Origin of the sequence: Vibrio hepatarius (assembly GCF_001274785.1) — a bacterium.
Classification (GTDB): Bacteria; Pseudomonadota; Gammaproteobacteria; order Enterobacterales; family Vibrionaceae; genus Vibrio; species Vibrio hepatarius.
Genome location: NZ_LHPI01000001.1, coordinates 1 through 230,686, shown reverse-complemented (window position 1 = coordinate 230,686; position 230,686 = coordinate 1). Strand labels below are relative to the sequence as shown.

At 47.6% G+C, this 230,686-nt stretch carries 221 protein-coding genes, 1 tRNA gene, 1 pseudogene and 1 riboswitch (1 of these 224 cut by a window edge); of the genes and pseudogenes, 84 read left to right on the top strand and 139 right to left on the bottom strand.

The window, feature by feature from the left end:
* Window positions 1-239: the 5' portion of a class I SAM-dependent DNA methyltransferase gene (locus AKJ31_RS01110; RefSeq protein WP_053407246.1), read on the bottom strand. Its footprint begins 1,465 nt before the window's first position; 239 of the gene's 1,704 nt are visible here — the first part of the coding sequence; the start codon lies at window positions 237-239; the stop codon falls past the left edge of the window.
* A gap of 223 nt (window positions 240-462) precedes the next feature.
* Between AKJ31_RS01110 and AKJ31_RS01105 the strand changes: the two genes are divergently transcribed.
* A complete protein-coding gene (locus AKJ31_RS01105) occupies window positions 463-1,344 on the top strand; it encodes a hypothetical protein (protein ID WP_053407245.1) in 882 nt (293 codons plus the stop codon).
* A gap of 65 nt (window positions 1,345-1,409) precedes the next feature.
* Window positions 1,410-2,198: a hypothetical protein gene (locus AKJ31_RS01100; protein WP_053407244.1), complete on the top strand. Its 789-nt coding sequence runs from the start codon at window positions 1,410-1,412 to the stop codon at window positions 2,196-2,198.
* A gap of 104 nt (window positions 2,199-2,302) precedes the next feature.
* Here the strand turns inward: AKJ31_RS01100 and AKJ31_RS01095 are convergent.
* A tRNA-Ser gene (locus AKJ31_RS01095) sits at window positions 2,303-2,393 on the bottom strand.
* 318 nt (window positions 2,394-2,711) lie between these two features.
* Between AKJ31_RS01095 and AKJ31_RS01090 the strand changes: the two genes are divergently transcribed.
* Window positions 2,712-3,392, top strand: coding sequence for a MaoC family dehydratase (locus tag AKJ31_RS01090; protein ID WP_053407243.1), 681 nt, complete (start codon window positions 2,712-2,714; stop codon window positions 3,390-3,392).
* A gap of 61 nt (window positions 3,393-3,453) precedes the next feature.
* Here AKJ31_RS01090 and AKJ31_RS01085 read toward each other — a convergent pair whose 3' ends face one another.
* Window positions 3,454-4,029, bottom strand: coding sequence for an aldolase/citrate lyase/malate synthase family protein (locus AKJ31_RS01085; protein ID WP_053407242.1), 576 nt, complete (start codon window positions 4,027-4,029; stop codon window positions 3,454-3,456).
* A 161-nt stretch (window positions 4,030-4,190) separates the two neighbouring features.
* Here AKJ31_RS01085 and AKJ31_RS01080 point away from each other — a divergent pair, with 161 nt between their 5' ends.
* Window positions 4,191-5,726, top strand: coding sequence for a DUF3612 domain-containing protein (locus AKJ31_RS01080; protein WP_053407241.1), 1,536 nt, complete (start codon window positions 4,191-4,193; stop codon window positions 5,724-5,726).
* A gap of 272 nt (window positions 5,727-5,998) precedes the next feature.
* Here the strand turns inward: AKJ31_RS01080 and gntR are convergent, their stop codons facing one another.
* The 8 genes from gntR to AKJ31_RS01040 all read right to left on the bottom strand — a co-directional run bounded on the left by gntR (window position 5,999) and on the right by AKJ31_RS01040 (window position 14,277).
* Window positions 5,999-7,000 (bottom strand): gluconate operon transcriptional repressor GntR, encoded by a 1,002-nt coding sequence (gene gntR / locus AKJ31_RS01075; RefSeq protein ID WP_072161200.1) that lies wholly within the window; start codon window positions 6,998-7,000, stop codon window positions 5,999-6,001.
* 113 nt (window positions 7,001-7,113) lie between these two features.
* A complete protein-coding gene (gene gndA, locus AKJ31_RS01070; protein ID WP_053407240.1) occupies window positions 7,114-8,607 on the bottom strand; it encodes an NADP-dependent phosphogluconate dehydrogenase in 1,494 nt (497 codons plus the stop codon).
* Entirely contained in the window at window positions 8,594-9,103 is a 510-nt protein-coding gene (locus AKJ31_RS01065; RefSeq protein WP_053407239.1) for a gluconokinase, read from the bottom strand. Before AKJ31_RS01065 ends, gndA begins: the two co-directional genes overlap by 14 nt.
* An 86-nt stretch (window positions 9,104-9,189) precedes the next feature.
* Entirely contained in the window at window positions 9,190-10,506 is a 1,317-nt protein-coding gene (locus AKJ31_RS01060; RefSeq protein ID WP_053407238.1) for a TRAP transporter large permease, read from the bottom strand.
* Window positions 10,499-11,056, bottom strand: coding sequence for a TRAP transporter small permease subunit (locus tag AKJ31_RS01055; protein ID WP_053407237.1), 558 nt, complete (start codon window positions 11,054-11,056; stop codon window positions 10,499-10,501). The genes AKJ31_RS01060 and AKJ31_RS01055 overlap by 8 nt, the downstream gene beginning before the upstream one ends.
* Before the next feature lie 68 nt (window positions 11,057-11,124).
* The gene (locus tag AKJ31_RS01050; RefSeq protein ID WP_053407236.1) at window positions 11,125-12,141 is read right to left on the bottom strand and encodes a TRAP transporter substrate-binding protein; all 1,017 of its coding nucleotides are present in this window, start codon (window positions 12,139-12,141) and stop codon (window positions 11,125-11,127) included.
* A 258-nt stretch (window positions 12,142-12,399) separates the two neighbouring features.
* Window positions 12,400-12,834, bottom strand: coding sequence for an Mpo1 family 2-hydroxy fatty acid dioxygenase (locus tag AKJ31_RS01045; RefSeq protein WP_053407235.1), 435 nt, complete (start codon window positions 12,832-12,834; stop codon window positions 12,400-12,402).
* Window positions 12,835-12,906: 72 nt separating this feature from the next.
* Window positions 12,907-14,277, bottom strand: coding sequence for a diguanylate cyclase (locus AKJ31_RS01040; RefSeq protein ID WP_053407234.1), 1,371 nt, complete (start codon window positions 14,275-14,277; stop codon window positions 12,907-12,909).
* A gap of 503 nt (window positions 14,278-14,780) precedes the next feature.
* On the opposite strand from AKJ31_RS01040, the gene AKJ31_RS01035 reads away from it, so the two are divergent.
* Window positions 14,781-15,842, top strand: a complete 1,062-nt coding sequence (locus AKJ31_RS01035; protein ID WP_053407233.1) for a DUF3541 domain-containing protein — start codon at window positions 14,781-14,783, stop codon at window positions 15,840-15,842.
* A gap of 70 nt (window positions 15,843-15,912) precedes the next feature.
* On the opposite strand, the gene AKJ31_RS01030 is transcribed toward AKJ31_RS01035, so the two are convergent.
* Together AKJ31_RS01030 and ppnP are read right to left on the bottom strand one after the other, a co-directional pair.
* A complete protein-coding gene (locus AKJ31_RS01030) occupies window positions 15,913-16,191 on the bottom strand; it encodes a hypothetical protein (RefSeq protein ID WP_053407232.1) in 279 nt (92 codons plus the stop codon).
* Window positions 16,192-16,363: 172 nt separating this feature from the next.
* Complete coding sequence (gene ppnP, locus AKJ31_RS01025; RefSeq protein WP_053407231.1) at window positions 16,364-16,645, bottom strand: pyrimidine/purine nucleoside phosphorylase; 282 nt, start codon at window positions 16,643-16,645, stop codon at window positions 16,364-16,366.
* Between the two features lie 390 nt (window positions 16,646-17,035).
* Between ppnP and AKJ31_RS01020 the strand changes: the two genes are divergently transcribed.
* Together AKJ31_RS01020 and AKJ31_RS01015 are read left to right on the top strand one after the other, a co-directional pair.
* Window positions 17,036-17,473: a DUF2850 domain-containing protein gene (locus tag AKJ31_RS01020; RefSeq protein ID WP_053407230.1), complete on the top strand. Its 438-nt coding sequence runs from the start codon at window positions 17,036-17,038 to the stop codon at window positions 17,471-17,473.
* Between the two features lie 95 nt (window positions 17,474-17,568).
* Window positions 17,569-18,681 carry a mechanosensitive ion channel family protein gene (locus AKJ31_RS01015; RefSeq protein ID WP_053407229.1) on the top strand — a complete coding sequence of 371 codons (1,113 nt, stop codon included), beginning with the start codon at window positions 17,569-17,571 and terminating at the stop codon, window positions 18,679-18,681.
* Window positions 18,682-18,715: 34 nt separating this feature from the next.
* On the opposite strand, the gene AKJ31_RS01010 is transcribed toward AKJ31_RS01015, so the two are convergent.
* A complete protein-coding gene (locus tag AKJ31_RS01010; RefSeq protein ID WP_083439937.1) occupies window positions 18,716-19,894 on the bottom strand; it encodes an MBL fold metallo-hydrolase in 1,179 nt (392 codons plus the stop codon).
* 111 nt (window positions 19,895-20,005) lie between these two features.
* Between AKJ31_RS01010 and AKJ31_RS01005 the strand changes: the two genes are divergently transcribed.
* From AKJ31_RS01005 to AKJ31_RS00995, 3 genes are all read left to right on the top strand, one after another.
* Complete coding sequence (locus tag AKJ31_RS01005; protein WP_053407227.1) at window positions 20,006-20,617, top strand: TetR/AcrR family transcriptional regulator; 612 nt, start codon at window positions 20,006-20,008, stop codon at window positions 20,615-20,617.
* Between the two features lie 211 nt (window positions 20,618-20,828).
* A complete protein-coding gene (locus AKJ31_RS01000) occupies window positions 20,829-22,157 on the top strand; it encodes an anaerobic C4-dicarboxylate transporter (RefSeq protein ID WP_053407226.1) in 1,329 nt (442 codons plus the stop codon).
* A gap of 391 nt (window positions 22,158-22,548) precedes the next feature.
* A complete protein-coding gene (locus AKJ31_RS00995; protein WP_053407225.1) occupies window positions 22,549-24,144 on the top strand; it encodes an EAL domain-containing protein in 1,596 nt (531 codons plus the stop codon).
* A gap of 65 nt (window positions 24,145-24,209) precedes the next feature.
* Here AKJ31_RS00995 and AKJ31_RS00990 read toward each other — a convergent pair whose 3' ends face one another.
* The gene (locus AKJ31_RS00990; RefSeq protein ID WP_053407224.1) at window positions 24,210-25,118 is read right to left on the bottom strand and encodes an aldo/keto reductase; all 909 of its coding nucleotides are present in this window, start codon (window positions 25,116-25,118) and stop codon (window positions 24,210-24,212) included.
* 94 nt (window positions 25,119-25,212) lie between these two features.
* Here AKJ31_RS00990 and AKJ31_RS00985 point away from each other — a divergent pair, with 94 nt between their 5' ends.
* Window positions 25,213-25,611, top strand: a complete 399-nt coding sequence (locus tag AKJ31_RS00985) for a helix-turn-helix domain-containing protein (RefSeq protein WP_053407223.1) — start codon at window positions 25,213-25,215, stop codon at window positions 25,609-25,611.
* A gap of 123 nt (window positions 25,612-25,734) precedes the next feature.
* Window positions 25,735-27,792 (top strand): alpha-amylase, encoded by a 2,058-nt coding sequence (locus tag AKJ31_RS00980; RefSeq protein WP_053407222.1) that lies wholly within the window; start codon window positions 25,735-25,737, stop codon window positions 27,790-27,792.
* 56 nt (window positions 27,793-27,848) lie between these two features.
* Here AKJ31_RS00980 and aroG read toward each other — a convergent pair whose 3' ends face one another.
* From aroG to AKJ31_RS00950, 6 genes are all read right to left on the bottom strand, one after another.
* Window positions 27,849-28,904, bottom strand: a complete 1,056-nt coding sequence (gene aroG / locus AKJ31_RS00975) for a 3-deoxy-7-phosphoheptulonate synthase AroG (RefSeq protein ID WP_053407221.1) — start codon at window positions 28,902-28,904, stop codon at window positions 27,849-27,851.
* A 264-nt stretch (window positions 28,905-29,168) separates the two neighbouring features.
* Window positions 29,169-29,579: a VanZ family protein gene (locus AKJ31_RS00970; RefSeq protein ID WP_053407220.1), complete on the bottom strand. Its 411-nt coding sequence runs from the start codon at window positions 29,577-29,579 to the stop codon at window positions 29,169-29,171.
* A 60-nt stretch (window positions 29,580-29,639) separates the two neighbouring features.
* The gene (gene cyoE / locus AKJ31_RS00965; protein ID WP_053407219.1) at window positions 29,640-30,536 is read right to left on the bottom strand and encodes a heme o synthase; all 897 of its coding nucleotides are present in this window, start codon (window positions 30,534-30,536) and stop codon (window positions 29,640-29,642) included.
* Window positions 30,533-31,567 (bottom strand): COX15/CtaA family protein, encoded by a 1,035-nt coding sequence (locus tag AKJ31_RS00960; RefSeq protein WP_053407218.1) that lies wholly within the window; start codon window positions 31,565-31,567, stop codon window positions 30,533-30,535. Before AKJ31_RS00960 ends, cyoE begins: the two co-directional genes overlap by 4 nt.
* A gap of 26 nt (window positions 31,568-31,593) precedes the next feature.
* Window positions 31,594-32,142, bottom strand: coding sequence for a hypothetical protein (locus AKJ31_RS00955; RefSeq protein ID WP_053407217.1), 549 nt, complete (start codon window positions 32,140-32,142; stop codon window positions 31,594-31,596).
* Window positions 32,135-32,884, bottom strand: a complete 750-nt coding sequence (locus AKJ31_RS00950) for an SURF1 family protein (protein WP_053407216.1) — start codon at window positions 32,882-32,884, stop codon at window positions 32,135-32,137. The genes AKJ31_RS00955 and AKJ31_RS00950 overlap by 8 nt, the downstream gene beginning before the upstream one ends.
* On the opposite strand from AKJ31_RS00950, the gene AKJ31_RS00945 reads away from it, so the two are divergent.
* Window positions 32,874-33,113: a DUF2909 domain-containing protein gene (locus AKJ31_RS00945; RefSeq protein ID WP_053407215.1), complete on the top strand. Its 240-nt coding sequence runs from the start codon at window positions 32,874-32,876 to the stop codon at window positions 33,111-33,113. The genes AKJ31_RS00950 and AKJ31_RS00945 overlap by 11 nt on opposite strands.
* Before the next feature lie 6 nt (window positions 33,114-33,119).
* On the opposite strand, the gene AKJ31_RS00940 is transcribed toward AKJ31_RS00945, so the two are convergent.
* Genes AKJ31_RS00940 through coxB form a run of 4 tightly spaced genes read right to left on the bottom strand, consistent with a single transcriptional unit; the run spans window position 33,120 to window position 37,388 of the window.
* Window positions 33,120-34,004: a cytochrome c oxidase subunit 3 gene (locus AKJ31_RS00940; RefSeq protein ID WP_053407214.1), complete on the bottom strand. Its 885-nt coding sequence runs from the start codon at window positions 34,002-34,004 to the stop codon at window positions 33,120-33,122.
* Window positions 34,001-34,606: a cytochrome c oxidase assembly protein gene (locus tag AKJ31_RS00935; protein WP_053407213.1), complete on the bottom strand. Its 606-nt coding sequence runs from the start codon at window positions 34,604-34,606 to the stop codon at window positions 34,001-34,003. The genes AKJ31_RS00940 and AKJ31_RS00935 overlap by 4 nt, the downstream gene beginning before the upstream one ends.
* Window positions 34,607-34,608: 2 nt before the next feature.
* Window positions 34,609-36,261, bottom strand: a complete 1,653-nt coding sequence (gene ctaD / locus AKJ31_RS00930) for a cytochrome c oxidase subunit I (RefSeq protein WP_053407212.1) — start codon at window positions 36,259-36,261, stop codon at window positions 34,609-34,611.
* Window positions 36,258-37,388, bottom strand: a complete 1,131-nt coding sequence (gene coxB / locus AKJ31_RS00925; RefSeq protein WP_436410926.1) for a cytochrome c oxidase subunit II — start codon at window positions 37,386-37,388, stop codon at window positions 36,258-36,260. Before coxB ends, ctaD begins: the two co-directional genes overlap by 4 nt.
* A 350-nt stretch (window positions 37,389-37,738) precedes the next feature.
* On the opposite strand from coxB, the gene AKJ31_RS00920 reads away from it, so the two are divergent.
* Entirely contained in the window at window positions 37,739-39,442 is a 1,704-nt protein-coding gene (locus tag AKJ31_RS00920; RefSeq protein WP_053407210.1) for a phospho-sugar mutase, read from the top strand.
* Between the two features lie 95 nt (window positions 39,443-39,537).
* On the opposite strand, the gene AKJ31_RS00915 is transcribed toward AKJ31_RS00920, so the two are convergent.
* The 4 genes from AKJ31_RS00915 to AKJ31_RS00900 form a co-directional block, all read right to left on the bottom strand.
* Window positions 39,538-40,041, bottom strand: coding sequence for a protein disulfide oxidoreductase (locus AKJ31_RS00915; RefSeq protein ID WP_053407209.1), 504 nt, complete (start codon window positions 40,039-40,041; stop codon window positions 39,538-39,540).
* Entirely contained in the window at window positions 40,038-42,143 is a 2,106-nt protein-coding gene (locus AKJ31_RS00910) for a protein-disulfide reductase DsbD family protein (protein WP_053407208.1), read from the bottom strand. The genes AKJ31_RS00915 and AKJ31_RS00910 overlap by 4 nt, the downstream gene beginning before the upstream one ends.
* Before the next feature lie 130 nt (window positions 42,144-42,273).
* On the bottom strand, window positions 42,274-42,693 hold the full coding sequence (locus tag AKJ31_RS00905) for a GNAT family N-acetyltransferase (protein WP_053407207.1): 420 nt from the start codon (window positions 42,691-42,693) through the stop codon (window positions 42,274-42,276).
* A 62-nt stretch (window positions 42,694-42,755) separates the two neighbouring features.
* Entirely contained in the window at window positions 42,756-43,388 is a 633-nt protein-coding gene (locus AKJ31_RS00900) for a LysE family translocator (RefSeq protein ID WP_053407206.1), read from the bottom strand.
* A gap of 212 nt (window positions 43,389-43,600) precedes the next feature.
* Between AKJ31_RS00900 and AKJ31_RS00895 the strand changes: the two genes are divergently transcribed.
* The 3 genes from AKJ31_RS00895 to AKJ31_RS00885 all read left to right on the top strand — a co-directional run bounded on the left by AKJ31_RS00895 (window position 43,601) and on the right by AKJ31_RS00885 (window position 45,541).
* Window positions 43,601-44,440, top strand: coding sequence for an AraC family transcriptional regulator (locus AKJ31_RS00895; RefSeq protein ID WP_053407205.1), 840 nt, complete (start codon window positions 43,601-43,603; stop codon window positions 44,438-44,440).
* Window positions 44,441-44,516: 76 nt separating this feature from the next.
* On the top strand, window positions 44,517-45,236 hold the full coding sequence (locus AKJ31_RS00890; RefSeq protein WP_053407204.1) for an AzlC family ABC transporter permease: 720 nt from the start codon (window positions 44,517-44,519) through the stop codon (window positions 45,234-45,236).
* The gene (locus AKJ31_RS00885) at window positions 45,233-45,541 is read left to right on the top strand and encodes an AzlD domain-containing protein (protein ID WP_053407203.1); all 309 of its coding nucleotides are present in this window, start codon (window positions 45,233-45,235) and stop codon (window positions 45,539-45,541) included. The genes AKJ31_RS00890 and AKJ31_RS00885 overlap by 4 nt, the downstream gene beginning before the upstream one ends.
* 191 nt (window positions 45,542-45,732) lie before the next feature.
* Here AKJ31_RS00885 and AKJ31_RS00880 read toward each other — a convergent pair whose 3' ends face one another.
* The 3 genes from AKJ31_RS00880 to AKJ31_RS00870 form a co-directional block, all read right to left on the bottom strand.
* Entirely contained in the window at window positions 45,733-46,347 is a 615-nt protein-coding gene (locus AKJ31_RS00880; protein ID WP_053407202.1) for a fumarylacetoacetate hydrolase family protein, read from the bottom strand.
* A gap of 291 nt (window positions 46,348-46,638) precedes the next feature.
* Window positions 46,639-47,490, bottom strand: a complete 852-nt coding sequence (locus AKJ31_RS00875; protein ID WP_053407201.1) for a MalM family protein — start codon at window positions 47,488-47,490, stop codon at window positions 46,639-46,641.
* 84 nt (window positions 47,491-47,574) lie between these two features.
* Window positions 47,575-48,909, bottom strand: coding sequence for a carbohydrate porin (locus tag AKJ31_RS00870; RefSeq protein WP_053407200.1), 1,335 nt, complete (start codon window positions 48,907-48,909; stop codon window positions 47,575-47,577).
* Window positions 48,910-49,354: 445 nt separating this feature from the next.
* Here AKJ31_RS00870 and glgX point away from each other — a divergent pair, with 445 nt between their 5' ends.
* Together glgX and AKJ31_RS00860 are read left to right on the top strand one after the other, a co-directional pair.
* Window positions 49,355-51,328, top strand: a complete 1,974-nt coding sequence (glgX, locus tag AKJ31_RS00865) for a glycogen debranching protein GlgX (protein ID WP_053407961.1) — start codon at window positions 49,355-49,357, stop codon at window positions 51,326-51,328.
* Between the two features lie 183 nt (window positions 51,329-51,511).
* Window positions 51,512-52,378 (top strand): hypothetical protein, encoded by an 867-nt coding sequence (locus AKJ31_RS00860; protein WP_053407199.1) that lies wholly within the window; start codon window positions 51,512-51,514, stop codon window positions 52,376-52,378.
* 4 nt (window positions 52,379-52,382) lie between these two features.
* Here AKJ31_RS00860 and AKJ31_RS00855 read toward each other — a convergent pair whose 3' ends face one another.
* Window positions 52,383-53,285 carry a LysR substrate-binding domain-containing protein gene (locus AKJ31_RS00855; protein WP_053407198.1) on the bottom strand — a complete coding sequence of 301 codons (903 nt, stop codon included), beginning with the start codon at window positions 53,283-53,285 and terminating at the stop codon, window positions 52,383-52,385.
* 155 nt (window positions 53,286-53,440) lie between these two features.
* Between AKJ31_RS00855 and hisC the strand changes: the two genes are divergently transcribed.
* Window positions 53,441-54,526 carry a histidinol-phosphate transaminase gene (gene hisC, locus AKJ31_RS00850; RefSeq protein WP_053407197.1) on the top strand — a complete coding sequence of 362 codons (1,086 nt, stop codon included), beginning with the start codon at window positions 53,441-53,443 and terminating at the stop codon, window positions 54,524-54,526.
* 14 nt (window positions 54,527-54,540) lie between these two features.
* On the top strand, window positions 54,541-55,314 hold the full coding sequence (locus AKJ31_RS00845) for an ABC transporter substrate-binding protein (RefSeq protein ID WP_053407196.1): 774 nt from the start codon (window positions 54,541-54,543) through the stop codon (window positions 55,312-55,314).
* Between the two features lie 71 nt (window positions 55,315-55,385).
* Here AKJ31_RS00845 and AKJ31_RS00840 read toward each other — a convergent pair whose 3' ends face one another.
* The 3 genes from AKJ31_RS00840 to AKJ31_RS00830 are packed head-to-tail and all read right to left on the bottom strand — an operon-like array spanning window position 55,386 to window position 56,904.
* Window positions 55,386-55,814: a YccF domain-containing protein gene (locus AKJ31_RS00840; RefSeq protein ID WP_072161198.1), complete on the bottom strand. Its 429-nt coding sequence runs from the start codon at window positions 55,812-55,814 to the stop codon at window positions 55,386-55,388.
* A gap of 20 nt (window positions 55,815-55,834) precedes the next feature.
* On the bottom strand, window positions 55,835-56,128 hold the full coding sequence (locus AKJ31_RS00835) for an antibiotic biosynthesis monooxygenase family protein (protein WP_053407195.1): 294 nt from the start codon (window positions 56,126-56,128) through the stop codon (window positions 55,835-55,837).
* Window positions 56,129-56,175: 47 nt separating this feature from the next.
* Window positions 56,176-56,904, bottom strand: a complete 729-nt coding sequence (locus AKJ31_RS00830; protein ID WP_053407194.1) for a sulfite exporter TauE/SafE family protein — start codon at window positions 56,902-56,904, stop codon at window positions 56,176-56,178.
* A gap of 238 nt (window positions 56,905-57,142) precedes the next feature.
* Between AKJ31_RS00830 and norR the strand changes: the two genes are divergently transcribed.
* From norR to AKJ31_RS00815, 3 genes are all read left to right on the top strand, one after another.
* Window positions 57,143-58,672, top strand: a complete 1,530-nt coding sequence (gene norR / locus AKJ31_RS00825; protein ID WP_053407193.1) for a nitric oxide reductase transcriptional regulator NorR — start codon at window positions 57,143-57,145, stop codon at window positions 58,670-58,672.
* Between the two features lie 193 nt (window positions 58,673-58,865).
* Window positions 58,866-60,527 carry a hydroxylamine reductase gene (gene hcp / locus AKJ31_RS00820; RefSeq protein WP_053407192.1) on the top strand — a complete coding sequence of 554 codons (1,662 nt, stop codon included), beginning with the start codon at window positions 58,866-58,868 and terminating at the stop codon, window positions 60,525-60,527.
* 61 nt (window positions 60,528-60,588) lie between these two features.
* Window positions 60,589-61,623, top strand: a complete 1,035-nt coding sequence (locus tag AKJ31_RS00815) for a hybrid-cluster NAD(P)-dependent oxidoreductase (protein WP_053407191.1) — start codon at window positions 60,589-60,591, stop codon at window positions 61,621-61,623.
* A 48-nt stretch (window positions 61,624-61,671) separates the two neighbouring features.
* Here AKJ31_RS00815 and AKJ31_RS00810 read toward each other — a convergent pair whose 3' ends face one another.
* Together AKJ31_RS00810 and AKJ31_RS00805 are read right to left on the bottom strand one after the other, a co-directional pair.
* On the bottom strand, window positions 61,672-62,670 hold the full coding sequence (locus AKJ31_RS00810; protein WP_053407190.1) for a succinylglutamate desuccinylase/aspartoacylase family protein: 999 nt from the start codon (window positions 62,668-62,670) through the stop codon (window positions 61,672-61,674).
* Window positions 62,671-62,729: 59 nt separating this feature from the next.
* The gene (locus AKJ31_RS00805) at window positions 62,730-63,635 is read right to left on the bottom strand and encodes a DMT family transporter (protein WP_053407189.1); all 906 of its coding nucleotides are present in this window, start codon (window positions 63,633-63,635) and stop codon (window positions 62,730-62,732) included.
* A 94-nt stretch (window positions 63,636-63,729) separates the two neighbouring features.
* Here AKJ31_RS00805 and AKJ31_RS00800 point away from each other — a divergent pair, with 94 nt between their 5' ends.
* Entirely contained in the window at window positions 63,730-64,650 is a 921-nt protein-coding gene (locus AKJ31_RS00800) for a LysR family transcriptional regulator (RefSeq protein ID WP_053407188.1), read from the top strand.
* Here AKJ31_RS00800 and AKJ31_RS00795 read toward each other — a convergent pair.
* Both AKJ31_RS00795 and AKJ31_RS00790 read right to left on the bottom strand, forming a co-directional pair.
* Window positions 64,630-65,559, bottom strand: coding sequence for a Gfo/Idh/MocA family protein (locus tag AKJ31_RS00795; protein ID WP_053407187.1), 930 nt, complete (start codon window positions 65,557-65,559; stop codon window positions 64,630-64,632). The genes AKJ31_RS00800 and AKJ31_RS00795 overlap by 21 nt on opposite strands.
* Window positions 65,560-65,565: 6 nt before the next feature.
* Window positions 65,566-66,744: an MFS transporter gene (locus AKJ31_RS00790; RefSeq protein WP_053407186.1), complete on the bottom strand. Its 1,179-nt coding sequence runs from the start codon at window positions 66,742-66,744 to the stop codon at window positions 65,566-65,568.
* A gap of 196 nt (window positions 66,745-66,940) precedes the next feature.
* On the opposite strand from AKJ31_RS00790, the gene AKJ31_RS00785 reads away from it, so the two are divergent.
* The 5 genes from AKJ31_RS00785 to AKJ31_RS00765 all read left to right on the top strand — a co-directional run bounded on the left by AKJ31_RS00785 (window position 66,941) and on the right by AKJ31_RS00765 (window position 71,426).
* The gene (locus AKJ31_RS00785) at window positions 66,941-67,432 is read left to right on the top strand and encodes a GNAT family N-acetyltransferase (RefSeq protein WP_053407185.1); all 492 of its coding nucleotides are present in this window, start codon (window positions 66,941-66,943) and stop codon (window positions 67,430-67,432) included.
* A gap of 302 nt (window positions 67,433-67,734) precedes the next feature.
* Window positions 67,735-68,418 carry a spondin domain-containing protein gene (locus tag AKJ31_RS00780; RefSeq protein ID WP_053407184.1) on the top strand — a complete coding sequence of 228 codons (684 nt, stop codon included), beginning with the start codon at window positions 67,735-67,737 and terminating at the stop codon, window positions 68,416-68,418.
* Window positions 68,419-68,427: 9 nt separating this feature from the next.
* A complete protein-coding gene (locus tag AKJ31_RS00775; protein ID WP_053407183.1) occupies window positions 68,428-69,117 on the top strand; it encodes a spondin domain-containing protein in 690 nt (229 codons plus the stop codon).
* 146 nt (window positions 69,118-69,263) lie between these two features.
* The gene (locus tag AKJ31_RS00770; RefSeq protein WP_053407182.1) at window positions 69,264-70,001 is read left to right on the top strand and encodes a response regulator transcription factor; all 738 of its coding nucleotides are present in this window, start codon (window positions 69,264-69,266) and stop codon (window positions 69,999-70,001) included.
* 27 nt (window positions 70,002-70,028) lie between these two features.
* A complete protein-coding gene (locus AKJ31_RS00765; RefSeq protein ID WP_053407181.1) occupies window positions 70,029-71,426 on the top strand; it encodes a HAMP domain-containing sensor histidine kinase in 1,398 nt (465 codons plus the stop codon).
* Window positions 71,427-71,453: 27 nt separating this feature from the next.
* On the opposite strand, the gene AKJ31_RS00760 is transcribed toward AKJ31_RS00765, so the two are convergent.
* On the bottom strand, window positions 71,454-72,416 hold the full coding sequence (locus tag AKJ31_RS00760; protein WP_053407959.1) for a phosphotransferase: 963 nt from the start codon (window positions 72,414-72,416) through the stop codon (window positions 71,454-71,456).
* Window positions 72,417-72,426: 10 nt separating this feature from the next.
* The gene (locus AKJ31_RS00755) at window positions 72,427-72,705 is read right to left on the bottom strand and encodes a GNAT family N-acetyltransferase (protein ID WP_053407180.1); all 279 of its coding nucleotides are present in this window, start codon (window positions 72,703-72,705) and stop codon (window positions 72,427-72,429) included.
* Window positions 72,706-72,865: 160 nt separating this feature from the next.
* On the opposite strand from AKJ31_RS00755, the gene AKJ31_RS00750 reads away from it, so the two are divergent.
* The gene (locus AKJ31_RS00750; RefSeq protein WP_053407179.1) at window positions 72,866-73,603 is read left to right on the top strand and encodes a PilZ domain-containing protein; all 738 of its coding nucleotides are present in this window, start codon (window positions 72,866-72,868) and stop codon (window positions 73,601-73,603) included.
* 64 nt (window positions 73,604-73,667) lie between these two features.
* On the opposite strand, the gene gltS is transcribed toward AKJ31_RS00750, so the two are convergent.
* Entirely contained in the window at window positions 73,668-74,894 is a 1,227-nt protein-coding gene (gene gltS / locus AKJ31_RS00745) for a sodium/glutamate symporter (protein WP_053407178.1), read from the bottom strand.
* Window positions 74,895-75,585: 691 nt separating this feature from the next.
* On the opposite strand from gltS, the gene AKJ31_RS00740 reads away from it, so the two are divergent.
* Entirely contained in the window at window positions 75,586-76,506 is a 921-nt protein-coding gene (locus AKJ31_RS00740; RefSeq protein WP_053407177.1) for a polyprenyl-phosphate transporter, read from the top strand.
* A 94-nt stretch (window positions 76,507-76,600) separates the two neighbouring features.
* Here AKJ31_RS00740 and AKJ31_RS00735 read toward each other — a convergent pair whose 3' ends face one another.
* The 4 genes from AKJ31_RS00735 to ectA all read right to left on the bottom strand — a co-directional run bounded on the left by AKJ31_RS00735 (window position 76,601) and on the right by ectA (window position 80,500).
* Window positions 76,601-78,022 carry an aspartate kinase gene (locus tag AKJ31_RS00735; RefSeq protein ID WP_053407176.1) on the bottom strand — a complete coding sequence of 474 codons (1,422 nt, stop codon included), beginning with the start codon at window positions 78,020-78,022 and terminating at the stop codon, window positions 76,601-76,603.
* A 244-nt stretch (window positions 78,023-78,266) separates the two neighbouring features.
* Window positions 78,267-78,653 carry an ectoine synthase gene (locus AKJ31_RS00730; RefSeq protein WP_053407175.1) on the bottom strand — a complete coding sequence of 129 codons (387 nt, stop codon included), beginning with the start codon at window positions 78,651-78,653 and terminating at the stop codon, window positions 78,267-78,269.
* Window positions 78,654-78,667: 14 nt separating this feature from the next.
* Window positions 78,668-79,933: a diaminobutyrate--2-oxoglutarate transaminase gene (ectB, locus tag AKJ31_RS00725; RefSeq protein WP_053407174.1), complete on the bottom strand. Its 1,266-nt coding sequence runs from the start codon at window positions 79,931-79,933 to the stop codon at window positions 78,668-78,670.
* A gap of 24 nt (window positions 79,934-79,957) precedes the next feature.
* A complete protein-coding gene (gene ectA / locus AKJ31_RS00720; RefSeq protein WP_053407958.1) occupies window positions 79,958-80,500 on the bottom strand; it encodes a diaminobutyrate acetyltransferase in 543 nt (180 codons plus the stop codon).
* Between the two features lie 315 nt (window positions 80,501-80,815).
* On the opposite strand from ectA, the gene AKJ31_RS00715 reads away from it, so the two are divergent.
* Entirely contained in the window at window positions 80,816-81,658 is an 843-nt protein-coding gene (locus AKJ31_RS00715; RefSeq protein WP_053407173.1) for a tetratricopeptide repeat protein, read from the top strand.
* Window positions 81,659-81,680: 22 nt separating this feature from the next.
* Here AKJ31_RS00715 and choV read toward each other — a convergent pair whose 3' ends face one another.
* The 6 genes from choV to betI are packed head-to-tail and all read right to left on the bottom strand — an operon-like array spanning window position 81,681 to window position 88,533.
* On the bottom strand, window positions 81,681-82,868 hold the full coding sequence (gene choV / locus AKJ31_RS00710; protein ID WP_053407172.1) for a choline ABC transporter ATP-binding protein: 1,188 nt from the start codon (window positions 82,866-82,868) through the stop codon (window positions 81,681-81,683).
* 2 nt (window positions 82,869-82,870) lie between these two features.
* A complete protein-coding gene (gene choW / locus AKJ31_RS00705) occupies window positions 82,871-83,713 on the bottom strand; it encodes a choline ABC transporter permease subunit (protein ID WP_053407171.1) in 843 nt (280 codons plus the stop codon).
* 49 nt (window positions 83,714-83,762) lie between these two features.
* The gene (locus AKJ31_RS00700; protein WP_053407170.1) at window positions 83,763-84,701 is read right to left on the bottom strand and encodes a choline ABC transporter substrate-binding protein; all 939 of its coding nucleotides are present in this window, start codon (window positions 84,699-84,701) and stop codon (window positions 83,763-83,765) included.
* A gap of 36 nt (window positions 84,702-84,737) precedes the next feature.
* Entirely contained in the window at window positions 84,738-86,429 is a 1,692-nt protein-coding gene (gene betA / locus AKJ31_RS00695; protein WP_053407169.1) for a choline dehydrogenase, read from the bottom strand.
* A 25-nt stretch (window positions 86,430-86,454) separates the two neighbouring features.
* The gene (gene betB / locus AKJ31_RS00690; RefSeq protein ID WP_053407168.1) at window positions 86,455-87,915 is read right to left on the bottom strand and encodes a betaine-aldehyde dehydrogenase; all 1,461 of its coding nucleotides are present in this window, start codon (window positions 87,913-87,915) and stop codon (window positions 86,455-86,457) included.
* A gap of 21 nt (window positions 87,916-87,936) precedes the next feature.
* Window positions 87,937-88,533, bottom strand: coding sequence for a transcriptional regulator BetI (gene betI, locus AKJ31_RS00685; protein WP_053407167.1), 597 nt, complete (start codon window positions 88,531-88,533; stop codon window positions 87,937-87,939).
* 384 nt (window positions 88,534-88,917) lie between these two features.
* Here betI and proV point away from each other — a divergent pair, with 384 nt between their 5' ends.
* The 3 genes from proV to proX are packed head-to-tail and all read left to right on the top strand — an operon-like array spanning window position 88,918 to window position 92,192.
* Window positions 88,918-90,105, top strand: a complete 1,188-nt coding sequence (gene proV / locus AKJ31_RS00680; RefSeq protein ID WP_053407166.1) for a glycine betaine/L-proline ABC transporter ATP-binding protein ProV — start codon at window positions 88,918-88,920, stop codon at window positions 90,103-90,105.
* A 4-nt stretch (window positions 90,106-90,109) separates the two neighbouring features.
* Complete coding sequence (gene proW, locus AKJ31_RS00675; RefSeq protein WP_053407165.1) at window positions 90,110-91,192, top strand: glycine betaine/L-proline ABC transporter permease ProW; 1,083 nt, start codon at window positions 90,110-90,112, stop codon at window positions 91,190-91,192.
* Window positions 91,185-92,192 (top strand): glycine betaine/L-proline ABC transporter substrate-binding protein ProX, encoded by a 1,008-nt coding sequence (gene proX, locus AKJ31_RS00670; RefSeq protein ID WP_053407164.1) that lies wholly within the window; start codon window positions 91,185-91,187, stop codon window positions 92,190-92,192. The genes proW and proX overlap by 8 nt, the downstream gene beginning before the upstream one ends.
* A gap of 223 nt (window positions 92,193-92,415) precedes the next feature.
* Here the strand turns inward: proX and AKJ31_RS00665 are convergent, their stop codons facing one another.
* The 3 genes and pseudogenes from AKJ31_RS00665 to AKJ31_RS00655 all read right to left on the bottom strand — a co-directional run bounded on the left by AKJ31_RS00665 (window position 92,416) and on the right by AKJ31_RS00655 (window position 95,084).
* Window positions 92,416-93,213, bottom strand: coding sequence for a PhzF family phenazine biosynthesis protein (locus tag AKJ31_RS00665; RefSeq protein WP_053407163.1), 798 nt, complete (start codon window positions 93,211-93,213; stop codon window positions 92,416-92,418).
* A 35-nt stretch (window positions 93,214-93,248) separates the two neighbouring features.
* Complete coding sequence (locus AKJ31_RS00660; RefSeq protein ID WP_053407162.1) at window positions 93,249-93,905, bottom strand: Qnr family pentapeptide repeat protein; 657 nt, start codon at window positions 93,903-93,905, stop codon at window positions 93,249-93,251.
* Between the two features lie 237 nt (window positions 93,906-94,142).
* Window positions 94,143-95,084, bottom strand: a pseudogene (locus AKJ31_RS00655) (GlxA family transcriptional regulator).
* Window positions 95,085-95,159: 75 nt separating this feature from the next.
* Here AKJ31_RS00655 and AKJ31_RS00650 point away from each other — a divergent pair.
* Window positions 95,160-95,723: a cysteine hydrolase family protein gene (locus AKJ31_RS00650; protein WP_053407161.1), complete on the top strand. Its 564-nt coding sequence runs from the start codon at window positions 95,160-95,162 to the stop codon at window positions 95,721-95,723.
* Window positions 95,724-95,818: 95 nt separating this feature from the next.
* On the opposite strand, the gene ureG is transcribed toward AKJ31_RS00650, so the two are convergent.
* From ureG to doeA, 22 genes are all read right to left on the bottom strand, one after another.
* Window positions 95,819-96,442: an urease accessory protein UreG gene (ureG, locus tag AKJ31_RS00645; RefSeq protein WP_053407160.1), complete on the bottom strand. Its 624-nt coding sequence runs from the start codon at window positions 96,440-96,442 to the stop codon at window positions 95,819-95,821.
* 35 nt (window positions 96,443-96,477) lie between these two features.
* Window positions 96,478-97,191, bottom strand: coding sequence for an urease accessory protein UreF (locus AKJ31_RS00640; RefSeq protein ID WP_053407159.1), 714 nt, complete (start codon window positions 97,189-97,191; stop codon window positions 96,478-96,480).
* 3 nt (window positions 97,192-97,194) lie between these two features.
* The gene (locus AKJ31_RS00635) at window positions 97,195-97,764 is read right to left on the bottom strand and encodes a HupE/UreJ family protein (RefSeq protein WP_053407158.1); all 570 of its coding nucleotides are present in this window, start codon (window positions 97,762-97,764) and stop codon (window positions 97,195-97,197) included.
* A gap of 56 nt (window positions 97,765-97,820) precedes the next feature.
* Entirely contained in the window at window positions 97,821-98,273 is a 453-nt protein-coding gene (ureE, locus tag AKJ31_RS00630) for an urease accessory protein UreE (protein WP_053407157.1), read from the bottom strand.
* Window positions 98,274-98,287: 14 nt separating this feature from the next.
* Entirely contained in the window at window positions 98,288-99,991 is a 1,704-nt protein-coding gene (gene ureC, locus AKJ31_RS00625; protein ID WP_053407156.1) for an urease subunit alpha, read from the bottom strand.
* Between the two features lie 31 nt (window positions 99,992-100,022).
* The gene (locus tag AKJ31_RS00620) at window positions 100,023-100,358 is read right to left on the bottom strand and encodes an urease subunit beta (RefSeq protein ID WP_053407155.1); all 336 of its coding nucleotides are present in this window, start codon (window positions 100,356-100,358) and stop codon (window positions 100,023-100,025) included.
* Window positions 100,359-100,369: 11 nt separating this feature from the next.
* Entirely contained in the window at window positions 100,370-100,672 is a 303-nt protein-coding gene (ureA, locus tag AKJ31_RS00615; protein ID WP_053407154.1) for an urease subunit gamma, read from the bottom strand.
* 28 nt (window positions 100,673-100,700) lie between these two features.
* Window positions 100,701-101,609, bottom strand: a complete 909-nt coding sequence (locus AKJ31_RS00610; protein WP_053407153.1) for an urease accessory protein UreD — start codon at window positions 101,607-101,609, stop codon at window positions 100,701-100,703.
* Window positions 101,606-102,301, bottom strand: a complete 696-nt coding sequence (gene urtE / locus AKJ31_RS00605; RefSeq protein ID WP_053407152.1) for an urea ABC transporter ATP-binding subunit UrtE — start codon at window positions 102,299-102,301, stop codon at window positions 101,606-101,608. Before urtE ends, AKJ31_RS00610 begins: the two co-directional genes overlap by 4 nt.
* Window position 102,302: 1 nt before the next feature.
* Window positions 102,303-103,154: an urea ABC transporter ATP-binding protein UrtD gene (gene urtD / locus AKJ31_RS00600; protein ID WP_053407151.1), complete on the bottom strand. Its 852-nt coding sequence runs from the start codon at window positions 103,152-103,154 to the stop codon at window positions 102,303-102,305.
* Entirely contained in the window at window positions 103,151-104,314 is a 1,164-nt protein-coding gene (gene urtC / locus AKJ31_RS00595; RefSeq protein ID WP_053407150.1) for an urea ABC transporter permease subunit UrtC, read from the bottom strand. The genes urtD and urtC overlap by 4 nt, the downstream gene beginning before the upstream one ends.
* Before the next feature lie 10 nt (window positions 104,315-104,324).
* Window positions 104,325-105,965: an urea ABC transporter permease subunit UrtB gene (gene urtB / locus AKJ31_RS00590; protein WP_053407149.1), complete on the bottom strand. Its 1,641-nt coding sequence runs from the start codon at window positions 105,963-105,965 to the stop codon at window positions 104,325-104,327.
* An 89-nt stretch (window positions 105,966-106,054) separates the two neighbouring features.
* Complete coding sequence (gene urtA, locus AKJ31_RS00585; RefSeq protein ID WP_053407148.1) at window positions 106,055-107,341, bottom strand: urea ABC transporter substrate-binding protein; 1,287 nt, start codon at window positions 107,339-107,341, stop codon at window positions 106,055-106,057.
* A 324-nt stretch (window positions 107,342-107,665) separates the two neighbouring features.
* Entirely contained in the window at window positions 107,666-108,415 is a 750-nt protein-coding gene (locus AKJ31_RS00580) for a maleate cis-trans isomerase family protein (protein ID WP_053407147.1), read from the bottom strand.
* Window positions 108,416-108,472: 57 nt separating this feature from the next.
* On the bottom strand, window positions 108,473-109,417 hold the full coding sequence (locus AKJ31_RS00575) for a cyclodeaminase (RefSeq protein ID WP_053407146.1): 945 nt from the start codon (window positions 109,415-109,417) through the stop codon (window positions 108,473-108,475).
* 15 nt (window positions 109,418-109,432) lie between these two features.
* Window positions 109,433-110,407 (bottom strand): hydroxyectoine utilization dehydratase EutB, encoded by a 975-nt coding sequence (eutB, locus tag AKJ31_RS00570; protein WP_053407145.1) that lies wholly within the window; start codon window positions 110,405-110,407, stop codon window positions 109,433-109,435.
* Between the two features lie 50 nt (window positions 110,408-110,457).
* A complete protein-coding gene (locus AKJ31_RS00565; RefSeq protein ID WP_053407144.1) occupies window positions 110,458-111,864 on the bottom strand; it encodes an aspartate aminotransferase family protein in 1,407 nt (468 codons plus the stop codon).
* Between the two features lie 35 nt (window positions 111,865-111,899).
* Window positions 111,900-113,420, bottom strand: a complete 1,521-nt coding sequence (locus AKJ31_RS00560) for an NAD-dependent succinate-semialdehyde dehydrogenase (protein ID WP_053407143.1) — start codon at window positions 113,418-113,420, stop codon at window positions 111,900-111,902.
* Between the two features lie 156 nt (window positions 113,421-113,576).
* Complete coding sequence (locus AKJ31_RS00555; protein WP_053407142.1) at window positions 113,577-114,056, bottom strand: Lrp/AsnC family transcriptional regulator; 480 nt, start codon at window positions 114,054-114,056, stop codon at window positions 113,577-113,579.
* A gap of 101 nt (window positions 114,057-114,157) precedes the next feature.
* Window positions 114,158-115,168: a TRAP transporter substrate-binding protein gene (locus AKJ31_RS00550; RefSeq protein WP_245639009.1), complete on the bottom strand. Its 1,011-nt coding sequence runs from the start codon at window positions 115,166-115,168 to the stop codon at window positions 114,158-114,160.
* 93 nt (window positions 115,169-115,261) lie between these two features.
* Window positions 115,262-116,269: a N(2)-acetyl-L-2,4-diaminobutanoate deacetylase DoeB gene (doeB, locus tag AKJ31_RS00545; protein WP_053407140.1), complete on the bottom strand. Its 1,008-nt coding sequence runs from the start codon at window positions 116,267-116,269 to the stop codon at window positions 115,262-115,264.
* A 24-nt stretch (window positions 116,270-116,293) separates the two neighbouring features.
* Window positions 116,294-117,481, bottom strand: a complete 1,188-nt coding sequence (doeA, locus tag AKJ31_RS00540) for an ectoine hydrolase DoeA (protein WP_053407139.1) — start codon at window positions 117,479-117,481, stop codon at window positions 116,294-116,296.
* Between the two features lie 300 nt (window positions 117,482-117,781).
* Here doeA and ehuR point away from each other — a divergent pair, with 300 nt between their 5' ends.
* The 10 genes from ehuR to galM all read left to right on the top strand — a co-directional run bounded on the left by ehuR (window position 117,782) and on the right by galM (window position 128,173).
* Window positions 117,782-119,191, top strand: coding sequence for a MocR-like ectoine utilization transcription factor EhuR (gene ehuR / locus AKJ31_RS00535; protein WP_245639008.1), 1,410 nt, complete (start codon window positions 117,782-117,784; stop codon window positions 119,189-119,191).
* Window positions 119,192-119,323: 132 nt separating this feature from the next.
* Window positions 119,324-119,899, top strand: a complete 576-nt coding sequence (locus AKJ31_RS00530; protein WP_053407138.1) for a TRAP transporter small permease — start codon at window positions 119,324-119,326, stop codon at window positions 119,897-119,899.
* A complete protein-coding gene (locus tag AKJ31_RS00525; protein WP_053407137.1) occupies window positions 119,896-121,173 on the top strand; it encodes a TRAP transporter large permease in 1,278 nt (425 codons plus the stop codon). The genes AKJ31_RS00530 and AKJ31_RS00525 overlap by 4 nt, the downstream gene beginning before the upstream one ends.
* A gap of 268 nt (window positions 121,174-121,441) precedes the next feature.
* Window positions 121,442-121,708, top strand: a complete 267-nt coding sequence (locus tag AKJ31_RS22395) for a ribbon-helix-helix domain-containing protein (RefSeq protein ID WP_072161223.1) — start codon at window positions 121,442-121,444, stop codon at window positions 121,706-121,708.
* A gap of 159 nt (window positions 121,709-121,867) precedes the next feature.
* Window positions 121,868-122,263, top strand: coding sequence for a glyoxalase superfamily protein (locus AKJ31_RS00520; RefSeq protein ID WP_053407136.1), 396 nt, complete (start codon window positions 121,868-121,870; stop codon window positions 122,261-122,263).
* A gap of 53 nt (window positions 122,264-122,316) precedes the next feature.
* On the top strand, window positions 122,317-122,859 hold the full coding sequence (locus AKJ31_RS00515; RefSeq protein WP_072161197.1) for a hypothetical protein: 543 nt from the start codon (window positions 122,317-122,319) through the stop codon (window positions 122,857-122,859).
* Window positions 122,860-122,861: 2 nt separating this feature from the next.
* Window positions 122,862-124,436 (top strand): GMC family oxidoreductase, encoded by a 1,575-nt coding sequence (locus tag AKJ31_RS00510; RefSeq protein ID WP_053407134.1) that lies wholly within the window; start codon window positions 122,862-122,864, stop codon window positions 124,434-124,436.
* A gap of 248 nt (window positions 124,437-124,684) precedes the next feature.
* The gene (locus tag AKJ31_RS00505) at window positions 124,685-126,079 is read left to right on the top strand and encodes an MFS transporter (protein WP_025522719.1); all 1,395 of its coding nucleotides are present in this window, start codon (window positions 124,685-124,687) and stop codon (window positions 126,077-126,079) included.
* Between the two features lie 10 nt (window positions 126,080-126,089).
* Entirely contained in the window at window positions 126,090-127,028 is a 939-nt protein-coding gene (locus AKJ31_RS00500; protein WP_053407133.1) for a glycoside hydrolase family 43 protein, read from the top strand.
* A 56-nt stretch (window positions 127,029-127,084) separates the two neighbouring features.
* Window positions 127,085-128,173 (top strand): galactose-1-epimerase, encoded by a 1,089-nt coding sequence (gene galM, locus AKJ31_RS00495; RefSeq protein ID WP_083439935.1) that lies wholly within the window; start codon window positions 127,085-127,087, stop codon window positions 128,171-128,173.
* A gap of 42 nt (window positions 128,174-128,215) precedes the next feature.
* Here galM and araC read toward each other — a convergent pair whose 3' ends face one another.
* From araC to AKJ31_RS00465, 6 genes are all read right to left on the bottom strand, one after another.
* Complete coding sequence (gene araC, locus AKJ31_RS00490; RefSeq protein ID WP_025540604.1) at window positions 128,216-129,052, bottom strand: arabinose operon transcriptional regulator AraC; 837 nt, start codon at window positions 129,050-129,052, stop codon at window positions 128,216-128,218.
* A 46-nt stretch (window positions 129,053-129,098) separates the two neighbouring features.
* Window positions 129,099-129,923: a Cof-type HAD-IIB family hydrolase gene (locus AKJ31_RS00485; RefSeq protein ID WP_053407132.1), complete on the bottom strand. Its 825-nt coding sequence runs from the start codon at window positions 129,921-129,923 to the stop codon at window positions 129,099-129,101.
* Window positions 129,924-130,116: 193 nt separating this feature from the next.
* Entirely contained in the window at window positions 130,117-131,619 is a 1,503-nt protein-coding gene (araA, locus tag AKJ31_RS00480) for an L-arabinose isomerase (protein WP_053407131.1), read from the bottom strand.
* A 63-nt stretch (window positions 131,620-131,682) separates the two neighbouring features.
* Window positions 131,683-132,399 carry an L-ribulose-5-phosphate 4-epimerase gene (locus AKJ31_RS00475; RefSeq protein ID WP_023624743.1) on the bottom strand — a complete coding sequence of 239 codons (717 nt, stop codon included), beginning with the start codon at window positions 132,397-132,399 and terminating at the stop codon, window positions 131,683-131,685.
* Between the two features lie 2 nt (window positions 132,400-132,401).
* Window positions 132,402-134,078, bottom strand: a complete 1,677-nt coding sequence (locus tag AKJ31_RS00470; RefSeq protein ID WP_053407130.1) for a ribulokinase — start codon at window positions 134,076-134,078, stop codon at window positions 132,402-132,404.
* Between the two features lie 339 nt (window positions 134,079-134,417).
* Window positions 134,418-135,419: a helix-turn-helix transcriptional regulator gene (locus tag AKJ31_RS00465; protein WP_053407129.1), complete on the bottom strand. Its 1,002-nt coding sequence runs from the start codon at window positions 135,417-135,419 to the stop codon at window positions 134,418-134,420.
* 131 nt (window positions 135,420-135,550) lie between these two features.
* Here AKJ31_RS00465 and AKJ31_RS00460 point away from each other — a divergent pair, with 131 nt between their 5' ends.
* From AKJ31_RS00460 to AKJ31_RS00450, 3 genes are read left to right on the top strand one after another with little or no spacing between them, the layout of a single operon-like run.
* On the top strand, window positions 135,551-136,312 hold the full coding sequence (locus AKJ31_RS00460) for an SDR family NAD(P)-dependent oxidoreductase (RefSeq protein ID WP_053407128.1): 762 nt from the start codon (window positions 135,551-135,553) through the stop codon (window positions 136,310-136,312).
* A 40-nt stretch (window positions 136,313-136,352) separates the two neighbouring features.
* The gene (locus AKJ31_RS00455; protein ID WP_053407127.1) at window positions 136,353-136,865 is read left to right on the top strand and encodes a 2,4'-dihydroxyacetophenone dioxygenase family protein; all 513 of its coding nucleotides are present in this window, start codon (window positions 136,353-136,355) and stop codon (window positions 136,863-136,865) included.
* Window positions 136,866-136,869: 4 nt separating this feature from the next.
* Window positions 136,870-137,928: a zinc-binding dehydrogenase gene (locus tag AKJ31_RS00450; RefSeq protein ID WP_053407126.1), complete on the top strand. Its 1,059-nt coding sequence runs from the start codon at window positions 136,870-136,872 to the stop codon at window positions 137,926-137,928.
* Between the two features lie 86 nt (window positions 137,929-138,014).
* Here the strand turns inward: AKJ31_RS00450 and AKJ31_RS00445 are convergent, their stop codons facing one another.
* The 8 genes from AKJ31_RS00445 to AKJ31_RS00410 form a co-directional block, all read right to left on the bottom strand.
* Window positions 138,015-138,395, bottom strand: coding sequence for a carboxymuconolactone decarboxylase family protein (locus tag AKJ31_RS00445; RefSeq protein ID WP_053407125.1), 381 nt, complete (start codon window positions 138,393-138,395; stop codon window positions 138,015-138,017).
* 57 nt (window positions 138,396-138,452) lie between these two features.
* Window positions 138,453-138,809, bottom strand: a complete 357-nt coding sequence (locus AKJ31_RS00440; RefSeq protein ID WP_053407124.1) for a MerR family transcriptional regulator — start codon at window positions 138,807-138,809, stop codon at window positions 138,453-138,455.
* Window positions 138,810-138,851: 42 nt separating this feature from the next.
* Window positions 138,852-140,066 carry a cation:proton antiporter gene (locus tag AKJ31_RS00435; RefSeq protein ID WP_053407123.1) on the bottom strand — a complete coding sequence of 405 codons (1,215 nt, stop codon included), beginning with the start codon at window positions 140,064-140,066 and terminating at the stop codon, window positions 138,852-138,854.
* A 282-nt stretch (window positions 140,067-140,348) separates the two neighbouring features.
* Window positions 140,349-141,224 carry a DMT family transporter gene (locus AKJ31_RS00430; protein WP_053407955.1) on the bottom strand — a complete coding sequence of 292 codons (876 nt, stop codon included), beginning with the start codon at window positions 141,222-141,224 and terminating at the stop codon, window positions 140,349-140,351.
* Between the two features lie 28 nt (window positions 141,225-141,252).
* Window positions 141,253-141,681: a gamma-glutamylcyclotransferase family protein gene (locus AKJ31_RS00425; protein WP_053407122.1), complete on the bottom strand. Its 429-nt coding sequence runs from the start codon at window positions 141,679-141,681 to the stop codon at window positions 141,253-141,255.
* A gap of 43 nt (window positions 141,682-141,724) precedes the next feature.
* Complete coding sequence (locus AKJ31_RS00420; RefSeq protein ID WP_053407121.1) at window positions 141,725-142,351, bottom strand: LysE family translocator; 627 nt, start codon at window positions 142,349-142,351, stop codon at window positions 141,725-141,727.
* 119 nt (window positions 142,352-142,470) lie between these two features.
* A complete protein-coding gene (locus AKJ31_RS00415) occupies window positions 142,471-142,959 on the bottom strand; it encodes a hypothetical protein (protein ID WP_053407120.1) in 489 nt (162 codons plus the stop codon).
* A gap of 51 nt (window positions 142,960-143,010) precedes the next feature.
* Entirely contained in the window at window positions 143,011-143,556 is a 546-nt protein-coding gene (locus AKJ31_RS00410) for a DinB family protein (protein ID WP_053407119.1), read from the bottom strand.
* Window positions 143,557-143,861: 305 nt separating this feature from the next.
* Here AKJ31_RS00410 and AKJ31_RS00405 point away from each other — a divergent pair, with 305 nt between their 5' ends.
* Complete coding sequence (locus AKJ31_RS00405) at window positions 143,862-144,218, top strand: winged helix-turn-helix transcriptional regulator (RefSeq protein ID WP_053407118.1); 357 nt, start codon at window positions 143,862-143,864, stop codon at window positions 144,216-144,218.
* Between the two features lie 34 nt (window positions 144,219-144,252).
* Here AKJ31_RS00405 and AKJ31_RS00400 read toward each other — a convergent pair whose 3' ends face one another.
* On the bottom strand, window positions 144,253-144,792 hold the full coding sequence (locus tag AKJ31_RS00400) for a redoxin domain-containing protein (protein ID WP_053407117.1): 540 nt from the start codon (window positions 144,790-144,792) through the stop codon (window positions 144,253-144,255).
* A gap of 185 nt (window positions 144,793-144,977) precedes the next feature.
* Between AKJ31_RS00400 and AKJ31_RS00395 the strand changes: the two genes are divergently transcribed.
* Entirely contained in the window at window positions 144,978-145,367 is a 390-nt protein-coding gene (locus tag AKJ31_RS00395) for a universal stress protein (protein WP_053407116.1), read from the top strand.
* 65 nt (window positions 145,368-145,432) lie between these two features.
* Here AKJ31_RS00395 and AKJ31_RS00390 read toward each other — a convergent pair whose 3' ends face one another.
* Entirely contained in the window at window positions 145,433-146,743 is a 1,311-nt protein-coding gene (locus AKJ31_RS00390; RefSeq protein ID WP_053407115.1) for a DUF1254 domain-containing protein, read from the bottom strand.
* A gap of 139 nt (window positions 146,744-146,882) precedes the next feature.
* Here AKJ31_RS00390 and AKJ31_RS00385 point away from each other — a divergent pair, with 139 nt between their 5' ends.
* Window positions 146,883-147,806: a LysR family transcriptional regulator gene (locus AKJ31_RS00385; protein WP_053407114.1), complete on the top strand. Its 924-nt coding sequence runs from the start codon at window positions 146,883-146,885 to the stop codon at window positions 147,804-147,806.
* Window positions 147,807-147,864: 58 nt separating this feature from the next.
* Here the strand turns inward: AKJ31_RS00385 and AKJ31_RS00380 are convergent, their stop codons facing one another.
* From AKJ31_RS00380 to AKJ31_RS00360, 5 genes are all read right to left on the bottom strand, one after another.
* On the bottom strand, window positions 147,865-149,469 hold the full coding sequence (locus tag AKJ31_RS00380; RefSeq protein ID WP_053407113.1) for a methyl-accepting chemotaxis protein: 1,605 nt from the start codon (window positions 149,467-149,469) through the stop codon (window positions 147,865-147,867).
* Window positions 149,470-150,068: 599 nt separating this feature from the next.
* Complete coding sequence (locus AKJ31_RS00375) at window positions 150,069-150,320, bottom strand: DUF2999 family protein (protein WP_053407112.1); 252 nt, start codon at window positions 150,318-150,320, stop codon at window positions 150,069-150,071.
* Between the two features lie 113 nt (window positions 150,321-150,433).
* Window positions 150,434-151,333, bottom strand: a complete 900-nt coding sequence (locus AKJ31_RS00370; protein WP_053407111.1) for an AraC family transcriptional regulator — start codon at window positions 151,331-151,333, stop codon at window positions 150,434-150,436.
* Window positions 151,334-151,443: 110 nt separating this feature from the next.
* Window positions 151,444-152,379, bottom strand: a complete 936-nt coding sequence (locus AKJ31_RS00365; RefSeq protein WP_053407110.1) for an alpha/beta hydrolase — start codon at window positions 152,377-152,379, stop codon at window positions 151,444-151,446.
* Between the two features lie 73 nt (window positions 152,380-152,452).
* Window positions 152,453-153,370: an alpha/beta hydrolase gene (locus tag AKJ31_RS00360; protein WP_053407109.1), complete on the bottom strand. Its 918-nt coding sequence runs from the start codon at window positions 153,368-153,370 to the stop codon at window positions 152,453-152,455.
* A 439-nt stretch (window positions 153,371-153,809) separates the two neighbouring features.
* Here AKJ31_RS00360 and AKJ31_RS00355 point away from each other — a divergent pair, with 439 nt between their 5' ends.
* The 4 genes from AKJ31_RS00355 to AKJ31_RS00340 all read left to right on the top strand — a co-directional run bounded on the left by AKJ31_RS00355 (window position 153,810) and on the right by AKJ31_RS00340 (window position 157,503).
* Window positions 153,810-155,123: a molybdopterin-dependent oxidoreductase gene (locus tag AKJ31_RS00355; RefSeq protein WP_053407108.1), complete on the top strand. Its 1,314-nt coding sequence runs from the start codon at window positions 153,810-153,812 to the stop codon at window positions 155,121-155,123.
* 59 nt (window positions 155,124-155,182) lie between these two features.
* Complete coding sequence (locus AKJ31_RS00350) at window positions 155,183-155,788, top strand: c-type cytochrome (RefSeq protein ID WP_053407107.1); 606 nt, start codon at window positions 155,183-155,185, stop codon at window positions 155,786-155,788.
* Between the two features lie 100 nt (window positions 155,789-155,888).
* The gene (locus AKJ31_RS00345; RefSeq protein WP_053407106.1) at window positions 155,889-156,374 is read left to right on the top strand and encodes a peptide-methionine (S)-S-oxide reductase; all 486 of its coding nucleotides are present in this window, start codon (window positions 155,889-155,891) and stop codon (window positions 156,372-156,374) included.
* A gap of 370 nt (window positions 156,375-156,744) precedes the next feature.
* Window positions 156,745-157,503 carry a siderophore ferric iron reductase gene (locus tag AKJ31_RS00340; RefSeq protein ID WP_053407105.1) on the top strand — a complete coding sequence of 253 codons (759 nt, stop codon included), beginning with the start codon at window positions 156,745-156,747 and terminating at the stop codon, window positions 157,501-157,503.
* Here the strand turns inward: AKJ31_RS00340 and AKJ31_RS00335 are convergent.
* The 4 genes from AKJ31_RS00335 to AKJ31_RS00320 all read right to left on the bottom strand — a co-directional run bounded on the left by AKJ31_RS00335 (window position 157,490) and on the right by AKJ31_RS00320 (window position 161,279).
* The gene (locus tag AKJ31_RS00335) at window positions 157,490-157,819 is read right to left on the bottom strand and encodes a hypothetical protein (protein ID WP_053407104.1); all 330 of its coding nucleotides are present in this window, start codon (window positions 157,817-157,819) and stop codon (window positions 157,490-157,492) included. The two genes, AKJ31_RS00340 and AKJ31_RS00335, sit on opposite strands and share 14 nt — an antisense overlap.
* Window positions 157,820-158,743, bottom strand: a complete 924-nt coding sequence (locus AKJ31_RS00330; RefSeq protein WP_053407103.1) for a hypothetical protein — start codon at window positions 158,741-158,743, stop codon at window positions 157,820-157,822.
* Between the two features lie 228 nt (window positions 158,744-158,971).
* Window positions 158,972-160,051 (bottom strand): matrixin family metalloprotease, encoded by a 1,080-nt coding sequence (locus tag AKJ31_RS00325; RefSeq protein WP_053407102.1) that lies wholly within the window; start codon window positions 160,049-160,051, stop codon window positions 158,972-158,974.
* A gap of 250 nt (window positions 160,052-160,301) precedes the next feature.
* A complete protein-coding gene (locus AKJ31_RS00320) occupies window positions 160,302-161,279 on the bottom strand; it encodes an arginine deiminase-related protein (RefSeq protein WP_053407101.1) in 978 nt (325 codons plus the stop codon).
* 314 nt (window positions 161,280-161,593) lie between these two features.
* On the opposite strand from AKJ31_RS00320, the gene AKJ31_RS00315 reads away from it, so the two are divergent.
* Window positions 161,594-163,447 (top strand): ABC transporter ATP-binding protein, encoded by a 1,854-nt coding sequence (locus tag AKJ31_RS00315; protein ID WP_053407100.1) that lies wholly within the window; start codon window positions 161,594-161,596, stop codon window positions 163,445-163,447.
* A gap of 22 nt (window positions 163,448-163,469) precedes the next feature.
* Here the strand turns inward: AKJ31_RS00315 and AKJ31_RS00310 are convergent, their stop codons facing one another.
* Window positions 163,470-164,606 (bottom strand): response regulator, encoded by a 1,137-nt coding sequence (locus AKJ31_RS00310; protein WP_053407099.1) that lies wholly within the window; start codon window positions 164,604-164,606, stop codon window positions 163,470-163,472.
* A gap of 141 nt (window positions 164,607-164,747) precedes the next feature.
* Here AKJ31_RS00310 and AKJ31_RS00305 point away from each other — a divergent pair, with 141 nt between their 5' ends.
* The gene (locus tag AKJ31_RS00305; protein ID WP_053407098.1) at window positions 164,748-168,722 is read left to right on the top strand and encodes a PAS domain-containing hybrid sensor histidine kinase/response regulator; all 3,975 of its coding nucleotides are present in this window, start codon (window positions 164,748-164,750) and stop codon (window positions 168,720-168,722) included.
* 87 nt (window positions 168,723-168,809) lie between these two features.
* Here AKJ31_RS00305 and AKJ31_RS00300 read toward each other — a convergent pair whose 3' ends face one another.
* The 4 genes from AKJ31_RS00300 to catB all read right to left on the bottom strand — a co-directional run bounded on the left by AKJ31_RS00300 (window position 168,810) and on the right by catB (window position 172,044).
* Window positions 168,810-169,634, bottom strand: a complete 825-nt coding sequence (locus tag AKJ31_RS00300) for an AraC family transcriptional regulator (RefSeq protein WP_053407097.1) — start codon at window positions 169,632-169,634, stop codon at window positions 168,810-168,812.
* Between the two features lie 21 nt (window positions 169,635-169,655).
* Window positions 169,656-170,249: a LysE family translocator gene (locus AKJ31_RS00295; protein WP_053407096.1), complete on the bottom strand. Its 594-nt coding sequence runs from the start codon at window positions 170,247-170,249 to the stop codon at window positions 169,656-169,658.
* Window positions 170,250-170,428: 179 nt separating this feature from the next.
* On the bottom strand, window positions 170,429-171,277 hold the full coding sequence (locus AKJ31_RS00290) for a pirin family protein (protein WP_053407095.1): 849 nt from the start codon (window positions 171,275-171,277) through the stop codon (window positions 170,429-170,431).
* Between the two features lie 140 nt (window positions 171,278-171,417).
* Window positions 171,418-172,044, bottom strand: a complete 627-nt coding sequence (gene catB / locus AKJ31_RS00285; RefSeq protein ID WP_053407094.1) for a type B chloramphenicol O-acetyltransferase — start codon at window positions 172,042-172,044, stop codon at window positions 171,418-171,420.
* A gap of 182 nt (window positions 172,045-172,226) precedes the next feature.
* Here catB and AKJ31_RS00280 point away from each other — a divergent pair, with 182 nt between their 5' ends.
* Complete coding sequence (locus tag AKJ31_RS00280) at window positions 172,227-173,522, top strand: alpha/beta fold hydrolase (RefSeq protein ID WP_053407093.1); 1,296 nt, start codon at window positions 172,227-172,229, stop codon at window positions 173,520-173,522.
* Between the two features lie 44 nt (window positions 173,523-173,566).
* Here the strand turns inward: AKJ31_RS00280 and AKJ31_RS00275 are convergent, their stop codons facing one another.
* Window positions 173,567-174,484 carry a LysR family transcriptional regulator gene (locus AKJ31_RS00275; RefSeq protein ID WP_053407092.1) on the bottom strand — a complete coding sequence of 306 codons (918 nt, stop codon included), beginning with the start codon at window positions 174,482-174,484 and terminating at the stop codon, window positions 173,567-173,569.
* Between the two features lie 562 nt (window positions 174,485-175,046).
* On the opposite strand from AKJ31_RS00275, the gene AKJ31_RS00270 reads away from it, so the two are divergent.
* Window positions 175,047-176,111 carry an alanine/ornithine racemase family PLP-dependent enzyme gene (locus AKJ31_RS00270; RefSeq protein ID WP_053407091.1) on the top strand — a complete coding sequence of 355 codons (1,065 nt, stop codon included), beginning with the start codon at window positions 175,047-175,049 and terminating at the stop codon, window positions 176,109-176,111.
* 42 nt (window positions 176,112-176,153) lie between these two features.
* The gene (locus tag AKJ31_RS00265) at window positions 176,154-177,566 is read left to right on the top strand and encodes a YfcC family protein (RefSeq protein WP_053407090.1); all 1,413 of its coding nucleotides are present in this window, start codon (window positions 176,154-176,156) and stop codon (window positions 177,564-177,566) included.
* A 96-nt stretch (window positions 177,567-177,662) separates the two neighbouring features.
* On the opposite strand, the gene ulaG is transcribed toward AKJ31_RS00265, so the two are convergent.
* Together ulaG and ulaR are read right to left on the bottom strand one after the other, a co-directional pair.
* Window positions 177,663-178,730 carry an L-ascorbate 6-phosphate lactonase gene (gene ulaG, locus AKJ31_RS00260; protein WP_053407089.1) on the bottom strand — a complete coding sequence of 356 codons (1,068 nt, stop codon included), beginning with the start codon at window positions 178,728-178,730 and terminating at the stop codon, window positions 177,663-177,665.
* A 111-nt stretch (window positions 178,731-178,841) separates the two neighbouring features.
* Window positions 178,842-179,597, bottom strand: a complete 756-nt coding sequence (gene ulaR, locus AKJ31_RS00255) for an HTH-type transcriptional regulator UlaR (RefSeq protein ID WP_053407088.1) — start codon at window positions 179,595-179,597, stop codon at window positions 178,842-178,844.
* A 386-nt stretch (window positions 179,598-179,983) separates the two neighbouring features.
* On the opposite strand from ulaR, the gene AKJ31_RS00250 reads away from it, so the two are divergent.
* The 7 genes from AKJ31_RS00250 (at window position 179,984) to AKJ31_RS00220 (ending at window position 185,985) form a co-directional block, all read left to right on the top strand.
* Window positions 179,984-181,744 (top strand): PTS ascorbate-specific subunit IIBC, encoded by a 1,761-nt coding sequence (locus AKJ31_RS00250; protein WP_053407087.1) that lies wholly within the window; start codon window positions 179,984-179,986, stop codon window positions 181,742-181,744.
* Window positions 181,745-181,812: 68 nt separating this feature from the next.
* Window positions 181,813-182,289 (top strand): PTS sugar transporter subunit IIA, encoded by a 477-nt coding sequence (locus AKJ31_RS00245; protein WP_053407086.1) that lies wholly within the window; start codon window positions 181,813-181,815, stop codon window positions 182,287-182,289.
* Window positions 182,290-182,298: 9 nt separating this feature from the next.
* Window positions 182,299-182,991, top strand: a complete 693-nt coding sequence (locus AKJ31_RS00240) for an L-ribulose-5-phosphate 4-epimerase (RefSeq protein WP_053407085.1) — start codon at window positions 182,299-182,301, stop codon at window positions 182,989-182,991.
* A gap of 5 nt (window positions 182,992-182,996) precedes the next feature.
* Window positions 182,997-183,818, top strand: coding sequence for a Cof-type HAD-IIB family hydrolase (locus tag AKJ31_RS00235; RefSeq protein WP_053407084.1), 822 nt, complete (start codon window positions 182,997-182,999; stop codon window positions 183,816-183,818).
* A 5-nt stretch (window positions 183,819-183,823) separates the two neighbouring features.
* Window positions 183,824-184,471, top strand: a complete 648-nt coding sequence (locus AKJ31_RS00230) for a 3-keto-L-gulonate-6-phosphate decarboxylase UlaD (protein WP_053407083.1) — start codon at window positions 183,824-183,826, stop codon at window positions 184,469-184,471.
* 10 nt (window positions 184,472-184,481) lie between these two features.
* Window positions 184,482-185,363 carry an L-ribulose-5-phosphate 3-epimerase gene (locus AKJ31_RS00225; RefSeq protein WP_053407082.1) on the top strand — a complete coding sequence of 294 codons (882 nt, stop codon included), beginning with the start codon at window positions 184,482-184,484 and terminating at the stop codon, window positions 185,361-185,363.
* A gap of 193 nt (window positions 185,364-185,556) precedes the next feature.
* Window positions 185,557-185,985, top strand: coding sequence for a hypothetical protein (locus AKJ31_RS00220; protein WP_053407081.1), 429 nt, complete (start codon window positions 185,557-185,559; stop codon window positions 185,983-185,985).
* Window positions 185,986-186,010: 25 nt separating this feature from the next.
* Here the strand turns inward: AKJ31_RS00220 and AKJ31_RS00215 are convergent, their stop codons facing one another.
* A complete protein-coding gene (locus tag AKJ31_RS00215) occupies window positions 186,011-186,898 on the bottom strand; it encodes a LysR family transcriptional regulator (RefSeq protein WP_157052290.1) in 888 nt (295 codons plus the stop codon).
* 82 nt (window positions 186,899-186,980) lie between these two features.
* On the opposite strand from AKJ31_RS00215, the gene AKJ31_RS00210 reads away from it, so the two are divergent.
* On the top strand, window positions 186,981-188,252 hold the full coding sequence (locus AKJ31_RS00210; RefSeq protein ID WP_053407079.1) for an anaerobic sulfatase maturase: 1,272 nt from the start codon (window positions 186,981-186,983) through the stop codon (window positions 188,250-188,252).
* Window positions 188,253-188,261: 9 nt separating this feature from the next.
* On the top strand, window positions 188,262-190,646 hold the full coding sequence (locus AKJ31_RS00205) for an arylsulfatase (protein ID WP_053407078.1): 2,385 nt from the start codon (window positions 188,262-188,264) through the stop codon (window positions 190,644-190,646).
* Between the two features lie 122 nt (window positions 190,647-190,768).
* Here the strand turns inward: AKJ31_RS00205 and AKJ31_RS00200 are convergent, their stop codons facing one another.
* Both AKJ31_RS00200 and AKJ31_RS00195 read right to left on the bottom strand, forming a co-directional pair.
* Complete coding sequence (locus tag AKJ31_RS00200) at window positions 190,769-191,614, bottom strand: MurR/RpiR family transcriptional regulator (protein WP_053407077.1); 846 nt, start codon at window positions 191,612-191,614, stop codon at window positions 190,769-190,771.
* A gap of 99 nt (window positions 191,615-191,713) precedes the next feature.
* On the bottom strand, window positions 191,714-193,321 hold the full coding sequence (locus AKJ31_RS00195; protein WP_053407076.1) for a PTS transporter subunit EIIC: 1,608 nt from the start codon (window positions 193,319-193,321) through the stop codon (window positions 191,714-191,716).
* 225 nt (window positions 193,322-193,546) lie between these two features.
* On the opposite strand from AKJ31_RS00195, the gene AKJ31_RS00190 reads away from it, so the two are divergent.
* Window positions 193,547-194,245, top strand: coding sequence for an N-acetylmannosamine-6-phosphate 2-epimerase (locus AKJ31_RS00190; RefSeq protein WP_053407075.1), 699 nt, complete (start codon window positions 193,547-193,549; stop codon window positions 194,243-194,245).
* Window positions 194,246-194,325: 80 nt separating this feature from the next.
* On the opposite strand, the gene AKJ31_RS23560 is transcribed toward AKJ31_RS00190, so the two are convergent.
* On the bottom strand, window positions 194,326-194,856 hold the full coding sequence (locus AKJ31_RS23560) for an MFS transporter (RefSeq protein WP_342665529.1): 531 nt from the start codon (window positions 194,854-194,856) through the stop codon (window positions 194,326-194,328).
* On the opposite strand from AKJ31_RS23560, the gene AKJ31_RS00180 reads away from it, so the two are divergent.
* Window positions 194,855-195,274 (top strand): hypothetical protein, encoded by a 420-nt coding sequence (locus AKJ31_RS00180; protein WP_211263025.1) that lies wholly within the window; start codon window positions 194,855-194,857, stop codon window positions 195,272-195,274. The genes AKJ31_RS23560 and AKJ31_RS00180 overlap by 2 nt on opposite strands.
* Before the next feature lie 32 nt (window positions 195,275-195,306).
* On the opposite strand, the gene AKJ31_RS00175 is transcribed toward AKJ31_RS00180, so the two are convergent.
* Entirely contained in the window at window positions 195,307-195,684 is a 378-nt protein-coding gene (locus AKJ31_RS00175) for a VOC family protein (RefSeq protein WP_053407954.1), read from the bottom strand.
* A 176-nt stretch (window positions 195,685-195,860) separates the two neighbouring features.
* Here AKJ31_RS00175 and AKJ31_RS00170 point away from each other — a divergent pair, with 176 nt between their 5' ends.
* Together AKJ31_RS00170 and arfB are read left to right on the top strand one after the other, a co-directional pair.
* On the top strand, window positions 195,861-198,215 hold the full coding sequence (locus tag AKJ31_RS00170; protein WP_053407073.1) for a membrane-bound PQQ-dependent dehydrogenase, glucose/quinate/shikimate family: 2,355 nt from the start codon (window positions 195,861-195,863) through the stop codon (window positions 198,213-198,215).
* 167 nt (window positions 198,216-198,382) lie between these two features.
* A complete protein-coding gene (arfB, locus tag AKJ31_RS00165) occupies window positions 198,383-198,796 on the top strand; it encodes an alternative ribosome rescue aminoacyl-tRNA hydrolase ArfB (protein ID WP_053407072.1) in 414 nt (137 codons plus the stop codon).
* 58 nt (window positions 198,797-198,854) lie between these two features.
* On the opposite strand, the gene AKJ31_RS00160 is transcribed toward arfB, so the two are convergent.
* The 4 genes from AKJ31_RS00160 to AKJ31_RS00145 form a co-directional block, all read right to left on the bottom strand.
* On the bottom strand, window positions 198,855-202,040 hold the full coding sequence (locus tag AKJ31_RS00160; protein WP_053407071.1) for an efflux RND transporter permease subunit: 3,186 nt from the start codon (window positions 202,038-202,040) through the stop codon (window positions 198,855-198,857).
* The gene (locus AKJ31_RS00155) at window positions 202,040-203,173 is read right to left on the bottom strand and encodes an efflux RND transporter periplasmic adaptor subunit (protein WP_072161196.1); all 1,134 of its coding nucleotides are present in this window, start codon (window positions 203,171-203,173) and stop codon (window positions 202,040-202,042) included. The genes AKJ31_RS00160 and AKJ31_RS00155 overlap by 1 nt, the downstream gene beginning before the upstream one ends.
* A 327-nt stretch (window positions 203,174-203,500) precedes the next feature.
* The gene (locus AKJ31_RS23345; RefSeq protein WP_211263024.1) at window positions 203,501-203,668 is read right to left on the bottom strand and encodes a hypothetical protein; all 168 of its coding nucleotides are present in this window, start codon (window positions 203,666-203,668) and stop codon (window positions 203,501-203,503) included.
* Between the two features lie 24 nt (window positions 203,669-203,692).
* Complete coding sequence (locus tag AKJ31_RS00145) at window positions 203,693-204,256, bottom strand: nitroreductase family protein (protein ID WP_211263023.1); 564 nt, start codon at window positions 204,254-204,256, stop codon at window positions 203,693-203,695.
* A gap of 106 nt (window positions 204,257-204,362) precedes the next feature.
* Between AKJ31_RS00145 and AKJ31_RS00140 the strand changes: the two genes are divergently transcribed.
* A complete protein-coding gene (locus AKJ31_RS00140; protein WP_053407068.1) occupies window positions 204,363-205,274 on the top strand; it encodes a LysR family transcriptional regulator in 912 nt (303 codons plus the stop codon).
* 8 nt (window positions 205,275-205,282) lie between these two features.
* On the opposite strand, the gene AKJ31_RS00135 is transcribed toward AKJ31_RS00140, so the two are convergent.
* Window positions 205,283-205,630: a DUF6404 family protein gene (locus tag AKJ31_RS00135; protein ID WP_053407067.1), complete on the bottom strand. Its 348-nt coding sequence runs from the start codon at window positions 205,628-205,630 to the stop codon at window positions 205,283-205,285.
* Window positions 205,631-205,823: 193 nt separating this feature from the next.
* Between AKJ31_RS00135 and AKJ31_RS00130 the strand changes: the two genes are divergently transcribed.
* Together AKJ31_RS00130 and AKJ31_RS00125 are read left to right on the top strand one after the other, a co-directional pair.
* Entirely contained in the window at window positions 205,824-206,159 is a 336-nt protein-coding gene (locus AKJ31_RS00130; protein ID WP_053407066.1) for a hypothetical protein, read from the top strand.
* A gap of 147 nt (window positions 206,160-206,306) precedes the next feature.
* Window positions 206,307-206,741: an acyl-CoA thioesterase gene (locus AKJ31_RS00125; RefSeq protein ID WP_053407065.1), complete on the top strand. Its 435-nt coding sequence runs from the start codon at window positions 206,307-206,309 to the stop codon at window positions 206,739-206,741.
* 55 nt (window positions 206,742-206,796) lie between these two features.
* Here the strand turns inward: AKJ31_RS00125 and AKJ31_RS00120 are convergent, their stop codons facing one another.
* From AKJ31_RS00120 to napG, 7 genes are all read right to left on the bottom strand, one after another.
* Entirely contained in the window at window positions 206,797-208,368 is a 1,572-nt protein-coding gene (locus AKJ31_RS00120) for an ATP-binding cassette domain-containing protein (RefSeq protein ID WP_053407064.1), read from the bottom strand.
* 283 nt (window positions 208,369-208,651) lie between these two features.
* Window positions 208,652-209,416 carry a Fe(3+) dicitrate ABC transporter ATP-binding protein FecE gene (fecE, locus tag AKJ31_RS00115; RefSeq protein WP_053407063.1) on the bottom strand — a complete coding sequence of 255 codons (765 nt, stop codon included), beginning with the start codon at window positions 209,414-209,416 and terminating at the stop codon, window positions 208,652-208,654.
* Window positions 209,413-210,387 (bottom strand): iron chelate uptake ABC transporter family permease subunit, encoded by a 975-nt coding sequence (locus tag AKJ31_RS00110; protein WP_053407062.1) that lies wholly within the window; start codon window positions 210,385-210,387, stop codon window positions 209,413-209,415. The genes fecE and AKJ31_RS00110 overlap by 4 nt, the downstream gene beginning before the upstream one ends.
* Complete coding sequence (locus tag AKJ31_RS00105) at window positions 210,384-211,382, bottom strand: FecCD family ABC transporter permease (RefSeq protein WP_072161195.1); 999 nt, start codon at window positions 211,380-211,382, stop codon at window positions 210,384-210,386. Before AKJ31_RS00105 ends, AKJ31_RS00110 begins: the two co-directional genes overlap by 4 nt.
* A gap of 15 nt (window positions 211,383-211,397) precedes the next feature.
* Window positions 211,398-212,294, bottom strand: coding sequence for a Fe(3+) dicitrate ABC transporter substrate-binding protein (locus AKJ31_RS00100; RefSeq protein ID WP_083439934.1), 897 nt, complete (start codon window positions 212,292-212,294; stop codon window positions 211,398-211,400).
* A 115-nt stretch (window positions 212,295-212,409) separates the two neighbouring features.
* On the bottom strand, window positions 212,410-213,264 hold the full coding sequence (gene napH / locus AKJ31_RS00095; RefSeq protein WP_053407061.1) for a quinol dehydrogenase ferredoxin subunit NapH: 855 nt from the start codon (window positions 213,262-213,264) through the stop codon (window positions 212,410-212,412).
* Window positions 213,264-214,025 (bottom strand): ferredoxin-type protein NapG, encoded by a 762-nt coding sequence (gene napG, locus AKJ31_RS00090; protein WP_053407060.1) that lies wholly within the window; start codon window positions 214,023-214,025, stop codon window positions 213,264-213,266. Before napG ends, napH begins: the two co-directional genes overlap by 1 nt.
* A 345-nt stretch (window positions 214,026-214,370) precedes the next feature.
* Here napG and fdhF point away from each other — a divergent pair, with 345 nt between their 5' ends.
* On the top strand, window positions 214,371-218,594 hold the full coding sequence (gene fdhF / locus AKJ31_RS00085) for a formate dehydrogenase subunit alpha (protein ID WP_053407059.1): 4,224 nt from the start codon (window positions 214,371-214,373) through the stop codon (window positions 218,592-218,594).
* 63 nt (window positions 218,595-218,657) lie between these two features.
* Here the strand turns inward: fdhF and AKJ31_RS00080 are convergent, their stop codons facing one another.
* The gene (locus AKJ31_RS00080) at window positions 218,658-219,197 is read right to left on the bottom strand and encodes a hydrolase (protein WP_053407058.1); all 540 of its coding nucleotides are present in this window, start codon (window positions 219,195-219,197) and stop codon (window positions 218,658-218,660) included.
* Window positions 219,198-219,685: 488 nt separating this feature from the next.
* On the opposite strand from AKJ31_RS00080, the gene AKJ31_RS00075 reads away from it, so the two are divergent.
* Window positions 219,686-220,225, top strand: coding sequence for a YrbL family protein (locus tag AKJ31_RS00075; protein WP_053407057.1), 540 nt, complete (start codon window positions 219,686-219,688; stop codon window positions 220,223-220,225).
* Window positions 220,226-220,284: 59 nt separating this feature from the next.
* Here AKJ31_RS00075 and AKJ31_RS00070 read toward each other — a convergent pair whose 3' ends face one another.
* Together AKJ31_RS00070 and AKJ31_RS00065 are read right to left on the bottom strand one after the other, a co-directional pair.
* Window positions 220,285-220,887 carry a histidine phosphatase family protein gene (locus AKJ31_RS00070; protein WP_053407056.1) on the bottom strand — a complete coding sequence of 201 codons (603 nt, stop codon included), beginning with the start codon at window positions 220,885-220,887 and terminating at the stop codon, window positions 220,285-220,287.
* A 111-nt stretch (window positions 220,888-220,998) separates the two neighbouring features.
* On the bottom strand, window positions 220,999-221,457 hold the full coding sequence (locus AKJ31_RS00065; RefSeq protein ID WP_053407055.1) for an HPP family protein: 459 nt from the start codon (window positions 221,455-221,457) through the stop codon (window positions 220,999-221,001).
* Window positions 221,458-221,552: 95 nt separating this feature from the next.
* Between AKJ31_RS00065 and AKJ31_RS00060 the strand changes: the two genes are divergently transcribed.
* Window positions 221,553-222,116, top strand: a complete 564-nt coding sequence (locus tag AKJ31_RS00060) for a TetR/AcrR family transcriptional regulator (RefSeq protein ID WP_053407054.1) — start codon at window positions 221,553-221,555, stop codon at window positions 222,114-222,116.
* Between the two features lie 11 nt (window positions 222,117-222,127).
* Here AKJ31_RS00060 and AKJ31_RS00055 read toward each other — a convergent pair whose 3' ends face one another.
* The 7 genes from AKJ31_RS00055 to AKJ31_RS00025 all read right to left on the bottom strand — a co-directional run bounded on the left by AKJ31_RS00055 (window position 222,128) and on the right by AKJ31_RS00025 (window position 226,480).
* Window positions 222,128-222,745, bottom strand: coding sequence for an NUDIX hydrolase (locus tag AKJ31_RS00055; RefSeq protein ID WP_053407053.1), 618 nt, complete (start codon window positions 222,743-222,745; stop codon window positions 222,128-222,130).
* 40 nt (window positions 222,746-222,785) lie between these two features.
* Window positions 222,786-223,160 (bottom strand): GFA family protein, encoded by a 375-nt coding sequence (locus tag AKJ31_RS00050; protein ID WP_053407052.1) that lies wholly within the window; start codon window positions 223,158-223,160, stop codon window positions 222,786-222,788.
* A 19-nt stretch (window positions 223,161-223,179) separates the two neighbouring features.
* The gene (locus AKJ31_RS00045; RefSeq protein ID WP_053407051.1) at window positions 223,180-223,530 is read right to left on the bottom strand and encodes a hypothetical protein; all 351 of its coding nucleotides are present in this window, start codon (window positions 223,528-223,530) and stop codon (window positions 223,180-223,182) included.
* Between the two features lie 55 nt (window positions 223,531-223,585).
* Entirely contained in the window at window positions 223,586-224,038 is a 453-nt protein-coding gene (locus AKJ31_RS00040) for a GNAT family N-acetyltransferase (protein ID WP_053407050.1), read from the bottom strand.
* 199 nt (window positions 224,039-224,237) lie between these two features.
* Window positions 224,238-224,489, bottom strand: coding sequence for an OsmC family protein (locus AKJ31_RS23385; RefSeq protein ID WP_245639006.1), 252 nt, complete (start codon window positions 224,487-224,489; stop codon window positions 224,238-224,240).
* A 167-nt stretch (window positions 224,490-224,656) separates the two neighbouring features.
* A complete protein-coding gene (locus tag AKJ31_RS00030; RefSeq protein ID WP_245639005.1) occupies window positions 224,657-225,760 on the bottom strand; it encodes an acyltransferase family protein in 1,104 nt (367 codons plus the stop codon).
* Between the two features lie 171 nt (window positions 225,761-225,931).
* Window positions 225,932-226,480 carry a GNAT family N-acetyltransferase gene (locus tag AKJ31_RS00025; protein WP_053407049.1) on the bottom strand — a complete coding sequence of 183 codons (549 nt, stop codon included), beginning with the start codon at window positions 226,478-226,480 and terminating at the stop codon, window positions 225,932-225,934.
* 184 nt (window positions 226,481-226,664) lie between these two features.
* Window positions 226,665-226,806: riboswitch (FMN riboswitch) on the top strand.
* 240 nt (window positions 226,807-227,046) lie between these two features.
* Between AKJ31_RS00025 and ribB the strand changes: the two genes are divergently transcribed.
* The gene (gene ribB, locus AKJ31_RS00020) at window positions 227,047-227,703 is read left to right on the top strand and encodes a 3,4-dihydroxy-2-butanone-4-phosphate synthase (RefSeq protein WP_053407048.1); all 657 of its coding nucleotides are present in this window, start codon (window positions 227,047-227,049) and stop codon (window positions 227,701-227,703) included.
* A gap of 61 nt (window positions 227,704-227,764) precedes the next feature.
* A complete protein-coding gene (locus AKJ31_RS00015) occupies window positions 227,765-228,325 on the top strand; it encodes a nucleotidyltransferase family protein (protein WP_211263022.1) in 561 nt (186 codons plus the stop codon).
* On the opposite strand, the gene AKJ31_RS00010 is transcribed toward AKJ31_RS00015, so the two are convergent.
* Entirely contained in the window at window positions 228,322-229,533 is a 1,212-nt protein-coding gene (locus AKJ31_RS00010) for a sugar efflux transporter (RefSeq protein WP_053407046.1), read from the bottom strand. The two genes, AKJ31_RS00015 and AKJ31_RS00010, sit on opposite strands and share 4 nt — an antisense overlap.
* 179 nt (window positions 229,534-229,712) lie before the next feature.
* Between AKJ31_RS00010 and AKJ31_RS00005 the strand changes: the two genes are divergently transcribed.
* The gene (locus AKJ31_RS00005) at window positions 229,713-230,597 is read left to right on the top strand and encodes a helix-turn-helix domain-containing protein (protein WP_053407045.1); all 885 of its coding nucleotides are present in this window, start codon (window positions 229,713-229,715) and stop codon (window positions 230,595-230,597) included.
* Window positions 230,598-230,686 lie beyond the last annotated feature (89 nt).

Genomic DNA, 230,686 nt, shown 5'->3' with positions numbered 1-230,686 from the left:
TCAAGCTCTTCAGCCGTGTAACCTTCTGGATCGAGGAAATACTCGTGGTCAGGGTTGGCAAAGTCTTGTTTTAGCTCTTCTTGGCGCAGCGTGAAGGCGTCAGACACGTATTTAACGAATATTAAGCCAAGCACCGCATGTTTGTATTGAGACGCATCGAGTGACGCACGGAGCTTGTCTGCAGCTGTCCAGAGCTTGCTTTCAAGCTCTTTGAGGAATAGTTGTTCTTGTTCGTTCATTACGGGTTTCTTGAGTTCGAAAAATTGGCCTTATGATACCAGTCGAATCACAAAAATCCTTAATTTATAACTCTGTAAAGTATGGTTTTATGAGGTAATAAGCATATTGTGCCTTTTTGACGCAATTTCACCCGAACGACTTGAGTTTCCGTCAGAATCGTCAGATTTTTTGTTGAAGGAAGTATATATTAGTGCAACTCATTGCATTATAGGGCGTAACAATATGTCAGGTACGACTTACCAAGATGTTTCGAAAGAAGAACGTCAAGAACTAGAATACGAAAGACTTGAGCTACTGAACGACTTTAAAGAGCAGTTAGCAGTGTTCTGTGATTACCTAAAGGTTGACTTAGACCAGCAAGCAACCTTGAAATCACTAGACACCGCAACAGCACTCACGCTTTCCTCTCCACGTTATATTCCTGCACGAAAGGGAATTTTAAAAATCTCAGCTCAAGGCTATTTAAGCTCAAAATTGGTTGAGAAAGTCAAATCAACCGCTACAGACATTGTTAAGGCGCTGGCCAACAAAATTGCAGACTCTTCCCAAAAACTGCCATGCAACGACATTGCACTTAAAGGTTCCGCTGATTCCATCACCTCTAAGCTGACTCAACGCTACTTATTTGGCCATAGAGGCTTTTGTGACATTGAACCAATTCCAGAAGTCCCGACATTAAGGAACAAAGACTTAAGCGCTTTATGTGAACGTCACCTTCTCGATCGAGTAAAGGAGCACTATACGTCTCAGTACCACCGCTACAGATTATGGGACGGAAGAGCTATCGCTTTATTTTCTAGCTACTTGTTTGATGTCAAAAGTGAAGAACATTATTTCTTCGATTCTAAGAACTTAATTCATCTTCTGGATAACGACCCTGAGCCAATCACAAAAGAGTGGTTTAAAGATGAATGCATCGAATGTTGGGAAGCGCTTTATGCAGATGGCCCACGTTATGCTTATACCGAGCTTGCCTACCCTGATGACAGTGGTGTCATTTTTGAAGAATACGTACCACTAGACATGGTAAGTGAAGATGTATGGGATTCGCTTTATGAGCGCTATAAAAACAAACTGAAAGAACATGTAGAGTTCGCCCGATAACTCTTGTGCGTCTTACCTCTCATCAAATTGAGCAAATAACCGTCAATAAAAGGAATAAAGAAAAAATGACCGCGACAATTTCAGTCAGCAAAAGTGCGATATTTGAGCTAATCATGGCTGGTTTAGAAGCTTATGCTGTAAAGCATCAGGGCAGCAAAAGTATTTCTGTAGAAACCGCCGCTCACCTTTGGGGGTACGTGAACAAAACACATCCATTTAAATGTACGATAAATCATGTCTCTGTAGAGACGTCTGCAAAGCGAAAACGTTCTTCTGTTGAATTTAGCTCTCAATCTCTTTTAATTAAAAAAGACATCGCGAAAGTGTTCGGAGACCAGTATCAATATATAGGAACCGCTCATTCTCACCCTTATTTGCGAGAAGAAAACATCGATGCCGCAATAATTAGAAAAGACAAGTTGTATGAATTATCTGACGCTGATCATGAATGTGAGATTGGATCTCCGGAAATTGAGGTGGCTGGCAAATCGTACAGTGTAGCTTTGGTATTAACGGTTCATTCGATGCTGAAGGCAGATGATAGAAAAGATGGAACATACTTCGGAGAACCTCTTATCGAGTTTTCGCTCGGCAATATCAAATTCTGGCTGTATGGCCGAGTTTTTGAGCATAAATCGAAGTCATCTTTGAGCGATGAAGAGCGTCATTCTTATGAACGTTATAAATTGACCCTAAGTGGTGCTCATAACGACAAATTAGTTCCAGTGCCCCTAGATACTTTATTAGAAAGTGGTGTCTTTATAGATACATTGTGCAAAGACTTTGGCAGACTGAGGTTTTTAGATAATGAATCAGAATATGATTTAGCCACTGTAGCTGAGTGTAGATGGTAATAATGTTTGTGGTGCGGCCTTTGAGTAGAAACTTGATCGCATCACTTTTTCCTACCATGCCAAACGAAAAAAGCCCGCTGATTACTCAGCGGGCTTTTCGAATGTGGCGGAGAGATAGGGATTTGAACCCTAGATACGCTATTAACGTATGCCGGTTTTCAAGACCGGTGCTTTCAACCACTCAGCCATCTCTCCGTTGCGGGAGGTATAGTAGTTTTTGCCATACCCCTTGTAAAGCACTAATTTGCTTTGTGTTGTTTAAATGGCGATAAACTAAGCACTTGATTCAATTACTTCTATACTCGTATCAACACTAAAAAGTATGATTTTATAGGTAAATTACTCTAAAGCTTATATTGCAATAAAATAGTGTTTTATTACTAAACTACTGAAAATAATAAAAAATATCAGTTTCATGCAACACTTGTACGCCCGAAAATCGTTGCACAAGATTGTGAAGTGTTTCAAAATTACGTCATTAACCGGCACAAATGGTAAATTTCAGAGGTTTTTATGAAAGTCGCTGACTTGTTTAAACATCGTGGTGAATCAGATTCAAAGCAACACTCAGAGTTCATGCAATGGGTTTCTCCTACTATGCGTGAGTATTGGGGAGAGTTCCTGAACAAAACAAATAACCGCCATTTGTTTACTCGTCTACGTGATCTTCAGCAGCCAGCGGTTAATGATGAACTTCAAGTTCAACCAAAGCCAATTGAGCTAAAACCAGAAGCTCAAGCGCTTTATGAAGAGCTGCAACTTAAGCTTGGTGAAGTGATCCATGTTGGCGATTGGCTGGACGTGTCTCAAGAGCGTATCAACCAATTTGGTCAAGTGACCGAAGATATGCAGTGGATCCATACCGATCCAGAGCGCGCAGCGACGGAATCACCATTTAAGACGACAATTGCGCACGGTTTCTTAACGCTTGCTTTGTTACCTAAGCTAACAGACAGCGTAGACCCAGATCAGAACCTATTCCCGACTGCAAAAATGGTGGTGAATATTGGTTTGAATCAAGTACGTTTCCCTTACCCAGTTAAAGCGGGTAACCGTGTTCGCGCAGTCAGCACGCTATCGAAAGTAACTCCAATTCGTAAAGGATTAGAGATTGAGCGTGAGATCAAAGTTGAGATCGAAGGCGTTCGTCGCCCAGGTGCGGTAGTGACATCAGTGATTCAATTGCACTTCTAATTTCAGATTCGTAAACAAAAAAGGATACGCAGTGCGTATCCTTTTTTCGTTTTGGCTCTTTTTACTGACCCATGGTGTAGCAGCACTCTAGTTGGTAATCATCCCCATTTTTCGCGGTGTATTCTTTTTCTTCAGTACACGCTCTTGGTTTACCCTTCTCATCGCCTTGTACTAGGCTAATCCAGTGGCGCATCGCTGCAACTTCTGACGTGCCTTGCGGAAACATAGTGCACGTTTCTAATTGGATGTCGGCAATCTGTACCAGTTGTACACAGCCTGTGCCTTTCTGTTTACCAAACGTTAGCTCTACGTGGCTGCCCGTTCCGTCACGGAACAGAATTGACGCTGGTGACTCCTTCTCACCGCTGAAAGCAACAAAGTGCTTCGGGTGTTTTAGACCACTGTGGCGGCCATCTTTGAAGTAAGCCATAACGTGGCGGTAATCAATTACGTAAGCGGTAACGTCTTGGTGAGAACCTTCTTCCAGTGGGAACAAGCGGTCAAGCAGCTGCTTTGCTTTTACTTGTTTCTCTGAAGTTTGTTTCGAGTCCATTTTCTCTACCGCGAAGACTGCTTCAGCGATAAATGGCATGTCATTATTTTGGATTTCTGTTTTATCGAATGTCAGCATGTTCATGGCGTTTCCCTCGCGGATGTTTCACAACTTTATGTCCTGGAGCAAGTTTTTCACACTTAACGTTTTATTCATGTTCGTTTTGTGACCTTGCTTACTTTCTATACTAGTGAATTTTTTAATACAATTTCACAACAAAAATTTTACACTGTGAATTTTACAAAATTATGCTGTCGAAAAGTCTCATACGTCAGTCCCATTTTTTAGGGACTAAGATAAGAAATCTTAGGAAACGCAATCACTTAACGATGGAAGATCTGTCGGCTAGGTGTATAAGAGTCAACCCTGAGTACGCACCGTCGGTTTCCTACTTATCGATGATCGAGCGCGGAAAACGCGTTCCAAGCATCGATATGTTGGAAGTGATCGCCGAAGTTTTTCAAAAAGATCCTGCGTGGTTTTTGGATGATGAACCGGAGCAAGCCGACATCACGCCCGACAAAGGGAATCGTGGTGGGATAAGCGGTATGGCGTTGGAGCCAAGCTTTTTGTTCTCTAACGATATCCTGCAAATCGCGATTCCAGAGATGTTGTCGCAAACTGGGATTACGGGCCGTCAATTTGCCCACTTGTTGATTCGTGCTCACCAAGAAAGCAACCAAAACCACTTCCCTGATCTGGAACGCGCCGCAGAAGAAGTCGGCTTAAAACGCCTCAATCTATCGGCAGAAGATCTGATGGATATTGCCCGCAGCATGGGGTTGACTATTCGTTGGATTTCTCGCCCACCACAAGACATCGTGGATGAACTCGGCGTGAGTGCGAAACAGGTCGTCACGTCTTTCTTTGAGCCTCCGGGTTTTATCTACCTAAATGAAATCCTTAAACAGTACCCTACGCGCTTGAAGTACGATTTAGCGGTCTACTTAGGGCATTGTGTGCTGCACAACAAAGAAGGGTTAAAGAGCGTGCTCTCGGTCGGTCACGCAAACAGCTGGGAGGAAAACTCTCAAGCCAACCCGACTTCTGAGCTTAACTCGCAAGACATACTGCAAGCGTGGCGTGATTTTGAGTCGAGCTTTTTCGCCGGTGCGCTACTTTGCCCGAAAGTGCCATTTCGTCAGCTGTTAGACCGAAGCGGTTACGAAATCGACGTACACAAGAAAGCGGGCGTATCACCGTCAGTGGCAATGCGTAGGATGACGGTTGTGTCCCCTTACCCACATTGGCACTACTTTGATGCTTACGGGCAGAATAAGCTTAAAGCGGTTTATCGCGGTAATGGCATCCCACTGCCTTGGGGTAACATGCGCAAAGTTAACGACCCATGCCAACACTGGGCGGTGTTCAGAAGACTTTCAGAACCGCAAAATGGCAGCTCTGCGCAAATTTCCATTCTTAACGTCGGAGACGAACCGAGAATCTACTGCTGTGAGTCCGTCAACATGACCGATCCTGCGGGCAACAACCGAGTACTGTGTGCGGGTATCGACTTAAACCCAGCTATCGATGCGCAAGGTGGCGACTCACGCATGATCGCAGAAGAGTTGAAATCACTCTGTGTAGGTAACGGCGGTACGGCCGCGATTCCGAGACACATCCAGAGAGAGTTCACGACGATAGCAAAAATCCTCAATATCAATTGGATTGAGCGGGGGCTTCAGTCGGATGCTCGAGTGATCTGTTCGCGTGGTGCTGTGTGCCCAAGAAAGCCGAGTTGCTATAGCGGTTGTCAGGATGCACAAGAAGTTGAGGATTAACAGGCAAAAAAAAAGCCAATCACAATTTGCGTGGTTGGCTATATTTGATTGTGAACAAAAAAGTTCACTAACAACGTCAGTTGGCTAGGTGACCCTCGGCTTAATAAGGGTCAAACTAGATAATGCAGTTAGCGTGCCAACTTTAAATCTACCTCTAAAGAGTTATTTTTGACCTGATTTATCGCCTGTTTCATGAAAACATGGTGCATAGCATAAATCCATTTTGCGAATTGTTGCATTATGCAAAAGCAAAGCTCTTGCATTTTGCAATACTAGATGCTCTCTCCAAGTTCAATTTGGTAACCGAGATCAATACAAGCAGGCCACTCTTGGCTGCCCTTTAGACGCTCAATCAATTGCTGAGCGGCGACTTTGCCTATTTCTTCCCTTGGCGTCAGTACCGTTGCCAATTTAGGGATCATCACTTGACTGATGTCGTGACCGTGGAAACCTGCAATCGCCATTTGTTCAGGAATCGATATTCCGCGGCGCTGACACTCATACAACGCACCGATCGCTAAGTCATCGTTGGTACAGAAGATCCCATCAACATACGGATACTTATCTAGCACTTCCCCCAGCAGCTTAGAGCCGAGCGTAAAAGACGAGGCCGCTTCGGTTTGCAGAGTGATCTCGGCTTTACCCACTTCTGCTAGAGCTTGTCGATAACCCTCCATTTTCAGCCGCGTTCGCTCATCCATTCGCGCGGCAAAGTAGGCGATATGTTCACGCCCTTGTGCGAGCATCGCTTTGGTCATCTCCTTGGCGGCTTGGGTGTTATCAAACCCGACCGCTTGCTCGATACGTGGCGAGTAAGAGTCCATGATCTCAACCACTGGGATAGACGCAGTCTGCAGCATCTTACGCGCTTTTTCTGTATGTACGTTCTCAGAGAGAATGATCGCATCGACGTTGTATGACAGCAGTGATGCAATGCTCTGCTCTTCCAGCTCTTCGCTATAACCGTAGTGGGCGATCATGGTTTGATAGCCAGCTGGGGTGGTCACCGATTCAATGCCACGGATCACTTCAGCGAATACTTGGTTGGTCAAAGATGGAACCAACACACCAATCGCGTTGGATTTCGCGTTAGAGAGAATATCAGGGGCTCGATTGGGGATGTAGCCAAGGTCTTCGACCGCTTGTTCTACTTTTTCTCGGATTGCTTCTGAAACTTGAGCAGGGTCGCGTAGGCAACGACTGACTGTCATCTTAGTCACCCCTACCCGGTCTGCAATATCTTGCAACGTTGGACGTTTCTTCTTAATGGCCATTGTCTAATTTTTATTCTACTTGTTGTGTTACTGGTAACATTGTACCCATCACAATAAACATTTTCGTTGGCGTGGATAACAAAAAAGCGCTCACCTTGGGTGAACGCTTGTATTTATAGGCTGATTTGAGCTCTTTTTTCCTCACTCCAGGTGAGGTGGAATTTACGCTCTTCGGCTTCATCCACTCTTGAATAAGTGTGGGAGCCAAAGAAATCCCGTTGAGCTTGCAACAGATTCGCTGGTAGCACTTCGCATCTTAACCCATCGAAGTAACTCAATGCAGAGCTGATACCCGGCATCGGCACACCACTCAGTGCAGAATTCGCGACGGTTTTACGCCAGCCTAATGAGCGCTTTTCAACCTCTTGCACAAAATGACTCGAGAACAGCAGATTGTCCAAATCACCCTGTGCTTGATACGCGCTGGTGATCTCTTGCAAAAATGCCGCGCGGATAATACAGCCTGCACGCCAGATCTTGGCGATCTGCGCAAAATCTAACTGCCACGCTTCTTTTTCTGAGGTGCTTTTCATCAAGTCAAACCCTTGTGCGTACACCGCAAGCTTGGCGCAATAAAGTGCGTCACGTAGATCATCCAGAGTTTGCTGTTTATCTAGGTAGTGGTCTTTTATAACTTGAGTCTTCAACACAGCGCTCGCTTTTACACGCACCGCTTTTTGTCCACTTTGCGCACGCGCAAGCACGGCTTGAGCGATCGTCGGAGCCGGCGCGCCTTGTTGCAGGCTGTTCACCGCAGTCCAAAGACCAGTACCTTTCTGACCCGCTTTGTCCAAAACGACCTCGACAAACGGCTTTCCTGTTATTGGGTCTAGCACTTGCAAAATCTCCGCGCTGATTTCCATTAAATAGCTGTTGAGTACGCCTTGATTCCACTTCGAAAAGGTGCCAGCGATTTCATGCGCGCTCATGCCCAATACGTCAGACATAAAATGGTACGCTTCGCAGATCAATTGCATGTCTGCGTACTCGATACCATTGTGCACCATCTTCACGTAATGACCCGCTCCCGCTGGGCCCAAATACGCGGCGCAAGGCTCGCCTTTCTCAAACGGGCCAACAGGTAACCCCTGAGCGTCCACTTTTGCTGCGATTGCATGCCACATCGGTTCAATGTAATTCCATGCGTCTCGGTTTCCGCTTGCCATCAAAGCTGGACCAAATCGTGCGCCTACTTCCCCACCTGAGACTGCGGTACTGAAAAAACGCAGTTGACCTTGGTAACGTTGCTCACGAGCTTCGGTGTCAGTCCACAGGCTATTGCCAGTATCGATAACAATATCTTCGCTGCTTAAGCCTGCGTTAAGTAAGTCTTGCACGACATTATCGACAATCTTGCCCGCCGGAACAGACAGTGCAATCACTCGTGGCTTGCTCAGCGATTCAAGCAGTTCTGCCAAGCTCTCAACGGTGATTAACTGCCCTTTGTCGCTTTGCTGCATTAGCTCCTTGGCGTCATTAAGGGCGACTTGTCTGTGCTTGTCGCTGATATCAAACCCAGTGACCGCAAAACCGTGGTCAACTAGGTTTAGCGCGAGGCTTTTACCCATTACGCCCAAACCAATCATCGCGATGTTAGATTGCGCCATTGGTTGACTCCTCTATCGCTTTTAATGCAGCCGCAAGTACTTGTGGTACATCTTCCGAAATATCAATAAACAGTGCTTCGTCTTGCTCAGGTTCGATCAGCGCTTCAAATTGGCTTTTTAGCATTACTTCGCCGTTGAAGTAATGGTTAGCGCGCTGCTGATGTCGCGACCAAATCGTCTCGAAATCACCTTGCAGATAGACGATCACTAGCTCGTCATTGTCGCGTCGTAAGATATCGCGGTATGCAGGCTTAAGCGCCGAACACGCGATTACCGCTGCGTCGCTCTCGACATAAATGCGGTTGAGCGTTTCCAACCAGCCAATGCGGTCATCATCATTGAGCGGAATGCCTTGCGCCATCTTTTCCACGTTCGCTTTAGGATGGTAATCATCACCATCGTGGAAAGGTAAGCCCAGCGCCTTGGCAATCTCGCTGCCAATCAGGCTTTTTCCGCAGCCTGATACGCCCATAACTAAGATTTTTTTCGCTTTCATTGGACAATACTATCCTTAGCCTTCAGCTGTCACTGAAGGCTGTGTGACCCAAATGGGTGTGTTGCTAATTCAAAATTCGGTTGTGGTTATTTCCACCACATGGCCAGTTCAGGGAACATGATCACTAGGCTTAACACAAAGATTTGTAGGCCGATAAATGGCAGCAGTGACTGGAAGATCTCGCCAAGGCTGATGTCTTTCGGTGCAACCGATTTCAGGTAGAATGCAGCAGGACCAAATGGTGGCGACAAGAAAGACACCTGCATGTTGAGACAGAACACAACGCCAAACCAGATTGGGTCGTAGCCCAAGCTAATCACGATTGGTACAAAGATTGGCATCGTCAGTAGCGCAACGCCTACCCAGTCAAGGAACATACCCAGTACCAACAGAATTGCCATCATTATAAGTAGAGTCAGCAGCGCGCTTCCGCCACTTAAGCCAAGAATGACTTCTTCAACAAAATCGATACCGCCCATCAGGTTGTAGATACCTACCAGCGCACTCGCGCCGATACCAATCCACATGATCATGCCGCAGGTACGCATGGTTGCGATGGCACTCTCTTTGAGCATTTTGAAATTCATCTCGCCACGAATGACGGCAGAGATCATGATGCCGACTACGCCTAACGCCGATGCTTCGGTTACTGACGCCACACCCGTATAGATACTACCAAGTACTACAGCGACAGAAAGTAGCGGGAAGAACAGCGCTTTAAAGTAGCTCACCTGAGGCTCTTCTTCTTCGCCAGAATCACTCGGAATTGGTGCAAGAGCAGGGTTCAATTTACAACGAATCAATACGTAGGCGATGTAGCAACCCGCTAGAATAAATGCTGGCAAGAATGACGCTTTAAACAGGTCACCGATAGACACGCTCGCCGTCATACCGTAGATGATAAGAACGATACTTGGTGGCAGCATTGTACCTAGTGCACCACCCGCACAGGTCGTACCGATCGCCAGTTTGCGGTCGTAGCCTAAACGCAGCATTTGTGGCAGTGCCAGAATACCAAGTAGTACGGTTTCACCACCGATTACGCCCGACATTGATGCCAAAAGTACCGCAACCAATAGAGTTTGCACTGCAACGCCGCCGCGCACTTTTCTCCCGACTGACTTCATCGCGTCAAACAGGTCTTTAGCGATGCCCGAGCGGTCTAAAAGCGCCGCCATCAACACGAACATAGGTACGGCTAAGAACACGTAGCCCGAAGCAAAGCTGTAGGTACGGCTCGCGATAAGCGGTAATGCGTCAGGTCCAAACCAGCAAAGGGTGAAGAAAATCGCGACAAAACCTGTCACGAATGCCAGCTGCATACCCGTAAGTAATAGGCCGATCATCATGACCAGCATGAGTAAACTACCCCATGCGATGCCAATAGAAGATAAATCAAACATCGTCTTTCTTCCTTAGACCCATGATCTCTTGGATTAGGTGCAATACGTACTGAACAACAAGAATACAAAGGACGACAAAAATCAGACCTTTAAGCAGCGCAGGATAAGGCGCATTCAGCACCGAGCCTGACGTTTCGGGGCGCAATTCACCCCAAGGAGTAAACCATGACTCCATCGCCATCGCGTAAGCGGCGTATGCCAACATACCTGCGAATGCTAAACCGACAATGTGGTGAACCAAGTTAAGGTACTTACGCACTTGGTCAGATACCGAATCGTAAATCAAGACGACTCGTACGTGCTTGTTCGCCGCGAAAGCGTAGATACCGCCGACGATAAATAGTGAACCACCAATAAATGAAGCCGTTTCATGCACCCAAGTGGTCGGCGCATCAAACACATATCGCATCAGCACTTCGTAAAAAGAAATCAGTACCGTAAAAATGAAGAACCAGCTCAGTACGTTACTGATTTTAATAATCGCTTTATCAAGAAAGTTTCTTGGCTGTTCTTCTTGCTCATGAGGAGCGTGTGGGGTTTTATCAGTCATTACCATCTTTTCCCAAAAAACAAGGAGGGCCGTAGCCCTCCTGAGAGAAGCTTACTGAGTCAGCTCGCTTATAGAAGGCCGTTTTCTTCTAGGAATGTTGTTACTGAGTCATACACTTTTTGTGCATTTGGAGAACGTTCTGCGAACACTTTCCATTGTGACTTAGCAATTTCACGGAACTTCTTACGCTCTTCGTCAGACCAGTTGTGGATCGTGATATCTGGGTTTGCCTGTGCTTCTTTTACTGCCGCTTGGTCAGCCATTTTTAGCTGAGTCGTCATATCGTAAGAGAAGTCACGTACCGATGTTTGCAGAATGGTCTGTAGGTCTGCAGGCATCTTGTCCCATTTCTTTTGTGAGATAGAGATGTCGATAAGCGGTAGCGAGTGGAAGCCCGGCTGAACTGGGTGTGTCGCGATGTCGTTCATGCCCGCTTTTTGGTTCGTCGAGAATACAGTGTAATCCGCTGCATCGATAACGCCTTTACTCAAACCGGTAAATACTTCTGAACCTGGCAGGTTAACTGGTGTTGCGCCAGCTGCCGCAAACACTTGTTGAACCAGACCTTCTGGCGCACGCAGTTTGAGGCCTTTCAGATCAGCTACGCCATCGATTGGCTTTTTAGAGATAAACGATTCTACGCCTGTTGTTGATGCACCAACGAACTTCACACCGTAAGGCGCGTAAAGCTCAGTCATCAACTCGTTACCACCGCCGTAGTTCATGTATTGCAGCAGTTGCGTTGTGTCAGACCATGCACCAACCATGTTGCCAATCAAACCAAACGCTGGATCTTTACCAGAGAAGTAACCTGTCGCGGTAACTTGACCATCAAGAATACCCATCTTGATCGCGCCCAACGTTTCAGTGTGCTTCACCACTGCGCCGACTGGTAGTAGGTCGATATCGATACGACCGTTAGACATTTTCTCAACGCGATCCGCCCAGTTTTGCTGAACTTGGAAGTTCAGATCGCCTGATGGGTCTGAAGACTGAATCTTTAGTTTAAAGTCAGCCGCAAGTGCAGACACTGAAAACAGTCCGGTGATAGAGGCAGCAAGCAAAGTTTTTGTCATCGCTTTCATAGTAGGGGGTATCCTTGTTTTGTTTCATGTCTTCAATCTAGCTTAATCCAGCTGATTGGTGATCCGGTTAATTGTTATATGTTACCGGTAACGTTGAGGCCAATGTTACCGGTAACAGGAAAACGTTTTCCACGACACTCGTCACAAGTTTTAATTTTGTTAATAATTAGGGGCGCAGTAGTAGCCAAGTTGTGATTGCGCGCACAGAGTACCTTAAGAAACTGGCACCACAGCAGTAAGAAAAGCGGAAGTGATGTGTTAGCGCTTACGAAACACCCACACAGGCCCTATGAGCAAATAAATCAGGTCATCAAAAAAGGATGGCTTCTTCCCTTCGATCTTGTGACCGATGAACTGCAGCATCCAAAGCGCCGCAAAAGTAATGAGAGAAAGCATAAATACCGGTACGCCGAGGAGTTCCAATGACCAAACCAACGAAATACACGCCAACGTAAAACCAAGCATCATCAGAAAAACGCTGATAGAAAGTTTGAGGTAGAAAAACATCACGGGTAGAAAAGCAATCCACACCCAGTTGAGCGAGATACCATATAAGCTGAGTGAAGGGATAGACCAAATCAGTCCGACGACCGACAAGAATATCCCCGGCACAGCAACGGTGTGGATCTTTTTATTGATAGGATTCTGGTGGCTCTCACCATAATCGTGGAGCCATTGTGTTAAGTCTCGCATGGGTACCTCAAAACTGGCTACTTCTTATGTTCTATAGCACGGTTTTTCAGGTTCCGCTCACGCCCAAACGGTTTAATTGATACTGCGGGCGTGGCGACGTTTGACTAAATACATACTCGTATCGGCTTCTCGCAACATGTCTTCGACGTCTTCATATTCCGGAGCATACAAGGCGCAGCCGATACTGACTTGTAAATCAATCAAATGCTGGTCGTAAATCACCGGACTGTGACTGATCGCCTTCTCAAGCTTAGATTTGATGTATTCGACATCGTGTTTACTCGCCATGCGTGGGAGTAAGATTAGGAACTCATCGCCACCAATTCGCGCAACGACATCAGAACTGCGCAACACACCTTGGATACGTTCCGAGGTTGCGATGAGGACTTTATCCCCCGCGCCATGACCGTGCGTGTCATTGATGCTCTTAAACTTATCTAGATCGATCGACAAAATAGCAAAGCAATCTTTGAGGTTATTCCTTTTCGCCGATTCAAAATGATTTTGTAGGGTGTACATAAAATAACGTCGGTTTGGCAGTAGCGTCAGTTCGTCTTGCAATGAACGTCTGTTCGCAACGGAATACAAACGGAAAATCTGCCCAAACGAAAGTAGCAGCGCTAGGATCATCGGGTAACCAATCAATCGCACCGCGTGCACGCTGTACCAATCGCCGTAACTTAATAAGTCACCTTTCTCTGCCGCCGCAATCACCCAGCTACCGTAAGGAAAATAAACGTGTTCAATCGCAAAAGCATCGTCGAAGGTTGATTGTTTACCGTAGAACAACTCCCCTTCTTCACCAGAACTGTCGGTGCCGCGCATAGCCAGTTGGTATTTATGCTCAAACGCCTCTACGCTCGCCTCTTGAAACAATGACTCGAGTTCAATAACCGCGCTGCATACGCCCCAGTAACGCATATTGTAAGGTGGATCTTCAAAGATAGGCACACGCGCAATCAAGCCTTTGCCACCTTGCACTAAGTCGACTGGCCCCGCGATAAAAATTTCTTGTACTTCACGTGCTTTTCGTACGCTGAAGCGTTGGTCCGGTGTGCTGTGGTAATCCAAACCAATCGCGCGCTCGTTCCCTTCTAATGGATAGATGTACTTGATGACATCGTTTGGCGCTAACCCAACAACGCGAATATGGCGACTCTTACGCATAATGCTGGAAGCCATAAGATCCCAGCCAGAGAATTCAAACTCTGGATTAGCTGCAATTAACGCAGAAAGGCCGTTCGCCACATAGATGTCCGACACAATTGCAGACTCCAGTTCAGAACGAACAATAGATAACTCTTCTTTAGCGCGTGCGCGAATACTCTCACGCAAAAACGTTTTTTGGCTGGCGTCTAAAGACTCAACCAATGTCACAGCGAGAACAGTCAGCAGCAAAATAAATAAAGTAACAGACCAGTGTCTGCTCAGGCGATCCCGCATCACTCCCCCAAAAAAATCCACTACCACTAATGCGGTGCAAATGCCGAAAGCCAACTGAGTTGCTTTAGATACTGAATAAGATCATTGTATTTATATTTCTATTATTTATGTAAAATACATGACTCTGAATAAACTTTCACCGTAAATTGGCTAAAAATCGTTGTCGTGGCACGTTAAATGCCGCAATAGCAGGCGAAAATACATCCATTTGACGACAAAACATCTCAATAAATGCTGTTCTGCAACTATCCCATTGTTTTTACAGAACATCATCTAACGGTTATTCCTAATTATAGTCGCTAACCGAATTGTGTGCGGATTTGATGAACTTAACCTTCTGATGATTTATTGCGTCTATCTGACAGCAAGTTTACATCAACACTAATAATGAGTGCTAACGTCGAAACGAACTAATCTCACTGTTTGCTACACTCACTAAAGCCAGCGGCTTGATATTTTTATTAGGGATAACATCAAGTTTGCTAAACGTTATGGAGCTGAATATGCGCCAACAAATCCTTGCTTTTGTACTTGGTCTTGCGCTACTGCCAGGTGCCTTTGCAGACACTAGTTACCAAGAGTCTGCTGACATTATTAAAGAAACTTACGAGACCCAGTTATACACACTCTCGGCATTCAAAGCAGGGCATTACGGGCTAAGAATGTACCGACAAACTCTCGACGACAAATATGCCGCGGCAGTTTGGAGTGATATGGCGCGAGTCGCGAGTCGACTTAATCGCTTTGCGGCGGAAGTTCATACTCCAGAGCAAATCTTACTCCATTCTGAAAAACGCATTGCTGGCTACTTAGATGAAACCGATGAACGCAGTGTTAGGCGTTACAACATCACTCGACATATGCCGGAATACCTTTACCTAGGTGTCGATCTATTAGGTTCCATGGCGCGCGCGAATGAATACGGCTTAAAACACAAAGACGATGCGAAACTGCGTCAGGTGATCCGCCGTTACGATTTCAACAAATACGCCACCAACCCAGAAATGATTGAAGCTTGGGCCGCGCAATTGGCAAATCAGGTCTTTTGGTTGCGTCAGCTTGGCGAGCAAGACGTGGTTGAACCTTTTATTAAAGCGTTTAGAGAAACGTACCCTGACGAGAAAGACAAAGCGCTCAATACTCAGCAATACGGCAATAAACTTTACGGCTTAACCCATATCATTTTTGCTGACTCCGCTTACTACCAGTATCGTGTAGACGAAAAGCAATACCAATGGATTTATGATTACTTCCGCGAAAACATCGACACCATTTTGCTGCGTGCTAAAGAAGACATCATCGCAGAAGTGGGCATCAGCTTCTTGTTGGCGGGCTTGGAAGATGATCCTGTCGTAGAGAAAACAAGAGACGCAATCCAAAAAGCGCTACATAAAGATAAAGGTATGATTCCTTCTGTCCGTGGTGATTTTGATTTAGCGTATGGCGAACACCGCAATGTATTAGCCATCATGCTGCTAGATTGGCAAAAAGTGAACCCAGCACCAACTGTCACTAGTCAGCCTAAAGTGTTTTCCAGTGTGCCTTACGGCTTAGTCGCAAAATAAAAACGATGGTTCATAATGTAAAAACGCCTCTCAATTTGAGAGGCGTTTTGTTTAAGTAAATTGATTCACATCAGCCTGACATGTACATCAACCAAAGCGAACAAAGCATAATCACTAACAACCATACGACGTAACGAACGGTATGTGGTTTTTCCTTTTTCGGCACAATAATCGGCTTTAATGCCGCTTCTCTGGCACTGCGCAATAGCGACTCCTTACGAGCAATTTCATCACGCCTTTTTTGCGCCTTTCGTGCGACTTTACCAAACCGATGCCATTGGTCTGGCGTCATATCTTGGTTTGGATCGTAACCGGAGTTGTGGCCAGGATGTTTTGGTAACACTGCCATACTCACCTCCTCACCATATGGCTTCCTTAATGTTAATTATAGCCAAGGTTTATTTTGATAAACTTGATATTTATTGGCTAAATCTTCGGCATTTCCGAATCTTTTATCAGTGAGAGGAGAGATTAGGGAGGGAAAGAACAGCGCCGCTAGAAGATGCAGCGCTGAAAATAGCTTACAAGTATTCGCACAAATAAGCAGTTGTCACCGGCAGACGCAAGTCGAATGACGAGTCACCCGCGACTTCAAAAGAGTCACCATCTTTGTAGGTTGTCCACTCGCTATCGCCAACGCGTTTAATGGTCATTTCTCCTTTAACCACTGTCATACGTTCTGGCGCTGCTGTGCCAAACGTGTACTCACCTTCAAGCATGACACCCACGCTTGAGTTCTCTTCACCTTGCGTGAAGCCCAAAGATTTAACGCTGTCTTCAAAGTAGCTGTTTACTTTAATCATTGATTCCTCCATGAATACCCCACCTGGGGTCAATTCGAATAAGTGAGTAACCTTTTATCTCAATTCGGTGAGGTGAGCAATAGAGCAAACGGGGTCATCAACGATTTAATTACTGCTACCCCACTGATATTTATCACTTAAATCAAGAGATCGTGCTTAAACGTGAGAGTTGATTACGATTAATCTCTGAATGACCTTGCTCTGTCAGAAGCTTCTGTCGTTTTCTCGAGCGGGTAAATACAACAAATGAAAATTGCCGCAAACTTTTGGACTAAGGTTCAATTTTTTGCTTGTAATAATTGCGTCAGTACTCAATATCTAACAAGCTTAATTGATTAAACGATAATACGTTCGGTAAACGAACTCTGCTAATGGATTTAAGCTTTACTCATGGCACGAGCCCAACTCATCAAAACCTTATTCATCTCTCTAATTTGTGCCCTAGCCATTGGATTCTCGTCTCTTCTGTACTTCAGCTATCAAGACTACGTTAACCCAGAGCAAGTGTATTCACGTTGGATTGAAATTGGCTCACCAAAGTACAACACCGAAGTGCTGACTTTGAATGATAAAGGCGTATTTCGTAACGGCCGTTTGATCGCCACCAGCTTTGAATACGATGGTGAGAAGATTTACATTACAACAGGTGATGGTACGTCGGTTTACCAAGTCACTGGTACTTTTGATTCGCCACAGCTAAAACGTATCCAACCCAATAGCCCTAGCCAACAGTTTGTTAAAGAAGGCTTTGAAGGTACTATCGACCTAGAAGGCGGCAGCGCTGCCAACCGCCGCGCGGCACTGAGTAATCATTTCGACGAAGAGTAATCGCAGCAACTTTTACTTTGTGTCATAAACAAACTAGTTTGATAAAGATCAACACTTTATACTGGTGACATATTCTCGCAACGTAAAGCAAAAATATGGACCAGTTACTCGCACAATTGCCTCCGTCTGTTGTCGCACTGCTCGATAAGTGGGACAGCAATGTTCTCCTTATCACCATTGCCAGCTTCTTAGCTTGGTTAGTCTGGAAAGTCATCTACAACCGTCTGGAAATCCTGACCCAGAAAACCCGCTTTCATTGGGATGATTTGATCCTTGCTTCCGTGAGCGCCCCCATCAGCGCACTGATCTGGTGTTGGCCAGCAACCATCTCACTAGGCTTTATCTTAGAAGATTACACACAATCGAAACTGGATTGGCTGAGCACACTTAAGCTGATGCTGGTGATTGGTATTTTCGTTTGGATCACCATGCGTCTGGTCACCAATATCGAAGACTACGCACTAACACAGAAAAATCGCGACGAAACCACAGTTCAAGCGGTCGCCAAAGTGGCTCGCTTATTCTTTATCGTTATCGGTGCGCTGACCATCATGCAGTCGTTTGGCTTGAGCCTGTCAGGCTTACTGACCTTTGGTGGTGTCGGTGGTTTGATTGTCGGTTTGGCAGCAAAAGATTTGCTTTCCAACTTCTTTGGCGGCTTGATGATTTACTTTGACCGTCCGTTTAAGGTCGGTGATTGGGTACGCTCGCCTGACAGAGAAATCGAAGGCACGGTAGAGAGAATCGGCTGGCGAATGACGATTATCCGTACCTTTGATAAACGACCTTTGTACGTACCTAACTCTGTGTTTAGCAGCATCGTGGTAGAAAACCCATCTCGGATGCTCAACCGCCGAATCTACGAAACCATTGGCGTACGTTACGACGATTCGCAACAAGTGTCGCTGATCGTTGAAGATATTAGGTCAATGCTTGAATCCCACCCAGACATCGATGCCAAGCAAACGTTGATAGTCAACTTCAATGGTTTTGGTCCGTCATCACTCAATATCATGGTCTACACCTTTACCAAAACGGTCAACTGGGTGCGCTACCACAAAGTGAAACAAGACGTGCTGTTAAAAATTATGCAGATCATCGACAACCGCGAAGCTCAAATCGCCTTCCCGACTCAAACTATCAAACTTGATTTAGAAAACGCCGGTGAGTTCGCTGGCATGCAACCGCAAACCGAGCATCAACAGTAAACCATGCAGCCCCGATTATCGGGGCTGAGTTTTATTAATCGTTGATTGTTGCTGGCTGAGTAAATGCGTAGCTTTGTTTAGCGACTTCTAGTGAATCATCCATCCACCAGAAATGCGTGTACGTTTCACCGTGCACAGGGTTGGTTTCACCCACCATTGGAGTGACCAGTTCTGCCCCGGTTACTTGCGCTTCTGCGATAAGGTCTGTCATTGGCTCATCCCATTTATGAGCAAACAGCTCGTACGTTGACCAATGCACAGGAAACAGCTTCTTCGCGCCTAGATCCATAAACGCTTGCATGGTGTGACGTGCTTGCATGTGACCCCAGTTTTCAACCGGAAACCCTTTTCCATCTTTAACATTTGCGGCGACTTCGATAAACGCCATATCAAACGGGCCAAGCTTGTCTGCAATTTGCTTGAAATGCGAGTCGTAGGCGGTGTCGCCACTATAGAAAAGAGAACCGGATTGGCCGCGCATCGCCCAAGACGCCCATAGAGTGCTATTGGAATCAAACCCGGTACGACCCGAGTTATGATTCGCGGGTGCGGCGGTGAATGTAACACTGTTGAAAGTCGCAGAATCCCACCAATCAAACTCTCTGATTTTGGAAGGCGCAACGCCCCACTTTTCTAGATGTCGACCTACCGCAAGCGGCACAAAGAACTCTACGTCTTTGTCTGCATAGAAGCGAACCGTCGATTCTTCCAAATGGTCGTAGTGGTCGTGAGAAATCACAATCACATCGGGCGTTGGTAACTGCTCTTTTGCGATTGGCGCGTTGACGTTGCGTGAAAATAACGACTTCGCGATCCAAGGGGACGCGTAATCAAACACTGGGTCAACCAGAACACGCGTGTTATCAATATCAATGAACAAGCTGGAATGTCCCAACCAAGTGATCCTAGGCTCAAGGCTTCGGGTTGATAGCTTGGCAACATCGACGGGCATATTTGGCAGCGTCGATTGCGGCTTTAACGCACCGCGCTGAAAGAAGAACTTCCACATCACTGAAGACATACTTTCTGGGCTTGCGACGTTAGGCATACGGGTAATCACTTTGCCATCTTTGAACTGGGTGGAGTCCACAATTCTTTCGAGCCGTTTTAGTTCGCTGCTTCTTGACTCAACGTTATCGTCAGCACGTAGAAGTTGGTTTAATCCCATCATGCCCAGTGCTGAAAGAACTGAAGCTTTGATCACATTGCTCATTCTCATGTCCTATTCGACTATCCCAAAAAGTAAACGATGGTGTATACTTTAGGCACAACAATATTAAAAGTAAACACCATCGTTTACTTTTAATTGTGATAGGTTGAGTTCATGATTAAAAGAAGTGATATAAAACAAGAAGATATCATCAAATCCGCCATTGCAGTTTTTTCTCAAAAAGGGTTTGAGCAGGCAAGCATGGAAGGCATTTCAAAGCATGCGGGTGTATCCAAGCGCACGCTTTACAAGTACTACGCCAACAAAGATGCCCTGTTTGAAGTCATTGTAGATAAACTAATGTGTCGCTTTGATGACCAATGTGAGCTGAAGTTTGAACCTTCTGTTTCAATTGAGCAGCAGCTAACGGACCTGACTCGTAAACAGATGTGCTACATCAATACCGAAGACTTCCAAATGACTGCACGTTTGGTTATGGCAGAGTGCATTCGTTGTCCGCATACGTCTCAGCTCCTGATGAAACGCTTCGAAGCGATTGGCGATACGTATGGATTGCACCAATGGGTTCAGCAAGGTATTGAGGCGGGCGCACTGGAAATAGACAATATCCCATTAGCGATTGAGCAGTTTATCGGCAGTATCAAGGCGATTGTCTTCTGGCCACAGTTGCTTGCCCACCAGCCACCACCAAGCGAAGAGCAAGTTAAAACGGCGATCCAACAGGCTGTGAACTGCTTTGTCTCGACCTATAAGTCCGCCAAATAGTTCGAATGTAACCAGATATTTCACTGTCTGGTTACATCCTTACATCACTATTTCCCACACTTTCGAAACGTTCGGCTCAGATTCCGTGAATTAGCTTAGAATATTCGCTTTCCGTTTTTGTGCGTCTATATTGTGTGAACGCATTATCAGCAACTTGGTCAATATCACCGGAAAATAAACATATCTTATTATTATAAAAGGGATAATTGGTATGTTGTATTTTGAATTCCTGTTCCTATTGCTGATGCTTTACATCGGCTCCCGTTATGGTGGCATAGGTCTTGGGGTAGTGTCTGGTATTGGCTTGGTTATCGAGGTGTTCATCTTTAAGATGCCTCCTACGTCGCCACCCATTACCGTGATGTTAATTATTTTGGCAGTGGTGACCTGTGCTTCGATTCTTGAAGCGGCGGGCGGCTTAAAATATATGTTACAGGTCGCGGAGCGTTTACTGCGTAGAAACCCAAAACGCGTAACGTTAATCGCTCCGTTTGTCACCTATACCATGACATTTTTACTGGGCACCGGACACGCGGTGTACTCCATTATGCCGATCATCGGCGATGTAGCGCTGAAAAATGGTATTCGACCAGAGCGCCCAATGGCGGCTTCGTCTGTAGCGTCTCAAATCGCGATCACCGCATCACCGATTTCTGCGGCAGTGGTTTACTACTTAGCACAACTGGCTGACATTCAACACAACATCACTCTGCTTTCTATCTTGTTAGTCACCGTGCCAGCTACGCTATTTGGTACATTGTTGATGTCTCTTTACAGCTTGAAACGCGGTAAGGAGCTAGACGATGATCCTGAGTATCAAGCTCGCTTAAAAGACCCTGAGTGGAAAAAACGTATTGAAACGACGACAGCAACTTCGCTGGATGAGGTGCTACCAAGCTCAGCACGCAACTCTGTACTGATCTTTATTGCGTCTATCTTGATGATCGTTGTGATCGCCATGGTGCCAGAAATTCGCACCATCGTTGATGGCGATAAACCGATCAAGATGTCGGTGATTATCCAAATGATGATGCTCTGCTTTGGCGGTATTATCTTGCTTGCAACGAAAACCGACCCACGTGATGTGCCAAATGGTGTGGTGTTTAAATCGGGTATGGTTGCGGCCATCGCCATCTTTGGTATTGCTTGGATGTCTGATACTTACTTCCAATACGCAATGCCTCAGTTCAAGTCCGGCATCGTCGATATGGTAACGACGTATCCGTGGACTTTCGCGTTAGCGCTGTTCATCGTTTCTGTTGTAGTCAACTCGCAAGCAGCAACCGCGCGTATGATGCTACCGGTCGGCTTAGGTCTTGGTTTAGATCCAGCGCTGCTCATTGGTATCATGCCAGCCGTTTACGGTTACTTCTTTATTCCGAACTACCCTTCAGATATCGCAACAGTGAACTTCGATACCTCAGGTACAACGAAAATCGGCAAGTGGTACTTTAACCATTCATTCATGTCTGTGGGTTTAATCGGCGTGATTGGTGCTTGCTGCTTGGGTTATGTCCTAGGCCAGATAATTATCGGTTAGCACCATATACATAACGTATAATATACGCCTGCATGATTTGCTATATTTTGCAGGCGTTTTTATCTGAAACTTGGTGATATAAAACCATATATGGAATGATATTCTATTATTTAATTGTCTAAATTAACGCTAAAAAGTGACTCTTTTATTTTTGCGACCAATTTCACTAAATCTATATGCTTATCAAAACACTTCTCTCAATTGCTTATTCTATAACCTATTGAGTCAGTGCTATAAAAATCAAAACTACAGGTTTTGTCTCAAAACTGAGAAACAACTTAACAAACACCAGTAATTAGCGTGATTGAATTCTTATCATACTTATTTCGCTAACATAAGTAGGCGTTTACCTTTTATAGTGGGTCTAGACTGTTGGCCAGAAATACTCTCAATGACTCGAATAACTTCAATTTTAAATAAAGTGGTGAAAGCAGTTTCCACTCATTTCCCACATATTATTCCGATCGCCGGAATATTCATTGCTGTATTTCTCGTGACCGCCGCCACTAATCACTATCAACTCCGAGAACATGTCATTGCAGACGGCAAAAAATCAATCGCAAAGCTGGAACAGTACATCGATAACGTCGCCGATGGCTTACAATTGCTGCACGACAGTGTTGGAAAAAGTTGCACTTTCGAAGACCGCCTCAAACTCAAAGAACACGTTTTTAACTCGCACATGATCAAAGAAATCGGCCTGTATAAAAATGGAACGGTTTACTGCACCAATGAAGGCCCTGCGAACATCCACCTTTTTAACTCAACTCTGCAACGCATCGCTGCTTCGCCAAAACACATTACGGTGTCACTGAGCCACTCACAAAGTCGATTGAGCACGTTTTTTATTTACGCTTCTGACGGGGAAGAAAGCGGTATTAATGCGTTGCTGCATCCAAACCAATTTCTCGAATTGATCTCTCCGGCCTTCGACCGCCGTAACTACGGCTACCAAATCCAAGTATTGCACAAAGTGATTCAGTCCCATCAGGAGCAGCAGCTTAGAAACAATCACTTGTTCGAGTTTTCGTCTGATCTTTATCCGTTTTCACTGACCATTTTCCTTACTCCAGCTACCTACAAAACCCACTACCTCTCTCATCTGGGCGAAACGATTTTGCTGGCGTTGGTACTATCACTGATTTATTTCATCGTCCGTTATCAAGCACTGGCTAAGCTCTCAGTCGAATACTCACTGCTGCATGCGATTAAGCAGGAGCAACTCGAGCTTTATCTGCAACCTATCGTTGATATCCACTCGCGCACGTTAGTTGGTAGTGAAGCTTTGATTCGTTGGAACCATCCAGCTCAAGGGCAGATCTCGCCAGAGCAGTTTATTCCTCTAGCAGAGAAGCTCGGTGCGATTGATCAAATAACCAAATATGCGTTTAAAGAAGTCACTCGCTTCTTAAAACAGAACCCTGACTACGTTAGTCAAAGTTACATCAGCATCAACATTAGTCGCTACCAAATCCTTAAGCCTGAGTTTGTTAGCTTTATCAACAGTTATGCGAAACGTTACCCGCAGTACACCCGTCGCATCGTGTTAGAACTGACCGAAAACGTCGACCTCACGCCCGAGCAGCTAGATATTGCCATCGGCAATCTTAAACACTTTCAACAACTGGGCTTTGAGATAGCGATTGATGACTTCGGCACGGGTTACTCTGGTTTAAACTTAGTGCGACAAATGAAGTTTGACGTAGTTAAGATTGACCAAGTGTTCACTAAGAGCCTGCATACCGACTCCAATATTAAGCCAGTGCTTAAATCAATGATTCAGCTTGCAGCGGATCTGGGGATGAAAGTAATCGCTGAAGGGGTAGAGAACGAGTCGCAAATCGAACAACTCGAGCAACTCGGAGTGAAGTACATTCAGGGTTTTTACTATGCCAAACCAATCAAACCAGATGATTTAGCGCGATTTCACCAAATGACCAATGAAGCGATTGTGCTCTCAGATCCAATCCCGAGATGGAAAAGCTAACCAAGATTGAAAGCACAAAAAGCCAGCATATTGCTGGCTTTTTTTAGTCATCGATTTCGATCTTTCTATGGCACACCGTGGCCTTTCGATGCCACCCAAACTCGATACCATTGCTCACGTGTCAACTCGATGTCCATCGCGGCAACCGCAGCTGAAACGCGTTCAATTTTACCTGAACCAATGATTGGTAACGGTTTAGACGGCAAGCGACGTACCCAAGCATAAATCACTTGGTCAATGCTCTCAGCACCGACTTCCTGACGAATTAGTTCTAGCTCGGCTCGCACGCGTTCCGCTTGTTCGGTTGCACCAGTGAAAATGCTCCCACCACCTAAGCAAGACCATGCCATTGGTCGAACACGCAACATTTGCAGTTGGTCGAGTGTACCGTCGTGCGCAACCTCGAAGTTGAGCGGGTTGATCTCAACCTGATTGGTCACTAATGGTTTAGACACACGCGATTGCAACAACTCAAACTGGCGTGGAGTAAAGTTAGACACACCAAAGTGCTTCACTTTACCGACTTTGTGTAGTTCGCTGAAAGCTTCTGCCACTTCATCGGCATCCATCAACGCATCTGGGCGGTGGATCAATAGCACATCAATACAGTCGATGTTTAAGCGCTCAAGTGAATTGTTCACCGATTCGTAGATATGTGCCACCCCCGTATCGTAGTGGTTAATCTTACGCTCTGGGGTTTTATCACCGCACAGCTTGATATCGCACTTGGTCACGATCTCAATTTGGTCACGAATCGACGGCTCAAGCTTAATCGCTTCACCAAACAACTTTTCGCATTCGTAGTTGCCGTAAATATCGGCGTGGTCAACGGTCGTAATACCCAGCTCGATGTGCTGCTTTAAAAAAGACAGTCGTTGCTGCGGAGTCATACCCCATTCAGCTAATCGCCAATAGCCTTGCACCAGTTCCGACATCTCTGGTCCCTGCGGGGCGATAGTTACTTTCGACACCATATTTTACCTCCTAAAATATCTGCCTATAACACTATGCTTGTTTGACAGTTCACTCAACGTATACTGTCGATTAATTCGAACTGGAGTACGAAATATGAGTTTTTCTGAGCGCTTAAAATCGCTAATTGGCGAAGAAAGCATCAGCGGCTTTGCAAGACGAGTCGATATATCCGAAGCCTTGATTCGCAAGTATCTAAAAGGCAGTGAACCAAGTTTAAGTAAAGCTAATCAAATCGCGATGCGAGCCAACTGCTCACTGGAATGGCTCGCAACAGGCTGTGGTTATTTATACCGTCAAGCCGAAGTTGTCGATATGGACGCCTACGAGATTGTCTATCGCTACCTCCACGGAGAAGCGCCCCATGACCAAGAAACACACCGGATGCTTATCTCTGGCTATCAATACCTTCGTGCGCACAAAAAAGCGGATGGCTTCTTGGATGAAACCGCGATGATTGCATTCCTACAACGCCACCCAAAAGAACAGAGCTAACCTACTCCCTTCAACTATAAAGCGTGAGCAGCGACAAGTTTTGGGGCGTAGAAAGTAGGAATGATGTCAGACCTTTTCCTTCGATTTATGATTAAAAAAACATCATAAAAACAAGGACGCCACGTGAAACACTCTACGTTAGCCACCACGATAGGATTATTGCTTGCCAGCACCGGAGCACTGGCGCAGCCTACTCTTTCGCTTTCGACTACCACCACCAGTCGCGACTTTCCACTAAACGCAGCGCAGTCTTTGGTCGTACCGCTGACAAAGCAAACATACCAAATCAAGGTTTCTGAACTGTCTGGTGACTGCCAAGCACCTGAGTCACAAAAGGTGAAGTTTCGCACGCCACTGCAACTCAACTGCGGCAAAGAAACTACGTTGGAGTTAAAGGTTCGCTTTGCTGGCGATTATTCTTTCTCGTTCGACCAACAGCAGCACACTCTCTCGATTGCCCGAGAAGCCAAGAAAAGTACTAGCAGCGTCTTTAAACGCCCGATTCCTCAAGTTAGCTGTGAAACCTATTCAGGTGGTACGGTGATGATTGCTTTGGACGATAGTTTTCCCGATGGCACGCGACTGAAAGACGCTTATTCTGGGCAAATCGTCACTGTCACAAAAGGCAGTGTCACGCTGACTCCAAGTGCTGAAAGTGGCGGTTTAGTGCTGCTTGAAACACTCGACAGCGAACACACCAAGCAACCCTTCACTTACCAAAACGCCAATATCTACTTTGTGATGGTCGATCGCTTTAACAACGCCGATACGATTAATGACAACAGTTATGGGCGCAAGAAAGATGGCAAACAAGAAGTGGGAACCTTTCACGGTGGCGACCTGAAAGGGATCACGGAAAAACTGGATTACATAAAAAGCTTAGGTACCGACGTTATATGGCTCTCGCCAATCGTAGAACAAGTGCACGGGTTTGTTGGTGGCGGTGAAAGCGGCAGTTTTCCATTTTACGCCTATCACGGCTATTGGACGCGAGACTTCACCAAGATAGACGCTAACTTTGGCACAGACGCGGATTTAACACATCTCGTCAGCGAAGCCCATAAACGAGGCATCAAGGTTTTCCTAGACGCCGTCATCAACCACTCTGGCTATTCAACATTGGCGGACCTTCAATTCGACCAGCTTTCGGTTGTCGATAGGACTCACCTGCCCGAACAATGGTCAGATTGGACGCCAAGCGAAGGTGAAAATTGGCATAGCTACCACAAATTAGTGGACTATCAAAATAAACAGTGGGCAAACTGGTGGGGAGCCGATTGGGTCAGAGCGGGCTTGCCGGGTTATACACCGCCAGGTTCAAGTGATATCACTATGACATTAGCGGGCTTGCCCGACTTCCTTACTGAGTCTGAACAAGCGGTTCAACCTCCGCAATGGCTGCTGAACAATCCAAATACTCGTGTTGTTGCCAAAGCCAATTACCGCGTCTCCGATTATTTGATCGAATGGCAATCTGACTGGGTTAAACGCTTCGGAATCGACGGTTTTCGCGTCGATACGGTCAAGCACGTAGAAGGTGACGTTTGGCAACGTCTCAAAACATCAGCCAGCGCGAGCCTCGACCAGTGGCGCAAACAGAACAATCAGCAAGGTGAACCATTTTGGATGATGGGAGAAGTTTGGGGACATTCGGCCTACCGCTCGCCGTACGCCGATGACGGTTTTGACGCGCTGATTAACTTCGATATGCAGAAGAAACTGGATAAAGGCGCGGCGTGTTTTAGCCAAATGCAGCCAACCTATCAAAACTACGCCGATTCAATGCAAGAAGCGCCAGATTTTACGCCAGTGAGTTACATGTCGTCGCACGACACCGAACTGTTTTTCGACCGTTTTAAGTCATTTGAAATGCAAACAAGCGCCGCAAACGCTTTGTTGCTCAGCCCGGGGGCAATCCAAGTTTATTACGGCGATGAAGTCGGCCGCGAGCTTGGGCCTTACGCAGATGACTTTCATCAAGGCACTCGCTCAGATATGGTGTGGAAACTGGATGAAAAACGCCAAGCATTACTGCAGCACTGGCAAACACTCGGCCAGTTCAGACAGCGTCACCCAGCGATCGGCGCGGGGCAGCATAAGGTGTTAGAGAACGAATCCGCGTATGTGTTCTCTCGCACGCTAGGCAAAGATAAAGTGGTTGTCGCATTCGTCGGCAAATAAACTACATCCAACAAAAAAAGGGCTCTCAGATGAGAGCCCTTTTTAGATGAAAACCATTACTTGTTGTTGCGACGTGTTTCTACCGCACCCGCCAATTGGCGTAACACTTTTTCAGTGTCATCCCAACCGATACACGCGTCAGTAATAGATTGACCGTAAGTTGGTGCAACACCGTCTACCAAGTCTTGACGACCTTCAACGAGGTGTGACTCGATCATCACGCCAAATACGGCATCTTCACCATTCGCAATTTGGCCAGCTACATCTTCCGCGACCAACATTTGGCGTTGGTATTGCTTAGAGCTGTTCGCGTGACTGAAGTCGATCATCACTTTCTGTGGTAGACCTGAACCTTCTAGCTCAGATTTGATCGCTTGAACGTGTTGCGCGCTGTAGTTTGGCTCTTTACCACCACGTAGAATGATGTGGCAGTCTGGGTTACCCGCCGTCTCTACGATTGCCGAGTGGCCGTATTTAGTTACCGACAAGAAATGGTGAGAAGCGCCTGCTGAGCGAATTGCATCCGATGCAATCTTAATGTTGCCGTCAGTACCGTTCTTGAAACCTACCGGACAAGAAAGACCCGACGCCAGCTCGCGGTGTACCTGAGATTCCGTTGTACGTGCACCAATAGCACCCCAGCTAATCAGGTCCGCAACGTATTGAGGCGTGATCATATCAAGGAATTCGCTTGCAGTCGGCAGACCCATATCGGTCAGGTCTAACAGTAGCTTACGGCCTAGGCGCAAACCGTCGTTAATCTTGAACGTGTCGTTTAGGTACGGGTCGTTAATCAGACCTTTCCAACCAACTGTGGTACGTGGCTTTTCAAAGTAAACGCGCATTACGACTTCAAGGCGGTCACCCAATTCATCGCGTAGCACTTTTAAGCGCTTACCGTATTCAATCGCCGCTTCAGGGTCATGGATTGAACATGGGCCGATGATAACCAATAGGCGATCATCTTTACCGTTGAGAATATCTGAGATCGCTTGACGTGAACGGAACGTCGTTGAAGACGCGGTTTCAGTCGCCGGAAACTTCTCTAAAACAGCAACTGGTGGCAATAATTCTTTTACTTTACTAATTCTGACATCATCGGTTTGGAACATGGCTTACTACTTCCTATTTTCTTGGTTTGAGCGCCGCACCTAAACGGTTGGTGCATAAATGCTCAACTTTGTTATTTCCTGTTCCCTGTAACTTATCTATCAAAAAACAAGGTTGCAAGCACTATTTTTATCAAAAGGCAATATTTCCGATAATTTTACACTTTACATATCGCGTAAAGAAATAATTACACCCATAAATGATAAGTGCCAGCCCAATGACTAGCAGGTTGGACAAAGCGTTAAAACATAAAGAAAAGCAACTTATTAGCGGGTGTAGCGAAGGCGATAATAGGTGAAATAGATAAGACTGCCCGCCAGCACTCCGCCAATATTGATACTTAAATCGAGGAGAGAAAAGTCTCGATTAGCATTGAACATCTGAGAAAACTCATCGATTGTCACCAAAGAGAGCAACAACCAGATCCAAGGTGATAGCGGAAACGACGCACGCTGATAATGGCGTTTAGGCGTCGCCCAAGAAGAAACAAAACCCAGTGTCGTCGCGACACATAAATGCAACACCCAAGAGCCACCCAGCCAATGCTCAACATCCAACACTGCGTAGGCATACCAGTCTAAAGATTTTGCTAACGACGCCGATCCACCAGCAACAATAACCAGCATCAACAACAGCAATCTTTTGCTCACATAACTCGACGGGTAAGACACGGACATCAATGGTTCTCCTTTGTGGGAAACAAAGGTTACTCGATGTCCCTGTCAGTTGAAAGTCCCTTAGATTAAATAATGGTCAACAAGCAGTAGCACAAATAAGAGCATCAGGTGATAAATGGAAAATTTGAACGTCGCGATGGCAGTTTGCTTGTCGGGATTGAATTTAAGCTTCCACGCGTAGCCGATAAATCCAAGGCTTAAACAGGTCGCTCCCACCCAATAAACCGTACCACTCATACCCACTAACGCAGGAAGCAAGCACACCAAGGTGAGCAACACGGTGTAAAGCAGTATTGAGGTTTTGGTGTATTCCACGCCGTGTGTCACGGGCAGCATCGGAATGTTTGCCTTGGCGTAGTCGTCCTTACGATGGATAGCGAGCGCCCAAAAATGCGGCGGCGTCCAGATAAAGATGATCATCACCAGTAGCCAGGCGTTTGCGTGCAGTTCTCCGGTGACTGCGGTCCAACCTAATAGTGGTGGCATGGCGCCTGCGATCCCTGCGATCACTATGTTTTGCGGTGTCGCTCGTTTGAGATACATAGTGTAAATCACCGCGTAGCCGAGCAAACTGGCGAACGTAAGCCATGCCGTCAGTGGGTTTACGAATGCGTACAGCAATCCAAAACCAAACACACCAATTGAAGTCGCAAAGACAAACACACTCACGACGTTGACATCCCCAGAAGGCAATGGACGCTTGTACGTTCGCGCCATAATCGCATCAATTCGTCTGTCAATCAGGTGGTTAAATGCGGCAGCCGATCCCGCCATCAGGCCAATCCCAGTTAGACCAAAGAGTGACTCGCTAACCGGAAGCGCACCGGGAACGGCCAAGCACATCCCAACCAACGCAGTCAGCAACATTAAGGCGACCACTTTCGGCTTAGTCAGTGTGAGGTAGACTCGCCAAGTCGATTTCGCGTGTTCAGCGGTATAACTTATGGTTTTACTCATCGTACGCTCTCCTTACTGACTAATCCTGAGTTTGCCGACACCTTACTGGTACTTGCTAATAACAGGTAATTGACCTGTAGCACTGAGACCAAAAGCAGCGCCGCGCCTAGGTTGTGCGCAACCGCAATCACCAAAGGCAAGCTGAACAATACGTTGCTTACGCCCAGCAAGATTTGAATCCCGAGCAGCAGTGCGACTCGCTTTGCTGCGCTCTTAAGGCGTAAACTCTCAGTACATAGCAACCGATAAACCATCGCCAATGAAAGTAATGTCACCAATAGTGCACCAAAGCGGTGGGTGACGTGAATCGTCATTCTTGCGCCGTATTCCAAGGTGCCAAACTCGTAACTATCACTGTGAGGTTGTAGCAGTTGGAAAGCGGTCTTAAAGTCCAAGTAGTTGACCCAATCACCCTGACAAATCGGCAAACTGGTACACATCAACGCAGCGTAGTTGGACGACGTCCAGCCGCCGAGTGCGATTTGCAACACCACAACACCCAACGTCACCATCGAGAGTACTCGCAGACCGGCTGACGCTTTCACCTCATCCAATGCAGGACAGGTCGAATCGCGCAGCTTCCAATACAGTAAACACAACAAACTGAACAAGGTGAAACCACCTAGCAGATGTCCCATCACCACAATCGGCATCAGCTTCATTGTCACCGTCCACATACCCAGCAGGGCTTGAAACACAATCACCAAAGACAGTAATACCGGTAAACCAAAAGACACCGCGCGGCTTCTCAGACACAAAAAGGTAATTGCAAACACCACTAAACCTAATGTTCCGGCAAAGTAGCGGTGGATCATTTCCAGCCACGCTTTGTGCGCTTCAACGGTTAAAGAGGGATAGAGTGATTTAGCCAGCGCGATTTCGTGGCTCTCATTAGGTACGGTGAGATGTCCGTAACAGCCCGGCCAATCAGGACAACCCAGCCCCGCATCGGCAAGCCGTGTATAAGCGCCAAGCATAATAACGATAAAGGTCAGTACTAAGCTGAGTCGAACCAGATTAATCAATCTCATACACGACACTCCTTGTCCCTTTTCTGTTAGCCCACGCGTGACAATTTAAGCAGTTTTCTCAGGTCCGCCAGTACGTTCTTACTCTGGGAAACCAGATCTTCCTGAGCCTGCGCTTTTGGATAGCGCATCACCAGTTGCCCTAAAGGGTCGACAATCACGTATTCGAAATCCGATAAGACTTGGTTAACCTCGCCGTTGACATGCACGGTATCAAAACCTTCCGTCTCTATCGCACCTAAGTCACTGGCATCAGTAATCAACAACACAGGGGAGACTCGCGCCTGATATTTACCCAGCGCAATGTGACTTTGACCTAGCAGGTATAACTGTTCAAGACAGAATTCATCGCAAACTCTTGGCACAACATAACCCAGTTGCCACTGAGCGCCTTGATATGGATTTTCTAGACCAAGAGATTCAAAGCTGGTTCTCGGCTCAATCAGTACCCCTTTGTTGGTGACTCCAGAGTGATACCAATGGTTGACTAAAACTGTCTTTGCCACCACAACGGGTAAGGCGAACATCAGGACTAGCGCGATTAAAATAATGCGTCCTCTTAGAACCGGATTACTCATGATGAACTCCTTTTCTTAACGCTCGGTACAACACCCACAAACTCAAGATGACTAACACTAGCGCCATCGAAAACCACTGCACCGCATAACCGAAATGTTTCGCCGAGCTAAGCGGAATTGGTATCCAAGGCTGCGCATACGGCCAAGGTTGATTCAATGGTTGCAACACGTATGGCTCAATATCAATCCTCCAATGATTGGATAGTTGCGCAATGTTTAAGTTCTGAATTCGACTTGGTACACCCTGCTCCAACATCAACTCGTCACTTAACGGGTTTGTGGACCGCTGATATAGCCTTGCTTGAACGTTTAACGGCTCTTGTAGCCAACCCACGTTGGGTAAATCACTTCTTGCTCCGCTTGCGGCGACAAATCCTCTTTCCAACAATGCGTATTTACCGTTGTCTAATGAGACCAGTTGATAAGCCAAATAACCGACTTTGCCCGCGTGAGTTTGATTGTCCAGCAGCAGATATCGTTTTGGCATTGGGCGAACAATTCCTTCAGCGCGTAAACCGGTCAGATAATCGAATTTCAATACCTCTAACTGAGCCAAAGGAATCATAGCGGCCGATTCTCTATCGCTAAGCCTTTGCTCTAACTGCTGTTTTTCATCCGCACGCGAAAGTTGCCACAATCCCAAGTTGATCAATATCGAAAAGACAACCACAGTTAATAACATCCCCAACCAAAATGTGGGCTTCTTCGATAACCCAACAAAGGACAACCAAATGGTATTCATCTTCAAACTGCTGTTGGTCGTGTTATTACTGTTTATCATCGTCAATCTCGCCCGAGCAATGTTCGAAATGGTCAAAGGTCCTCGTTCAGACCTCGAAGATGAAACTCACCAAGACAAACCGATGAGCTTCTACCTCGGTAAACGCGTGTTCCTCTCTGCCCTTGCGGTTATTCTCCTGATTGCGGCGTTACTCAGTGGATTGATAGAACCCAACGCTCGTCCTTATTAACTCTGCCTACAGCACATAAACGAACGTGAATAGGCACAACCACACCACGTCAACAAAGTGCCAATACCAACTCCCCGCCTGAAAACCAAAATGGTCTTTAGGCGTAAAATGGTCTTTGGCGATACGCCCTAAAAGCACGGTCAGGAAGATGGTACCGAGCAACACGTGCATACCGTGGAAGCCGGTTAGCAAGAAGAAGGTGTTGCCATACACACCGGATTGCAAAGTAAGCCCTAGTTCCTGATAAGCATGGATGTATTCCACGCCTTGGTAGTACAAGAAGAAACACGCCAGCACGATAGTAATTTCCAGCCAAACCACCAGCGCCATGCGCCTGTTTTGTTCTAGCGCCACATGCGCCATGTGCAGCGTGATGGAAGAGGTGAGTAGGATGATAGTGTTGACCAATGGAATCCCCTGCCAACTCATTGCTTCTGTCGTTGTGCCCGATGGCGTGGTGGTTAACGGCCAAAACGCCTCAAACGACGGCCAGAGCAGTTCGTGCGTCATGGCGTTGTTGCTCGCACCTCCGAGCCAAGGCACCGCTACCATTCGTGCGTAGAACAGCGCGCCAAAGAATGCGCCGAAGAACATTACTTCTGAGAAGATAAACCAGCTCATCCCTTGCCTAAACGAGCGTGAGATTTGGTCCGAGTACTTTCCGGTCAGCGATTCAGTGATCACACTGCTGAACCAACCAGCAAACATATAAAGCAAGAACAAAACCCCAGACAGCAGGATTAGTTTACCGAAGACACTCCCATCTCCGCCTTCCGCCATGTTTTGCACCGTTACTCCGGCCCCGACTGCGATCAGAAACAGCGCGACCGCTCCAACAATTGGCCAGCTACTTTGCGCTGGCACGTAGTAAGGCTGATGTTTTGAGCTCATTGATTTGCTCCTTGCGGTTGAGCATTCAAACGCGCTTGACTGACACTGGCGACTTTAGCCACTGGATCAGCTTTCTGAGTAATGTCGTATAGAGTGTAAGACAGCGTCAGCGTGTGAATGGAATCAGGGATATCCGGTTCGATGTAGAAAATCAGCGGCATTTCCGCTTGCGCTTTACCTGCTAAGGGTTGCTGGTTAAAACAGAAACATTCAATTTTGTTGAAATAACTCGCGCCTAAACCCGGAGATACGGATGGAACCGCTTGACCGACAATATCGCGATCGGAAAGGTTTTTGGCGAGAAAGGCAGTTTGAATCACCTGCCCAGGGTGTACTTGCATAAAGGCTTGTTTAGGTTCAAACGACCAAGGCATGTCGTGATTTCGATGCGCCATAAACTCAACCCGAATCGAGCGCGACTCATCCGGCACCATACCTTGCGGTTGCAGTACCGATTCGGTATTCGTCTTACCGTTAATTCCCAAGGTATCGCACATCACATCGTAAAGCGGCACCAAAGCAAAGCCGAAGCCAAACATCGCCACAACTGCCATCAGCAGTTTTAGCGTCAGCTTGCGATTGGATTGACTTTGCTCTTCCATCACTAATCCACCTTAGGCGGGGTTGAGAAGGTGTGGTGTGGTGCTGGGCTTGGAACTGTCCATTCCAACCCTTCTGCGTGTTCCCAAGGCTTGTCTTGTGCTTTCTGCCCGCCGCGAATGCATTTGATCACCACCGCAAGGAAGATCAACTGCGACAAACCAAAGGCAAAGCCACCAATCGACACCACCTGATTCACATCCGCAAACTGGATCGCGTAATCAGGAATCCGTCGCGGCATGCCCGCGAGACCGAGGAAGTGCATCGGGAAGAACAACACGTTGACCGAAATCACCGAGCACCAGAAGTGCCACAGGCTCAACTTGTGGTCGTACATATGCCCAGTCCACTTAGGTAACCAATAGTATGCCGCCGCCATAATCGAGAACACCGCCCCAGAGACCAGTACATAATGGAAGTGAGCGACGACAAAATAGGTGTCGTGATATTGGAAATCAGCCGGAACGATCGCCAACATCAACCCGGAGAAACCACCGATAGTAAAGAGAATGATAAAAGCGATAGCAAACAACATCGGCGTTTCGAACGTCATCGAACCGCGCCACATGGTCGCCACCCAGTTAAACACTTTTACCCCTGTCGGCACCGCAATCAACATGGTGCAGTACATAAAGAACAGTTCGGCAAACACCGGCATCCCGGTGGTGAACATATGATGCGCCCATACGAGGAATGACAGTAAGGCGATGCTGCACGTCGCGTACACCATAGAATGGTAGCCAAACAGTTTTTTACCACTGAAGGCAGGAATGATCGCCGAGACAATACCAAATGACGGCAAGATCATGATGTACACCTCTGGGTGACCAAAGAACCAGAAAATGTGCTGGAACATCACAGGGTCACCACCACCTGCGGCATCAAAGAAGGAAGTGCCGAAGTATTTGTCAGTCAGCACCATAGTCACCGCCCCTGCCAACACTGGCATCACAGCAATCAGCAAAAATGCGGTGATCAGCCAAGTCCAAACAAACATCGGCATTTTGAACCAAGTCATACCCGGTGCGCGCATATTGACGATAGTGACGATGACATTGATCGCCCCCATGATCGAACTGATACCCATGATGTGTACCGAGAAAACAAACAACGCGGTGCTGTCAGGGCTGTATTGCGTCGACAATGGCGCGTAGAACGTCCAACCAAAATCGGGCCCACCACCCGAAGTGAACAACGAAGAAAGTAAAATCAAAAACGCAAACGGCAAGATCCAGAAACTGAGGTTATTCATCCGCGGCAGTGCCATATCTGGCGCACCAATCATCAACGGAATCATCCAGTTAGCTAAGCCAGTAAATGCTGGCATTACCGCACCAAACACCATGACCAACCCGTGCACAGTGGTCATCTGATTAAAGAATTGCGGCTCGACCAATTGTAACCCCGGCTGGAACAGCTCTGCGCGAATCACCATCGCCATCGCACCACCAGTTAAGAACATAATGAAGCTAAACCACAGGTAAAGCGTCCCGATGTCCTTATGGTTAGTCGAGTAGATCCAACGAGCGATTCCTGATGGCGCCTCATGGTGATGATCTTCTTCGACGGCAACGGCGCTATTTGCACGACTGAGATCCGCGTCTGCAGCTGGCGCAGATTTGACCGCTTCTAATGATTCAGGTTTGGACGTTTTCATTCTCCCTCCTTAGAGGTTGGCGATTCAGACGCTCTCATCGCGTTCACATCGGATGCCTGAACAAGATCACCCGTACTGTTGCCTAACCCGTTGCGCTGATAAGTCACCACAGCAGCGATTTCTTTGTCAGTAAGTTGATTGGCAAACGCCTGCATTGCCGTTCCCGGACGACCATTCAGCACCGTATCGATATGAGTGCTCACCTCTCCGGTCGCAACTTTACTGCCCGTGATCGCAGGGAATGCACCTGGGATACCCGCGCCATTTGCCTGGTGACAGACAGCGCAGCGGTCTAGATACGTTTTTTCACCCAATGTCATCAACTCATCTTTAGACAAAGTGGCAGTCAGTGAAGCCGCCGCTTCTTCTTTTGCTTTGGCGATCTCTTGCTTCTTCGCGATCAACCATTGGTCGTACTCTTGCTCTTCCATGGCATGGACCACGACCGGCATAAAGCCATGAGCACGGCCACATAACTCAGCACATTGACCACGATACACGCCCGGTTCATCAATGCGCGTCCACGCCTCATTGATAAAGCCAGGAATGGTGTCTTTCTTCACTGCAAAATCGGGCACCCACCAAGAGTGGATAACATCGTCTGACGTCAGCAAGAATCGGACTTTGCGATTAATTGGCAGCACCAACGGGTTGTCGACTTCTAGCAAGTAGTGCGCGCCTTTTTCTTCCACACCATCGATCGCTTTCTGACTGGTGGCGAGCAAGCTGTAAAACTCGACGTCTTCGTTAAAATAGCTGTAGTGCCACTTCCATTGAGAGCCCGTGATTCTAATCGTTAGGTCAGATTGAGATGTATCTTCCATCGCGACTAAGGTTTTGGTCGCCGGAATGGCCATTAAGACAAGGATAATGATCGGAATCACCGTCCAGATAATTTCGACTTTGGTACTTTCATGGAAATGAGCAGCGACCGCGCCTTTGGACTTGCGGTGGTGGTACATCGAATAGAACATCGCACCAAACACCACCAACGCAATCGCGCAGCAGATGTAAAAGATCAACATGTGCAGGTCGTAGACTTTACCGCTAATGTCCGTGACGCCTTTTGTCATGTTGAAGGTGCGCTCTTCTGCACCGGAGGAAGCAGCATAGCCAGCAAACAACAAGCCAGTCACTCGCCACAATGTTACTTGCAATCTTTTCAAAAGACCTCTCCTTTGCCTTTTCGCCTTATTTGGCTAGCTTTCCAAGACGACCTATTCGGACTTCCAAGCAAAAATTTCCACTGATTCTTGGGGACGTAGAGAATTATTTGTAAACAGCAAAACTGATGTAATTTGTTATATTTATGTTAATAAAAGCTAGTTGGCGTTTTTAGATTGTGCAAGAAAGTGATATTACTTCTTTGGCACAAGCGCAGTTTAGCGATTGCGTTACCACAAATGATAATCGTTATCAGTCATAACCTCCCAAATGTCATACACTTGGGGTAACGATTGAAGAAGGTAGACAGACTATGATGGAACAAGTAACGCGTTGGTTAGAAAAAGACCCAGACCCACGTACACGTGAAGAGTTACAGCATCTGATAGACGAGCAAAACATTGCCGAGTTGGAAGACAGATTTAGCCGTCGTCTCGAATTTGGGACAGCTGGTCTTCGTGGTAAAGTCGGTTGTGGTCCAAACCGTATGAACAGACTAGTGATCCAAGAAACCGCAACCGGGCTTGGTCACTATCTGATCGAACAAATCAAAGACGCTGCTCAACGTGGTGTGGTAATAGGTTACGATGGTCGACCTGACTCGTGTCAGTTTGCCCACGATACCGCGTCTGTTTTAACAAGCCTTGGCATCAAGGTGTATCTGACCCACAAAGTCGCCGCGACGCCTATAGTCGCTTTCGGTGTTAAACACTTCAACGCAGCGGCTGCAGTCGTCGTCACTGCGAGCCATAACCCCCCCGAGTACAACGGCTTTAAAGTGTACTGGGAAAACGGCGCACAAATCATTCCTCCTCATGACTCAGGTATCGCAGCCGAAATCGAACAAGCAGCAACAAAGCCTGTCCCTCTGATGTCACTTGATGATGCGGAAAAGCACGGTTTGCTCGTTTGGCTAAAAGACGATTACTACCAAACCTACCGCAGCACCATGAACACCAATCCACTATTAGCGAACCATACCGCACCAGAATCGATTGGCGTTGCTTACACCGCCATGCACGGTGTTGGCGCAGAGATGGCAGAGACTCTTCTGCAAGATGCTGGTTTTACAAAGGTTTACAGTGTAAAAGAACAACGCGAACCAGATGGCAGCTTCCCGACGGTTAACTTCCCTAACCCAGAAGAAGACGGCGCAATGGACATGGTTATCGCCCTAGCGAAAGTCAACAATGCGGATATTGCTTGCGCCAATGACCCCGATGCAGACCGATTTGCCGTCGCCGCGCGCAAACCGGATGGCGAACACCAAATGCTAACTGGTGACCAAGTCGGCTCGCTGTTTGGTTACTATCTGTTGAACAAAACCGACGCTAGCAAGCAACTGGTCGGTAACACCATTGTCTCTTCGACTCTGCTGAGTAAAATCGCCCGTTCGATGGGTGCGGAATACTACCAAACACTGACGGGCTTTAAGTGGCTGACCAACATTGCGATGCAAAAGCAAACTGCGGAGAAGCAGTTCCTGTTCGCTTATGAAGAAGCACTCGGTTATACCGTTGGCAACAAGGTGTGGGATAAAGACGGACTGTCGGCACTGGTTGCTTTTGCCCAGCTCACCGCCGAGTTGAAAAGCCAAGGCAAGACCGTTTGGGATCAATTAGAAGCGATTTATCGTCAGCACGGCATGTATGTCAACGCGCAACATAGCACCGCCTTGGATCCTAAAGACCCGCCTGTTGGCGATAAACTGCGTGCCGCGCAGCCAACAATGATTGCCGGCCGCAGTGTCGAATTATTAGAAGACCTTAAAGCACTCACCCGTACTTACGCGGATGGCAAAACAGAGAGTATCGACCTACCAGCCAGTGATGTTCTGATTTACCACCTTTCCGGTGGAGCGCGCGTGATCGTTCGCCCTTCGGGAACCGAGCCAAAACTGAAATGCTACTACGAGGTCGTGGAACCTTTTGATCCAGCGGAATCGTTTGCCGAAGCTTACGAGAAAGCCGATCTTGCCATGGACCTCTTGATCGCCGAGCACCAGCACACCATTTAACCTTATGATTTAAAAGATTAAATGATTTAAAACGTAGTAAAAAGCCTCCATTCCGAATACAGAATGGAGGCTTTTTTATGACCGATAGATTGAGGTCAAATCTGCGCTAACCATATCCGAGCGAGCAATCCCGGTGGTGTGGTTATTCCCGTCGTCACACTGGCAACCTCTCCATCCTTCACGACAAAAATCGTTGGCGTTAATGAGATGCCCCACTGCTTGAATAGGCCACCATTTTGGTCATTGATATTGTCAAACTGGTAGCCTTTCTGTTGCAAAAACGCTTTGACTCTTTGGTCAGATCCTGACGACCCTGAAACTGCCACGACAGTGTAATGATCACTGAGCCAGTTGACCGTTGGACTGACAAATTTACACGCTCCGCACCAGGTCGCCCAAAAATAGATCACGACCGGTTGCTCCTGACTGAGTTGATTGATATTGACTACGCGTCCGTCCATCGTTTGCACCGAAAAATCCATTGCCACGTCTTTCGGCATATCTTGGCTACGATACCAATCCACACTGGCCACGATCACCAAACCAAGTACGATGTAAAGCGTGAGCTCTTTCAATCGAGAAAGGAATGTTTTCTTCACGAGCCAGCTCCTCCACTCGCGGCGTTTATCGCTTGAATCACCGCTTTGTCATTTAAAATCACTGGCAGAGGAATGCCCTCTGGCGCAGCGGGGCCATAAACAATATTGAACGGCACACCAAAGCGGCCATTTTCACGTAAATAACGGCTAACGTCACTGTCAGGATGAGTCCAATCCCCTTGCATCGCGACAACCGACTCCAGCTTTAACGTGGAGTAAACCGGGTCTTGTAGAATCACACCCACCTTGTTGGCTTGACAGGTCACACACCAGTCCGCAGTCACATTCACAAACACTGTCTTACCCGCACTTACTGCGGTTGAAATCGCGCTCTGATCCAGCGTTCGCCACACCAAATCATCAGGCAGCGGAGTCACCCACTTATCTGTCGTCATGCTGCCGAGGATCAGAGAGCCAGCCAAAGCCATCATCAAAAATCCGCCCGATAAAACAAACAGCTTATCGCCATACACACGCTTGATGGCTTTTAGTAGCAGCACAAGGGCGACAAGAGCAATAACCACCACCCAAAACACTGGTAAATGATTACTGAGCAAGCTGAGTAACCACAAGCTAGTGCCGAACATCATAATGCCAAACAAAGACTTAACCTTGTTGAGCCACGCACCTGGCTTGGGTAACAAGGTGGCAAGACGCGGAAAAGCCGACACCAACAACCAAGGAAACGCCATTCCCAAGCCCAATGCAGTAAAAATAACAAACAACTCTACGCTGCTTGCTGCCAGAGCAAACGCCACTGCAGTGCCAAGAAATGGTGCAGAACAAGGCGTTGCTAATAGTGTGGCAAACATGCCCTGAGTAAAGTGACCAAGTTGTGACTCATCCCCCTTTGCCGCAAGCCAAGTGGTCATTCGCGCTGGAAGCGAAATATGGAACAAACCAAGCATATTGGCGCCAAACAACCCAGTCACCAATACCATCAAACCGATAAACCAGCCGCTTTGGAACTGAATCCCCCAACCGACCGCACTGCCCGTCAGCTTCAAAATCCACAAGAAGCCAGCCAGCAACCAAAACGAACACAAAATACCCGCGGATGACGAAAGAAACTGTCGACGAACTTGTCCGCGTTTGAGGCCATGAGCAGACACTACGCTACTCAGCTTCATCCCTAGCACTGGTAACACACACGGCATGATGTTGAGAATCAAGCCGCCGATGAATGCAAAGCCGAGCATGATTAAGATCGAGCTGTTGTAACCCTCGATCACACCCGCGCGAGCTTGCAACTCAACTTCAGCCAGTAGCCCCTCGTCTTTCACTGACACTTGCAGAGGGATTTGATTCAGGTCGATGTCATTCATCCAGCTCGACACGCGAAACGTGACTGACACGGCGCCGTTATCGAGTTGTGTCGTAAGTGGTGTGAAGCTGTACTCTTTACCGCGCGAATCAAACGAGTCAACCACCAGCTCCGGAGATTGCCAAGGTAATGCTTTGCTGAGTTTAACGCTCAGCAGTTTGTTCTGTTGGTCCCAAGTCGCTTCCGAGGCAAGAATTTGCGCGGTACCTTTTGGCACCTGACTGATTGCCTGCGCATAGCGGTAAGCGTCAGATTCAGAAACCGCCAATTGGCTAGGAATAAACGTGAGCGAAAACGGGTAGTCGGTCAACACGCACACGGTGTCACACGAAGAGAGTGTCAGCTTGGCGTTCAGTTCAACAGGACGTTGCCAATCTTGAAGATTCAGAGTCATCGGGATGACCACATCATCCTTATACCCGAGCGTGCTGATGCCTAGCAGGTCAAATCGCTGTGGAAACGGCCAATGCCACTGAACGTCATTGAGGTTGCTCGAACCACTCCAATCTATTTTAGGGGCAACGCCACCTTCACCGGGATTACGCCAGTATGTTTTCCAGCCTTCTTCTAGCTTTACTTCGAGAAAGCCTTCAACCGATGGTTGCGCCGAGTTGGATTGCCCGGTGATAACAAATCGAGTTTGTACTGGGGGATGCTGAGGATTGCTCATCCACCCGGTTTCAGTCGCTACCGATAGAGAGGAAAAGCCAATAAGTAGAGCAAGCGTAATTAGGCCAACGAGCTGTTTAAACAGTTTTATATTTAGTATGCGGTTCATATGTTTTCCAAACTTGACCGTCCGTGACAACTCACATTGTCACGTGCGGGATAGGATTTGGCGAAACACGTTTTCACCAAACCTTATGAGATCCGTTATAAGACCGCACTAACATAAAGAACTGCTCAAACTAGGCAATTTTCTTTTGTAAGAAGATTTTATCGACGCCACGAGTTGGAAAGCCAGTGTAACGCCCCACTTCCTCGAAACCGAGCTTGGCGTAGAAGCCCGGAGCTTGGAATGTATAGGTATCCAAGTAGATGTCGGTTACACCAAGTTTCTTGGCCTGTTGCTCCACTTCTGCCATCAGCTTTGAACCAATGCCTGCAGAACGGTTGCTGTCATCCAACCATAGAAACTCGACAAATAACGTGTTGGTAAAAATCTGGCCGGTTAATCCGCCGAGAAAGTTCCCGCCCGGATCTTCAGCGACGCAAGCCAATGACTGCATTTCTTCATCAGGAAAGTGTTTTAAGTTGAAGGACTTTAGCCCGTTGTAGATGAGATCTTTGATGTTTTTTGGCGGGTTCAACATGAACTGTATGTGCATAACAACTTCCCTATTAAAAAGGCCAGCAAATGCTGACCTTTAAAACTGTGCCAAAAAGTGGCTTAACTGGCAAATGAACTTAGCATCCACAGCGCCAATATCACGAAGATTAAACCCATAAACTTATGTTGATAGGTTCTGAATTTGGCGTTTTCAAGCAAAGGCTTACCTAGAGTGCCAACCAAAGCGACCAGCAGTAAGTTAAACGCTAAACCCAGCACATTCAGCAATAAGCCTAGCGCAAGCATCTGTTCACCAGACGTCGCGGTAATATTACTTGATACAAACTGTGGCAAGAACATCACAAAGAACACCAAGGCTTTCGGATTGAGTAAATTACTCACCAAGGCTCGTTGATAAAACGTGGTCGCAACTTTACTCGTACCACCGAGTTGCGGTGCATCAGATGCACTGGCGCGTAAACAGTCCCACCCCATCTTAAGCAGGTATGCACCACCAAGTAGATGAAGCGCTTTGAGCGCAATTGGGCTCATGGCGATCAACGCCGACACCCCTAGCGCCGCTAATAACGTTAGAATCACTCCAGATGTCGCGTTACCCAAGCTCGCAAAGATCCCCACTTTACGTCCGTAGCTCATACTTGAGCTGGCAATCAACAACATATCTGGTCCCGGCAGTAGCAAAAGTGCGACCACAGCCGTCAAATAGACGGGTAGCACTGATAAATCAATCATAATTATTATATTACAGGAACAAGAAAGTGCGGGATTTTATACCAACATAAGTTCTCAATCCATAATAAAGATGGAAGTAAAATAGCCAACACCCAGAACAAATAACAAGCAAACGTTAACGTAAATAGTTCAAATAAAAAGCGCAATTTTGTACAAAAAATTCAAACCCCGTTAGGCTAGACTGCAAAAGGGACGCGAACAGAGGAAGTGCAATGGCGCATCATACGGAAAAGGAATCAGCAAACTTTCAGCTGGCCAGTGAACTGGGCGGGCTTGAACTCCTTGATGCCAAGTACACCAACCAGAACTTTTCGCGTCATAGCCATGAAGGCTACACCGTGGGCGTTATTGAAAAAGGCGCACAACGTTTTTATCGCACTGGCGGCAATCACATTGCTCCCCAAGACAGTATTATCTTAGTCAACGCTGATGAAGTGCATAACGGTCAAACCGCAACCAAAGGCGGCTGGGAATACAAAGCCATGTACCCACTGCCAGAACAGTTTGCGTCGCTGACCGAAGGCTTACTCCCACAAGGCTCTGTGCCTTACTTTCCTGAACCTGTGGTTTATGACCCAGAGATGGCGCAGCAACTGCGTATGGTGTTCGATACCTTAGCGAAATCGGACAACAAACTTCTACGTGAAACCTTGGTCTACGGCACTTTGGTTAAGCTGATTAGCCGACACAGTAAATCTCGCTTAGATTGGGAGCCACAAACGCGAACCCAAAGACAACTCAAGCTAGTTAAAGAGTTTTTGGATGATTTCCCTCAGGCGGATGTGAGCTTAGACGACCTTGCCAAGCTTGCGGGTTTAAGCCCGTATTATTTGGCGCGCAGCTTCCAGAAAGAGTTTGGCTTTCCGCCACATGCGTATCAAATCCAGTCTCGTTTACGCTTGTCTAAGCAGTTATTGCGACAAGGGATGGACATCTCTGACGTCGCACAAGAAACCGGATTTCATGACCAAAGCCACTTCCACCGTCATTTTAAGCGCGCGATGGGCGTGACACCGAGACAGTACAAACCACAGAAGGGCAAACGTAAATAACAACAGCAGTTTTGTACAAGCGTTGGCTTTGCCCAAGTGTCTAAATAGGGGCAAGTGAACACAATTTGAGACAATAATGAGTACTATAAGTTTGAATTCTATTGCCAATCCTTCCCGTAGCCGTTTATTCCTGCAAGGCACGGTTGCGATGTTACCACTTAGTATTGCGGTGATCCCTTGGGGCTTACTTGCTGGATCGTATGCCGTCGAATCAGGGTTAACCATCATTGAAAGCCAAGCTCTATCGGCAATTTTATTTGCGGGTTCAGCGCAACTTGTCGCCACAGGTATGATCAAAGCCGGAGCGAGTTTAACCACGATGTTACTCGCGACCTTCTTTATTACCTCCAGACACTTCCTTTATAGCGTGTCGATGCGCAGCAAAGTGAGTCCACTTCCGTTGAGATGGCGATTGGCGCTAGGTTATCTGCTCACTGACGAGCTATTTGCGCTTTGTGGTCAACAATCGGACAAGCAATTTGATCGTTGGTACGCCCTAGGTGCAGGCTTAAGCTTTTACCTGTTTTGGAACATAGTTACGTTTATCGGGATTCTCGCCGGCAATTACATCCCTTCGATGAACGAACTCGGGCTTGAATTCGCCGTCGCCGCCACCTTTATTGCTATCGTAATACCCAATGTGAAAACGTCACCTGTCCTCGCTGCGGTAGTCGCGTCTTTAGTCATCGCGGTCACATGCAGCTATTTCGCTATAGAATCGGGACTGATGATCGCCAGCGTTGGCGGTATGGTCGCAGGCTATTTGGTTGAATCGTTTAAAGGAGCGAAGCGATGATTTTGCTGTCAATTTTTGCAATGACGCTTTTGGTTTTCGTCAGTCGATATCTGTTTCTGGAGCCTAGATTGCCGCTGCGCTTAAATCCGCAAGCGCAGAGGTTGCTCAGTTACTCAAGCCCTGCGGTATTAACCGCGATCTGGGCACCTATCGTATTTATGCCGGAGCAAGAGCTGTGGGTCACACCGGACAACCCTTATCTGATTGGCGCCCTAGTCGCGGCGGTCATGGCATGGAAAACTAAAAACGTGTTGCTCACCACCTTTGTTAGCATGGCGGTATTTCTGGTTCTAAAACTGCTTTAACTGAGCCTTTAGCCGAACAACGCAGCGATCAAAAACACCACCACTGCGATACACAGTGTCCATTTCACTAAGATACCAATTTGCGGTGAGCCACCATTCGGCGCTTTGTTACAACAACCCATAATAAAAAACCTCTGATTGAATCACTCAATCAGAGGTTAAACCTTTGCCTTGGGGTAAGGTAAAGAACTTTATTCAGCAACCCATTCAATTTCGATTAAGGTTTCGTCTTTACACTTCAAACGCGCCAAAAACAGGTCTCCGCGATGTACTTCTCCCACGCCTTGCGGTGTTCCCGTCATGATCACATCACCATCTTGCAATGTGGTGTAGCTTTGTAACTCTTGTAAGATCACCTGCGGCGGGTACATCATCTGCGACACATCGCCTTTTTGCACACGCACGCAGTTAATGAACAATTCTATCTCTAGGCTATTGATGTCTAATCCTGCAACGGGAATAAAACGGCTGAATACGGCAGAGCCATCAAACGCTTTTGCTCTTTCCCACGGTAAACCTTTCTCTTTCAGCTTAGATTGCAAGCCACGCTTGGTCAGGTCGAGCCCAAGTCCAACCGCATGAAACTGGTTGTTTTTGATCAGGAAACAGATTTCACCTTCGTAATGAAGTGGCTCTTGATGGGTCGCACGCAGTACCGAAGAAATAGAAGTCGATGGTTTGTTAAACACCACCATTTGCTCAGGAACAGCATTATTAAGCTCGTGAATATGCTCTAGATAATTGCGTCCTACACAGATAACTTTGGTTGGGTAAACCAACTCTTCATCAAGCTTAACCGAATACATCTCACCTTCCCTGAACCATGAATATCAGCGAACGATTTTAGAGCAAATATGAGTAAAGGGAACTACGATAAGTCTGAAAATCAGATCCAAAACCCATTATTAATCAAAGCCTAAATAGCAAGAAACGCGTTGTACACAGGCACAGGTTAGCAAAGACAAACACCTATTCGCTTAACACTTGGTGTATGACTATCTCGGGAAGATTGCTCATAGTTTCCCCCGACGTCACCTAACGCAGTCAGACCGCTAAGGCTAATGATGCCCTTAACCTTAGCGTAATTGGAAAGGTATCTATTTAGCGTTTACCGCTCTTACAAACACTTCTTGAGCACCTTCGATGTTTAGTGCTTTCGCTTCATCAAGTAAGCTCAGTGCCTTATCGATGTTGTTGGATTCCACTGCCTGCCGGATGGCATTGTGGTAGTAAGATTGTGTTTCTGGAATAGCTTGAATCGCAGGCTGGGCTGGCTTTTGAACTACCGCGACTTCTTCAGGCTTGGCCTCTACCAGAGATTTTTGGTTGTAACCACTAAGCGTGATTGTTTCCACACTCAAAGAAAAGTGGCCGTTGTTGGATGCTAAGTAGGTAGGATCCGTCACAATCGGCATCGGCTCACCAGATTCTTGCGCTCTGATCTTTGCAGGATGAGGCACAACCACTTTTTTGCCAAGCTCTGAAGTCTTTACGTAGACGATCATGTAAGGAGTCTTGACCGTGTCTACTTTCTCGGTCAATTCATAGCGATTCTTGGCGAAAGCATCAGAAAACTTCACGGTAAATGCATCATCGATTGTCTTAACAACGTTGAATTCCGAATCAAGTAATTCAACTTGAGGAATCGCCACCTCCCCATCTAGCATCAAGCTTCTTAGTCGTATTTCAACCAAGCCTGATTGCTGGGCAAAGGTAAACGCTGAAAAATAGCTCTTGCTACCATCAAACTGATTAACAGGTGACGAAGCGTTCAGTTCAAAGTCCAGATCTTGATTTTGTTGTAGTCTAAACCAAGGGAAATGACTGGCAGACTCGCAACATACTTCTGTTTGCAGGGGTAAGATATTTTGCTTAAGAGATAAATCATCGCTTGAAGCACAACCGATTAAACTCATGCCGGAGAGTAGCAAGGTAAGGTATTTTTTCATCTCTATATCCATTTCTTATTATATGAGTAAAGGCAGTCTTAAGACTGCCTTCTATGTTATAGCTCGTAAACTTAACTAACCGAGTTAGAACCAGATTTCAGCTTCGACACCAAAGCGAGTTTCGTCACCATCCGAGTCTTTAGCCCAAGCGTAATCATCATCGCTAGAAGTCATGTAAGTTACGTATGGCTTGATTTGAGGGCGGCCCCAGTAGTCAGCATTCACAGTGAACACAGGTGCTAGAGTTGCAGTTACGAACGAAGTATCGTCTTTATCGCGTCCCCAAGCCGAACCGTCATCAAGCATTTCGTTTGCGTAAGTTAGCACGGCTTCCATACGGAAGTTGTCGTTAATCTTGTACGATGGAGTCACACCAACGAATAGACGCTGAACATCATCTTGTCCCCAAACTTGACGGTCATCTTTGTTATCAAGCGCCCAGTAAACAAGCTCAGTACCAATCTGTAGGTTATCCGTAACGTTCGCAACACCGTAAGAAGTCAAAAAGATCGAACGATCACTTTCATCCCAACCACCGTTCCAAGAACCGAAGTTGACACCTTTGGTACCAGCTAAGCCTTCACCGTAAGTCAATGCAGTTAAAGACCAACCATCAAAACCATAGTAGCTTGTAGAGTAAGTGACAGAAACACCCACACCATCGTCTGCCGCATTTGTTGAAGAATCAACGTTGGTTCTAGTCATGTACTTAACGTCGAAGTCAAACTTACCACCAAGACCTTCCACGCCGTACATGTATAGGTCAACAGAAGTCATTGTTTTGCTGCTTCCGTTGTCGTCTAAGTTATCATTCTTACAGTTGAGTGTAGCGGTACCGACAGTACAGTAACCATCACCAGCATCAGCAGAAACAACCGCTAAGCCCATGTTGTCGTGTTGGATACCACCACCCAGACCAGAAGATTGTTTCCAGTACTCTTTTGTGATGATACCTGCTTGGCGGTTTAGGTAACGCTGACCAGCCCAAATACTTGTGCCTTCCGCGAAGAAAGAGAGATCGCCCAGTTCTACATACGCTTCTTTGAATTCGAACTCACCAGATTGTAGGTGTCCTTCGTTACCGCCTGAAGAGGTGTAGAAACCACGGCCGTTACCACCTTCGTGGTTACCATATTCCGTTTTCAGAACGTATTTAGACCATGAGCCATTTTCGTAATTGTCACCACGAGAAACCGTGAATTCGACTTGATTAGGGTTTCCTGAGAACGCGGCACCTGCTGCGCGGTAGTCACGACGGTGCGCCCAAGTCTCACCAGTATCTAGAGACTCACCTACGTTGTATAGCAGGTGGCCATAACCGTTGACTTGCCATCCCTGTTGAACTTTATCATCTGCGTGAGCAGCACCAATAGCAAGTGTAGAGATCACTGCCGCAGCAACTATGCTTACTTTTTTCATTATTAACTCCGTTTAGGGTTTCTTATTCTTTTTTACGCTCTCCCCGATACATCCCGAAAAGGCAGCTACAGGTGGTAAAAAGAGAGGTAAGACGAGACGTGGGTTAACCCCTTGTCTCCATTTGTTTCAACTGTGGCAAGATTACTGAGGGAGGAGGTGTTCTACTTCATCCGGATGAAAAATAATTCAGGGGGATGAGAAAGGAGGAGAAAGTTAACCGAACAAGGTATTAGTGCGATTAGTCACAGTTCTAAGGAGGAGTAGACGGTTTTTATTAATTTTCTGCTCAACAAAATGCCAAATAGCTCAAATTTTTTCCTAAAAACGTCATATTTCTGTAATAAAATTACATTTACAATTTTTTATAAGGCGCTTGACCTCATGCAAACAAAACTATTTACTAAAGCCTCACTACAAGGAAAATAATATTTATAAAGTGATGAATATGCAGCGCTCACATCCCTATCCTCAAGGCGCAACACTGAATGAAAACGGGTGTAATTTTTCGATTTATGCTCCCGGTGCGCCAAAAATCCAGCTGGCCATTTTTGATCAGCATGGCGATTTTCAGAGCTATCCGCTTGCGAATGAATATGCGGGGATAAAACACACTTTCATCCCTGGAGTGACCGCTGGCACCAAATACGCTTACATCGTCGAGAAAGATGGTAAGCCGCATTTGATTTCCGACCCGTATGCCAAAGCGATCTCCCGACCGCTTCACTACACATTGCCTTTCGACTCTGAAAAAAGCTTTAAACTTGCCGAGTGTGTGGTGGTCGATGACCAATTTGATTGGCAAGGTATCGAACGCCCTCGCCGTCCTCGCGAAGAGATGGTGTTGTTTGAAACCCATGTGAAAGGTATTTCTAAGCTCAACCCGAGTGTCCCTGAGCACCAGCAAGGCCGCTACTTAGGCTTAGTCAGCCACGCGATGATCGAGTTTTACAAGCAGCAAAATATCAACACTCTGCAACTGCTGCCAATTGCGGCCTGTATGCACGAGCCACATCTGCTCAAAATGGACAAGGTCAATTACTGGGGCTACAACCCATACTTGTTTATGGTTCCCGACCCTAGATACGCGGAATCTGACGCGGTAAACGAGTTAAAAACTGCGATCCGAGAACTACATAGACACGGCATTGAAGTGATTCTGGACGTGGTCTACAACCACACCGCTGAGGGTGGTGCAGACGGTCCGGTATTTAACCTAAAAGCCCTCGACCAGCACTACTATCTCAAACACGGCCGCCACTTTGCCAATTACACTGGTTGTGGCAATACGGTTGATCTTTCATACCAGCCTAGCCTCAACTTGGTGATGGATACGCTGCGTTACTGGGTCAATGAATACAAGGTCGATGGCTTCCGTTTTGACCTCGCAGCCACTTTGGGCCGTCATGGTGATCATTTCAGCCAAGACGCCGGATTCTTTAAGGCTGTCGCTCAAGATCCGGTGCTGAGAGACGTTAAGCTTATCGCAGAGCCTTGGGATATCGGTCCGAACGGCTACCAAGTCGGTAACTTCCCGTTTGGCTGGAACGAGTGTAACGACAGACTGCGCGACATCACCCGTAGCTTCTGGCGTGGCGACCAAGGTTTTCTCAAAGAGTTTGCCACCCGTATTATGGGCTCACGTGACCTTTACAGTGCTGCCAACTGGCCATACAAACTAACGGTCAACTACATCACCTATCACGATGGGTTCTGTATGCAAGACCTTGTCTCGTACAAGAACAAGCACAACGAAGCCAACGGTGAACATAACCGTGATGGCCACGGTGACAACCGCTCCGACAACTACGGCGTGGAAGGTGAGACCGAAAACCAAACAATCATTGAGAAACGTGAAAAGCAGAAACGCAATTTTATGGCGAGCCTGCTGTTTGCTTTTGGTATTCCGCACGTGCTGACCGCCGATGTTCTGTCGCACACTCAACGTGGTAACAACAACGCGTACTGTCAGGACAACGAAATCAGTTGGCTTGATTGGCACATGACGCCACAGAAAGAGTGCTTTAAAGAGTGGTTGGCGCAGATGGTCAAAGCTCGTCAGACCTACATGGTGCCGTTTATTCGTGCGTTCAGTGGCGAAAAGCGTAACGACAACCGCATTTTCTGGCGTCGACTCGATGGCAGTTTTATGGAGCACGAAGACTGGAACATGTTGAGCTCTGTGGCGCTGCATTTAGGGTTAGGCAAAAACGGCGACGAGCTGTTCTACTGCATTAACCAGACCAATGCCCCTGCCCGATTCACGCTTCCGAGCGATGCGAATCAGGAATGGGTGATGATTTGTAATACCGACTCTCACGAACTGCACCAAACTATCGACCACAAACAGGTCTTAGTTGCTCCGGCATCTATCGCGATTTTCCACGCCAAATCGTGGGCATCGTATGCACCTGTTTGGTAAGGGCTTACATATCCCCTAACTTCATCTAAAAAAGGCACACTGTGCCTTTTTTTTATTGGCATATCTTACATTTAGCCGCAACTTGTCTTGAACTGACGCTAAATAGCCTGAACAATACAAACATCCAATGACTTTTATCCGCCTGACGAACAGGCCGCGTGATACCGCTTTCAGGAACAAGGTATGTCAGACAAGATTTCCACTACTGCGCTTGCAAAGCTACGTTCAATTGAACCTAAGCAATTGTTCGCAGAGCTAAAAACTGCGGGTTATATTAACCGTGCGGAAGAGAGCTGGGTGCTTACAGAACTCGGGGCAAAATTTGGTGGCGAGTATGTCGAGCACGCCAAATTCGGCAAGTTTATTGTCTGGCCTGAAAATCTGCTCATTGATTCCAGCGCCACCAGCGGAAAAACACTAAGCGCGACACAAATCGGTGAGCGATTTGACCTCAACGCGAAAAAAATCAATCAACTGCTGCAAGAACTCGGCTGGATCAACCGCAGTAAAAACGGCTGGCAAGTGAGTAATTCCGGTCTCACTGTCGGCGGTTATCAGCGCGAAGACAAAGAGAGCGGCCCGCAGTTTGTTGTTTGGCACGACTCCATCGTTCGCAATAAGCGCCTAAAGCAATCTGTATTGGAGTTCTCCGGGCACGATGCAGAGGTGCACGCAACCGACAAGTCACTTTCCAGTTTCAGACAAAAATTCGAAGCCAAACACCGCACTCTTGACGGCCATTACGTTCGATCCAAAGGCGAGTTGATCATCGATAACTGGTTATACATGAACGGCATTGTGCACGCCTATGACCGACAACTGCCCATCGAGCAAGACGTGCTGAGTGATTTCTACTTACCGCAAGGCAAAGTTTATCTGCAATTTTGGGGCAGAGACAACGGCAGCATATCTGATAAACAGCGTGAGCAGATCAGGTCGATCTACCAAGCACACCAGTTTGAACTCATCGAAGTATTCCCAGAAGAGATCGATCAACTGGATAACGTATTACCGTCAAAGCTGCGCGAGTACGGCATCAAGGCTTACTAATTCGTTATACCAATTCGCTTTGCTGCTCGGTTGAGGTTAGCCAGCCGACTAAGTTGGCAACTTTGGCGTTGTCGTTATCGCTGTGTGACATCAGGTAATATCCGTTGCCTGACGACACCACTTCATCAAAGGGCTGTATCACTCGCTTGAGTTTTAAGTCTTGCTCAGCCAACGTCAAATCCCCAATTGCAATCCCATAACCGAGTTGCGCTGCGTTCATCGCTTGATCGAGCGTGGCAAAGGTCTGATTGGTTTTACCTTTCAGCTTTGGTAACCCACAGGCGTTAAGCCACAGTTGCCAGTCAGATTGTTCTTGGTTGGCGTGTAACCAGGTAAATCGGTCAAGCAAAGACTCATCCCCTTGCTCAGATGCCAAGCGTTGCTTTTGCCACAGTTGTGGCGAGCAAATCGGCGCGAGTTTTTCTTCAAACAACAACGCTTGCTGAACATTTTTAGTTTTGCTCGGTTTGCCGTACATCACCACTACGTCAAAGCTATCAAAGTTAGGGATAGGTTGGTGCTTGGTGGTTGAGGTTAATTCAACATTGATATCAGGATACGCTTGTTGAAAACTCGCCAAACGGGCAAGAATCCAACTGGTAATACAGCTTGGTGCGTTTAACTTGATCCGGTTTGCGCCTTCAGAGACCTCTCGCACCGCACCTTGCAGACGCTTAATGATGTCTTCCGCCATTGGTACAAACTTGTCCCCTTCAGGGGTTAACGCCAACCCTCGAGCCTGACGATAAAACAGCGTCGCGCCGATGATCGACTCCAACGCCTGTATCTGGCGACTGATCGCGCCTTGCGTCATATTCAGCTTTTCTGCCGCATGGGTAAAGTTAAGGTGCTCAGCGGTAGCTAAGAACGCTTGTAAGTTTTTTGTAGAGGGCAGTCGACTGTTCATTCTCGCACCGTTGAGCCATGTTATTTTTGCATGCCTATTATGTCTTAATTTCGATTCATTATTAAATTCATTTTGACTAGATTAACAATTAGCCCCGCGAAAGATGAATTTTATTTCATTCATCACGATTTATAAGTCACACAAAAGGATTTTTCATGGGTTCACTTGCAGACAAATTAGCGCCTGAGAGCATAAAAAAATTAATACCTTATCAATCTGCACGTCGCATAGGAGGTTCGGGGAGACTATGGCTCAACGCGAACGAACTCGAGCAATCCATCGCGTTTAGTGAGCAGCAATCTGACTACAACCGCTACCCAGACTTTCTTCCACATGAGATTGCAAGCGCATACCAGCAATATTGCCAAACTGAGCAACCTGTACTCGCGGTGCGAGGAGCAGATGAAGCTATTGACCTGTTGATTCGTACTTTCTGTAAACCGGGCGCAGACAGCATCGCGATCTGCTCACCGACTTACGCGATGTATGAGTTTTGCGCCGAATCCTTAGCCGTTGAGACCATCGACGTACCATTGCTCGCGCCAGACTTTGCGTTGGATGTAGACGGCGTAGTCAAAGCCGCGAAACACTCAAACATCGTTTTTCTTTGTTCGCCAAACAACCCGACGGGACAACTGCTGAACAAAGCTCAGGTCATCGAGATCTTAGAGCAGACCAAGCAAGACGCGTTGGTGGTGGTCGACGAAGCCTATATCGAATTCGAACTGGCACAGAATGTGGTGAGCTTAATCGACCAATACCCAAATCTCGTGGTGATTCGTACCCTGTCAAAAGCGTTCGGTTTGGCGGCGGTAAGGTGCGGATTTATCGTCGCGACGCAAGAGGTGATGGACTACGTGATGAAGCTGATTCCGCCGTATCCAATGCCTGACAGCTCGGCAGAAATCGTTCTTAAGGCATTGAGTGAGCAAGGATTAGCGAAAGTCGCGGCCAGCACACAAGCACTTATCGAGACCAAGCAACGCTTTATCAACAATATTAAAGAACTGCCTTGGATAGAGACCATCTATCCTTCGGCAACAAACTTTGTTTTAATTCGTACACACGCGGATGTTGATCTGTTTGGTTACTTAGCTGAACAAGGGATTGTGACGCGCAATCAGGCTCATGAGCCGAGTCTGAAACACTGTGTTCGTATCACTGTCGGCTCAGAACAGAGCATGCAAGAAGTCGCTCAAACTATCTGTAACTACAACAAAACGCAGACAACATCGAAGTAAATAAGGGACTAACTATGAAAAAACTACTTAGCGTACTGGCTTGTTCAACCATTCTTTTTGCTGCACCGAGCATGGCCAAAACGGTCAGACTGGCTTCAGATTTTACCTATCCACCGTTTAACTACATGGACGCAAGCGGCAATCCAGCAGGTTTTGATATCGAAATCGCGGATGCGCTTTGCCAAGAAGCCAAGCTGGAATGTACTTGGGTTTCACAAAGCTGGGATTCATTGATTCCTGCGTTGATGGCACACAAATCCGACGTGATCATGGCATCGATGCGTATCACTGAAGAACGTAAAAAACGCGTATTGTTTACCGACAAGTATTACCAAACGCCAGCACGCTTTGTGGCGAACAGCGAACAAAAACTGGTTATCAGCAAAGAAGGCCTGAAAGATAAAGTCATCGGCGTACAAACAGGTACGATCCACGACCGTTACGTAACGGATATGTTTGGTGACGTTGCCGATATCAAGCGCTACGCAGGTCAGGATGAAGTGTACATCGACATGCAGAACGGTCGTCTGGATGCGACATTTGGCAATTCAGACCAACTTGCATTGGCATTCCTAGACAAAGAGATTGGCGAAGGCTTTGAGTTTGTGGGTGAAGCGGTGACAGACAAAGCGTACATCGGCGAAGGTACGGCTCTGGCTCTTCGACAGAAAGACAAAGCACTAGCAGAGAAGTTTAACCAAGCTATCGAAGCGATTCGCGCTAACGGAACATACGATAAAATCGCGAGTAAATACTTCACGTTCGATATCTACGGTGAAGAGCTATAATTACCAGCCTCTTAAAATCACAAAAGCCCCAACACGGGGCTCTTTTATTGGCTTAAATTTGGTTGATTCGATTAGCGTGGGTAACGCGCCATCGCCGCTTCTTCTTTAGACACTACCGCTTTACCGATCGGCGCAAGCGAGATATACGCCAGTTTTAAGTGCTGTAGCGCAAACGGAATACCGATGATGGTAACGAAACACGCTACCGCAGAAAAGATATGGCCAATTGCCAGCCAAATACCAGCTAAAAGAAACCAAATCACGTTACCGATGAATCCCAGCGCTCCCGTGCCAATATCTTTGCGGCGGGTCAGTTCATCACGCTCAATCACTTCCTGACCGAATGGGAAGAACGAAAAGTTGCCCATAACAAAACACGCGCGTCCCCATGGGATACCGATGATACTGACAAATGCGAGTAGGCCGAAGAACCACCACATCAGTCCCATTACAACGCCACCACACAGAAACCAAATGATATTTCCGAGTATTCTTAACACCTTACTACTCCTTAACGAATTTAACTGTAGACCGGTTCGTAGTGTTCTACAGTTGGGAATGGTTCATAAAAATGATGTAAAAGCGCTTTCCATTCCTGATATTCCGCCGACTGCCTAAAACCTTGCTCATGGTCGACTAATGTTTCCCAGTTTACCAATAAAATATAGCGACTGGGCTTTTCAATACAATGTTGCAGTTGATGAGACACATACCCTTTCATCGAGGCTATGATCGCCTGCGCTTTGGCAAAGTTGCGCTCAAATTCTTGTTCTAAGCCTGGCTTCACGTCCAGTACTGCCACTTCTAGTATCATGAGTTTTCCTTAACCCTAGATGAATACCTGTACATTAGGTGAGTATCTTACATTAATCCTTTCCAGACAGCGGTCGCACCGCTTACAGAGCAGAGCAACAACGCCCCCATACGAATCTTCTCTTTAGGCAAAGAGTACGTGGTCATACGCGCCAGCTTGTAACCAACCCAAGAGGCGGGAATAAGCGGGATCGTAATCCAAACGTGGTGCCACGAAAGAAATCCAGCGGGTATTTGAATGACCAACGAGATGATCGAACTGAAGACGAAGAACGCCGACAAGTTACCACGCAGTTGGTTCGCTTCCTGATGTTGCAGCAGCAACGCCATCGGCGGACCACCGATCGCAGAGCTCGTACCAAAAAAGCCAGAAAAGAAGCCTGCAATGGTCATGCGAGTTGGCGTCGGTTCAATACGAAATGGCAATAAACTCACCGCCACTGCGAACAGTACCAGTCCTCCCAGCCATAACGCCAGCATATCGGTCGAAACCATCACCAACAGGACGCCACCCGCGAGCGATCCCGGCACCCGACCGATCAATGCCATTTTCAGACCGCCAATCTCCACGCTATCTCGGTGTTTTAACGCGTTCAGCAACGAGATAAACAGCGCCACCACACAAATAGGTGCCGGCACGTAATCAGGTGAAATCAAAAACAGTAACGGCGCAGCCACCACGGCTAAGCCAAAACCGATGGCGGTTTGAACAAAAGAACCGAGGAAAATTAATAGCGCAGCAATCAATGCTTCGGTGGAGATCCATTCAGCGAACATACACGAGGGGAAACGTTAAGAAACTATGCGCCCATCATAATAGAAATGCACCTGGATTGCTCAACATTCATCGCAAGATTAAACACTTAATTAACATCTCTGTATCTTGCCTTTTCGGCACACTTCGCATCTACAAATTGACCTTAATCAAGCGAAAGGCGTTTATACCCTTTCGGACGATGTAAAAAAGACAACAGCTTGATAGGATTCTGGCACGTTTGTTCCGCTAGTAAAGTCAATGAACCCAAATCTAAATAAAGTGCTGCTTGAGATAGCACTCAATCTTAGCTCAAACCTGAACAGTGAAGCCCAGTACCAACATCTCATCAACGGCATCGACAAAGTCTTTCCTTGTGATGCCAGTGCCTTATTTGTGTTGGACGAAGACGGTTTTCTTACTCCCGTCGCCGTTAAGGGGCTTTCTGCCAGTGTTCTAGGGCGTCGATTTTTTCCCAAAGCGCACCCAAGACTCGAAGCCATCATGCAATCGAAGCAGCCTGTTCGCTTTGGCGCAGACTGCGAGTTGCCTGACCCTTTCAGCGGCGTGCTACTCAGCGAAGAGGCCGAATTGGATGTGCACGACTGCTTAGGTTGCAGCTTATATGTTGACGGACAACTGGTGGGCGTTTTGACGCTCGACTCACTGACTGTTGGCGCGTTTGATGTAATTGAATCCGTTACCCTTGAAACCTTCGCCGCCCTCGCCGCGGCAACGCTGCGTAACATTGGGCAGATCAAAGCATTAAAAGCGCAGAACAAAAAACAAAAGAACGTCACTCAAGCTTTGATCCAACAAGCACGTTCCAAGCAAGGTGAGATGGTGGGCTTAAGCCCGCAAATCCAGCAACTGCGCAATAATATTGAAACCGTCGCCAAGTCTGATTACGCAGTTCTGATCACTGGTGAAACGGGTGTTGGTAAAGAACTGGTCGCGCACAGCGTCCACGCCCAATCCAGCCGCCGCGATAAAGCGATGATTTACGTCAACTGCGCCGCACTGCCAGAAGGACTTGCGGAAAGCGAGCTGTTTGGGCACGTTAAAGGCGCGTTTACTGGCGCAAACAGCCACCGCGCGGGTAAATTTGAACTGGCAGACGGTGGGACGATTTTCCTTGATGAAGTCGGCGAGTTGCCTTTGGTGCTGCAGGCTAAATTGCTGCGCGTGATTCAACAAGGTGAACTACAACGCGTCGGTAGCGACCAGCACCTGTTGGTCAACGTGCGTATTATCGCAGCGACCAACCGCTCGCTGGAACGAGAGGTCGAACAAGGTCAGTTTCGCGCCGATCTATTCCATCGCCTCAACGTGTTCCCAATCTCAGTGCCACCGCTGCGTAAACGCGAAGGTGACATTCCAGTACTGGCGGGCTACTTGCTGGAAAAAGTTCGCAGCCAGTTCAATATCCCGAACCTGCACTTACATTCTAAGTCACTTACTTTGCTAGAAAAGCAGCCTTGGCCGGGCAACGTGCGCGAACTGGAACACACCTTAACCCGTGCGGCGTTGCGAGCGATTCAGGAACAGCAGCAGATCATCAAAGTCAGTCATTTTGATAGCAGCCTAACCAAGCAAGATGTCAAAAATACATCCAAGTACTTTCCGGATAACAGCCACGGTATGCGCTCGCTGGTTGAGAACTATCAGAAAGACTTGATTGTCTATGCGCTTGAAAAATCGAACGGAACTTGGTCAAAAGCGGCGGAATTTCTGCAAATGGATCGTGGCAACCTGTATCGCATGGGTAAAAAGTTCGACCTTTCAAACTAGCTCTTCAATATTATCGATGTAAAAAAGACAACCTTTGCGTTGTCTTTATTACATCATATGGATAATAAAAATAAGATAAAATCCTTTAAATTCATAATTTTAACTATTGGCACGCAATCTGCTCTAACAGTGGCATCGAAAAGAGAAGCGGCTCGACCGCAAATAAAGAACTTACTGTTATTGGAGAAGCGCAATGTTCTGTATTCAATGTGAACAGACTATTCAAACCCCTACCGTTAAAGGCTGCTCGTTCGCACAAGGCATGTGTGGCAAAACTTCTGAAGTATCCGACCTACAAGACGTGCTGGTTTACACCCTACAAGGTGTTTCTTACTGGGCAGAACAAGCGCTGCGCTTTGATATTGTTGACGACGAAGTCAACCAATGGGCGCCAAGAGCGTTCTTCTCTACATTAACCAATGTTAACTTTGACCCTGAACGAATTCTTGAACTGTCTGCTCAAGCGGCGACATTCAAAGCGCGCTTAAAAGAACAAACTCTTGCTGCCGCGAAACTGACTGACACCAGCATCGACAACATCCCTGCTGTCGCGGATTTCGACCTACCGCAAAGCGAAGAAGAAATTCTCGCATTCGCGCCTCAAGTGGCGGTAAACCGCGGCTACCAAAGCATTAGCGAAGACGTAATCGGCCTGCGCCTACTGTGTCTGTACGGTCTAAAAGGTGCAGCAGCTTACATGGAGCATGCACGCGTACTGGAACAAACCAACAACGACATTTACGCTGAATACCACCAAATCATGGCTTGGTTAGGCACAGACCCAGAAGACCTAGGCGCACTGCTAGATTGCTCGATGCAAATCGGTCTGATGAACTACAAAGTCATGGAAATGCTTGACCACGGTGAAACCAAGACCTTTGGTCACCCAGAGCCAACTCAAGTAAACGTAAAAACCGTTCAGGGCAAGTGCATTCTGGTTTCTGGCCACGACTTGCACGACCTAGAGAAAATCCTTCAGCAAACCGAAGGGAAAGGTATTAACGTCTACACCAACGGCGAAATGCTACCAGCACACGGTTACCCTGAGCTTAAGAAATACTCGCACCTAGTGGGCAACTACGGTAGCGCATGGCAAAACCAACAGAAGGAGTTCGCCAACTTCCCTGGTGCGATTGTGATGACGTCAAACTGCTTGCTGAACCCAAATGTCGGCCAATACGCAGATCGCTTATTCACTCGTAGCATCGTAGGTTGGCCGGGCGTGGCACATATTGAAGGTGACGATTTCAGCCAAGTGATCGAATGCGCATTGGCGCAACCGGGCTTCCAACACAACGAGATCGAGCAGATGATCACGGTTGGATTTGGTCGTAATGCACTGATGAGCGCGGCACCTGCGGTGGTTGAGCAAGTGAAAGCGGGTAACATCAAACACTTCTTCCTTGTCGGCGGTTGCGATGGTGATAAATCTGAACGTAGCTACTACACCGACTTTACTGCAAGTGCACCAGATGACACGCTGATCCTAACGCTAGCGTGTGGTAAGTTCCGCTTTAACAAAAACCAGTTTGGCGATATCAACGGCATCCCTCGCCTGTTAGATGTAGGCCAGTGTAACGACGCTTACTCAGCAATCCAATTGGCTCTTGCTCTATCAAAAGAGTTTGACTGCGACATCAATGAACTGCCGTTAACGCTGGTCCTGTCTTGGTTCGAACAAAAAGCTATCGTAATCCTGCTAACGCTGTTTGCACTGGGCGTAAAAGGCATTTACACCGGTCCAACCGCACCTGCGTTCTTGACCGACAACCTGATTAAGATCATCCAAGATAAGTTCGATATGCGCAGTATCGGCAACGTTGAAGACGATCTAAAAACCATCCTTGCAGCTTAAATCCCTGCTGTCCCTTGCCCGGCCAAATTTTTGGCTGGGCACTTTTGTATGAGAGAACTCCATGATTAATGAATGGCAAAATAATCAGCCGACGACGCTGCGCTGCATCGACAAGTGGCAGGAAACTTCTGATACCTTTAGTTTTAAGCTAGCGAGCACCCAATCCGATCCTACACTCACATTCGATTTTAAACCGGGACAGTTTGTTTCATTGGGGTTTGAACTGGCTGGCAAGATGGAATATCGCGCCTATTCGATCAGCTCCGCGCCGGCAGAACACTATCTGCAACTGACGGTGAAACGCGTTGATGGCGGCTTGGTATCCAACCACATGATTGACCACTTCAATGTCGGTGATAACGTTTCGGTGTTAGCGCCAACTGGTCCATTTAACGCGGTCGATTGCGCGCCGAAGTCTAAAGTTGCGCTACTCAGCGCCGGCTGTGGTATCACGCCAGTGATGTCGATGGCAAAAACATGGTTGAAAGCTCAAGCCGACATCGACATTACCTTTATCCATATGGCGAAAAGCAGCGCACAGACGATTTATTTCGATGAACTCGAGACATTGCATTCGCTTTATCCCAACTTCCATTTACGTCTGTTACTCAAAGACAATGCTGGCACAGAGCATCCTCAAGGACGTTTGGACCAAGAGTGGCTTCGCGCACTCTGCCCTGACTTAAGCGAGCGCACGGTTTACCTGTGTGGTCCAACCCAGTTTATGCAAGATATGGAGCAAAACGCCTTAGCACTTGGTGTTGATCCTTCGCAGTTCCATCAAGAGAGTTTTACACCGATTGAAGCGCATACAGAAAACAGCGGCGGTGACGCAGTGCAGTTTGAAGTACCGGCATTCGGCGTTGCTACGCAGGTCGAGCAAGGTGCAACGCTCGCCGATGTATTGGAAGAAAACGGTGTGCCAATCATTATCGCCTGTCGCAGCGGCATGTGCGGCTCTTGCAAGTGCAAAGTGACCAAAGGCGAAGTGAGCCGAACCAGCACGGAAACTCTGACTGAAGAAGAGTTGGCGCAAGGTTATACGCTCGCCTGTTCAAGCCAGATACAAAGTGACGTCGAAGTGTCACTCACCTAGACACAAAAAAGCGCCAATATAAATCGGCGCTTTTTATTTACTCGTCGATTAGCGAATTAATCTCACCACCAGCGAGCCCGGCGCTCTGACCGATTCCACATTGTGGCTGATCACCGTGCCATCAATCGGCGAACGATAGGTTTCAACTTCATCACCAAAGCTGTTGTATTGCGTTGCCAGTGTTTGTCCTTCGCTCACGCGGTCCATTAGTTCAACATGGCAAATCACAAATCCACCTTGGCTCGCACGGACGCTGACAATCTCGTTGCCTTCCACGCAAGGAGTCGGCGCAGAATCGACAGTGCCAGCAATCACTTCATAGGCTTTCAGAATATTGAGCACGCCGCGTGTCGCTCTGTCGACCATCTCTAGGTCGGTGTAACGCCCGATACCGACTTCGATGGTAATAGAAGCGATCCCCGCTCGGTTGTAGACGGTTTCAAGAATCCCAGGGTCGCCCGGGTCGTTGAGAATCACATCGGGATTGATCAGTCTTGCCATGCGAATCGCGTCTTCCAATCGGTAGTCGGCAAACGCATAAAGCGGATACGCCGAGCCGCTGGTTTGAGAGTGAAGATCGATCGCTAGGTCCGCGTTGGGTTTGAGCAAATTCTCCCACAAACTATTGGCGTAACGACTGGCATCGTCACCAGTTGGGCTGCCGGGAAACACACGGTTTAAGTTGGCGGAAGAGCTGTCTGGCGCTGCAGAATGAAAGTCACGACTATGACGGGCGATCCCCGACAAATTCACCGTTGGTACAATCGTCACCACGCCAGCGATCTCTTTGCCCACCAACTCGCGCGCTAAGCGTTGCGCGGTCAGGATGCCGTTTTGCTCGTCACCATGAACGCCCGCGGTAATCACAAAACGTTTCCCCTCTTTTGCCCCTTTGAACACTCTGACAGGCAAGGTTTGTGGGTGGCCAATCGCGTCGGTGGCAACGGCAAACCAGAACTTGTGTTCTCCGGCGTTTAACGTATTCACATCCAAAGCTTGGATGGTCGGGTACATTGGCATAATGCACTCGTTGAGGGGTTTGGTCATTGACATCTCCATTGCTTGCGGGCTCGACCGAATGACCATCCAGTATAATCTTAGCGATGTTAATTTTCACGAACAGATGTAACAACCACGCTCACAAGAATTAATCCTCCTCCCACCAATTGCAGCGCCGATAATGACTCCTGCAGCCACAGCATGGCAAACAGAGCGCCAAACAATGGCTCGCTACCCATCAACAAAGAGACCCGTGTGGGTGATGTTTTTCTCACCGCGTAATTCTGCACATAGAACGCAAACAAGGTACAGAACAGCACCAGATAGGCGACAATCAACCAAAACTCTTGTTCTACGGGCAGCACGAATTCTGAACTCGGCAAATAGCCCCACGCCGCGAGCAAAGCTACCAGCGCGACCACCAACGACTGCAAACAGGTCAGCGTCGAGGTTGTTATCTTTTTGCCCTCGGTAAAGCGCTTGGTTGACGTGACCATCACCGCCCTTAATAGCGCAGCGGTGAGGATCAAGTAGTCACCGCGATTTAGCGACAACTCAAAGCCTTGTTTGCTGGTCAGCAGTAATACGCCGACAACACTGCATAGCGTGAGCACTAACAAGGTATTACTCACGCGCTTTTTATTGATCACCAACTCCGCAAACGCCGTTAGAATCACGCTTAAGCTGATCAAAAAAGCTGCATTAGACGCCGAGGTTTGCGCTACTCCGAACACTTCGCATAAAAAAATCGCCGAGAGAATAAAACCGGTCGGTATCGCAATTGACCAGTCTTGATTCAGACCACGACGAAAATCTCGAATCACCACAGGTAAGATGGATAAAAAAGTGATTGAGAAACGAATCGCAATAAACACCAAAACACTGGTATACAGCAACGCACTTTTGGTGAGTCCATAACTGGTTCCCCAAAATACCGCCACCAGCAATAACAGCCCTTCGGTTACCGGTAGGCGAACTCCTCGCCTTAAATATGAACTCTCTGCCGTAGTCATCGCCGTCTCCTTTTGGCTTACATATTGACTTAAGCAGTATCTATAAGTAACCATGTCGAAACAATATAGACATTGCGCAAAGGATAATTGCATTATGGATACAAATAAGCTCATCCCTTTATTATCAGAGATGGCGGTTTTTGTGCAGGTGGTGGAATCAGGAAGTTTCTCTGCCGCAGCAACGAAACTTGGCGTCGCTCCGTCTTCAATAAGCCGCTCAATTGCACGCTTAGAGGGTGCGCTGGAAGAGAAGCTACTTGAACGCACCACGCGCCAGATGCGCTTAAGTGCCACTGGTCAGCAAGTCTTTAACCTTTGTCGCGATATGCTTAGTGCGGCGAAACTGGCGGTATCCGCGGCTCAGGTCGACAAAGCGACGGTCTCTGGTTCGCTGCGAGTCGCCGCGCCGAAAGCCTGGTCGAGACAAGTCTTGATGCCGCATATCCTCGATTTCAGCGCCGCGTACTCTCAAGTTGAGCTGCAACTGAAAGTCGCCGACCATTACATTGACCCAATCGGCGATGAAGTCGACGTCATTATCCATATCACCGAATCGCCAGTGGCGGGGCTGATCGCTAAACCGCTGGGCAGTTGTAAGTTAGTGTTGTGCGCCAGCCCAAGCTATCTCGCGCAACACGGTGAGCTTACCCACCCGAGCGAGCTAACCAAGCACAATTGCATCCGCTTAGGTGAAGATCCAAAAGACTGCATTTGGGAGTTTTTGCGGCACGAAGAAAAGTTGCCGATTGGTATTCGCGGCAGTTTCGCCGTCAACCATAGTGAATTACGCCGAGAAGCGATGTTGCGTGGAATGGGAATAACCGTGTTACCAGAGTTCGCGATTCGCGATTATATTGAGTCAGGTGAAGCGGTCGAACTGTTGCCAGAATGGCGTTTGTTAGGGCGCTATCAAGGGCAAGTCGTGGCTCAGTATGCACAATCAAAATACATCCCGAGCCAGATTAAGATCTTTATCGAGTTCTTGCAGAATCGCTTAGCGCAGTTGAGCGTGTAGCATTTCGACTAAGCGTTCTGCCAACTGGTGGCTAGCGAGATTCCTTGCTATCACCGAAGTGTCGAGTTTGCCTTGCTCGATCACTTGGAGCCAGTCGGCAATCATCGCCTCAAAACCTTTACTCGCTAACATTGGTATCCAGTCTTTCAAACGCAGCACCGATTCCTCGCCGTTTTGCCAACATCGCCCTTGAGTGAACGAATCAAACTCAAACGCTTGGTTGGTGTAGCTGGCGGATACGCGCTCCGAAGTAATACCAAACTGACGGTTCATCGACGCGTGCAACAAGGTGTTACCGGCTTGCCACTGCACATCTAATCGTGCCAGTTGCTGACCTGAAAATTGCTGGGTAACGTACACATCATCCAATGTCGATTTAGCGTTTAGATTGATGCTATCCAGCGGATGAATAAAGTCATCGAACACAAACGTGCGAATCTCACCCGGAAGGTCAAAACGATGCTTTTCCCAGCGCAAGGACAGCAAATCACCACTGTACCCTAATTGGTACTCTGGCATCGATTGGTTGAAAAGAGGGATATGGCGACGATTAAAGCCGACGTAAAGCGGCGTCTGCTGCCGTTCGGCGAGCTCATATAACTCTTCTACGTCCGCCGCGCTATCGGCAAGAGGTTTATCAACAAATGTTGGAATCCCCAGTTTAAGAAAGTAACTGGCGATCTGGGTATGTACAGACGTCGCCGCGTGCACCATCACGGCGTCCACACCCAACTCCACTAATTGACGATAATCGTGGCAAGACTGGGCGACTCGGTATTTTTGGCTAAGCTGCGCCAGCGTTTGAGCATTGCGGGTACAAAATATCGGTTCGACATTTTCTAGCTGGCTAATGATGGGCAAATACGCTTTCTGCGCAATGTCACCCAAACCAATAATTCCGATCTTCATCTTAATTTAACTCCATCTTAAAACGCGGACTTCGTTGCCTTCGTCAGGCTGCGCAGGAATGTTCATCGACAACGCAAATGAGACGCCCGCCATCGCTGCACCAATGTAAAACACCGCTGCTGGCGATACCAACCAAATCAAACCAAATGTGACCGGGATAAACACCGCTGCAATGTGGTTGATGGTAAATGCGACGCCTGCGGTGGATGCCATATCTGCCGGATCCGCGATTTTTTGGAAGTAGGTTTTAATTGCCAGCGCTAACGCAAAGAACAGATGGTCTACCACGTACAGAGCAGCCGCCCATTCTGCGGACTGAACCAAAGCGTAGCCGACAAAGACACAAATCAGACCGGTGTATTCGAACATCAGCGCTTTTCGCTCGCCCACTTTACCGATAAAACGGCCAATTTTTTTCGCAAACAGGAAGTTAAACAAGTAGTTAATCAGGAACAGCATAGTAATATCTGCGGCGGAATAACCAAACTTTTCCACCATCAAGAAGCCCGCAAACACGGTAAAGATCTGACGACGTGCGCCACTCATAAACGTTAAGGCGTAGTAGAGCCAGTAGCGCTTTCTCAACACCAATTTTTTATTTTGTGGCACTTCAGATTTAAACTGCGGAAAAGCCAACGTCATCCACAACACCAACAGAAAACCCACGCCACCAAAACTCAAATAGACCCACTTAAAGTCCATGTTGAGCACTTCCAAACACACCCAAAGCGCGCCATAAGTGCAGAGTGACGCCAATGCGCCAACGGAAATGAATTTACCCAACATTTCTGGCGCTTCTTCTTTCGATAACCACTGCAGCGAGAGTGATTGTTTGAGCGTTTCAAAGTAGTGGAAGCCTGTCGACATCAGTAAAGTCGTCAGCAACAAACCAAATAATGAAGGAAAGAATCCAGTCAGCGCCGTACCTAATGTCAGTGCACAAAGCGATAGCAGAATGAATTTTTGCTCGCGGATAAACAGCAGGACAAACACCGCGGTAAACGCCAAAAAGCCCGGAATTTCGCGCACGCTTTGCAGCAAACCAATGTCTGCGCCGTCGAAATTGGCTTTTTCAATCACGAAGTTATTCAGCAACGCCATCCAACTTGAGAACGCGATGGGAACCACGATTGAAATTATTAACAGGAAGTTTTGTGGGGTTTTCCAACTAGCCGACTGATCCATTTTATAAATCCGATTTGTATTTTTCTTTTACATTATAGCCATAAGAAGTAATAAACAATGTTCTATTCTTTGCTTGAGCGATTAATAAAAAGAAAAGCAAAATATAGACTTAAAAATTTCTTTAAAACAACACTTTAACAAATCTAAATTAATCGCTATTGTGGAGAAATGTTGAACCAGTCGAGAAGATAATCATATGGAAATAATCATTCGTCCTACGTTAGTTAGCGATGCAGCTGCATTATGCGATATCTATTCACAGCCGAACGCACAGCGTGAAACTCTGCAACTGCCAAAACCTTCTCTCACCATGTGGACGAAACGACTGGAAAACATGCCAGAAGGCGTTTATAGCTTTGTCGCCGAGGTGGATGGACGCGTCGTCGGAAACATTGGTCTTGAGCATTCACAACGCCCTAGAATCGCACACTGCGCCTCGTTTGGAATTGGGGTTCACGATGACTTTCACGGTTTGGGCATCGGCAGCAAACTGATTGAAACAGTGATTGATCTCGCAGACAACTGGCTACAGGTGAAGAGAATTCAAATCGAAGTCAACAGCGACAATGAAAAAGCGATCGCGTGCTACAAAAAATTTGGCTTTGAAATTGAAGGCGAAGCGAAATTTGGTTCGTACCGAGACGGTGAATATATCAATACCTATTTTATGGCGCGGATTAAAGCGTAAATAATTCAGGCTTACTTGAGGGTAAGCCTGTATTTCTTCATCTAGCTAAAAGATCAATATCAACCTTTATTATTGTTCTCCCCTCCTCCGAAAAATCATCCAAAGCGTAACGCAATTCATGCCATTAAACTCGCTCTAAAGTTGTGAGAGTTTTATGAGAATTCGGTGATATTACCGAGAGATCTATTCGTCATCCTTGAAAGTAAGCGCGCAAAACGTAGCGCCTCAGTGACTCAAGTCGTCCATTTGGAAAAGCCGTAACAGGACTTGGGAATTTACTCTCATTAAAGGATGGAATCACAATGAAAAAACCTACCCAACTCGGACTCATCATGACTTCAGTTGCGCTCACTCTTGGTTCAGGGGCAATCAATGCAAAAGAGCTGGAGATTACGATCACCAACGCCACCAAAGGGATCTACTTTACGCCACTGATCGTTGCTGCTCACGGTTCGGATCTACAGATGTTTAGAGCGGGTGATGCTGCAACACCAGAGCTTGAAGCCATGGCGGAAGGTGGCGATATCTCTGGTCTATCGAGCTTAATTGGTAATGCTGGCGGTGAAGTGGTTGAGAATCCAGCAGCCGGTATTTTAAATCCGGGCATCGCGACCACGTTTACTATCAACACAGGTAGTCACAAATACCTTTCCCTCAGCGCGATGCTACTGCCAACCAACGATGGTTTTGTTGGTCTAGATAGCTGGAAAATCCCATCCAAATCGGGCACCTATCAAACCACGCTTCTTAGCTACGACGCTGGCACCGAAGCCAATGATGAGTTAGCGAGCAGTATGCCTAACCCGCCGTTTATTACATTCGGCTCGGGCGGTTCTGGTGTAGAAACCACAGTGAGCAACGACAAAGTTCACATACATCCGGGTAACTTGGGCGATAGCGATGCAACAGGCGGTATCAGCGACTTAGACAGCAGCAGCCACCGTTGGTTAAACCCAGTTGCCACCATGACCGTTGTCGTTAAGTAAGGGGGATGTATGAAATACAGAATCTTACTTGTCGCAGCATCAGTGGCGTTGCTCGCTGGTTGTCCGAAGAGTGACGATAACGACAAGACGTATCGGTATACAGTCAGCGTCACCAACTTAACCGCTAGTCAGCCTATGTCTCCGTTGGCTGTGCTTACGCATAATAGTAATTATCAGCTATTCTCCGTGGGGCAAAGCGCTTCAGTTGAACTAGAGCGTTTAGCAGAAGGAGGCAGCAACGCAGAACTTATTGCGCTGATGAATAGCAACGCCAATGTCCATGAAGGGATCTCCGGTCATGGCTTAATACTCCCGGGTACATCGGATCAAGTGACCTTTAGCGTCGACCCTGACAGCTACGCTTACTTATCTGTCGCCTCGATGCTAGTGAACACCAACGATGCGTTTGTCGGCGAATCAGGGCTGTCACTCAAGTCGCTTTCCGTGGGTGAGCGCTTTGAAATGAACATGAATGTTTGGGATTCCGGTACCGAAGCAAACGACGAGCTAGCGTCAACAATCCCAGGCCCCGCTGGCGGTGGAGAAGGCTTTAATGCAGCCCGAAACGATAGCGATGACGTGGTGAGTTTCCATCCGGGTGTTGTCAGCCAAGACGATGGATTACCAACCTCAACACTGTCCGCCGTTCATCGCTTCTTAAACCCCGGCGCTAAAGTCACCATTACACGGATAGAGTAATGTTTACTTGTCTGTTGTCGAACTTTCCAAGGAGCCTTTCGTCGGGCTCTTTATTAACCATGACTTTATTAAGGTTTTAGTGAAAGAAAGCCTAAATAAATCCGGTCATGTGCAGAGGGATAAAACTCAAGCACAGGGAAAGGTTTATGGAACGACAAGCGGACAATGCAGTCGCCAACATTTTGCTGGTAGAAGACGACGATGACTTGGCGGAGCTGGTGCAGATACACCTTAAGTTTCAAGGACACCGTGTGTCTCGGGCAACCACGGTCGCAGAGGCAAAAGCTCAGTACCGGCAACAGCCTTTTGATTTGCTGGTGCTTGACCGAGGCTTGCCAGACGGCGACGGCTTAGACATTTGCCATGCCCTGCGCCAACAGCAAGATTGGAGTCCGGTGTTAATACTGACCGCCCAAGACGCAGAAATGGACAAAGTTGAAGGGTTGGAAGCGGGTGTCGATGATTACATCACCAAACCCTTCAGTGTCTTGGAGTTTCAAGCCAGAGTGCGAAATGTGCTGCGTCGACTCAAGCAAAGCACGGATACGACAGTGGAAAAAGAGACAGCAAGCGCGACCGATGCTATGACGTTTGGCGCATTGAAAATACTGCCCGAATTGCACCAAGTATCACTGAATAACCACGAGATCACGCTGACGGCTACTGAGTTTACTTTGCTTCAATTTCTTGCCTCTCGTCCCGGTAGAGTCTACAGCAAGGATGAGTTGCTCGATTACGTCTGGCATACCCATCATTCTGGCTATCACCACACGGTGTGCAGCACCATCAACCGATTGCGGCGCAAGTTATCTTTGTCTGACTCACAGCACCACTTCATTCAGACGGTGTGGGGAGTGGGCTATAAATTTCAACCACAGCAGTAACCCCTGTGGTTTGGAGAGGTAAAGCAAATGAGCTTTAAATCCCGCTTAGTCGTTTTCACCAGTTTATGGTTTTGTTTGGCCTCGGTTGCGATTTTGCTCACTTATCACTGGCAAAAAGAAACCATTGAACAAGGCACTAAACAAAGCCTGCACAAAGAGCTCGCCAGTCACATGCGCGATGATAATCCGTTAATGATAGGTACGGATTACAACCCCAAAGCGTTGAAGGCCATTTTCCACACCTTGATGCTCCTTGGGCCCGATTTCGAAATTTATTTCCTTGATAGCCAAGGTAATATCACTACCCACGCAGCGCCGGAAGGGACAGAAATGATGGAGGCTGTCGACCTAGCTCCAATCAAACAATTCCTAAACAACCAACCCTTTCCCATCTTAGGCGAAGACCCACGTAATCGTGGTGAGCATAAAGTATTTTCGGTGGCGGCTATCGAAGAACTTGGTTCAACGGTCGGCTATCTCTACGTGGTGATAGGCAGTACGCGGCATACAGCGATCGCGAATGCGCAAGTTGATACGCCGTACATGGCCCTCGCTGGGTTGGTATTAGTTTCGATCATTGGCTTTGCCATCGGCGCGTACTGGTTGGTCAAACGTAGCTTGCTGCGCCCTATCGAACGAGTAACGAATCAACTGCAGAAACAAGCAGAGCACGACTTTCGCCTGCAAGCAGACTTTACTCGACAAGTGCCAGAGCTGGTGCCGATTGCACATTCTTTTCATTTAATGGCAAAGCATATCCAGCAACAGTTTTTGCAGCTGGAGTATCAAGCTGAACATCGCCGTCAAAGCTTATTGCAACTTAGCCATGACTTAAAAACACCACTGTCGAGTGTATTGGGTTACATCGAAACGTGGCGCTTTCAACACCCCAAATCTAATCCGTTGATTGAAGTCGCCTACCGCAACGCAGAAAAACTCTCCGAGCAATTGCACTCGTTGTTGGCTATCGCCAAGCAAGAAGCGCCAACACCCAATTACGATTATCGCCCAGTAGACTTGGCAGCATTGATCTCAGAGTGCGCCGAGACAATGCGACCTCCGTTTGAGCGCAAAGGCGTGACGTTGAAGCTCGAGATGGATAACGAAATGCAAACCGTCGGAGACAAAGGATTGCTTGAACGGCTGATACTCAACTTAATGGAGAATGCACTGCGCCACAGCCCAACAGACTCAGAGGTAAACTGCCAAGCACGTTTGAGCGGAGACAAATCCCGTGTTCATTTCAGCTTATCGAACCGAGTTGAAGAGGGAGCTGAGAGCGGCTCACTCGGAATTGGCACCAAAATCGTTCAATCGATCTTAATGCTGCATCATAGCTATCTTCAAAGCAGCGTGACGTCTTCTCAGTATCAACAGACGTTTATTCTAAGAGCCGCCAATACCGGCTCAACCACAACTGAATAAACGCTAGTAAGAAATCAGACTTACTACTCAGTAAGCCTTAAGTTGTCGTAGCGCTTTATCTTTTAGCGCTTCGGTGTAAGCATTGATTTTCCAATGATTTGGGCTCCACCCTTTGACAAAGCGCTGGAAATCAGTCCACGCGATAGCAAATAGTGGTCGCCAACTTTGCTCGACGCCCCTTGCGTCAAGCTCCGGCCGCAATTCAATTAACGCCTGCCTAAGATGTTTAAAATATTCATCCAGCAGCCATTGTTCGGTTGCCTGACATTCATCGGGCGTAACGGCGCTACTCATAAATAACGCAACGTCTTTCATCGCACATCCGGCTCCGACGTATTGAAAATCTACCGCTGCAGCTCGGTCACCTTGCTCGGTAAAGCAGAAGTTCGCCAACTTGGCATCGCCGTGAACCAAGGTTGGATATGGCGAGTGTTTTAATACTTGGTCTATCCGCTTCGCTGCCGCTTTCAGCGTTTGGTCTTCGAGAGCATCGAGTTCGTCAGGCCGAGTTGCCAAATGCCAGTATGTGCCCGTCTCCCAGAGTCCGCTCGCATCCACTTGGATATGCTGAGCATGAAAATAGGCCAACCAACGCAAACACGCGCACAAATGAATAGGTTTTGCTTGGGTTATCACCTGACTAAAGCCACGTTGTTTGAGGTCTTCCATCACCAGTAGCCATTCATTTTCATGCTGTTCAACCCACAAAGCGTTGGGCGCAGGGCTATTAGCATTGAGCTGGGCGACATAGTGTTGATACCAACACAGTTCCACTTGATACGATTTCAGCTTGCGTTTATGCGATAAGTCGGTGTTCCAGCCCCTTGGATGTGAATCCGGTTTGGGCAGGCGCACATGCTTGATGACGATGCTACTGTCATCAACAAATAGCCGAACCAACTCACCGTAGCCACCCCATAAAACTTGCAGTTTTTCACATCGATGAAGAGTACGAAAACCAAGTTGCTCAACGACAGCCAAATAATTCATATGTGCCATACTAAACTTTAAGATGAGCCCACTGAGGATTACGTTCAAGATAGTGGACAACGTAGCTGCAAACTGGCTTCACTTTAACCGCCATTTTTTCCAGTTCAGGCAGTACCGCTTCCATCATCACTTTGCCGTAACCTTTACCTCTGAGTTCTTCTGGAACCTTAGTTGAAGTGATGACATAAACGCCGTTTTCAACTTCAAATTTGACGATTGCGTAGTAATCTCCCTCTAAGTGGACGCGAAATTGCGAGCTATCTGGTTCAAAAAAAAGGACTTTAGACATGTGAAACTCCTAAAACTGATACATAGTTCAAATAAATGAGGCAATTTGATGTTTGAACTAATGACTGGCTATACATAAAATTTATATCGCTCATAGCATTATGACTAACGATATCTTCCCGTTAATTAAAAACATAACACGCGGGATAAAGGGAGACTAGATGAATACCCAAGCGGTAGAGAAGGACCAGGATTCACATCCCGAGAGTAAAGACAGAAGTGTCACCACCGTCCATAGTGCTGATGCCTTAGCCATGATCGAACATGGCGGCGAACTTACTATGGGTATCACGACACCAGTTGGCATGACCTTTCGTTGTAAAACGGCTTTTATCGGCACGCATTCGAGCAGTATGATTCTTGCGGAGTTGCCTGACAAAGTACCGGAGACAGACCTTGATCACTTCTTCCAAGAGGGCTTTTGGTCGACGATTAGGGCAATATCACCGCGAGGTGAAGGGGCAGTGATTCATTTTCGTAGCCAGATACACCACATTGTCAAAGACCCTTTGCCGATGGTGATGCTTTCAATCCCGCCGACCATGCAGGTTTCTCAACTGCGTAAGGAGCCGAGATTTGAAGTTAACTTGGAAGCGAAAGTTGTCTCTGAAGGTAGAAAATTTGACTGCGAGATTCGTGATTTATCGAAAAGCGGCTGCCGATTTATAACTTCTCCACTCAACCACACTTTCCAAATCGGTGAAGAGATCGCGCTTTACGTATTAATCAAATCAGGTCGAGTCAGTTCGTTTGAACCGCTATACGGAACGGTGTGCAACTTACAACGTTCGATGCAGTACGCCAAATACGGTGTGAAATTTAACGAACCAGGTAAAACCAACGCCAAGGATTTACTCAGTCATTTTAAATTTGATGGCACTCGATTGAGACTCAAGTAAATAACACCTAACAAAAAACGCCCTGTTGTCACCAACAGGGCGTTTTTATTTGCAGCTGACTCAACTACCCGAGGAAAGAGATGTAGCCTTGTAGAATCACTAGGTTGACGATATCGATAAAGAACGCGCCAACGATAGGCACCACCATAAACGCTTGTGGTGAAGGGCCAAATTTATTCACGATTGAGCCCATATTCATTACTGCTGTTGGCGTCGCGCCTAAGCCAAAACCGCAGTGACCACCAGCGATCACGGCAGCATCGTAGTTAGACCCCATCACTTTGAACGTCACGAAGTAGGCAAAGATACCGAGCACGACAGATTGCACCGCCAAAATGACCAAGAATGGAATCGCAAGGTCGAAAATGTTCCAAAGCTTTAAGCTCATCAACGCCATCGCCAAGAACAGCGACAACGCCACCGTGCCCAAAATATCGATGGTTTCCGCATTCACTTTATGCAGTTTCGTCACTTCAAGAATGTTGGTGATGAACACGCCGATAAATAGCGCGTAAACAAAATCTGGAATCATCAACCATTTGACTTCAAAGCTGCTAACCCATTGCTCTAGGTATTTCGCACCCGTGACACAAATCAGCAGAATAAACAGTACTTCTATCACTTTCTTCGCTGTGACTTTGTCTTCTTCGTACTCATTGTAGGTAATGACTTCTGGGAACTTCTGGTGAGTTTGCGTACCACGGCCATACTCGGACTCGAAGTTGTTCTTATCAACCAGTTTCTGCGCCACTGGACTACCGATAATACCGCCAATGATCAGGCCAAATGTCGCTGACGCCATCGCGATCTCAAGCGTATTGCTCAAGCCATAGTTTTCGGTAAACGTTGTTGACCACGCCGCGCCAGTTCCGTGCCCGCCAGAGAGCGTAATCGAGCCTGCGATTAAGCCCATCAAAGGATCGAGCCCCAACGCCGTCGCCAATGAAACGCCTACCCCATTTTGGATAATGATGTAAAACGATGCGACCGCTAGGAAAACAAAGACTTTAGCGCCACCTTTCATCAACTGCGTGTAGTTCGCCGCAAGGCCAACGGTGCTGAAAAACATCAGCATAAATACGTTTTGCAGCGGAAGCGAAAATTCTAAATCCACCCCATTGAAATGCATAAAGGTAATAAAAACGGCAACAATTAAGCCACCTACAATGGGCTCTGGGATGTTGAATTTCTTTAGTATCGGTAGCTTAGAATTGACAAAGTGACCTAAGAATAGAACGCTGATGGCGATTAAGAAAGATTCTAACGGTCCAATTGAAATTATCTGATTCATATAACCTCTTTATTGTTCGTCACTCATCTTCCCTAATGAGTTAAGAGCCATTGAAACTGGCTCATCGCTAGGTGCAAGCACACGCGAAAGTCGCGCGATTTTCCTATGCGATTATTAAAATTTCTCTATTGAAAAGTTTCCTCTCTACAGCGGGGACTCCCACTCCATTTCAACAGCAATACCCCGATTTTTCATCGTGGGCACCAAACGAAAGGCGACATTATTAATGGAGTTAGAGCAATTTGTCGAGCCTAGGCTGTAAAAACGTGCGCTTGACAGGTGTAAACTTGAAGCACGTTCAAGTTACCTAACATGATGAATTAAATGTGGTTTGGACGAATTTCAGGTAAAAAAAGAGCCAATCGCAAAAGTCGATTGGCTTATATATTGTGTGAACAAAATGCATTCACTAACAACGTCAGTTGGCTAGGTGACCCTCGGCTTAAAAAGGGTCATTTGTATTAATGCAGTATGCGTGCCAACTTTTTAAAGCCTATATTTGCAGTGAAACACACGTTTTTTATGCGGATTGAGTTACCAGAATGCAAAATGAAATTGCAATTTGCGAATAAATTGCAAAACAATATTAAACAAGATTCTTATAAATGCTTCTATCAGTTTAATATTTTTCATACTTTTTTTAACTTAGAGTCGATATACTCGTAGCACCTAACTTTATCAACCGAGTAGCATGAACTATTTTACGACTTTCCTGAAAGGGGTAGCGATGGGCGCTGCTGACGTAGTACCAGGCGTTTCAGGTGGCACTATCGCTTTTATTACTGGCATTTACGACACTCTGCTCGAAAGCATTCGACGCGTTAACCCTAGTCTCTTAGGTATCTGGAAGCGTGATGGCTTCAAAGCCGCATTCAATCACATCAATGGCTTATTCTTGATCTCACTGTTTGGTGGTATTTTCATCAGCATTGCCACCTTGGCGAAATTAATCTCTTGGTTATTAGTCACTCACCCGATCCCACTATGGTCATTCTTCTTTGGTCTGATTTTGGTCTCGGTGTTTCACATGCTTAAACAGGTCGAACAGCGCACGCTTAGCCGCTTTGTCTTCCTACTGCTCGGCGTCGCATTCGCGTATAGCATTACGGTACTAAAACCTCTGCATATGGAGCCAACAAGCCTTAACGTGTTGCTGGCGGGCTCGATCGCGATTTGTGCGATGATCTTACCGGGTATTTCGGGTAGTTTCATTTTGCTGCTTATCGGTATGTATACCCCCGTGCTTGGCGCGGTGAAGTCGTTTGATATCTCGATTCTGGCGCTGTTTCTCTCAGGCTGTGTAGCCGGTTTACTGACGTTTTCACATTTACTGTCGTGGCTATTAAGACGCTTTCGCGATTTTACTTTAGTGTTCTTGACCGGTTTGATGCTGGGCACACTGCCTAAGATCTGGCCATGGAAAGAAACGCTGACATGGCGCACGAATTCTAAAGGTGAGCAAGTACCGTTGCTGCAAGAGAACTTATCGCCTTTTGATTTTGAAGCAGTCACATCACAGCCAGCGCAACTGGGCATCGCCATCGTATTGATGGTGTGTGCGATAGCTCTGGTTCTCGGTTTAGAGAAGTTTGCCGAAAACCGCGATATCTAAACCAAGCAATCGAAGAACAAGTAATTAAAGAAAAGGCGATACCTTTTAGGTATCGCCTTTTTGTTAGGGGGAGATGATTAGTTTTTGTTCTGGATTAAGCGACTTGACCAATCGCAATGTGGTCTTGCTTGGCAAACAACTCTTCGTGTAAGGCACAAATCGCTTTCTGGTACTCTTTGTCACTCACCACAAACTGCACGTTGACGTTACGCATCGATGAGTGCAGCGCTGCTGGTGTAATACCGCTGTTCATCAGTGCCAATACACCCTGAGCCAACGCTTTGTTGGTATCAATCTGTGAACCAATCACAGAGATCAGCGCCACCATACGTCCTTTGATCGACGCTTTCGGATAACGTTTTTCGGCTTTGTATAGCACCTTGTTCAGGCTCTCAGCACTGCCACCCAAATAGTACGTAATTGAGTTTGCGTTCATCTCTTTACCAATCAGATTCACGCGGGCGTCTGAGATAATTTCCATCAACTCACAGCTTACGTTATCCACCTGGCCAACCATCGCTTGGTCGAACAAGTGCAAAGCAAATACTTTCTCTTTGCCTGCGATGATCTCAACGCGGTCTTCGTCTGGTTTGTACTGACTTGAGATTAAGGTGCCTTGATGCTCTGGCTCAAAAGTATTCTTGATTTGCAGCTCAATACCGCTTTCGCGTAGGCCAGCCGCGGCATTCGGGTGAATCGCTTCCATACCCAAGTTTGCTAACTGGTCAGCGACGTCATAGTTAGTATGACCAATTGGTAACACTTTCTCAGGGCCAACCACACGAGGGTCTGCCGAGCTCAAGTGATACTCTTTGTGGATGATCGCCAAATCCGCGTTAGTAATGGAGGCAATTCGACTGAACGTCATTTCACTGTAGCCGCGATCGTAGGTCGTCATCAGGCCTTCTTTACAATAGGCGTAACCCGTCACGATCGGCAGTTCTTTGTCCATATCGATACCGTCAAACGCGTCTTGAATGGTTTCATCCAAGCTTTTTGGCGTTTGTGTATCCCAGCCTGATAGGTCAACAAAAGTGGCGTTGATGCCCATATTTTTCAGCTTTAACGCAGTATTAAACGCGCTGTGTGCTTCACCCAATGACGACAGAAATTCGCGAATCTGTGGCAAGTACTGTCTCAACGAAAACTGGCCGTACTGACACGTTTCCATAATATTGGTCACACAGTTTTTCGCTTCAGAAATACGTGAGCGAATAAACTTGTCCGCTCGCATACGATTCATTGGGTCTGCAAAGATGTTTTCGTTGGTCAACAGCATACGCTTCTCAACATAATCCAGAGCCTCTCGCCATTCTTCATCCCGCTTCGCAATCAATTGGTAAACGCCAGGCTTGCCGGTTTTCTTACATTCCAATAGCGCATCGGTAATACCGCCGTACGCAGACACCACAAATGCACGTTTGTAGTGCTCTTCTGGACGTAGGATGATGTTTTCGAGTACAGCATCGAATGCTGTCATTGATGTACCGCCGATTTTTTCTACGGTATAAGTCATATTAGATAACCTCGATTATTTAATGACATGGGAGTGAGGAGGATTTGAGATAGCGGGGCACACGGCCCCACTCGCTGCTGGTCATACTAATCACCGTAAGTAAGTGTTCAGGGATTGCGCAGGAAAAATGCTTGAGAACAAGGCAGAATTTTTTGATAAGTAGTGTTTCTACAGTCAAAAATTCTAACGTAGTTATCGGGCATTTTAACCAGCAAGGGTGAACAGTTGCTTACTACGATTAGTATCAATCAACCAGAGGGTAGACACCGTTTTCATCGTGCACTTCGGCGCCGGTGATCGGTGGATTGAAAACACAAGCCATAACCATCTCTTTGCCCTTGTAGGCGCGCAGGTAATGCTCGTCATGTTTATCGAGAATGTACAAAGTACCCGGTTTGATTGGGTAAGTTTCACCGCCAACCACTTCGATTTCACCTTCACCACTCATGCAGTACACCGACTCTAGGTGGTTCTGGTAGTGGATATGTGTTTCGGTTCCTTCAAAGATGGTCGTGATATGGAAAGAAAAACCCATTTTGTCATCTTTCAACAACATGCGGACACTTTCCCATGTTTCTGCTACGACTCTACGTTCACTGTTTCGACACTCATCTAGTGTTCTAACAATCATGTTTTTCTTCCTTGTTATGATGCTTTTTTAAAGTATTTTGTTGCAACGCTCTCTACCGCATTTTCAAAAATGCTCATGCCTTGCTCGAGTTCTTGCTCGGTAATCGTCAGTGGGCAGAAGAACTTGACGATTTCATCGTCAGGACCCGCGGTTTCAATCACCATACCCAGTTCAAAACAGGTCTTAGCGATCTCATCCGAAAGGTCACCATTGCGACATTCAATACCGATCATCATGCCGCGACCTTTCTGCTGAACAAACAACTCAGGGTAACGCTTAAGCAGGCGCTGAATCGTGTTAGACACCGTCTCTGAACATTGACCAATGTGCGTTTCGAACTGGTCGTCTGCCCAATAAATTTCAAGTGCTTTTGCTGCTGTAACGAAAGCATGGTTGTTACCACGGAACGTACCGTTGTGCTCACCCGGTTTCCATTGGTCAAGCTCAGGCTTCAGCAATACCACCGCCATTGGCAGACCGTAGCCACCGATTGATTTCGATAGCGTCACCATGTCTGGTTTGATGCCCGATGGTTCGAAACTGAAGAAGGTACCAGTACGACCACAACCCGCTTGGATGTCGTCAACGATCAATAGAATATCGTTTGCTTTACAGATTTTGCTCAGGCGTTGTAGCCACTCGTTTGATGCGACATTCAAGCCACCTTCACCCTGAACTGTTTCAAGCAAAACTGCCGCAGGCTTGTCCATACCGCTTGAGTTGTCAGACAGCATGGTTTCGAACAGCGCTAAACCATCAACGTTCGCGTAACCGTCATACGGAATACGAGTGACGTTGTTCAGCGGTGCACCATTACCCTGACGGTGATGCTGGTTACCTGTTGCTGCCAGCGCACCCGCAGTACAGCCGTGGAAACCATTTGTGAATGCAACAATGTTGCTACGACCAGTCACTTTACGCGCTAGTTTCAGCGCGGCTTCAACAGCGTTAGTACCTGTTGGACCAGTAAACTGGACTTTGTAATCTAGGTCTCGTGGAGCAAGGATGTAACGCTGGAGCGATTTAAGAAACGTCGCTTTCGCGTCGGAATGCATATCCAATCCATGTGTGATGCCGTCTGCTTCGATGTATTCAAGCAATGCTTGCTTAAGAACTGGGTTGTTGTGACCGTAGTTAAGCGAACCGGCGCCAGCAAGAAAGTCCAGATAGCGCTCGCCTTGCTCAGTTTCTAGCCAGCAACCTTTTGCTTTTTTGAATACCACTGGAAAACTGTTTGAGTATGAACGTACTTTGGATTCTTGTTTTTTAAAAATATCCATGTGAAAGACCGTTATGGCTCCTTTTTATTGAGGATTATTTAAAGGGATGCGATACAAATATTCGGTATCGTGCGTGCCTTTGAAATGTGCTTCTTCGTCTAAGAACGTGCTGACTTCACCACGATCACCGTTATTGGAATCTAGCTTCTTGAACAACGACCAAGACGCGTCGTTGTCTTTGGTGATAGTGGTTTCTACCGCATCGACACCTTGCAGCGATTGACGCTGTAACAACTGGTCGAGCATTTTGTAAGCCAAGCCTTTACCGCGATAGCGTGGAGATACAGCCACTTGCCATACGAACAACACATTTGGATCACTGGGTTTCTTGTAGCTTGAGATAAAACCAGCAATGTCTTTGTCTTGCTCTGCGATGATACAAGTGTCGCTGAAATGCGCGGCTTGAAGAAAATTGCAGTACGAAGAGTTAACATCCAAAGGCGGACAATCTGCGATTAAACCGAAGATCTTGCCTCCATCCGCTCTGCTAGGTTCACGAAAATTCCATTTTTTACTTGGGGTCTCACCGATTTCGGGATACATCACCCAAGGCGCTGATGTAATCATGTGCAAAAACATTTCCTTTGAACTCTAAACAAATTTCGCATTTATTATCGCGCATCCCCTCCGGTTAAAATCAAAACATATCCCATTTTATGTGACACAAATCACAAAAACAACCCATAAAATCGCCAAAAAATGATTAGAACTCTAAATTGTTGCAGTTTCATTTCACGGTAAAAATTCGATTTGAGGACGAAAGAGTTGCCACTTTTTTTCGTGTAAGAAGGTAAATTTCCTCTCAATTGCCATACTAACTGGCGCACGAATTTGTTAAGTTTCTTCTGACGATAAAACAAAGATTTAACCGGATGACTTGCTATGCGCATTTTGATACTTCTCTTGGGGCTGTTTTCTTTTGTCCAGCCAACACTCGCCGAACAAAAGTCATACTCTGAGAGCGACTTGCTAGACCGCCCGCTCATGGAGCGATACATACTTGATGAGCTCAAAGCATTAAGACAAGAACAGCAAGACTTAGAGAGAAAGCTTACTGTTCAAATTACTGACCGTGAGTTATCCGTCGCTGACAAGTCGCTCAACTATGCGAATGTCACCGTCACTTACTTTTTCTACATCATTGCGGGTGTGGCTTCTTTGATCGCATTTGTCGGCTGGCAGTCTCTCAATGAGTTTAAGAGCAACACCAGAGAGATGGCGGACAAACGCCTTGATACGATAGCTAAAGAGTACGAGAAGAAGTTCAGCGTGCTGGAGCGCGACTTGAAACGTAAGACGCGCATCATCAGTGAGAACAACAAAGAAATCGAAAAGATCAACGAGATCCACAACCTGTGGCTGCGTGCGCAAAGCATGCCGACGCCAGAGCAGAAAATTGATGTATACGATGAGATTTTGGGCATTCGCCCAGGGGATTTGGAAGCACTGACGTACAAAGCTGACGCTGCGATGGAAATCAACGAGTACCACTGGGCACTCAGCCTTTCAAACCGAGTGCTTGAACTCGATACAACCAACGGACCGGCGCTGTATCAACGTGCGTGTGCCTACTCTCGTCTTGGGGTTGAAGAGCAAGCGATTGAAGACTTGGAGCGCGCGATCGAAGCGAGCCCTTCTATCCGTGACCTGATCAATACAGAGCCTGATTTAGAAGGGCTACACGGTAACCCACGCTTTGATGCCTTACTACATCACGACCACTAAGGCTACCCAACCGCTCCGCAAGCTACGCCGCTTGTGGAGCGTTGTAATTGCCTAGCAACGCGTCATAGAAGTTGCTGTCGTTGAGTACACCCACCAACTTACCATTTTCGACCAGCAGTATCGGCTGACCGCTACGCTGCTTAAGCTCAATCGCTTCTCTCATACCAATCTCTGGGCTAGCCACTACGATGGTATTCTGGTTCACCTGAGCAATGTCAAACTGACCTTGTTGCCACTCAATCAACTTGAGGTCTTTGCCTTCCACAAGCTGAACACTCGCGGGTGTTTGCTCTACCCATACTTGCTTAGCCGAACAGACTTCTAGTTTGTCTTGCTGCTGCTTTAGCTCGCTCACTGGCTGCATTAACGAGCGTCCTTTTAACACATTCAATGGATTGGTGTGCGCGACGAAATCACGAACGTATTCGGTTTCTGGCTGCAATACGATCTGTTCTGGTTTACCGTGTTGGATAAGTTTCCCCGACTCCATAATCGCAATGTTGTTGCCTATTTTCAGTGCTTCATCCAGATCATGACTAACAAACAAGATGGTCTTGTTGAGCTTTTCTTGCAGTACGATCAGCTCGTCTTGCAACTGTGCACGGATCAGCGGGTCAAGCGCGGAAAACGGTTCATCCATCAACAAGATATCGGTATCCATAGCAAAAGCGCGCGCCAGACCGACACGTTGCTGCATACCACCTGAGAGCTCGTGTGGAAACTTATCTGCCCATTCAGTCAACCCAACCATATCAAGTTGCTGCTTGGCTTTCTCTCTGCGCTCAGCTTTAGGCATACCTTGCATCTCTAGGCCAAACGCGACGTTATCAAGCACACTCAGCCAAGGCATTAGAGCGAACTTCTGGAACACCATCGAAATACGGTGAGTACGCAGATGACGCAGCGTGGTTTCGTCACAATCGGCCAAATCAACTTTCTGCTCGCCGTCTTTGATTTCCAGTGCGCCGCGCGAGATGGTATTCAAACCATTCACCGCCCTTAGCAAACTGGATTTGCCTGAGCCAGAAAGCCCCATCAAGACACAGATTTCACCCTCTTTAACGCTCATGCTGACGTTATCCACACCAACAACTTGACCGGTTTGATCGATGATCTCCTGACGAGCTTTGCCTTGGTCGAGTAACTCCAACGCTTTCTGTTGCTGGTCACCAAATACCACATCAAGGTTTTTAATCGTAATTGCGTCCATGATTATGCTTCCTTCTGGTTAGGTGTTTTACATAAGCGGTCGAGAATGATCGCGACAAGTACAATCGCCAGTCCGGCTTCAAAGCCTTGCGAAATGTTCACCGTATTGAGCGCACGAACAACAGGTTTACCTAAACCATCCGCGCCAACCAGCGCAGCAATCACCACCATCGACAGTGACAACATAATGCACTGAGTCACCCCTGCCATAATGCTTGGCATCGCAGCAGGAAGCTCGACTTTGAACAGCAACTTCATACGGTTGGCACCAAACGCTTTACCCGCTTCAATCAGCTCTTCAGGCACCTTAGTGATCCCAAGGTAGGTTAAGCGGATTGGCGCTGCGATGGCGAAAATGATGGTCGAGATAAGCCCCGGAACGATACCCAAACCAAACAGAACCAGTGTCGGGATCAGGTAAACAAAAGTCGGCACCGTCTGCATCAAATCGAGGATTGGTCTGAGCAGCGTATATAACCAAGGACGGTGTGCCGCCATAATGCCGAGAGGAACACCAATTAATACGGAAATCGTTGTCGCCGCGAAGACTAAGACAAAGGTTTCCAGCATTTCTTGCCAGTATCCAAGGTTCAAAATGGTCAGTAGCGCTGCGACAATAAACAGCACCAGTGGCACGCTGCGGTGCAAATACCATGCGATCGCAGCCGTCAGTACGATAGGTGCCGCTGGCGGCATCCACTTAAAAATGTCTACAACAAAAAGAATGATGGTTTCGAGAAAAATGGAAATCGCGTCAAACAAGCCAGACGCATTGGTCGTCAACCAATCTACGCCCGTTTCCATCCATTGACCTAAGGGGATTTTGTTGTCTGTAATAAAATTCACAATACACCTTTGTTTGTTAGGGTGAGCCTTTGCAGCCCACCCTGTTTGATTACGCTTTTGAGTTGATATAGTTGCTTACCGCTTGAGCTGCATCTTCGCCCTCTAGCGTCTTCACGCCTTGTAGCCAAGTTTCGATTTGCTCAGGGTTTTGCTTCAGCCACTGCTGCGCAGCTTTTGCAGGCTTCACTTTCTCGTTGAGGATCGCTTCCATCAGCTCATTTTCCATCTCAAGGCTGAACTCGAGATTCTTCAGCAACTGACCTACGTTTTGACATTGGTTGAGGTAGTCAGCACGTACGTTGGTGTACACGTTCGCGCCCCCATAGTTAGGACCAAAATAGTCGTCACCACCGTCGAGGTACTCCATTTCGATGTTGCTGTTCATCGGATGCGGCGCCCAACCTAGGTAGACAATCCACTGGTTGCGACGCGCAGCGCGTGATACCTGCGAAACCATGCCTGCTTCACTCGATTCAACGAGGCTAAAGTCTTTCAGGCCAAATGCGTTCTCGTCGATCATCGATTGGATCAAACGGTTACCATCGTTCCCCGGCTCAATGCCGTAGATGCGGTCGCGGAACTTGTCCGCGTGTTTCGCTAAATCAGCGAAGCTTTTCACCCCAGCATCGTAAACGTACTTCGGTACAGCTAGTGTGTACTTAGCCCCTTCGAGGTTAGCGCGCACGGTTTCAACCGTTCCCGCTTCACGGTATTTAGCGATATCTCCCTCCATTGTTGGCATCCAGTTGCCAAGGAAGATATCGATATCACCGTTCGCCATCGACGAGTACGTCACTGGCACAGAAAGCAGGTCGGTTTTGGTTTTATAACCCATGCCTTTCAGTAGCTCGCTTGTTACCGCTGTGGTCGCGGTAATGTCGGTCCAACCGACATCAGCAAAACGCACGGTTTCACATTGGTTAGCATAAGCGTTCATCGCTAAGGTACTTAGCGCGAGAGTTGAGAGCATTTTTGTCTTCATAGACATATTAATTTCCTTATATTAATTACTGACTTTGGGGACTTAGCCCAATTTTCTTTTTGGTGAATTAATTCGTTGTTTTTCCTGCCATTGTGGGGCTATCCACACTGGTAGATCTTGTGTTGGCAGCGGCGCTTTGTTAAGAATCATGTCCGCAGCACGCTCGGCGACCATAATGGTTGGCGCATTGAGGTTGCCGTTTGGAATCGTTGGGAAGATTGAAGAGTCCACCACTCGTAGGCCTTGGATACCGCGCACTCGGCACGTTTCATCCAGTACCGCCATCGGGTCATCATCGGCGCCCATTTTGCAGCTGCAAGAAGGGTGATAAGCACTTTCGACGTTCTCTTTGACCCACTCATCGATCGCGTCATCACTCTTAATATCCATGCCCGGTTGGATCTCTTCGCCGCGATACTCATCCATCGCTGGCTGCATTAAGATCTCGCGCGTCAGACGAATACAGTCACGCCAGTCTTGGCGGTCTTGTTGGGTCGAAATGTAATTGAATTCGATACGTGGTTTGTCGTGTGGACTTGCCGAAGTAATCGCAACCGTGCCGCGGCTTTCCGGCTTGTTCGGGCCAACGTGGACTTGGAATCCATGACCGTCAAATGCGGCTTGTCCGTCATAGCGCATCGCGGCTGGTAGGAAATGATATTGAATGTTCGGCCACTTAAGACCTTTGCGAGAGCGGATAAACGCACACGATTCAAAATGGTTGGTTGCGCCGAGACCTTTGCGAGTCAGGATCCATTCAGTACCAATCAACCCTTTGCTCACCAGATCTAGCTTACTGTTGAGCGTGATCGGCTGTTTGCAATGATATTGGAAGTAGACCTCAAGGTGGTCTTGCAGGTTTTCACCCACACCCGGCAGCTCGTGCGCGACCTCAACTCCAGCCTTTTCCAGTACTGCTTTGGGTCCGATACCCGACAGTTGCAGCAGTTGCACCGAGCCAATAGAACCCGCTGATGAGATCACTTCTTTTGCCGCGTAACACTGCTGTACGTTACCGCGCTTTTCAAACTCAACGCCAACGGCCTTCTTACCGTCAAGCAGCACTTTGCGCACGACCACACCTTTAACGAGCGTCAAGTTTGAACGCTTGAGTGCACGCCTTAAGTACGCGTTAGAGGTCGAAGCGCGTACGCCTTTGTCGACGGTCATGTGCATCGGCCCAAAGCCTTCTTGCTGATAACCGTTGTAGTCGTCTGTTTGTGGGTAACCCGCTTGCTGACCTGCATCGATAAACGCTTGGTAGAGTGGGTTGAGCGCCATATCGTTACCGTTGCAAGTACCTAACGGGCCTTCGCCACCGCGGTATTCGTCCGCACCGCCTTGCCAAGACTCTGCTCGACGGAAATACGGTAAACACGCTTGGTAGTTCCAGCCTTTCGCACCGTGTTCTTCCCACTCATCAAAGTCGCACGCGTGACCACGAACATACACCATGCCATTGATCGACGAACTGCCACCGAGCACTTTACCACGCGGGCAATGCAGCTTACGTCCATCGAGGCCTTTTTCTTGTTCGGTTTCGAACTGCCACGCGTATTTTTCGGTATTCATCGGGTACGACAGCGCGGTCGGCATCTGAATGAAAATGCTCTTGTCGGTACCACCGGCTTCCAGTAGCAGCACCTGATTTTCTCCGCTTTCCGTCAGCCTGTCCGCCAACACACAGCCGGCCGAACCCGCGCCGACGATAATGTAATCGTAGCGTTGTTGCATTTGTTGTCTCCGTTGAGGTTAGCGTTTAAGCGTAAGGACTGGCGAAATCGCCAAGCTCGATTAGTACACTTTTGGTTTGTGTGTAATGACGCAGGGTTTCTGGGCCGTTTTCACGCCCAACACCAGAATGCTTGTAGCCGCCGACTGGCATCTCTGCCGGCGAGTCCCCCCAAGTATTTACCCAGCAAATGCCGGCTTCGAGCTGATGAATAACGCGGTGTGCACGCGACAAGTTTTGTGTAAAGATGCCCGCGGCGAGGCCGTAATCGGTCGCATTGGCACGCTGAACAACCTCTTGTTCGTCAGAGAACTTCAGTACTGACATCACCGGACCAAAAATTTCTTGCTGCACATGAGGCATAGCATCGTCACAGTCCACAAACACGGTAGGTGCAACAAAGTTACCTTTGTCGAGACCATTTTCTGTCACTTGGTAGCCACCGGTAAGTAACGTTGCACCACTCGCTTTACCCTGCTCGATGGCATGGAGGACTTTGTGCAAATGGTCGTTGGAAATCAGTGCACCGATTTGTGTTTGCATATCCATTGGGTCGCCAACCACCAGTTTCTCGGTGCGCTGTTTAAGCTGAGCAACAAACTGATCGTAAATCGACTCGTGGACAAATACGCGCGTGCCATTGGTACACACTTCGCCTTGGGTATAGAAGTTTGCGACCATCGCCGCAGAGACCGCATCGTCAAGTTTGGCGTCATCAAACACGATCATCGGTGACTTTCCGCCCAGCTCCATCGTCACATCTTTGAGCGTTTTTGCGCTGTCAGCCATAACCAACTTGCCAGTACCAGATTCACCAGTGAATGACACTTTGGCAATCTCTGGATGTGCCGTGAGCATTTGCCCAACACGATGATCACCCTGAACTACGTTGAATACGCCGTCAGGAAGCCCCGCTTCACTAAAAATCTCCGCCAGTTTCAACGCGGTCAAAGGCGTTTCTTCTGACGGCTTGAAGATCATCGCGTTGCCCGCTGCGAGTGCTGGTGCCGATTTCCACATCGCGATTTGGATTGGGTAGTTCCACGCACCGATGCCAGCGCAAATGCCTAACGGTTCACGTCGGGTGTAGAAAAACTGCGATTGACCCAGAGGCTGCTGCTCGCCCTGCATCGCAGGAACCAGTCCAGCGAAATACTCAATCACGTCCGCACCGGTGACGATGTCGACTTCGAGCGCTTCTTGCAGTGGTTTGCCAGTATCGGCGACTTCCAGCTTAGCTAGCTCATCGTTGCGTTCGCGCAGAATAGCGACAGCTTTGAGCAAAATGCGACTGCGCTCGATTGGCGTCATAGCAGACCAAATGGCAAAACCGTGCTTGGCTGAATCGATCGCTGCTTGGACGTCGCTCTCGCTCGCCTGACCGATTTCAGCAAGCGGTTCACCGTTGGCCGGATTGTAAGTAGTAAAACTCTCCCCAGAACTGGCCGAGCAAGCTTTACCATTGATAAATAATGATTTTAGTTTCATATGAAGATGCTGACTTTGTGTTTATTTTTGCGAATAAAACGTAAGTTGTTTATCCAGATAATCGTTAATGATGGTGCGCGCTTTTTCGGCATCGATCCCGTCGGGGTTGAGCGTCCCACGAAGCCAAATACCATCAATCAAAGACGCGATACCATGAGCGACCACTTCGGCCTGCTCTTTGGCAAAAAGTGCTTTGAGTTCAATAAGCAAATGAGAAAGCAAACGACGTTCGTTGACGCGTTGCAATCGCTTAAGTTGTTGGTCGTGCATCGAGTACGACCAGAAGGCGAGCCAAGTTTTTGCCACCTTGTTCTCTGCCTGAAAGCCGACGAAGTTCCCGTCAATAATGGCGTTGATTCGTTGCTTATGTGCATCAGCTGGGAGTTCACGTAAGCGGCCAGTGATGGTTTCAGACAACTGACGCAAGATCTCGCGCATCGTTTCTTCCAACAGACCGTGCTTACCGCCAAAGTAATGGTTAATGATCCCCGTCGATACCCCAGCCTCTTTACTGATCAAAGAAATGCTCGCCGCATGTAAACCCACGCGATCAATGACCGTCATTGTGGCTTGCACAAGCTGCGGTTTGCGTATTTTTGGCATCCCAACTTTAGGCATTTTTCGTCCTTTTTTATTTTTAATTGAACGTTCAGTTAAATATAAAATGCCTGAAAATTAGTTCGTACTCAAATTATTTTTACTATTAACATTAAAATTGAGAGATGAACTCTAACCAAAAAGTGTGAGATTGGAGTGGACAAAAGATCGACTTACAATTGGATTTTACGCCGTTTCTTTATGGATAACACTAAAGTTTATGTTTAATTTTTACTTTAAAAACAACTAATTACACAAAAAGTCAAAATTGAAACATGAACAAAACTAAATGTAAAAAGTCGATGAAACATTATTTACAGAACAGCATTCATTGAAAATTACCAAATATTTACTTAGAGTACTAAACGTTCATCAACAAAACATAGCCACAAAAGGACTAACAACATGGATCCCATACTGGAAGTTAAGGGACTGTACAAAGTGTTTGGCGATGAGACTGAACGCGCCTTTGCAATGATCAACCAAGGTGCGGATAAAGACGCAGTCTTTGAAAAAACTGGAGCAACCATAGGTGTCAACGACGTTTCCCTCAGTATCCGAGAAGGGGAAATCTTCGTTATCATGGGGCTTTCTGGTTCCGGTAAGTCGACTCTCGTTCGCCTACTTAACCGCCTGATCGAACCTTCAAAAGGTAACGTTCTCCTCAAAGGCAAAGACATCGCACACATCTCCGAAAACGAGCTACGCGAAGTACGCCGCAATAACATCTCAATGGTTTTCCAAAACTTTGCCTTGATGCCTCATATGACGGTGATCGAAAACGCAGCGTTTGGCCTAGAGCTCGCTGGAGTTGACCCAGATACACGCAAAGCCAGCGCGCTAGCAGCATTAGAACGCGTAGGTTTGGATGCCTATGCAGAGTCCTTCCCTGACGAACTCTCGGGCGGTATGAAGCAGCGTGTCGGCTTGGCACGAGCACTGGCGTGTGACCCAGATATCTTGCTTATGGACGAAGCGTTTTCCGCGCTTGACCCATTGATTCGAACTGAGATGCAAGACGAGCTGATTCGCCTACAGAACGACGACAAACGTACCATCGTCTTTATTTCCCATGACTTGGATGAAGCAATGCGTATCGGCGACCGCATCGCAATCATGCAAAACGGTTCGGTTGTACAAGTCGGCACGCCCGACGAGATCCTCAACCACCCTGCCAATGATTATGTACGCGCCTTTTTCCGCGGCGTAAACGTAGCTAGCGTGCTGACCGCCAAAGATATTGCGCGTAAAAAGCCCGCAGCGGTGTTTAAGAAATCTGAGCATGACGGTCCGGCTTCCGCGATGCAGATTCTGATCGATAGCGACCGTGACTACGGGATTATCGTTGACAAAACCAGTCGTTACTCTGGCATCGTCTCACTAGACTCATTACGTGCGGCAAACAAAGAGAGCCGTTCGCTTTCCAGCGCTCAATTGGAAGACGGTCTAACTCTTAAGCCAGACCAACCGATTAATGACATCTTAAGCCTTGTGGCAAATGTGCCTTACTCGGTTCCCGTTGTGGACGACAACGGCAACTATTTCGGTGTTGTCACTAAATCACGCTTGCTACAAACGTTAGATAAGGATTAACACCATGTCATCAGAACAAACCAACAACGATCCTTGGTCACAAACGACGACTGAGCAAAGTGATCCATGGGGTCAAGCCGCTTCGAGCGATTCAGGCGCATCAGACTGGTTGAGCTCGGAAGTGGTGACAGAGAAGCCATTTGATATTTTGAACCCGTTTGATAATGCGGTACTGCCTTTCGACTCTTGGGTCGAAACTGGATTGAACTGGCTGGTCGAACACGGTCGCCCACTGTTTCAGGCGATCCGTATCCCAATCGACTTTATTCTCAGCTCGTTTGAAACCGCACTGGTCTCGACACCTGCACCATTCATGCTGGTGATTCTATTTCTACTCGCGTGGCAGTTTTCGAGCTTAAGACTTGGATTCGCTACCGTGGTCTCCCTGGTGTTTATTGGCCTGATTGGCGCGTGGTCCGAAGCGATGACCACCCTGTCTCTGGTAATGACGTCGGTGTTTTTCTGTTTGCTGATCGGCTTGCCGATGGGGATCTGGCTATCGCGCAGCGACACCGCCGCTCGATTTGTCAGGCCAATCCTCGACGCCATGCAAACCACACCCGCTTTCGTGTATCTCGTGCCGATCGTGATGCTGTTTGGTATCGGTAACGTCCCTGGGGTGGTTGTAACGATCATCTTTGCGCTGCCGCCCGTTGTTCGCCTTACTATTTTGGGTATTCAGCAAGTTCCGGAAGAGCTGATCGAAGCGGGTCACTCATTCGGTGCCAACAAAAAGCAGATGCTGTATCGCATTCAGCTGCCACTCGCTCTGCCAACCATCATGGCAGGGGTTAACCAAACCCTGATGCTATCACTGTCGATGGTGGTGATCGCTTCAATGATTGCAGTGGGTGGTTTAGGTCAAATGGTACTGCGTGGTATCGGACGCTTGGATATGGGCCTCGCCGCAGTCGGTGGTGTCGGCATCGTTATCCTCGCTATTTTGCTCGATCGCATTACACAAGAATTAGGCACAAACGCAGGTAACACTAAAATCCGTTGGTACCACACCGGTCCTATCGGCATGTTCCTTCGCAACAAAAGTAAGAAACAAGAACTTACATTAAGGAGAAATACCAATGATTAACTCATGGAAGAAAGCGTTCACTGTAGGCGCAGTTTCCACTCTCGCGCTATCAAGTAACGTTTGGGCTGAAAAACTGCCAGGAGAAGGTGTAACGGTTCAACCAGTTCAATCAACTGTTGCAGAAGAAACGTTCCAAACACTGATCGTTAACCGCGCGCTTGAAGAGCTGGGCTATGATGTACAACCAACCAAAGAAGTGGATTACAACGTTGGCTACACCTCAATTGCCAAAGGTGATGCAACATTTTTAGCGGTAGGTTGGTTCCCACTGCACGCGGACAAGTACAGCCAATCTGGCGGTGACGACAAGTTCTTCCGCAAAGGTCAATACATCAGTGGCGCTGCACAAGGCTACTTGATCGATAAGAAAACCGCTGAGAAATACGGCATCACCAACATCGGTCAGCTTAAAGATCCAAAACTGGCGAAGCTGTTTGACGCAGACGGCGACGGCAAAGCAGATTTAACCGGTTGTAACCCTGGCTGGGGTTGTGAACTGGTCGTAGAAGAACAGCTAACAGCTTACGGTCTGCGCGACACGGTTGACCACAACCAAGGTAACTACGCGGCGATCATCGCTGATACGATTTCTCGCTACAAGAAAGGCGACCCAATCCTGTACTACACTTGGACGCCTTACTGGGTAAGTGGCGTGCTTGTTCCGGGTAAAGATGTGGTTTGGCTAGAAGTTCCATTCTCAGCACTGCCTGGCGAGCGTAAAGACGTAGATACCACATTAGAAAATGGCAAAAACTATGGTTTCGAGATGAACTCTATGCGTATCGTGGCGAACAAAGAGTTTACCGAGCAAAACCCAGCAGCGGCGAAGCTGTTCGAAATCATTAAACTCAACATCAATGACGTCAGTGCACAAAACATGATGATGAGCAAAGGCAAAAACAGCATGGCTGATATTGAGTCTCACGTTGAAGGTTGGGTAAAAGCAAACCGCAAACAGTTTGATGCATGGATTGCTGAAGCAAAAAAAGCGGCAATGTAATACCAATCACAGTAAGTAAATGGTCAGAAATGGCGTAGGAAAAATGCTTGAGAACAAGGCAAGATTTTTCGATAAGTAGTTATTCTACAATCAAAAATTTCAACGCAGTTATCGAGTATTTTAACAAGCTAGAATGAACAGTTATTTACTACGATTGGTATATTCATCTGCTGACGCAAATGAGATAAACGGAAAGAGCCGCATGATGCGGCTCTTTTTATGTTTAGACGGTCATGGTTCCGCTCAGCGCGGTCACTGCGCAACCGGAGAGTTTAACCACCGATGGAGACAACATTTCCACACCGACATAGCCACCACGCGAAGACGCTTGGTAACCCTGCATTCGGCTCTTTTTGAGCTTATCTGCCCAGTACACACCGAGCGCGCAATGCGCAGAGCCTGTGACAGGGTCTTCATCCACTCCTACCCAAGGCGCAAAGTAGCGTGAGGTAAAGTCCTGCTTGTCACTCGACTTAGCGGTCACCAGAATGCCACGCCCCTGTCGCGCTTTAAGCGCGTTAAAGTCTGGCTGCAATTCCAGCAGCTTTTTCTCATTGTTAACTACAATAAACTGCTTGGTATCAAACATGGCGTAATCCACGATATCACTTTCACTCAGACCTAGCAGACGAATGATATCCTCGTCAGGATCGACGCTAAAATCGAGCTCTGCCGCTGGAAAAGCAAGGTCGATGCTATCGCTGTTTAACTCTGCGGTTAACACACCGGAAAGCGTATTGAAGGTGATACTGTCACCACATTGATACATACCGATCGACTTCAGTACATGTGCCACCGCCAATGTGCCATGACCACACAACTTCACTTCCACTTTTGGCGTAAACCACTTTAGCTGCATAGTATCGAGCGATAAAAATGCCGTTTCCGACACCGCCATTTCGGCGGCGATCGCTAACATTAAACTCTCTTCCAACGCACTGTCGGTAATACATACTCCTGCCGGATTGCCTTTAAACAGCTCCGATGCGAACGCATCAACCTGATATATCTGTAATTTCATAATGTACCTAGTTCTGACGAAATGAGTTCTGTCGATTAATCGGGGACAACAATCAAACCAAGCGGCTCCAGCAATTGTGCTTGTTGCCAGTCGCAGATCTTAACCCCGCTTAAGTCGACTTTCCTTGGATCTAGCCCTTCTAATTCTGTGTGGCTAAGATTACAGCCTTGAAGGCGAAATTGCCCCCAGCAATCTTGTGAAAACACCCCGCGACTGAGATCGGATTCTTTAAACGACGCGCCGTACAAGTTGGCGCCAATCCAACGATTTTCAAACAAGTCACATTTTTCAATGCAAAGACGCTCTAAGTTGGCGTACGACAAGTTACAACCAGTGATGTATGCGGAGCAAAAGTAGACGCTATGGCTGACCTGATTCGAAAAATTGGCTTGGACAAAGCTCGCGCCTTTTAAATCGCACTCTCTAAATTCGATGCCAAAACAATTTGCCCCTTTAAAGTTTGCCATCGATAGCTGACAGCTTTTAAACGACGCATCCCTCAAGTCGCTGTATTCAAAATGGCACCCTTCTAACTCGCCTTGCGCGATAAAGCTGCAATCGACAAATTGGGCATCTCTTAGATTTGCGCGGCTGAAGTCGCAACGATCAAAATGGCAAGACTTAAAACAAGCGTCACGTAAATCTTGCCTAGAGAAGTCCACTTGGTCAAAAACTTGATTGATATTAGTCATATACTTCGCCCTTATTCCAACTGAATCGCAAGACTACCAACTACAACCAAGAAAACAACCCTATGTAAAACAACAAGTTAAAAACGCTCAAATCGCCATTTTAAGCCACCAAACTGGCACCTAGAGCTAGGTTAAAGTTAAACATCGAACAAGGTAGGTCAGAAAAAAGTTTTATCTCTCTCAGAGCCATTTAGCGAGTTTTCGATATTTTTATCTATTCTATTTCGAACAACCTATTTAAGCTTCGTTTTGTGTCGCGACAAAGCGGCTGCGAAACGCGCTAGGAGTTAGACCAATCGCTTTCACAAATACCTTTCTGAAGCTATTTACATCTTCATAGCCAACTAGATAGCTGATGCTCTCGACCGATTTAGCGCTGCTTTCCAGCCATTCGCACGCCTTTTGAATTCTAACCCGTTGGATATAGTGAATCGGCGTTAATCCTGTCGCCTTAGAAAAGTGACGAATAAACGTGCGGCTGGTCATACAGGCGAGCGTAGCCAATGTATCAATGTCCAAAGGAGCGCCGTAACTGGCTTGGATATGACGCTGGACCAGAGCGATCTTGTCGTCGCCGTGAGAGTAGCCAGGCGAAAAGCTCTGGTAGTAACGCTGATCTCTGACGCCAGTATCGACCACCAAATACTTGCCTAGCTGTCTGGTATCTCGCGCATTCGCATACCTCGTGACCAGCGCGAAGCACAAGTCCATCCAAGACATCAAGCCACCAGCGGTGATGATATCAACATCATCAATCACTATTTTATTGATATCAATATTCAGATCTGGATGGTAATGCGCGAGCTGTTGTTCCAACTGCCAGTGCGTCGTAATGGTTCTGCCACGCAGCAATCCTGACTGCGCCAGAATAAACGCGCCCGCGCAAACAGAACAGATGACCGAACCTTTCGCGTGTATCGCTAGCAAGTAATCGAGCAACGCCTGCTCGGGCTGCAAAAAATACTAACCATCCATATTCGGTGGCAGGACAACAATGTCAGCGTCCGTTCCACTCAAGTCTGACGGCTCACGGATAGCGGGAACAAACTCAGGTGAGTCATCGACTTGCGTTTGCTTATTCGCAAGCAATAAGAATTCTTGTATGCCGTGTACCGCGCTTTGCAGGGCTCCAGGGTAGTTGATGATTTCGACCGAAATCCGCTTTGTCACTTTTGCCATAGACTCTGTCATTTTTGACATTCGTTAGTCTTTCAAGACTAGTGCAACGCAACACATTAACGTAAGGACTAACCAATGAGTAAAACTGCACTGCTGCTAATCGACATTCAAAATGACTATTTCTCTTCGTTTTCTGGCGCGAAATGGGCGCTGTCTGGTACTGAATCCGCGGCAGAAAACGCTGCGCTGTTGCTATCGGTATTCAGGGAGAAAAACTTACCGGTGATTCACGTTCGACATCAATTCACTACCCCTGAAGCGGCGTTTTTTGCCCCAGACACTGAAGGTGCACAAATTCATACCAGCGTAACTCCGCAAGCAGGCGAAACCGTCGTGGTCAAATCAGAGATCAATAGCTTTAAAGCCACTGAGTTAGATGCGGTATTGAAACAGAAAGGCGTTGAGCGCTTAGTGATCGTTGGCGCGATGAGCCATATGTGTATTGACGCCGTCGTTCGCGCCGCCGCTGATTTAGGTTATGAATGTCACTTAGCCCACGATGCATGCGCAACTCTGGACCTTGAGTTCAATGGTACTCATGTGCCAGCACATCTGGTACACGCGGCGTTTATGGCAGCGCTTGAGTTTGGCTACAGCCACGTCGACTCAGCGCAAAATCTTGCCAAATTAGCAGAGTAAAACCACATCAATTGACGCGTTAGAAACAAACAACCACCTTCTGCAAGGTGGTTGTTTTGCTTTGAATGAATTGACTTGTGACTAAACCTGAGCAGCTAACTGTGAAACTCCAGCATTCCTTGCGTGAGGATGAAATCGATGATCGTATCCAACCCTTTACCTTCTTTCAGGTTGGTAAATACGAATGGCTTGGTTGGTCGCATGCGTTGGGTATCTTGTTCCATCACTTCCAGCGACGCACCGACGTAAGGAGCAAGGTCGATTTTGTTGATCACTAATAGATCAGAGCGTGTAATACCCGGTCCACCTTTACGCGGGATCTTCTCCCCTTCCGCAACATCAATAACGTAAATGGTCAGGTCTGCGAGCTCGGGACTAAATGTCGCGCTGAGGTTGTCGCCGCCGCTTTCCACAAATACCACGTCGAGGTTTTTATGGCGCTTGGCTAACTCATCCACTGCCGCCAAATTCATCGATGCGTCTTCGCGAATCGCGGTGTGCGGACAGCCGCCGGTTTCAACACCAATGATTCTATCTGGCTCTAACGCTTCCGATCGAGTCAGAATTTTAGCGTCTTCCTGGGTGTAAATATCGTTGGTCACAACCGCGATATGGAGCTTGTCGCGAATCGCTTTACATAACACTTCCAATAAGGCGGTTTTCCCCGACCCAACCGGGCCACCGATACCAATTCGTAGAGGCTGCTTATAACTTTCCATTGTCATTCCTATGTGTCCTTTTTTGACTGCTCCGCTCAAGAACGAAACAGTCTTGTATATTGTGTTTCGTGAAGGCTGCTGGCGATGGAGACTGACGGGGTAAAACTGCCAATCATCCAATCTTCAATCTGCTCCGATTTCGCTAGCGCGGCGGCAAACTGGTCGCAAATATTAAGCAGCGCAATTTGGCCATCGGTCTGACCAAGAGGTACCAGTTTGACGCCCGCCATCACCAAGTTCTCCGCCCAGCTCCATAAGTACCCCTGCTTGAGCTGATGGGGTGCGATTTGCCAATGCACCGCTGCGACGCAAAGTCCCAATAACTGGGTTGGTGGATAAGCGCCGATTTCCACACCGGGAACTGACACATCGAGCTTACGCAATAACGCATTGAGCGCGATACCCCGCTGCTTTTCTTCCGCGCGCAGTTCTTTGGTTTCTCGGCTGCTGTAGAGCAAGTTCACGCTCTGGTGAATTTGCTCTTCATCGCCGAGGAGAATCGCATTGTAGAGCTTATCGATTACTGGTAGTTCAAGCGTCGCGACGCTGTTAAACAACATATTGCCTAACCACTGCTCCATCGACGCTCTATCGCTTACCCAGCCCGCTTCAACTGCCCATTCCAACCCTTGCGAATAGGTGAATCCACCAATTGGCAACGAGGGACTGATCAACTGAAACAGTCGATAGCTCGACACGTCAGAAGGCTGAGCGCTTGGCTGCTGAGCTACGATTTGCTTTTCAGCCATCAATTATGCCGTCATCAGCAATAGTGAACTGGCTGCGGCGACGCCCACGGACAACCAACGTGATGCGATAACAAAGCCGAGCTTTTTACCCGCAAACATCAAGATAACGGCACCCACAGCCATACCCGCCGCAAACAGAGAGGTGTTTCCTCTCGCTTCAACCCCGTGCGCGTAACCGTGGAAGAACATCATCGCCACACACGATGCGACGGCTAACTTGAGTACATTCTGCGACTGCGAAAACGCTAAAGAGATGGCGATACTGACGACGAAGAGTGACGCGACGATCGCTTCTTCCACACCGTTCATCACACCAAACCACTGCCCTGCAACTAAGCCCCCCACCAAGGTCAACAAAGACAACGCAATCAAGCCCAGTTTTCGCGATTGCGAAGTCGACAAGCAGCCGACCAACAAACCGAACGCAAACAACATGATTAGATGGTCAAGACCGGTGAATGGGTGGGTCAGGCCATTGGTGAACGCAGTGGAATCGTGTCCCGAATGCGCATTAGCAATCGCAGGGATAAATAGAGTGGTGATAACCGACAGCTTTGAAAAAATGGATTTCATATAAGATTCCTTTCTTATTTTTAGATTATTTACTTAAAAACAATATGTTGTATGAGTTAATGATGGTGATGATGGCCGCCACTTTTACCACCATAAGCGCCGCCTTCTGGTTCAAAGGAGGCTTGCTCTATGGTCACTTCTGCGCCTAAGCCTTTGACCATCTCATCCAAAACATGATCGTGCTGGTAGCGAACCCATCCCGGTTCCACCTGCAACGGCACGTGGCGATTACCTAGGTGATACGCGACTAAAGTCAGTAGATGCGGGTCGCTGCAGTAAACGCTTGAGACTGTCTCGGCCGCTGCTTTGACTTCAACAATCACGCCACACTGACTTTTGAGTTTTTCTCCGCCGCGCAGGATATGACCGCGCGGTAAAAACAGCCCTGCATCGCGACCGTCATCGAGAGAAACCCTTAAACGGCTCTTGATTCGACTGTCTATCGGTAAGCTTAAGAACGCGTTTGGCACCAATTCCTGCTCTGTAACAATTTCGGTTAGTTCAATCATGTTTATGCCTTTACTCAGAATAAAAAGTAGCGCTGCGCCATCGGTAGAACCTCGGCAGGCTCGCAGATCAGTAGCTCACCATCCGCACGCACCTGATAGGTTTGCGAATCCACTTCGATGTTGGGCTGCCAATCGTTAAGTTTCATGTCGGCTTTACTGATGGTTCGGCACTGCTTCGCTACGCCGATCAAGCTTTGTAATCCAAGCTCAGCCGCAACTCCCGCATCACTCGCCGCCTGCGACAAAAACAGCATCGAGGTGTTATTTGATGCCTTACCGTAACTGCCAAACATCGAACGATAATGAACCGGTTGAGGCGTTGGAATTGACGCGTTGGGATCGCCCATCGGCGCCATCGCAATCATGCCGCCTTTTAGAATCACACTCGGTTTGACGCCGAAAAAGGCCGGTTTCCATAGTACTAAATCAGCTAGCTTTCCGACTTCAATTGAACCAATCTCATGCGCCATCCCGTGGGTAATCGCAGGGTTGATGGTGTATTTGGCGATGTAGCGTTTGAGCCTGAAGTTATCGCTGTAGCTTGAGTCTTCTTTCAAACTGCCGCGCTGCACTTTCATCTTGTGTGCGGTCTGCCAAGTGCGAGTAATCACTTCGCCGACACGCCCCATTGCTTGTGAGTCTGAGGCAATCATCGAGAACGCACCGAGGTCATGTAAGATATCCTCAGCGGCGATGGTCTCGCGGCGGATCCTTGATTCGGCAAACGCCACATCTTCCGCAATTGACGGCGAGAGGTGGTGGCACACCATCAACATATCGAGGTGTTCGTCCACCGTATTGACGGTGTAAGGACGAGTCGGATTGGTCGACGATGGCAACACGTTCGCTACGCCCGCCGCTTTGATAATATCCGGAGCATGACCGCCACCCGCCCCTTCGGTGTGGTAGGTATGGATCACTCGATCACCAATCGCCGCTAACGTTGATTCTACAAAGCCCGACTCATTGAGTGTGTCGGTATGAATCGCCACCTGCACGTCCATTTCATCCGCCACACTTAAGCAGGTATCGATAGAGGCTGGCGTTGTGCCCCAGTCTTCATGGAGTTTTAAACCTACTGCGCCCGCTGCGACTTGCTCTCTTAATGCTTCTGGTTGGCTGGCGTTCCCTTTACCGAGCAAGCCGAAGTTCATCGGGAAACTGTCTAACGCTTCCAACATCCGGTGCATGTTCCAAGGCCCGGGCGTACAGGTGGTGGCGTTGGTGCCGGTATTTGGCCCCGTTCCGCCACCTATCATAGTCGTCACCCCTGACGCGAGTGCTTCTTCGATTTGTTGCGGGCAAATAAAATGGATGTGCGAGTCAATGCCACCCGCAGTGAGAATCGAACCTTCTCCGGCGAGCACTTCCGTACCCGGGCCGACAACGATCGTCACTCCCTGCTGCACATCTGGGTTGCCCGCTTTACCGAGCGCTTGAATACGGCCATCTTTGATCGCCACGTCGGCTTTGACGATGCCCCAATAATCTAAAACAATAGCGTTGGTGATCACGAGATCCGGCGTTTCTGCCGAAGGTCTTTGGCTCTGCCCCATCCCGTCTCGAATGACTTTACCGCCACCAAATTTGACTTCATCGCCGTACACGGTGAAATCTTTTTCTACTTCCAACCACAGCTCAGTGTCGGCTAAGCGAACGCGGTCTCCGACCGTAGGGCCGAACATTTCTGCGTACGCTTGTCTGGATATTTGCGCCATTTTTCTTCCCTATTTATGACCACTTATCTCGTTACAACTTACCCATGACTTTGCCTTGAAAGCCGTAGATTTCCCTTTCACCGGCAAACTCGACCAGCTCTACCGTACGCAATTGACCCGGCTCAAAACGAGTCGCAGTTCCGGCTGGAATGTTGAGGCGAAAACCCAGCGCTTTATCGCGTTCAAAGCTCAGCGCGTCATTGACTTCAAAAAAGTGGTAGTGCGAGCCGATTTGCACCGGTCGGTCACCTAGATTTTGCACTTCGACCGATAGGGTTTTCCTACCGACATTGAGTTCGATATCTCCCGCCGCGGTTTCGATTTGACCGGGTACAAAACCAGCGGAATTGCTTGTTGATTTAGCCATAGTGGTTTCCTCTACACGATAGGTTCATGAACGGTCACCAGCTTGGTTCCATCAGGAAAAGTGGCTTCGACTTGTACGTCTGGGATCATGGAGGGCACGCCGTCCATTACGTCATCAGCGCTCAATAAAGTGCGGCCAAAATCCATCAGCTCGGCAACTGTTTTGCCTTCTCGCGCACCTTCTAAGATTGCGCTGGAGATGTACGCAACGGATTCTGGGTAGTTGAGTTTTAAGCCTTTCTCTTTGCGCTGCTTAGCAAGCATTCCAGCGCAAAAAATCAGCAGTTTGTCCTTCTCTCTTGGTGATAATTCCATGTCACTGCCTTACTGTTTTTGATTCTCTTTATGTCGCCCAAATTCGGGGCGGTTGCGGTGATTGTGTCGTCCACTGCTGTCTGACTAGCTGCCAAACCTGCTGCAAGCTGCTTAACAAGTCTTCGCTCCAATGCGCCAACGCTCGTACCACAATCAGGTGTTCAATTTGGCTGACGGCAATCAGAAGCTGGGATTTATGCGGCTGTTGCTGTATTTGCTGGAGCAAGTCCTGTACCAAGAGAAACAGGTTTTCATCTTCGCTGGTGATGTAGAACGTCCCCAGCATCGGGAAACTCAGCATTCCTTTATCTTTCATAAAGTTATCTTCACCATATAGGTTCAAACCTTCACTAAGAATGCGTTCACCATCGAGGAATATCTCAGTTTTACCAATCAGGTGACCTTGGTCGAATCCCTCATTTAGTGCAGGACGCCCAAAGCAGTGCATCTCCCAGCCCAAAAATTGTGCACCCTTTTCCAGATGAATTTGGCTATCCAATCTCGTGTGGGCATTGGGGAAGAAGATGTTCTCCTGCGGCAGCCACTCCAGTCTCGATTGACTGTCGACGTAGAGCTCCTGTCGCTGATGGGCATACTTGGCTGCCGAACGATAAAACTTGGTCGCCCCCGGTGTCGTCACCAACACCTGCGCACCATCGCGAGCTTTGACTTGGATATTCAGTGAGTCACCACCCACCACGCCCCCCGGCGGGTGGAGCAAATAGGTATGACACGTACCGCCCTCTGGGTACAAAGGGCGCTGAATCGCCAGTGGCCCTGACTGTTTACGATGCTTCAGGACGGTTTTGTCACCTCGGTCGACAAACTCAAGTTCGAGCTGCGCTTGCCAACCTTGCTGGATATGGCTATCGATCGTTTGACCAAGCGCCCAAATCAGCGCTTGGTCGGTTGTCGATGAGACAGAAGTCGTCGTCATACGGTTAAGTACTCCTTGATTAAGCGCTCATCGAGGTCGTCCATTTCTCCTTCGGCGACTCGCCTTCCGCGGTCAAGAATGCAGAATTGGTCGCCTACTTTTCGTGCAAAAGGCAGCTTTTGCTCCACCAGCAACACCGTCAGCCCCATCTCTTTGTTGAGCATACGGATGATGTCGCCAATCTCTTGCACTATGTTGGGTTGAATCCCCTCTGTAGGCTCATCAAGAATGAGCAATTTAGGATTCACCACCAGAGCGCGGCCAATCGCCAACTGTTGTTGTTGACCACCGGACAAATCACCTCCACGGCGATGCAGCATCTCTTTCAACACTGGAAATAGGTCAAAGATAAAATCTGGAATGGTGCGGTCGCCCTTTTCACGAATGGGCAGTCCCACTTCGAGATTTTCCTGCACCGTCAGCATCGGAAAGATCTGTCGCCCTTGCGGGACGTAGCCGATCCCCATTCGTGGTCTTTGTTCGGCGTCATGCTTGAGCAGTGACTCACCGTTGAGTTTGATATCGCCGCTGGCCACCTTCACCAAGCCCATAATGCAGTTGAGGATGGTGGTTTTGCCGACGCCGTTGCGCCCCATCAGTACGGTGCATTTACCTTCCGGAATTGAGATGTCCAAGTCCCACAAGGTTTGGCTTTCATCGTAGGACTGGTTAATCGCTTGAACTTCTAACATGTCATTCTCCTAGGTAAACACGCTTAACTTCAGGGTGAGACTGAACCTGATCCATCGTCCCTTCTGCAAGCACGTGTCCTTGGTGCAGTACCGTGACATGGCTGGCGATCGAACGGACAAAGTCCATGTCGTGCTCAACCACCACCACCGAGTGTTTACCCGCAAGTGAGTTGAGCAACTCTGAAGTGCGGTCCATTTCTTGGTGCGTCATCCCCGCGACAGGTTCATCCACCAGCAACAGCGTTGGGTTTTGCATTAGCAGCATGCCGATTTCTAGCCACTGCTTTTGTCCATGAGACAGGTTCCCCGCGGTTAGCGCTGCGTTATCTTTAAGGTGAATAAGCTCTAGCACCGACTCCAGTTTATCTTTTTGTTCGCCGCTCATTTTCGCTACATAAGAGCCCCAGAAGCTGCGCACTCCAGACATGGCTAATTCCAAGTTCTGCCATACGGTCAAACACTCGATAACGGTTGGTTTCTGGAACTTGCGCCCGATACCCGCGTTGGCGATCTCAGATTCGTTCATTTTGAGCAGGTTGATGTTTGAGCCCAACCAAACCTGCCCCGTATCGGGTTTGGTTTTACCGGTGATGATGTCCATCATGGTGGTTTTGCCCGCCCCATTCGGGCCGATGATGCAGCGAAGCTCGCCCTTTTTGATGTAGAGGTTCAAGTCGTTGATCGCTTTGAAACCATCAAAACTCTTATTCACCCCTTCGACATAGAGCAAGATGTTGTGCCGTGTATCGATCAGTGGATGTCGCTCAGGCTTAAGGAATGAAAACACCTCATCGCGACGAGTCAGCTCTTGCACCGAGCTGCGTAGTTTGCTGGCACTGGTTAAAGTATTCATGCGGTCGCTTCCTCTTTGTTGAGCGTACTTTTCTCTTTGCGCGCTTTGGTTGTCGAAAGCTTATCGCTAATAAATCCAATCAGTCCTTTCGGAAAATACATGGTCGAAAGCACGAACAGACCACCCAAGGCGAATAGCCAGATTTCCGGAAACTCGACCGTAAACCAGCTCTTGGCGTAGTTGATCACCAACGCGCCAACGATCGCGCCAAACAAGGTTGCTCTGCCACCGAGTGCTACCCAAACCACCACCTCAATCGAGTTGAGCGGAGCAAATTCACCAGGGTTAATAATGCCGACCTGCGGCACATATAGCGCACCAGCAATGCCGGCGATCACCGCCGATAGGACAAACATCCACAGCTTGATGCCATCCACGTCGTAGCCCATAAATCGCGTGCGCGACTCGGTATCGCGAATCGACATCGAAACGCGCCCCAATCGACTGCCGATCACGCTGCGACACACGATGTAACTGACAATGAGCGCCAAGCCGGTTAACACGAACAGCACGATTTTGGTCGTGTCTTGCTGCAAGCTAAATCCGAGAATATCTTTGAAATCGGTCAGGCCGTTGTTGCCACCAAAGCCCATTTCGTTGCGGAAAAACGCCAGCATTAACGCGTAAGTGAGGGCCTGCGTCATGATTGACAGATACACCCCAGAGACTCGAGAGCGAAACGCGAGATAACCAAACACGTAAGCCAGTGCTCCGGGAACCAGCACGACCATCAAACACGCGAACCAGAACTGGTCAAAGCCGAGCCAAAACCACGGCAACTCTTGCCAGTTCAGGAACACCATAAAATCTGGCAGCGTGGCGTTACCGTAAACGCCGCGGTCGCCAATTTGTCGCATCAGGTACATGCCCATCGCGTACCCGCCCAAGGCGAAAAACGCGCCATGCCCTAAGCTGAGAATGCCCAAATAGCCCCATACCAAATCGACCGCCAGTGCTAACATGGCGTAGCTGAGGTACTTGCCCATCAACGAGATGGTGAACGTCTCGACGTGGAGTGGATTGCTCGCTGGCAGCAACATATTCGCCAGCGGCATCAGAATCACAGCGGCTAGAATAAGCAGCACCGTGATTTGCCCGCCTTTGTCACCACGCATCGCGGCTAACACAAAGGACTTCGATTGTGTTGTTGTAGATTGCATGCCGCTCTCCTTAGCTTTCTGCCGCTCGACCACGTTGTGGGAATAACCCACGTGGACGTTTTTGAATGAACAGGATGATAAATACCAGCACCAGTATTTTTGCCAGTACCGCGCCTGCCCACGGCTCAAGGATCTTGTTAAACAGACCTAAACTCAGCCCCGCGACTAATGTGCCCCACAAGTTGCCGACACCACCAAACACCACGACCATAAACGAATCGATGATGTACGCCTGCCCCATGTTCGGACCTACGTTGGTGAGCTGAGATAACGCCACGCCAGCAATACCCGCAACTCCAGAACCCAAACCAAAGGTCAACGCGTCGACCCTTTCTGAGCGAATACCCATCACTCGCGCCATGCCGCGGTTTTGCGAAACGGCACGAACTTGCAAACCTAGCGGCGTCTTTTTCAGCACCATCAACAAGCCAGCAAACACCATGATGCAGAACAGAATGATGTACAGACGGTTATAAGTGAGCGACAGCATCGGGTTGATTTGTAACGCACCAGACATCCAATCCGGCGTGCTGACTGAGCGGTTTAAAGGGGAGAAAATAGAGCGAACCGCTTGCTGCAAAATAAGACTGATACCAAAAGTGGCGAGCAAGGTTTCAAGCGGTCGACCGTACAAATGACGAATCACACTACGCTCAATCGCAATGCCCACTAAGCCCGAGACAATAAACGCGGCCGGAATCGACAAGATCAGCGCTAAACCGATCTGATTCGGCATCAATTGCTGAAGAACATAAGTGGTGTAGGCACCGATCATGATCAACTCGCCGTGAGCCATGTTGATTACGCCCATCACACCAAACGTTATCGCCAAACCGATCCCCGCAAGCACCAATACCGAACCTAGACTCAGACCAAAGAAGACTGTTTCAACGCCGGAGTAAAGCGCTTCACTTTGTTGATATTTACCTAATCCTTTTTTAGCAGCTTGAACCACTTGCGGTTCTGAATTTGAATTTATGATTGTATTAAGTGTTTGCAGCACAATTGGCTGCTTATAAGTAGAGAGTTGTACAATCGCAGCAATACGCGTGGCGGAATCTTCAGCCAACAAAGCGTCGTCGATTGAGAGTGCGAGGGTCAGTAAGTCTTGGACTTCAGAATTTGACTCCGTTTCTTGCAAAGCGCGTAGTCGCTTGACGATCGCTTTATCGTCGCTGCCCAGCAGTTGATTAACACTGTTGAGACGAACTTGTGCGTCTTCACTTTTCAATCCCATTGAAGCGATTTCTAGTCGCAATAAGCCACGTAGCTTATTGTTAACACGAACTTTCTTAAATGCTCTTGGGTTAGAAACCTCTAGCTCACTATCGTCCCAAGCACTGGCGATAGAGGCCGCGGTTTTGACATCGTCGGAGATATAAAGCGAGCGGTACAACTCGCTCTTTCTGTCGTTAAAGTAGTACAGATTACCTTCCAACCAAGCGGTGAGAATCGGCGTAGCAATCTGATTCGGCTCGTTTTGGCTCAGCCATTCAATCGCGGTTTCTTTTTGCGCGTGGCTTTTGCCTAACAAGGCGTCGGTGAATGTTTCGCGGTCAGTGATACTTGCCAGTGCGACATTAGCGCTCACGACGCTGAACCCTAAAACAAGGAACACGACCGCTTTCAATAAGTGGGTAATGCGTTTCATGAAATGCGTCCTTTGGTCTGTTTGAACAACGCCAAACAGATTTGATGGAAGCGCTTCTAAGCGTTCCACTTAGAAGCGCGAGGGGTTACTTAGTTGCTGCTACCAGCACATTTGCTTGCTTCAACATTGAACGCACCACAGGAGAACGGCTTAGACCAGCTAGAGAACAACTTGGCAGATTCAGGTAGATAATCTGACCAAGCGTCACCCGCAACCAGACCTGTGGTTTCCCATACCACTTCGAACTGACCATCGTCTTGGATCTCACCAATCAGTACCGGTTTGGTAATGTGGTGGTTTGGCAACATAGTAGAATAGCCGCCAGAAAGGTTCGGTACTGCGACGCCAACGAGCGCATCTTGCACCGCTTCTGGGTCCGTCGTGCCGGCGTTGGTCACCGCTTGTGCCCACATATTAAAGCCAATGTAGTGCGCTTCCATCGGGTCGTTGGTGACGCGCTTATTGCTGGCGATAAACTTCTGCCACGCGGCGACAAACTCGTCGTTCGCTTCGGTATCCACGCTCATAAAGTAGTTCCACGCCGCTAAGTGACCAACCAACGGCGAAGTATCCATACCAGACAGCTCTTCTTCACCGACAGAGAACGCCACAACAGGAATATCTTCAGACGACACGCCTTGTGCGCCTAGCTCTTTATAAAATGGAACGTTAGCGTCACCGTTGATGGTAGAAACCACCGCGGTCTTCTTACCTTCCGCGCCGAATTTCTTAATATCAGAAACGATTGATTGCCAATCAGAGTGGCCAAACGGCGTGTAGTTGATCATGATATCTTTGTCGCTGACACCTTTATTTTTCAAATACGCTTCGAGGATTTTGTTGGTGGTACGCGGATACACATAATCCGTCCCCGCCAGCACCCAACGTTCGATGCCTAACTCATTCATCAAGTAATCAACCGCAGGGATCGCCTGTTGGTTTGGCGCAGCGCCGGTATAGAACACGTTCTTCGATGACTCTTCACCTTCGTACTGAACCGGATAGAACAAGATGCTATTAAGCTCTTCAAATACAGGCAGCATCGATTTACGTGATACCGATGTCCAACCACCAAACACCACGTCGACTTTCTCTTTCTCGATCAGTTCACGCGCTTTTTCTGCAAATAACGGCCAGTTCGACGCTGGATCGACCACAACGGCTTCCAGCTTTTTACCAAGCAAACCGCCCTTTTTGTTTTGCTCGTCGACTAACATCAAGACGGTGTCTTTCAATGTCGTTTCACTGATCGCCATCGTGCCCGAAAGCGAGTGCAAGACACCTACTTTGATCGTCTCTTCTGCTAATGCCATTCCTGAGCTCATCGCAAGACAAGTTCCCACTGCTGCAAGCTTTAATTTGAACATCTTGTTCATTTTGTATCTCCATATAATGAATAGTTATTCAACAATCCATTCATCAAGAAGAGTGCCAAAATATAAATACATCATTAACAGAACCTAACCATTTGAAATAAAACAATTAGTTTAAAATTAAAAAGAAAACGCAGGACTTATGCTCATTTTGGTGCGCTGCATATTGGTGCAATAAAACCCGTGATTTCACTAATTTAGAGAAGTGACTCGAAGAAATGACCGCTTAACCTGATTTGAGAGCAAGCGAGTTGCGAGAAGAAAATGGCGAGTGAGCCTAGTTCGCCTCAAGGCTATCGCTAGGCTCTTCTTGCTATAGACAAGTATTTACACTGCGTCCGAACTATCGATTAGCCTTAACGCATCCCACAGCATGACTTGATTTGAACTCAGCACAGGCAGTGCAAAACGTTGACTGAAATGGGGCAGTAGATGCATTACGCGCATATTAGTGCACGAAATAAACACCGCGTCCGCCTGATAGGAAATAGAGTCCAATAACTGCTCTAATGCGTGCTCGATATCTGCACCACCAATGGTCGGAATATTCGGGTCATAGTCGAGATTAAAATAACCAAATGCCACCACCTCGATACCATGCGCGCTCATCGCCTGATAGAGCGGTAAGTTCACTTCATTGGTGTATGGCGTTAGCATCACAATACGTTTCGCTTGATGGTGTTCGAGTGCGCGTAACGCGGCCTGCCAAGGATTGGTGGTCATCACTTCTGGCCGCTCTTGGCGAATCAACTCACCTATCTGCTCCGACCCAATCAGCACGCTCGCCGATGTGCATCCAAATGCGACGACATTGATTGGCCACATTGGGGCGATCGTCAACATGCACTCACGAATGCGATGTTGCATGTCGCTAAGGTGTTGTGGATCGACACTGCCCGTAGTCAGGAATCGAGAGGTGTACAAACGAACATCGTCAGGTAAGTGCTCTCGCCATTCATTTTCGAGTACGTAATCGGTCGCAAGCTGCATTAGCCCAATCGCGCGCTGGTAAGGAGAAACATCCGGGGTAAATTCAAACTGAGTGGTCAAACAGTCAAATGTGCAGAGCTCTGGCATGGGTTAGCCCTCAAAAAGAGCGGTGGTTGCCCACCGCTAAGGTCACAGGAAAATCTGTTAGTTGGAGAGTTGCTGGGCGGTGTAGTTGGCAATCGCGGTATCTTGAACGCCAGTACCGGTTAAGTCACACACGGAAATATCGTCTACTTGGCGCTGATAACGCACTTTGCCACACACAATATCACCAAGTTCCAGCACCGGACGTGTTAACGGCTTTTCTACGCAGCGTAACTCACCGAGTGACTGTGACTGGCTCAGTCGATCGACAATAAGATGGTCAGCGTTAAGAATCACCGAGCTGGTCAACTCACGTTTGTGCGGACTGTCGGAGCCCATCGCGATCACGTGTGCCCCACGAGGAATGTCTTGCCAATTGAGCAGTGGCTCTTTTGACGGCGTGGTGGTGACGATAACCTCTGCGTCGCGACATGCTTGCTGAATGTTCGCATGTATCGTGACAGATAAGCCGTAGCGCTGCTGCATGCGCTGTTGGTAATCAACCGCTTTGGATGCATCCCTCGCCCATACGTTGACATGTTGGATGGGTCTAACTAACGCTATCGCGGCGACTTGTAGCTCCGCTTGTAGCCCGCAACCAAGCACACTAATCGTGGCGGCATCAGGGTTTGCAAGGTGCTTAGCCGAAATCGCGCCCGCCAATGCGGTACGAATATCGGTGAGATACCCTTCGTCAAATAACACACTGTCCACCAGCCCCGTCTTGGCGCTGAATAGCACCATCAAACCATTCAGGCTTGGGAGCCCGAGTTTCGGGTTATCGAAAAATCCAGGGCTGATCTTAATCGCGAAGCGTTCGTTGCCCCGAATGTGAGCGGTTTTTACGTCCACCTCACCGTTGCTCTCTTCGATAGCCATACTGAGGATTGGCGGCATCGTCACCTTACCCTGACCTAACGCGCTAAACCCCGCTTCGACGGCTTGCAAAGCATTGAGGTCGAGCTTAGTCACTTGCTCGATTTGAGCTCTGTTATAGATTTTCATCCGCGCGACTCCCGTCTATTTTCCGACCTGCCGGCCGATTCTCAGTGCGGTTTCAAAAGTATCGGACGAGACATTTTTTCCGCTCATAACCAACACCACTTTCTTGCCTTGAAGATCGAGTTGATGCTGATGAATAGCCGCTAAACCCACGGCAGCCGCGCCTTCGACGGCAAAGTTCTCAGCGTCGAAAATATCGGCCATCCCTTTGGCAATGTTCTCTTCACCGACCAAAAACGCTTGGTCCATCACCTGCTGAACCAGATTGAAGGTATAACGGTTATCCAAACCAATACCGCCACCGAGACTGTCGGCGAATGACTCATATTCCTGCACTTGTACAGGCTTACCCGCTTTGAGGCTTTCCACCATCGCCGCGCCTTTATCCATTGAGACGCCATACACTTTGACGCTGCTGCTGTTGGATTTCGCCGCCAAACCGATCCCGCCGATCAATCCGCCTCCGGACAAGCCAGCAAAGATGACGTCCACATCGGGGAGGTCTTCGAGTATTTCCAACCCAATCGTGCCCTGACCAGCGATAATATCTGGGTGTTCAAACGGTGAGAGATACGTCATCGACTCTTGTTCCGTCAATCTTAACGCCTCACGCTCGGCATCGTCCTGCGCCTGTCCGACAATGCGAACTTCTGCTCCCAGCGCCTTAATCGCGTCGACTTTGTTTTTTGGTACTAGGTTAGACATACAGATCACCGTGCGCACGCCCAAGCGTTGTCCGGCATAGGCGACGGCTCGACCGTGATTGCCCGTAGAGCACGTCACCACACCGTGGCGTTTCTGCTCGTCAGTGAGCTTGTTCATCGCGTGCGTCGCACCACGGAGTTTAAATGCCCCAATAGGCTGGAGCGTTTCCAGCTTTAGCCAAATTTCGCATTGATACTGCTGAGAAAGAAGTGGCGAATAAAGCAGTGGCGTGCGGCTTACCAGCCCGTTAATCGCTTTTTTCGCGGCAAAGATTGCTTGTGCTTCCATCGAGTTCTTGTCCTGAAACCGCCCACAAGGGGCGGTGTGATATGAGGTGATTACTTTGGTTGCCACTGTTTGGAGGTGACGAGGTTATCCATCACCTTATTGACCGCCTGATGCGCTTTATCGACGATGGTGTCGATATCGTTACGATTTGCGATCAGCGGTGGTGCAAAGCCGAGAATGTCGCCATGTGGCATAGCACGCGCGATCAACCCTTGCTCCAAACACGCCGCTGCGATTTGCGGGCCGACTTTCAGATTCACATCAAAGTGCTCACGACGCAGCTTATCTGACGAGAACTCGAGCGCATGCAGCAAACCAACACCACGGGTGTCACCGACTAGCGGGTGGTCTTTGAAGGTTTCCGCCATGCGCTGCTGTAAGTAAGCGCCAACATCCGCTGCGTTCTGCACCAAGCCTTCACGCTCGATAATATCGAGGTTGCAGTTCGCCGCCGCTGCGCCCATCGGGTGGCCTGAGTAGGTATAACCGTGGCCAATCGCGCCCCACTGGTCGGTGCCGTCTTCCAGCACACTCCAGACTCGCTCACCAACGATCACGCCTGACAATGGTTGATACGCCGAGGTTAAGCCTTTCGCAACGGTGATCAGATCTGGTTTCATGTCATAGTGCAGTGAACCAAAATCTGAGCCTAAACGACCAAAACCACACACCACTTCGTCGGCAATTAGCAGTACATCGTATTTGTCCAACACTTTGCGGATCGCCTGCCAGTAACCCTCTGGTGGTGGCACGATACCGCCAGTACCAAGCACAGGTTCGGCGATCATCGCCGCCACGGTTTCTGGCCCTTCAGCGAGAATCATCGCTTCCAACTGGTCAGCACAGTACTGGGAGAATTCCAGCTCAGACATACTCTCGTCTTCACGGCGATAGTAATACGGCGCCATGGTGTGCTTGATGCGCTCAAGCGGTAAGTCAAAATGAGCATGGAACAATGGCAAACCTGTCATTGAACCGGATGCGATGCTTGAGCCGTGGTAGCCGCGGTCACGCGAAATGATTTTTTTCTTCTCTGGTAGACCACGAGCATTGTTGTAGTACCACACCAACTTAAGCTGGGTTTCGTTCGCATCGCTGCCCGACATGCCGTAGTACACTTTACTCATGCCTTGCGGTGCCATCTTGATGATGCGATCGGAAAGCTTCACCAATGCTTCATTGGTATGACCGACATAGGTATGGTAGTACGCCAGCTCTTTCGCCTGATCATAAATGGCATCGGCCATCTCAGTCCTGCCATAACCAATGTTCACACAGTACAATCCGGCAAACCCGTCGATCAATTCGATGCCTTCTGAATCGGTGATTCGGATTCCGCTTCCGCTCGAGATAATCCTTCCCGAAAGCTCCCCAGCCGCATACTGCTTCAGGTGGGTTGAGGCATGAAATACTCGCTGACGATCGATCTCTAATAGTTGTTGGGTTTTGTTGCTCATGGTCCTTCTCCTCTTGGATATCCATATTTCGTGTCTCAACTGCCACTTACGGTAGGCAATGCGCCCAAGCAGCAATACTTAATTTCGCTATACTCTTCAAAGCCGTGACGGCTCCCTTCGCGTCCGAGTCCAGACTGTTTCACGCCGCCAAACGGGATCGGGTGACCGGTCATCTTGACGGAGTTGACGCTCACCATGCCAAACTCTAAACCGCGCATACATTGCCAGATTTGGTGGATGTCGTGTCCGTACACATACGCTGCTAAGCCGTACTCAGTGTCGTTGCTCATCTCGATCACATCGTCCAAGTTTTGGTAAGGCAATACACCAGCGACCGGACAGAAGTTCTCTTCGCGATACACCGCCATCTCTGGTGTGACGTCTGCTAGCAGAGTCGGAGCAAAGAAGTTGTCTCCCGGAACCGGAGTATGAAAACCCGCGACGAGTCTCGCGCCTTTATCCAGCGCGTCACGCACCAAATCATGGGCTTTATCGACCGCTGCGCGATTGATCAACGGCCCCATAGTGACTTCGTCGTCCAGCCCGTTACCCAGTACTATGCTGTTCATTTGTTTGGCGAACGCTTCAAGGAACGCTTCGTATTTTTCTTGCGGAACAAAGATTCGGTTCGCCGCCAAACAGTCTTGCCCTGCGGTCTGAAATTTGGCGTCTACTGCGGCCTTTGCTGCCTGCTCCACGTCCATATCAGGCAGCACAATAAATGGCGCATTCCCGCCGAGTTCCATGCTGCACTTTTTCACAGTTTGCGCCGCATCACGCAGCAGCAGTTTGCCGACACGAGTGGAACCAGTGAACGACAGCGCTTTGACTTTGTCGGAGTGGCACAGTGTTTGAGATACCATCACCGCATCACCAGTCACAACGTTAAAGACCCCCGCAGGAAAGCCTGCACGCTCTGCCAGCTCAGCTAATGCCAAGGCGGAAAACGGCGTTTCACTGGCAGGTTTAATGATCACCGGACAGCCAATCGCTAACGCCGCAGCGGCTTTGCGCGTGACCATCGCATTCGGAAAGTTCCACGGCGTTATCAGTGCCGCTACGCCAATCGGTTCACGTACCGTCGACAGTTGCGCATTCGGGATATGGCTTGGAATCGTTTCGCCGTAACTGCGGCGCGCTTCTTCCGCGAACCAGCGAATGAACGACGCCCCATAATCAATCTCACCTTGCGCATCCGCCAGGGTTTTGCCCTGCTCCATCACCATCAAACGCGCCAGATCTTGTTTCGACTCCAAGATCAGGTCATGCCAACGCATCAGAATTTCTGCACGTTCTTCTGCCAACAGTTTGCGCCATTGACGAAAGGCTTGATCCGCTTCATCAATCGCTTGATACAACTGCTGTTGAGACAATTTAGTAATGTAGCCAATCACAGTGCCGTCGGCCGGATTGTCCACCGGATGGAAGCTGTCGCCGCTGACCCATTTGCCATTGACGTAAGCTAATCCTCTTACCAAACGTACATCTTCCATTATTGCCATCATGTCGTGTGAAGCTTTCAGTTCATCGCCATGCAAGCTGTGTAGTGCTGTCATGAGTCCTTCTCCCAGCGTCGTTGTCCGTAGTTAAACTGTAATGGAGAAGCGTGCTGAATAATTTCTGATGCGAGGGGGTTAAGCGCGAAATTTTTCTTTTCGACATGCTCTAAAATGGTGATTTTTCTGGTCGTATTTCAGACCAATTTTTCCCTTTTAGAACAACGCGTTTTGGTTGATTTCCAACGTCCCTGAATCGCGCTTAATTGTTTTGGTCACGATATAGGTGAAGTAGCGTTCAATCCCGACTTCGGAATCGAGCCAGTTGTCGATCAAGCGTTGATACTGGTCGATGTCTTCAGACTGAATTTTGAGGATGTAATCCACGCCGCCGCCTGTGGCATAACAATCGGTGACTTCGGGCGAGTGCATCACCAATTGCTCAAAACGTTTGAACGCTTGCGCGTTGTGTTCCTTGAGAGAGACTTCCACCATGACCGACGTGCGTTTAAACAATACGTCGGTGTTCACTTTTGCCCCGTAACCTTCGATGATACCGGCTTCTTCGAGCTTTTTGACTCGCTCCCAGCAAGGGCTGACGGACAAGTTAATCGCTTCGGCAAGATGAGATTTGGTGATACGACCGTTGTCGTGAAGAATTTGTAGAATTTTGACATCGTAGCGATCGAGGCGCATGGTGATTCTCCCTGTTCGATACCAACCGCTGCAAACGTTGCGATTGGTCAACCGCTATAAAGTGGCCCGCAGGCCACTCTCCTTGTGCGAAAAACTTCGCGTTATTGGCTGAACTCTTGGTCAAGCGATTCGAGTACCGCTTTACCACTTTTACCGGTTAGCTCAACGTATTTGTCTCGCATCGTCATCGACGCCTGCTTGAACGCGGCTCGTTCAGCGTTATCCAACTGGATCATTTGCATCTCAGGTTTCGCCTGTTTGATTTGCTCCAGGCGAGCTTGGTTAAATTCAGCTTGCTTATCGAAGATAAAATCGTTCATCCCAGCGATGACTTTTTCTACCTGCTGCTGGCGCTCCGCAGAAAGCGTATTGAACCAATTGTTGTTGGTAATCACTGTAGTGGTGAACTGTTGCTGGCCCGCCCAGATCATGTAGTCACTGACTTCATAAAACTTCATTTCTTCGATCGCGAACACTGGGTTAACCTGACCGTCGATCATCTTCAATTGTAGAGCGCCGTACACTTCAGAGTATGGCAGTGGTGTTGGATCAGCACCGAATGACTTGTAGGCTTCCACCAACATTGGCGAGGCCATCACACGCATTTTGAAGTTGTCGAAATCTTCAGGCGAACGGATTTCACGGTTGGTGGTCCAGACCATTTCACCCTCCGGGTACATGGTCAGTAGTTTGAGGTTTTTCTGCTCTAATTTGCCGCCCAAAGTGTCATAAATCGTTGGGCTGGAGCTGAGGACTTTCTTGTTCACTTCGTTGTCTTGCGAGAGCAGATAAGGGATAGAGAAAACCTGCATTTCGGGTACGAAAGAGCCGAAAATCCCCGGAGAAGCGTTGGTAAACTGGATAATACCGTTAGCAGTAAGTTCGGTGAGGTCTTCGGACTGACCTAACGTGCCGTATGGATACACTTCAACGGTTACATCGCCGTCGGTTGCGCTTTCAATACGCTTTTTAAATTCCTGTGCATACGCATCCTGCACTGAGCCTTTGACTTCCTCTAGAGCGAACTTCCATGTCTCTGCGTAAGCGTTGCTTGCGAAAAAACTGGCGGCAATCAGCGCGGTGCTGGTTAGGTAACGGTAACTATGTTTCATCGGATTCATCCCTTGTTTCCTTAGTTGTCTGTGAGTCAATTCACCAACGGCTGGTGATACGCCAGACCCGATGTTGTGTCGTATCGAAATGGGTTAAATGAGTTCTCCACAATCTTCGGCAAGTACCGCGAGCGTGTCGCCAATGTTGACCATGGCAGGAAAGCGGCGCGCGGCGAAAATGCCGCTTCGTTCTGCGCGATATTCTATCGGCGCTTCACCAGTGCGTTGTGTAGAGTAGATTTTGACCATGACATCACCCAGCTCCACCGCATCGCCGAGATTAAAAAGATACTCTGCGATACCCTGGTGCTGACTCTGCAAGTAGCAACTGGCATCCGGCATATCCAACAGCTTGGTCGGCTGCGCTGGTTTCTCATAGTCACCTTGCAAATTACCTGCAAAGCGTAAGAAGTTGCGGATGCCACGGTCGGCATAGGCGATCGTCTCTGGAGTGCTGGTACCACCACCACGAAGCTCGGTTGTGACAAACACTTTGCCCTGAGACTCAACGGCGGTGTCATACAAACTGGTCGCATCCATCTCAAGCAGAATCATGGTGTATGGCGCGCCAAATAGCTTGGCGCCCAAAATACACGCTTCTTCTTGATCTGGATTATCGAGGCGATGCGCCGCTGCAAACGGAACGATGTCGAGCGTTTTGCCGCCTGAGTGGATGTCTAACGCAAAGTCACACATCGGCACCAAATAGCGGCTAAAATAGTCGGCGATTTTCTCCGTCACTGTCCCGACAGGATTGCCGGGAAAGCTGCGGTTTAGATTGCCTTTGTCAATCGACGAGGTTCGTGACGCATTTTGCACCGCAGGCAAGTTCATCATCGGCACGATAATCACTCGCCCTTGGATCTGCTCAGGGTGCAACGAGTTCGCCAGTTTGAGTAGGCTGGTGATCCCTTCGTACTCATCTCCGTGATTTCCGCCAGTCAGCAACGACGTTGGCCCCGGACCGTTTTTTATCACGGTGACCGGAATCATGATGCTTCCCCAAGCAGAATCATCATGAGAATACGGCAGAGCGAGAAAACCGTGTTGTACGCCTTCACGCTCGAAGTCTACCGTGGCTGAAATTGAGCTGTCTTGCATAGCCAATCCTTTCTGTTGTTAAGCTCAGTGTTTAACGAATAAGTGACGCGGAAAATCACACAACGTTTTCGCTCCATCGCGGGTAATGACGATACTTTCGGTGGTTTCCAGTCCCCAATCTTCGAACCAAAGCCCCGGCATAAAGTGGAAAGTCATTCCTTCTTTAAGCACCGTTTTATCGGTGTCACGCAGACTCATTGTGCGCTCGCCCCAGTCAGGTGGGTAACTCAAACCAATCGGATAACCACAGCGCGCGCCTTCACGGGAGAAGCCCGCTTTATCGAGCACTTTGTTCAATGCGTTAGCGATATCCGCACAGGTATTGCCCGGCTTGGCGACTTCCAATCCCGCTTCAAGTCCGCGGGTTAAGGCTTCATCCGCGCGCTTAAACTTGTCATCGGGTTCACCGAGGAAAATCGTACGCGATAACGGACAGTGGTAACGGCGGTGTGCCCCTGCAATTTCGAAAAACGTTCCTTCGCCTTTTTTGAACGGTCGGTCGTCCCAAGTTAGGTGCGGAGCGGACGCATCTGCGCCTGAAGGCAATAACGGTACGATAGCGGTGTAATCACCAAAGTGGTCTTCATGGCCGAGTACCGCCTGACGGTTTATCTCCGCCACCAAGTGGTGCTTGGGCAGACCTGGTTCAATCATGTCAAATGCCACGCGGTGCATGTTTTCAACAATGCGTGCTGCGCGATACATGTACGCTAGCTCTTGATCCGATTTCACCGCACGACACCAGTTCACCAGTCCAGTGGCATCCAACAGTTGGGCATTGGGTAAGTGTGTCGTCAGTGATTCATACGCGGTAGCGCTGAAGTAATAGTTGTCCTTTTCGACGCCGATGCGTCCACGATCCCAAAGTCGCGGAGCAAGTACGGCCTCCACCAAGTAATCCATCGGATGAAGCGGCGGATTCATAACGTAATGGTCTGGATAGTAGGTGATGTTTTCAGCCGACATATACGCAGTGCGATACGCGCCATTCGCGTCTTGGCAACGACCAAACCAAACCGGTTCACCCGATGAGCCAACGACCACGCATTGAGGTACATAAAACGACCAGCCGTCATAGCCGGTTAACCACGCCATATTGGACGGATCATGGATAATCAACACGTCCAATTCGCGCTCGACCATCGAGTGTCGAACTTTGGCTAACCGTTCCTGGAACTCATCCAGGGTAAAATGCAAAGCAACGCCTCTCATATTTTCTCCTTGTTAAAAATCCGACGCCTTATGGGCCTTCGGAGACGTTGAGGTATTTCTACCTTTCATCAGGTCGGTGGACCTGGGTACAAAAATTCGTGTTCATCACCACTGCGATTGAATCTGCTCAGTCCTGAGCTAGGGCTTTGACTTGCCCCCTCGAGCAGTAAATTTCATGTCAATCATTACAATTGTGGTGTATTTTTGTGCATTAGACCGCATTTGACGGCTAAAAACTCGCCATTTGTTAAATCGAAGTTACAATGAGCGTTAAAAATGAATCAATTAAAATATTGTGTCATGACAATTTCTTTGAACCCGATCATTCGCCCAGGTACCCCAAAATACATCTCCATCGGCAACTATCTTGTCGAGTGTGTTCGTAGTGGTTATCTGAAACCCGGCACTCGCCTACCAACCCACCGCGAGTTTGCCGAACAAATTGGCGTCAGTGTCCAAACCGTCAGCCATGCTTATGGGTACGCCGAAAAGAAAGGCGCGCTTGAGTCTTGGGTGGGTAATGGCACCTTCGTCAAATCCGGCTTTGTCGATGAGATCACCGACAGCGAATTTATGCTGACGCAAGAGATGAAAGAGACGCCCGATGAGATAGACATGTCAATCGCCCATCCAGTCGTCACCGACCGTCACGTCGCACTGTTCAATCAGGCACTGATGCACATCGCCAGCCAAACCAATAACCGCTGTTTGATCAGTAAAGCCAAGCCGGTCACTGGTCAGCCCCACCACGTCGAGTCCGGGGCTCGTTTCCTCAGCAGCCAAGGTCTGGATGTCGGTACTGAGCAAGTGCTCTTAACCAACGGCGCGAGCCACGGCTTAACGCTGGCGCTGAGTACCGTGGTGGAACATGGTGATTGGGTCGCGTGCGGACAGTTGGTCGATCATGGTTTGATCTCACGTTCTCGCATGCTGGGCTTTAAGCTGCAGCCTCTGGAAATGGATGAGTTTGGTATTACACCAGATGCGTTTGAGTGGGCGTGTCAGCACAAACCGATTAAGGCGTTGTGCTGTACACCGAGTATGGCGAACCCAAACAGCGCACATATGGAGCAAGCGCGCAGAGAAGCGATCGCCGATATCGCCAAGAAATACGAAATCTACGTGATTGAAGACGACGTTTACGGCGCATTAGAGCCCAATCGCGTTGCGCCACTTGCAGCGTTACTGCCAGAACAGACTTTTTACGTCACCAGCCTGACCAAAGTGGTTGCTCCCGGCATGCGCACAGGTTATCTGACGGTGCCTCGCCACTTCCTTCAACATGCCATCGGCCGATTAGCAGCAACCAGTTGGTCAGCGACACCTTTGCCATTTGAAGTCGCCCACTTGTGGATTGAGAACGGCACATTGAACCGATTGATCCGCTTTCAAATCAATGAGTTTGCCAAAAGGCAACGTATCGCGAAAACCGCATTGCAAGGCCACAGCTTTAGCGCGCACCCAAACGGACAACACATCTGGCTTAAATTACCGGAGCAGTGGAATAGCGACGATCTGGTCGCTTCAGCAAAACGTTCTGGGGTGCAAATCACCAGCTACAAACCGTTCGTACTCGATACCAATCAGCCAATCCCATACGTGCGTATCAGCCTTGGCGCGGAAACCAACCGAGGCTATATAAAACATGGCTTGTCGGTCATTTCAGAGATCCTCGACACCAATCCACCAACCTCTCACTTTTTGGTCTGAGCAGTCGTCTCAGACCAATTTTTTCTGCAAAAGGGCTAAGTTCAGAAAATCTTTCGTTCCCATCGGATTGACTTGATTGTCATGAAAACGATAACGTTTTATTAACATTGTTGGTTAACGAGGAACGAGGCGATGAGAGGGATTTTTCACTGGCTAGACAGGTATATTCAAAAGGCTGAAGCCGCGTTATTGATTGGCTCCGTGCTGTTGATAGCACTCAACTCAATTGCCAATGTGCTCGGGCGCTATCTGTTTAGCCACAGCCTCTATTTTTCTGAAGAACTGAACTACTTCCTGATTATTGCGGTGACTTTCATCGGTTGTAGCTACGCCGCCAGACAATCTCGCCATATTCGCATGACCGCCTTTACCGATATGTTACCCAAGCGCTGGCAAACCTTAGCGAACGGCGTGATTTATCTTCTCACCGCTGTTTTAGTCGCCGTTCTCACTTGGTATGCGTGGCAATACATCGCTAAAGTCAGTCAAATGGGACGCCTGTCGCCCGCACTGCAAGTGCCACTAAGTTGGGTTTACCTTATCGCACCTATCGGCCTGTTTTTTAGTACCGTTCAGTTTACTCGCGTTGGTCTACGCCACATCAAACGCTTTGTCCAACTCACCGTTCTTTCACGCTCCGTTCGTCACGCTGGTAGCCTGAATACCAACCGCTTGAATGCCAACCGTAAGCAGGAGAAAGCGCTATGACAACGGCACTGATCATCACCATGATTACCTTACTCGCATTTGGCTTTCCAATGCTGGTACCACTTTTGGCCGCCACCATGCTCGGTTTTATTGTCTACCTTGGTCTGGGTCCGGATTTTATGATTCAGCAAATGCTCGCGGGCATTAAACCCGCCGCGTTAATCGCTGTGCCGATGTTTATCCTCGCGGCGGAAATCATTACCCGAGGCGTGGCGGCAACTCGCTTACTCGATGTAGCGATGGCGTTTGTCGGCCACGTTCGCGGCGGCTTAGCAATTACCTCTTCGCTTAGCTGCGCGATGTTTGGCGCAGTATCGGGGTCAACGCAGGCAACAGTGGTGTCGGTCGGTTCAATTATGCGACCGAAAATGCTCGAATATGGCTACAAAGACAGCTTTGCGCTTGCGCTGATCATTAACGCGTCGGATTTAGCCCTCCTGATCCCACCCAGTATCGGCATGATCATTTATGGCGTGGTGTCGGGTACTTCGGTTGCTGAACTGTTTATCGCGGGGATTGGACCTGCGATCGTTATCTTGTTGATGTTCTCTGCCTACTGTTATTTTTATGCGGGCAAAAGTTCCGTGCAAAATGCACCAAAAGCGAGCTGGAAAGAGCGTTGGACGACAGTTCGCAAAGCAGTATTACCGTTTGGTTTTCCTCTTATTACTGTCGGCGGTATCTACGCGGGCGTCTTCAGCCCAACCGAAGCCGCGTCAGTATCTGTGTTGTACGCAGTGATTCTCGAAATGGTGGTGTTTCGTAAAGTGAAATGGAAAGAGCTGGGTGGCATCGCGCTTTCGACCGGGATGGTTACCGCGGTGGTGTTTATCTTAGTTGCGGCAGGTAGCGCGTTCTCTTGGGTGATCTCTTTTGCACAAATTCCGCAGGAGTTGCTCGGCATGATTGGGATTAATGACCTCTCGCAAACCGAGTTGCTTATCGTCATTTCCGTCGCGTTTTTCATCGGCTGTATGTTTGTTGACCCTATCGTGGTGATGCTGATTCTGATCCCTATCTTCGCTCCTGTGATCAAATCTTCCGGCATCGATCCCGTTTTGGTCGGCACCATCGTCACCCTGCAAGCCGCGATCGGCTCTGCAACACCACCGTTTGGCTGCGACATCTTTACCGCGATTGCTGTGTTTAAACGCCCTTATGTGGAAGTGATTCGCGGCACGCCACCGTTTGTCTTCATCTTGCTGTTGGTCTCCGTGATGCTAATTTTCTTCCCATCAATTTCGCTTGCGCTGCGCGATCTTGCTTTCCGCTAATATGACCCATTGGTAAGGAGTGGAATGCATACCGTTCAAAGCTGACTGCTTGAGTTTATCGGTCAGCTTTTAACGACACTTATAGATGATGTTCACTAAGGTTTAGCGAACACTCAAAAGATCTTAAAAACCTTTGCGCAAACCGATACTGACTAGATCGTCACATATCCCATCATTGGTACTGAGTTGCATATAAATAAATATATGGAAATTAAGCGACAAGACATATACTTAAATCAATAGAGAATGTTACAAAATGGTTATTGTTATGTGCACAATATTTTCTGGACAAGATCCTGCGAACTACGAAATGTGTTCGCGTTCCATTCGCTTAGCAGGACATTCAACCAGCGTGAGATTGGAAAGACAATACTGGCAGATCATCGATCACATCGCGGATTCCCAAGGCATGAACACAGGCAAGTTCCTTACCACCTTGTATGATGAGGCGCTTGATATTAACGGTGAAGTATCCAATTTTGCTTCTCTGTTACGATGCAGCTGTGTGTTATATCTCAGTGAATCGCACCAGTAGCTTTGAGTTCGTTCATTTAAAAAGCTCGTCAAACTAAACCAAAATAACGAATTCCCCCACTGTTAAATTAACATTTTCATTACATGTGGTATTCATATACCACCCCTCTTCTGCTTCCCGGAGTTAGTATCTGTATAACATTACAGCTGGGAGGTACTTATGGCCAAACTCATTCACTCAATGATTCGAGTATTTGACGTAAATCGGTCGATTGCTTTTTACAAGGATGCGCTCGATTTAGACGTCGCACAGAGCTTCGAATTTGAAAGCTTCTCTCTTATCTATTTAAGAAACTCAAGCAGCGACTTCGAGCTTGAGCTTACCTACAACCACGATAATTCCAATCACTACACACACGGTTCGGGATACGGACATATTGCTGTTTGCGTCGATGATCTAGACGCAACACGCCAAAGACTCATCGAACTTGCTATGCAACCCACTGACATTAAGAGCATGGCTTACCAAGAAGAGCCAATGGCTAAGTTCTTTTTTCTCACCGACCCTGATGGATACAAAATCGAATTCTTAGAGCGATTGGGACGCTTCCAATAGAAGAAGCGCTCAGCCTACAAAGACTCTAGAACGTTGAATGTAAGGATAATGATATGAATAATCCAACCCCCAATTATTCACGACGAAAAATTCTCAAAATGGGCGTTTTAACCGCTACCGCTGCTTACGCCTATTCCGTTTCCGGAATTTCATTGATGGGTAAATCTTGGGCACTGAGCGTGACATCGCTCAACGAAGCCACGGCAAATTCATTGCTGCAGATTAGCCGCTCAATCTACCCTCATCCTCAACTCGAGGACTTGTTCTACGCCGCGAGTGTAGAAAGCATCGACGCCAGTGTTGCAAGCAACCCAGAACTGCGTAAAGCATTGGAAGACGGGATTGCCACGCTAATCAAAGCAGCAGGTGGCGATTGGACTAGTCTCAACGCCGCCAAACAAACCGAGTTACTCCAACATGTTGCCTCAGAGCCATTTTTTCAGGCTATCCGCAGCAACATGGTGGTATCTCTTTATGATAACCCCAAAATTTGGCCAAAGTTTGGCTATGAAGGCCCCTCGTTCAGCAAAGGTGGCTACATACATCGTGGCTTTGATGATATTGACTGGCTACCACAACCTAACAAGGAGAGTTGATTATGACTAAGCAATTTGAATTATCGGATAATAGCGTTGTTGTGGTCATCGGATCCGGTGCAGGTGGCGGAACGTTGAGTAATGAACTGGCGCAAAAAGGGGTCAATGTTGTCTGCCTCGAAGCCGGTTCTCGCCTCGACTACACCAAAGACTTTGAAAACAATGAATGGAAGATGTTTGGTAAAGAAGCGTGGCTCGAACCCCGTACGACTAGCGGTTCTTGGGAAATCGCTCGAGACTTCCCAAACTTGCCAGCTTGGATTTGCAAAACGGTAGGTGGTTCAACCTTGCACTGGGCGGGTGCTAGCCTACGTTTCCAAGAACATGAGTTTCGCGCAAAAACCATGTACGGTCACATTGAAGGCTCTCAGTTGCTTGATTGGCCACTAACGCTTGCTGAACTGGAACCGTATTACAAAAAAGCTGAGTTTAAAATGGGTGTAACCCGCACTCACGATATTCCGGGACTGCCCGGCAATAATAACTTCAAAGTACTGCAAGCAGGCGCGACGAAACTGGGATACAAGGAAGTGCATACTGGAAGAATGGCGATCAATTCTCAACCCCGTGATGGTCGAGCGTCATGCCAACAACTTGGCTTCTGCTTTCAAGGTTGTCGAATGGGTGCGAAGTGGTCGACTCTGTACACCGAAATTCCGAAAGCAGAGGCAACGGGGCACTTTGAACTACGCCCGAATAGCCATGTACTTAAGATAACGCACGATAGCTCAGGTCAAGTGGATGGCGTGCTCTACGCAGATGAAAACGGAAACCAGCAACATCAGAAAGCACGGATTGTTTGTCTCGCGGGTAACTCTATTGAAAGTCCGCGTGTCTTGCTAAATTCAGCGTCTGCAATGTACCCCAACGGACTTGCAAACAGTTCAGGCGAAGTGGGCAAAAACTACATGCGCCACGTCACTGGTTCAGTGTACGCAGAGTTCGAAAATCCGGTTCATATGTACCGAGGAACCACCATGGCGGGCATAATCAGTGACGAAGCCAAGCATGATCCTTCACGCGGATTTGTCGGTGGTTACGAAATGGAAACACTGTCATTAGGGCTTCCTTTTATGGCAGCATTCTTGCGACCTGGTGCGTGGGGAAAAGATTTTGCTGAGGATATGGAAGCTTATGAGCGCATGGCTGGTATGTGGATTGTTGGCGAAGATATGCCTCGCTCAAGCAACCAAGTAACGTTGAACCATGATGTAAAAGACAATTTCGGTTTGCCTGTTCCGAATGTCCATTACGATGACCATTCAAATGACATTGCGATGCGAAACCATGCTTATCAACAAGGTGAGGCTATTTACAAAGCGGTCGGCGCGATAAAAACCAATCGTGTTGTTCCCTACCCATCAACGCATAACCTCGGAACCAATCGCATGAGCGCTAAACCACAAGAGGGAGTTGTCAACAAGTGGGGGCAGGCGCACGATATCGATAACCTCTTCATCTCTGACGGTAGCGTTTTCACGACGAGTGCAGCAGAAAACCCGACACTCACTATCGTCGCACTCGCAATACGACAAGCTGAATACATCGCTGATTCTATGAGTAAAGGCTTAATTTAGCTACATGATCTAAGCCCGACTTGTCGGGCTTTGCATACCATTAACGACATACTCTCCTTATTCCGACTGAATCATTTTACATCCCATCCCAATTTCACCTGAGTAGCAAAAGCTCGTTCTGACATAAACAGATTGGCTGAAGGCATGCACAAAATTGCTATCTCCATTTATCTATGAGAGTGATAACAGCCTGCGCACTAATTCCTGAGTAGTATCTGCGTCATCGTGAGAACAAAGGATTAGTCCCTATGTACAAATATAAATTACCTGTCCTTGAGAAGATCGGCTTTGGCGCCGGTGACATGGCAGTCAACGTGGTGATTTCATCGATGATGTTAATCATTACCTTCTTCTATACGGATATTTTTGGCATCAAACCCGAAGATTTAGCCATGTTATTCATCGTGGTTCGATTGATCGACGCGGTGACCGACCCACTAATGGGCATGATTACCGATAAATTTACCTCTCGTTGGGGTCGCTACCGTCAATACCTACTCTTTCTAGCGATCCCTTTCGGTATCTCAGTTTACCTCGCGTTCAGCACACCTGATGGCGATTACAACACTAAACTGGTTTACGCCTACGCGACCTACATTCTTGTCACTGTGATGTTTACCGCCGTGACGATTCCATACATCTCACTAATCAGTGTGATGACCGATGACCCGAAAGAGCGCCTGTCTGCAAACGGCTATCGCTTATTCTTCGCCAAAATCGCGGCGTTTCTTGTCACCATCATCGTACCGCAGCTATCAGCGGCTTGGGGTCAAGACAACATCCAATTGGGTTACCAATATTCGATGGGTCTAATGGGACTGATGGGCACACTGCTGTTCTTGTTCTGTTTCGCGACCACCAAAGAGCGTATCGAACACGTGGTCGACAAAAAATCGTTTAAAGACCAAGTCAAACTGCTGATGAAAAACGACCAGTGGTTGGTACTGTGCGCGGTATGTGTAACGGGCACTATCGGCTACGTAATCCGTGGTTCTGTCGCTGCGTACTACGCCAAGTATTACCTTGGTGGCGACGCAGGTACGATTTCCGCATTCCTCGCAACGGGGGTAAGTGCGGCGATTCTGGCGATGGTTGCCTCAACATGGATCACTAAGAAGTACTGCAAAATTAAACTGTTCCGCTACAGCCAAGTCGCAGTACTGCTACTTAGCGCAATGTTGTACTTGTTTGTCGGTCGTGAAGACTTGGCGCTGGCTTTCGTGTTGTATTTCTTAGTGTCGTTCGTGGTGGATTTGCATGCTCCAGTATTCTGGTCAGCGATTGCAGAAGCCGTCGACTACGGCGCGTACAAAACGGGTCAACGCGTATCTGGACTGGCGTTTGGCGGTATCTCATTTAGCCAAAAATTGGGCATGGGTATCGGCGGCGCGGTGGTCGGTTGGCTACTCACCTTCTTTAACTACGTACCCAATGAAGCACAGTCAGATTACGCCCTGACAGGTATCGCGCTGATGCTAACGGTCATCCCCGGCTTGTTCCACTTCTTGATGGGCTCATTGATGTTCAAATACAAAGTGACCGACAAGTACTACCAAGCAATGACAGCGACCAACATCCTAGAAGAAGAGAAAAATCTAAGCGATGTTCAATCTTCAAAACCTCAATCACGTTACGCAAATTAAGGTAAGCAGTATGACTGATTTCGTAAATCCCATTATTGAGCAACGTGCCGACCCGCACATCTACAAACACACGGACGGCTACTACTATTTCACCGCTTCGGTACCGGAATATGATCGCATTGAGATTCGTCGAGCAAAGACCATTGCTGAGCTCGACACCACCAGCGAATTAATTAACGCGTGGTACAAACCCGATACAGGCCCTTACAGTGACTTAATCTGGGCGCCAGAACTGCACTTTATCGACAACGCTTGGTATGTCTACTTTGCCGCCGCGCCATCAAGAGAAATCATCGATGGTTTGTTCCAGCACCGTATGTACGCGATTTCTAATTCGAACCCGAATCCGATCACACCGGAATGGACATTCGAAGGGCAAATCGACACTGGCATGGATACGTTCTGCTTAGACGCGACTTCATTCAGCCACAACGGCGTTAACTACTATGTTTGGGCACAAAAGGACAACAACATTGGCGGCAACTCTAACTTGTACATTGCAGAGTTAGAAACGCCAACCAAACTACGTACGGCGCCACAGTGCCTGACCATTCCAGAGTTTGAGTGGGAGCAAATCGGCTTTTGGGTTAACGAAGGACCATCTGTGATCCACCGTCACGGAAAGTTCTGGATGACTTACTCCGCCAGCGCGACAGACGAAAACTACTGCATGGGGCTGCTCTATGCGGATGAAAACAGTGACTTACTTGACCCGAAAAGCTGGGTAAAAGCCGAGCAACCCGTGTTTAAAACTAACTGGGAGAAAAAGGTCTACGGACCGGGTCACAACAGTTTTACCGTCGATGAACAAGGCCACGACTTGCTGGTGTATCACGCGCGCGATTACACCGAAATTGAAGGCGACCCGCTTTGGGATCCGAACCGCCACACACGCATCAAACGCCTCATCTGGGAAGACGGTTTCCCTATCTTCGGCGAAGCGATTTAACCCTGTTATCTCAGTACCTGCAATTCGCAGGTACTGTGTTTTTGAAAGGAGCCTCTATGCCCAACAGCATCATCCCACCCGACTCGATCAAAGCCGCTCTCGAGCGCGATCTCTTCACTGATGGAGAACCTGCTAAGGTTCATGTTTTACGCAATCATCACGGCATGACGGCTACGTTTATGGACATCGGCGCCACATGGCTAAGCTGCCAACTTCCCACGCTTTCAGGACAGCGAGAAGTATTGCTCGGCATGACATCGCTGCGTGATTATCAGTCCCATTCGGCATTTTTAGGCGCGACCATCGGCCGCTTTGCCAATCGCATCGCCAAAGGACAGTTCAGCTTAAACGGACAAACGTATTCCATTACCCGCAACGATAACGGCAACAGCCTACACGGTGGTATTGATGGGTTTGATAAGCGCCGTTGGTTGGTGAAAGCCAAAAGCGACTCTCACATTACGTATTGTTTAATGTCTCCAGACGGTGACCAAGGATTTCCTGGCAACCTCACCGCCGAAGTCGCTTATACGCTGACAGAAAACAACCAACTGTGTATCGAATACTCGGCGATTTGTGACCAAGACTGCCCGATCAATCTGACTAACCATGCCTATTTTAATTTGGATGGAGCGGAGTCCGGCAAAACCATTCTCGACCATGAATTGCAACTGCGAGCCAACGAATATCTGCCTACTGATGAAGAGCTTATCCCGACAGGCAAACTCAAAGCGGTGCAAGAAAGCAGTTTTGACTTCAATACCGCGCAGCGAATCGGGGCGCGTTTACTGGAAGATGAAGACCAAAAGCTCGCGAAAGGCTACGACCACGCATTTACTTTGCCAGAGGAGCTGACTGACGGCGCAAGCACGATCGCGCGCCTGATTAGCTCAGATAAACAGGTGGTGATGTCTGTGTTTACCGACAAACCGGCGATTCAGTTCTACAGTGGTAACTTCTTGGCAGGAACACCGTCACGCACTGGTGAATATCGAGATTATCAAGGATTGGCGCTTGAAACTCAGTTCTTACCGGACTGCCCTAACCATCCAGAATGGCCAGAAGCGAACAAACGCTTTATTACCCAAAAGTCGTTCTACCAGCACCAAACCAGCTACCAGTTTACAACCCATCACGGCAAGTAATCACAAATGACTCGGGCAGGTGAAATTCCTGCCCGATCACGCTTACATCACTTTCTCACGATAGAGTTTCGGGCTTAGACCCGCTTTGTTCTTGAACACGCGTGAAAAGTAGAGTGGGTCAGAATAACCAATCAAGCGAGAGATTTGGTTGATGGAGTAGTTCGACGTCACCAACAACTGCTTGGCACGACTGATGCGTTGGTCATCTCGCCATTGGGTAATCGTCATGCCGACTTCATCGCGGAACAAATGTCCTAAGCGAGACGGCGACAAACAGACCAGCTCCGCCAATTTTTCATTACTGAAATCTTCGTTGAGGTGTTTGGCCATGTAGTTCAAGACTTCGGTGATACGTGGATCTACGCGCTTCTTAATCAGATTAGGCTGGTTCATTTTGCATCGAATCAGCAACTGCTCTAACAAGTTAAGCGTCAGCTCATCGCTGTATGGCTCGTCCTGTTTGCTCAGCTCTTCTATCTGCTTAAACAGCAGCTCGAGCTTTTCTTGATCGTCAATGTGCACGCCTTTTGTGATAAACACACCGTTGATGCAGTTTTCCCACTTAAGGCGGTTAATCCAATATGCACGAGGGCGAAAATAAATCCAGCGGTGGTACCAATCTTCCGCCTCTTCTGAGCGGTGATAATAGTGCGGTACGCCGGTGGGAAAGAGCAATAAATCGCCTTCGTTGACCGTAAAAGACTCATCACCGTGGAATACGGTGCCCTGCCCTTTAACCGTCAAGTTAATGATAAAGCCCTTCATCCCATTCGGACGGTCTATCACAAAGTCTAGATCGTTGCCTTTTGAGATTGGCGTTAAGCCCGCAACCAAATGAGCATTGAAGTCATAACCTGGTTTCAATGGATCGTTTTGCATTCTCTCTTCCGTATGACAGCATTAATAAGTGCGGCAAAAAAGTAAATCAAAGTGGGAAGAGTTGTTTGAGTAATTGTGCTAACCCTTCGCCATAGTTATCAGTTGTGGTCACTCTATCGGCGTGACGCTTAACACCTTCATCGGCTTGCAACATCGCCACACCACAACCTGCCATGCTCAACATGGATACATCATTATAGTTGTCACCAACCGCAACCGCCTGTTCGATATCCAGTTGCAGTGTGGCGAGATAGTCTTTCAACGCTTGACCTTTGCTGTGGCCTTTCATCGCCAAATCCACGCGATTTTCGCCGGAGAATGAACCAGAAAAGTGCTCGACAATCGCAGGCTCCTGCATAAAGGTGTGAAAGTTTTCATCGTCACCCTGAACCACGAACTTCCAAACCTCAGTCGCTAGCTCCAGTTCGTGGCGAAAGTCTTCGATTTGGTAAATATTAGGTCTTTTCTCAATCGGATAGTTCATCGCCCAACGTTGTAGCGGGATCATGTAAGGCATCGGATTTTGCTGTAAGTACGCCATGCCAGATTCGGTATACATCACCATTCTCAGCGCATGCTGATTGGCTAAGCTCAGGAAATCTTTCGCCAAAGATTTAGGAATCGGCATACTGGTTTCAACCGTATCCGACGCATAGTCGTAGCGATACACGCCATTACAGCAAATGATTGGAGTGTCGATGCCAAGCTCTTCGTAATAAGGCTTGGCCGCCGTATGATGGCGCCCAGTCACCACCATCACGTGATATTTTTTCGCTAGCTGCTGCACACACTCGATAACCCAAGGGTTCAACGTGTGGTCGTCTCTGAGCGTGGTTCCATCAAGGTCTAGTGCAAGCACTTGGTATGACATAATTGTTCCTTTTGGCATCCGCATAAAGATCCAATTTTACTCGATTATTCCGCGCAAGAACGAAATAAGTAACGAAAACGAGGGGTTGAGGGAATAGTTCAAGTCATTGGGGGAAAGAAGGTACGAAGTGCGGAAGTCGATTAGAGAAAACGCCTATTCAACTGTACAGTCAGCCGAATAGGCGTTGGCGTTGTTAGATACCGCTGTTAAAACGGTAGAACAGGCTGTTGTGTTTCAGCGCTGTTTTGAAGTCACGAATGGTGGTGTTCTTATCAATCACAACCAGCTCGATACCCGCAAATTCAGCGAAGTCTTCCAACATATCCAAGGTGACGTTTTGCGTGTATACGCTATGGTGCGCGCCACCAGCATGAATCCACGCCGCTGCCGACACTTCTAGATTTGGTTGTGGTTCCCAAAGCGCGTGTGCCACTGGCAAGTTTGGTAGCTCTGATGGTGGCGTCACGGTATCAATTTCGTTCACCAACAAGCGGTAGCGGTTACCTAAATCAATCAAGGTCGCCACTAATGCAGGGCCAGCTTTGGCACTGAAAATTGCGCGAGCCACATCGTCGGTTTTACCAATGGTATGACGATGGATTTCAATCGATGGCTTATCAGCCGCAATCGTCGGACACACTTCCAACATATGCGCGCCCAGCACTTGTCCTTCACCCGTTAGGTTGTAGGTGTAATCTTCCATGAAAGACGTACCGCCCGGTAAACCTTGACCCATGGTTTTGATGATGCGTGTCAGTGCGGCTGTTTTCCAGTCACCTTCGCCGCCGTAGCCGTAGCCTTTTTCCATTAAACGTTGCGTTGCAAGGCCAGGCAAGTTAGTTAAACCCGTCAGGTTTTCAAACGTGTTGACGAACGCCATGCAGCCACGCTCTTGCAGGAAGGTTTCCATACCGAGTTCAAGACGCGCTTCGTTCTTAAGAATTTCTAGCTGTTCTGGCGTTTCGAAGATCTCAGGCGCGATACGATACGTAGCGCGGTACTCTTCTAGCAGAGCGTTGATCGCACTGTCTTCCACTTGGTTGACGACTTCGGTCAGTTCACCCAAACCGTATGCGTGTACTTCGAAGCCAAACTCGATTTGCGCACTGACTTTGTTGCCTTCTGTTACTGCTACTTGACGCATGTTGTCGCCAAAACGAGCAACACGTAGCGTGTGGCTTTCGTGCCAGCCAATCGCTGCGCGGCACCAGTGGTCAAGCTGCTTGCGTACAGATTCTTTTTGCCAATGACCAACGATCACTCGGCGGTCCAAACCAAGACGCGTGCCGATAAAGCCAAATTCACGGTCACCGTGCGCACTTTGGTTTAGGTTCATGTAGTTCATATCGATGCTTTCCCAAGGCAGCGCTTCGCTGAACTGGGTATGCAGATGAACAAACGGTTTGTTCAATTGCTTAAGGCCAGAAATCCACATTTTGGCTGGCGAGAAAGTGTGCATCCACAGCACCACACCCAAACAGTTTTCGTCGTTGTTCGCTTGTTGGCAAACGCTCAAGATCTCTTCAGGTGACTTCACCGTCTCTTTACACACAATCGGCACACACACATCGTTGCTCTGGTTAAAGCCTGCAACGATCTCTTCGCTGTTGTTCGCCACTTGCTCCAATACTTTAGGACCGTAAAGGTGCTGTGAACCTGTGATAAACCATACAGATTTGTTTGTTAAATCTTTCATAAGTGCCTCTGTTATTCTGAGTCGCATGGTCGCCTCGCCAATTAGCCAGGCGACGATTGTTCGTTACTTTTGTCCGTAGTACGCGTCTTTGCCGTGTTTGCGCAGGTAGTGCTTATCCAGCAAGGTCTGTGGAATCGGCAGCGTGCTCGGATTGATGGTCAGGGTGCGAAATGCCATTTTGGCGACTTCTTCCACCACCACCGCGTTGTGTACGGCGTTATGCGGGTCGGTTCCCCAAGTAAATGGCGCGTGCTCGCGAACCAAGATTCCAGGAATCGCCATCGGGTCGCCCTCACCAATCGTCTCGACGATCACTTTGCCGGTATTCAGCTCGTAATCGCTTTCAATCTCTTGTTGAGTCAAAGCGCGCGCGCATGGAATATGGCCGTAGAAATAGTCCGCATGGGTGGTACCAAACGCAGGAATCACCGCGCCCGCTTGCGCCCATGAAGTCGCATAAGACGAATGGGTATGCACCACGCCGCCCAATTGAGGAAATGCACGGTACAACTCTAGATGTGTCGCGGTATCTGAAGATGGTTTCAGAGAGCCTTGAATCACCGAACCATCTAGATCGACGATCACCATGTTCTCTGGACAAAGATCTTCGTAGGCAACGCCGCTTGGCTTAATCACCACCAAGCCAGACTTGCGGTCGATACCGGAAACGTTGCCCCAGGTAAATGTCACCAACTTATGAACTTGCAAGTCCATATTGGCGCGCCAAACTTGCTCTCTGAGTTCAGGGAGTAGCAGCGGATTAGAGATCACGTCCTGCATGCTTAAGCCTCCTTCTGTTGGTCAGTAAAGGTTTCAATGTGCTGACCTAGTTGCGAGTACGCTTGATGACGGCCTTGATAGAAGTCCGCACGGCGCTGAACTGGGGTGTATACGTGTCGGATTGGGCTCGCCATCGCCGCCTGCGCTTCGCTCACACTGGCATGTGCATCCGCAGCAACAGCCGCGAAGATAGCCGCACCCAAGGCACAACATTGATCAGATTCGACCACTGCGATATCACATCCCATTACGTCGGCACAGGTCTGCATCACCAGTGGTGATTTCTGCGCAATCCCTCCAATCGCCAATACGCGATTCACGTCAACGCCTTGGGTTGTCATGCAATCCATGATCGCCTTAGCACCGTGCGCCGTTGATTCCACCAAGCTGTAGAAAATGTCAGGTGCTGAGCTACCAAGGTTTAATCCACTCACCACACCTTTCAAACGCTGGTTGGCATTTGGTGTTCTGCGACCGTTGTGCCAGTCGAGGCTGAGTGGTGAATGTTCCGTTTGTGGGTGTTCAATCGCCGCATCGGCTAACATTGGGATCAGGACATTGTCGAGGTTGTCGAGTAAGTGCTGGTCTTCAGGGTGCTTAGTCACCCATTGTTGGATTGGCCACATCAATAAGCGTTTGTACCACGCATAAACATCACCAAATGCCGATTGACCCGCTTCGAGCGCCACCAGTTGAGGAAGCGCGCTGCCTTCCACTTGACCGCAAATCCCTTCGATGGTTTTGTCACCCAATTGCTCTGGGTCAACCATCAAAATGTCACAGGTAGAAGTACCGATCACTTTTACTAAATCGTGTTCACCCGCACCCGCGCCGACTGCGCCCATATGACAGTCAAACTCGCCGATAGCGACCGCTATACCTTCCGGTAAGCCAAAACGCTCAGCCCATTCGGCCGACAGCAGACCTGCTTGTTGGTCAGAGGTATATACGCGGTCAAACATACGCTCGCGAATACCGTCTAGAGTCGGAGAAACTGCTGATAAGAATTCTTGAGACGGCAGACCGTTCCACTCGTCATGCCATAGTGCTTTGTGCCCTGCTGCACAGATGCCACGACGCAGTTTATTCGGTGCTTGATTGCCGGAGATTAACGCTGGGATCCAGTCACATAACTCGACCCAAGTGTATGCTTGCTCAGCGACTTTTGCGTCTTGCTCGCCGATCCATGCGGCTTTTGCCCAGAACCATTCAGATGAGTAAATGCCGCCGACATAGCGAGTGTAATCAGGGAAATCACCGCTGTGAGCAAGCTGGTTGATGCGCTCCGCTTTTTGAATCGAGGTGTGGTCTTTCCACAAAATGAACATTGCGTTTGGATTGTGTTCAAACTCTGGCAGCAGCGCCAGTACATTGCCGTCTTTGTCCACTGGCGCAGGTGTTGAACCTGTGGTGTCGACGCCGATACCCACGACGCTTTGTCGTACTTGTTCTGATACTTGTGCCAGCGTCTCTTTGACTGCGGCTGTCATCGCTTCAATGTAGTCGCGAGGGTGTTGGCGGAACTGCGACATCGCCGCGTGACAATATTGTCCTTCCATCCAGCGCGGATAGTATTGAACGCCACATGCCACTTCCTGACCTGTGGTCGTATTTACCAATAATGCACGAACAGAATCAGAGCCGAAGTCCAGACCAATCGTATATTTTTCAACACTCATAACTGCCTACCAATGATTGAAAGTGAAGGTTTGTTTTCACTTATTTAATCGGAGCAGCGTGGGGAGCACCATTCAGGCATCGGCTAAATATATAGACAATATCGCTAGCCACTGAAGAGTGCTATTTCGATCGGTTTCTCAAAGGCTTGCCGGATAGCGTCAGAAAACATAAAAATGAGCAAGCATATAAACGTTTACCAAACCTAGAGTACAAGCCTTATTTCACACTATTTTCTCTATAAAACAATAAGTAATAAAAATACGTCTTCAAAGCTATCGTTCTAAAAAGTTGCTATATGAATGGATAAAATCGCTACAAACTTTTGCGTGAGTATGTGGCTACTCACTGCTGTTGTCTTGCCGCCATTGGCTGGGCGACTTTCCTGTCCAACTGCGAAAGTGACGGCTGAAAACCGCAGTTTCTGCATAACCCAGTTGCAACGCGATATCGGTAATACTCTGAATATTCTCAATTAAACGCTGCTCGGCGAAATCCTGGCGCACTTGCTGTAACAGCTGTCGATAACTCGTGCCCTGCTGCTTTAGCTTGCTTTGCAGCATTCTCGGGTGTAAATCCAATGCTCTGGCGACACGCTCCACGCTGCATTCTCCAGTCGATAGCAAACGACCAATCATGTTTGCCGCTTGGTCACTGAGATTGTTTGGGTAACGGGTTTGCAGCTCTTTGAGGTGCTGTTGAAAATGGCGCTCTAGTGCGTCTTCATCTTGGTGGTTCTTAGCGTTAAGTAGACTCGCTTTAAGTAGGATACCGTCAAACTTATCACCAAAACGCAGTTTGTTCTGCTGGGCAAATTCGCTCTGTTCTGCCTCGAAGCTTGCGTGTTGGGTTAGGTGTAAAGAGAAGTGGTTCGCTTCAATATCAAGCAGACTGGCAATAAACATCGCCAGATGCGACACACTCAACTGCATCAACTGCGCGATACCGCGTTCGCTGTGCACATCAATACTGAGCGACAACCGTACCCAGTCATCTTGTGGAGTCGTATTGAGAGTTACACCTGATGAATGCAGATAGAGGAAATCATTCACCCGCGCCAAGGCATCACCGACCGTTTCCGCGCGGGAAACCAGCATCGGCAAATCGCCCAAACTTTGCAGGTTTTGGCGCTCGGCGAGTAACGCGCCAAACAACGGTTGCTTACAACGAGCAGCCGCTTCCTCCAGCAATTCAGCCAACCTTGGATAAGCGAGATAAGTATCGGGATCGCGAAATTGCGCCGCAGACAGCCCGACGGCAGCCATAATCTCAACCGGATTCTGCCCTAGTTCGGAAACCAAGCTATCAAATTTATCGGCGGCGCCACTTCTTACGATATGCATGTCTCGATTTTCAAATGTTAACAAGTTGTAAATCGCAATATATCAAATTTACTTCGCAAAAGGTCAAGTGAGTGTCAACGAGTTGATCTAAGTTACATTTCGATAACAACAACGCATGGACGAGAAGCCGTATGGAACTTATCAATAAAACCGCGATTGTCACTGGTGCTGCGGGTGGAATTGGCCAAGCCATTATTCACAAGCTGCTGGAACAAGGCGCGAAAGTACTTGCTGTCGACATTTCCCCACAATCACTGAATATGTACCAAGACTACGATGCAGCTCAGCTACGAACGTTTGTCGCGGACGTTACCGACTACCAAGAAGTGGAAGCCATGGTCAGGCATGCGGCCAAACAGTTTGGCGCGCTCGATATCATGATCAACAACGCGGGCATCGGCGCACCAAAACCTCTACTTGACCACGACCCAATCGCCGATTTTGAGCCGATCTCAAAGGTCAACCAAAACGGTGTCTACTACGGCATTCTCGCTGCTGGGCGACAATTCCAAGCACAAGGTACACCGGGCGTGATTCTCAATACATCGTCTGTTTATGCACAAATGGCGTCTGAGATGACCTTTACCTACAACGTCAGCAAAGCAGCGGTCGACATGATGACCAAATGCGCTGCATTAGAGCTGGCGCCGCTTGGCATCCGTGTCTGCGCCATCGCACCGGGACGCGTTGATACAGCAATGTTAAGGCAATACGACGAAATTGGCCTGTGGAATCACATCCGCAAAGAGCAGATGCGCCAAACCTTCACTCAACCAGAAGAGATCGCCAACGTGGTGGCGTTTTTGGTCAGCGAGAAAGCCAACTGTATCAACGGCTGCACCGTCAGTGCGTCTGACGGTTTCGAGAATTTTAAATACCCACTCATGGGATAGGCGAGCACGCCATATTACAGCAATAACGAGGATGTAAGTTATGTCATTACCAGAAGTTATTCAGCATCAAGATTTTCTACTCACTCTCAACACCAACGAAGAGTCGATCATCAAAGACGCGCTACCGGGTGTAGATGTTTACCCGCTGTTTCTAGACCCAGAAAACGGCACTTGGGTGATTCGCGCCAAATTCAAACCGGGCGTGACCCTACCTAAACACTTCCATACTGGTGTGGTGCACTTCTACACCCTGGGCGGCGCTTGGCACTACATCGAGTACCCAGACCAACTCCAAACCGCAGGCAGCTACTTATATGAGCCAGGTGGTTCGATTCATACCTTCCACTGCCCTGAAAACTCCGGCGGTGCCGATGGCTTTATGGTGATCACTGGTGCAAACATTAACTTTGACGAACAAGGTAACTTCATCAACATCATGGACGCAGGCTGGATTGAGCAAGTTGTTATTGCAACAGCAAAAGCACAAGGCTTCACCGCTCGCTACATCAAACCGGGTGCGATTGCTGGCCTGAGTGACGAGCTAGCGGAGTAACCCCATGCAACAGATGAACAGTATCGTAATGCAAGATGGCCGTGTCCGCCTGCAGCAAGTCGAAATACCCAAACCCGCGGCGGGGCAAGTATTGGTTCGCAGCCTCGCTTGTGGCATTTGTGGCTCTGACTTACACATTACTCGACACGCGGATGAGGTATTTGATGTATTCCACCAGCTCGGGTTGATGCCTGATGAAGCCGGTGAGCACGCTCAAGTGATGTTAGGGCATGAGTTCTGCGCGGAAATTGTCGAATACGGATCTGACACTCAGCAGACGTTGGCTGTTGGTAGCCGAGTCACCTCAGTGCCGATGTTGCTCAGTCAAAATGGCGCGGGCGTTGGTGTTACTCCGGGTACTTATGGTGCGTACTCTGAGTACTTCCTACTTGATGAAGCGCTCCTACTGCCTGTACCAGACGGAATGCCATCTGAAGCGGCAGCGTTAACCGAACCGCTGGCAGTCGGTTTGCACGCGGTCAATCGTAGCGATATCGAAACGGAAGAAACAGCACTAGTTGTCGGTTGTGGACCTATTGGACTGGCGGTGATTACTGCACTGAAACAACGCGGCGTCAGCAATATTCTTGCGGTCGATCTGCAGGAAGATAAATTGCAACTTGCCAGCGAGTTTGGCGCAAATCGATTAATCAACCCGACCAAGGAAGATGAAATCGCCGTTGGTGAACAGTACGCGATGAACTCACGTCTGGTCATTTACGAGTGTGTGGGCAAGCATACCTTGATTGACGATTTTATGCGCCGCGCCCCTGCCCGAGCACGAATCGTCATCTCGGGTATCCATACTACACCCGCAATCATTAACTACGCGTACGCGACGGTAAAAGAGCTCGATTTGAGATTCTCTTACTACTATCAACCGCACGAGTTTGAGCAATGCCTACAAGCGATTGCCGAACACAAGTTGCCTTGGCAGAAAATGCTCACCGCCAAAGTGGGAATCGACGGTGTCGAAGACGCATTTACACAGTTAATGACGCCAAATGACCACATCAAAGTGGTGATCGAACCTTGGCGCAGCGGCGCGTTAGAAGTGATTTAAGTTAAATCCATAACGGAAGTATAAATTTGGTGGAGGCCCCAACCACGGTAATTAAGTTGGGGCTTTTTTTATTGTAAATTGGCGTCTTAAGCCGCGCTCCTCTCCGCCAGAACTTCTTTAAATGCAAACATGCCGTTTAGTGCGGCAGGGAAACCCGCATATACCGCCATCTGCAAGATGACTTCTTTGACCTCGTCTTCGCTGCAACCAACATTGAGCGCCGCATTAAGGTGAACTTTAAGCTGAGGCGCACAATTGCCCAGCGCGGTTAACGCTGCAACGGCGGCAATTTCACGTGATTTCAAATCGAGCGCAGAGCGCGCATAAATGTCGCCAAACGGAAACTCAATCGTATATTTTGCTAAGTCGGGGCAAATATCTTGTAGGCTGTTAATCACATTGTGCCCAGCCTCACCGTCTATCTTCGACAGCAATTCCAAGCCCAAATCAAATCTAGAACGTTCCATCGGTGTACTCCCATCAGTCAATTTGAATACACCTTACAAGTTAGAGTTCACTCTAAGTCAACGCACTTTTCCGTCTTTGTATAAATGAATTTTCTCTTCTAACGCGAGCAAATGTTGCTGCTGTTGCTGAATGTGTATTTTGAGGCGTTGTTGGTGCTGTTCGAGCAACTGCTGTCTTTGTGAGGTGGTTGTCACGCCTTTTTCTCTTAGCGCCGCGTACTGCAAGATGTTCTCCAGCGGCATACCCGTCTCTTTTAGCCGCTTAATAAAACTGACCCAATCGAGGTCTTTTTGCGTGTAAACCCGGTGTCCGCTTGCGTTACGTTGAACGTTCTTTAGCAAGCCGATTTTCTCGTAGTACCGCAAAGTATGAGACGACAAGTCGACCACGCCAGAGAACTCTCTCATGTTCATTGTTATTTCCTAATTGAATGGGTTGCTAAGGTTCATATTAAATCAAGAATCTTTGTTAACTTGGCTGATAAGGTTGGCAAAAGGTTTCGCGGTGATCCCGTGCAGTATTAAGCTTGCCAGTACAGTCAAAGCAACCGTGAGAGCAACAAAATCACCGTTTTCAAGATTGGCATCGAGCAGAATGATAGTAAATACGATACTAGCTAAACCACGTGGCCCAAACCACCCCATAAATAAACGTTCTGCGGGGGCCACATTAGTGCCCCAATAAGATAGATAAATCGGCAGCATCCTGACAAACGTCAGACTAAGTAGCGCGTAAACCAGCATAGATATCGTAAATTCACCGTATATTTCTCCCACAACCGCGGCACCGAATAGCATCCAAGTTAACATCGCGAGTAGTTCTGCGATGCTTTCCGTTGGCAGAACTAACTCATGCGTGTGTTTGTTCGCTAAATACCCAAATAACAAACCACCCGCGAATGACGCGACATACCCACTACCATGTAAAGTTTGCGTCACGCCAAAGCAACATAACGCTATCGCGCCTACGGTTAGTTGCACCCAGACTTCACTCAATCCGATGCTATCGGCACTCCACTTGAGTAAAGTCGCGCCAAGATACGCCATCGACAGGCCAACAATCAGACCTATCCCTAACTCTTCGACAAACACTGCGAGCGTTTCCAGCGTGCTCAGTGCCTCGTGTGAGTGACTGGTTGCGACCGCAAGAAGCAATAAGAGCACTGGCACGCACAAACCATCATTTAAGCCACTTTCAACGTTCAGCCCTTCTCGGATCTCTGCCGGAACTTTTTGATTGGTAATCACCGCCTTCCCGAGCGCAGCATCAGTCGCACCTAATATTGTCCCTAAGATGGCGGCTTCTAATATCGACAGCACATCAAACAGCACAGCTGCGACAGCGAAACCGAGTAGAATGGCGCCGGGCAATCCGATCAGCAACATACGTTTGGGATAGAACAACTTTTGTTTGAGTACGGTGATGTTGGAGTGTGCTGCATCAGAAAACAAAATCAGAGCTAAAGTGATATCGGCGAGGAATCTAAGGTCATTCGCTTCAGTCAGTTCTCCAACGACATTAAGCCCTTTTGTACCAAGAATTAAACCGATCGCGACGTACACTATGGGGCCAGAAATGAATGAATTCTCTACACGCTTAGCAATCAAGGTATATAGAAATACTATCCCAGCAAGTATGCCAATGAGTTTGTAGGTTTGCTCTAAATCCATTTTCTGGGCTTCCTATACAAATAAGGAACGGGACACATTAAACCCATGAACCAGTTTAAGGGGATAGTTGCAGTATGGCTGTATATGGAAGCTTTTGTAGCGAGTAGGCGCCTTCAACACTCTAAACTAGACGAACTTTTTATCTTTTTGGCTTAGAGTTGCACATTTGAGCCACAGCAACGAGGAGAGATTGGATGAAGTCGTCTAAAGTATCGTTCACTGGTTAAAATCCTATCAACGACCTCCGACATGTTGATCTTAAGAGAGGGTTCTTACCGTAAGTTATTTTCTTTTGGTTTTATTCGCTCGCACTTCGGTGATTTCTGATTCAATCTTATTGCCAGCTTTGAGTTTAGACATCGCCGCTACGTTGCCAAGCAGCATCAGCAGCGCCCCTAACAGAAGCGACCACTCGAACTGCTCGTTGTACAAAAAAACGCCGACTACCGCGATCGCAGGCAATCTGAAAAAGTCCATAATCACCACGCTGGTGACGTCAGCATACTGCATCGCTTTGGTCATACAAAAGTGCGCAGACAGCGCCGTCACGCCAATGAGAAGTAGCCAATTCCACTGAGTGCCGACGGGCATTTGCCAACTTGGCAGCGCCAACACAAAACCGATCGGTAGCTGAATCACGCACATCATAAATAAGATCGTGAAAGGGTGTTCAGTGGCAGAGAGTGACTTGGTACACGCGTGAGAAATGGAATAACACATCGCAGCACCTAACACGATCAGCGAAGCGAGATTGACCACCTCATAGCCCGGTTTGACGATGATGAAAACACCTAACAGACCAAACCCTATCGCGGCGAGTTTCGCTTTGGTTAACGCTTCACCTAAAAACAACCAAGCGATGATCGCTGTCCATAATGGCACGGTGAACTCCAGGGCAAACACTTCCGCAAGCGGCAGCAAACCAATCCCCACAAACCAGCCATACTGCCCTGCATAATGAAAGACATTGCGCAATCCGTGCAGCCTGAGTCGTCGTGTAAAAACATGTGCGGTTGTTCTTGTCGCGAACATCAGCAATGAAATCGCAACTAAGCCGATAACACTGCGAAAGAACAACATCTGAAAGGTACTGACTTCACCACTGAGCTCGCGCGCGCCGATCGCCATCAGGCAGAAAGACAGTAGCGTACCCAACATCCATAATAGAGATTTAGCGACTTGATGGTTACTCTGGGTAAGCATATCGACTGCGATACAACTTGGCGTGCTCAAGACGATATTCATCATCAAGCACCGCTTTCACTTCAGATTGGTCAAGCATTTCTGGTGGTTTGGCGTAGAGAAATACATCGAGTTCTTTGCCAGATTGCAAGCAATTAACCTTAATCGTTATCCTGCGATACCCATCTGGCTCATGGATACGCTCCAAAGTATCCATTGCCTCCAACGCTTGGTCATCGACTTCAAATACTTGCCCTTTGACTGGCTGCCCGTGCCCTTCATTCAGCACTAACCACGGAGAATGGCGCTCTCCGACCAGATAAAGCGGGTAGCGTTTCTGGGTTTGAAAATCGCCTGCAATACGAACACCTTTGTTGGTTTTAAAATTGGGGAAGCCTTGTTTAAGCGTCCCGAATACAAACACTTTGTGCACGAAACACTCCTTATTTCGATCGCATGATAAGGATATAGAATAATCAGCGCTGCTTCATAAAAGCAACCGCTAAGCCAGAAGAAACAAACGTCATCCCCGCGCCAATATTTAAGCCAGAAACTAGCTTAGGCTTATTACGCAACCATTCTGACAGTTGAGAAGAAAAAACGCCCATTAGGCTAAATCCGATCGCGGTTAGTAAGGCAAACCAAACACCATAGCCAATCATTTGTACCGTGACGGAGCCCAATTGCGGATTGACAAACTGCGGTACAAAGGCGAGCACAAACATTCCCGGTTTAGGATTTAATGCAGCAGAGAGAAAGCCCGTAGAAAAGATCGTTTTTAATGACTGCTTTTTAGCGGGTTCGAGGGAAAACAAGTTTCGCGATCGAAGCACCTTGACGCCCAGCCAAATCAGATAAGTCGCCCCAACAAGCTTAACTGCGTAGAAAGCTAGCTCCGATGTTTGGATCAATAAGGTTAAGCCGAATGTTGCGGCGATAACGTGAAAGAGAATACCCGCACCGGAAGACAACCCAGAAATCGTCGCTGCCAATCGACCTTGGCTTAACCCGCGACCAACCGCCAAAAGGTTATCCGGCCCTGGGGAGATGACTAATAATAAGCAAGCCAACGTGTAGGTAATAAAGACTTCGAGCGGGAACATATAACCTCCTTGTTAATGACGTTCGAGTGGATTGTTTAATTGGTATACAGAATTAACCTATAGACTTGCTTACTAAGGTGCAACTCACTACATATATCGGTGAGTACTATTTACGCTGGCTAAGCTGAAACGGTTATGTTCCGCGGAGTATTTTTTACCGCTTTCAAATGCCTCACAATATTTGCATATAAACAGCAGTTCCACGCAAGGAGCACCGATACTTCAAGTGGTGTAGTTTCTATGACCTCACTATCTGGAAAGCTCAACACAAAATAAATAATTAGTAAGATGACAATCGGAATGAGGTACACGAAAAACCTAATTGAAACAACAAAGCCAACGCTAAAGTAACGACCTAAAAAGTCCTGACCATTTTCTCCACCGTTAGCCCGATAAGCGCAGTAAGTACCTATGAGCACGATAAGAACATTCGCTATTGCTTCAATACTATCCCATATGTTTTCCAGTTCTGTATCTACTTGTTGAAGATACTCGAAGCCAACCGCCGTAAGCACGAGATAAATAAGCACGTACACAAATCGTTCTTTTTCTGTCAGTCTATCTTTTACAATGTCTTTTTTTAACGCTTCAATGTTCCAAAAGTACATCGACTTCTCCTGAGTTAATCATACAAATTGAATAAATCGTGAAACACACCCTTATTTGACCTGAGCGCCTTCAGGAACAATGACAGGCAAATCTGTACAGCCAAAATCCAAACCAAGTTGGCTCAACAAACAGGTGAGCTGATCTCTGTGATAGGTTTGATGGTTGAATATATGCATACAGAATTCATCGACAGTTCTCTCAATCATTTGCCCTTCTGTTGTTGTGTACCGAACCACCCGAGTACCGCTCGCAGTGTTAAACGCTCCAGTAATATTCACGTAAATGGAATCAACCAACTCCCTTAGCACTCGCAGTTCTTCGAAGGAATCAGCGAACGTATCACTGACACTTTTCGCGTTAGGAAGTGTGCCAAAGACAGCAGGGTCAACCACGACAATCTGATTGTCGACTAAGCGCTGAAGCATGATTAAATCGCCGAACAGGATATGATTCCAATGCGCCATAATGCTCGGAAAGAATGCGTTCATATCGTAGTGCAGTTGCTCTTGCGTCAGTTGGCTGCACACATCCAACAATTGTTTATTCATCCGCTGGTTATACAGCGCTAACATTCTAAAATTTGGGGAAAAGTCCATATTGCCTCAAGTACATGGAATAGTTTAACGAGTGATCGTTCACTGTCTCGTTAGCATGTCATTACTCTTGTTATGCAACAAGTGAACATATTCAAATATCGAGTGGCTTCGAAAAGAAGAGGACGCAGAATGAAACTGGCAATACAAATGATATCGAGATGAAGGCTGCTAGTTAGAAAATGGCGTGAAATAAACGTCGAGGTTCTCAGTTCTATTGTACTAACTGAAAGCATTTTCGAGCGGTTTACTATGGTAATCAGTTTGAAATGCACCGCTGTTTTGCTTAAGAACAAGAAGACCTGCCAATGAAAAGTTCTATCGTTGTCGACCATAAAGGTCGTAAATCTGTGATTAATCCATGTACAGAGCCATGCCCTATCGAAAAAGGGATGCGTTTGATCGGCGGAAAATGGAAAGGGTCTTTAATCTATCAGCTAAAAGACGGGCCAGTTCGTTTCAATGACCTTGTTCGCCTACTGGGAGGTGCGAGCAAAAAGATCATCGACCAACGGCTGAAAGAACTGGAAAACGAAGGAATGGTAGCGAGAACAGTGCTTAGTGAACGTCCGCTGGCGGTAAGCTATGAGTTAACCGAGTTTGGTAAAACCGCACTGAAAATCCTAGATGATTTACGCGTATGGTCAGAGACGCACAATATTTAAGTTAAGCCCGCCAATTCAGCGGGCTTATAAGGGTTTAGTAATCCAGCGTACCACGGATCGGATAGTGGTTATTTGGATCTCGAATCCACGCTAAGCCACGTGTTAACGCCCCAAGCTCTGGTCTGATAAACGGATTGTTAGACAAGTCCACAACGTGCAATTCGCCATTTTCGTTGACCACAAACAAACCTGGTTCTGAGAAATTATGGTCGGTTTCCTGCTCAGAGCGAGGCACCGAGATATACACACCAAGCTCTTTCATCTGTTGCTCTGACAGACCGTATGCAATAGGAAAACTGACGTCTAATTGCGTGACGTGTTCTTGCAACTGCTGTTTCGAGTCCGCTGAGACAGCCAACACTTCCACACCTGCGTCTAAGAAAGCCTGCTTGTAGCTTTCGATTTCATTGAGATACTTAGTACATAGTGGGCAATGCTTTCCACGATAGACGAACACCGCCTGCCATACTCCTTGTTCTTGCGGCTTTCCTAACGTGACCACTGAACCATCGAGCAACGTCGCTTCAATCTTGGGAAACGTATCGCCCGCTTTTAACTTCACTGAATGTGCCATACTCGCTCCTGAGTCAATTAAATGATGGCTGAATATCTACAATGTAAAAACACCCAACGCGGCTTTCAAGTAGTTAACTTTTGGTAACCTAGTGCTATTTAGTCTCGATTCTCGGCGTAAACGCTTCACCTCAACTGAGACTGCTAGACTTTACTTAAATGCTTAGCAGTCACTTGGGAGGGAAAATGAATTACCAACATATTTTAGTGGCGGTGGATTTAACCGACTCTAGCCAAACCGTCATCAACCGAGCGATATCCATCGCCCAACAGAATAATAGTAAGTTGTCTTTGGTCTTCGTTGATGTAGACAGAGTGGTTTTAGAGCCCAGAGATCAGCAGTCTTTGGAGCAACAGTTAAAAGCGTTAGCAGATCAAAGCCACTACCCGATTGATGAAGCCTTGATTGTGGTCGGAGATTTACACGTTAAGTTGTCTGGGATGGTCAAAGAAATGGGCATCGACTTAGTCGTGTGCGGACACCACCATAAGTTGTGGAGCCGCTTGTTTTCTTCTGTGCCGAAAGTCGCCAACGCAGTGGAAACCGATTTATTAGTGGTGTATTTGGACCACTAACAAGCAGAAATGACAAAACCTCTAAGCGCAACAAAGCCCGCCTATGCGGGCTTTGTTGATCGTGTTTATTTTACGACTTTGATTTCTGGCATTTGGTATTCGCCACTTTGGATAGCTTCATCGGCACCGTAGAAACGCATAATCGCGTAGAATGGCTTTTCAGGAATCGGTAAGAAGTTCGCATCGCCTGCTTTACCTTTCGCGTCCGAACTCATGTAGATAGTGTAGTAACCATCTTTGTCTGCTTTCATGGTTCGGTCACCACGACTATGACGATTCAAGTCATTTTTCGCCATCAAACGATCATCATTGCCGTAGATCGTCACCGACCAGAACTCACTCACGTTTGGTGCTTTAAAGCGCATCATATAATCGTGCTTTGAGCCATCCAGCTTCTGCCCATTGCCGTCAAAGTCTGTTTTACGATAAAACGCTTCAATCGGTGGTAGCCCCCATTGACCAAGATACGTCCCCTCAGCAAAGATATCTCTTGGCGCATCACCCAGCGACTCACGAGTACCTAACAGCTTACGCGCATCGGTCATCTTAGGCGCAAGCTCGATAAGGTGTTTCATGCCCGCGTCTTCACCTTGCTTAGCCAGTTTCAACTGTTCTGCAGTGAAGTCTGTCTTACATGGTTCAACGCCAATAGACTGATACTTCTCAAGCCATTGCTTGTCCGCCTCACCCATTGTGCCATCACACAACGCAAAGTTGACACGCTCTAACCAAGTGGTGTTTTTCGGATCTGGGTATTGTCTTTCAACGGGTTTAGGTCCGTTTTGGCCTAAATATTCAGACAATGTACGGATAGTCCATTGGTCCATATAATCGAGCGCAATTTGCGTATCGTCGCCGCCAAGCGCCATGATTCGTCCCATCAACTTAACCAAGTTGCTGTCGACACGAACAACTTCGTCAACTGAGTCTGGCACTTCACCCTGCCAGTCTTGAGCAGCAAACATGAACTGTCCGCCTTCTGTGCCGCGAGTGCGAGAGCTAAAGGCTGCGTTAGTGTAATGACCCATATCCATCGTATGAAGAATCCAGTAACGGCCTTCATCCATATCTGGAACACTGACGATCACAGGCTCTGCTGCGACGTCCAGCCAACCCATTAAATGCAACGTATCGTTGTTGATCGTTGGGTGTGCCGTGTAGGTATCATCCGCCAAACCACGAATGTTCTGAAAACGGTTCAGTGGGTAATCATTTTCCACTGCCGTGTGATAGAAAAACTTGTACGCTTCATCAATTGAATAGCCGTAGATATACGCGTCTTTTGCCAGTTCAGCATTGCTGGTATCAGCGGCGAACGCATTGGTTGCACCCAAAGTCGTTAAGCCCAAAATAGCAGCGAGTAGTGTCATTTTCATATCGGTTCATCCATTCGTCTGTTCAGTGGAATATGCAGTTAGAATGGCAAGAATTTCATCCATACAGAAATGAATCATTGATATTTAGATCATATCAATAATGATATAGTCAGCAGAGTTCAGCCAAATGGATGCCGCGATGCAGACCAATTTTGATTACAACACTTTAAAAGTGCTTTCCGTGATCCTTGAGACGCGTAATGTTACCGCCGCTGCCGAAAAGCTCTGTACCAGTCAGCCCGCTGTTAGCCGAAGTTTAAAAAAGATCCGTGAACTATTTAACGATGACATTCTGGTTAGAAAAGGCGTGGTAATGGAGCTAACCCCAAGGGCAGAAGAGATAAAAATTCAGCTCGCGAGTATCATTGACGACATCGAAAGCTTGGTGAATAACCCGACGCGTTTTGACCCAGCCACTTCAACAAGTCAAGTCCGTATCGCTGTAAATGCATCCATTGCGCAGTGGTTCGCTGCCGCTTTTGCGAGACAACTGGCGCAAAAAGCACCGCTGATGAATCTAGTGATTGAAGACTGGACAGAAACCACGCCAGACAAGATAGATGCAGATGAAATCTCTTTTGGGATTAACTACTTCCCAATGGATTTACCTAAGTATTTAGTGCAAAAGAAAGGCGGTCGCGATGACTTTGCTTTTGCTTGTCGTACAGGCCATCCTCAGTGCGGTCGCATCATGCAACTCAGCGAGATCTCTCAATACTCATACGCAGTACATATCATCCAGCATTGGAATGAAAAGGAAGAGCATATTTCGCGCTTGCTACAACCTTTGTCCATCGTGCCAAGGATTCAGTTGCGTACCACACACATCAATACCATCCTAAACCTTGTCGCAGACAACGATGTGCTATTCCCGTGCTCTCGTTACCTCATTGACCAACTGGATGAACGTTTTTCAGTTATTGAACTGGATGAATCTCTGCCTAAGTTAGAAGGTAACTTTGGTTATGTTTACAGTGTAAAACGCCGCAATGACCCAATCATCCGCTGGTTGAATGAAACGGTAGACGAGTTGATGGGCTCTTTGGGGATAAGCTCGAAATAGAAAGAAACAAGCCGCTGACTGGCAGCGGCTGTTCCCGGGGAGGCGAAGACTCTCGTCTTCACACTTTAAAAAACGCTAACTCATCTCTTAACTGATTGGTCAGCTTAGAGATTTCTTGATTCGAACGATTGGTACTGCCGATCCCTTTTAGGTTCTCTTGCACCAAGTGGTTGATCTCTTCAAGCTGTCTTGAGATATCTTGCGTTACCGCGTTTTGCTCTTCTGCGGCGGTCGCCACAATCGAGTTTACATCGGAAATATCTCTCACTTTGTTTGCGACATTTTCAAACGCTTCAATCAATTCTTGAGTCGCGTTTTGCGTCTCGTCGATAAGCTCAACGTTATGAGTCATAGACGCATCTGCTTTTTGCGACTGCTCTTGCAGCATAGAAATGATCGACTGAATATCGATGGTCGATTGCTGGGTTTTCGCCGCCAGTGCACGAACCTCATCGGCGACTACCGCAAAGCCACGCCCTTGCTCACCCGCTCTCGCCGCTTCAATCGCCGCATTCAATGCTAGCAAGTTAGTTTGCTCTGAAATACCGTTAATCACATCGACCACAGAACTGATTTTATCCGAGTACTCTCTCAATTCGTTGACGATAGATCTCGCCTCATAGATCGACTCACTGACTCGCTTAGTGGTGGTGTTAGACTTCTGCAACACTTCATTGCTGGTTGCAATAATGCTAGACGCTTCTGACACCGACTCCTCAGCGCGAACCGCATTCACAGCAACATCTGATGCGGTTGACGATAACTCTGTCGCAGCAGTCGCCACTTGCTCTACCGACGATAGCTCCGCCTGAGAGTTTCGCTCGTTGTTAGCAATTGAGCTGGCAATAGCTTCCTGACTGTCATGCAGTGCGTACATGTTGTTATGGCTTCCAGTTACAAACGTTTGCAGCTTGGTTGAAAGTACTGACAACCTCTCACCGATAAGATCCAGTTCGTTATTGGATTTCTTCCACTCGTTTTGCTTCACATTGCCGTTAGAAATATCCTCTAGCCATGCCAAGAAATCCGGTAAACTGCGCAGCTCCCGTTTGACCATAAACACAGAGACAAAAACCGCCAGCAACGCACTTGTAATTAGGATTACCCAGCCATAAAAGTTCGCTTGGCTGAAAGCTTGCTGAGAATGATCCAGTTCCGCTTTTGCTACATCTAGTTGCAATTGAACCAGTTCAGACAACTCTACACCCAAGTCATCAATCATCTTGTAGAGTTCGATGATCAGGGCTTGGTCATCAATAGTGCCCTCTGTTCGCTTGGCAATCAGTGTCGGTAAAACTTTCTCCAAGTTCGCGACCTTGTTGTCGAGCACGGTTGCGAGTTTTTGTTCTTGAGGGGTGAGTTGAGTCGCGAGGTATTGGTCTAGGATAACACGCGCTTGTTTTACGGAATCCTCAACCCCAGCAACAAAGTCTTGGTACGAGACCAGTCCGACATGCTGTTTGTTGGCGGCGTCAATGATATTAATTGCGTACAAATCAGAGACGGATTTCAAAGATGAGAGTGGAACTACCCGATCCGCATAAACACTGTTGAAACTGTCCATGACAGCTTGAGAGGTTGAGATAGACTTAGCGTGGTAGCCCAGCAACACTGCAATAAAAAATGCAGGAATAATCAATAGCTTAATAGAAATACTTTTCATTGTTATTATTTACCAAAGTAGTAATTAAAATATTATTACCAGTGTTACTTTCATACAAGAAAGACACATTCGGTTAACAACAACGTAGCACGTAGATTTAGAAAAGTCTGTTAAATAGCGATGAATCCATTCATAAACGATGAATATCGGGAATCCTCAAAGCAACATTTTAGTAAATAAATATTTACACAAAATAACAGTAACTTACCGAAATATCACCTCGTTATAAGAAAAAAAAACACTCAAGATCTTTGATAAATAAGAAATTTTAATAACACCAACAAAAAATAGAATTTATGGGAAGTTATTGATAACAATGAAGATTAAAAAACCATAAAACAGCAGTAACAAAGAATTAAAGAGTTATTTCTTGCCAATGCAGAATATTAATAAAAATACGCCTTTATATGCATAATGCACAAATATGACACCACACACTTATAAGCTAATATTTCCGAACTTGCTAATATACAATGACACGCATACCACCAAGAGTTTGATATCAACTATATTGAGCAAGTGGGTTCAAGTTTGGTGGAAGAAACAAAAAACCGCCGACAAAGCAGATACTCTGTCGACGGCTTTTAAATCGAATAAAACTACTGTTGTAGTTGCGCTTTCGCCGCTTCGACTTTCGAGAAATCGAGTCCTAGTTCGTCCACCGCTTCTTTGATGAGAGCAGGGTTTTGCATTACCTGACCCATGAGCAATTGCAGTTTATCTTGAGGTAAACCCAGTTGTCCGATCGTCGCCATTGCCGCAAGCGGGTTTTGCGTCAACACTTCAAACAGTTCTTTAATTTGCTCGTCGCTAATATTGTTTTCTTTTAACAGAGCTAAAATCGGGTTCATCATCTTTCCTTTTCTAAACACACCATAAAACTGAGCGGCAGTGTAGCATCGCATCCTGCAAGATTGAACGCGTTACTCTCAACAAATCATAGCAGTCAGTGTTGAACCACGGTTCATGAGAGCTTCAATCGCTGGATATCCTTTTGCGGCGGTAGCCCAAATAGACGACTGTATTCACGGCTAAACTGAGAGGCGCTTTCATAACCGACAAAACCACTTGCCTGGCTTGCATCTAACCCATTTAATAGCATCTGGTCTCGCGCTTCTTGCAGCCGTAAGTGCTTTAAGTACTGCAATGGACTACTTCCCGTTAGAGATTTAAAGTGCTGGCGAAAAGTAGACGCACTCATATGAGCTTGCTGAGCCAGCTCGTCGATTCCCACAGACTGAGTAAAGTTCTGTTTCATCCAAGTCACCGTATTTAAGATTTGATTACTTGGTGCACCAGCAGACGCCATATGCCTTAGATGCATGCCATGTGGGCTTTGTAGCAAGCGAATGATGATTTCTTTTTTTATCAAAGGGGACAAACTGTCCAGATATTCTGGATCTTGCTGTAAACCCAAAAGCCGGCTCATTGCACCACATAGTCCTGCATCAATATCATGGGATGATATCGGTTGATACTTTAAATCTTTGGATGGTTTTTCTATTTCAAGCTCAGCGCAGGTTTGCATGATTAAAGCGTAATCCAGCTTCAATACCAAGGCGATGAATGACTTGTGTCTGGTTGCTTCGGTGACATGCGAAACCACAGGCAAATCAAAGGTGGTCAACATGGATTGCCCTGCAGCGCAAGAGATCAACTCGTCTTCTACCGACAACTGCTTACTGCCCTGTAATATCATCGACAAACTTAAGGTGTAAATGCAATGCAGCGGTTCAGTCGGCTTATTCCTGATATGTACCGTCAATCCGGGAATACTTGTGCTGTGGTCCCCTTCTCTTTTTCCGTGTGCAAACGCTTTGTCGGCTAACGACTGAATCATGCTGCTACCGCTTGTTATTAACATCCGACAAAACCTCTACTTGTCTAACACATTGTTTCTTTTATTAAACTGACTATACCCTTTCCCGTTGTCATTGATAGCCTCTTGTCGCTATCAATGACAACACACCCTAATTAAAGGTGTTTATTTAAGAAAGGTTCAATGCTATCCATTGCAATACGAACAGCCTCAGGATGATCATAGAGATCGTAGTGCGACCAATCTTGAAGTTCCACTAACTGGCGATCTTTCGAGGCGACAGACTTTCCGTAGATTTCTTGTCCATCTCGATACGCGCCAAACGCGCCGACTTTTCGTCCTACAACGGCCATAACTGGCTGTGTCATTAAAGTCTCAGCGAACGCAAACGCGTCCCAACTCAGTGTTTTCTGCGCATGAGAGAACAGCATTCGTGTCGCTCCGCCTTCGCTTTGTCCTCGCGCCGTTTTGTAGTAATCCGTTGCTTCACAGACATCTCGATCCGTTAATCCATTTTCTCTGGCAAATTCAACGCTAGGCGGAAGCAGCTCATTCACTTGCAACTCTGCACCTTGCGCTTCAGCCGTTCGCTGCGCCGCCATAGATTCCAGTGCACCGATCGGGTTGTACTCACTGAAACCTTCGCGGAACAAGCGACCTAAGTTCACGGGCGTGATACCAACAACGGCTTTTAGGCGCTTTTCGGTTAAAGCCGCACTGAATACGTAAGCACCTCCACCGCAAATCCCAAGGGCACCAATACGGTCTTGATCGACGTAAGGTAGATTTACCGCATAGTCAATGGCTCGACTGATATCTTCGACGCGCTGACTAGGGTCTTCAACGTAACGAGGGACACCACCTGATTCACCTTGAAAACTCGCATCAAACGCGATCACAACGTAACCCAATTCAGCCAGAGCCTTGCCGTACACGGCACTTGATGTTTGCTCTTTACAACTGCCAAATGGGTGCACGCTAATCATAGTTGGGTAACGTTTTGATTTATCAAAGCCTTGTGGAAAGAGAATCAAAGCTGACATATCCCAAGCCATATCAGCATTTCTAAAAGTGACTTTCTTGTTATTCATGTTTGCTCTCCAAACGCAGCGTTAGAGCACAGCACTCGCTGTGCTCTGCTAAAATTATTCAGTTTGATATGCGTTACAGGGTACGCTGAAAGAAAGGCGCCAATACGCCGACGGCTTCTGCAATTTCTGATTCGCCATCGTAGAGATTCATGTGGTTTGCACCGTCGACCACGTACATTTGCTTGTCGTTACTCGCGGCACGCGCCATCAAATCATCACTCATCCATTTGCTACCAGCTTCGCTCCCCACAACAGTGAGCAGTGGTTGAGTCAAGAAAGCTTCTGCTTTGAAAAACGCATCATAAGTAATGATCTGGTTTAGGCTGCGGGCAGTGGCAAAACCAGGCGCGGTGCAATAGGCAGCGCGGTCGGTGTGATAATATTCCCACGCTTGACGTAACTCTTCGTTTGGCGCGTCCTCTTCTTTCATCGGAGCGAGAGGGATTGTCGCAATTTCTGCGCCGCTCGCATCAGAGGTACGGAATCCAGAACCCGCTTCGATGTAAGGAAGCGCGTCGCTATCTTTTACGTTATTGTCCCAACCGTTGCGGAACATCTGACCAATGTTGACCATACTCACCGTACCCAGCGCTTTGATGCGACGGTCATTAATCGCAGCGTTTGCAGAATAACCCGCACCCGCACAGATCCCCATCGCACCGATACGATCATTGTCGACGTAATCCAAGGTTGTGAGGTAATCGATCACCGCGCTGACGTCTTCAGTTCGGACATGAGGGTTTTCTAGCTGACGCGGTTCACCCGTACTTTCGCCTTGATAAGAAGCGTCGTACGCGATGGCAATAAAGCCTTGCTCCGCCAATTTCTTCGCATAAGTACCTGCGGTCTGCTCTTTAACGCCACCACCTGGGTGAGACACAACAATGGCTGGATAAGTTTGGTTTTCATCGAAATCAGCAGGGAAATTAATCAATCCAGCTAGCGTAATGTTCAAACCATTCGTATTTGGGAAGGTGACTTTATTATTCATGGCCGTAGCTCCTTATTAGAATTTAATGTTAGCAAGAGTAGCTAGGTAAACGGCGCTAGCCTTAACTCTTAACTTGGAATCCAGTATAAGAATTGGAGCCAATCTCGTTTTGCCTAAAATGACGAGTTACTTGCCTAATGTGTCTTTTTTCTGTCGATAATGACAAAAACATCAATGCAACCGTAGGCAAAATATGGACATCACGCTGTGAGCTTCATTGTTCAAGCCATTCCGACTGGAATAAGGTTAAGGAGATACCTGAAAGCCAACATTAGCGTTTCTTAAAGCAATTATTGTGAAGTCCAGAGATCGTCAACTAAATTTAGAGATGAACGACCGAATAGGTAAGTATCAGTGAGAGATTGGTTGCACGCGCTACCGAGCTGTAGATGGCGTAGAGGTTCAGCTTCTTGGGCGTTGACCGACAAAGGAACGCAACATGAGTAAGAACGAGAAAAACAACCCGCAGGGCATCTATAAATATTACGAGAAGAACCCAGAATCTGCGGACGAAAAAGTCTTTGGACGCGTGAGTTACCCAGACCGACGCGGCTTTTTAAAAGGTGCTGGATTAGCGACAATGGCCGCGGTGCTGGGCGGTGCAATTCCATTCCACCGCAACATGCCTGCCGGAATTATCCCTGCTGCGTTTGCAGAAGGGCTCGATGATGTGATGATCGAAGGAAAAGACGGCTTAACTGTTCTCAATGACCGCCCGATGAACGCCGAAACACCCCCTCACCTACTTAACGATGATGTGACTCCAACCCGTCGACACTTTATCCGTAACAACGGCATTCCACCAACCGACGTCGACGCCGACAATTGGACGCTGACCATCGATGGTTTAGTCGATAAACCGATGACGTTATCGATCGCCGATTTGAAAAAAAACTTTGAAGTAGTCGAGCAACAACTGGTGGTTGAATGTGGTGGTAATGGCCGAGCCTTCTTTGACCCGAAAGCCACCGGTAACCAATGGACTTATGGCGCGGTAGCTTGCTCTAGCTGGACAGGGGTAAGGTTAGCGGATGTGCTCAAAGCCGCGGGACTTAAAGTTGGTGCTGTCTACACCGCACATTATGGCGCAGACAAACACCTGTCTGGTAAAGCCGATAAACTGCCCATTTCTCGCGGCGTGCCGATTGCCAAAGCCCTGAGCAGTGAAAACCTTATCGCCTTTGCCCAAAATGGCGAGCCATTACACCCAATGAACGGCGCACCGTTGCGCTTGGTTGTACCGGGTTGGCCTGGCTCGTGCTCGCAAAAATGGCTGACACGGATAGAGATTCGCGACCAGATACACGATGGTCCGAAAATGACCGGCACTTCTTACCGAGTTCCAAACCGTCCAGTCGCACCCGGTGAAAAAGTGGCGACCGAAGATTTCGACATCATCGAACGCATGCCAGTGAAATCCTTGATCACCTCGCCGCAAACAAATACCGAGGTGATGGGCAATGAAGTCGCAGTTCGCGGTCACGCTTGGTCTGGCGACCGCAAAGTCGATAAAGTGCAGCTTTCAATCGATTTTGGTGCCACTTGGATGGACGCAGATCTCGCAGCGCCTGCCAATACAGGTGCATGGCAAACTTTCAACGCCAAAGTGAAATTCCCGCAAGCGGGTTATTACGAAGTTTGGGTGAAAGCGACCGACGACCAAGGTATCAGCCAGCCGTTTGCTATCGCTTGGAATCCGAAAGGCTACCTAAACAATACTTTCCACCGTATCGCACTGGTCGTTAAGGGGTGAGTATCGTGAACTGCACTCATCAATTAGGGCGGGTTATCCCGCTCTCTTTTGCTGTTGCGATGCTGGTAAGTTTGCCGAGCAGCGCCGATGAGGCACTTATTCAAGCGGGCGAGCAACAAGCGATGGTTTGCGAGGCGTGTCACCAATTCGAACCGGATGGCATCGCGGTGGTAGGTCCACCACTGTGGGGAATCGCACAGCGTGATATCGCCAGCGCCGAAGGTTTCAACTATAGCGATGCGCTCAAAAAGCTCGACGGCAAATGGGATGCAAACAAATTGGATGCGTTTCTCTTAGCGCCAAACGAATACGCACCCGGCACGAACATGGTCTTTCCCGGCATAAAAGACCCCGGAGCGCGCGCCGCGATTATCGCTTGGCTGGCGACGAAAAACCCGACTCCGGCAAACTGGGTAACAAAATCGGCTGGCAGCGCTATTAAATCTGTGGGCGATGGAATATTAGCGCCGGGAGAGAATATGGCATTGGTCGCGTCGGTGTGCTCGGCTTGTCATTCATTGCATTTGGTCACCCAACAAGGACTGAGTAAACAAAGGTGGGACGAAACGCTCGATTGGATGGTCGAAGAACAAGGTATGGATGAACTCAATCCCGATGACCGTGAAGCGGTGCTGGTCTACCTTTCTACCTATTATGGTATGTAGTTTAAGAGCATCACATCACGACTTAAACACCGTTGCTGGTTAACCTAATCGGCTAACTTTGCTAGAGTCTGCTCAACACTAACTCAAGCGTATTTTTCAGATGGAACAGATTTATCTTGCTGGTGGCTGCCTTTGGGGCGTTCAGGAATTTCTTAAACACGTGCCGGGTGTTAGCTCAACCGAAGCGGGTCGCGCTAATGGCGCCACAAATACCACATCCAGCGACTACGATGGCTACGCGGAATGCGTAAGGGTTGAGTTTGACCCAAGCCAAGTGCATATTGAACGCTTGGTCGACTATCTGTTCGAAATCATCGACCCTTACAGCGTAGACAAGCAAGGAAACGATGTCGGTAAAAAGTACCGCACTGGTGTATACAGCACCAACCCAACGTACCTAGAGCGTGTCAAACAACATATTGCCGCCAGAGAAGATGCCGAACGCATCGCGCTGGAAATCTTGCCACTGACGAACTACGTCAAAAGCGATGAAGAGCATCAGAACAGGCTAACGCTGCACCCGGCAGATCACAGCTACTGTCACCTGCCGTTGGATTTGCTGTACAAATACAAAAACCGCTCGTAACCAAGAAACAAGAAAGCCGCCAACAACTGGCGGCTTTTACTTTTCGATCAAACGAGTTAGAACTGGTAGTTCAAATCAAGCGTGTATGAACGCCCCAGTGCTGAGTATCGACCAACTGGACTGGTATCAATACCGCGGAAGTAATAATCCTCATCAAACAGCTTGTTCATTCTTCAATTCCATTTGAGTTGATTAAATATAACGGTTGCGAATGAAAACAAATATCATTTATGTTTGCAATATAAATTTAATCTTTTATATTGGACGTGTTGTAACAAAACCTATGAAACCACTTCCTCAGATAACCCGCAGTAAGAAACGCCAATGTAGGCAACCCTACTCATTCATCTGACAAGCGGTGAAACGCAATATGAGTCCATCACCTTTTTTTGAGCAATTGTTTGAACACGCACGACAAATCACGCCTTACCTTGACGGTAAAGTGGCGCTTTCGTCTGCTCCTAATCAAACCGACTTACTCTATTTCGAGCAGCCTTGCTCAGACACGATTCAAAAATTGTATGAAGAGTTAAAACGCGCTCATCCAGAAGCGGGCGCGGCGTACTGGTTAACCAGAACTTGGACTTTACTTTGCTGGCAACCGATTTACGTCGCGTTTGTGGCGATTTATGCCTGCCGTGGTTTACCTGAACTGCGCTCAATTGGCCAAACAGTGCAAACAAACTTTATCAGTGGCTTTCAGTTTGCCGATACTGGCTATCGTGAAGGAAAAAGAGAGCAGTTGATCTACGCGGCGGGCGAACAGCTCAAGCAGTTGTTCGATTTTTATCGAGATGAAATGAATCAATGGGTGCGAGTGCGTCCGGGTTTCACCAACCATTTATTTGCCGATGGTGTATTGGCTTGTTTGGTCAAACTCAGTCAACTAACGCCAGAGCTGACTCGCGATGAGATACGTGCTCACGCAAAGTTGTGGCTCAACGCCTGTGGGCTGCCCGAGAAACTTGCGGAGTCACTTAAAAGTGGTCACGATGAAAACTCGCTTAAACTTATTCGCACCAGTTGTTGCTTAGTTTATAAGTGCCAAGGTCGTAAACTGTGTGCAGACTGCCCTCGTCATCCAGACAATAAACAGCCTAAACGCGCAGTAGGTATTAAAACAACTTAGCGACTTGTTCGAGAATTTTATCCACTTTTTTCGCAATTTTTGCTAACTTTTCAACTTGTCCCACTTTCTTATCTAATGCAGCATTAGCCTCTTGCGCGCAGTCGATTAGGCGCTGAAATTCACATTGTTCTTTGTTCAGCAACGCCGAGTTTTCCTCAATGATTCTGAGGTGAAATTGGTACAGCACCTCTCCCAATGCTTCCATTTGTTTTAGCAACGCTTCTTGCTCTGGGTCGATAAGAATACGACTCAGGTATTGATCCAATTTATCGTAGATTGCTTTTGTCTCAATGTAAGACTGTTCAACGATCTTCATTTACTCTTCCTTGAGGCTTTTGTTGAATTGTTTAATCGCATCAACCTGACGCTTACTGCTTCTTAACGCTCTTTTCGCCGCTTTGAGACTGACGTCATCGTCAACATTCAAAGAGGTCACAATCGCGCTATTTAGCTCGAGTAACCCGGCTAACGCCTCATCCAACTTGGCAAACTGATCGTCCAACTGAACTAACGTCTGTTTTAGTTGATAGGCTTTGCGATAGGCATCCATACGCTCTTCTAAAGTGTGGTGAAACGTCACGCAACGTATATCGTTAACCACTTCACAGCGGTTGGGATTGTTGAGCAGATAAGTGCGTAGATTGAGTTCTTTATTCAACGAATATTGCAGCGCCGCTTGCCAAGCAGGGAGTTCTTCACGCAACACACTGATGGTCGAGTTGACCACAGGCTGTGATGTGCTCATCACCTGCTTGAGCGCCTTGTAGCGAGAAGATTCCGTAGAGGCGCGTGCCAACGCATTAATCGCCATCGAGGCAACTTGCACCTGATCTTGGGTAACATCTTCAACCAGTGGGTTGTCAGCAATCGACACCAGCGATGAGTTTATATCAGCAGTCTCCTCATCGATATCTGCGCCAAAATCATACGCTGCCAACGAATGCAGTGCTTTTGAGTATTGGAGCAAACTGTCGAGCGCCGTTCGCTGGCCTTGGCTGTCGATCAACTCAACGTCCAACTGACTGGTGGGGATCCCGTCGCGAACCGCGCCAGCAAGTACAGCGTTCACCCTCGCCTCGTCAGCCGAATCATACATAGAGTGCAAGGTTTGCTGCACTTTTGCAGACTGCTTAGCGTATTCACCAACCAGTTTGATAGACTCTTTTGAGGCACATGCACTTAGAGTCAGAACAAGTGTCATCATCAGTGCAGGTTTAAGCAATTTAAATTTCGATAACATGGGCAGTCACTTTTAAGCAAAGCGGTCGAAACAACGACCTTGATGCAATTCTGATAGCGCGAATTGACGAGAGACAAAACCGTATTCTTTGATTAAGGCGAGCTTTCTCTTTTGAATGAGACATTAGTTAAATCAATATGTAAAAGACAAATAAATCACTTACATCGATATCTTGGTGGGCAGTAAATCAAACGAGGCAAAGCCGCCGATAAACAGCGGCTTTTATTCTCAGTACACCATGATCGAACTCATACCACGCATCGCTGCGTAATATAGCCGAGTACGGACGATATATTGGCGTCCTCGATGTAAGTGAACTTCGATTTTTGCGTTGTAGTCGTGTCCGCTATCGTCATCCCCTTCGATGTACTCTTCCACTCCGTCACGCAACTCAAACAGCACCATGACGGTATCCATGTTGCCGAACGTCTGCAGCGTGTACTTTCTTGTCATCGACGGGTTGATGATAAAGTCAACCTGCTCGCCTGCCGCAATACTGAATCGCTGTGATTCAAACTCACGCAGCTCGGCGACGGTCTCTTCCAGAGCTGGGTACAACGCCTGCACAGTTTGGATATCGACGGGCGATAAACCACTAGCAGGAATTAGCGGTTTGGTCTGATATTCCGCCGGGCTTTCAATTAAACCCGCAGCAAAGCGATAGTGCATGATCGAGTCTTTATCCCAAGCTGAACCATCCACCGTGTTAGGCGCGATCTTTCTGATGATGTTCCAATGGGTTTGCTCTCTTGACCAGTTGTTCGGCGGACCGCCCAAACTTTCGTAGACCTTTTCTTCATTCCACACGATCCCAGCACGAGGGTTTTGGTGTTCATGAGGAAAGCCCAACACGTGCCCTAGTTCGTGCAGTGCGGTGTCACGGCCATATTCTGTCGTGAGGTCCCAGCCGTAGTTCGTGGTGCGTTCTTGCGGGTTTTTAGCGTGATCAATACAGTCTCGGCCAACGTATGACCACGAACCATCATTCTGGTCAAAACCAATCCTGATCATCGCTTCTTCTGGGTTTTGCACTTCTCTAAACTGCAACCCAATACCGCAGTTTTTCCACGTCGCAAACGCGTCTCGAACCGCTTGCTCTTGTTCGCTGCCACCACGCCAATTCGCCGGTTGTTTAAAGAAGTAATAAGTCAGTTGCGTGCCGTTGACCCACATTCGGTCTAACTTGGCGATCAGTCGTTGTCGATGACCATCGGATATGTGTGCCAAACTCCGGACTTGAACTTCCGGAATGGTGCAACAACGCGCTTGGTCATCTTCGGTATGAGTGTGCTTCTTCTCCCTAGCCATTTGCGTTCTCCTGTTGTTGAGTTAGAGCCGCTGAATACGCAACTCCTTCACTATAAGAATAGGGAACCGCACCACTGTGAGGGTTTCGCAAATATGCGAAATCCAGTGATTAATACTCAATAAAAATCAGGCGTGTTTTAGTCTGGGATAAAAAGCAAAATAGGAATGACAGAGACAAAAAAGCACCCGTTTGTGCAGCAAGGTTATCGCTGACAGAACAAGGTGCTTATTAGGATTTTAATATCGAACGTTACAGCTTAGGTGCACGTGTTGGAAGGAAGACTTCACCCAACATACAACGAACACTGCCACCACCGATGTTTTCAATCGTCTGCACGTTAAATGGCATCAAACGGCCGTGACTAGAAAGCTGAGCACGCTGAGCTGGCGAGAAGGCATCGTAAGCAGACTGAGACATCGCGATCACTTTGTCACCGTTAATCGTTTCAAGCTGGAGAATGTTGCCACAGAACTGGTTCATTTGTTCTAGCGAGATCGAAATCACCTGCTTATCTTTTGCCAGCGATTTGAGCACAAAGCGACGCTCAAATTCAGGGATCACTTCATCGCAAATCACGCAGAAGCCTTCGCCTACTGCCATCATCACGTTGGTGTGGTAAATCGGTTTGCCAGAAGGTAGTGCGGTCTGGAAAGACACCACACGCTCGTAACCGATACGCTCCGCGTAGTCTTCGAGCACTTCTCGGTCACAGCGCTGTGAAAGCGCCGCGTAGATGGTACGGTTGATGTGATCCATCACCATCACACCAGTGCTTTCTAGGTGGGCGTTAATATCGAGGTAAGAGGTCAGTGAGTCCACCGATTTCACTTCGCGTCCAGCCGCTTCTAAAGCACTGCGAAGCGCGTCTGGCTTCACTTCGTGCTGGCGGTTAGTACACGCCATCGGGAAGGTGAATAATTCCCCTTCTGCAGTTGTGCTAAACCAGTTGTTTGGGAACACAGCGTCTGGTGTTTCAACGTCGCCAAGCGGGTAATCAAATACCACAACTTGCACGCCAGCTTGACGCAGTTCGCTCACCATAATGGAAAACTCCTGCATCGCAAGCAAACGAATGTGCTCAGTGGTATCATTCACTTTGTGCTGGAATTCGTTGTCTTTTGCGGTTTCCGCGTTAAAAGCAAATTCTTTTGGTGGCACCATGATTACGCAGTTTGCGTTTTGCACCGTTTTTAATTGTTTTTCTGGTAATGCTTGCTGTTTTAACATCGTGACAAACTCACTTTTTCTCACTCAATGCAGCAAATTGTAGGCATAATGTTAAATTAATATTTACTGAAGTTAACTACAATTTTCACCACCAAACAGTAAAAACAGCTGCGCTATACATCTGGTGAAGTTAAATTAACTGTAGCATTTATTTGACAGCAGAGTTGACTGAATAATATGCATAGATACTGATATTCCACCAGTTACATTTTAATTACCAAACGTATACCATGGCGTTCCCCCTTCCTGTTTATGGATTAACACGCTCGTCTTAATAACACTCTGTTGTTTATTTGTGCGTTTAGGAAACAAGTATGTTTAAGAAATTTGAGGGATTTACCAAACCCTTCCCCGGTGAAGAACCCACGCAGCCGCCAAGTGGTATTTTGGCTTTCTGTCGTTATTACACGCGTGGGTTTGAAATTCCGCTGATCATCATGTCAATCATGTCGACTATCGTAGCGGTGGTTGAAGTCTCACTGTTTGGCGCGATGGGTAACTTGGTTGACTGGCTCTCCACCAGCAATCCGGAAACCTTCTGGCAAGAAAACAGCAGCCAACTGATCTTTTACGGCGTATTGCTGGTCGTTGTGATGCCGATTCTGGTGGTGGGCTACTCGTTGCTGATCCACCAAACTCTGCTTGGCAACTACCCGATGTCTATCCGCTGGCTCGCGCACCGCTATTTGCTTAAACAGAGCATCAACTTTTATCAGGATGACTTTGCAGGCCGCGTCGCGACGAAAGTGATGCAAACCTCGCTGGCGGTGCGAGAAACAGTGATGAAAACCATGGACGTATTCGTCTATGTGTCGGTCTATTTCACTTCGATGGTGGTATTGCTGGCGCAAGCTGACATCCGCTTGATGATCCCAATGCTTATCTGGCTAACTTGCTACATCAGCATTCAAATCTACTTTGTACCTAAGTTAAAACGTGTGGCTTCTGAGCAGGCAGATGCACGTTCTACCATGACCGGACGCATCGTCGACAGTTACACCAACATCGCAACGGTGAAGCTGTTCTCACACAGCAAACGTGAAACCGATTACGCAGAAAAAGGTATGCGCGGCTTTCTTGATACGGTATATCGCCAAATGCGTTTGGTCACAGGCTTTGACGTTGCAGTTGAAATCACCAACTACATTTTGGTGTTCTCAATCGGTGCATTGTCTGTCTACTTGTGGATGGATAACTCGATCAGCGTAGGCGCGATTGCCATCGCTATTGCACTGGCGCTGCGTATTAACGGCATGTCGATGTGGATCATGTGGGAAGTCGGCGCGCTGTTTGAAAACATGGGTACCGTGGTTGACGGGATGAAGACGCTCGCAAAACCGGTGGATATCCAAGACAAACCTGGCGCGAAAGACCTTGTGGTGCGTGAAGGTGGGATCGAGTTTGATAATGTCAGCTTCCACTACGGCGACAAAACCAAAGGCGTGATCAGCAACCTGAACCTAAACATCAAACCGGGTGAAAAAGTCGGCTTGGTTGGTCGTTCTGGCGCGGGTAAATCCACCTTGGTTAACTTGTTGTTGCGTTTCCATGACGTAGAAGACGGTAAGATTAAGATTGATGGCCAAGTGATCTCTGACGTTACACAAGACTCGCTACGCGCGAAAATTGGGATGGTGACGCAAGATACTTCACTGCTACACCGTTCAATTCGCGACAACATTCTTTACGGCAATCCAGACGCTACAGAGGAAGATTTACTGCGCGCGACCAAACAGGCGCACGCCCATGAGTTTATCGAAACCCTCAGCGACCCATTCGGCAATACGGGTTACGACGCGCAAGTTGGTGAACGCGGGGTGAAACTCTCGGGTGGTCAACGCCAGCGTATCGCAATCTCTCGTGTGCTACTTAAAGATGCGCCGTTGCTGATTCTTGACGAGGCTACTTCAGCGCTCGATTCGGAAGTCGAAGCGGCCATTCAGGAAAGCTTAAACGAGTTGATGCAAGGTAAAACGGTAATCGCAATTGCGCACCGCTTGTCGACCATCGCCGCGATGGATCGCCTGATCGTGCTAGACAAAGGTGAAGTGGTAGAACAAGGCACTCACCAAGAACTTGTTAAAAGCAACGGCATCTACGCACAATTGTGGGCGCACCAGACCGGTGGGTTCATTGGCGATCAAGAAGACGCAAAACAGAGCGCCTAATTTTAGTTCTTTAAAAAGCCAGTCATAAATTGACTGGCTTTTTCATTTCAATAAAACAATCAGGGGCTTCATCGCCGAACTCTTCTGCAACCTTGATAAACAGTTGTTCTTGTTCAATAAATGCCTCAATAACCTCTGGGTCAAAGTGCTGACCATTACCCGCCATAATAATTTGCTTCGCGTCTTGGTGAGTCATAGGGTCTTTGTACACCCTGCGACATCTCAACGCGTCATAAACATCCGCCAGCGCCATCAATCTTGCACTCAATGGAATGGCTTCCCCACTATAACCGTTGGGATAACCTGAACCATTCCATTTCTCATGATGACCATAGGCGATTTCCTTGGCGACGGTAATTAGTTCATTTTCGGCACCAGAAAGTGTCTCTGCTTTCTCTAATGCGAGTAAACCGAGTGTGGTATGCCTCTTCATGATTTCAAATTCTTCGTCGGTTAGCTTGCCTGGTTTGAGTAAGATCGAGTCGACGATGCCAACCTTACCGATATCGTGAAGCGGCGCAGCCTTAAAATAAGTATCAATCATTTTTGGTGTCAGGAGGTTGCTGTAATGGGGCTTTTCGGCCAATTTTTCAGCCAAGAGCTTGACATAATGTTGAGTGCGCAAGATATGGTTGCCCGTTTCTGGGTCACGAGTTTCCGCCAAACTAGCGAGCGCAAACACCACCGCATCCTGCATTCGATCTAGCTCAGAAGAACGTTTTACTACCTGACTCTCTAGGTAACCATTTTGATCGAGTAAGATATCTTTTGAACGTTTATTTTGCAGGTGGGTTTTCACTCGCGAACGCAGTAAAGGGATACTCACTGGCTTATGTATGTAATCCGCTGCACCTAATTCAAAGCCAAGCTTTTCATCTTCAGGTGAGTTTTTTCCTGTCAGGAATACAACCGGAATATTGCACTTATCGTGGTTAGCACGTACGGCTCGGATTACATCGTAACCAGTCATATCAGGCATCACAATATCAAGCAGAATCAAGTCAATATCAAATTGATTTAATATGCAAAGCGCCATTTCGCCACTTTTGGCCGCTTTAACATGATAGAGATTTTTCAACCCTTGAGCCATAAAAGCGAGGTTATCAGCAGAATCATCAACTATCAGCACAGTGCAATCACGTAAGTTTCCTGTAGGCATAAAAATATCCCAAAAAAGTTTATCTAATAGCGAAAGTATGGCTAGAGTTATTAGTAATTATTAATCAGTAAGTAATCAATAATAACTATAGACAATGTATTTCTACATTTACCAGAATCTACTCAGAGAAGGTGAACTTTAGTGCTATCGATACGAACTTTATTCACACTACTGTTCCTCACCATGGGAATATGTGCCCTTACAATGTTCCTAGTTACGAACAAAGTCTCCGATTTACGTATGCAAAGTCGCTCATACCAACATGACTTGCACAACTTTTATCGGTTATCTCAAGAGCTCAAACAGAGCTCAGATCATTTGACCAAATTTGCACGAGCCTATGTCGTGACAGGCGACGATTACTGGGAAGAACTGTTTAACTTGGTACTGGCTATTCGCAATGGAGACATACCTTTACCCAGCGGAAACGAATACGAGTACTGGGATTTAGTCGCTAATTCAGCCACCTATAAGCCGGATGCCAATCAACCTAAGGGCGTACCGCTGTTAGTTCGACTCAGAGAGTCGGGTATTGGTGAGTCGGAGTTTCTTGAGCTTAAAGGGGCACTTACGCTGTCTGATGAGTTAGTCGATATCGAACGCGAGGCATTTTTGGCCGTCAAAGGCATTACTAGGCAAGACGACGGCAGGGAAATAGACACAGGAGAGCCAAACCTAGCGTACGCACAAGCGCTTCTTTACAGTAAAAAATATTTTGCCGAAAAGGCCAAGATCATGAGTGCAATAGGTTCTGCACATCAAGCGATTGTTTTTAGGATTGAAAATGATATTGCTGAAGTTGATCAACAAGCCGTGTTGTATAAGCAGCTCTATTTGTTATTAATGGTGATCTTGATTGCGTCAATTGTGCTCTCATTTGCACTTTTATGGCACCTCTACATTAATCCGCTGAGCACGCTACTGAAAAAAGTGGTCCACCAAGTTAGAGAGAAAGATTACGCCTTCACCATTACCCAAAAAGCCTACGCGGAGCTACAGCATTTTATTGACAGTCTCAATGTTGTTTTTCACCATATCACCGAACAACTGTATCAAAATACGCTATTTAAAGATTTCAATATTGTCCTTAGAACCAGTCAATCAACACTCAACTTATGTCAGGAAGTCACCCAGTTCCTGCTACACCAGTTTCCAGTTCAACAGGTTGGACTGTCACTGTACCGAGATAATCAGTTGGTGCGCATCGCTGGTGCCGGCCACACAGGCGACCAAACACAGCACATTTCCGATGCCTGCTCAACTGAGTTAAGTGTCCTGCTCTCAGGGAAACCCTATTGTATGAAATCACTCGCTGGCAAATATACTATGCCAGTCAGTGGTGGAACCCTTGAGCTTAATGAACTTTATTACTTCCCTCTTTGTGTTAACGATCAGCCTATTGCACTGCTAGAAGTCGGAACCATCAGTGGCTTAACTGACACACATTATCAATGGTTGAGCCAAATGCTTGATGATTTAGCGGTCAGTATTCAGCTTAGCCAGAACGTTGAATTGCAAAGAAAAGCAGAGCAAAAAGTGTTGGAGCAATCTCAGCTAAACCAAGAGATCTTAAATGCAACACCCAACCCTATGTATTGCCTGTCACCACAAGGGAAATACCTAACGGTTAATGCGAAATTCAGTGAGCTATGTGGCTTAGCGATACAAGATATTATCGGCAAGACCCCACAAGATGTGTTTAGCCAGCAACAGGCAGCACAATGCTTTACTGATGTTCACCAGCAGCTTAGCCTTCAAAAAGGCTCCAAGAATTACGAACTTTCATTGCTTGATGAGAATCAGCAAGAGCGCGATATGCTAGTGTGTGAAGCGTCGTTCAATAACAACCAAGGAGTGGTATCAGGCATTGTCGGAATCCTGTTGGACTTAACCGAGCGTAAACAGATGGAAACAGAACTACGCGATGCAAAAGATACCGCAGATGCGATGAGCCGCGCCAAAGGTGAATTTCTGGCAAATATGAGTCACGAGATTCGTACTCCAATGAACGGCATATTGGGTATGGTGCATTTAGCGCTCAATACCGAACTCAACCCAGCACAACACAAATACTTAACCCGCATCAATGAGTCAGCCAAAAACCTACTTGGCATCATCAACGATATCCTCGATTTTTCAAAAATTGAGGCGGGAAAACTCAGCGTTGAAGAGATCGATTTTTGTTTAGACGAAGTGTTTGACAACCTCACCAACATCATTTCATTTAAGGCACAAGAGAAAAAAATCGAGTTTCTATTCGATATCGACCCACAGGTGCCTATCAATCTCATCGGTGACCCACTGCGTGTTGGTCAAGTACTCGTCAATCTGTGTGGTAATGCAGTCAAGTTCACTGAGCAGGGAGAGATACTTGTTTCAGTTAGCCCAGAGTTGCTCACTGAACGTGAAGTCGTACTCCACTTCGCCGTTAAAGATACGGGTATTGGAATTGACAAAGAGAAAGTCGCTCATTTGTTTGATGCCTTCTCTCAAGCAGACAGTAGTGTCACACGCGAATTTGGCGGCACAGGGCTTGGTTTAAGTATCAGCAAACAACTGGTTGAGTTAATGGGGGGCGAACTTAGCGTCAGTAGTACACCCGGAGTCGGTTCAACCTTTTCATTCACCATCATATTTGGTCTGCAAGAGGCTAAAATGCGCGATATTGCCAAACCTGTTTCCGGGCTGGCGGGCAAACGTGCATTGGTGGTCGATGACAACGACTCTGCGCGCAACATCTTAGTCACCCTGCTTAACGCAATGCACTTTGACGCAAAAGCTGTCAGCAATGGCTTCGAAGCACTCGATGAAATACGCCTACATCAGTTTGACATGTTATTTGTTGATTGGAATATGCCGGGATTGAACGGTGTAGAAATGTTGCAAACCGCACAGAACGAGCGTTTGTTGGAGCAATCAAAATGCTTCTTGGTCACTGCATACGGACGTGAGATTTCCCTCGACCAAACCATCTCTAAAGTCATTGACTCGCTGATCGTTAAACCCGTCAACCCCTCCAATCTACTTGATGCCATCATGAATAGTTTTGGGATTGAACAAGTCGTACACATTCAGAAATCAAAACAACTGGAAAAACCCGTATTTGCACAACAAACCGTGCTGTTAGTTGAGGATAACAAGATTAACCAAGAAGTGGCGATGGGGTTGCTCTATGGCACCAATCTTACCGTCCTCACCGCCGAGAATGGCCAGCAGGCGATTGATATACTCAAACAACACCCTGTCGATCTGGTGTTGATGGACATGCAAATGCCTGTACTGGATGGGGTATCAGCGACCGAACAGATAAGACGCGATCCTAAGTGGGAGAAACTCCCTATCATCGCAATGACTGCCAATGCGATGCAAAGTGATGTGAAACGCTGCCTAGATGCTGGTATGAATGCCCATCTCGCCAAACCTATCAACGTAGACAATCTTTATGAGACGCTACACCAATATTTACTGCCGCAAGATAAAAAGCTAGGTCTCACCACCGTCTCTAGCGATCAGAGTTCGGAAAATTTATCAGATCTTCCCTCCTTGTCAGGCATCAATATAGAACAAGCTATCTTCAATACTGGCGGTGATAAAGAGAGCTACTTAGCGATATTGACGCGTTTTATAGAAGCGCAACATCAAGAGCTACCATTGTTTAAAGAAGTGATCACGAAAGGGGACTGGAAGATGGCGGCAAGTATGGCGCATACCCTCAAAGGTTCTTCAGCAAATCTGGGAGTCGATTTACTTTCTCAACTTGCCACTAAGATGGAAGAGAGTATTGAAGACAAGAGTCAAATCGCGTTGGAAGAACTAAAAATATGTCAGTCTATTATTGATAAGTTAAGCACCCAGTTAAAACAATGGCAGTCAAACCAACATCACAATGGCGCGTCAGAGAGCCAGACCCAACCCGAGCTGTACCAACACGTAGTCAATCTCGTTGAAGCGTATGATGTTGAAGCTTTATCTGTGATTAAAGAGACACAACACTTTAGCGAGTGGACTGAAGATCAAAAACAGCAGTTAATCGATGCGATCGAAGGGTTTGAATTTGAGTTGGCGAAAGACTTACTTGACCAGTTCCCTAAACCAAACAATCAAGCCGCTCATTAAGTATACAGTCATTCACGTATTTGGCGTTCTCACAATTAGCACCGTATAGCCAAGCTCAATCCAACACGTTGCCAGACTTGACTATCGCTAAACAAAATGTGACTGGTAGTACTTAGGCGTAACAGCAATGCGCTTTTTAAAATGCTTTTGAAAGTGGGCTTGGTCGGTAAAACCCAAATCGTACGCGACTTGCGCGATCTCCTGACCGGACTTCAGCATCACTTTGGCGCGTTTGATTTTTTCATCCATCAGATAAGCGTGGGGTGGCAAGCCATATTGGTGCTTGAATGCACGTAGCAATTGATAGCGGCTCATTCCGGCTTCGTGTGAAAGCGCTTCTAGTTCGTGGTTAAGCGCGATTTGATCGAGCAATTTCTCTTTCACCCGCTTAATAGCACCTGATGGAGCAGAAGCCACTTTAGATGGTTCTCCTTTCGCGAGAGACACGTGGAGAAAATCAAAAAAACGGCTTTGGACTTCCAGTAAACTGGCATCGTTTTTCAACGCAGAAAACAGCGACTGATATCGCTGCTTGATTTGGGTGTTGCGCTCTAGATCTGCGTTAAACGGCGCGTAATCCAAACCCGTTTTGCCCGTCTCTGTGCTTAGCACGTCTTGTTGCCAAACACCCATCTGCTCGGTATCGACAAACAACATGTTATAGGACCACAGCCCTGCTTCTGGGTTGCACGAATGAACATCTGCAGGATTGATGGTGACGATATCACCTGCGCCGATTTGATGGGTACGGTTTCGGTTACGATACAAAGCGCGACCTTGCTCGATAATGCCAAACGAAAACTCATCATGTGAGTGCGCGTTGTAACAAGCGCTGCTTTGGCTTGCAATTCGCATTTCAATCCAAGGCAGAACGGTACTGCGTTTAAAGCTCGCGCTGATGTCCTTTTTCATGTTGTTAGCCCTTCCGTGTTGCTAAAACCAGATCATACTAACAGACGCCAGTAAAGTGATCGCCATGACGCGATTAAAAGTACGCTGCTTACTCGGTGTTGCAAGAAATTTCGTGAGCACTTGCCCTAATATCGCCCAGCAGCCGACACCCGCTAAACACGCAACCAGCGAAACCGTGGTAAACACCAAAAGCGAGTGCTGTTGGTCAAGCTGGCCAATCACATACAGACTCACACCTGACATCGCGACCAACCAAGCCTTGGGGTTGAGCAACTGTGTCAGCCAGCCGCTCCACCAACCCGACCGCTTGATGTCATTCATAGCGATGCGCTCAACGGGGGCGGAATAGATTTTATAAGCGAGATAAGCAAGAAATGCACTGCCGCAGACCTGCGATACTACTTCTAGCTTGGGCAGCCACTGAGCAAAACCATGCAGCAATGAGCCTGATAAGTAGACCACCAAAGCGTAGGAAACCGACGCGCCCACTACCAGTTTGCATGCCTCAGTTTTGCCTTGCTGTACCGCGGTTGAGATAGCGAGAATGTTGACCGGTCCGGGTGTCACCGCCCCGACAAAAGCGAAGCCAATCATCGCTACCAATACGTTATCCATCGTGACCTCCTTGTGCTCGAATAACCACAAGATAGCCAAGGCTGGCACAGAGTTATTGTATGAAATTGCAGGAACGTAGATAGAAAAAAGCCACGCATCAAGCGTGGCAAGTGCTAAATAAGGGTGGCAGTGGACGTGTCACCTTGTTGCACGTAAATAAGGTTCAAAACAAACCTTAGTTAATAGGTTTCAAACACACCTGAACTGTAGTCTTGGATGGTTTGTTCAATCTCTTCCATGCTGTTCATCACGAATGGTCCGTAGTGAACAACAGGCTCGTCAATCGGCTCACCGATAAAGACCAACACTCCGCTTTGCTCAAGTGCATTCAAGTCGACCAGCTCTCCCTTAGAGAGTAGTACCATTTCGCCTTGTTTGGCTTCACTACCGGCAAGCGTAATGCGGCCTTGGTAGACATACAGCATTACGTTGAATTGGGCCGGTGTTGCCAGCTCAAGTTGTTTACCCGATTCAGCGCGCCAATCCGCGACCGTTAGCGGTACACCCGTTTTATCCAGTGGGCCTTGCAGCGCTTGCCCATTTGCAGTCAAAGACCCTGCCAAAACACGTACTAAGCCCGCTTGTTCAGTCTGGTTTTCCGTGATCATTTCCGGTTGGAAATCAAAGTACTGCGCAGGTTTCATTTTGTCGCGCGCAGGTTGGTTAATCCAGATTTGGAAGCCGTGTAAATCACCGTCTTCCATAATTGGCATTTCGCTGTGGATCACGCCTCGTCCCGCCGCCATCCATTGCGCACCGCCTGATTTTAGTTCACCGACGTTGCCCATATGGTCGCGATGTTGGAAATGTCCTTTCAACATGTACGTCAGCGTTTCAATACCGCGGTGTGGATGCGGAGGAAAGCCGCCTACGTAGTCGGCACGTTGATCAGACTTCAATTCATCAACCATCAAAAATGGCGAAAAACGGGAGTTGTTGAATCCGGCGACTCGCTGAATCTTCACGCCGTCACCATCAGAGGTGGCGTGCGATCTGATTTTTTGTGCGATTTCACGATAGTTGCTCATAATTCTTCTCCGTCTGAGTGATGCGATAAGTCTATTACGCCAGCAGAAAGACTATGACTGGAGAGATTAGAGCCACTTGTTCGAAAAATTTGAATTAGTTTGGACTTGACCTAGCGAAACTAAAGCGAGACTGAGGAAAGTTACGCGATATTCTCTTGCCAGTATCGATGCAAACCAACAATGTCAGCCGAGCACAACAGCGGCATCGCGCCTTTTAATTGCTCATCAGTCCAACTCCACCAAGTCAGCTCTTGCAACATCGCTATCTCTGCCGGAGAAAAACGAAACTTAATATGCTTGGCTGGGTTTGAGCCGACCACTTCATATGGCGCAACGTCTTTGGTGACCACTGCGCGACTGGCAATCACCGCGCCATCACCTATTTTAACGCCGGCCATGATCATCGCTTCCGAGCCAATCCAGACATCATTGCCTATCACGGTATCACCTGCTCGTTTGAAACCGTCGATAGCATCGGCAAAGTTAGCGTCTTCTTGGTAGAAGAAAGGAAATGTTGTAACCCAATCCGTACGATGTCCTTGGTTGCCCGCCATCATAAATACCGCACCAGAGCCAATGGAGCAAAAGCTGCCAATGACCAATTTATCCACGTCATCACGCTCAGGATTAAGGTAACGCGCGCAGTCATCAAAGCCGTGCCCATGATAGTAGCCTGAATAGTAACTGTGGCGGCCAACGATAATATTTGGGTTAGTGATTTGCTCAGCAATCGGTTTGCCAGCAAAAGGAGATTCAAAGAAATTCATGTTAGTGACACTGTCTATATACGTTCTATTAATAGGAGAGCAATCTAGCACATATCGCTATTGGCGTTTAGCCAACTGAGCAGAGATTCGTATCTTTCATGGTTTTAAACCAACGATTGGTAAAGGAACAGCATCACGTTAAAATGCCCTTTCCTACTCTCAAGGACGTGATAATTACAACGATGAACGCTCTAGAATTTACAGATGCAGGGGTTAGATACACCCCACATACTTTTCAAGTTCCACTCGATTATTCTGACGAAACAAAAGGTCGTATTGAGGTCTTTGCGCGCGAACTATCGCTTGTGTCAGATACAGACAATAACAAACCTTGGCTCGTCTACTTTCAAGGTGGCCCGGGGTTTCCATCGCCTCGCCAAAATGGGCACAATGGTTGGGTAAAGCGCGCGCTGCAACAGTATCGCGTGTTACTGCTCGACCAACGAGGTACAGGTAACAGCTCGGTGATTCACAGCCAAACGCTGGGTCACTTAAGTGCAGAAGCACAGGCTGAATACCTGACTCACTTTCGCGCGGACAACATCGTGCGTGACGCCGAATTTATCCGCCAGCAATTTAATGTCGACAAATGGGCAATTCTAGGTCAGAGCTTTGGCGGTTTCTGCTCGCTCACTTACTTATCGATGTTCCCTAACAGTCTTTCACGCAGCTATATCACAGGCGGGGTCCCTTCTATCTCTCGTCATGCAGACGACGTGTACCAAGCAACCTTTAAGCGCACGATGGCGAAGAACCAAGCCTTCTTCCAGCAGTTTCCGCAAGCACAGCAAATGTGTCAGAAAATTGCAGACCACCTATTAGAAAACGAAGAGTTTCTGCCAAACGGACAACGCTTTACTGTTGAGCAGTTTCAGCAAATTGGCATTAGTTTTGGTGTAAGCGATACGTTTTTACCGACGTACTACTTGCTGGAAAATGCACTGATCGACGTAAACGGGAAAGCCCAGCTGCGCTATGAGTTTCTTAATGAAATGCTGAATCAGCAAAGCTTCCAAACCAACCCAATCTACGCCATCTTGCACGAATCTATCTACTGCCAAGGTTTTGCGTCTAACTGGAGCGCTCATCGCGTGCGCCAAAGCCACGACGCATTCAACTACCAGTCAGGAAAACCCTTCTACTTTACTGGTGAAATGGTCTTCCCTTGGATGTTCGAACAATACCAATGCCTGAAGCCGCTGCAACAAGCCGCGCAGATCTTGGCAGAGAAGCAGGATTGGTCACCGCTTTACAACACAGAGCAGTTGGCGAATAACAAAGTCCCCGTCAGTTGCGCGGTGTATGCGGATGATATGTTTGTCGAGATGGATATCAGTCGCGAGACACTTGCACTAATGCCAAACGCCAAAGCGTGGATTACCAACGAATACGAGCACAACGGTCTTAGAGCTGATGGTGAGCGTATCTTGGATAAGCTGATCGAAATGGGCGAACAAACCGCCGCGACACTGGCGTAAAATCCAAGCCTCAAGACAATCGATCCGACTGTCTTGAGGCGCGGTTAACTAGGACAGCACTCCACACAATGGTGTTTTTCCAGAATCGCATTGATCAGTTTGGTCGCCGCTAATGAGTGCTCGCCTTTCTCCATCACGGTTAAATGAAACTCTGCTTCATACTCGAGTTCGGGGACGGTGATTTTCGCCAACTCGCCCCTTTGCACCCAAATCGCCGCATAGTGGTCAGGTAAATAGCCGATAAAATTGCCTGAGAGTAATAGGTGAGCCGTTGCTTCCATATTGGTGGTGCTGGCGATATGCGGCATGGTTTTCTGATGACTCAGCGGCGTGATGTGATGCGATAAACCTCGGTCAACCAACGAATAATCGCCAAGGTATTCAATAGATATCGGCTTAGCTCGAGACAAAATCGGATGACACGTACTGCAATACAAACTTTGATGTTCGCTAAATAGTGGCGTGTAAATAAGTCCATCTTTGTGTACTTCTGACGAAGTAATCCCAAGTTCAATCTTGCCGTCGAGCAGCATCATTTCGATCTGTTGAGAATCCCACACTACGGTTTCTAATGTGACTTTAGGGTGGCGTTCGCAAAAAGCTCTGATCGCTTGCTGGATATGGCAATCTGGATTAGTGGCTAAGTTATCCGTCAGCGCAAGCGTGATGTGTCCGTGAGAAACTTTACGAATGTTATCTATCTGATTCTCAAAACTATTGATGCTCTCAAACAGGTTTTTGCAAAGTGCATAAACCTTCTGTCCATCTGGCGTGAGACGAAAACCGCGTCTTCCGCGCTGACAGAGCGTCATCCCCAATCTCACTTCCAGATCGTGCATACGAGTACTGATGGTCGATTGATGCATGTTAAGAGCAAACTGCGCAGCCGAAAAGCCACCTGATTCAACGATGGCAAGGAACACTTGTAGCAGCTTTAAATCAAAATCACTCAGTTTTCGCATAACGGCCTAACGATGGTAATACAACATGAAGAAAGCAACGTGCGGGTTTCACCCCATCAGGAAGATAGTAAGGGAAAGCGATTTAACCATATGTGATTGTATTCAAAGATATAGTGAGACTTGAGTCAGTAAGAAACTAGAGATAATTTTGCCGTGCGACTAATTATCCAAGCCGACCTCCAAGCGATAACAAAAGCCCTAAATTCGACATTAATAATTCAGTTGATTTGCATACAATCTCGGGCGAGAAATGAGTAGTTCGAAGACCTTTTTCTCATTCTGCTAACTTGTTCACATTCCAGATAGAGCAACCAAACGAGAGGGAGCGAAAACACAACTCGAGAGCATCACCTATTACACTCAAAGTCTACTCATCCCAGTAAAATCGGGCCTTCAACAATAAAAGCAAACCGATTCCGACCACACGCGACAAATGTCATCAACACTCTCAGTTGGTGCGATACATCGAAAATCGGCAAAGTATCCTCGCTCAATGCGTAATTTATCTCGATGAAAACTAAGCGCTAAATAACCACTAGAACGAAAAACATAAGGTGGTGAAATGAACGCTTACCCAAGAATCAATATTCATTTAGACGCGATTACAGAAAACACCCAACACATGGTGTCGGTTTGCGCCAAACACAACGTGAAGCCCGCAGGGGTCACCAAACTCGCGTGCGCATTACCTGAAGTAGCCAAAGCTATTTTAGCGGGCGGTATTACTTTGTTGGCGGACTCTCGCCTTCGCAACCTCAAGAAAATTAAAAACCTACATAGCCAAACCTTGTTGCTGCGCCTGCCTGCACTGAGCGAAGTCGATGACGTGGTCGAGTTTGCAGACATCTCCCTTAATTCGGAATTAGTCACGCTTCAAGCCCTGTCTGATGCAGCGCTGGTTAAAGGTAAGCGCCATCAAGTCATCGTAATGCACGATCTTGGTGACTTACGCGAGGGCGGATTTTTTGAAGAGGAAACGCTCGCTCTTTGCCGCGAAGCGATTTGCCTTCCAGGTATTGAACTCGTAGGTCTAGGAACCAACCTCGCCTGTTATGGCGGTGTTGAACCAACTTACGACAATCAAAATCAACTCGTCGCCCTAGCGCGTCAGATAGAAGAAGAAAACGACATCACATTCCAGTTTATTTCCGGTGCAAGCTCGGCTGGCCTTGGGTTGATGATGGGGAGTGAGTTGCCAAGTGGTGTGAATCAACTTCGTTTAGGCGCATCGCTATTGATGGGTATTGGCCTGAACGACGACCCTGTACCGCACACGCGCCAAGATACCTTCCAGCTTGAGGCTGAAATCATCGAAATCAAAGTGAAGCCTTCAGTGCCTGTTAATTCCACCGCACTCGATGCCTTTGGTAACAAACCCGAGTTCGTCGATCGTGGATTGCGTCGCCGCGCGTTGTGCGCCATCGGTAAGCAGGATGTGGATATCAGCCAACTCACGCCAGTAGACAAGAACATCATCGTGATTGGCGGTAGCAGTGACCATCTGATCCTCGATATCAACGATTGCAGCCAAGACTACAAGATCGGCACAGCGGTGAAATTCGATTTGTCATACAGCGCGGTCTTGCAGTGTATGACCTCTGAATACGTTTATAAGCATATGATTTAAAAACCTTAACACGCGCCCACTTTGGGTTGCTAAGGAAGCCCCATGTTTAAAATTAAAAAATTTCCCAACACTTTTACGATCCTTTTCTTTCTAATCGCGCTGTTTGCTTTGCTGACATACATTCTCCCAGCGGGGAAATATGTCCGCGAGATGAACTCACAACTTGGTCGAGAAGTGCCGATTCCCGGTTCTTACGAGATTATTGAAAGTACGCCACAAGGTGTGTTCGAGACGCTTATGGCACCCATTTCCGGCTTTTATGACCCTGTTTCTGGTGTGATCGGCGCCATTGACGTCAGCTTGTTTGTCCTTATGGTGGGTGGCTTTTTAGGTATCGTGACCAAAACGGGTGCGATCGATACTGGTATTGCGCGCATCATGGTGCTGCTCAAAGGGCGTGAGATTTACATGATCCCGATTCTAATGGTTTTGTTTGCGTTAGGAGGGACTTCCTATGGTATGGCAGAGGAGTCCCTCGCTTTTTACGGTCTGATGATTCCTATCTTTATGACCGCGCGCTTTGACCCATTAGTGGCGGTTTCCGTCATCTTTATCGGTACCGGTGTGGGGACTCTGGGCTCAACCATTAACCCATTTGGTACGGTGATCGCATCCAACGCAGCCAGTGTCGATTTCATCAGTGGTATCGAGCTACGCTTTATTATTCTTGCTGTGGCTTTGGTGGTTGCGACTGCTTACGTCATGCACTACGCAAGAAAGGTTCAGCGAGACCCAAATGCTTCCTTGGTTGCTCACCTGCGTAAAGATCACGAAGCACACTTCCTTGCGGGCAAACCATCTGGCGACGACCTTGCGCCGCTGACTTTGGCTCAAAAAGGCGTTCTGGTGCTGTTCATCCTGACCTTTGTGATCATGATTTACGGTGTATCAGTACTAGGTTGGTGGATGGCCGAGATGGCAACGCTGTTCATCTTTATGGGGATTCTGTGTGGTTTGGTTGGCCGACTCAAAGAAGACGATTTGATCAACTCTTTTGTCGCAGGTGCTGCGGATCTTATCGGCGTGGCATTGATTGTCGGGGTTGCTCGCGGGATTGTTGTGGTCATGGAAGCGGGTAATATCACCGATACCATCTTGAGTTACGCAGAGAGCCTAGTCGCAGGCAAAAGCAATGTCTTGTTTATCAACACGGTTTACTGGATTGAAATGCTGCTTTCATTCATCGTGCCGTCCACCTCTGGTTTGGCGGTCATGAGCATGCCTATTTTGGCGCCGTTAAGTGATTTTGCTAATACAGGTCGCGAGCTCGTAGTCACTGCGTTTATGAGCGGAATCGGCACCATCTTGTTTGTGACACCAACCTACGGTGTTCTGATGGGTGGCTTGGCCATCGCCAAAATACCGTATATCACGTGGCTGAAGTTTATCGCTCCGCTGGTCGCATTCTTTATCGTGCTAAACAGCATCGTATTGTCCGTCGGCGTTTCGCTATAATCTAGTTAACTAGAGTCTAGAAAAACAAAGCCCTCAATATTACTTGAGGGCTTTTTGTTTTTCGTCTGCGATCTAGAGACGCCAGCCAGTCACCTACTACAAGAATGCTTTGTATGGCAATTCTGGTTCATTCTTGAAGATATCGCTAAAGCCACGGAAATGTTGGTAATGCATGCGACCTTTATCTGTCGGGAACGTATATTTACCGCCGACTTGCCAGAAGAATGGGGCAAACTTGTATTGCAGACGATCTTTCTTCATGTTCCACAACACTTCGATCTCACGCGGATCATTTTGGAAGTTCGCCCAAATATCATGGTGGAATGGCACGACAACGTCGCAATCTAGTGACTCAGCCGCACGCAGAATATCGGATGAGGTCATCTTATCGGTCACACCGCGTGGGTTTTCACCGAACGATAATAGCGCAACGTCAATCTGGTACTCGTTACCATGTGCTGCGTAGTAGTTTGAGTAGTGTGAGTCACCCGAGTGGTAAACGGAACCGCCCGTAGTTTCAATCAGATAGTTCACTGCGCGTTGGTCCATACCGTCGAGTATTTCTTTGTCATAAGAAGAAACGCCTTCTGGCAGTGTCACTAGTGCGGTGCGGTCAAACGAATCTAGCACGCGGATTTTCATGTCGCCCACTTCCAGTACGTCGCCAACTTTCGCCACCACACAACGCTCTTCAGGCACTCCCCAACCTCTCCACAAATCAACACAAGCTTGCGGGCCGATAAACTTAACGTGTTCGCCGCAGTTTTGCAGCACAGCCGCCGCGACATTGACGTCAATATGATCGGCATGGTCATGTGACGCCAGAACCGCGTCAATCTCTTTGATGGCAAAAGGGTCAAGCGGGAAGATCGCGGTACGCAAATTCGGTTGAAGGGCTTCTACCCCACCCATACGCATCATTTGATGCTGGTTTTTCATAAACGCATTTTTCTGGGTTTTCTTACCGGTTCCGCACCAAAAATCGATAGAGATATTGGTATTGCCTTCGCTTTTCAACCAAATACCAGTACAACCTAGCCACCACATCGAGAATGTGTTGGGCTCGACAACCGTATTTTCAATCTCTTCATTTAACCAAGTTCCCCATTCAGGGAAAGTGCTTAGAATCCATGACTCACGTGTAATTTCATTTACTTTACTCATAGCAACACCTTCTTGTTTCACAATTTTCGTTAAATTTTGGATGTAGGGAGCCGAGCGCCTTAATAGATGATTAAGGCACTGAGCTGATATTTGGTTTAAGAGAGGAGCGCGTTACACGAGTATGACTTGTGTCCCTTGAGCTTCTATCGCTTTTATCACGTCTGGATTAGCGCTCTTTCCTGTGATCAAAATGTCAATTTTCTGAGCTGGACAGAAAAGCATGCCCGTTCGTTGACCGACTTTTGAGCTATCCACGACCACAACTAACTTGTCGATTTGCTCTAGCATCTGTTGCTCTGCCACTGCAGTAAGCATGTCAGCTTTGTAGAGACCCGCTTCGGTTAACCCTTTACCGGAAGTGAACATCCAATTACCGGCGTAGCTGCTCAAAGAGTTTGGCGCTGGATTTAAAAAGATATTTTGCGCGCGGTTATATTGACCGCCGATGATGATCACATCGTCATGGTCTTCATTGATGAGATAACTTGCCAGCGGGAAGTAGTTGGTGACGATTTGCACGTCTTGACCACACAGCTTTTGTCCTAACAGGAATGCGGTCGAACCGCAGTTGATCACGACACTGTCGCCTGGCTGACAAAGTTCTGCCGCTTGCAAGGCAATCAAAGACTTTTCTTCGTAATGTTCGGTGCTGTTAATGTTCAGCGGGGTCCATTTTTTCTTTTTCGCTTCTACGCGTTCCGCACCATTACGCACTTTACGTAATTTACCTAACTCATCTAACTTTGAAATATCGCGTCGAGCTGTCGCGGGAGAGACGTTGAAACGCTCAATGATGTTCGCGACATTAATCGTCTGATTTTCTTCTAATAAAGACAGAATACCGTTGTGTCTCTGCACTTCGTTCATTTTTATCACCTTATTCAATTCAAATTCACCGAAATGTCTATCTAGTGATTACATGGTGATTACCTGTGATTTATTTTGATTCTATTAATCAAGCATCTGATTGTCAAACATACGAGCTAAGAAAACACTACTTTCATCACACAAAATCATAACTCATTGTTTTTATTGAAAATAGAAAAATTCAACGTGATCAATGTACCAATTATTTGGATTTTTAAGGTGCTAAATTGACAAAAATCAAAATAATCACAAATGAGCATTGCGTGATTACTTTTGATTGCTAAAGTTTAGTTCGTGAGCAATACCTGAGTGGATTCTTACCTATTTAAGGAATCACCTCTGACCTACAAACGATTACAAATACAAATCTATCAAGGGGTAAAGATATGGAGTTCTTATACGACATCTTCTATATTTTTTACAGCCAAGTAATGACCAAGGCCCCACTGCTATTGGGCTTAGTGACATTCATTGGCTATTGGCTGCTGAGAAGAGACACCACCACCATAATCAAAGGATCGATCAAAACGATCGTCGGTTTTATGCTGGTTCAAGTGGGTGCGGGTACCCTAGTCGCAGGCTTTAAACCTGTGATTGCAAAACTCTCTGAGTTTCATGGATTAACAGGGTCAGTGATTGACCCATACACGTCCATGATGGCGACAATGGAAGCCATGGGCGACAACTACTCTTGGGTAGGCTATACCGTGCTTCTTGCACTTGGCATCAATATCCTGCTTGTTTTATTCCGCCGTTTTACCGGCATTCGAACCATCATGCTGACTGGGCATATCATGTTCCAGCAAGCGGGTTTGATTGCGGTCTTTTACCTCGTGCTTGGCGCAAGCATGTGGGAAACCATCATTTACTCCGCGGTACTGATGGCGCTGTATTGGGGCATTTCGTCCAACATCATGTTTAAGCCGACCGAAGCGGTCACTGGCGGAGCAGGTTTCTCAATTGGTCACCAACAGCAGGTTGCCTCTTGGATCGCCACCAAAGTGGCACCGAAACTCGGTGACAAAAATGACAGTGTTGACCACCTTGAACTGCCCAAATGGCTACACATTTTCCACGACAGCATTGCCGCGACTGCTATCGTGATGACGGTCTTCTTTGGCATTATTTTGTTGTCGTTTGGTCTCGATAACCTTCAAGCAATGGCAGGGACGACGCACTGGAGCATCTACATTCTTGAAACTGGCCTTAAGTTCGCCGTGGCGATTCAAGTGATTGTTGCTGGTGTGCGTATGTTCGTCGCCGAACTTTCTGAAGCGTTCAAAGGTATCTCAGAGCGCGTAATTCCTAACGCAGTGTTGGCGATTGACTGTGCTGCTATCTACGCATTCTCGCCTAATGCGATGGTATTTGGTTTCATGTGGGGCGCATTAGGTCAGTTTGCCGCGGTACTGGCGATGCTGGCATTCGACGCACCAATTATGATCATCCCCGGCTTTATCCCTATGTTCTTCTCCAACGCAACGATTGGCGTTTTTGCCAACCACTTTGGTGGCTGGAAAGCAGTCATGAAAATCTGTTTTGTGATGGGGATTATCGAGGTACTTGGTTCTGCTTGGGCTATCCATCTATTTAGTCAGCAAGGTACCGAGTTCAGCGGCTGGATGGGTATGGCTGACTGGGCGTTAGTGTTCCCACCAATCATGCAAGGTCTATCAGCATCGAAAATGTTCTTCTTCGTCCTGGTTGGTCTGTCTTTTGTTTACATGTTCTTTGCTTCTCGCCAATTACGCGCAGAAGAAGATGCGCAAGGCACAGTGGCAGTCAGCGAAGAACCAGAAGTGATCGAAGCCGTAGAACAAGCGATCAAAGCCAGCGACGGTGTCCGCCCAGTGAGCATCTTGGCGGTGTGTGGTAACGGCCAAGGCTCTTCAATGATGATGAAAATGAAGATTGGTCAGTATCTAGAGAAGAAAGGGATTCCTCATGTGATGGATTCGTGCGCGGTCTCAGACTACAAGTCCAAGCTTGCCAGCACAGACATTATCGTCTCGTCGAAGCACCTTTCAGCGGAGATGGAGCCAGGAGAAGGCAAGTTTGTACTGGGAGTACAGAACATGCTCAATCCAAACTCTTTCGGTGACGAGCTACTCGACATCATCAATAAGAACTTTGTATCCGCAAAATAAACTCATCACCTAACCACTGATAACGATTTAGGTGCCGGGACACTGGCACCTACTCTGGAGATAGAACAATGGGATTGAAACAGTCATTGATCGATAACAACTCAATCAAGTTGCAAGCAAAAGCCAGCAACTGGCGAGAAGCCATCAAGATTGGCACCGACATGTTAATTGCGTCTGGCGCTATCCAACCGTCTTATCACGACGCGATCATCAGCAGCGTCGAAGAGCTTGGTCCGTACATTTGTATCGCACCTAACTTAGCTCTACCACATGCACGCCCGGAAAATGGCGTTCTTCGTACCGCGTTCGCGCTCGTGACGCTTGAAGAGCCGATCTATTTTGAAGGCGAAGAGGAACCGGTCGATGTGTTGATCACGCTCGCGGGCAGCTCTTCTGATGAGCACATGGAAGGGCTAATGGAAGTGACGCAAGTGCTGGATGATGAAGATAGCGAAACCGGAGTCAATCTGGACAAACTTCGTCACTGCCGAAGCTCATCCGATGTATTCAAAGTGATTGATGATGCTCTCGCGACCAACGCTTAGGGGAAAATCATGTACAACGAACTGAAACAACGCGTGCTCGACGCCAACCTCAAACTGCCAAAGTACGGCTTGGTGACTTTTACTTGGGGCAACGTATCCGAAATTGACCGAGAATCCGGCGTGATTGCGATTAAACCTTCGGGTGTTGAATACGACGGCATGCGCGTAGAACATATCGTAGTGGTAGACCTTGAGGGCAATATTGTCGAAGGCACCATGAACCCATCGAGCGACACCGCCACGCACATCGAAATATACAAAGCGTTTCCAAAAGTTGGTGGTGTGGTGCACACCCACTCGCGCAGCGCAACGATCTGGGCGCAAGCAGGAATCGACATTCCGGCTCTCGGCACCACTCATGCGGATTATTTCTACGGCGACATTCCATGCACGCGCAAGTTGTCACAAGCAGAGATTGCCGAAGATTACGAAAAAAACACCGGCTTAGTGATTGTCGAAGAGTTTTGCCATCGCCGCATCGATCCAATGGCAGTACCAAGCGTGATTGTCGCTGGTCATGCGCCTTTCTCTTGGGGGATTGACGCCGATGACGCCGTACACAACGCGGTCGTGTTGGAAGAAGTCTCTGCCATGGCGCTCGCAACGCGTTCACTCAACAGTGGTATCAAAATTCAGCCTGAGCTTTCAGATAAGCATTACCTGCGCAAACACGGTGACAACGCTTACTACGGGCAGAGGTAATAACTATGTATAAAGTGCTTGCTCTAGATTTAGATGGAACGCTACTCACCGACGACCACAGCATCCACCCTGAGGTAAAAAAGGCAATTCAGGAGGCGAAGAAAAACTGCCATGTTGTGATCGTCACTGGGCGCCATCACACGGCTGCGCGCCCTTACTACCACGAGCTCGGGCTTAGTACACCGATCATCTGCTGTAACGGCACTTATGTATACGACTACCACAATGACCGAGTGCTCAAGCACAACTCGATCAGCAAAGACGATGCGCTGACCTTCATTGCTTTGGCGAAAGAGTTTCAGGTCAAGATGGTGATGTACGTAACCGATGCGATGACGTACTCAAACTACAACCCCATTCATTACATGGAAGCGTTGGAGAACTGGGCGAAATCCGCCCCGGAACACCACAAGCCAAAGATCTACAAAATTGACTCATTCAGCGACGAAGTTCGCAACACGGAATACGTGTGGAAATTTGTGGTGGAAGGCTTACCAAGTTCCGTCGAGCGCTTACTTGAGCATCCTTGGGTGAAAGAGAAATTTAATGGCGAACGCTCTTGGTCAAATCGCATCGACTTCGCCGCAAAAGGCAACAGCAAAGGGCTTAGGCTCGCGGAGTATGTCTCTGAACTGGGTTACCACCCTAACCACGTGATCGCCGTGGGCGATAACCACAACGATATCTCCATGCTCAAATACGCGGGGTTAGGCGTTGCCATGCATAACGCAGATGAGACGGTGCAAGCTCACGCCCGTTTGGTTTGCGAAACCGATAACAACCATGACGGCCTTGCTCGTCTGATACGTGAAAAAATTCAAGGATAAGCATCATGACTAAACCAATGATTCAAATTGCGCTAGACCAAACTAACCTCACCGATGCAATCGCGGTGGCGAGCAATGTTCATAGCTACGTCGACGTTATTGAAGTCGGCACTATCTTGGCGTTTGCAGAGGGGATGAATGCGGTATCGACCCTACGTACCAATCATCCTGACCACATTCTCGTCTGCGACATGAAAACCACTGATGGCGGCGCGATTTTGTCTCGTATGGCGTTTGAAGCCGGGGCCGATTGGATCACTGTCTCCGCCGCCGCACACATTGCAACGATTGAAGCGTGCAAGAAAGTCGCAGACGAGTTCAACGGTGAAATTCAAATCGAAATCTATGGTAACTGGACGATGGAAGATGCCAAAGCTTGGGTCTCGTTAGGCATCTCTCAGGCGATTTATCACCGCTCTCGTGACGCGGAATTAGCCGGAGTTGGCTGGACTGACGCTGACCTCAACAAAATGCGCGCACTGTCTGACCTTGGCCTTGAGTTATCGATTACCGGCGGCATCGTGCCAGAAGATATTTGCTTATTCGAAGGAATCAAAGCAAAAACTTTCATTGCTGGACGCGCTTTGGCGGGTGAAAGAGGTCAAGAAACCGCAGAAGCATTAAAAGTACAGATCGACCGTTACTGGAACTGAAGGAGTTAACATGTATCAGAACCTACAACGCCATCGAGTGGGATTGTATGAAAAAGCGCTGCCGAGTGAATTAAGCTGGGAAGAGAAACTCAAAATCACCAAAGAGCTTGGCTTCGACTTTCTCGAAATCTCAGTCGACGAATCTGACGAGCGCCGCCAACGTTTGGATTGGGATGACAACACCATTTACGAACTGCGCCATCAATGTGAGCGCCACAATATGCCGTTGCAATCGATGTGTCTGAGCGCTCACCGCAAGTTTCCATTCGGCTCGGCTGATCCAAGCATTCGCCAACAAGCGGTATTGCACATGGAAAAAGCGATAACGCTGGCGTACAAACTTGGCATCAGAACCATCCAATTAGCTGGCTATGACGTGTATTACGAACCCGCTAATCAAGAGACGCACTTGCGTTTTATTGATGGAATGAAGCAAGCCGCAAAGTTAGCGGAACGCGCTGGGGTCATGCTGGCGGTCGAAATCATGGATACCGACTACCTCAACTCATTGAGTAAGTTTGAAGTGCTCAATCGCGAGGTTAATTCTCCTTACTTCACGGCTTATCCAGACGTTGGCAACATTTCTGGCTGGAACTATGACGTGTGTACTGAGCTTCGATTGAGCAAGCCTCACATCACCCAAATCCACCTAAAAGATACTTACCGAGTGACACCTGAGTACCAAGGCCAATTCCGAGACTTAGTGATTGGTGACGGCGAGGTCAACTTTGATGCGATCTTCCGTACTCTCAAAGAGATGGATTGCGTGGTGCCTTTGGTGATTGAAATGTGGGCACACGACGAAAACTGGCGCGCGCACATTCAAACCGCCCAACAACGCTTAAACACCGCCTGTGATCATGCAGAGCTACCGAGATTGTTTGCCGCTTAGAAGCCTATTCCTGACACTAAAAACAACAATATTTACGCTCTATCCGTGCTCGCCGTTTGAGCACCGTTTCCCCTTTTTAGGAACGTGCAGTTTTAACCCCCGTAAAAGCTGCACTCTTTCATTTCATAGGTTGACTTAGCACCTTGGTTGGCGCAAAGTTGCGCTCTATTGAGATAAAAACCTGTTGAATTGAATGAAATTACTCCATCTACAACTTTTCTGGTACGAAAAACATCACACCTTATTAGAGATGGAGAACCTACCTACCCTCACCCCAACGCAAGAACAAGAACTGCGCGAGTGGGCCAAAACGCGCCGAAAGATCCTCAGCTACGAAGTACATCAACAACCTTGGGTTAAAGTGAATGTCGACGGCTTTTCCTCGATTCTTGAGCTCAAACCAAATGGCACGTTAGTCGAGAAAGATCTGTTTAGCGAACGTGGATTGCAAGGCTTATGGAAAGTGAACGACGGGTTTCTTTTCGTCAAAGTGGTCAGCGGTGAATTTATCGTTGAGTACCAAATCGTCGGTTCTACCGAGAAGAATCTTCACAGCGGGATTGAGTACATCAACGGTAAAGTGAGCACTTACAGTAAATTCGTCAAAGCCGCCAACTCATAGTGTGTAACCAGTAGTCACTAACTCATTATACTTCCTGATAAGACTCTCTAATCAGTTGACTTAAAATCTGCGTCAAAGGACTGTGTCTTTCGGTTTGCAAACAGTAGAACGAATAAGCGATATTAAAGCTCACGCCTTGAGGGTAAGCGATGACAGAAAAGTCGTCACTTAAATAACGAGTTGGAGATTGAATCGCTACCTTTGAATTGGCGGCAATTTGTAGCGCCGAGCGCAGTTTATCAACTCGCACCCCGTATGAGATGTCTTCTCGATGCTTCTTTGGTAACACGTCTTGAAATCGGTAACTGAACTCATTCCACCCCGGAACATCAATAAAAACAAACGGCAACGGTTTGATTTCGTCCCACTCGGAAATCTCATATCGCTTGTGCACCGCCGTAACAATTTGATCTACCTTGAGCGTTTTTTGATAAATGTCTTTAGAGAAACGCTCATTCTGCAGATGAATCCCGCAGTCGATATCACCTCTCATAAGTTTATCTATACTATCCGGTCCCCAAGTAACAAAGTTGAGCTTTGCGAGCGGAAAATGTGCAACCAGCTTGGGGTATAACCGAGACACTAACAAATCATATTCGGGATCAGCAATCGCAATCGTGATCAACTCTTTATACAGGTGTGGCTGAAATTCTATCGGCTTATTGACGACACTCACTAATTGTAAGTAAGCAGATTCAAGTTCTTGATAGATTTGACTTAAGTAATGAGTTGACTCAAAACCATTCTGCGTTTTTACAAACAATTGGTCGGAAAATTCACCGCGAAGTTTAGCGAGATCTTTACTCACCGCACTTTCCGATTTGCCCAGCACTTTTGCTACCGTTCGCATGCTTCGGTACTTCTTCAAAAGTATTAGTGTATTAATCAGATTGAGGTTAATTTTGTTTTCCATTTTGTCATACCTAGTATTACAAGCCTGATAATTTGTCATAGCATACACTAAGCTCATCTTTTGTAAGCAGATGAGAGTTGGTATGGAATTAGAAACACAAAATTTAGTGGGTATCGAATCACCTAAATTGCAATTACCTAAGCTTAAGAACGACGTTTATCGCTTTCATGCGGTGTCCAAACCCTCTGCATCGCGTTGTAATTTGGACTGTAGTTACTGCTTTTACCTCCATAAAGAGTCCCTGCTGAAACAAGACCCGCAAGCAGGGATGAGTGATGAAACACTAGCACTCTACATCAAGCAGTATATTGAAGCGCAAACCGGTGATGAAGTCGTATTCACTTGGCAAGGTGGCGAGCCGACGCTAATGGGTTTAGCCTTCTTTGAAAAAGTGATCGCTTACCAAAACAAGTATAAAAAAGCTGATCAAGCTATCCTGAATGACTTGCAAACCAATGGCATTTTGCTCAACGATACTTGGTGCCAGTTCCTCAAAAAGCACCAATTTTTAGTTGGTATTTCCATTGATGGTCCCAAACATCTGCACGACCTACACCGCGTCAACCGCGCGGGAAAATCATCATATGACAAAGTGATGGCGGCCATCGCTTTGCTCAAACAATATCAAATTCCATTTAATGCGCTATGCGTTGTCAACCAAGACAACGGCGCATTTCCTCTTGAGGTTTATCGCTTTTTACGCGATGACGTTCAGCCTCAGGTGATCCAGTTTATTCCTTGTGTTGAACCCAAAGGTTTTACCCAGACCGCTCCAACTAAATGGAACAGCCAAGAGCTTATTCAGATCGGCAACAAGTGCTTGTCTCCTAAAGATAACGATACTTATCTCACTGCGTGGTCAGTAGGCGCGACTCAGTGGGGAAACTTTTTAACCTCAGTCTGGGATGAATGGTTCAAGCATGATTTTGGGCAGGTATTCGTGGACCAGTTTGAGAATGTCATCTCGCAAATATTTGGCTTTGGTGCTCAAAAATGTGTATCTGCGGAGTTCTGTGGCAAAGCTGTCGCGATTGAGCATAACGGTGACCTCTATTCCTGCGACCATTTTGTTTATCCCGAGTACCAACTTGGCAACCTAGCCGATACCCACATCGGTGACCTCGTGTTTTCGTCGAAGCAGCAAGCGTTTGGCAAGTCAAAAACGGAGAACCTACCGTCAGATTGTCGGCAGTGTTTCTTCCTCTCCTTGTGTTTCGGTGAGTGCCCGAAGAACCGCTTCACCAAGACTTCACAAGGAAAGCCGGGGCTGAACTACCTATGCCCGGGCTTAAAAAAATTCTACAGCAAAGTAGTCAATCACCAGGTTTCTCTCCAACAACGCCTCAGTGTTTAAGGAATCTCAATGAAAACCAAAATAAAACCGATCGTGGCAATAACGAGTTTGTTGATGTCATCAGCAAGCTTTGCAGCGCCAGCACCAACTATCGACCGAACCGTTTTACCCATTCAGCAAGCTACCGAGTTCAATGGCAAAATAGGTAAAACCTACGACCAATCTAAGTCTGACTATCCTCAACCAATCAAAGCGCCAGAAGGCGCACCGAACGTTGTGGTCATTATGCTAGATGACTTGGGATTTGGTCAGGCAGGGCGATTCGGCGGCTTAATCCCAACACCAAACATTGATAAGCTTGCCGCACGCGGTGTCACTTACAATAACTTTCATACCACTGGCATTAGCTCTCCAACTCGTGCCGCCTTGCTCACAGGGCGTAACCACCATCAAGTTGGTTTTGGTACCATTACCGAGCTTTCGACTGGCTTCCCTGCATACAGCACCATCTGGCCTAAATCAGTGGCAAGTATTGCAGAAGTCCTTAAAGATAACGGCTACAGCACCAGCGCTTACGGGAAATGGCACAATACGCCAGACTGGGAAACATCACCAGCGGGTCCATTCCAGCAGTGGCCAACAGGTCTTGGCTTCCAACATTTCTATGGCTTCCATGGCGGTGAAACCAGCCAATGGGAACCGCAGCTATTTAACGACACAACTCCGGTAGAGCTAACTAAAAAGCCGAAAGATGGTTATCAGCTCAACGAAGACCTCGTCGACCAAGCGATTCAATGGATTGACCAACAAAAGTCGATTAATCCAGAAAAGCCATACTTTACATACTTTGCTCCCGGTGCAGTTCACGCCCCTCTCCATGCCCCGAAAGAATGGATTGAAAAATTCAAAGGCAAGTTCGACATGGGTTGGGATCAATATCGTGAAGAAGTATTTGCTCGTCAGAAAAAAATGGGCATCATCCCGCAAAACACTAAGCTGACGCCAAGACCAAAAGAGATCGAAGCGTGGGATAGCTTAAGTGCCGATCAGAAAAAACTGTATGCGCGTCATATGGAAGTATTCGCCGGTTTCCTTGCTTATACCGATTATGAAGTAGGGCGTTTGATTGACAAGATCGAGAGTATGCCAGACGCCGACAACACCATGATTATGTACATTGTCGGTGACAATGGTGCGAGTGCTGAAGGTACTCCGACTGGCACAACTAATAACGTTATGACACAAAATGGTGTGCCAGACACGGTGGAGTCTCAGCTTAAATATATCGATGAGTTGGGTAACGAAAAACATGAAAACCACTACCCTGTTGGCTGGGCATGGGCAGGCTCTACGCCATTTCAGTGGATGAAACGCGTGCCTTCTCACTTTGGTGGTACACGCAATGGTTTGATTGTTTCGTGGCCAGCAAAAATCAAGAATACAGGTGCGATTCAAAGCCAGTTCCATCATGTCGTCGACATTACGCCAACGATTCTTGAAGCGGCTAAACTGCCCGCTCCGAAAATGGTCAATGGCGTTGAGCAAAAGCCAATGGCGGGCACCAGCATGATGTATACGTTTAACAACCCAAGCGCGAAATCACAACGCACCGTTCAGTACTTTGAAACTGGCGGTCACCGCGCGATTTACAAAGATGGTTGGGTCGCAGCTTCATTCCACGGTGTGCCTTGGCAGCTAAGCGGTTCTCGCGGCTTTAAGAACTCAACATGGGAGTTGTACAATGTTGAGAAAGATTTCTCAGAAGCCGATGATCTAGCCAAACAGATGCCAGAGAAGTTGGCAGAGATGATCAAAGAATTTGATCGCCAAGCTGAGATCAACGAAGTCTACCCACTAGATGACCGATTCGCAGAACGTGTAGCAAACCAAGAGCGTCCTTCATTGACAAAAGGCAAAACGAAGTTTAGTTACACAGCGAGTGTGAATCGAGTTCCTGAGGGGTCTGCGCCGGATATCTATCAACGTAATCATCGAATTGATGCCTATGTGAACATCGACAAAGGCCAGCAAGCAGATGGCGTCTTGCTCGCGATGGGCGGAAGCTCGGCTGGGTTGTCATTCTATACCGAGAACGGCAAGCTGGTTTACGGCTATAACTTCTTTGGTAAAAGCTATTACACCATCAAGTCGAACACTCCTATCCCAAGCGGTGACGTGAAGTTATCTGCAGTGTACAAACAAGAACCGTTTAGATTCTTGAAAGATTTCAACGGCGGTAGTGTCGATTTGTACATCAACGACAAAAAAGTGGGTTCAGGTAAGGTAGAAAAAGCGGTTCCAGTACGTTTCTCTGCCACTGAGACGTTGGATATTGGTGTCGACCTTGGCGCCCCAGTGATGCCTGCTTACACCGATAAAGTACCGTTTAAGTTTAACGGTAAGATAAATAAAGTCGATTTAGAGATAGCGCCCACGCAGCCTCTGATTCAGTAGCTTTATAAACAAAGAGTGCCAACCTAGAGGTTGGCACTCTTAATTATTTTTGCTGTTTTTTAATGACTCTTTCGTCCCATTCAAGAGGATTAAGCGACTTACCAACCTGAACTTTTCTCAACTTAAACCATAAACGCCATGGTCACTTCAGCGGTATCTTTGACGGATTCCTCATACTCTTGGTATTCAGCGACTAACTGGTTAATTAAAATATCAACCAAAAGCAACGCACTGACTTTCGAAGCAAATGCACCGCCGGTCAGTGGCCCTTCCGGTCTTGCCGCAACCAAGATTTCATCTGACGTTGCTGACAATGGACTGTGGCGGATATTGGTCAAACTGACCACCGGTGAATTCTGACTTTTCGCTCGCGACGCCGCATAAACAACGTCTTTGGTTGAGCCAGAACTTGAGATGGCAAACCACAAATCGCTTGGTTTTGATTTGATAGCCCGCATTGCAGCAATATGGCTATCTTCAAACATCGATGAGCTCTTCCCAATTCGCGTTAAACGAAAGGATAAGTAGCGGCCAACAATACTGGAAGCGCCCACTCCGATACAGTTGATGTTGTCTGCCTCATGGATCATCTGGCAAATTCGGTCTATCTGCTGACGGTCAATCAGTGTGCTGGTGTCTTGCAAACTGGTGATCGCATTTTGAGTGGCGACATCAATACGATCGCTGTTTTCTTTGGGCGTGTCGCTTGCTTTTATCGACTTTGGTTGACTGATTTCTATCGCCAACGCCATACGAAAATCTGAGTAACCTTTAAAACCCAAATCTCGACACAAACGAATGACCGTCGCTTCACTGGTCGCGGTATCTTTCGCCAGCTCAGTGATCGTCATGTATTGAGCATCCTCTGCGCGAGAGACAATAAAGTCAGCCACTTTCTTTAGTTTGGGGCTGAAACCTTCCATGCCATAGCGAAGCCGAGAGAGCAGATTTTTAGATTGTGCGTTCATAGCGTTCTTCAGTCGATAACTAACGAAGCGAGTATAACCCAATAAAACGTAAAAAGAACAAGAACCCAACCGAAGCTGGGCTCATTCCACAATGGGTTGTTATAAATGATATTTTTCTATTATTTGATTCTTATAGGTTTCGGCTTGCGTACCGTAAATCAGCTGAATCCCGTTTCCTGAACGAATCACACCTTTGGCGTCAAGTGACTTCCACACTTCATCGCTTGCGGGTAAATCACTGTCTTTAACCGTGATGCGTAAGCGAGTGATACACGCGTCAATCGAAGCAATGTTCTCTTTTCCACCAAGATTTTTCACAATCTCGTCAATCAGTTCAGAGTCTTTGCCGTTGTAATCCTTACGCGTGTAAAGTTTACTTTCGGCGTCGTTTCGACCTGGCGTTGAGTAATTGAACTTACGAATCATGAAACTAAACACGAAGTAGTAAATCACTGAGTAAACTGGGCCAAGGATTAAGATCCATTGATAAGAGGTCTTCGCCGTACCCTGCAGTAAACCAAAGAACGTAAAGTCAATGATCCCGCGAGAGAACGTGATACCCACTGCGACATCAAGCATGTGCATGAGCATGTAAGCCACACCTTCTAACACTGCATGCACGGCATACAAGACTGGCGCAACAAATAAGAACGTGAACTCCAAAGGCTCAGTAATACCTGTAAGGAAAGAGGTCAACGCTGCAGAGAACAGAATCCCTTTCACTTTCGCTTTGTTCTTATCATCCGCGCATCGGTACATCGCCAATGCAGCGGCTGGCAAACCGAACATCATAGGTAAGAAGCCGCCCGTCATGGTGCGCGTCGCTTCTGAACTAAAGTGTACCGTCGTTGGATCGGCTAACTGAGCAAAGAATATCTTTTGACCGCCCGCAACCATTTCGCCCGCGACTTCTTGTACGCCGCCAAGTTCGGTGTACCAAAATAGTGGGTAAATCGCGTGGTGCAAGCCAAATACATTCAATAAACGCATTAACGAGCCGTAGAAGAAGGTTCCGATATAGCCCATCGCTGAGAACGCTTCACCGGCAAAAACGATAGATTTAAAAATAGGTGGCCAAATGAAAGGGAACAAGAATGCTAACGGAATAAAAAACAGCATTGTCATGACAGGCACCAAGCGGTTACCACTAAAGAATGCCAAGTAGTCCGGTAACGTAACGTTAGAAAAGCGATTGGTGACAAACGCAGACATCAGGCCACAGGTAATACCACCAAACACGCCAGTTTGCAGGGTAAATATACCCAGCTCTTGGGTGTACATGGAAGCCAAACCAACCGCTTCATCGGCATTCGCTCCGGCGGCAATCAACGCGTCTACGCTGGTAGTGTCTGGCGACAAGCCTTGGAAGCCCAACACGGCACCTATGACCGTATGGAACAACAAGAAACCGAGCACCGCAGAAAGCGCCGCTGTTTCTTTGTTGTTATTTGCCATACCAATGGCAACACCCACCGCAAACAGCAACGGTAAGTTAACAAACACAAACAAACCCGCTTTAAAGCACAGCACCAAAAACTGGTTAGCAAGAGTCCCCGGAGCAAGGAAGGTCAAGTTGTAGGTTTCGATCAATGGCCCACTGGTGAATGCACCACCGACACCCAACAGAATACCCGCCATTGGCAGTACGGCAATAGGCAACATGAATGCCCTACCGATTTTTTGTAGTACAGAAAAGATACCGTTCATGTATCCTCCAAACCCTTTGAATTATTAATATTGTATTCCAAACCGCAAAGCAGCTTCCCGTAATCGACTCAATTATCAGCACAATGAAAATTTCCCTCAAATCAAATGAAGAAAATTTGTGATCAAAATAAAAATAATTTTCTTTATTGTGGATAAAAATAATCTTCAAATGTATAAATGGACCTAGAAACAGATAAGAACAATCGTCATACGAAGAGGCACATAATGAAAAACTGGGATATCAATGAAATTGCCAAGAAGTTGGCCAATACCGTTGTCGTTTCGATTCAACCAGTTGAAGGAAGCCCGTTAGATACTACAGAGTTTGTTGTCGCGATGGCTAAAGCCGCAGAAAATGCAGGTGCACCAGCACTAAGAATTGAGAGTGTTGAAAGAGTGGCTGCCGTAGCCAAAGTCGTATCTATTCCGATCATTGGAATAGTAAAACGCGACCTAGTCGATAGCCCGGTGCGCATTACTCCCTATGTTGAAGACGTAAAAGCACTCGAAGCAGCAGGTGCAGCTATCATCGCCTTTGATGCCACTGACCGAACAAGACCAGAAAGCCGCGAGACCATTGCAAATGCCATCATCCAATCGGGTTGTATCGGGATGGCTGATTGTGCAGAATTTTCAGATGGCCGCTGGGCACATTCCCAAGGCATTGAATTAATTGGCACAACCTTGTCGGGCTACACCAACCACATCACCCCTGAAGAACCAGATTTGGAACTTGTTAGGGAATTTGCTCAAGCTGGTTACTTAACAATGGCGGAAGGCAGGTACAACTCACCGCAGCAATGCAAACAAGCGATAGAGGCTGGTGCACTGTCGGTGACTGTCGGTTCAGCGTTGACTCGCTTAGAAGTTGCAACGTCGTGGTTTCTCGATGCCGCAGCGCAAGCAAAGAAAGCCTCAAGTTAATCAATACACCTTGAAGAGCTAATCTGCGTCCATACAGTCGTGGGTTAGCTGTTTAACGCCTATCTAAACACTCCATTTCATTACGTTGTCTTGAAGTATCGCTTCTCGGAAACAAAGATAAAAACGACCGAAGAAAACACTAGCAACGCACCGCTGATGGTCCAGCTTGCTGATATGCCAAAACGCTCTGCAATCACACCAAAAACCAGTGAAGCGAAAACTCCGCCACACGTCACCATAAACGAGCTTATAGACAACATCGTCGACCGCATCTTCTCTTCGGTATTCTCATGTAACAACACGCTCTCTGAGTTGTTCCCTACCGTTAAAAGAAAGAAGAACAACAAATAGCAAAGCGTAAAACTCAGTAGATGTGCTGTGTACGCCAAGAAAATAAAACAGACGCCTGCGAGCGCTCGAGTTGTAAACATTAAAGTCTTGTGCGAGCCACTAAAGACTCTCAACAAGGGGACTGATATCAGTGACGAAACCGCCGACATTATAAAATACAGCGCGGAGATCACACCGAATGCGATAACGCCACTAGACGTCTCACGGAGGATATCCGCTAAATACGGTTTCCAGTAGTTTTCGACGCTACTTAGTACCATGCCAAATACTACAGTTGCTTGCATTAACCTGCTGAGGACGTCGTGCTTCCAGCAAACTTTAAGTGCCTGCGTACAAAGTCGAAAAGCATTCTCTCTCGCCTGTTTAGGTTGTGTATTCCACTGCGGTCTTCTGTCGTCAATCAACATCAAAGTGCTCAATCGACTGCAGGACAGAGTGATCGATTTACCCAAAGACGACGACCAAGCATTCCTCATCACCTTAAAAGCGGAACTCACCCATGAAGAGTTCTTTGAAATTACCCATAAGTTAGATGACTGGATGTTTAACAAACTGCGTGAAAGTCAGGATTTACGAGCACGAGAGGGATTAGCTGTGGCGCCCTACACATTTGGCTTTATGGCGGCAAAAGGGGCGTTTCACGATAAGCTGCCCCCTATCCCAAACCTAAAAAACTAACTGTAGCGCTAATTTTGCGCTGGCACGTCCTGTCACTGCATCGAATGCAAACCAATCATATTGCCTTCGCTATCGCTGACAATCGAGATACAGCCGTGCTGCCCAATGGAAAACTTGGGATGAATAACGCTGCCTCCCGCGGCGGCGACGCGTGACTCTTCCGTGGCACAATCTTCACAAGCGAAATAAACCATAGTGCTGTTGCCGCCCGCTTGCACGCCGTCCATCTTCGCCAGTGCGCCTGAAGCGCCGTAATCTTCCATGGATGATGGAAAGCCTAGCATTTCAACACCGACATTCGCTTCATCGCCGATTTTCTCCAATGTGACTTTAAATACCGCCTCATAAAACGCTTTTGCTCGCTCCATGTCATCGACATAGATTTCGAACCAAACAACTGGATTTTGCATGTTGTCTCCAAATTTCATTCTCCGTGTTCGCCTTTAAAACTAGCCTAACCACGACAAGATGCCACCACCGTTATAACGTTCGGCTTACTGTCTCATTTCCGAAGCAATGCGGTAAAAAGCGTTGAACTAAAATTTGAGGACAAAGCACTCACCCGTTATCACTTAGGGGAAGCATTATGAGTAGACAAAATACAAACGATGTAAGTCTCGCCGTGCGCATCGTCAGTTTTCTCCTCTTCATCGTTGGCATACCACTGTTAGTTGGTGGTGCTTACTTGTTAACTCTTGGTGGCACTTGGTATTACGTCATTGCAGGACTGGGGATGACTGCTGCCGCTTACTATTTATGGCAAGGTAAAGTGGTTGGCGTTCACCTGTATTTAGCGATTTTTATCCTCACTGTGGTATGGGCGCTATTGGAGTCTGGTTTTAACTTTTGGCCGTTAGTCCCACGTTTGCTAACCAGCGTATTTTTATGCGCCGCCGTGCTATTTATTACCCCTCTGCTGAAGGGAAACCAACGCCCGCACAGTACTAAGTTGTTTATGTTTGGTGGCTTTGCATTAATGGCATTCTTGGCGACTTACATCTTCGGTATGTTTAAACCACATGATGTTATTTTAAACTCCTCTCAACTCGCTAGTGGCAACATGCACGCCACCTATATTGATGCGGGTGATAACTGGTTCGCCTACGGAAGAACCGGAACAGGCACTCGCTATGCCCCGTTTGATGAAATAACGCCTGAGAACGTCAATAACTTAGAAGTCGCTTGGACCACTCGTACTGGATTTATTGCTGACCAAACAAACAGCGAGCAAGATCAAACCGTGCCAATTTACGTCGATGGAACGCTCTATCATTGTGGCCCTGTCGGACAGATAACCGCGATGGAAGGCACAACCGGGAACATCAAATGGCAGTTTGATCCAAAGGCAACTTCAACCGACTGGAAGCGATGCCGCTCAATCGGCTATTTTGACCCCGGTCCCGACGATGCGTGTGGTCCAAGAATCGTAGAGACCACGGTTGACTCTCGATTAATCTCCATCAAAGCCGACGACGGAAAACCGTGCGAAACGTTCGGAAAAGATGGCACTGTCGACATTTGGGCTGGGATGGGAGATACGGATGAAGAGTACTACACCAGTTCCAGTGGCCCACTGGTCGCGGGTGATGTGATTGTCATTTCTGGCCGGGTAACCGATAACGTGACCGTCGGCGAACCTTCAGGAGTTATCCGTGGTTATGACGCGAAGACAGGGGCGCTACTCTGGGCTTGGGATTTAGGCAACCCTAGCTTAAAAGGCCTTCCTCCCGAGGGTGAAAGCTATACACCAGGGACACCAAACGCTTGGTCACTGCTCGCTTATGATCTTGAGTTAGGTATGGTGTATTTGCCACTAGGTAACGCGACACCAGACATTTACGGTGGTAAACGCCGCCCATTTGATGACGAATACAGCTCTTCCGTCGTGGCTTTAGATCTCAAAACAGGGGACGAAGTTTGGAAGTTCCAAACCGTGCATCACGACTTGTGGGATTATGATGTCCCCGCCCAACCTGTATTGGCAGACATTCCAGATGGCAATGGCGGCACGGTACCCGCATTGATCCAAACCACTAAGCGAGCGCAAGTATTCGTGCTTGACCGACGCACCGGCAAACCGGTTAAAAACGTCGAAGAATTAATCGTACCGAACAGCGACGGGACGATTCAGGGTGAATACTATGCTCCAACACAACCTTACTCGACAGAGATGGCGGCGATTGGTACCGATCGACTCACAGAAGAGCAAATGTGGGGCGCGACGCCTATCGACCAAATGATGTGTCGTATTTTACTCCATAAGTACCGCTATGAAGGTGAGTTCACCACCCCTTCTATTCACAACTCAATTGTCTTTCCCGGCCCGATGGGCGGGATGAATTTCGGCAGTGCTGCGGTAGACGAAGAGCGACTCGTCATGGTGACATCTGAAATGCGGGTTCCCCTTGTTCAAAAACTGATCCCTCGCGACCAAGTTACCCCAGACCTCAAGTACACAGGTGAAAGTGGACCTTATGCGCCAATGTCCGGAACACCTTATGGTATGCAGCGTGGGATGTTTGTTTCTCCAATCGGAATCCCTTGTTTACAACCACCTTGGGGCACAATATCGGCTATCGACCTTGTGAGTGGGAAGCATCTTTGGCAACACCCAGCAGGAACGGCAAAAGACCTCGCTCTTGGCACATTTCAGCCCGGGCTCGCCTTTTATGTCGGCATTCCTCCGCTTGGTGGCGCAATGGTGACGAAAGGTGGACTTGCATGGTTTGCTGCCACTCAAGATTATTATCTTCGTGCGTTTAATACGGAAACTGGCGAGCTTATCTGGCGAGGTCGATTACCACTAGGCACCCAAGCCACGCCGATGAGTTACGTCGGCGACGATGGTCGGCAGTACATTGTGATTTCAGCTAGTGGAGCGCGTTATAACATGACGGAGTTCGGTGACTACGTTATCGCCTATGCGCTACCCGACCAATAATACATATCAACTCCGATTACGGAGGCGCTGCTCAAGCGCCTCCGTACTTTAAGCCTATGCGCTGTTGATAAATGGTTTGAATGCAGCTCTCAATACGCAGCAAATGCAAAGTCTGTAAAAGCTTGTGATAAGATAGCAAACAATCCAACTGATTCATTACCCACCTTATGCTCAAGATATCCAATACCGTTACCCTTCAAGACTGGGAAATCCAACTCACCGCGATTAGAGCGCAAGGCTCGGGCGGTCAGAACGTCAACAAGGTATCTTCAGCGATCCACCTTCAATTCGATGTCAAACATTCCACCCTGCCAGACATCTACAAAGAGCGCATTCTGGCATTGAGTGACTCTCGCATCTCAAAAGATGGCGTGATTACGATTAAAGCGCAGCAGTTCCGCACCCAAGAGCAAAACAAAGAAGACGCCTTGAATCGACTGGCTGAGTTGATCCGCACGGCGATGGTTGTACAAAAGAAACGCCGAGAAACCAAACCAACCCGCGCGTCGAAAGAGCGTAGGCTAAAAAGTAAAAATATTAAGGCGCAGACCAAGTCTTTGCGAGGCCGAGTAAAACACTGATTCACAAACACAAAAAGGCTAAGCAGATTGCTCCGCTTAGCCTTATTTGTTTTTCCCGTTACTCAGATTTTGCGGCGTCTTTATCTGCGTCCACTTTCTCCGCTTTGTTACTCTCAGGGTTAGGCAGCTCTTTACCAATCATCTTATGACCTTTTTCTCTAAAGCGCTGGAACACCACGTAAAGCGGCGGGATGATAAAGATGGCAATCAGCGACGAAGCCAGCATGCCACCAAACACCGCCGTACCAACCCCGCGTCGACTCAACATACCCGCACCGATAGCTATAATCAGTGGGATAAGACCGGCGATAAACGCAAAGCTGGTCATCATAACCGCTCTGAAACGTAATCGCGCGCCCTCCACAGCCGCATCAACAATCGACATGCCGTGCTCCCGCTGCTCTTTAGAGAACTCAACGATCAAGATACCGTTCTTCGCCGACAGAGCGATCAACACCACGATACCTATCTGCGCATAGAGGTTAAGCTCTAGGTTGGCCAGCAGCAAGGTCACTAGCGCGCCGAGCAAGGCGACCGACACCGACAACAACACCACAGTTGGGATGGTCCAACTCTCGTACAGTGCGACTAAGAACAAGTACACAAACAGCAAGGCGAACGCCAAAATTGGTCCAGTTTGACCTGCGGCGAGTTTTTCTTGCAGCGCGTTGGTGGTCCACTCAAAGTCATAACCCGGTGGCAGCGTTTCTGCCGATAGTTTTTCCATCGCGATCAGCGCATCACCAGACGCTACACCAGTAGCCGGACCACCATTGATAGTGATAGAGCGGTTGTTGTTATAACGAATGATCGATTGCGGGCTCAGCGTCAGGCTCGGTTCAGTAAACACCCTAAGCGGCACCATCTCACCTTTGTTGTTTCGCACGTGAATACGCAACATGTCGTTGAACTCATTACGGTCTTCTTCGTCCCCTTGAATGTTGACCTGCCATGTACGACCAAACAAGTTGAAGTCGTTGACATAGAAACCACCAAGCGTGGTTTGCAACGCCATAAACACGTCAGCCACATTGATACCCAAGGTCTGCACTTTGTCTCGGTCAATTTCTAGGAATACTTGCGGCGTATCCGCGGTATAGGTAGTAAACACGTTAGCAAGCAATGTGTCCTGATTTGCGCTTGCCACCAGCCCGCGCCCTACAGCCGCCAAGTCAGCGGCGCTGCGACCTTGTAAGTCTTTGAGCTGGTATTCAAAGCCCGAGCCCGTACCCAGACCAATGATCGGTGGTAGGTTGAACGGAAAGATGTTCGCTCCTTGAATCGTCAGAAACTCTTGATAAAGTTTTTGCATCATCGGGTGAACGTCTAAGGCTGGATCTTCACGCTCTTCAAACGGGTCGAGTGCTACCGCAAAAAACGCCGCATTAGATTTCGCTTGGCTATCAATCACACTGAAACCCACCACGTTAATAAAGCTTTCGACCCCTTCAGTTTCGAGCAAGATCTTCTCAACTTTCTCGGCAATTGCCGCAGTTCGGTTCACCGAGGCTCCTTCAGGCAACTGAACCTCAATCATAAACGCACCTTGGTCTTCATCGGGTAAGAAACCAGATGGTACTTGTTTACCCACTAGGTAAATCCCACCAAAGACGATGCCTAATACGATAATACTTAAACTCGAAACCCGAACAAATCGCTTCACGACACCTACATAGCCGTCTCGTGCGTAGTCGATCCCCGCCATCAATTTGCTGATCAGTCCTTTTTTGTTGTGCGAGCCGGGTTTAAGCATAATTGCGCACAATGCCGGACTAAGTGTTAACGCGTTGAGCGCCGAAATCAGCATCGAGCCAGACACCGCCACGGCAAATTGTTGGAACATCTGCCCAGTAATACCAGGGATAAATGCCACTGGCACAAACACCGCAAGCAATACGGCGGTGATTGCAAGAATAGGCCCAGTGATCTGCCCCATGGCTTTTTTCGCCGCTTCTGCTGGCGTTAGCTCGGGCTCGGTTTCCATGATGTGTTCGACGCTTTCCACTACGATGATTGCGTCATCCACCACGATACCAATCGCCACCACCAGCGCCAATAACGACACCGTATTGGCGGAGAAGCCCAGTGCTGCCATGATGATAAACGTACCGATGATCGATACAGGCACGGCAACAATCGGAATCACTGTCGCACGCAAGTTACCAAGGAAGACAAACACCACGATAACCACCAGCACCAACGCCTCAAACAAGGTGTGTTGAATCGACTCGATACTCGCTTCAACGAACTTGGTCGTATCGTAGTTGACGTCATATTCAAGATCATCAGGAAAACGCTCTGATAAACGTGCCATTGCCGCCCTGATCCCTTGCGCGGTTTCAATCGCGTTCGCACCCGGTGATTTATAAATACCGATTACCGCCGCCGAACCGCCGTTAAAACGACCATAGGCATCCGACACCGCCGCGCCCAACTCGGCCCGGCCGATATCTTTAATGCGAATAAATGAACCATCCGGATTGGCGCGAAGTACGACGTTTTCAAACTCTTTAATGGTGGTTAAACGACCTTGAGTGTTGATGTTGAGCTGGAACTGTTGGTCGTCTGTCATTGGCTGAGCACCAATTCGACCAACCGCAGCTTGTATGTTTTGCGAGCGGAGCGCGCCAACCACATCATTGGTGGTCAACGCCAGATTGGTCATCTTATTGGTGTCTAACCAAATCCGCATACTGTAGTCGATACCATAAAGAATCGCGTCACCTACGCCTTTGACCCGCTTGAGCTCATCAAGAATATTGATGTTGGCGTAGTTACTTAAGAACAGCGTGTCATACGTCTGATTGGGTGAGTATATCGGGATTGTTTGCAGCATCGCGGACGATTTTTTCTTGGTTTCAACACCACTTTGTTGCACTTCGGCTGGCAACTGCGACATGGCCAAGTCGACCCGGTTCTTCACGTTTACAGTGTTTATATCTGGGTCCGTACCGACTAAAAACGATACCGTAAGCGTGTAGCTACCATCACTACCACTGGTGGACTTCATGTAGAGCATGTTGTCCACCCCGATAACACGTGACTCAATCGTCTGTGCAACGGTCGCTTCGATAACTTCGGAGCTGGCACCGGGATAAAACGTCTTAACCTCTACCTGAGGCGGAACGATGTCAGGAAACTGGGCGACAGGTAAACGCGTTAAGGAGACAAGACCTGCAACCGTTATCACTAACGAAATAACGATTGCGAATCGAGGCCGATCAATAAATACATCAGATAACATTACATGCCTCCTCCTGCTGAAGAAGCCTCAGTCGCTTTGACTTTCATGCCAGGGCGCACTCTTTGTCCACCTTGAACAACGACTTTTGCCCCTTCCTCAAGGCCACTGACCACCACAACCATACCTTCCACGCTGTCGCCCAACTCAATACGGGTGACTTGAATGGTATCGTTGCCATCGACGGTCAATACATACGCACCAATCTGGTCAAGCAATAAAGCCCGCTGAGGTACAGCCAGCTTCATATCAGCGTCACTTTCTTCCAGCACCACATCAAGCAATTGTTGGTGAACGAGTAAGCCGTCAGGGTTAGGGAACTCCGCCCTTACAATGGTGGTGTCGGTACTAGGGTTAGAAAGCACGTCAATAAAGTTCACTTTACCGACATGAGCATAATCATCTCCGTTGGCGAGACGAATTTTGACCACCGCACCACCAAAGTCGAGTTCACTGTTGGCGGACTGCTCGCGAAATGACAGCAGTTGTCTTTGACTGACCGGAAAGTTGACATACATCGGGTCTTTACTGACGATAACCGCCAAGTCACCACTAAGAGGACTCACCACGTCGCCGACGTCAAAATAAGACACACCAATCGTGCCAGTAAACGGCGCTTTGATTTCTGTGTAACTTAGATTGAGCTCGGCTTGCTCTAGATTGGCTTGCTCACTGAGCAACTGACCTTGTGCTTCGGTCACACCAGCCATCGCTCGGTCAAGCTCTTCTTGAGAGATTTGCTTTCTTCGGACGAGTAGTTGTCGACGATCCCGTTCAATCTCGGCCAATTTTAGCGTCCCGCGTAGACGGAATACGTTACCTTTGATGGCATCGACTTGCGCTTTGTATTGCGCTTTTTCAATACCGAAGAGGACTTGATCTTTCGTGACTACATCCCCTTCATTGAAACTGATCGACTCCAAAAATCCACTCACACGAGCTTTGAGCGCAACACTTGACACCGCCTCAGCCCGCCCGTTAAACGTTACGCTCGGCGTCACGGATATTTTTTCAATCGATTGTACTGTAACTGTGGGTAACGCTTCTTCTTCCGCCGCATAGAGTAAAGTCGGAAAAGAAATGAGTAATGAATATGAAACTACCAGAAATGCCAGTGCAAAGTGCCGAGTGTACATTTTTCACCCCAAATAAAATCAGTCCCGTTGAAGCAACTATAGTAAGAAAACGCTCACTAACTGGTCTCATTTATAAGAGTGACGAAAGGAACCTCAGGAATAAGACTTTTTATCTGTCAATTGAGGAAAAAGTCACTGATAAAGTGCAAGTTGTTACGCTTAAACAATAGGCATATCTCAACTTTTTTCGCATAAGATTATGCCGGAATCAGAGCGGTGAAAATGACAGGTCAGAGCTCAATAAGGCAAGATCAAAAAAGCCCCAGTTCGATGTGCTGGGGCAAAAAGGCAATGAATATATAAAACAAACGTAGAAAGGATAAACAGTTAGTCCAATTGGTCTTGGAAAATAAAACCTTGGCTCTCAAGTGATTTCTTAATGTGCGGGAAGTAAATCTGACCATAGTATTGGCTGGTCGATTCCGCGTAACTTGGCATGTCTTTCAAGCCAATGTTATCCCACCACTCGCGTAGCTCTATGTCGTACTCACGCATACCTTGAATGACAAGTGCAGAGTCTTACTTCTCGTACATCGCGAACGATTCCACAGGTACACGAGGCTTCACAGGAGAAACAGACGCAACGTCAGTCACACCAATCGTTGTGCCCACCAATGGGAAAGTATTTGCAGGCAAGCCTAGTAACTCAACCATTTTGTCTGGGTTAGCACGAATACCGCCGATGGCCGTTGTGCCGTAGCCGAAAGACTCAGCCGCAGTTTGCAACGCGTTAAGCATAATGCCAGCATCTACAGCGCCCGCCATAATGCCTTCCGCTGAACGGTTGATCACGATTTCTTTGTCCACATCCGCCATCGCAAAGGCTGCACGGTGGTAATCGACAACAACTGTAATGAACACATCCGCTGACGCAACTTGTGGCTGGCCGCCAGCAAATTCAGCGATCTTCGCGATGGTTTCTTTATCTCGAATAACGACTAATGAGATTTGTTGACCGTTAACAGACGTCGGAGCTTGTTGCGCCGCCTTCAGGATCTGATCCAAATCTTCCTGTTTTACTGAATCACCAGTAAAGTTGCGAACTGAACGACGATTCAGTTGCTGCTCAATGATAGGGTTCATAATGCTTATCTCGACTTACCTTAAAAAACGGCGTTCATAATACAAATTTCCCCAAATACTGGTAGTATCAAAAATAGCAAAACAGTTTTAACTCAGAGTAACAAGCATGGATAATCTAGAGCTAACCAAATACCTCCCCGCATTCCTCAAAACCGCTTCCGCGTTGAGCTTTTCTCAAGCGGCACGCGAGCTCGAGCTCACTCCCGCTGCGGTGAGTAAATCGGTTAAAGCGTTGGAATCTCATCTGGGTGTGCGACTGTTCCATCGAACGACTCATGCACTGTCGTTAACCGAAGATGGTGAAGCGTTTTATCGTTCAGCGTGTCCTGCTGCTCATCAACTTAACCTCTTGTTTGAAAACACCCGCAACCTAAAAACCACGGCTAAAGGACGTTTAAAAGTCACCGTACCTGAAGGCTTTGGCAAACATTATATTTTGCCGCTGGTTGGCAAATTTATTGAGCAATACCCAGAGATTGAGCTCGACTTACACTTGGGCGACCGAGCGGTTGATTTGGTCGAAGAAGGCTTTGATGTCGCCATGGGCAACCGGATTGCCGATGACGTGAATATCGTCGCACGAAAATTAACTAACGTGAAAATAAGCTGCGTTGCATCGCCTTCACTGTTGGAAAAATATGGTACGCCAACCAGTGCAGAAGAGATCGGTGATATTCCGTGCGTGCTGTTTCGCTCTGCAACAACGAGCAAAATAATGAAGTGGCATTTTGTTAACGCCGATGGCGAACTTCAGCTCTATGAACCAGCCAATCCAGTAGTGACGGTGAACAATGTCGAATCGCTGTGTGAGCTAGCCGCTCACGGGGTAGGCATCTCTTTAGTGGCCACTTGGCAAGCCAATGAATACATCAAAGCAGGTAAACTGGTTTCAATCTTACCGGAGTTTAACGTTGAACTTCCCCCGCTGCGCATCTACTACGCATCGAGGGATAACCTACCGGCAAAAGTGCGCGCCTTTATCGACTTTATCGTTGAACACTTGCAAGTCGAGCTATAACCGCCGAGCTACAGGTTTTTCCACGGCGTAAGGTTGCAGCGTCGCGCCATGAAGATGTAGTAAAGGCTCATCAACAATGCGTACGCACTGGTGCCTAACATCACTTCGTTGGCCAGTGTTACGTAAGTCGTAGTGGGTGGATCGTAACGGAAGATCGCACTAAAGGCGAAAAATAACACGAAAAACTCAGCACTTAAGACAAGGAAATTACGCCAAATCGGTTCGTAGTAAGAAGGCCTTACTTTAATGCCCAACTTACGCAAAAATCGGTGGGAAAATGCGTTGTGACTAGAAGAGCGAATGCCCGCACTTTCTAACTCTGCGACAGCTTTCTCTAGCTTAGTTTCGTAACTCATAACTCGTACATCTATCAATAAAAAACAGGAGTCTACTGCATGCCTTGAAAAGCAGCACAGATTAAACTCAAAGTTTTTAAGACGTTAGCAATTAAAGTCGTATCTAATTGTTACTAAGCTCACGCAAAATCTGCAAAACAGCATGCTCTATCTATAATTAACTAAGTTACTAAGGTGGTAAAAGGAAGACCACATGAACACCTTAATTTTGTCCGTATTGCTGCTTTCTACACCCGCTCCCACCGTAGATGCTAGCGCTCTACCACTGAAGTGCCGCTTACTGAAAACCGCTGACAATTTCTGGTTTTACCGCGAGCAAATGATCTACAAAACTGACCAATTTGCGATCTTTCAGAACTTTAAAGGCCGCGCAGTAACGCAAGTAGATTTGAAAACCAGCGAACTGATAAGGACAACGTACATCGGCTCACCCTATGATCCTAAGTACCAGATCTTAATGGGCAAATGCACCGACACTCAGCATGTCATTAAGATGTGGGAAGTCAGCCAACTACCTTATGACAACTAGAGCGTAAGCAGTAAATCCTTCTGATTCACAAGTGTGGATGTTAATTTTATTGCGCCTATAAGATCACAAACTGATAACATTTTCTCCTATTGCGATAATTTCAAATTAGAATAAAAACTCAGCCAATAAAAAAGACAAGGAAGAATGATGGAAGATTTGCTTAAAGGGTTTCCGGTGATCACGGAAATTCCTGTCGCTTGGGGCGAAATGGATGCGCTGCAGCATGTTAATAACGTAGTTTATTTCCGCTACTTCGAAACCGCTCGACTTGAGTACTTCAACGCAATCAACCTGCTTGTGAATTTAGGTCAAAGCCAGATCGGCCCAGTATTGAGCGAAACCAACTGTCGTTACAAACTGCCGATAACCTACCCTGATACCTTGCTGATCGGTTCTAAAGTCATTGATATTCAAGAAGATCGCTTCACGATGGAATATCGCATCGTGAGCAAAAAGCTCGGCAAAGTCAGCACTGTCGGTCAAGCCACAGGCGTGATGTTTGACTTCAAAAACAACTGCAAAGCGACACTGCCAGAATCGATTAAAAACTCGATTCTTGAACTTGAAGCAAAAGCCGATTAATCAATGAACTGGCACTAGCTTGCTCTCCACTAGCCAGTGCCAAATTCGACCACACTTATTTCAGTTGATACTCCTCACTCACCCCACACTCGGCAACAAACTCATCGTCATGGCTAACTAACACAAATGCGCCTTGATATGCCTGTAAAGTGCACGCCAACAGCCGTTTTGAGTCTAAGTCGAGGTGGTTATCAGGTTCATCAAGTAGCAACAGCGGTGATTCGGCTTGGTGTCCGACCACCAGCATTGCCAGCTTCATTTTTTCGCCACCACTGAGCTGTTCAACTAACCGAAATACGCGATCACGACGAAACCCTATCCCCGCCAACAAAGTTCGCGCGTCCGATTCCTGCAATCCAGCGCAGAACAACATCATGTTATCGAGCATTGAACGAGATTCGTCTAGCAAACCGAAATGCTGGTCAAGATAAAACACACTGGCATTCACACGCATTTCGCCACCCACTAAATTTTGCCTACCAGCAATGACATGAAGCAACGTGGATTTACCGCAGCCATTGCGACCGCTTAAGCGTAAGCGAGCTTTTGCACTGAGCTGTAAAGTGATTGGTTGAGTGCTACCAGCTGGCAACTGCGCGTGTATCATCGACACCAACTTGCTGCCACTCTGATTACCCTCGTTCAGGTGCATCTTCTGAGGCTTTAGCCGTTCTTGACGCGCTTGCAAGTCCTGCGCTTTTGCTTGCAGTAAATCCTTGCGACTGGTTTCGTTCTTTAAGCGATTTGAAGCAGCAGCAGTGGCTCGGCTGCGCATACCATTTAGCAATATCTTGGGCTGCCCACCCTGTTTACGGATTTTATTACCTTGAGCGGCGCGTTGCTCGGCCCTTTCTCGGTTCAGTTGTGCTTGCTGCGCCAAATGCTTTTGCTGCTTTTGTACACTCACTACCTGCCGTTCAATCGCGTCAGTTTCTAAATCCTTTTGCCTGCGGTAAAAGTCGTAGTTGCCGCCATACTCGGTCAAACCCAAGCTGCTTAACTCCCAGATATGTTCCATCTCGCGGAGCAATTGACGGTCGTGACTAATCAATAAGATTGCTTGCGGATAATCGCGGATCTGTTGCAATAACCATTCTCGCGCTTGACTGTCTAAGTGGTTGGACGGCTCATCAAGCACCAAAAGACCCGTTTGTGACTTAAACAATCGCCACAGTTGCAGCCTCGCCAATTGTCCACCACTGAGCTGCTGACAGGGAAAGTCAGGGTTATTCGGCAATCCCAAAGCAGCTAATTCATTGCTTAACGCCTGCCTAAGCTGCCATTGTTCACCAACGATATCGAACCACTTTTGGTTGCAGTCGCCAGACTCAATCTGTGTCAGAGCGTCGAGAATATGGTCGAGTTTAAGATACTGCGCGATGGTCGACTCGCTCGACAATAACTCAGAAGGTAACTGGGAATAACTGGCGACGCTGGTGTGCAGCGCGACCGTGCCTTCGGTGGGCATCACTGTTTTGGTTAAGATCTGACTCAGTAGCGATTTACCGATACCATTTCGGCCGATCAAACCCACGCGACGCTGGTTTAAGGTACAAGAGAGCTGTTTAAACAACAGCGCACCGTTATCAAACTGGTAACTAATTTTATTTGCTTGTAGCAATGGCATCATTTGCCTCCTGTTGAACAGGATTAGGCGTAGCAATACAGAAAGGCGCACAAAGCGCTGAAAAAGTAACGTGGTGTGGAAGTTCTGTGTCCGCAATTAAGCGGGAACGAAGCTACGCCGACTAACCCTGTAAATCCGATTAATAAAAGTAAAATTGGATGTCAGGTGTTAGTTGTTCATCGTGGCGTAATCTCCGAGAAAAGTGATGCCGCGAGTATAGGCGTTTTTTTGAGCAAATGGCAAGCCATAAACTAGGGGAAGCGTGTGAACTCCCCCGAATAATTTATTTAGCAATACACATTGGACTGCTGGCAATCGGATCATCGATGACCACAGCGTCAAGGTCAAAGACCTCGTGCAATAGCCGTTCAGTAAACACCTCTTTAGGTGAACCTTGCGCCATTAACTGACCTTGCTTGAGCACCACGAGATGATCGCAGTAGCGACACGCTTGGTTGAGGTCATGCAGCACCACAATCACGGTTTTACCTTGCTCGTTCATTGTACGCATCAGCGCCATCAGTTCGATTTGATGCGACAAGTCAAGATAGGTCGTCGGTTCATCCAGCATGACAATGTCGGTGTCCTGCGCCAGCACCATAGCGATCCAAGCACGCTGACGCTGCCCACCAGATAGCGACTCTACATTCTGCTCAGCAAGTTCTAGCACTCCAGTTTCGATCATGGCTTGCTCGACAATCTTTTTGTCAGCTTGAGATAACCTGCCCCAATGAGACACATAGGGCGAACGACCATATTCGACCAACTTTCTCACCGAAATCCCTTCAGGGCTGACCAACACTTGAGGCAACAATGACAACTGCTGCGCCAACACTTTATCTTTAATTCGACCGAGCGAGGTTTGCTCGATAAAAATCTCACCCGACTTCGGTTTATTGATACGTGAGAGTGTTTTCAGGAGCGTCGATTTACCGCAACCGTTAGGACCAATCAATGCCGTGACTTTGCCTTTGGGGATCGTCACTGACAGATTCTCTATGATGGTGGTGTCGCCATACGCGACGGAGAGTTGCTGTGTCGTGATCATGACCAACCCTTATATCGTTGAAGTAAAAAGATAAAGTAAGGCGCACCAATTAGAGAAGTTAGAACTCCGGCTGGTAGCTCAACTGGCGGTTGTATCCCGCGCGCGACAATGTCGGAAAGCAGCACTAATAAAGCGCCAATCATCGCTGCGCCTGGCAACAACAACTTATGGTTGTGCCCAAATAACATGCGGGCTAAATGCGGAGCGAGTAAGCCAACAAAGCTGATCGTACCGCACACCGAGACACTGACACTCGCCAGTGCCACAGCGCAGACCAACGCCATCAACTGGACTTTGCTTGGCGAGATACCGAGCGAGCCTGCAACCGCTTCTCCTAATCCCATAATGTCCAAACGCCAAGCCAGCCAGAATGCAAGCGGGACTAACAGCACAAGAGTCCACCAGATAAACGGCACTTGGTCCCAGTTTCTGCCCCATAAACTGCCAGTGAGCCAAACCATAGCGGTATTAATTTCGATCGGATTGACGATCATTAAAAAGTCGATGCCGCTGGCAAGAAAGGCACTGATCGCAATACCAATCAACGCTAGCCTCGCTGGAGTAGGACTGGAAAAATATGCCAACACCATAATCATCGCGGCGGCGGCTAAGCCACCCAACATCGCGCTCACCGGTAACATATACAGCGGTGCATCAGGCAAATAGACCAGCAATGCAGTTGCAGCAAGCCCTGCGCCAGCACTGATGCCCATCAGATCAGGCGAAGCAAGCGGATTACGAATGATTCCTTGCACCAAAGCGCCAGACAACCCCAAGCCCGCGCCAACACCTACCGCTAACACCAAGCGAGGAAGCCGGTACTGATTAATAATGAAATCGAACTCGCTGGCAGAAAACAGTGCCTGATAAACTTGAGTAACATCCAAGTCAACCGCACCAATAAATAGACTGACGCCACCGAGTAGCAGTAACAAAATAAGCATCGCCGTTAAACGAAAATTGAGCGTCATAACTTGCTCCTTACCGCGAGGAGAATAAAGCATGGCGTACCTAGTAAGGCTGTGATCACACCGACGGGGGTTTCACTCGGGAAAGAAATCGCGCGAGAAAAGCCGTCCGCCCACACCAATAATGCCGCGCCGCATAAAGCGCTGGCCGGAATCAACAACAAAAAATTACTGCCGACTAACTTACGGGCGATATGCGGGATCAATAAACCGACAAAACCGATGGGGCCAGCCACGGCAACACTCGACGCAGTCAGCAATACAATCGCAACGCAAGCCAAAATACGGGTTCGGCTCAGGTTTAACCCCAGTCCTGTAGCGACATCATCCCCAAGCGCGAGTAAGTTAAGCGGTTTGGCGATGCTCATCGCAAGCCCTAGCCCGAGCACGCTGACAGGCCATAATTGATGCCACTGCTGCCAGCCGATATTGGCCACCGTACCCGATAACCAATAGATCACGCTGTACGCCATATCATCAGCCAAAATAACCGAGGCGCGTGTCACGCCAATCAGCAACGCATTGACCGCAATGCCGGCCAAAACCAACTTAAGTGGATGCGGCCGAGGGGAGAAAAAACCGCCCAATATCATCACTAATCCGCCGCTCAGAACCCCACCTAAAGCGGCGACAAGCACACCGGGAATATCAACAAAAAATCCAAAGCCAACACTCGCCAACGCCATAAAGCACGCCGCACCAGCGTTAATACCCAGCACAGACGGTGACGCCAACGGATTGCGAGTGAGTCCCTGCATTAATACGCCAGCGACAGCAAGGTTTGCGCCGATCACCAAACTGGCATACACGCGAGGCGCTCGCAGAGTGGCAAGGATTTGTTGTTCCATACTGCTAGTATCAAACTCAGACAGATAGCCCACCAGATGGTGAAACGAGAGCGTAAAACTAGACCAAGCGAGCATAGAAAAGCAAAAGCCGGCAATTGGAATGCCGGCGAGAAACGCCCAAGTCGTGGGCCGCGAGATTGCGCGTATCATAGATAGTCAGAATCGTTAGTTAGCCAGAATCGTCTCGAGATTTTTCGCGATGCCTTCAGCGGCTAACATGCCACGGTTTAGTGACCAAAGCTCTCGTGAAACGTTCACTGAACGCGCATTTTGGCTCACTTTCAGCATCTTAAATAGCGGGTTCTTCTGCCATTCATCGACCACCGTTTGTCCCGACGATGCGCCTAGTAATAACCAATCTGGATTCACTTTTAACAGTTGCTCAAAACTGGTTGGCAGATACGCCTTTTCGGTTTGATCAGGAATCGGGCTATTGAGGCCAAGCTGGCTAATTACACCACCCGCGTATGAGGCAGGACCATGCATCCACATGCCTTTATCGTTGACCACAGCAAACTGAATAGTATCTTGGCTGGAGAAGCGAGTTTTGTATTCCGCTATCACCGCTTTGTGCTTTGCGATGCGCGCTTGCATCTGTTGCTCTTTGTTAACTGCAATCCCAACTAGTGCAGCCGACTCGAGGTTTTCTTGGTACGTCTCGCCACGGCTTTTCAGCAATAGCGTTGGCGCAATACGAGATAAATCTTGGTACACCGCGGGGTGGCGCTCTGCGTCGGCGATAATCAGATCAGGTTTAAGCTCGGCAATCACTTCAAGGCTTGGTTGAGAGCGCATCCCAACCGACGTCCAAGGTTCAATTGCCGCACGCACCGATGGAATGACACGTTCGCTATTTTTGTCGTCAGCAACGCCGACAGGAGAGACGCCAACCGCCGCTAACGCGTCAACAAAGGAAAACTCCAGCGCAACAATGCGCTGCGGTGTGCCAGAGATAGTAAACGTACCTTGCTCATCTTGAATCGTACGCTCAGCGGCAGAAACAAAGGCGGTAGAAAAAAGAGACGCGACGAAAAACAGCTTTACAAGCAATCCTTTAAGCATGTGAGATATCCATTATCAAAATTAATTGCGTGCATACTATTCAAATAATAAATGATAATCAATATCAAACTCATCCTCAAAGTCATTTATTGATAAAGCTCTCGCTACGAAAGAGTCAGTCGAGCTGTTTCACAGTGATCCTGTTACCGAACTCAAAGACTTTTTCCGCACACACGTCGATACAGCGTCCACAACTGATGCAGTCCTGACTCATCACTCGGCGGTCGCCTTCTTTAAGTGGCTGCCTGATTACTTCTGGTTCGGGACATACATAGTAGCAATCCATACATTTAGTGCAGTCTTCGCGGCGAACCGCCGTTACGCGCAGTAAGCTCTTACGGCCAATCACACCATACGTCGCGCCTAGCGGACACAAATGACCACACCAGCCGTGTTCAACCAGTAACAAATCCAACGCAAACACTAAACCGATCAAAATCCAGCCTGCGCCCATACCAAACACCAATCCGCGGTGAAGCGTCGCAACCGGGTCTATCCACGCCCACAGCACAGTGCCGGAAACCGCGCTGCCAACCAGCAGAACCGGAATCAACCAATAACGAATTTTAGGCGACCAACGATAACTGGTTTTTAAATTCAACTTACGTCTCAACCACGCCGCTAAATCTGTCACGATATTGAGCGGACAAACCCAAGCGCAAAACGCTCGTGGACTGATTAGAGCGTAAAAAACCACCACCACCGCAAAACCAATCAGTGCGGTTAGCTCCGGCATATGTCCCGCGGCGAGTGATTGGAGAATGATCAGCGGGTCACTAAATGGGATCACGTCAAACAAGTTACTCGAGGAGAGATTCCCTTTGAGAATGCCGACGGTCGGCCCAGCGATAAACAGTCCGATGATGGTTAGCTGGCACAAGCGACGAAGAATCAAAAAACGGTGGGCACGCCACCAGCCCAGCTCGCGTATCGCGTCTCTTCCGGCATCTTTTGCTAAGTTCTTGGCCATTACAACTTACCTCCCAAGCTCTCTAACGCATCAGCGGGAACTTCAGGCGCGGAGTTCTCTAACGGTTTGGTCAACTCTTCCCAGCCGAGTTGATAGTGTGCGCCCATTTTGCCTTTCGCCAGTTCGGTTGGAATGATCTTAATCGCCGCAATTTCGGTGACACATGCCTGTTCGCATTTTCCGCAACCAGTGCATTTATCCGAGTGTACGGTCGGAATTAGCTTGGCGTGATAACCCGTACGTTCATTGCGCACGTGCTCTAAGGTGATCGCTTCATCAACCAAGGGGCAGACACGATAGCAAACATCGCATCGTAACCCTTGCCAGTTAAGGCAGCTTTCATGGTCAATCAGTACTGCGGTGCCCATACGTGCATCATCAATATTGGTTAGATTCGGATCCAGAGCACCAGTTGGACAAACGGGCACACACGGGATGTCTTCACACATCTCGCACGGGATCGCTCTGGCGTTAAAGTAAGGCGTGCCTGACTCGACCGACGAAAGCAAAGTCGCGAGTTTCAGCGTATCGTAGGGACAAGCCTGCACACACAATCCGCAACGAATGCAGGCTTTTTCAAATTCGCCTTTGGCCAACGCGCCAGGTGGTCTGACTGGCACACCTGATCCGCCTCGTGCCTGACTTTGTGTCGATTGCAGACCCAGCACCGTCGCTGCTGCCCCAACGCCCACAGCGGTTCGCGCCGCATCGCGAAGAAAACGGCGTCGACTTTCCGATGTTTTCGATTTCGACGAACTCATAACCCACCACCTTAGCCATCATCCAGTTCAACTTGGTGACAGGATGACGTATTCATTGCCTCAGTTAAATTTAGCAACCACAAACTATTTATGGGTATTTTCTTCAGTGATTTGAAGTGGCGATATACCCCTAAAGAGGTGTATCCAAGCAGGATTGATACTTATCAATAAAGCAAAGTGATTAGGCGCTCATATTAACGAATTAACCCATCGACCAAACCAGACAGGGATGACTTATTAACCTCACCGAAATAACTGCATAGTGAGTTTTTTGTCACACGAACTTTCCTTGCAAGAGGGTATCCTTATAGAATGTATGGTTTTATTAAATCTGCGAGGGATGACATGATTGAAATAATCATCGACGGAAAATACCGAATTGTTGAAGAAGGCTCGACCTTGCTCGAAGCCGCTAAAGTCTGTGGTGTAGACATTCCTTCACTGTGCGGATTAAACAAATCAGACGAAAAAGTGCCTTGCGATTTGTGCATGGTTGAAGTAGAAAGCGGCGGTATGCAACGTGCCTGTGAGCTGAACGTATATCGTGGACTGAACGTGAAAACGCAGTCTGACGCACTTAGCACACACAGAAAGCAAGCACTCAACCGCATCATGCAAGACCACTACGCCGACTGCGAAGCGCCGTGTAAAACTGCGTGTCCAGCGGGTGTCGACATCCAATCCTACCTCTATTTCATCGCACAGAACGACCATCAGAAAGCGATCGAAATCATCAAACAAACTCTGCCGATGCCGCTATCGATTGGCCGTGTATGCCCAGCATTTTGTGAAAGTGAATGCCGACGCGCTTTAGTCGATGAGCCGATCGCCATTCGTCAGTTGAAACGTCACGCCGCAGATGCGGATCTTGCCGCGCACGAAGCGTACGTCCCCGAGAAAAAACCAGCCAAACCGTATTCGATTGCGGTTGTTGGTAGCGGTCCTGGTGGGTTAACGGCAGGTTATTATCTGTCGAACGAAGGTTATCAAGTCACCGTTTTTGAGGCGATGCCAAAAGCTGGCGGTTGGCTGCGCTACGGCATTCCTGAGTACCGATTGCCAAAAGACATCCTCGACAAAGAGATCGAGTTAATGTGTCGCAACGGGATGACAATCAAAACCAATCAGAAACTCGGCGAAGATTTTACTCTGTCACGCTTGAGTGAAGAATACGATGCCGTCTGTCTCGCCGTAGGCGCGTCACAAGCGGTCGAAATGCATTACCCGGGCAGTGAGTTAAAAGGCTGCTACTTGGGCGTTGATTATCTCAAAGACTACGTCACCGAGCAGCAATACAAAACCGGTCAAAAAGTCGCGGTAATCGGTGGCGGTAACACCGCGATCGACTGCGCGAGAACCGCTCGCCGAGCTGGCGCCGAAACCACGCTTATCTACCGTCGAACCCGCGAAGAGATGCCCGCGGAAGATTACGAAATCGAAGAAGCCGCGCACGAAGGGGTCAACTTTTTATTCTTGACTAACCCCGCGGAAAACCTCGCCGACGAGCACGGACATGTTCAGGCGATCCGACTTGAACGTATGGCTTTAGGTGAACCCGACTCTTCCGGTCGACGCCGACCTGAAGCCACCGGCGAGTATTTCACAGAAGCATTTGATACTGTGATTGCCGCAGTGTCGCAAAAACCCGATTTAAGCTTTTTGGATAACGACGATTTGTCGATTCCACTCACGCGCTGGAATACGTCTGAATCCGACGATTTCACCATGCACACCGGAACAGGCAATTTATTCAGTATCGGGGATTTTCGCCGCGGTCCAGCCACCGCGGTAGAAGCGGTCGGCGACGGCAGAATCGCCGCCAAAGCCATCGACCTGTTCCTCAACGGGGATATGGCGGACATGCCAAGACCGGCGTTCAACTCACGCAAAGAGAAAAAGCTTTCGCAGGTCGACCCACTTCAGTTTGAGAATATTCAGAAATTTGCTCGCACCATCATGCCAGAGCTGACGCCCGCGCAACGAGAGCAGAGCTTTGCCGAAGTCGAGCTAGGTTTTGATAACCATGATGCGATCCAAGAAGCAGCGCGTTGTCTGGAATGCGGTTGTCAGGCCAATACCAGTTGTGACCTGCGCGACTACTCGACCGAATATGGCGCAGAGCAACACTTTAACCACTCGGTGGAAATCAAAGACCACCAAGACTGGTTGAGCTTACGAGCCAAAGACCCACGGCATAAATTCTCGGTTGACCGCAGCTCGCAGTTTATCGAGTTTGACGCCAACCGCTGCATCAGTTGCGGTCAGTGTATTCAAGCCTGCCGCGAACAAGCGGTGCACGGCGTGCTCAACTTTGTCACCGACCAACATGGTCGCCCCGCTCTCAGACCAGATGACCGTCCGCACTTTGGTTCTAACAAGAACGGCAAAGTGGCGATGGGCGATTCACAATGCGTGCAATGCGGCGCGTGTGTACAAGCCTGTCCGACAGGCGCTATGGTCGATAGCCGCGATAAATCGCAAGGTCGCAGTGAAACGCTGAAAAAAGTCGATACCATCTGTACCTACTGCGGTGTGGGCTGCAAACTCACCATGCACGTGGATGAAGCGGCCAACACGATACGTTATGTCACGGGAGCCAACTCACCAGTAAACCAAGGAATGTTGTGTGTCAAAGGCCGCTTTGGTTTTGACTTTGTTGCCAACGATGCGCGCCTGACTACGCCACTGATCCGCAAAGATGGTTGGCTACAACCTGCTAGCTGGGACGAAGCCATCCAGTTGATTGCCGATAAGTTTACCGCGATTAAACAAGGCTTTGGCGGCAATGCACTGGCAGGGTTCTCTTCGGCAAAAACCACCAACGAAGATAACTACGCGTTCCAAAAATTTATTCGCCGCGAGTTAGGAACCAACAACGTAGACCATTGTGCGCGCTTGTGCCACGCCTCCAGTGTGACTGGGTTAGAAGCCTCGCTAGGTAGCGGTGCGATGACCAATGACATTCCGAGTATCAAACACTCGGATGTCATTTTTATCATCGGTTCAGATACCACTTCTGCACACCCGATCATCGCATCACACATCAAGCAGGCGATTCGCCACCACGGCGCTCGTCTTATTGTCGCCGACCCAAAACGAATCGATATGGCGGAACACGCCGAGTTGTATCTCTCCCATAGACCAGGCACCGACGTGATGCTGCTTAACGGCGTGATGCAGCAAATCATCAAGCACGGATGGTATGACCTTGAGTACATTGAAGAGCGTGTCGATGGTTTTGATACGTTGCTGCAAGAAGTGATGTCCCCTGCCTACGCGTTAGATAAAGTCGCGTTGGTGACAGGGGTGAGCGCCGATGACATTTTCGCAATGGCGCGAATGATCGGTACTGCAAAACGCACTGCAGTTTATTACTCCATGGGTATTACCCAACACACAACGGGTCACGACAATGTGCGCTCGATAGCCAACCTGCAATTGCTGTGTGGCAACATTGGTATCGAAGGCGGTGGGATTAATCCACTGCGTGGTCAGTCAAACGTGCAAGGCGCATGTGATATGGGCGCGTTGCCTAACTGCTACCCAGGCTATCAAAAGGTCTACAACCCGCTAGTCAGCCAGAAGTTTGCGATTGAATGGAACGCGCCCGATCTACCAAGTGAACCGGGGCTGACGCTGACGGAAATTATCGATGCGGCATGCAAGCGCGAAGTTCGTGGCATGTACATCATGGGTGAAAATCCGGTCTTAAGTGACCCGAACCAAGCACACGTCATCGAGGGGTTAGAAGCGCTCGATTTCTTAGTAGTACAAGACATCTTCCTGACCGAAACCGCTCAGTACGCCGATGTGGTGCTGCCGTCATGCTCGTTTGCTGAGAAATCAGGGCATTTCACCAACACCGAACGTCGTGTACAACGGATTAACCCAGCGGTGAGAGCACCGGGCGAAGCGAAAGAAGATTGGTGGATCATCCAACAAATCGCCAATGCGATGGGCGGAGACTGGCATTACAACAAGGTTGCCGACATCACCGCCGAGATCTCGCGTGTTACGCCACAGTACGCCGGATTACTGTGGAACAGCATTACACCAGATGGTGTGCAGTGGCCGAGCAACAAAAACAACCCGAATGGCACTCGCATCATGCACCAGACCCAGTTTACCCGCGGCAAAGGGCAGATGGTTGGTGTACCGTTCCGCTATGCCGCTGAGCTGCCGGACGAAGAGTACCCGCTAGTGCTGACGACCGGACGTGTGCTGGAGCAGTTCCATACCGGAACGATGACGCGCAAAACCAAAGGATTGGACAAACTGGCTGGGCCAAGAGCGATGATCAGCGTGCAGGATGCCGAAGCTCTCGGCATCAGCAATGGTCAAAGACTGCGCGTTTCTACCCGTCGTGGTGAGATTGAAATTGACGCATTTGTGACCAAGCGAATCCAACAAGGGGTGATTTTTATTCCGTTCCATTTTGTCGAATCGCCAGTCAATCGTTTAACCACTACAGCCACTGACCCACACGCTAAGATCCCTGAGTTCAAAGTGGCGGCGGTCAAAGTAGAGCCTTTAGTTGAGTGCACGGAGCAAGCAGCACAAGTTCACTAACTCTACTTACTCCAACGCCAAAGCCAGCTCATTTGAGCTGGCTTTTTTAATTCGATCATCGCGTTATTTAATTAGCGAGAGTATCGCTTTAAACTCTGGTTTTCGGCAGTCTTTCACCAGTTCGTACAAACACATTTCCAGTCCGGTTAATTGAGCACCTTGGCTAACCAATTTATTAATCCCCAACTGTTTGTTTTGTATTGTTCGCGAAGAAACACAATCCTCAACGAGCTGCACTTCATAATTTTGTTTTATTAAGCTCATCGCGGTTTGATAAACACAAATATGAGTTTCAATTCCACACACCAGCCATGTTTCAATATCAGCTCGATGAATCGCTTGCATAACTTCGGGTTCTGCGTAGCCATCAAAGGTAAATTTAGTTATTGCTTTTTGCTCAGAAAGCAAAGTCGATAACTCTTCAACTGTTGCTCCTAATTTCTCAGGGTTTTGCTCTAGCCAAACAATCGGCAAACCTAATATCTGCGCCCCCTTAATTAACTTAGCGCAATTCTCAATCAATAAATCACTGTCGTTTACAATCCTTGCTAACTTGCCTTGCACATCGACAACGATAAGTCCGGTGTTATTTTTATTTAACATTATTATTCCCTTCACCAACTTGTTGTATTTATTAAAACACGAGGATTGAGATAACAGCTTAATCAATCACGGATTTTTGTTGAACGCTAAGTATAGTTGGACTTTCTGCCAACCAGAAATATCACTTTAAAAAAAGAGGGAACTTATACTTTAGGTGCCTGTCTCACGAACGTTATCTGTCACAAGTTTCGCATCAATTTGCGCTTAAAGGTGGTCAAATTCCCACTCCAAAACCTCACTTTGTCCCTTTCTTTGTAGGGGGTATAGGCAAATTCTTACAAAAAACAATAAAACACCGTTCGAAACCAATTGAACACCGTACAAAACAATCTCTACAATCCAACCAACAAATTCAATGACTTACATATAAAAACAGAGTCAATGTGTCTAAAAATTTATTCTTTTATAATAAAAAGTTATTATTTTACTAGTCGTTTATAAGAAAATTCCTATCATAGCAACATAATTACAACACCGAGCGACTTCTTATGGTTTATTTAAGTGATGACAGCAAACTGGGTAGAGGAACAACCAGAACTTGTTATCAGCATCCTGAGAATGAAAATTTATGCATTAAAGTGATGCACAGTCATTCAAAGCTGAAAATAAATTTCTTGGAATTCAAATTTTACCAGAAGCTAGCAAAAAAAAAGGTTCCTCTAGAACATCTACCTCAATGCTATGGTTTCGTTGAAACCAATTTAGGTAAAGGGTTGGTCTACGAAAGAATAAAATCTGATTATGCGGATAATCTTGAGCAAATTGTCAAACGTCGACTTTTGCCAAAGAACAAGATTATTTCGATGTTAAAGGACTTAGAGAATTACTGCTTAGACAATATTATTAGCATGTGTGACCGTGGACTGAGAAATATAATTCTAAGCAAAGATAAGTTGTATTATATTGATGGCATTATTACCAATAAAAAACGCAAGTCATTTTTATATACTGGTTTATCTTTCCTTTCTCGTAGAAAAACACGCAAGACAATTCGAACCATGATTAATACTTTGGAACAGGAGTATTAATAAATGGGACAGTGGCATCGAAATATGAGGATTTCCTCGTGGACGATGCCACTGTTTGATTACGCAGTCTCTAACTCTACTAGGCAATCAATTCTGTTCATCACGCCATTTTCAATCATGAAAAATGCGTCTTGCGGTAAATCTTGCTCCCAGACTTGCTCGTAACTCATATCCATCAAAGCGCCGCGCAATACTGCACCTGTCAGCGCGTGGCTAATCACCACAACATCGCCATCAGCAGGTAAGTCATTAAGCCAAGACAACAGTCTCGCTTTCACCGACTGGTACGACTCTGATTGCGGTGCCTGAAGATACCAATCGCTTTGTGACAACAAGTTAGGCTGCTCTACCACTAGGCTAGGGATGGTTCTTTGCTCCCACTCCCCTAACGCAAACTCTTTGAGTCTTTCGTCTTGCACGATTTCAGAAGCACAGTGACCAACTTGTTCACACACAATCGTCGCCGTCTGAACGGCACGACCTAACGGGCTGGCATACACTCGATACGTTCGCTCACCCAGATATTTACTTAGCTCTGTCCCCACGCTGCGCGCCTGAGCCAGTCCTTTATCGGTTAATGGTGAGTTGCAGTGTCCTTGGAGTTTTTGCTCCGCGTTAAACTGTGTTTGACCATGTCTTAATACAAATATTCTTCTTGTCACTTTGATTCCCTATCTTCGGCTGTAGCCCATAAAAAATATCGTAAATACTACGATGGTGCAAAAAGCCGGATTTGGGTCAATTTTGACTCGCAGGCAAGGCTTGAATCATTGTTAGCGCGCAGCGCTCGCCCACTGCTTCTGAACTCTGTGCATGCTTTTGCCGACTAAAACGATCAGCACTGCGCCAATCAATACAGGCGTGAAGATAAAACTCCAACCTTGCCCAGCCAACATAATCAACATTGGGTTCGCACCTGCAGGTGGATGAGTCGTTTTGGTTAATAGCATTACGCTCACACCCAAACCTGTCGCCAAAGCCAAGGTCAACGGAGTCACTCCCACATATTGGGTAAAGGCGACGCCAATGATCGCCGTTAGCAAATGACCGAAAATTACGTTCTTAGGCTGGGCTAGCGGGCTATCTGGCACGCCAAACACCAGTACCGTCGTTGCGCCGAAAGGGGCCATTACCAATGCGACTTCACTCATCGACACTTCCAAAAATGACAGTAGGCCTATCGCCAATGTAGCTCCAATTCCAGCAATAACCGACACGTTTAATTGATTCATAGTTTGCTCCTTAAAAAGTAGACCAATCTGTCTACAAAATTAAAATAGACAAGTTGGTCTACTTTTGTCAAACTGTTTTTAAACGCGGAGGATTTATGAGTAAAAAGCGTCAGTTGCTGATCGATACAGCGCTCGATCTGTTCTATAAAAATGGGATTAACTCGATTGGCATCAACGAGGTATTGAAAGTCTCAGGGGTGGCAAAACGTACGCTCTATACACACTTTGACAGTAAAGAAGCACTGGTTTTGGCGGCGCTGATACAAAGACATCAGATTTTCTGCACTTGGTTAGCCGACCAAATCGCCGACTCAAACGATGATCAGCAGCTGATAGAAAACCTATTCAAGGCACTTGAGCGATGGTTTAACAGTGCAGAAGCGGCGCTAGGCGACTTTCGCGGTTGTTTCTTTATCAATACCGCCGCGGAATTTAGCGATGTGAACAGCGAAATCACTCGCTATTGCGCGCAGCACAAACAAACGGTACGAGAGATCATTCAACGTCAAATGCACACAGATAACCCACTGTTGTTGGATGCCATTTGCCTGCTAAAAGAAGGCGCGATCACAACAGCGTACATGACAGGGCAAGGGAAAGATGCAAGTGCGAAGAGCATCCAGATTCTGAACGCTCTGCGACAAGAGTCGTCTAAGTAGTGCTGACCTAGTTAATCGACGTGAATTTCAGTTTTCGGATACTCAGCGTGTTGAAACATCAGCTCAATGTCACTTTTCAGCACGCGACTTTCAGACAAAGGCGGTAGCTCATCCAAGGCGAAAAAGCCGATATCTGAAATCTCGATATTGGTCTGTGGCTGACCAGATTCAAAGCGACAAAGGAAAAACATCTTGTAGATATGCTGCGGGTATTTGGGTAGGTAAGGATGCACATCGCGGTCTTTAATCGCCACCAGTTTGGGGTCGCTGACGTGATAACCGGACTCTTCCAGCACTTCTCGAACAACACCTGTCGACGGCGTTTCACACACGTCTGCCCAACCACCCGGCATGGTCCAGCAGTCATCTTCCCGCTCACGAACTAAGAGGATCTTACCGTCTTTGATCACACCTGCGCGTAAGTCTACTTTGGGTGTCGGATAACCAACCTCTGGCACGAAAAGCTGCTCGACTCGTTCCACCGACGTATTCGCTAACTGCGCGATCATCTGGTGCGAAATTCTGGAAATTTCGTCGAAACGCTCTAGATCGAACTTGTCTTTTGAATAGGCCTGCCCCGCTTGGCTTAACGCCTGCAACTGCTTAGCCCAATTCATCCATTGGCTCATGTTTCCTCCCCGTTTTCGTCTTAGACTGTAAGTCGAGCGATCACTTATCTGATGGATGTGCTATCCCATCAACAATCTTAACCGGTTCCAGTTCATATGGATTGACGCCTTCTAAGCATGCGACATTGATGGCAAATTGATGCGGATTAGAACGGCGTTGGTGGTGTGTGTAGATACCACAAGTCTTACAGAAATAGTGTTTCGCTGTCATGGTATTGAATTGATACAAAGTCAGATTTTCTTCTCCCTGAACAATTCGAAGGTTTTCCAGCAATACAGACGCGGCAATTGCACCTCTTTTACGGCACATCGAACAAGTGCAACGCCTTGGGTCTTCCAAGCCATTAGGCATCGTCAGTTCAAGGACCACCGCACCGCAGTGACAACTCGCTTTATGTACTGGTTTGATTTCCATATCTTAGCTCCTTGATCAGCTACATAAACTGCAGCACTAAACAGGTAATGAACGCAGGCATACCCGCGATAAACAACACAAAGCCAGTTTGATAGTTTTGGCGGTAGTGTTGTTGTTGCTCTTGATCGAAATCGTGTCCTTTGACCATGCTGTAAACTTTATCGGTGCGTGAATTATCCAAACGTGTCGTTTTACTGTGGATTCCACCTTCCCACATCAGCTTGGCGCAAATCCAAATTACGATGACGATAAAAAACAGAAAATCGATAAGATTGGTCGCTTTGAAAAACGCCACATATTGGGAAAGGACAAACACCACTAAGGCGGCCGCGAGATTGATCAACACGACTGTTTTTAACAGATGCAACAACTCAATACCTCCATTTAGCCCAGCATGCGGCACGTGCTGAGTGTGTCAGTACAGCCTAGTTCACTGACAATGACATCATTTTGTAGTCCGAATCGTTAAAGCCAATTTTTTCGTACGCTCGTTTGGCGATTGCATTGCTTTTGTGTACATAGATTCGTAACTCGAGTCCGCCTTTACGACGCATCTCATCTTCAACCACATTAATCAGCTTGCCCATCAAACCTTGTCCACGATACTCCGGTTTGATGTACATACTTTGTATCCACCAATAGTAACCTGCGTTCCAGTCACTCCATTCTTTGACCGCTGAAACGTTGCCACAAGGACAATCATTCTCGTCAACAAGCACCCAATAAGTCGCGATCGAACTGTCATGTAACGCAGCGCTGATTCCTCTTTCAAGCGTCTCTGGAATCTTAGTAACATTCTCAGCTTCGCGCGCTTCTTCTACAGTAAATTCAATGAGATCCGGTAGATCACTTAAGTCGGCTTTTCTTACTTCCATCATCTGCACTCCTTGCTAGGATTTTTAGTCGAGTATTTATTTCCTGCTCAACCACTTTGCCTGATAAAAAGTCGCTTAGTCTACGCTTTCTGGTCAGCGAATTGTGTGAAAGTACGATAGTTTGAACTGAGTCATCTCATGGATAGCGCGTATCTAGTTTTTTGTTGACCTAAATCACTGGTGGATCACGAAATTCTCTTAGTCACCTCGAAATCACTTCCACGCTGTAGCTGATTTCAATCGCTGGTTTGAGCATCAGACTCACGTGGCAATGGTGACTAACGGCTTGTTGTGCAGCAGAGCTTAATAAGCCGGTAGGGGTGCCTATCTCTTTGGCACTAAATTGCAGTTTGGCGGATTGATACAACCGTGCTTCATCATCGGTCAGAGTATAGGTTAGCTTATTGCTCAGTTGCTCAACATCAACGCCATGTTCTTGTAAATAGAGCACCACATCGGTAGCGCCGCATGACCCGAGCGCAGAAAGTAAACTTGGTCAGACAAGGAGCTACACCATTTTCTACATCCACCAGCAATTGCGATCCATTGCTGGTGGTTACGTTAAACTGACACGCTATTTGGATAGTCATATACTACTTTTTAAACAATGTATCCTTTCTTTTAGTATCCAATTATGTACCGGCTATACTTGGGGATAAATTTCTTGAAAGCCTTAGCAACGAGAATACAGAAAAGAGAAACGAAAACTACATATATGCACCAAATAAACCAAGAGTTATTGTTTAAAAATGGCAAATTTAACTTAACAGTGAACCATATTAAAAATGGATGAATAAAGAAAACTGTAAAACTTGTTGATGCGATAGCATGGATATATTTGTTGTTATAATCTTCGAACCTGTTCAATAGTATCATAAAGAAAAAACAAAGAAGTATTTTTTGAATATACATCAAATCTATCGATGAAATTTCAAATGCTTCTTTATGATAATTACCAACAACTCCAATGTTTACTTGAAGCAATGCTATGACTATAGCTAAAAATATCATGTATACTTCTTTCCCGTTTAGGTAATCATATATCTTATCTCGATAAATTGACACTGTTATCCCAATTAGATAAATGGGCGTATAATATATTAAACTCTGCAGAACAAAGATGTTAGCTATAGGCCTGTGAATAACCATAGAGACTATTGACATAGCGACTATCACGCCTAACTTGTACTTGAGCCTTACTTTAATAAAATAAACATGCAAAGGCGAAGAGATAAAAACTAACATAATGAAAGGTATATACCAATACGCAGTCAAAAAACGACCTGACGAATAATACTTTAGTGCAGGTATAACATATTCATAAAACAGGCCAGTGCCATTTGGAAGAAAATAATCCCCAAATACATCCTTCTTCATATACACATATAAAAAAACAGGTAAAAACCCAAGAACCAAATATGGTACAAGAACATTCTTAACTTTACCTAAAACAAACTTACTATATTTAAATTTTGGGTAAAAAATATAATGGAACAAAAAACCAGATATAAAAACAAATAATGCAGTCCCACCTTGAATTAAATTAACGACGACTTTTTCTACTATACTGTCGATTTCTAAACCAGTGACACCAAACGAATGGCCTGCGACAATCAATAATATCGCAATTGCTCTAAAATGATTAAAAGAATTAATATGCAAAGCATCCTCCAAAGTGATACCAACATCAGCATTAATAACAAAACAAGTTGCTAATAGTTTCATTCAAAAAGCAAATGTGAGGATAAGCCCATTAATAGAGTTTATAGAACACCAGCTTTGTTTGGCATAGTACCTTTAGGAGCAAAAGTATCTAGGAAAAATATATTTTTATTTGAAGAGTTAAATTAATGAGACACTTTTGCAACTTTGTTCTTAAATCTTATTAGCCAATAATCATTTTATAAACCACTGTTGTCGAGTGATACGATACAAACAGTGGCGTTCTAGTGGATGGCCCGCCTCGAGCTTTGGGTGGTTAAAATCCTGTCCGGTATTTTCCATTCCTAACTTCTGCATGACTCGCTGCGACGGTTGGTTAGGAAGCGCAGTAAAGGCGTACACCTCTGAACGCTTCAAGTGATTAAACGCAAACTCCAACACCTTGTCTGCCGCTTCCGGAGCGTAACCAAAACCCCAAAATTCAGCGGCTAATCGCCAGCCGATTTCAACAAAAGGTGCGTTTGGGATACCGCTGTTTTCATCTTGATAATGCAAGCCAACAAACCCGATCAGCTGCCCGGTGGCTTTCAACTCCACCGCCCAAAACCCCCAACCACGCTCCGTGATTAAACGGCGCATTAAATCTACCTGATCATCGCTTTGCTGCTTGGTTAATGTGTGGGGGAAGTAGCGCATGACATTACTGTCTGAGCATAGCTTTGCGTAAGGCTCATAATCACTTTTTTGCCAATCTCTGATTCGTAAACGTTCAGTTTCCATCATAGTATGCACCTTTATGCTCAACAGGGACTGATACTCTACCTACTTCACTCTTCAACCCCAAGCCTTGTTTAAGAAATCTTCAGTAGTGAGGGGGAAAGCGTGCCCAGACTAAAGTTCCGCGTGGGTCATTATTGCTTTTATTATCAGAAGCGATAGAATCCCTACGCTACTTAGCAAACGTTTAATTTATTCTCAGGGCGGGGCGAAATTCCCCACCGGCGGTATACCTGTTTTAGGTGAGCCCGCGAGCGCTCGATTCGTCGAGGTCAGCAGATCTGGTGAGATGCCAGAGCCGACGGTTATAGTCCGGATGAGAGAGAATGAAAACACACCAACGCTTTAGGTCTATTGGCCTAATAGGTTTGGTGTATTTCGTTTTGACTGAAGTATGGAAAATTGCATTGAGTTTATGTCTATCTGTGTGCCTAAGGCACGAGATAGATGCGTCAAACTTTCACAGATGTGTGGTTGTGCTTTGAGCACCCCGCATAGGTTTTAGTGCGTGTTTTTGACCCATTCTTCAATCCTCATGTATGCCCTGATTCTGGTGATATTTAGGAGTAACCATGAATCAGTCATCACTACTTGCCGAATTCGGCGACCCAATCACTCGCGTTGAAAACGCACTGTTCGCACTTAAAGAAGGCCGTGGCGTTCTGCTTCTTGACGATGAAGATCGTGAGAACGAAGGCGATATTATCTATTCTGTCGAGCACCTTACCACCGAGCAAATGGCTCTGATGATCCGCGAATGCAGCGGCATTGTGTGTCTGTGCTTGACGGAAGAACAAGCGGACAAACTTGATTTGCCACCGATGGTCGTGAACAACAACAGTGCGAACCAAACTGCGTTTACCGTTTCTATCGAAGCAAAAGTCGGTGTGACCACAGGTGTGTCTGCACAAGATCGTGTAACAACGATTAAAACTGCAGCGAACCCAACCGCTCAACCAACAGACCTTGCTCGTCCAGGCCACGTTTTCCCATTACGCGCGCGCAAAGGCGGTGTGATGACCCGTCGCGGTCACACAGAAGGCACTGTGGATCTCATGCAAATGGCAGGGCTACAACCTGCTGGCGTATTGTGTGAGTTAACCAACCCAGACGGTTCAATGAGCAAAACGCCGGAGATTATCGCTTTTGGCAAACTGCATAACATGCCAGTGTTGACCATCGAAGACATGGTTGAATACCGCAAGCAGTTCGATTTGAAACTCGCTTAATCCATCAAGGCCAAGCTGATAAACTTGGCCTTTTGGTTATCATTTTAAAAGCGACCCCATCTTGGCAAACCATTTCGACAACCACATCATCCGCCTCATAGAGCAAGACCCAATCAGGCGTGAAGCTCTAGAGCATGTCGCAAGCCTTCATTTACCCGATTGCTATCTTGCCGCGGGTTTTGTTCGCAATCTGGTGTGGGATCATTTGCATCACAAGACCCAAGCAACACCACTCAACGATGTCGACGTGATCTACTTTGACGCAGATGAGTCCAAGGACGATACCCACCTCATATACGAAGCAGAGCTGACGCGCCGAATGCCGACGCTCAACTGGCAAGTTAGAAATCAAGCAAAGATGCACCAAAGAAATGGTGACGCGCCCTACTCCAATTCACTGGATGCGATGAGCTATTGGCCAGAGAAGGAAACAGCAATTGCGATCAGGCAGAACAAAAAAGGCAGCTACGAGTGTATTGCTGCCTTTGGTTTTGAGTCTTTGTTTGCGCTTAAGATTAGTCACAATCCCAAGCGTTCTCTCGCGGTCTTTGAACAACGTGTTACTTACAAGCAATGGCGAACTATATGGCCAAAACTAACCGTTGTGACTCACTCTAGTTAAGACGCTGTAGAGCTTGCTTCGATTGGTTTACTTTGCGCTTGACTGCTTTTGATTGAAAACAATACCAACAACGCAAAAGCGATCAGCGACGAAACCAAACTCACGTACAAGGTGCTGTAGTAGTTAAACAGTTCACCGACAAAGCCCACCGATAAGCTCGCAACCAACATCGCGATGTTCATCATACTCGAGAACAGAGTTGACGCTGTGCCTAATCGGTCACGCATCATATCTTGCAGCACTACCATACCAAGGGTGGCGCATACACCGATGTAGAAACCATTTAACAGCTGTGCCACTAACATCGCTGAGAATGACGTATTAAACATCATCACCAAATAGAACACACAACCAATCGCCACACCGAGCGTCATCACCTTAATCGCGCCAAACTTTTCAGCCATCTTGCCCGCACTCAACATCACCGGGATTTCAAACGCAGCCGCCGCACCGAACAACAGCCCGAGCCAACTTGGATCGACTTTTAGCTCCTGCGATAAATAAAGCGGCATACTGGTGATGTAGAGGTTATTCGCAGCAAAGGTACACACAACGATCACGCAATAAAGCACAATCATGGCGCTGATTCCCCCCGACATCGGAACAGGCTGATCGCTTTGCCCTACTTTGGTTTCTTTCGTCACAACGCTGGATGGAAGATACTTAATAATCACTAAAATAGCGAAACTGACCACGGCGGCAGACACACTAAATGCCGCACCAAAGCCATAACTTGCCTTCAACATAAACGCAGCAGGAGGGCCGAAAACCCAAGCAATCGCGATCCCTGCACGCATCGTGGAGAGGAAAGTAGTGCTGTCTTTGACATAGCGGTCGCCATACTCTCGCCCTAACGCAAATAGCTGACCAAACGACGCACCACTTACGCTACCAAACACCGTTGCGACAGCCACGGCGGTCCAGTAGTCACGCACAAAAATAAAACTCATCACAGTGACCAAATAACAACTGAGCGAGACGATTAAAATCGTTTTTCGTTGCCAGTTACGATCTGATTGTCTCGCAATCAACTGCGATACAATCACAGAACTGACAATCGCTATCACCATGTAGACGCTGAGCATCATAGGCTCGGCGCCTAATGCTTCAACAATGAATAAGCTTGATAGCGGGTAAAAAAATGCACCGCATAGACCAGTGACGAATGCGGTAAGTACAAACAATAAAGCGGTTTTGTCTTTAAACATTTAGGCTCCTCTAAGCGAATGACCACTTTGTTACTACCTGGTCAGTCTACTCAAATATCAGTTATGCAATTGATAGTATTCGACCCACCTCTAATACTAATCATTCAAGATAACGAGTTACTTTGACAGCAGAGAAACAGCTGATCTAGCCTAAGCGGCGAAAGTCAGGAGCAACGAACATGAAACCATTTATTGAAAACGTCCTTAACGCCACCAGTAGCGACTGGACGGTGCGTGAGTACCACTGCCGAGTGCATAAACAAGAGTTTTCATGTTCGTGGCACTACCACAATGAGTACGAGTTGGTGCTTTATCAAGACCCTCACGGCGTGTTCAACGGCAGTTATCTTGCTGGTGATGCCATTGGCGAAATCCACCACAACACCGCCTTACTTTATGGTCCGGGATTACCCCATATGCTGACGGGACAAATTCTGGGGACAGAAGAAAAAGCGCACCATTCGATCATCGTCTGGTTTAAGCAACCTTGGATAGAAAAGCTGCAAGCCACGATCCCTGAAGCGCGCCACATTAAACGCTTATTGGAGCAAGCTTCTTACGGCGTAAAATTCAGCACGGGCACATCGCAAAAGGTCGCGAAATTGTTATCAGGGATAGAGGCCATCGAGCGCCAATATCAGGCTGTTCGCGTAATCGAAGTACTACTGCTGCTTTCTAATGATAGCGAGTACTTACGTCTTTCCTCTTCTCCATACCGACTGAAACAGCTAACTGGAGATCAAGACGCTTATCAAAAGGTCGAACGCGCGACTCGATTTATCGAAGAAAACTACAACGCATCGATAAAAATATCTGACTTATGTAAGGCGCTACACATCAGTGAAAGCTCTGCCTACCGACTGTTTGAAAAGCATTATGGGATGAGTTTTTCTGACCACGTGAAGCAATTTAGAATCGGCAAAGCCTGCGAGTTACTCGCCAGCACATCGTTACCTATTTCACTCATCGCAGAAAGAACCGGATTTCAGAACCTGTCTAATTTCAACCGTCAATTCAAAGCGGTCAAAGAGATGACGCCGAGTACATTTAGAAGTCGCTTCTAGCGCAAAGTCAGAGATAAGCAAAAATGAGATCTTGCTTCGGGCGGGTTTTTGCTCATGCGGGCAACTTATTGCTCGATTTAAGCAACTTA

What these genes read in the sequence shown, in the direction of transcription:
- AKJ31_RS01040 (WP_053407234.1), bottom strand. Translation starts at nt 14,277, where the DNA reads ATGCGGGATCGCCTGAGCAGACACTGGTCTGTTACTTTATTTATTTTG.
- ureC (WP_053407156.1), bottom strand. Translation starts at nt 99,991, where the DNA reads ATGGCGCAAATATCCAGACAAGCGTACGCAGAAATGTTCGGCCCTACG.
- AKJ31_RS00955 (WP_053407217.1), bottom strand. Translation starts at nt 32,142, where the DNA reads ATGAGTAATCCGGTTCTAAGAGGACGCATTATTTTAATCGCGCTAGTC.
- doeB (WP_053407140.1), bottom strand. Translation starts at nt 116,269, where the DNA reads ATGCAAGACAGCTCAATTTCAGCCACGGTAGACTTCGAGCGTGAAGGC.
- AKJ31_RS00985 (WP_053407223.1), top strand. Translation starts at nt 25,213, where the DNA reads ATGAGTTTTTCTGAGCGCTTAAAATCGCTAATTGGCGAAGAAAGCATC.
- AKJ31_RS00175 (WP_053407954.1), bottom strand. Translation starts at nt 195,684, where the DNA reads ATGCAAAATCCAGTTGTTTGGTTCGAAATCTATGTCGATGACATGGAG.
- fecE (WP_053407063.1), bottom strand. Translation starts at nt 209,416, where the DNA reads ATGATCACGACACAGCAACTCTCCGTCGCGTATGGCGACACCACCATC.
- AKJ31_RS00520 (WP_053407136.1), top strand. Translation starts at nt 121,868, where the DNA reads ATGGCCAAACTCATTCACTCAATGATTCGAGTATTTGACGTAAATCGG.
- ectA (WP_053407958.1), bottom strand. Translation starts at nt 80,500, where the DNA reads ATGATTACATCAGCGCCTTGGGTGATGTATCCCGAAATCGGTGAGACC.
- AKJ31_RS00275 (WP_053407092.1), bottom strand. Translation starts at nt 174,484, where the DNA reads ATGCGAAAACTGAGTGATTTTGATTTAAAGCTGCTACAAGTGTTCCTT.
- AKJ31_RS01065 (WP_053407239.1), bottom strand. Translation starts at nt 9,103, where the DNA reads ATGAAAGCGAAAAAAATCTTAGTTATGGGCGTATCAGGCTGCGGAAAA.
- betI (WP_053407167.1), bottom strand. Translation starts at nt 88,533, where the DNA reads ATGCCTAAAGTTGGGATGCCAAAAATACGCAAACCGCAGCTTGTGCAA.
- AKJ31_RS01100 (WP_053407244.1), top strand. Translation starts at nt 1,410, where the DNA reads ATGACCGCGACAATTTCAGTCAGCAAAAGTGCGATATTTGAGCTAATC.
- AKJ31_RS00345 (WP_053407106.1), top strand. Translation starts at nt 155,889, where the DNA reads ATGGAACAGATTTATCTTGCTGGTGGCTGCCTTTGGGGCGTTCAGGAA.
- AKJ31_RS00805 (WP_053407189.1), bottom strand. Translation starts at nt 63,635, where the DNA reads ATGACTACGGCAGAGAGTTCATATTTAAGGCGAGGAGTTCGCCTACCG.
- AKJ31_RS00170 (WP_053407073.1), top strand. Translation starts at nt 195,861, where the DNA reads ATGAGTAGACAAAATACAAACGATGTAAGTCTCGCCGTGCGCATCGTC.
- AKJ31_RS00885 (WP_053407203.1), top strand. Translation starts at nt 45,233, where the DNA reads ATGATTTTGCTGTCAATTTTTGCAATGACGCTTTTGGTTTTCGTCAGT.
- AKJ31_RS00700 (WP_053407170.1), bottom strand. Translation starts at nt 84,701, where the DNA reads ATGTCTATGAAGACAAAAATGCTCTCAACTCTCGCGCTAAGTACCTTA.
- AKJ31_RS00190 (WP_053407075.1), top strand. Translation starts at nt 193,547, where the DNA reads ATGAAAAACTGGGATATCAATGAAATTGCCAAGAAGTTGGCCAATACC.
- AKJ31_RS00715 (WP_053407173.1), top strand. Translation starts at nt 80,816, where the DNA reads ATGCGCATTTTGATACTTCTCTTGGGGCTGTTTTCTTTTGTCCAGCCA.
- ureG (WP_053407160.1), bottom strand. Translation starts at nt 96,442, where the DNA reads ATGGAAAGTTATAAGCAGCCTCTACGAATTGGTATCGGTGGCCCGGTT.
- AKJ31_RS00295 (WP_053407096.1), bottom strand. Translation starts at nt 170,249, where the DNA reads ATGGATAACGTATTGGTAGCGATGATTGGCTTCGCTTTTGTCGGGGCG.
- AKJ31_RS00460 (WP_053407128.1), top strand. Translation starts at nt 135,551, where the DNA reads ATGGAACTTATCAATAAAACCGCGATTGTCACTGGTGCTGCGGGTGGA.
- norR (WP_053407193.1), top strand. Translation starts at nt 57,143, where the DNA reads ATGAACCCAAATCTAAATAAAGTGCTGCTTGAGATAGCACTCAATCTT.
- AKJ31_RS00875 (WP_053407201.1), bottom strand. Translation starts at nt 47,490, where the DNA reads ATGAAAAAATACCTTACCTTGCTACTCTCCGGCATGAGTTTAATCGGT.
- AKJ31_RS23345 (WP_211263024.1), bottom strand. Translation starts at nt 203,668, where the DNA reads ATGCGTGAGTACGACATAGAGCTACGCGAGTGGTGGGATAACATTGGC.
- AKJ31_RS00905 (WP_053407207.1), bottom strand. Translation starts at nt 42,693, where the DNA reads ATGCACATACAGTTCATGTTGAACCCGCCAAAAAACATCAAAGATCTC.
- AKJ31_RS00330 (WP_053407103.1), bottom strand. Translation starts at nt 158,743, where the DNA reads ATGTTATCGAAATTTAAATTGCTTAAACCTGCACTGATGATGACACTT.
- AKJ31_RS00995 (WP_053407225.1), top strand. Translation starts at nt 22,549, where the DNA reads ATGACTCGAATAACTTCAATTTTAAATAAAGTGGTGAAAGCAGTTTCC.
- betA (WP_053407169.1), bottom strand. Translation starts at nt 86,429, where the DNA reads ATGCAACAACGCTACGATTACATTATCGTCGGCGCGGGTTCGGCCGGC.
- AKJ31_RS00860 (WP_053407199.1), top strand. Translation starts at nt 51,512, where the DNA reads ATGTCAGACAAGATTTCCACTACTGCGCTTGCAAAGCTACGTTCAATT.
- AKJ31_RS00845 (WP_053407196.1), top strand. Translation starts at nt 54,541, where the DNA reads ATGAAAAAACTACTTAGCGTACTGGCTTGTTCAACCATTCTTTTTGCT.
- AKJ31_RS01055 (WP_053407237.1), bottom strand. Translation starts at nt 11,056, where the DNA reads ATGACTGATAAAACCCCACACGCTCCTCATGAGCAAGAAGAACAGCCA.
- AKJ31_RS00950 (WP_053407216.1), bottom strand. Translation starts at nt 32,884, where the DNA reads ATGAATACCATTTGGTTGTCCTTTGTTGGGTTATCGAAGAAGCCCACA.
- AKJ31_RS00750 (WP_053407179.1), top strand. Translation starts at nt 72,866, where the DNA reads ATGAATACCCAAGCGGTAGAGAAGGACCAGGATTCACATCCCGAGAGT.
- AKJ31_RS00610 (WP_053407153.1), bottom strand. Translation starts at nt 101,609, where the DNA reads ATGACGACGACTTCTGTCTCATCGACAACCGACCAAGCGCTGATTTGG.
- AKJ31_RS00160 (WP_053407071.1), bottom strand. Translation starts at nt 202,040, where the DNA reads ATGTTATCTGATGTATTTATTGATCGGCCTCGATTCGCAATCGTTATT.
- AKJ31_RS00565 (WP_053407144.1), bottom strand. Translation starts at nt 111,864, where the DNA reads ATGAGCAACAAAACCCAACAACTATTAGAGATCGATCGTCAGCGAGTA.
- AKJ31_RS00430 (WP_053407955.1), bottom strand. Translation starts at nt 141,224, where the DNA reads ATGTTGGGTACGCTACTGTCTTTCTGCCTGATGGCGATCGGCGCGCGC.
- AKJ31_RS00900 (WP_053407206.1), bottom strand. Translation starts at nt 43,388, where the DNA reads ATGATTGATTTATCAGTGCTACCCGTCTATTTGACGGCTGTGGTCGCA.
- hisC (WP_053407197.1), top strand. Translation starts at nt 53,441, where the DNA reads ATGGGTTCACTTGCAGACAAATTAGCGCCTGAGAGCATAAAAAAATTA.
- ctaD (WP_053407212.1), bottom strand. Translation starts at nt 36,261, where the DNA reads ATGAAAACGTCCAAACCTGAATCATTAGAAGCGGTCAAATCTGCGCCA.
- AKJ31_RS00005 (WP_053407045.1), top strand. Translation starts at nt 229,713, where the DNA reads ATGAAACCATTTATTGAAAACGTCCTTAACGCCACCAGTAGCGACTGG.
- AKJ31_RS00760 (WP_053407959.1), bottom strand. Translation starts at nt 72,416, where the DNA reads ATGAATTATTTGGCTGTCGTTGAGCAACTTGGTTTTCGTACTCTTCAT.
- AKJ31_RS00220 (WP_053407081.1), top strand. Translation starts at nt 185,557, where the DNA reads ATGAAATTACTCCATCTACAACTTTTCTGGTACGAAAAACATCACACC.
- gltS (WP_053407178.1), bottom strand. Translation starts at nt 74,894, where the DNA reads ATGAATCAGATAATTTCAATTGGACCGTTAGAATCTTTCTTAATCGCC.
- AKJ31_RS00735 (WP_053407176.1), bottom strand. Translation starts at nt 78,022, where the DNA reads ATGACTTATACCGTAGAAAAAATCGGCGGTACATCAATGACAGCATTC.
- AKJ31_RS00215 (WP_157052290.1), bottom strand. Translation starts at nt 186,898, where the DNA reads ATGGAAAACAAAATTAACCTCAATCTGATTAATACACTAATACTTTTG.
- AKJ31_RS00530 (WP_053407138.1), top strand. Translation starts at nt 119,324, where the DNA reads ATGAGAGGGATTTTTCACTGGCTAGACAGGTATATTCAAAAGGCTGAA.
- AKJ31_RS00195 (WP_053407076.1), bottom strand. Translation starts at nt 193,321, where the DNA reads ATGAACGGTATCTTTTCTGTACTACAAAAAATCGGTAGGGCATTCATG.
- AKJ31_RS00555 (WP_053407142.1), bottom strand. Translation starts at nt 114,056, where the DNA reads ATGCGCCTCGATCGCTACGATGTCAAAATTCTACAAATTCTTCACGAC.
- AKJ31_RS00465 (WP_053407129.1), bottom strand. Translation starts at nt 135,419, where the DNA reads ATGCATATCGTAAGAAGTGGCGCCGCCGATAAATTTGATAGCTTGGTT.
- AKJ31_RS01020 (WP_053407230.1), top strand. Translation starts at nt 17,036, where the DNA reads ATGGCACGAGCCCAACTCATCAAAACCTTATTCATCTCTCTAATTTGT.
- AKJ31_RS00290 (WP_053407095.1), bottom strand. Translation starts at nt 171,277, where the DNA reads ATGAGCAACTATCGTGAAATCGCACAAAAAATCAGATCGCACGCCACC.
- AKJ31_RS00765 (WP_053407181.1), top strand. Translation starts at nt 70,029, where the DNA reads ATGAGCTTTAAATCCCGCTTAGTCGTTTTCACCAGTTTATGGTTTTGT.
- AKJ31_RS00945 (WP_053407215.1), top strand. Translation starts at nt 32,874, where the DNA reads ATGGTATTCATCTTCAAACTGCTGTTGGTCGTGTTATTACTGTTTATC.
- AKJ31_RS00180 (WP_211263025.1), top strand. Translation starts at nt 194,855, where the DNA reads ATGCCAAATACTACAGTTGCTTGCATTAACCTGCTGAGGACGTCGTGC.
- arfB (WP_053407072.1), top strand. Translation starts at nt 198,383, where the DNA reads ATGCTCAAGATATCCAATACCGTTACCCTTCAAGACTGGGAAATCCAA.
- AKJ31_RS00200 (WP_053407077.1), bottom strand. Translation starts at nt 191,614, where the DNA reads ATGAACGCACAATCTAAAAATCTGCTCTCTCGGCTTCGCTATGGCATG.
- aroG (WP_053407221.1), bottom strand. Translation starts at nt 28,904, where the DNA reads ATGTTCCAAACCGATGATGTCAGAATTAGTAAAGTAAAAGAATTATTG.
- AKJ31_RS00445 (WP_053407125.1), bottom strand. Translation starts at nt 138,395, where the DNA reads ATGGAACGTTCTAGATTTGATTTGGGCTTGGAATTGCTGTCGAAGATA.
- AKJ31_RS00780 (WP_053407184.1), top strand. Translation starts at nt 67,735, where the DNA reads ATGAAAAAACCTACCCAACTCGGACTCATCATGACTTCAGTTGCGCTC.
- AKJ31_RS00410 (WP_053407119.1), bottom strand. Translation starts at nt 143,556, where the DNA reads ATGGACTTTTCCCCAAATTTTAGAATGTTAGCGCTGTATAACCAGCGG.
- AKJ31_RS01085 (WP_053407242.1), bottom strand. Translation starts at nt 4,029, where the DNA reads ATGAACATGCTGACATTCGATAAAACAGAAATCCAAAATAATGACATG.
- AKJ31_RS00785 (WP_053407185.1), top strand. Translation starts at nt 66,941, where the DNA reads ATGGAAATAATCATTCGTCCTACGTTAGTTAGCGATGCAGCTGCATTA.
- doeA (WP_053407139.1), bottom strand. Translation starts at nt 117,481, where the DNA reads ATGAGAGGCGTTGCTTTGCATTTTACCCTGGATGAGTTCCAGGAACGG.
- AKJ31_RS00970 (WP_053407220.1), bottom strand. Translation starts at nt 29,579, where the DNA reads ATGTCCGTGTCTTACCCGTCGAGTTATGTGAGCAAAAGATTGCTGTTG.
- betB (WP_053407168.1), bottom strand. Translation starts at nt 87,915, where the DNA reads ATGAAACTAAAATCATTATTTATCAATGGTAAAGCTTGCTCGGCCAGT.
- AKJ31_RS00740 (WP_053407177.1), top strand. Translation starts at nt 75,586, where the DNA reads ATGAACTATTTTACGACTTTCCTGAAAGGGGTAGCGATGGGCGCTGCT.
- AKJ31_RS00960 (WP_053407218.1), bottom strand. Translation starts at nt 31,567, where the DNA reads ATGAGATTGATTAATCTGGTTCGACTCAGCTTAGTACTGACCTTTATC.
- AKJ31_RS00320 (WP_053407101.1), bottom strand. Translation starts at nt 161,279, where the DNA reads ATGTTAAAACAGCAAGCATTACCAGAAAAACAATTAAAAACGGTGCAA.
- AKJ31_RS00375 (WP_053407112.1), bottom strand. Translation starts at nt 150,320, where the DNA reads ATGAACCCGATTTTAGCTCTGTTAAAAGAAAACAATATTAGCGACGAG.
- AKJ31_RS00355 (WP_053407108.1), top strand. Translation starts at nt 153,810, where the DNA reads ATGAGTAAGAACGAGAAAAACAACCCGCAGGGCATCTATAAATATTAC.
- AKJ31_RS00485 (WP_053407132.1), bottom strand. Translation starts at nt 129,923, where the DNA reads ATGTCATACCAAGTGCTTGCACTAGACCTTGATGGAACCACGCTCAGA.
- AKJ31_RS00475 (WP_023624743.1), bottom strand. Translation starts at nt 132,399, where the DNA reads ATGCAGGACGTGATCTCTAATCCGCTGCTACTCCCTGAACTCAGAGAG.
- AKJ31_RS00145 (WP_211263023.1), bottom strand. Translation starts at nt 204,256, where the DNA reads ATGAACCCTATCATTGAGCAGCAACTGAATCGTCGTTCAGTTCGCAAC.
- AKJ31_RS00920 (WP_053407210.1), top strand. Translation starts at nt 37,739, where the DNA reads ATGATGGAACAAGTAACGCGTTGGTTAGAAAAAGACCCAGACCCACGT.
- AKJ31_RS00075 (WP_053407057.1), top strand. Translation starts at nt 219,686, where the DNA reads ATGGTTTATTTAAGTGATGACAGCAAACTGGGTAGAGGAACAACCAGA.
- AKJ31_RS00500 (WP_053407133.1), top strand. Translation starts at nt 126,090, where the DNA reads ATGACTGATTTCGTAAATCCCATTATTGAGCAACGTGCCGACCCGCAC.
- AKJ31_RS00340 (WP_053407105.1), top strand. Translation starts at nt 156,745, where the DNA reads ATGAGTCCATCACCTTTTTTTGAGCAATTGTTTGAACACGCACGACAA.
- ulaG (WP_053407089.1), bottom strand. Translation starts at nt 178,730, where the DNA reads ATGAGTAAAGTAAATGAAATTACACGTGAGTCATGGATTCTAAGCACT.
- AKJ31_RS00060 (WP_053407054.1), top strand. Translation starts at nt 221,553, where the DNA reads ATGAGTAAAAAGCGTCAGTTGCTGATCGATACAGCGCTCGATCTGTTC.
- AKJ31_RS00770 (WP_053407182.1), top strand. Translation starts at nt 69,264, where the DNA reads ATGGAACGACAAGCGGACAATGCAGTCGCCAACATTTTGCTGGTAGAA.
- AKJ31_RS00505 (WP_025522719.1), top strand. Translation starts at nt 124,685, where the DNA reads ATGTACAAATATAAATTACCTGTCCTTGAGAAGATCGGCTTTGGCGCC.
- AKJ31_RS01005 (WP_053407227.1), top strand. Translation starts at nt 20,006, where the DNA reads ATGATTAAAAGAAGTGATATAAAACAAGAAGATATCATCAAATCCGCC.
- AKJ31_RS00870 (WP_053407200.1), bottom strand. Translation starts at nt 48,909, where the DNA reads ATGAAAAAAGTAAGCATAGTTGCTGCGGCAGTGATCTCTACACTTGCT.
- ehuR (WP_245639008.1), top strand. Translation starts at nt 117,782, where the DNA reads ATGACAATTTCTTTGAACCCGATCATTCGCCCAGGTACCCCAAAATAC.
- AKJ31_RS00635 (WP_053407158.1), bottom strand. Translation starts at nt 97,764, where the DNA reads ATGAAATCCATTTTTTCAAAGCTGTCGGTTATCACCACTCTATTTATC.
- AKJ31_RS00525 (WP_053407137.1), top strand. Translation starts at nt 119,896, where the DNA reads ATGACAACGGCACTGATCATCACCATGATTACCTTACTCGCATTTGGC.
- AKJ31_RS00040 (WP_053407050.1), bottom strand. Translation starts at nt 224,038, where the DNA reads ATGATGGAAGTAAGAAAAGCCGACTTAAGTGATCTACCGGATCTCATT.
- AKJ31_RS00380 (WP_053407113.1), bottom strand. Translation starts at nt 149,469, where the DNA reads ATGAAAAGTATTTCTATTAAGCTATTGATTATTCCTGCATTTTTTATT.
- AKJ31_RS01030 (WP_053407232.1), bottom strand. Translation starts at nt 16,191, where the DNA reads ATGGCAGTGTTACCAAAACATCCTGGCCACAACTCCGGTTACGATCCA.
- AKJ31_RS01000 (WP_053407226.1), top strand. Translation starts at nt 20,829, where the DNA reads ATGTTGTATTTTGAATTCCTGTTCCTATTGCTGATGCTTTACATCGGC.
- gntR (WP_072161200.1), bottom strand. Translation starts at nt 7,000, where the DNA reads ATGGCCATTAAGAAGAAACGTCCAACGTTGCAAGATATTGCAGACCGG.
- AKJ31_RS00080 (WP_053407058.1), bottom strand. Translation starts at nt 219,197, where the DNA reads ATGTTAAATAAAAATAACACCGGACTTATCGTTGTCGATGTGCAAGGC.
- AKJ31_RS00350 (WP_053407107.1), top strand. Translation starts at nt 155,183, where the DNA reads ATGCTGGTAAGTTTGCCGAGCAGCGCCGATGAGGCACTTATTCAAGCG.
- AKJ31_RS01045 (WP_053407235.1), bottom strand. Translation starts at nt 12,834, where the DNA reads ATGCGAGACTTAACACAATGGCTCCACGATTATGGTGAGAGCCACCAG.
- AKJ31_RS00470 (WP_053407130.1), bottom strand. Translation starts at nt 134,078, where the DNA reads ATGAGTGTTGAAAAATATACGATTGGTCTGGACTTCGGCTCTGATTCT.
- urtE (WP_053407152.1), bottom strand. Translation starts at nt 102,301, where the DNA reads ATGTTAGAAGTTCAAGCGATTAACCAGTCCTACGATGAAAGCCAAACC.
- AKJ31_RS00360 (WP_053407109.1), bottom strand. Translation starts at nt 153,370, where the DNA reads ATGAATAATAAAGTCACCTTCCCAAATACGAATGGTTTGAACATTACG.
- AKJ31_RS22395 (WP_072161223.1), top strand. Translation starts at nt 121,442, where the DNA reads ATGTGCACAATATTTTCTGGACAAGATCCTGCGAACTACGAAATGTGT.
- choV (WP_053407172.1), bottom strand. Translation starts at nt 82,868, where the DNA reads ATGGACGCAATTACGATTAAAAACCTTGATGTGGTATTTGGTGACCAG.
- AKJ31_RS00650 (WP_053407161.1), top strand. Translation starts at nt 95,160, where the DNA reads ATGAGTAAAACTGCACTGCTGCTAATCGACATTCAAAATGACTATTTC.
- AKJ31_RS00440 (WP_053407124.1), bottom strand. Translation starts at nt 138,809, where the DNA reads ATGAACATGAGAGAGTTCTCTGGCGTGGTCGACTTGTCGTCTCATACT.
- AKJ31_RS00990 (WP_053407224.1), bottom strand. Translation starts at nt 25,118, where the DNA reads ATGGTGTCGAAAGTAACTATCGCCCCGCAGGGACCAGAGATGTCGGAA.
- AKJ31_RS00890 (WP_053407204.1), top strand. Translation starts at nt 44,517, where the DNA reads ATGAGTACTATAAGTTTGAATTCTATTGCCAATCCTTCCCGTAGCCGT.
- urtD (WP_053407151.1), bottom strand. Translation starts at nt 103,154, where the DNA reads ATGAATACTTTAACCAGTGCCAGCAAACTACGCAGCTCGGTGCAAGAG.
- urtC (WP_053407150.1), bottom strand. Translation starts at nt 104,314, where the DNA reads ATGCAATCTACAACAACACAATCGAAGTCCTTTGTGTTAGCCGCGATG.
- AKJ31_RS00940 (WP_053407214.1), bottom strand. Translation starts at nt 34,004, where the DNA reads ATGAGCTCAAAACATCAGCCTTACTACGTGCCAGCGCAAAGTAGCTGG.
- AKJ31_RS00580 (WP_053407147.1), bottom strand. Translation starts at nt 108,415, where the DNA reads ATGCCAGAGCTCTGCACATTTGACTGTTTGACCACTCAGTTTGAATTT.
- AKJ31_RS00030 (WP_245639005.1), bottom strand. Translation starts at nt 225,760, where the DNA reads ATGAAACTATTAGCAACTTGTTTTGTTATTAATGCTGATGTTGGTATC.
- AKJ31_RS00855 (WP_053407198.1), bottom strand. Translation starts at nt 53,285, where the DNA reads ATGAACAGTCGACTGCCCTCTACAAAAAACTTACAAGCGTTCTTAGCT.
- urtB (WP_053407149.1), bottom strand. Translation starts at nt 105,965, where the DNA reads ATGAAACGCATTACCCACTTATTGAAAGCGGTCGTGTTCCTTGTTTTA.
- AKJ31_RS00810 (WP_053407190.1), bottom strand. Translation starts at nt 62,670, where the DNA reads ATGACCAAACCCCTCAACGAGTGCATTATGCCAATGTACCCGACCATC.
- AKJ31_RS00510 (WP_053407134.1), top strand. Translation starts at nt 122,862, where the DNA reads ATGACTAAGCAATTTGAATTATCGGATAATAGCGTTGTTGTGGTCATC.
- AKJ31_RS00250 (WP_053407087.1), top strand. Translation starts at nt 179,984, where the DNA reads ATGGAGTTCTTATACGACATCTTCTATATTTTTTACAGCCAAGTAATG.
- AKJ31_RS00435 (WP_053407123.1), bottom strand. Translation starts at nt 140,066, where the DNA reads ATGGATTTAGAGCAAACCTACAAACTCATTGGCATACTTGCTGGGATA.
- AKJ31_RS00130 (WP_053407066.1), top strand. Translation starts at nt 205,824, where the DNA reads ATGAACACCTTAATTTTGTCCGTATTGCTGCTTTCTACACCCGCTCCC.
- catB (WP_053407094.1), bottom strand. Translation starts at nt 172,044, where the DNA reads ATGAATTTCTTTGAATCTCCTTTTGCTGGCAAACCGATTGCTGAGCAA.
- AKJ31_RS00065 (WP_053407055.1), bottom strand. Translation starts at nt 221,457, where the DNA reads ATGAATCAATTAAACGTGTCGGTTATTGCTGGAATTGGAGCTACATTG.
- AKJ31_RS00105 (WP_072161195.1), bottom strand. Translation starts at nt 211,382, where the DNA reads ATGATACGCGCAATCTCGCGGCCCACGACTTGGGCGTTTCTCGCCGGC.
- AKJ31_RS23560 (WP_342665529.1), bottom strand. Translation starts at nt 194,856, where the DNA reads ATGGTACTAAGTAGCGTCGAAAACTACTGGAAACCGTATTTAGCGGAT.
- ureA (WP_053407154.1), bottom strand. Translation starts at nt 100,672, where the DNA reads ATGGAATTATCACCAAGAGAGAAGGACAAACTGCTGATTTTTTGCGCT.
- AKJ31_RS00280 (WP_053407093.1), top strand. Translation starts at nt 172,227, where the DNA reads ATGAACGCTCTAGAATTTACAGATGCAGGGGTTAGATACACCCCACAT.
- AKJ31_RS00395 (WP_053407116.1), top strand. Translation starts at nt 144,978, where the DNA reads ATGAATTACCAACATATTTTAGTGGCGGTGGATTTAACCGACTCTAGC.
- AKJ31_RS00450 (WP_053407126.1), top strand. Translation starts at nt 136,870, where the DNA reads ATGCAACAGATGAACAGTATCGTAATGCAAGATGGCCGTGTCCGCCTG.
- AKJ31_RS00550 (WP_245639009.1), bottom strand. Translation starts at nt 115,168, where the DNA reads ATGAAACATAGTTACCGTTACCTAACCAGCACCGCGCTGATTGCCGCC.
- AKJ31_RS00265 (WP_053407090.1), top strand. Translation starts at nt 176,154, where the DNA reads ATGTTTAAAATTAAAAAATTTCCCAACACTTTTACGATCCTTTTCTTT.
- AKJ31_RS00315 (WP_053407100.1), top strand. Translation starts at nt 161,594, where the DNA reads ATGTTTAAGAAATTTGAGGGATTTACCAAACCCTTCCCCGGTGAAGAA.
- AKJ31_RS00230 (WP_053407083.1), top strand. Translation starts at nt 183,824, where the DNA reads ATGACTAAACCAATGATTCAAATTGCGCTAGACCAAACTAACCTCACC.
- AKJ31_RS00370 (WP_053407111.1), bottom strand. Translation starts at nt 151,333, where the DNA reads ATGTTAATAACAAGCGGTAGCAGCATGATTCAGTCGTTAGCCGACAAA.
- AKJ31_RS00815 (WP_053407191.1), top strand. Translation starts at nt 60,589, where the DNA reads ATGATTAATGAATGGCAAAATAATCAGCCGACGACGCTGCGCTGCATC.
- urtA (WP_053407148.1), bottom strand. Translation starts at nt 107,341, where the DNA reads ATGAACAAGATGTTCAAATTAAAGCTTGCAGCAGTGGGAACTTGTCTT.
- AKJ31_RS01015 (WP_053407229.1), top strand. Translation starts at nt 17,569, where the DNA reads ATGGACCAGTTACTCGCACAATTGCCTCCGTCTGTTGTCGCACTGCTC.
- AKJ31_RS00665 (WP_053407163.1), bottom strand. Translation starts at nt 93,213, where the DNA reads ATGAAATTACAGATATATCAGGTTGATGCGTTCGCATCGGAGCTGTTT.
- eutB (WP_053407145.1), bottom strand. Translation starts at nt 110,407, where the DNA reads ATGGAAGCACAAGCAATCTTTGCCGCGAAAAAAGCGATTAACGGGCTG.
- AKJ31_RS00155 (WP_072161196.1), bottom strand. Translation starts at nt 203,173, where the DNA reads ATGTACACTCGGCACTTTGCACTGGCATTTCTGGTAGTTTCATATTCA.
- hcp (WP_053407192.1), top strand. Translation starts at nt 58,866, where the DNA reads ATGTTCTGTATTCAATGTGAACAGACTATTCAAACCCCTACCGTTAAA.
- AKJ31_RS00775 (WP_053407183.1), top strand. Translation starts at nt 68,428, where the DNA reads ATGAAATACAGAATCTTACTTGTCGCAGCATCAGTGGCGTTGCTCGCT.
- AKJ31_RS00575 (WP_053407146.1), bottom strand. Translation starts at nt 109,417, where the DNA reads ATGAAAATCTATAACAGAGCTCAAATCGAGCAAGTGACTAAGCTCGAC.
- AKJ31_RS00800 (WP_053407188.1), top strand. Translation starts at nt 63,730, where the DNA reads ATGGATACAAATAAGCTCATCCCTTTATTATCAGAGATGGCGGTTTTT.
- AKJ31_RS00385 (WP_053407114.1), top strand. Translation starts at nt 146,883, where the DNA reads ATGCAGACCAATTTTGATTACAACACTTTAAAAGTGCTTTCCGTGATC.
- AKJ31_RS00010 (WP_053407046.1), bottom strand. Translation starts at nt 229,533, where the DNA reads ATGTTTAAAGACAAAACCGCTTTATTGTTTGTACTTACCGCATTCGTC.
- AKJ31_RS00270 (WP_053407091.1), top strand. Translation starts at nt 175,047, where the DNA reads ATGAACGCTTACCCAAGAATCAATATTCATTTAGACGCGATTACAGAA.
- AKJ31_RS00835 (WP_053407195.1), bottom strand. Translation starts at nt 56,128, where the DNA reads ATGATACTAGAAGTGGCAGTACTGGACGTGAAGCCAGGCTTAGAACAA.
- AKJ31_RS00880 (WP_053407202.1), bottom strand. Translation starts at nt 46,347, where the DNA reads ATGTATTCGGTTAAGCTTGATGAAGAGTTGGTTTACCCAACCAAAGTT.
- AKJ31_RS00300 (WP_053407097.1), bottom strand. Translation starts at nt 169,634, where the DNA reads ATGAAAAAGGACATCAGCGCGAGCTTTAAACGCAGTACCGTTCTGCCT.
- AKJ31_RS00125 (WP_053407065.1), top strand. Translation starts at nt 206,307, where the DNA reads ATGGAAGATTTGCTTAAAGGGTTTCCGGTGATCACGGAAATTCCTGTC.
- AKJ31_RS00100 (WP_083439934.1), bottom strand. Translation starts at nt 212,294, where the DNA reads ATGCTTAAAGGATTGCTTGTAAAGCTGTTTTTCGTCGCGTCTCTTTTT.
- gndA (WP_053407240.1), bottom strand. Translation starts at nt 8,607, where the DNA reads ATGGCGCAATCTAACATCGCGATGATTGGTTTGGGCGTAATGGGTAAA.
- AKJ31_RS00420 (WP_053407121.1), bottom strand. Translation starts at nt 142,351, where the DNA reads ATGTTCCCGCTCGAAGTCTTTATTACCTACACGTTGGCTTGCTTATTA.
- AKJ31_RS00055 (WP_053407053.1), bottom strand. Translation starts at nt 222,745, where the DNA reads ATGAGCCAATGGATGAATTGGGCTAAGCAGTTGCAGGCGTTAAGCCAA.
- AKJ31_RS00660 (WP_053407162.1), bottom strand. Translation starts at nt 93,905, where the DNA reads ATGACTAATATCAATCAAGTTTTTGACCAAGTGGACTTCTCTAGGCAA.
- AKJ31_RS00225 (WP_053407082.1), top strand. Translation starts at nt 184,482, where the DNA reads ATGTATCAGAACCTACAACGCCATCGAGTGGGATTGTATGAAAAAGCG.
- AKJ31_RS00515 (WP_072161197.1), top strand. Translation starts at nt 122,317, where the DNA reads ATGAATAATCCAACCCCCAATTATTCACGACGAAAAATTCTCAAAATG.
- AKJ31_RS00140 (WP_053407068.1), top strand. Translation starts at nt 204,363, where the DNA reads ATGGATAATCTAGAGCTAACCAAATACCTCCCCGCATTCCTCAAAACC.
- AKJ31_RS00365 (WP_053407110.1), bottom strand. Translation starts at nt 152,379, where the DNA reads ATGAATAACAAGAAAGTCACTTTTAGAAATGCTGATATGGCTTGGGAT.
- AKJ31_RS00795 (WP_053407187.1), bottom strand. Translation starts at nt 65,559, where the DNA reads ATGAAGATCGGAATTATTGGTTTGGGTGACATTGCGCAGAAAGCGTAT.
- AKJ31_RS01105 (WP_053407245.1), top strand. Translation starts at nt 463, where the DNA reads ATGTCAGGTACGACTTACCAAGATGTTTCGAAAGAAGAACGTCAAGAA.
- AKJ31_RS01060 (WP_053407238.1), bottom strand. Translation starts at nt 10,506, where the DNA reads ATGTTTGATTTATCTTCTATTGGCATCGCATGGGGTAGTTTACTCATG.
- AKJ31_RS00310 (WP_053407099.1), bottom strand. Translation starts at nt 164,606, where the DNA reads ATGCCTACAGGAAACTTACGTGATTGCACTGTGCTGATAGTTGATGAT.
- ulaR (WP_053407088.1), bottom strand. Translation starts at nt 179,597, where the DNA reads ATGAACGAAGTGCAGAGACACAACGGTATTCTGTCTTTATTAGAAGAA.
- glgX (WP_053407961.1), top strand. Translation starts at nt 49,355, where the DNA reads ATGCAGCGCTCACATCCCTATCCTCAAGGCGCAACACTGAATGAAAAC.
- AKJ31_RS00135 (WP_053407067.1), bottom strand. Translation starts at nt 205,630, where the DNA reads ATGAGTTACGAAACTAAGCTAGAGAAAGCTGTCGCAGAGTTAGAAAGT.
- AKJ31_RS00830 (WP_053407194.1), bottom strand. Translation starts at nt 56,904, where the DNA reads ATGTTCGCTGAATGGATCTCCACCGAAGCATTGATTGCTGCGCTATTA.
- napH (WP_053407061.1), bottom strand. Translation starts at nt 213,264, where the DNA reads ATGGCCAAGAACTTAGCAAAAGATGCCGGAAGAGACGCGATACGCGAG.
- AKJ31_RS00935 (WP_053407213.1), bottom strand. Translation starts at nt 34,606, where the DNA reads ATGGAAGAGCAAAGTCAATCCAATCGCAAGCTGACGCTAAAACTGCTG.
- cyoE (WP_053407219.1), bottom strand. Translation starts at nt 30,536, where the DNA reads ATGAGTAAAACCATAAGTTATACCGCTGAACACGCGAAATCGACTTGG.
- AKJ31_RS00400 (WP_053407117.1), bottom strand. Translation starts at nt 144,792, where the DNA reads ATGGCACATTCAGTGAAGTTAAAAGCGGGCGATACGTTTCCCAAGATT.
- fdhF (WP_053407059.1), top strand. Translation starts at nt 214,371, where the DNA reads ATGATTGAAATAATCATCGACGGAAAATACCGAATTGTTGAAGAAGGC.
- proX (WP_053407164.1), top strand. Translation starts at nt 91,185, where the DNA reads ATGATTAACTCATGGAAGAAAGCGTTCACTGTAGGCGCAGTTTCCACT.
- AKJ31_RS00025 (WP_053407049.1), bottom strand. Translation starts at nt 226,480, where the DNA reads ATGATGGAAACTGAACGTTTACGAATCAGAGATTGGCAAAAAAGTGAT.
- AKJ31_RS00415 (WP_053407120.1), bottom strand. Translation starts at nt 142,959, where the DNA reads ATGTACTTTTGGAACATTGAAGCGTTAAAAAAAGACATTGTAAAAGAT.
- proW (WP_053407165.1), top strand. Translation starts at nt 90,110, where the DNA reads ATGTCATCAGAACAAACCAACAACGATCCTTGGTCACAAACGACGACT.
- ribB (WP_053407048.1), top strand. Translation starts at nt 227,047, where the DNA reads ATGAATCAGTCATCACTACTTGCCGAATTCGGCGACCCAATCACTCGC.
- araC (WP_025540604.1), bottom strand. Translation starts at nt 129,052, where the DNA reads ATGCAAAACGATCCATTGAAACCAGGTTATGACTTCAATGCTCATTTG.
- AKJ31_RS00620 (WP_053407155.1), bottom strand. Translation starts at nt 100,358, where the DNA reads ATGGCTAAATCAACAAGCAATTCCGCTGGTTTTGTACCCGGTCAAATC.
- AKJ31_RS00730 (WP_053407175.1), bottom strand. Translation starts at nt 78,653, where the DNA reads ATGATTGTTAGAACACTAGATGAGTGTCGAAACAGTGAACGTAGAGTC.
- AKJ31_RS00205 (WP_053407078.1), top strand. Translation starts at nt 188,262, where the DNA reads ATGAAAACCAAAATAAAACCGATCGTGGCAATAACGAGTTTGTTGATG.
- ureE (WP_053407157.1), bottom strand. Translation starts at nt 98,273, where the DNA reads ATGATTGAACTAACCGAAATTGTTACAGAGCAGGAATTGGTGCCAAAC.
- AKJ31_RS00560 (WP_053407143.1), bottom strand. Translation starts at nt 113,420, where the DNA reads ATGACAGCACTACACAGCTTGCATGGCGATGAACTGAAAGCTTCACAC.
- ectB (WP_053407174.1), bottom strand. Translation starts at nt 79,933, where the DNA reads ATGGATATTTTTAAAAAACAAGAATCCAAAGTACGTTCATACTCAAAC.
- AKJ31_RS00895 (WP_053407205.1), top strand. Translation starts at nt 43,601, where the DNA reads ATGGCGCATCATACGGAAAAGGAATCAGCAAACTTTCAGCTGGCCAGT.
- AKJ31_RS01010 (WP_083439937.1), bottom strand. Translation starts at nt 19,894, where the DNA reads ATGAGCAATGTGATCAAAGCTTCAGTTCTTTCAGCACTGGGCATGATG.
- AKJ31_RS01090 (WP_053407243.1), top strand. Translation starts at nt 2,712, where the DNA reads ATGAAAGTCGCTGACTTGTTTAAACATCGTGGTGAATCAGATTCAAAG.
- AKJ31_RS00405 (WP_053407118.1), top strand. Translation starts at nt 143,862, where the DNA reads ATGAAAAGTTCTATCGTTGTCGACCATAAAGGTCGTAAATCTGTGATT.
- AKJ31_RS00240 (WP_053407085.1), top strand. Translation starts at nt 182,299, where the DNA reads ATGTACAACGAACTGAAACAACGCGTGCTCGACGCCAACCTCAAACTG.
- AKJ31_RS00120 (WP_053407064.1), bottom strand. Translation starts at nt 208,368, where the DNA reads ATGCCATTGCTACAAGCAAATAAAATTAGTTACCAGTTTGATAACGGT.
- AKJ31_RS00235 (WP_053407084.1), top strand. Translation starts at nt 182,997, where the DNA reads ATGTATAAAGTGCTTGCTCTAGATTTAGATGGAACGCTACTCACCGAC.
- AKJ31_RS00790 (WP_053407186.1), bottom strand. Translation starts at nt 66,744, where the DNA reads ATGGATCAGTCGGCTAGTTGGAAAACCCCACAAAACTTCCTGTTAATA.
- AKJ31_RS00050 (WP_053407052.1), bottom strand. Translation starts at nt 223,160, where the DNA reads ATGGAAATCAAACCAGTACATAAAGCGAGTTGTCACTGCGGTGCGGTG.
- AKJ31_RS00455 (WP_053407127.1), top strand. Translation starts at nt 136,353, where the DNA reads ATGTCATTACCAGAAGTTATTCAGCATCAAGATTTTCTACTCACTCTC.
- ppnP (WP_053407231.1), bottom strand. Translation starts at nt 16,645, where the DNA reads ATGATTAAAGTAAACAGCTACTTTGAAGACAGCGTTAAATCTTTGGGC.
- napG (WP_053407060.1), bottom strand. Translation starts at nt 214,025, where the DNA reads ATGAGTTCGTCGAAATCGAAAACATCGGAAAGTCGACGCCGTTTTCTT.
- AKJ31_RS00640 (WP_053407159.1), bottom strand. Translation starts at nt 97,191, where the DNA reads ATGGCTGAAAAGCAAATCGTAGCTCAGCAGCCAAGCGCTCAGCCTTCT.
- AKJ31_RS00325 (WP_053407102.1), bottom strand. Translation starts at nt 160,051, where the DNA reads ATGGCTAGGGAGAAGAAGCACACTCATACCGAAGATGACCAAGCGCGT.
- AKJ31_RS00755 (WP_053407180.1), bottom strand. Translation starts at nt 72,705, where the DNA reads ATGTCTAAAGTCCTTTTTTTTGAACCAGATAGCTCGCAATTTCGCGTC.
- AKJ31_RS00110 (WP_053407062.1), bottom strand. Translation starts at nt 210,387, where the DNA reads ATGACGCTCAATTTTCGTTTAACGGCGATGCTTATTTTGTTACTGCTA.
- AKJ31_RS00910 (WP_053407208.1), bottom strand. Translation starts at nt 42,143, where the DNA reads ATGAACCGCATACTAAATATAAAACTGTTTAAACAGCTCGTTGGCCTA.
- araA (WP_053407131.1), bottom strand. Translation starts at nt 131,619, where the DNA reads ATGAAAGATTTAACAAACAAATCTGTATGGTTTATCACAGGTTCACAG.
- AKJ31_RS00210 (WP_053407079.1), top strand. Translation starts at nt 186,981, where the DNA reads ATGGAATTAGAAACACAAAATTTAGTGGGTATCGAATCACCTAAATTG.
- AKJ31_RS01035 (WP_053407233.1), top strand. Translation starts at nt 14,781, where the DNA reads ATGCGCCAACAAATCCTTGCTTTTGTACTTGGTCTTGCGCTACTGCCA.
- proV (WP_053407166.1), top strand. Translation starts at nt 88,918, where the DNA reads ATGGATCCCATACTGGAAGTTAAGGGACTGTACAAAGTGTTTGGCGAT.
- galM (WP_083439935.1), top strand. Translation starts at nt 127,085, where the DNA reads ATGCCCAACAGCATCATCCCACCCGACTCGATCAAAGCCGCTCTCGAG.
- AKJ31_RS00335 (WP_053407104.1), bottom strand. Translation starts at nt 157,819, where the DNA reads ATGAAGATCGTTGAACAGTCTTACATTGAGACAAAAGCAATCTACGAT.
- AKJ31_RS00245 (WP_053407086.1), top strand. Translation starts at nt 181,813, where the DNA reads ATGGGATTGAAACAGTCATTGATCGATAACAACTCAATCAAGTTGCAA.
- AKJ31_RS01050 (WP_053407236.1), bottom strand. Translation starts at nt 12,141, where the DNA reads ATGAAAGCGATGACAAAAACTTTGCTTGCTGCCTCTATCACCGGACTG.
- AKJ31_RS00390 (WP_053407115.1), bottom strand. Translation starts at nt 146,743, where the DNA reads ATGAAAATGACACTACTCGCTGCTATTTTGGGCTTAACGACTTTGGGT.